Below are 230686 nucleotides of genomic sequence, written 5' to 3'. Positions count from 1 at the left end.
GCAACCAACGAAATTTTCGTTTTCGTGGTGTTTGGGGTGCTGTGTCTTCTGTTTTATTCAATACGTAAAAATATACGAGTAAAAGTATTACAATTGTCGTTATTGCTAAGAATATTAACGCTCACACGTTTATTTTTAACTAAAATTGAAGGGTTAATAAAGCTAATGTATATTTAGGTGGTTGTGTTAATTATTTGAACGTCATAGCTATAATTAAATTTCTCGAAATATTTGGAGTGTTTTAACCCACTTATTTAATATCTAATATTTTTTTAATCACTGGTTTTACGGAAGGTACGTTTTGCCATTTAAGTAATTTTTCTTTTGTTGAATCTTCAAGTTCAGTTGCATTAGAACTGTGTTTAAGTTCTAGTACAATCTCTAATAATTTTTTACTGCCACGAATAGGAATGTCATTCATTTCTTTGATAGCAGAATTTAAAAGTTGAAACAAAAAGGCATTATGTGTTTTAGAAATATTGAATAAACTATGAGTTAATAAATCCGTGAATCTTTTTAATGGAGCGTATTCACCAGTTTCTAGTCGTCCAATAAAACTTCCTAATAAATTGTTATCTAATGTGGCTTCGTAATTTGCTTTAATCCAAATTTCAGCCGCCAATTCTCGCGATATTTTATCACTACATAAAAGGCCTGTAGCTAAAAATAGATAAGCACCTTCATTATAATCTGATCGATTCCAAATGTTATATAAACCTTTTAGCAAATTAATCATGTTCTTTTTGCTCGATTCATCCCAAAACGTTGATACTTTTAAGTTGTAATGCACCACCTGACTTAATAACATACTTGGGTTATTTGGAGATAAATACAAGAATTTAATATCGTCGTGAGGCTGAATGGTCGTATAGTATTTCTGTTTTTTGAAATACATAAAACTGTAAATGCTTTTTATTTTGACGGTGTTTTTACCGAATTTAAAAATTCCTTTCAGATTATCTAACAGTGATTCAGGTCCTTTTTTCTGAACATGAAAATCATGAAGTTTTAACTCTTTCTTTATGGTTTTCTTTCGGATTTGTTTTTGCGAAGGGTAATCGTATTCCAAATAATAATGATCTCTTAGTTTACAATCCCAAGTGTAATTCCCTATCTCTTTTCTTAGATTGGTTGAAAGCTTATTTTGAAAATAATCGAGTTCATTTTTATTGTTTTTTATGAGTACAGATTGTAACCATAATTCAGGTTGAGTGAGTTTAACACCTTCAAGTTTAATGAAATTAAAATGGTATTTGAGTACTTGTCTAAGTTCAAAATCTGTGATGAGTTCAATCTGATTTGAAATATTTTCAGGATTATAATTAAATGGTAATCTACTTATGGCTATTTGAAAATCATAAAGGATAATGGTTTCGCTCTGTTTTTCGTAAGCTACTATTCGTTCAATTAATGTTGTTGGGTCTATCCAACAAGGTGCATGTGTGGGTTTAGAAAGTAAATCTAAAGTTGCATTTTTTTGAATAAACGATTTAGATTGTATAAACAACGCATGGTGAATTTGATAAATGTAATCCGGAATGCTTTGCTGTTCTATAGGTTTTAAATTTTCCTTATGGTGACTAGAGTAGAATTTATCATCCTTAAGTTTTTGAATTTTAGATTGCTTTTTCTTTTTAAAACTGGCAAGTTCAATGGGGAACCGTTTTATTAGAATTTCAGAAAAATCATTGATATAATAGGCAGCTTCATGTTCTAGATTTCCTATTTGGCTATTCCAATCATAACTTAAAGACAAATCTAAAGCGCGTTTAAAAATCGGTTCTAGTTTTTCAACATTCGTTTTGTCTAAAAGTACATTGAGTTTTGGTAAATAACTTAGCAATAAATCGATATGGTAGACCTCGTTATTATCAATTGCCTGACTCACAAAAAAGATGAGCTCGTCAAACGTGTTATAGGTTTCAATTTTATTATCGTTAGCTAAAACGTTAGTGAGTTCTATGGTTTCAGGTTCCTCTATATTGCCGTTTTGCTCTGTTTCAGCAACGAGGTAATCTTTTAGTAAGTCTTTAGAATTATGCAATAAATTATCTGCATACATGCTAATTTCATCTACTAATTCTTCATTCTTAGGCTTGCCATATTTTTCAATAATCTTAGCGGCTCTTATCTGTATTTTTTCATCGACATTTATTAAAGCTTCTGTGGCTTTTAAGCACACTGAATTTTGCAACGTTTTATGAGTTTTTGCAATTTTATCTAAAATCATTAATGTGGAAGTTACCACAGATTTTGTTTCAGAATTTAAAAGTATTGATGCATTTTCTATGAAAATAGCATGCTTAAAATTTTTGTGAGTTGCGGCAACTTTAAAATATTTTAAAACGGAATTAACCACTTTAGAATGTGGCGAGTTCAGTGCCGCAAAAAAGGCATCTTGTAAACTTAGAATTTCCTCTAAAGTTGGATTTAGTTTTAATAATAATTCGGCAAACCAACCGCTTAATGTTTTATTAAATCCTTTTGTTGAGGTGTGTAGTGTGGCTGTTAAGACTTTGCGTCTATCAAGCTTTTCGGTTGCTGTTAAATTTACAAACGTGTCAATCCAAATGTCATTGCCTCCTTTGTAATTATCTAAGTGTAAATAATTGTAATAGTTATTGATTCCAGATGCTTCTTCAAATAAAAACCAGATATGTAGGTCTAAAGTTGCTTTGTGTTTTAGTAAAACTTCAGGTTTGTAAATACTTTTGTTGACGTTGTTTTTCCATGAACTTTCTACGATGGCATTAGGTAATCTAGCAAGTATTAAGGCTTGTGAAGGTTCAAATAATTCTTTTTGGTATAAGTCCATGAGTTTCTCATAAGTTAAATCCCAAGGCATTTCGTCATTTATTAAGTCGCCAAACCACTTGGGTTTATACCAAGGAATGATGTTCTTGAGATAATCGTTACTTATAGAAAGTTTACTCACCTGAAAAAATGCTTTTTTAGTATCTGTTTTGTTGAAACACACATAGCAAGCTTTGTCTACAATATCCATTTTAGCTTGTGAATGCACAGGCTTTGATGAATAAGACACTCCCCATTTTGTCTTGTCATGAATATCATAACGCTCAAAAATTTTCGTTCTCAATGTTTTGAGAAAAGGAACAAGTTCACGTTTTTGAGAGGGTGTTAAGGTTTTTAAAAGTGGAATTATATCTCCTTCTTTTTCTACAATAGCTTCAATTTGTTGGCTTAGCATATTAGTTGTCTTTTGCTTTTTTCTTTACGGCTAAAATATGTTTGCAAGCTCCACGCTCGCCTTGATTTTTACTAAACCATGTACACGTACATTTTTGTGTATCTCCTTTTATGATAACATAATGTTGAACCCCAGAACCTTCAACTCTAGCCTCAATTTCATTGTCTTTTTTTAATATAATTTCAACTTTACCCTCTAAAAGTAATTTTTCAGCACCTTTAAGTCGTGGGTTTAAAGACATAATTCTATCTAATTTAAAAGGTAGTCGTCGGTAAAAGAAACCGTTGTTTTCTAGATCGTAACCTAATAATCCCATGGCTGATAGTTTGGTCGCTAGCTTATCGATTTTAGACACATCAATATGTTCTTCAAAAGACATTAAGGTAGGATTGAAGGTTTGATTGGTATAAGAATAATTGTCGAAAGCTTTAATTAAATTTTCAGGAAGATCTTCTATTAAAGATTCTAAAGCCGCTCCTTCGCCAGAAAAACCGCGCCAAAAATCTCTTGAAACTGAAAACACAAAATTTAAGTCGTTAAAACACAAAATGAAAGTCACTGATTGCATATCCTTTTGAGGATAGATTTTCATCTCATTAATTAAAGGAATTAAAGGCTGTAATAATTTTAAACGATGAATACCTCCAATGCAAACGGCAGAATTCGATTTTAAAGGGCTGAACAAATATTTGTTGCCGCGTTTAATTAAAAAATAATCGGTTTTAACTTTGCCGTTAGGAATGGTTTTAAATAATTGAAGTGCCTGAATTCTATTTAAGGTGAGCGCATAATCTGATTCTGAAAAATAATGTTGAACGGTTGTTAAGCCTTTAATCCATTTGCTTGGTAAAGGTACTTTGCGCTCTATAAAACTTTCACCTTCTTTATGAAAACCGACTTCTTTTTCTCCAACAGACAAAACGAGGTCGTCGTTCTTCTTTATTTTTCCTAATTCGGAAATTAAGGGAGTGTTGAAATCTACGTTGGTGGTTCCGTTTTCAATAAATTCACCATCTTGTCCGTTTTCTAAAACATCAACTCTAGCATAAACACCAGCACAATGCGAAAAACCTTCGAATCGAATTTGATTGTTTCCAGCAGTGACAATTGGATCTTTTAATAAAGCTAATTGAAAAGGTGACAGATTAAAACTGGATTGTACGGTATTGGAAAGCGTGATTAAACAGCGTGATAATTCGTAAGGGTTATTCAGTTTTCCCCAGAAAAAACAAGGTGAATTGCCTTTTTCTACTTCGTTAAACTTTGAGAGTAATAAATTTTCTTTTCCTTTTGTAGATGTTATGCTCGATTGGGAATTGTATTTATAACTTAAAGTCTCTGAAGCCATGTTTTTGTTTTAAATATACTAAAATCCATGGTCTAAAAATTAAAAAAGCCGAACTTGTCGTTCGGCTTTTTATTAAAAAACAGTAGAGTTGGTTTAGGCAACTTGCTGTTCTAGCTTTTCTTTTTCTTTTAATTGCGTTGAAAAAATAGGTTTTAAAAAACGTGCCAATTGATCAAATTCTATTAAAAAGGCATCGTGGCCATGAACGGATTTAATTTCATGTATATTAACGTTGTCTTTTAATGCTTTTAAGTCTACATAAGTATTCCAGTTTTCATCTGCCTTAAAAAACAAGTCCGAATTAATCGTGATGATGTGGATGTCTCCTTTAATTTTTGAAGCCACTTCTAAAAAATCAGTTCTGTTTCTCGTGATATCTATAGTTCGTAAAATCTGATTCATCAATTTATAAGCGGCAACTTGAAAACGATTTTCTAGTGCATTACCATGGTAACTCAACCAAGATTCAATGTTGTAAAGTGAATTGCTTTTTTTAGTGCGTTCAAATTTTTGAGTTAATGATTCAGGTGTACGATATAGGGTCATAGCATGCATCCTCGCATCTTTTAATGGTTGTGAGGAGTTGTTCAAAATAGCATCTTGAATATGGCAATTAGCAATTACCCAATCCGTCGATTTCCAATCAGTCGCAATAGGAATTAAATGTTGAATTAGTTGTGGTTTTAAAGCTGCCAATTCCCATGCAATACCACCACCAACTGAACCTCCAATTACAGCGAATAAGTTCTCAATCTTTAATTGTTCTAAGGCTAATGCAAATAGTTGTGCTATGTCTCTTGCTGTAAAATCTTTATAATTTTCAATAATATGTTCAGCAATATTATCATAGCCGTTACCAAGGATATTGAATGCTAAAATGGTGTATTCATTTGTGTCTATGCATTTGTTTTTACCTATAATATCATTCCACCAACCGTTGTCGCCAATCACGTTAGAATTACCAGTAAGGGCGTGGTTGACTAAAATTATGGGAGCAGAATGTAGCGTTTTGCCAAAAGTTTGGTAAGACAATTTAGGGATTATTGTCTTACCGCTTTCAGTAACATAATTATTTAGGGTTATGTAGTGTAAGTGTGCCATTACAAATTTTTATATAGCCGTATATTCTTTTTCTACGGAAATTTTTAAAGGTGTTATATTCTGTAAATTATCTTTTACAGGACAGCGTTCTTCCACAATTTGAAGCCATTTTGTTAAGACTTCAATACTAGCGTCAGTCTCTGGAACGAGGTTGAGGTTAATCGTTTTAAAACCTGCACGTTCTTTAGTAGAGGTACCTAAGAATCGATCAGGATTTAATTCACCTGTCACTTCAATCTTTAAATTTTTAATTGTGAAGCCTAATTCTTTGGCTACTAGATGTCCAACAACATTTGCACAGCCAGCAAAGCCTGCTAAAATGTATTCTACCGGATTGGCATCTTCATCTGTGCCTCCTAAGGCTTCAGGTTCGTCTACAACTAAAGTAAATTGTCTTGTTTTTCCTATAAATTGAGTTGCAGAAGCACTGTCGCCTACAACTGAGAATTTTAAATCACTCATTGATTCGTCTGTTTTAGTTTTTGAAAATTTAAAGTAGACACCTTCATTACAAAGGCATCTACTTCGCTATTAATTAAATTTTAATTCTGAAGTGCTTTTTTCTGCTTTACAACAGCAAAAGCTTCTTTTAAATCATCTTTTAAATCTTCAATATTTTCAATACCTACAGATAAACGAATTAAATCTTTAGTAACTCCTGTGGTTTCTTGCGCTTCATCACTTAATTGTTGATGCGTAGTACTTGCAGGATGTATGATAAGAGATTTTGTGTCTCCAATATTAGCTAACAATGAGAATAATTTGGTAGTGTCTGCAATAGTTTTAGCAGCTTCGTAGCCACCGTCAACACCAAAAGTTACCACTCCACTTTGACCTTTTGGCAAGTATTTTTTAGCTAATGCATTATACTTGCTAGATTCTAGCCCTGGGTAATTTACCCATTTGACTTCAGGTTGAGATTCTAACCACGTCGCTAATTCAAGCGCATTTTCACTATGTTTTAGAATGCGTAATTCTAAAGTTTCTAAACCTTGAATAATTTGAAAGGCATTAAACGGACTTAAAGCTCCTCCATAATCTCGTAAACCTTCAATTCTAATTTTAGCAATAAATGCAGCTGGTCCTATAGCTTCGCTGTACACTAAACCATGGTAACCTGCAGATGGTTCTGTGAACTCAGGGAATTTTCCGTTGGTCCAGTCAAAGGTACCTGCATCAATGATAATACCTCCAAGTGATGTTCCGTTACCAGTAATATATTTTGTTAAAGAATGGATTACGATGTTTGCTCCGTGTGCAATCGGATTTAATAAATAAGGAGTTGCTACTGTATTGTCTACAATTAAAGGTACTTTGTAAGATTTCGCTTCTTTAGAAATCGCTTCAAGATCTAAAACATCTAACTTAGGGTTTCCTAAAGATTCTACGAAAAAGGCTCTTGTGTTTTCTTGGGCTGCTTTTGCAAATTCTTCAGGGTTAGAAGCATCAACAAATGTTGTAGTAATACCGTGTCTTGGTAACGTTACACTCAATAGATTGTACGTTCCTCCATACAAACTGCTCGATGCCACAATATGGTCTCCAGCTCTTAAAAGTGTTAAAAGCGTAGTGGAAATTGCTGCAGTACCAGATGCTGTGGCAACGGCTGCGATACCACCTTCTAGAGCTGCTAGTCGCTGCTCTAAAATGTCGTTTGTAGGATTGTTTAAACGTGTGTAAATAAAACCAGGAACAGAAAGGTTAAATCGTCCTGCGGCTTCATCAGAATCTTTAAAAACATACGATGATGTTTGGTAAATAGGAACAGCTCTTGTTCCTGAGGTTTGTGTTGTGTCGTGACCTGCGTGCAACGCTTGTGTTGCGAATTTTTGTGTACTCATTTTTCTAAGTTTTTGAGTTAATAAATGATTAAACCAAAAGCCAAATAAGCCTCTTTGTTCCTTGACCGTAGTCGAAGAGTGAAGCGTACTTAATAGAAAAATATTAAAAAGAAAATGCTAATTACAGATGGGTAATTAGTCTTGAGTTATCTATCCAATTTTTCGATTAATGAATCAAATAATTAAGTAGAATTTAGCACCTTCATAGTAAATCTAAGGGTTGCTAAGGCTTCATAGGGTCATTCCCTCCGCCTTTCTTGATAACATTTCAGTAAGTGTTTGAACTTTGTGAGCACAAATATTGCAATACAAAAACTACAATTCCAAATAAATTGTCAATTTTATGAGTTTTTTGTGAAATTCGTAAGATTACGAGCTTTTCTTTGCTAAATACTTGGTTTGAATAATTTCGCCAACCGGTTTGTTTTCAATTTTACTCTCTAGCCAAGAAATAATATCTAAGTATAAAAATGCGCGTCGCTCGTATGGATGATCTTCAAAAGTCTTCAATGTTTTGTGCAATTCTTTAAACGCATTTTTAAGATCGTGTGGGTAAATATCTTGAAGACCTCTAATGAATTTTATCATTTCCTTTTGCACTTCGTGAAGGTCATTCATTTTAATTAAAAATTTATACGTGCTTCGTAAAAGGGTTTCTAAATGATAATCTAAACCGGCTTCATAATGTGCTACAAGATTTAAAACTCGTGAAAAACAGAGTAAATCTTCGCGCATGCTAAGTGTTTTGTTTGAGATAATTTTATCCAAATATTTTATACACGCTTTATTGTTGCCAGCTCCAAATTGTAGACTCGCAAATTTATAATAAAATATCATTTTGTGATGAGGGTCAATTCTATTACTAAACGGAATTAAAGCTTTTTCAATTTTAGGAATTAAGTCTAATCCTTCTTCAAAACTTCCATCAATAAAGTGTTGGTTTATGCTATGAAAGTTAGTGTAAAGGAAAACTAATGAGGCTACATTTTCATCTTGAGGAAAACTTGTTTTGTTGACGGTCACTTCAAATTCTGAAAATTTCTCTAAGAATTTTGGTTTGTTTCCAATAAAAAATAAGGCTTCTAAAAGGTAGTTATTGCCTTTTAAAAAGAATACCGGATTCAGATTAATCATGCTTGGATTTTGGTAAAATAAATCCACCCATTTTGAAGCATATTTATAACAATTCAAAAAGTCTTGAAGCAAAAAACTTTGCCATAAATTAGCCTTGTATAGCCATAATTTTTCACGAAATCCTAATTTTTCAATTTTAACTTTTGGAACATGTTTGTTAAAATAATTAATAACCATTTCAGCTTCTTTCTCATTTCGTATATAGCCGGTTTTTAGAATGGTACTGTAGAGTTGTAGTGATAAATTAGAGAGTTTACTCGCTATAACATTGAGTGAGCTTAACTCTTTTGCTTGTACGGCTAATTCATCTGCACGCGTACTAATGCTTCGTGTAATGTACTGAGATTCAATCACCTTTTCGAGTTCAACAATTTCAAAAGCTGAATTTTTTTCTTCATTTGCAATGGCTAATTCTTTGGCTTTATCTAAGATTTTTAGACTTTGCTTGTATAGGCCTTTGTGATATAAAATAGAAGCAAAATCTAGTTGTTCTCTAATTTGTAATCTTACATTTTGATGTGATGGGTTAAGTTTTAAGCTTATTAAAACTTGTTTATATAGGTGTGCTTTGACATTTGCAAGTTGCTGTTTTTTTACAATCCCACTTTTTATAATTGCAGCTTCATTGTACGTTTTTGATTTGTCTAAAAGATTGAAAAGTTTTAAGAATTTTGAATCCGAATTTACGCCAAGTCTCCCTACATAAAGTTTGAATTGTCGTTTTTCAGACTTTGTCAATGACTTTATGAGTGAAAATAAATTATCTTTTTGGTCTTTAGTTATCAATGTAAAATAGATTTATAAACCTGTTAATCAAGAATTTAAAATACATTTTGGCGACTGAACATCGTAAAGTTACACTATTAACGAAGTTCAAGATAATTTCAAAACATATATTCGTTAGACAATACTATAAATATATTTTGATATATGTCAAATAACAACATACAAATCTTTGATACAACACTTCGCGATGGAGAACAAGTTCCGGGTTGTAAACTGAATTCTGAACAAAAAGTCGTCATTGCGGAACAGTTAGATCTGCTAGGGGTTGATGTCATTGAAGCTGGGTTTCCAGTATCTAGTCCAGGTGATTTTAAATCTGTAGAAGCGATTTCGAAAATTGTTAAAAATGCTACCGTTTGTGGTCTAACAAGAGCTGTAGAAAATGATATAAAAGTGGCTGCGGAATCTTTAAAGTACGCTAAGAGGGGTAGAATTCATACCGGAATTGGAACTTCAGATTCTCATATTCTTCATAAATTCAAATCAAACAGAGAAGCCATTATTGAGCGTGCCTTTGAAGCTGTAAAATATGCTAAGTCATTTGTTGAGGATGTTGAGTTTTATGCTGAAGATGCAGGAAGAACAGAAAATGAATATCTAGCAAGAGTTTGTGAAGCTGCTATTAGAGCAGGAGCAACAGTATTAAATATTCCTGATACAACAGGGTATTGCTTGCCAAGTGAATATGGTGCAAAAATCAAGTACTTAAAAGAAAATGTAAAAGGTATTGAAAAGGCTATTTTGTCTTGCCATTGCCATAATGATTTAGGTTTAGCAACAGCAAATTCAATTGAGGGTGTTATTAGCGGAGCTCGTCAAATTGAATGCACAATCAACGGAATTGGAGAGCGCGCAGGCAACACAGCTTTAGAAGAAGTAGTGATGGTATTAAAACAACATCCTTACCTAAATTTAGATACAAATATTAATACGTCTATGTTATACGGAATGAGCCAATTGGTAAGTGATAGCATGGGAATTTATACACAGCCTAACAAGGCGATAGTTGGAGCTAATGCTTTTGCGCATAGTTCTGGAATTCATCAGGATGGGGTGATTAAAAATAGAGCAACCTACGAAATAATTGATCCAAAAGATGTTGGTGTTACAGAGTCGGCAATTGTGCTAACTGCAAGAAGTGGACGAGCAGCTTTGGCTTATAGAGCTAAAAATGTAGGTTACGAACTTACCAAATTACAGTTAGATGATGTGTATGCTAACTTTTTAAGTTTTGCAGACCGAAAGAAAGAAATCAATGATAATGATATTCATCAAATTATAGAAACGAGTAATGTGTATCAACAAATAATTTCAGCATAAGATAGATGAGTAAAACATTATTTGATAAAGTTTGGGATTCGCATGTGGTCAGTAGTATAGAAAATGGACCACAAATATTATATATAGATAAACACTTAATACATGAGGTAACAAGTCCACAGGCTTTTAATGAATTAGAAGAACGTGGAATTCCTGTTTTTAGACCTAATCAGATTGTGGCGACAGCAGATCACAACACACCGACGTTAAATCAAGATCAGCCTATTAAAGATGCATTGTCTAGGAATCAATTAGAGCAATTATCTGAAAATTGCAAAAAAAATAACATAACATTATACGAATTAGGGCATAAATATAATGGTATTGTGCATGTAATGGCTCCTGAGTTAGGAGTGACGCAGCCAGGCCTAACCATGGTTTGTGGCGATAGTCATACATCTACACATGGCGCATTTGGAGCTATTGCTTTTGGAATTGGCACAAGTCAGGTGGCACAAGTTTTTGCGAGTCAATGTTTGTTGCTCACCAAACCTAAAAGTTTAAGAGTAACGGTTAATGGTAAATTGAAGAATGGTGTTTTGCCAAAAGATGTTATTCTTTACATTATTTCAAAATTAGGAACCAATTCTGGTACGGGATATTTCTGTGAATATGCAGGAAATGTTTTCGAAGACATGAGTATGGAAGGTCGAATGACAGTTTGTAACATGAGTATCGAAATGGGAGCACGAGGAGGAATGATTGCACCAGATGAAACGACTTTTGAATATGTAAAAGGAAGAGAATTTGCACCTGAAGGTGATGCGTTTGAAAAGAAAGTAGCCTATTGGAAAACGTTACCTACAGACGATGATGCTACATTTGATAAAGAATATAGCTTCGATGCAGAGGATATAGAACCAATGATTACTTACGGAACTAATCCAGGTATGGGAATTAAAATTTCTGAATCTATTCCTGTTGATGAAAATCCGTCATTTAAAAAATCATTGGCATATATGAATTTTGAAGCTGGTGAAAGCTTAATCAATAAGCCTATTAATTTTGTGTTTATAGGAAGTTGTACTAATTCTAGAATTGAAGATTTTAGAGTTGCAGCAGATTATATAAAAGGAAAGAAAAAAGCTGAAAATGTGACTGCTTGGTTAGTGCCAGGAAGTAAACAGGTTGAAGCTCAAATAATAGAAGAGGGTTTAAAAACTATTTTTGATGATGCAGGATTTGAATTACGTCAACCAGGTTGTTCAGCATGTTTAGCTATGAATGATGATAAGATTCCTCAAGGGGAATATTGTGTGTCTACGTCCAACAGGAATTTTGAAGGTCGCCAAGGACAAGGTTCACGTACTATTTTAGCAAGTCCTTTAGTAGCAGCAGCAACTGCAGTAGAAGGTAAAATTATAGATATTTCAAAGCAATTAAATTAATGGAAAAGTTTACAACATTACAATCTAGAGCCATTCCATTGAATATAGAGAATGTAGATACGGACCAAATAATACCTGCACGTTTTTTAAAAGCAACAGATAGAAAAGGATTTGGTGACAATGTATTCAGAGATTGGAGATATCATAAAGATGGAACAGTAAATGCAGATTTTGTTTTAAATGATTCAAAATATTCAGGGAGTATTTTAGTTGCTGGAGATAACTTTGGTTGCGGATCTAGTAGAGAGCATGCGGCTTGGGCCATTACAGATTTTGGATTTAAAGTGGTAGTGTCTAGTTTTTTTGCTGACATATTTAAAGGTAATGCTTTAAATAACGGATTGTTACCAGTGCAGGTTTCACCAGTATTTTTAAGTGACTTAATGCAAGAAATTGTGTCTAATCCACAAACGGAATTAGTGGTGGATCTCGAAAAACAGACCATTTCGGTAAAAGATTCAGAATTATCTGAAGATTTTGAAATTGATGCCTATAAAAAAACCTGTATGATCAATGGCTACGATGATATTGATTACCTTGTAAATAATAAAGAACAAATAGAGGCTTTTGAAGCTCATAAAATATACTAATTAACTAAACCTAAGGTTTCCGTTTATCCGGAAACGATTTTTTGATGAAATTAAATATAGCAGTTTTACCAGGTGATGGTATTGGTCCAGAAGTAACAAATCAAGCGATAAAGGCTTTGAAAGCAATTGCTTCAGAATTTAATCACAATTTTAAATTTACAACGGCAGATGTTGGTGCTGTTGCCATAGATAACCATAACGATGCTTTGCCAGATCAAACATTAGATTTATGTAAAAAAACTGATGCCATTTTATTTGGTGCCATTGGGCATCCTAAATATGATAATGATCCTTCTGCAAAAGTACGTCCAGAGCAAGGTCTGCTTAAGTTGCGTAAAGAGTTAGGTTTATATGCAAACATCAGACCAGTAAAAGCTTATAAAACCTTATTGGATAAATCGCCATTAAAGAAACATATCATTCAAGGTACAGATATTGCTATTTATAGAGAATTGACTGGCGGTATTTATTTTGGGGAAAAGCAATTGTCTGAAGATGGTAATTATGCTTCAGATTTATGTGCTTATTCTCGCGAAGAAATAGAACGTATTGCGCATTTGGCTTTCGTTGCTGCAGAGCATAGAGAGCATAAGGTGACTTTAATTGATAAAGCTAATGTTTTAGAAACTTCTAGACTTTGGAGAAAAGTAGTAAAAGAAGTTGCTGAGCAATATCCAGATGTGACACTTGATTTCTTGTTTGTAGATAATGCAGCCATGCAAATGATTTTAAATCCAAAGCAATTTGATGTTATTTTAACGGAAAATATGTTTGGAGATATTATTAGTGATGAAGCCAGTGTTATTGGTGGCTCTATAGGATTATTAGCTTCAGCTTCAGTTGGAGACAAATATGCGATGTTTGAGCCTATTCATGGTTCGTACCCTCAGGCTGCTGATAAAGGCATTGCAAATCCGATTGCATCAATTTTATCTGCGGCTATGTTGTTGAGTCATTTTGAGTTACATAATGAAGCCGAATTAATTAGGTTAGCTGTAGAAAAATCATTAAAATTAAACATTACAACACCAGATATAAATTCGGTGGTAAATACAGTGACAACCTCTAATGTTGGTGATTTTATTGAAGATTTTATTTACAATCCAAAAGATACGAATCTCAATTTTAAGAATATCCACTTAGGGCAATCCACAATAATATAATTTAAGATAATGCCCACACAACCAAAATTAACTCGATTTAATCAAAACGTATTGTCAAAGTATCAGATATACAATAGTATATTTATGACGTTACCTTTTGATGCCGTTACAAAAACAGGAGCGCTTTTGCCGTTATTTCACGAAACTTGTCAAAAAGGATTCGCAAATAAAGATAACCCGACGGCAATTGTCGATTCGTTTTTTAATAAATACCAAGCTAGACGTTCGTCCGAAAGTCAGATAAATTTGTTATTTCGATTTATTCAGTATATCGAAAGACAAGTCGTTTTATTTGATGCTATTGAAGATGCTGCTTTTCCTATTGTAAATAATATGGATGGTATCGGAACGTTGCGAAGTTTGAAAGAAACTGTTTCTGCTGACAATAAGTTGGAAACACTTCAGAAATATTTAGAAGAATTTAAAGTAAGAATTGTTCTAACAGCACACCCAACACAGTTTTATCCTGGTTCTGTTTTAGGAATTATTACCGATTTAACGGAAGCTATTCGTGAAAATGATTTATTACGAATTAATGATTTGTTAGCGCAATTAGGAAAAACACCATTCTTTAAACACGAAAAACCATCGCCTTTTGATGAAGCTGTAAGTTTAATATGGTATTTAGAAAATGTGTTTTATAAATCATTTGGAACCATTTACGATTATATTCAACAGAATATTTTTGACGGCAAACAAATTGACAACGATATTATTAATATCGGGTTTTGGCCAGGTGGAGATAGAGATGGTAACCCGTTTGTTACACCAGAAATTACGTTGAAAGTTGCAGGTCGCTTACGACTTTCAATTATTAAGAATTACTATAGAAACGTAAGACAATTAAAACGGAAATTAACATTTCAGGGTGTTGAAGATCGCATGGGTAATTTGGAGCGTGAGCTTTACAATATAATCACCAACGAAGGATCTGATTTAACTTTAGAGTATTTTGTGTCAGAATTAAAAGCTGTTAAGCAAATAATTATAGATAAGCATCAGTCCTTGTATGTGGATGAGCTCAATAGTCTTATTAATAAAACGCACTTGTTCGGATTTCATTTTGCGAATTTAGATATCAGACAAGATAGCCGTAAACACGAGCAGTTTTTTAGTGATATGGTGAATGCGTTAATAGAAAGTGGTAGCGCTATTTTTCCAAAGAATTATCACGACTTACCTGAAAATGAACAAATTAAAATACTATCTAAAGTAGAAGGTTCTGTGGATTTGGCTTTAATTAAAGACGAAGAAACGCTGATGGCTTTAGAAACTATTAAAGCTATAAAAACAATTCAAGAAACTAACGGTGAGCAAGCTGCAAACCGATACATTATTAGTAATAACCAATCAACTTTACATGTAATGCAATTGTTTGCGATGCTAAAGTTAGTTGGGTTTCATGAGGATTTAACAGTAGATATTGGGCCGTTATTTGAGACTATCACGGATTTAGAAAATGCACCAAAAGTAATGGAGGAATTATATTCTAATCCAGAATATGCAGCACATCTAAAGTCTAGAGGAAACAAGCAGACAATTATGCTTGGATTCAGTGATGGCACCAAGGATGGTGGTTATTTAATGGCAAATTGGGCGATTTACCAAGCCAAGGAAAATCTAACTAGAGTGTCTCGAGAACATGGTATTAAAGTTATTTTCTTTGATGGTCGTGGTGGACCTCCTGCTAGAGGTGGTGGGAAAACACACAATTTTTATGCGTCTTTAGGTCCAACAATAGAAGATGAAGAAGTGCAACTAACCATACAAGGTCAGACGATAAGTTCTAATTTTGGAACCTTAGAATCTGCTCAATATAACTTAGAGCAATTAATTAGTTCAGGTATTGGTAATAGTTTAAGTGATGTAGATTTGAGTATGCAGCCGGAAAACAGAGAAGTTATGACGGATTTGGCAAAGCGAAGCTATGATGCCTACGTAAACTTTAAAGCGCATCCTAAATTTATATCGTACTTAGAGCACATGAGTACTTTAAAATATTACGCTAAAACCAATATTGGTAGTCGTCCTTCTAAACGTGGTAAATCTGAAGGGTTAATTTTTGAAGATCTAAGAGCTATTCCATTTGTTGGATCTTGGAGTCAATTGAAGCAAAATGTACCAGGCTTTTTTGGAGTGGGTACAGCATTGAAACATTATGAAGATATTGGTGAGTTTGATAAAGCTCAGCATTTGTTTAAGACATCGAATTTCTTTAAAACGTTAATTGAAAATAGTATGATGTCATTGTCTAAATCGTTCTTCGATTTAACACGATATATGTCTGATGATGCTGAATACGGTGAATTCTGGAATGTGATTTATAAAGAATATGAAACTTCAAAACGTTTAATTCTTAAACTTACAGGTTATAAGGAATTAATGCAAGAAGAACCTTCTGGAAAAGCATCTATTGCCGTTAGGGAGTCAATTGTTTTACCTTTATTAACTATTCAGCAGTATGCTTTAAAGAAAATTCAAGAGCTAGAAAAAGCTGAGGTAAGAGATGAAGAGCAAATTAAAATCTTTGAAAAGATGGTAACACGATCTTTGTTTGGTAATATTAATGCGAGTCGTAATTCGGCATAAAAAGATAATTTAAGAGTATAAAAAATCCTTAGAGGTATAACTTCTAAGGATTTTTTTTGTGCAATTACTAGACTATACTAAAGCAAAAACCCTCGAAGGATAAACTTCGAAGGCTTTTATTCTAACAACTAAATTAATTATCAATTAAAACTTATATGAAAGAATTAATAGAATTATTATCTTTCTCTTTTTCCTGGGTAAGCAATTTCACCGTGCTCAGAAAGGTCAAGTCCAACTAGTTCTTCTTCTTCGCTTACGCGTAGACCCATTGTAGATTTTAATATTTTAAGAACAATAAATGATAAAACTACAGCCCATACACCATAAGCTAAAGCACCAGTAGCTTGAACACCTAATTGTGAAAATCCTCCACCATTAAATAGGCCTATTCCTGTTTCGCCATCGATTCCCCAAAGGCCAATAACAAGTGTTCCCCAAACTCCGGCAACACCATGAACAGAGGCTGCACCAATAGCATCATCAATTTTAAGTTTCTTCTCTATAATCTCTATAGAGAATACAACGATGATCCCACCAATTAGTCCAGCTAAAATGGCACCTAATGTCGACATGTTTCCGCAGCCAGCAGTAATACTTACTAAACCAGCTAAAGCTCCGTTTAAAGTTTGTGGTAGATTTGGTTTTCCGTACCAGATCCATGTCGTTATTAATGCTCCTAAACCACCTGCAGCTGCTGCTAAATTTGTAATTAAAACAACATTAGAAGCTGCGATAGAATCTGCGCCTCCCCAAGCAAGTTGAGAACCTCCATTAAAACCAAACCATCCTAACCATAAGATGAATACACCTAAGGTTGCAAGTACTTGGTTGTGTCCAGGTATTGGCATTACTTTTCCGTCTATGTATTTTCCAATTCTTGGTCCTACCATATAAGCGGCTACTAAAGCTGCCCATCCACCAACAGAGTGTACAATTGAAGATCCAGCAAAGTCAATAAATCCAAGTTCGGTTAACCAACCAGAACCTTGCCATTGCCATCCACCAGCAATAGGGTAGATTAATGCTGTCATTACGATTGAAAATATAGCATAGGTAGAATATTTAGTACGACCTGCAATAGCTCCAGATACAATAGTTGCAGCTGTAGCGGCAAACATTGTTTGGAATAATAAATCAGCTCCTTCTCCTTGCATTATACCACTCCAGAAAAACCATCCGTTTGAAGTATCTCCATACATTAAAGAATAACCAACAAACCAATAGGTTAGTGATCCTACGCAAATATCAAGTAGGTTTTTCATTGCGATATTGGCCGCGTTTTTAGAGCGTGTCATTCCTGTTTCAACAAGAGTAAAACCAGCTTGCATAAAGAATACTAGGATTGCTGAGATCAGCATCCAAAGCATTCCCATATCGCCATTTATTGCGGCAACTGCAGCTTCGACTTCAGTAGGTTCAGCAGCATCTTGTACTGCTGCTAGAGTTGGGAGTATTGTTAAAAAATTATGTATCATAATAAATGTGTTAGTTAGTGTTGTGGTTTAGAATGTGTAGATTGCAGCTAAAGTAAAAGCTTGTAAGCTACTCATATCTTCTCCGTCAGCATCAAAGAAAGCAGCATCGTTATTGCTCCAAGAGTCTAACCTTACTTCTGGCTTGATAATTAAGTTGCTGTCTACAGTATAGCTACCTGTTACAGTTAGTCCAATTACGCTTGGTAAATCATCAAAATCATCATCATGTAATGAGAAATATTCTCCTCTTATTCCAAGAGCGAAATCATCAGATAGCGAGTACTGTGGGTAAAGTGCAGCACCATAAAAACCACTCCCGTCATTATCATTATACGCAGCGTTGATTCCTAAGAATAAGGTATCATCAATATCGAATCCACCTGTGTAGTCTACTTCAAATCCTAATCCGCCATTGTTACCACTGTCATAGTATAAATTTAAATATTGACCAGAGTATCCTAATTGAGCTCCGAATGAATATTCACCTGTAGTAGAAGTGTCGTTAGTATCCCAAGGATTCATAACTGCTAACATTAAGCTAAAATCATCAGATAAAGCAAAATCAGCTTTTAAACCCATATGAGAGAAAGGTCCGCTAGAGAACAAATATGATGTGCTGTAGTTAAAGTTTGCTGCTGGTGCAATAACTTCATATCCTAAAAACGTATTAAAACGTCCCATAGTTAAAGTCGTTGTTTCAGAAACATTCCAATAAACATAAGCTTGGTTTACAATACCATCAACAATGTCGGTGTTGAATGTAGCAGCACCACCTCTTGGTCCTGTTACTAAATCAAGTACAGCACCTACTTTACCACTTTCGTAGCTCGCAATGATGTTACCCATTCCGAAAGCGAAACCGGTTTGATTTGCAAAAGCAGTTCCGAAGGCTTGTCCTGAATCATCAGAAGCATTTATCAAGGTTTGGTAGTAAGCGTCTACACTTCCTGATAATGTAAATTTCTGTTCCTTAGCAACTTCTGTAGAGTCTTGCGCTGTTAATACTACTGACATTAATAGTAAGCTTAATGTAAAAATTTTTTTCATAATAATCGATTTATAATAGTTAGTTCGTCTCAAATCTAAATAATCTTTGTTTACACCCTATAAAAAATCGGGTATAAAATGTAATTTTTATGAATATAAAGTTTTATACCCTATAATTTTTAGGGTGATTGTAAAATAAATCGATTTTTTTGGTATATCAATAATTTCAATTTGTTTAAAATGAGATTAAAATGGTGATTTTGTGTGTTATTTTTAATGTTTGATTCTTTTCTAAAACGTTTTAGCAATAAATTAGCTTTTTTATTGAATATTTTATATTAGCTAATTGTTAGAATATGTTGTTATTATTGCAATATTTTCAAAAAGAATGCTCATTACTATTGATATGAGAAAAGTGTTGTAACTATTTTTATAATTAACTTTATGCATATATATTAGAGGAGTAATAAGGTGTAAAAAACCTTTAAATTTTTTTAAAATATGTTTAAGAAGCAAGGGCTGTATTCGCCAGAGTTTGAACACGAAAATTGCGGTGCAGGATTCATCTGTAATCTAAAAGGAGAAAAGACAAATCAAATTATACATGATGCTTTAGAAATACTAGAAAAACTAGAGCATCGAGGAGGTGTAAGTTCTGATGGAAAAACAGGAGATGGTGCAGGTTTATTAATCGATATTCCACATGCTTATTTTAAGCGCGTTTGTGGTTTTAAAGTCCCTGTAAAAGGAAAATATGCGGTAGGAATGGTGTTCTTACCAAAAAATAGAAATCAGTATAAATTTTGCAAAGATACTTTTGAAAAAGAAATCATTGCTCAAGGCCTTACTGTTATAGGTTGGAGAGAAGTTCCTGTAGACTCTACACAACTCGGGGAAATCGCTTTAGCATCGGAACCTAATATTGAACAGCTTTTCGTTGGGAAATCTAATGAAGTTTCAGAAGCTGATTTTAAAGCAAAACTTTATGCGGCGCGCAAGATAACGGAACATGCGGTTCGGAATTCTAAGATGTCACAAAGTTCTTATTTCTATGTGTCTAGTTTGTCAATGAATACGCTTATTTATAAGGGGATTATTATGCCCGAAGATATTGGGCCTTATTACAAAGATTTACAAGAAGATGATTTGGTGACGCGCTTGGCATTAGTGCATCAGCGTTTTTCTACGAATACAATGCCAACATGGGAGTTAGCGCAACCATTCCGATTTATGTGTCAAAACGGAGAGATTAATACACTTCGAGGTAATGTGAGTAGAATGCGTGTTCGTGAAGAAATCATGAAAAGTGACGTTTTTGGTACGCAAATAGAAAAATTATTTCCAATAATATTACCGGGAAAGTCTGATTCGGCTTCAATGGATATGGTCGTGGAATTGTTGACGCATACAGGTCGTTCATTGCCGGAAGTTATGATGATGATGATACCTGAAGCATGGGAAAAACATGCAACTATGTCTCCTGAGCGCAAAGCATTTTACGATTATAATGCTTGTATAATGGAGCCGTGGGATGGGCCAGCTTCCGTGCCTTTTACAGATGGAAATTATATTGGAGCTTTATTAGATAGAAACGGATTGAGACCGTCAAGATATACAGTTACTAAAAGCGGAAAATTGATCATGTCTTCAGAAATTGGAGTGGTTGATATTGCACCAGAAGATGTCGAAAGTCATGGGCGATTAGAGCCAGGAAAGATGTTCTTGGTAGATATGAATCAAGGTCGAATAATCAATGATGAAGAAATAAAAAGTAAAATTGTAAAAGAAAGACCATATCAAGAATGGTTAGATAAAACAAGATTACATCTTAAAGATATTCCTTACACAGGAGAAACGTGTCCAATAGAATCTTTAGATATAAAAACAAGACAACGTTTATTTAATTATACATACGAGGATATTCAGGAAGTCATCACACCAATGGCTCAAAAATCCAAAGAAGCTTTAGGTTCTATGGGGACAGATACACCATTAGCTGTATTGTCCAACAAACCGCAATTAATTTCAAATTATTTTAAACAATTATTTGCACAGGTTACCAATCCGCCGTTAGACGGCATTAGAGAAGAAATTGTAACAGATATTAGTTTAGCATTAGGTAAGGATAGAAATATCTTTAGTATTACTGAAAGACAATGTAGAAAGTTGAAAATTCAGAATCCCGTAATTTCAAATGATGATTTAGATAAAATACGACATATTGATATTGAGGGTTTTAAAGCCGAAACTATTGAGATGTTATATCAAAAAGATAAAGGTTTAAATGGGCTTGAAGATGCTTTAGATAATATCATTGTTCAAATTGAAAAAGCCTTAGTCCGAAAAACAAATATTATCATTTTATCAGATAGAGGTGTAAGTAAGGATATGGCTCCAATTCCGCCATTGCTAGCATGTTCTTACGTGAGTCATCAAATGAATCGTTTGCGTAAGCGTTCGTATTTCGATATTATTATAGAATCTGCAGAGCCTCGTGAGCCACATCATTTTGCAACTTTATTTGGTTATGGAGCAAGTGCAGTCAATCCATATATGGTAAATGAAATTATCAGAATGCAAGTTAAAGAAGGCTTCATTACGGATATGGATGAACAAAAAGCAGTTGATAATTTTAATAAAGCTATTGGAAAAGGAATTCTGAAAGTGATGAATAAAATCGGAATTTCAACCTTACGATCTTATAGAGGGTCTCAAATATTTGAAATCGTTGGATTCAATTCTCAATTTGTAGAAAAATATTTCCCTTATACCACATCAAGAATTGAAGGTATTGGGTTATATGAAATTGAAAAAGAAATAGATAAACGTTATCAGCATGCTTACCCGAGTAATGTACTCGACAAACGTTTAGGTTTAAATATTGGTGGAGATTACAGATGGAGACGTAATGGAGAACAGCATTTATTTAATCCAACAACGGTTGCTAAATTGCAACAAGCTGTGAGGTTAAGTGACCAGGCAAGTTATGATGTTTATGCTAAAACTATAAATGAACAATCTGAAAATTTAATGACCATTCGTGGGTTATTCGAATTTAATAATATAGATCCCATACCAATTGAAGAGGTAGAGCCATGGACCGAAATCGTAAAACGTTTCAAAACAGGTGCAATGTCTTATGGTTCAATTTCGAGAGAAGCACATGAAAATTTAGCGATTGCCATGAACAGAATTGGTGGAAAATCTAATTCTGGAGAAGGGGGAGAAGATAGAAGACGTTTTCAACCCGATGTGAATGGCGATAGTAGAAACTCGGCAATAAAGCAAGTGGCTTCCGGTCGTTTTGGAGTGACGTCGCATTATTTAACTAATGCTAAAGAGATTCAAATAAAAATGGCGCAAGGTGCAAAACCTGGAGAAGGTGGTCAGTTGCCAGGAGAAAAAGTATTACCATGGATTGCAGCAGCGAGGAATTCTACACCATTTGTGGGTTTAATTTCGCCACCGCCACATCACGATATTTATTCGATTGAAGATTTAGCACAATTAATATACGATTTAAAAAATGCCAATCGTGAAGCTAGAATTAATGTAAAGTTAGTTTCAGAAGTTGGTGTTGGAACTATTGCCGCAGGTGTCGCTAAGGCAAAAGCCGATGTTGTTCTTATTGCAGGATATGATGGAGGAACAGGAGCATCTCCTTTAACCTCATTAAAACATGCAGGTTTACCTTGGGAACTTGGTTTAGCTGAGGCGCAACAAACGTTAGTGCTAAACAACTTAAGAAGTAGAATAGTTGTTGAATGTGATGGTCAATTAAAAACAGGAAGAGATGTAGCTATTGCAGCATTATTAGGCGCAGAAGAATTTGGTTTTGCAACAGCACCTCTTGTAGCTTCAGGTTGTATTATGATGCGTAAATGTCATTTAAATACGTGTCCAGTTGGTATTGCTACGCAAGACAAAAAATTGCGTAAAAACTTTAAAGGCACACCAGAGCATGTTATTAATTTCTTCTATTATATAGCGGAAGAACTACGAGGTATTATGGCTGAATTAGGGTTTAGGTCAATGGCAGAAATGGTTGGGCAAACACATAAAATTAACGCCAATAAAGCAATCAAACATTACAAAGCTAAAGGTTTAGACTTATCTTCAATATTACATCGACCAGCAGAATACAGTCAAATGCCAGTTAAGAATTTACAAAAACAAGAGCATAATTTAGATAATGTTTTAGATTTTAAAATCTTAAAAGATTCGCATCGCGCTTTATATAGAAAAGAGCAAATGACTTTGGCATATCCTATCAAAAATACAAATCGTACGGTTGGAGCCATCGTGAGTAATGAAATTTCAAAAATATATGGTCATTTAGGTTTGCCAGAAGATACATTGAATATCAATTTTGAAGGTTCGGCCGGACAAAGTTTCGGAGCTTTTGGAGCACACGGATTAACGTTTAAACTAGAAGGTAATACAAATGATTATTTAGGAAAAGGATTGTCTGGAGCAAAACTTATTGTTAAGAAACCAACTCGAGCAGATTTTAAAGCGGAAGATAATATTATCATTGGAAATGTTTGTCTCTTTGGAGCGGTTGAAGGGCAGGCGTATATTAATGGAATTGCAGGAGAACGTTTCGCAGTTAGAAACTCAGGTGCAACAGCAGTTGTAGAAGGTGTGGGAGATCATTGTTGCGAATATATGACAGGAGGAAAAGTCGTTGTTCTTGGTAAAACAGGACGAAACTTTGCTGCAGGTATGAGTGGAGGAATTGCATACGTGTATGATCCTGAATGTAAATTTATAAACGGGTTATGTAATATTGAAACTATAGAATTTGAGAAAATTTTAAAGAAAGATGCTAACGATTTAAAAGCTTTGATTGAAAAGCATGTAGAATATACAGATAGCGAATTAGGAAAATCATTATTGGGTGATTGGGAAACAAGCTTAAAGAATTTTGTTCGGGTAATGCCAACGGAATATAAACGTGCTTTAAAACGTTTAGAGACAGAAGAACCAATGGTTGAAGAATTGGTGTAAGCTAAGGTAGAAGATAAAAGTTATAACACAATTAAATTTAGAAAGCAGGATGAGATTCCTGCCTTCGCAGGAATAAAATGGGAAAAGTAACAGGTTTTAAAGAATTCGAAAGAAAAGATGAATCCTACAAGCCAGTAAAGGATCGCGTAAAGCATTATAATGAATTTACGGTGCCTTTAAAGGAAAAGGACATGACTGAGCAAGGGTCGCGTTGCATGGATTGTGGAATCCCATTTTGCCATAGTGGTTGTCCATTAGGAAACCTAATTCCAGATTTTAATCATATGGTACATCAAGGCGAATGGCAAAAGGCTTCATGGATTCTGCATTCTACAAATAACTTTCCGGAGTTTACAGGTCGTTTGTGTCCTGCACCTTGTGAACAGGCTTGTGTTTTAGGTATTATTGAAGATCCGGTATCTATAGAGAATATTGAAAAAAGTATCGTTGAACGTGCTTTTAAAGAGGGTTGGATTAAGCCTCAACCACCAAAAACGAGAACAGGGAAAACAATTGCTGTTGTAGGTTCTGGCCCAGCAGGTTTGGCTGCAGCACAACAATTAAATCGAGCAGGTCATACCGTTACCGTTTTTGAAAGAGATGATGCTATTGGAGGTTTACTGCGTTATGGAATTCCTAATTTTAAAATGGAAAAAGGTATAATTGATCGTCGTTTAGCTATTTTAGAAGCGGAAGGTATTATTTTTAAAACCAACGTTAATGTAGGTGTTAATTATAAGATTGAAGACTTAAGAGCTTTTGATGCGGTCGTGCTATGTGGAGGAGCAACTGAAAGAAGAAGTTTACCAACACCCGGAATTGAAGCAGACGGAGTAGTGCAGGCTATGGATTTTTTAACGCAACAAACTAAAGTTGTTTTTGGACAGAAAATAAAAGATCAGGTTTTAGCAACTAAGAAAAATGTCATCGTCATTGGAGGTGGAGATACAGGTTCAGATTGTGTTGGAACATCTAATCGTCAAGGTGCAAAATCGGTAGTTAATTTTGAAATTATGCCAAAGCCACCAGGACATCGTTCGCCTGCAACACCTTGGCCATATTGGCCTTTACAGTTAAAAACATCCTCGTCTCATAAGGAGGGTGTGGAACGAAATTGGTTAATTAATACCAAAGAGTTCGTAACGAATGCTAAAGGGAAACTTACAGCAATAAAAACGGTAAATGTAGAATGGGAAATGGTACCAGGTGAACGCCCTAAACTTATTGAAATTGCAGGAACTGAAAAAACATGGCCTTGTGATTTGGCGTTATTGGCTTTAGGTTTTACAGGTCCAGAAAGTACTATTGCAGACCAATTAGGTTTGGAAAGAGATGTACGTTCTAACTATAAAGCGAGCTATGGAAAGTATCAAACTAATATTCCAAATATTTTTACAGCGGGAGATATGCGAAGAGGACAATCGTTAATTGTCTGGGCAATTTCTGAGGGTCGTGAAGCGGCTCGTCAAGTAGATATTTACTTAATGGGTAAATCCGATTTAGCGACTAAAAATGCGGATGGAGATTTAGTTGGAGTATAAGAGAATTTTAAATAAAAATACTTCTGCTGCTATAAATTTCTAAGGGTAGTCTATTTATTAGGGTAGAATATAAAGCATCTGGAAACAGATGCTTTTTTTTGTTATCCTGCATGTTTTTTAAAACCTTGCAGGTGTAATAAGTTTAATCTTATTTAGGATACTTTGCTCGAATATCTTCTAAACACAAATTATGAATACTCCCAATATGAGAGTGTTCTTTTCCTAAATCTGGAGTATAAGTTCCTGCTTGAACTTGCCCTCCTATTTTTTGATACGCTTCTCTAAAACTCATGCCATCAACCACTAAATTATTAATGCTGTCTACTGTAAACAGGTATTGGTATTTCTCATCTGTGAGGTCAATATCCTTCACGATGATTTGTTGAATGGAATAATTAAAGATGTCCAGAATGTCCTTTACATCTTCAAAAGCATTGATGATGTTTTCTTTCAATAGTTGAAAATCTCTGTGGTAACCGCTTGGTAAATTATTCGTGATTAATAGCATTTCAGAATGTAAAGCTTGAATTTTATTACACTTACCTCGTATTAATTCAAACACATCAGGATTCTTTTTGTGTGGCATAATACTACTTCCTGTAGTCAATTCATCTGGGAATGTTATAAATCCAAAATTCTGACTCATATACAAGCAAATATCCATAGCAAAACGTGCCATAGTGTTACATAAGCCACCTAAAGCACTTGCGATAGCGCGCTCACTTTTTCCTCTGCTTAATTGTGCCGCAACTACATTATATTTTAAGGTTGAAAAGCCTAATTCTTTAGTTGTAATATTTCTGTCAATTGGAAATGAACTACCGTATCCAGCAGCAGAACCTAATGGGTTTTGATCTGCAATTTTGGAAACGGCATTCAGTACATAAACATCATCAATTAACAATTCCGCATAGGCAGAAAACCATAACCCAAATGAGGAAGGCATAGCAACTTGTAAATGCGTATAACCAGGTAAAAGTTGGGTTTTATGGGTTTCAGCTAGACTTAAAAGTGTATCGAAAAAGGTTTTTGTTTTGTCGTTTATGATTTGAAGATTTTCTTTATAATAGAGTTGAAGGGCCACTAAAACTTGATCATTTCTAGAGCGTGCGGTGTGGATTTTTTTACCGACCTCGCCTAAAGTTTTGGTAAGCTCGTGTTCAATTTTAGAATGTACATCTTCAAATGATTCTTCAATAATAAACGTTCCTCTGTCAATGGAATCAGCTAAGACTTTTAATCCTGATTTTAATTGAATCAATTCTTCCGAAGTAATAATCCCTATAGACTCTAACATCACAGCGTGTGCTCGCGATGCTTCCACATCGTATTTAGCAATATGCATATCAATTTCTCTATCGTTACCAACGGTAAATAATTCTATCTTTTTATCTATTGAAAATCCTTTGTCCCAAAGTTTCATACGCATTCTTTGTTTTGTCATTCCTGCGAAGGCAGGAATCTATTTTTAATTTTAGACCTGCTAGGTTGAAAAAACCTGCTAGGTCTATTTTCTTTTTACAATACTTTCTCTAATAATTTAATATATAAATCAACACCTTCTTCAATTTCAGCTAAATAAATAAATTCATCGGCTGTATGCGACCTCGTGCTATCTCCTGGTCCTAATTTCAGTGAAGGGCAAGTTAATACGGATTGGTCTGATAATGTTGGTGAACCGTAAGTTTCTCGTCCGAGTTCTATACCTGCTTCAACCAATTCGTGATTAATAGGAATTGAAGAGGAATTCAATCGCAAACTACGGGCTTTAATACTTGTGCATGGGGATTTTCTGATTAAAATCTCTTCAATTTGTTGATTGGTGTATTTGTCATTCACACGGACATCAATGACTAAATCAACTTCAGCAGGAATGGCATTATGTTGTCGGCCTGCATTGATTTGAGTTACGGTCATTTTTACATCACCTAAAACAGGTGAGTTTCGTGCAAACTGATAATCTTTAAACCATTTTAAAACCTCAATAGTATTGTAAATTGAATTATCCTTATTTGGGTGAGCGGCATGACCAGCCGTACCTTTTACCTTAGCATCAAAAACAACTAAACCTTTTTCGGCAATAGCTAAATTCATTAAAGTAGGTTCGCCTACAATAGCGACATCAATTTTTGGAATGATGCTTAGCATGCTATTCAATCCGTTTGGTCCACTGCTTTCTTCTTCGGCAGAAGCGACAATTACTAAATTGTAGTTGAGGTCTTTTTTATTGTAAAAATAGGTGAAGGTTGCTATTAGAGATACCAAACATCCTCCTGCATCATTGCTGCCTAATCCGTATAATTTACCATCTTCAACAATAGCTTTAAGCGGATCTTTGGTATAACCATTATTAGGTTTTACCGTATCGTGATGGGAATTTAGTAATAAGGTTGGTTTGCTCTCGTCAAAATATTTGTTCGTCGACCAAATGTTGTGATGATCTCTCTTAAAAGGAATTTTATGTGATTTAAACCAATCTTCTATAAGTAACGCCGTGTTGTCTTCTTCTGATGAAAATGATTCTGTTTCTATAAGTTGCTTTAATAAAGCAATGGCCTCTTGGGTTAGTTTTTCAATCATTGGGTTATGGTTGTGTGTTTACTGTTTGTATTGAAAAGCATGTCTGATTTTCCGATACAAACTTTTTGAACATTTTTATTTATAGCATGAAAGCAATTATCTAATTTAGGTAACATGCCTTCGAATATGATGTTGTTATTCTTTAATGTTTTATAGCTTTCTGTGTTGATGTTTTCAATTACAGAATCTTCATTGTCAACATCTTCTAATACACCGTTTTTTTCGAAACAATAATATAATTCGGTGTTACAAATTGATGATAAACCAATGGCTAATTCTGAAGCTACAGTATCGGCATTCGTATTCAGTAATTGTCCGTTTGCATCATGAGTAATGGCACAAAAAACAGGTGTAATATGGTTGTTTAATAAGATTTGTAAAGTTTCTGTGTTTACTTTTATAACATCTCCAACAAAACCGTAATCAATAGTTTTTATTGGGCGTTTTTCAGAAATTATGGTGTTGCCATCAGCGCCAGAAAATCCGATAGCATTACAATCATTAGCCTGTAATTGGGCTACAATAGTTTTATTAATTTTTCCAGCATAAACCATAGTGATGATGTCTAAGGTTGCTACATCTGTGATTCGTCTGCCTTCATTCATTTGTACAGGGATATTCATTTGGCTAGCTAATTTAGTTGCCAATTTTCCACCTCCATGAACCAAAACTTTTGGTCCTTCTATAGTTGAGAATTTTTTAATGAATGCAGCTAATGCTTCTTCATTGTCGATGATGTTTCCTCCTATTTTTATGACTTTTAATGTTTTCATCTTGTGCTCGCGAAAGCGAGTATCTTTTTGATTTCTACTTTTTTTTAAGACCTGCAAGGTTTTAAAACCTGCTAGGTCAGATAGCCGGATTATAAATCCTCTAAAATCTGTTTCAAAACAACTTGGGCAGCATACGTTCTATTGTTCGCTTGTTTAATCACCACAGACTGATCACTATCTAATACCGCATCTTCAACAATTACATTTCGTCTTACAGGTAAGCAATGCATAAATTTTGCATGACCTAATTTCGACCTGGTCATCATCCAATTGTTATCCTGACTCAATATTTTTCCGTAGTCATTGTAACTACTCCAGTTTTTTACATAAACAAAATCAGCATCTTTTAAAGCGTCCTCTTGATTGTAATTTATTGGTGTGTCTTTAGTGATGTCTTCACTTAATTCATAACCTTTAGGATGTGTGATGGTTAAATCAACCTCTAAATGTTGCATCATTTCTACAAACGAATTTGGGACGGCTTGTGGCAATGCTTTTGGGTGTGGTGCCCAAGAAATAACCACTTTTGGTCTAGCGTTTTCAGTTAGTTCAGAAATAGTTATTGCATCTGCTAAAGCTTGCAATGGATGTGCTGTTGCACTTTCCATATTCACGATTGGAACAGTTGCGTATTTTTTAAAGTTATTGAGAATGTATTCTGATTCATCTTTAGCTTTATCTTGTAATGTTGGAAATGCTCTTACAGCAATGATATCTGCATATTGCGAAATCACTTGTGCGGCTTCTTTAATGTGTTCCGATGAGTTCCCATTCATAATTGAGCCATCTTCAAACTCAATATTCCAGGCATCATTCACGTTTAAAATCATGACATCCATGCCTAAGTTTTTTGCTGCTTTTTCGGTGCTTAATCGGGTTCTTAAACTCGAATTAAAAAAGAGCATTACTAAGGTTTTATGTTTTCCTAAATCTTGAAATTCAAAAGGATTCATTTTTAGTAAAATAGCTTCCTTTATGGTTTCAGATAGGTTTGAAATGTCTTTTATTTTGGTGTAATTTTTCATCTTCGTGCCCACGAAAGTGGGTAACTTTTAGTTTGACTTTCTTTACGTTTACACCCCTAAAGTCCCCTCAAGGGGACAATTGTCCAATTCGTCTGAGTGGATTGTCCCCTTGAGGGGACTTGAGGGGGTGTTTTTTCACAGTTTCATGTTACAATTTATTTAATTCTTTTTCTAACGCTTCAAAAAAGACATCAATGTGTTTTTTCTGAATCGTTAATGGAGGAAGAATACGTATCAAATTTGGATTCTTTGCACTTCCTGTGAAAATATGATGATCGAAAATTAATTTTTTTCTCAATTCGGAAATTGGAAAATCAAATTCCAATCCAATCATTAAACCACGACCTTTAATCGATTTTAAGTTGGGTAATCCTTTGGCTTTTTCTAGAAAATAATCTGAAATGTTATGAGCATTTTCCATTAAGTTTTCTTCTTCTAAAACGTCTAAAACAGATAATGTTGCAGCGCATGCTAAATGATTACCTCCAAATGTGGTTCCTAATAAACCAAAAGAGGCTTTAATTGAAGGGTGTATTAAAATCCCTCCAACTGGAAACCCATTTCCCATTCCTTTGGCAATTGAGATAATATCTGGTGTAATGTTGTGTTTTTGAAAAGCGAAAAAGTCGCCAGTTCTACCGAATCCAGATTGTACTTCGTCAGCGATTAAGGCTGTGTTGTAGTGCTTGCAAAGTGTTTCGAGACCTTGATAGAATTCTGTAGTGCTTTGATCTAAACCGCCAACTCCTTGTATAAATTCGACAATTATAGCACAAGTTTCGTTCTGTTTCAAAATTTGTTCAACAGTATCTAAATCGCCTAATTCTACAAAGTCAACATGTTGTTGTGCATTAATTGGTGCTACAATTTTTGGGTTGTCGGTGGCAGCTACTGCAGCAGATGTTCTGCCGTGAAATGAATTTTTAAACGCTAAAACTTTCTTTTTTCCATTGTGGAATGACGCTAGTTTTAGAGCATTTTCATTCGCTTCTGCTCCAGAATTACACAAAAATAATTGGTAATCTTTACAGTCAGAAAGCGCTTCTAATTTATCTGCTAATTCAACTTGTAATGGATTTTGAATCGCATTACTATAAAAACCTAATTTTTCAACTTGATTAGAAATAGCTGATACATATTTTGGGTGTGAATGTCCAATAGAAATCACCGCGTGTCCTCCGTATAAATCTAGATACTCAACATTTTTGTCGTCGTAAACGTAAACATCTTTTGCACTTACAGGTGTGATGTCAAATAGTGGATATACATTAAATAAACTCATATTTTTTATTTTTTATCCTGAAAAGTTTCAAAAACCTTGTAGGGAAATCATATCAGATTTGCTCTTTCTTAATATTGCTAATCTTATTAAACGAAGCGACCATACCTTGAATTAAAGATGAGCTCAATCCTTTGTGTTCCATTTCATTTAACCCTTCAATGGTACAACCTTTTGGTGTGGTAACACGGTCAATTTCTTCTTCTGGATGATTGCCGTTTTCTATCAGCAAGTTAGCAGCTCCTTCACTAGTGTACATGGCTAACTCTTGCGCTTCTTTGGCGTCAAAACCTAACTGAATTGCTGCTTGCGTCGTCGCTCTAATTAGTCGCATCCAAAATGCAATGCCGCTCGCACAAACTACGGTGGCTGCTTGCATCTGCGTTTCTGGAATCGCCAATGTATGACCCAATCGGTTAAAAATAGCTTCGGCAATAGGAATACGTTTTTTTCCTAATTCATTACTGCACATACACGTCATAGATTTACCAACAGCAATGGCTGTGTTTGGCATGGCTCTAATTATAAATTGATCGCTTCCAACTTGATCCTCAATGCGTGAAATTGAAAATCCTGTTATAGTAGAAATTAAAACATGTTTTTCTGTTAAATGAGGTTTTACATCATTTAAAATTTTTTCAAAATGCGCGGGTTGAACAGCGAATATTAAAATGTCAGAGTGCTTAACCGCTTCAATATTGTCGGTTGTTAGTACTACATTCTTATAACCGTCTAAATCTTGAATACCATCTAAGTTTCGTTTAGTTAAGTATAATGTTGTGATAGCATTATTAGTGATGAGTCCTTTTGCTATGGACTTGCCTAAATTGCCTGTGCCTATGATTGCTATTTTCATTTTGCTTTTCTATTGTTTTTTAATGGTAAAATGTGTTCGCATTAAAAATGCTCGGTTCATCTTATTTTTTGTCATTTCTGCGAAGGGAAGAATCTATATTTTGGTTTAGACCTGCTAGGTTTTATAAACCTGCAAGGTCTATGTTTGTTAAAAATAATTAGCTTTTAATCGTAAACCTTCAGTTTCTTCAAAACCATACATTAAATTCATATTTTGAATCGCTTGTCCTGATGCGCCTTTTAATAAATTATCAATGATGCTTGTAACTAATAATTTGTTTTCATGTTTATGTAAATGAAGGATGCATTTATTAGTATTAACCACTTGTTTTAAATGAATCTCTTCGTCAGAAACAAAAGTAAAAGCAGCATCTTTATAAAAATCTGAATACAATGTTTTTGCGTCTTCTAAACTACCTTCAAATTTGGTGTAAAGTGTAGCAAAAATTCCTCTTGAAAAATCGCCGCGATTTGGCATAAAAATGATTTCTGAACTAAAATCCGATTGTAACCCATTTACCGTTTGATTGATTTCGCCTAAATGCTGATGTGTAAAGGCTTTGTAATGTGAAAAATTATTATCTCTCCAGGTAAAATGTGTTGTAGTTGATAATGAGGTTCCTGCGCCAGTTGCGCCTGTTACAGCATTAATATGAACGTCATTTTTTAATACATTTGCTTGTGCTAAAGGCAATAAAGCCATTTGAATAGCAGTAGCAAAACAACCTGGATTTGCAATGTAATTCGCTTTTTGAATCGCTGTTTTATTCAGTTCGGGAAGTCCATAAATGAATGGTTTTCCATCAAAATTTGAATCACCCGTTAATCTAAAATCATTACTTAAATCGATAATCTTTGTCGTTTCAGAAAAACTGTTTTGTTCCAAAAAAGTTTTTGAGTTGCCGTGGCCTAAACACAAGAACAACACATCAATTTTAGGATTAATTTCGCTTGAAAACTCTAAATCGGTAGATCCTAATAAATCTTGATGCACCTTACTTACTTTATTTCCAGCATTAGATGTACTATAAACAAAGTCGATTTCTACTTTAGAGTGATGAATCAATAATCTTATTAATTCGCCAGCTGTGTAACCAGCTCCTCCTATAATGCCTGCTTTTAGTTTTTTCATCTCAGTGACCGTGAAAACGGTTATCTTTATTTGATTACACTTTGTTCAGACCTGCTCGGTTTTAAAAACCTGCGAGGTCTTATTTAGTTATTGACTTGCTGATAAATCTTGTTTTGATTGCCAAATATTTTTATAAACCCTTTGGCTTCGTCTGCAGTCCAACCTTTATTTTCTTCGCCATAACTTCCGAACTTCGCATTCATTAAATCGTGTTCAGATTTAATACCATCTAATGAGAAATGATAAGGCTTAAGTGTTACGATAACTTCTCCTGAAACTTTATCTTGACTACTCTGTAAAAAGGCTTCCATATCTCGCATTACAGGATCCAAATATTGGCCTTCGTGCAAATGCATACCGTAGAAACTAGATAAATAATCTTTATGTTGTAATTGCCATTTCGTTAAGGTATGTTTTTCTAAGAGGTGATGTGCTTTGATGGTAATTAAAGCTGCGGCAGCTTCAAAACCAACCCGTCCTTTAATACCAACAATCGTATCTCCTACATGAATATCTCTGCCAATAGCATAAGCTGAAGCTAAGTTGTTTAAAACTTCAATATTAACTTCCGGACTGTTTTCTTCTCCGTTTATAGCAACCAATTCACCTTTAGAAAAAGTTAAAGCCACTTTTTCAGGATCTGAATGTTTTAACTGTGAAGGGTAAGCAGAATCTGGTAATGGTTTTTCAGACGTTAATGTTTCTTCTCCGCCAACACTCGTTCCCCAAAGGCCTTTATTAACTGAGTATTTGGCTTTGTTCCATGACATATCGATACCATTTTCAACGAGGTAATCAATTTCTTGTTGTCTGGTTAATTTCCCATCTCTAATAGGAGTAATGATTTCGATTTCTGGTGCTAAGGTTTGAAAAATCATATCAAATCGCACTTGGTCGTTTCCTGCGCCAGTACTTCCGTGTGCAATATATTTGGCATCAATACTTTTGGCATATTGAACAATTTCAATAGCTTGGATAATTCGCTCGGCACTTACAGATAATGGATACGTATTGTTCTTCAATACATTTCCAAAGATTAAATACTTAATCACTTTATCGTAATACGATGCAATGGCATCAATATTTTTATATGTCGAAACGCCCATTTTATAGGCATTACTTTCAATCGTTTTAATTTCGTCGGTTGTAAAGCCACCTGTGTTTACGCTAACCGCATGTACATCGTAGCCGGCTTTACTTAAGCTCACAGCGCAGTAAGATGTGTCTAATCCTCCACTATATGCTATAACTAATTTTTTATTCATTTTTCGCTTTTATTGTTTTTCAATTGTAAAATGTGTTCGCATTTAATTGCTCGGTTCATCTTTATTGTCTTTTTTTAAAAACATATTCTGTTTTATAAGTTTTAATCGCGTCCACACTTTTTTATCATAAGCACGATCTTTAGTGTGTTCTTTAGTGTGTTCTTTTGGTTTTGGTATTTCAGCTTTAGCCGGATCGTAGAGCATCCCTGTGCATAAGCACATTTTTTGCTCTGTTCTTGTTAGAACATCAAAGTTTTTACAAGTTTGGCAACCTTTCCAAAAGGATTGGTCATCTGTTAACTCTGAAAACGTAACGGGTTTATAACCTAACTCGCTATTCATTTTCATAACGGCTAAACCAGTTGTAATACTAAAAACTTTAGAGTTTGGGAATTTTGTTCTTGAGTGATCAAAAATTACTTTTTTAATTTGTTTAGCTAAGCCTATATTTCTGAAATCAGGATGCACAATTAAGCCTGAATTTGCTACAAATTTACCATGACTCCATGCTTCAATATAGCAGAAGCCTGCAAATTTATCGCCTTCTAAAGCAATAACGGCATTACCATTTTCCATCTTTGTAATGATGTATTCTGGTTTTCGTTTTGCGATACCAGTACCTCTAACTGTAGCAGCATCTGCGATAGTTTCGCAAATGAGATCTGCATAAATGCTATGTGATTTATCAGCAATTACAATTTTCATTGTGATTGTTTTTTTAGATTATAAAATGTTTGATTTTCTTGAAATGAAGAACTGGACACACCTAAGTTCCTAATATAGATTATACCCTTCCGGGCGACGACTTAAAATATGGCGTACAAAATCTGCTTTAGTATTAGGGTTTACTAAAATTGAAAAGGGAGATAAAGATGTTGAATTGTTCAAAGTGAAAAAATTAAAATTGATTAACTGAATGGTTTTAAGTAATGCCATTAGCGACGTCGCTTGTTTAATAACACGCGTGTGGGTCTTTCAATTCTATTTCTTTGAGTTAACATAGTGTAAATTTAGAATTAAAATTTATATATCGCCTTAATATATGGGCTTTTATGAAATTTTTATGAAATTCATAATTCTTCGTAATAAAACTTTAAATAATTCAATTTAAAAACCTTAATGCCACCTTTCGTTAAAGGATGTAATCTGTACTTACAAAATTTGAAGCTCTAGAATCTAAGAGGTCTTTCAAAATAGCATTGTTATAATCGTTGTCTTTTGAAGCAACAAAAGTTCTGATTGAAAATGAACGTAATGCATCGTGGACACTCAATGTAGCAACGGCTGAATCTTTTCTTCCTGTGAACGGATAAACGTCTGGGCCACGTTGGCAAGAGCTATTTAAATTTACACGACACACTAAATTTACCAAGGTATCTATTAATGGCGCTAATGTTTTAACATCTTTACCAAACAAACTTACTTGCTGTCCGTAATTAGATTCTGCCATATCATCTAAAGGTTCTTCAATATCTGAAAACGGCACTATAGGAATTACAGGTCCAAATTGTTCTTCTTGAAAAACACGCATGTCCTTTGTAACAGGATATAATACGGCTGGAAAAATATAATTTTCTGTTGTTTCTCCGCCTTTTGAATTAATTACTTTCGCTCCATTATCAGTAGCATCGTTAATTAAATCTTGAATATAAGCAGGTTTATCTGGTTCTGGCAATGGAGTTAATTTAGCTCCGTCTTCCCATGGGTTTCCAAATTTTAAAGCGTCAACTTTAGCAGAAAATCGTTTATTGAATTCTTCAATAATGTTTTCATGTACATATAAGACTTTTAAAGCTGTACAACGTTGACCATTAAACGAGGTGGTTCCTGCGATACATTCATCAATGGCTAAATCTAAATCGGCATCTGGTAAAACAATGGCTGGATTTTTAGCTTCAAGACCTAGGACTAATCGTAATCTATTACTTTTAGGATGTTGATTTTGTAGTGCGTTTGCTGATTTACTATTTCCGATTAAAGCTAATACATCTACTTTTCCGGTTTGCATGATTGGTGCAGCAACGGTTCTTCCTCTTCCATAAATAATGTTTACAACCCCTTTTGGAAAACTATCTCTAAAGGCTTCCAACAATGGTGAAATTAATAGAACTCCATGTTTCGCAGGTTTAAAAATGGCTGTATTTCCCATAATTAGAGCAGGAATCAACAATGCGAAAGTTTCATTTAAAGGATAATTATAAGGACCCAAACAAAGTACAACACCTAAAGGGCCTCTTCTTATATGTGCGTTAACACCAGAGCTTTTAACAAATTTAGCGCTGTCACGATCCATTTGTGTATAATCTTCTATAGTATCATAAATGTATTCAACGGTTCTATCAAATTCTTTTTCAGAGTCAGGCAGAGTTTTACCAATTTCCCACATGAGAAGTTTTACAATTTCCTCACGCTTAGTTTTCATTTGCACTACGAATTTTTCCATGCAGGCAATTCTATCCACAACCTTCATAGTTGGCCATAAACCTTGTCCTTTATCGTATGCGGAAACAGCAGCATCTAATGCTTTAATGGCTTCCTTTTTTCCTAAGGTTGGTATCGTTCCAAGAAGTGTAGGTTGGTAGTCTTCAGTTGAAGAAATAGTAGAATATACTTTAGACGTTTCACCTCTCCAAGGTATCAGAGCTCCATCTACTAAATAGGTGTTCTGATCTACTAATTTTTTAATTTGAAACTGTTCTGGAATGTTCACAAAGGTAGAAGTCATAAAACTTTATTTATACTGTTAATTGTTAGTATAAAGATACTAAAAAGTATGCTTTTATTGCATTAACCGGGTGTTAAGCTATACTAAAAATTGAAATAAATCGGGTTTGTCATTTAGGTAATCTCCAAAGAAATTATGACGTTTCATTTTGGCTATTAAAGGTTCTAAGTCATCTGGAGATTTTAATTGCAATCCTACGACTGCAACATCATTTTCTCTGTTGACTTTTTTCGTGTATTCAAAGTGTGTAATATCATCTGTTGGCCCTAAAATATCCACTACAAAATCACGTAAAGCTCCAGCACGTTGTGGAAACTTAACAATGAAATAATGTTTTAAATTGGTATAAATAAGAGCGCGTTCTTTTATTTCGGCCATTCTAGTGATATCGTTATTACTTCCGCTGATAACACACACTACATTTTTTCCTTTTATTTCTTCGGAAAATTGATCTAATGCACAAAGACTTAAAGCGCCTGCAGGTTCTACAACAATGGCATCTTTATTATATAAGTCTAGAATCGTCTGACAAATTTTACCTTCATCTACAGTTACAACACGATGTAATGTCTCTTTACAAATGGCAAAACTTAAATCACCAACACGTTTTACTGCAGCTCCATCTACAAAACTATCGATGGTTTTTAATTCTGTGTTTTTATTAGCTCTAATGGATGTCATCATTGCAGGTGCTCCTTTTGGCTCTACACTAATAATTTTAGTTTGAGGCGATAAGATTTTAAATACTGAAGATAATCCTGCCGCTAAGCCACCGCCACCAACTGGTACAAAAACATAATGAATAGGATGCGCTTTAGCTTGGTCAATAATTTCTAGGCCAACGGTTGCCTGACCTTCAATAACTTTCTCGTCATTAAAAGGGTGTACAAATGTTTTGTTGAGTTCTTCACTCTGTTGCATGGCTGCATGGTAGGCATCATCAAAAGTATCACCAACTAAAACAACATCTACATAATCTTCGCCAAACATTTTTACTTGTTCAATCTTTTGATTAGGTGTTGGTGAAGGCATAAAAATAGTGCCTTTTATTTTTAATAGTTTACATGAAATAGCCACACCTTGAGCATGATTTCCTGCGCTTGCACATACAATCTCATTTTCAATTTGAGCAGCATTTAAGGATGAAATTTTATTGTAGGCACCTCGAATTTTATAAGAACGCACATCTTGTAAGTCTTCTCTTTTAAAGAAAATATTAGCATCAAAATGCTTTGAATAACGTGTGTTTCTAACTAACGGTGTTACGTGAGCAATACCTTTTAATTTTTCGGCAGCAGCTTCAACTGCTTTTAATGTTGGTCTGTATGTGATTTTGGTTTCTTCCATGTGTACTTCCCACGCAAGCGGGAATTTCTTTGTTTTAAAAAAAACCTGTCAGGTTTTGACTTTGACTTTACTCAGCCAACATAAAATCTGACAGGTCTGTAATATTTATGCTAAAACAGAATCATTTGTTTTTACATCTTCAGTTTTAATAACTTTCATTGCTGTCATTGCAGCACGTAAACGTTGACCAACAGCTTCGATCGGATGATTTCTAATGGCATCATTTACAGCAATTAATTCTATATTATCAACTCCCGTTGTTTTTGAAAATGATTTCCCGATGATATCAGTATCAACCGTTTTCATAAAATCAGTCAATAAGGGTTTACAAGCATGGTCAAATAAATAACAACCATATTCTGCTGTATCAGAAATTACGCGATTCATTTCGAATAACTTTTTTCTTGCGATGGTATTAGCGATTAATGGTAATTCATGTAAAGATTCGTAATAAGCAGAATCTTCGATGATACCAGCACTAACCATAGTTTCGAACGCTAGTTCTACACCAGACTTTACAAAAGCGACTAATAAAACACCATGATCAAAATATTCTTGTTCTGTAATATGATCTGACGTTAAAGGTGTTTTTTCAAAAGCAGTTTCTCCAGTTTCAGCTCTCCATTTTAAAAGATTTACATCATCATTTGCCCAATCTTCCATCATGGTTTTTGAGAAATGCCCAGAAATAATATCGTCCATATGCTTTTCAAAAAGTGGATGCATAATGCCTTTTAATTCTTCAGATAATTCGAAAGCTTTAATTTTCGCAGGATTAGATAATCGATCCATCATGTTGGTAATTCCACCATGTTTCAAAGCTTCGGTAATGGTTTCCCAACCAAACTGAATCAATTTAGCAGCATAACCAGGTTCGATGCCTTCTTCAACCATTTTGTCGAAAGATAGAATGGCTCCTGTTTGAAGTAAACCACAAAGAATGGTTTGTTCTCCCATTAAATCACTTTTTACTTCAGCAATAAAAGACGATTCTAAAACTCCAGCACGATGCCCTCCAGTTGCTGCGGCATAAGCTTTTGCTTGTGCCCAACCTTTTCCTTCAGGATCATTTTCTGGGTGTACAGCTGTTAATGTTGGTACACCAAATCCTCTTTTATATTCTTCTCTTACTTCTGTTCCAGGACATTTTGGTGCCACCATTATAACAGTGATGTCCTCACGAACTTTAGTGCCTTCTTCTACAATATTAAAACCATGAGAATAGCTTAATGTGGCTCCTTTTTTCATTAAAGGCATTACGGCTTTTACAACATTTGTGTGTTGCTTGTCTGGTGTTAAGTTTAACACTAAATCTGCATCAGGAATTAATTCCTCATACGTTCCAACTGTAAAACCGTTAGACGTTGCATTCTTGTAAGAATCACGTTTTTGGTCAATAGCAATTTGTCTTAAGGCGTACGAAATATCTAATCCAGAATCGCGCATATTTAAACCTTGATTAAGGCCTTGTGCACCACAACCAACGATTACGATTTTCTTTCCTTTTAATGCGTTTACGCCATCTTCAAATTCTGAAGCGTCCATAAAACGACATTTTCCTAATTGCTCTAATTGTTCTCTTAATGGTAATGTGTTGAAATAATTTGACATTTTTTCTTCTATTTTAATGTTGCAACGCTTTAAGCATTGTTGATATTTTCATTTCGTCTTTAGTGACAGCAATGCGTCCTGAACGCGTAAATTGCATGATTCCAAAAACAGTTAATTCTCTATGTAATAGGTCTATTTCTTCTTTTCGTCCTGATTTTTCAATAACGAAGAAATCACGATTTACGGTAACAATTCTTGCGTTACTTTCTTTAATTATATTCTGAATTTGACGTTCATCAAACAATAAATTAGATCTCATTTTGAATATACAAGATTCTTGATAAATGATTTCTTCTTCTGTATGATAAAATGCTTTTATCACTTCGACTTGTTTTTCTATCTGACCTTGAATCTTTTTCATTTGAGATTCGGTAATATTGACGACAATAGTGAATCTTGACACACCATCAATTTCAGAAGGTGACGTGTTTAAACTCTCAATATTCATGTGTCTTCTTTGGAATATTGCCGAAATTCTATTCAACAATCCAATGTTGTTTTCCGTATATATTGAAACGGTATATTGTTTGTTTTCTGTACTCATTTCTTTGAGATTTTAGATAAGAGAGAATAGCAAATAGACTTGTATATGATTCCATTTTAATTTTTTCTCTCATTTGTCTTTGTTCTTTTCTCTGTATTCTTTTTTCTTTAATTTACTCTAATCGTATATCTGAAACACTTGCTCCTGTTGGAATCATTGGGAAAACATTACCTTCCTTTTCTACTCTAACTTCTAAGAAATAAGGACCTTCACAATCAATCATTTCTTTTACAGCAGCTTTTAAATCTTTGCGTTCTGTTACTTTTTGTGCTTCAATAGAATAGCCTTTTGCAATGGCAACAAAATCTGGATTTACCATTTCGGTAGAGGCATAACGTTTATCAAAAAACAGTTGTTGCCACTGACGTACCATACCTAGGAATTCGTTATTTAAGACCACAATTTTTACAGGTACTTTTTGTTGAAAGATGGTTCCTAATTCTTGAATATTCATTTGGTATCCACCATCTCCAGCAATCATTACAACTTCACGGTCTGGTGCTGCCATTTTTGCGCCAATAGCTGCTGGTAATGCAAAGCCCATGGTGCCTAAACCGCCAGACGTAATATTACTTTTGGTTTTATTGAATTCGGCATAACGGCAAGCTATCATTTGGTGTTGACCAACATCACTTACAATGGCTGCTTCACCTTTAGTTTGTAGGTTGATTTCTTTCAACACTTCACCCATGGTTAAACCTTCTTTAGTAGGATGTAAATCATTTTTAATGACTTTATCGTATTCTATGGTATATAAATCTTTAAATTTTTGATGCCAAGCACTATGAGAATTTTCATTCAATAATGGTAATAAGCTTTTTAAGCTAGCTTTAGCATCACCTAAAACGGCAACATCGGTTTGAACATTTTTATCAACTTCGGCAGGATCAATTTCAAAATGAACAATTTTTGCCTGCTTTGCATACGTCTCTAAATTTCCGGTAACACGATCATCGAAACGCATACCTATAGCAATTAACACATCACATTCGTTAGTTAAAACATTTGGAGCATAATTTCCATGCATACCAACCATTCCAACATTTAGTGGATGAGAGGTAGGAATTGCTGAAGCCCCTAAAATCGTCCAAGCAGAAGGAATACCTGCTTTTTCGATAACCGCTTTAAATTCTTCTTCAGCTTTACCTAGAATAATACCTTGTCCCCAAACTATAAGTGGCTTTTTAGCATTATTTATAAGTTCTGCTGCGGCTTTTAACGAATTTTCATCCGTATCTGGAACAGGTTTATAACTTCTAACTCCTTTGCATTTTTCGTATTTAAAATCAAATTCTTCAAACTGAGCATCTTTGGTAATATCAATTAATACAGGTCCTGGTCTTCCACTTTTTGCAATATAAAATGCTTTTGCAAAAGCTTCAGGAATTTGTGCTGCTTTAGTCACCTGAATATTCCATTTCGTTACTGGAGTAGAAATACCTACAATGTCAGTTTCCTGAAAGGCATCACTTCCTAGTAAATGAGAGCCTACTTGACCTGTGATGCAAACCAAAGGAGTAGAATCTATTTGTGCATCTGCAATACCCGTAATTAAATTGGTTGCTCCGGGTCCAGAAGTTGCCATGGCAACTCCAACCTTACCGGAAATACGCGCATAACCTTGTGCAGCATGTGCGGCACCTTGCTCATGACGCGATAAGACGTGATGGATTTTATCTTGATACTTATATAATTCATCATAAACTGGCATAATTGCTCCACCAGGATAACCGTAAAGGATTTCTACACTTTCGGCTAACAGACATTTTATAACCGCTTCACTACCTGAAATACGTTCTGTAGTTTCTGTAGCTTTAGTCTTGTTTTGTATGGTTTGAGTTTCTTTCATCTCATATATATGTTTTGAAATCCTTAGACAAGCTCAGGATGACATCTTTATAATAATTGTTTTTCGTCTAAAACTCATCAGTTACGCATCCTTTAGATGCTGATGAAACGGTTTTAGCATATTTATATAAAACACCACGTTCAAATTTTAATTCTGGTGCTTTCCATTGCTGTCTTCTTTTTTGTAATTCTTCCTCTGAAACTTCTAATGAAATTGAATTAGTTTCAGCATCAATTGTAATAATGTCTCCGTCTTTGACGACGGCTATGGTACCTCCTTCTTGTGCTTCAGGTGTGATGTGGCCAACAACAAAGCCATGGGTTCCTCCTGAGAATCTTCCATCGGTGATTAAAGCGACATCTTTACCTAAACCAGCGCCCATAATTGCAGCGGTTGGTTTTAGCATTTCTGGCATTCCGGGTCCTCCTTTTGGTCCTTCATATCTGATAACAACTACATCTCCTTTTTCAACTTTCCCATCTCTAATACCATCGTTTGCTGCATATTCTCCTTCAAAAACTTTTGCTTTACCACGGAAACATAAGCCTTCTTTTCCAGTGATTTTAGCGACACTTCCTTCGGTTGCTAAATTTCCATACAACATTCTTAAGTGTCCTGATATTTTAATAGGTTCTTCAATGGGTTTAATGACGTCTTGTCCTTCTTTTAAATCATCGACATCTAATAAATTCTCTGCAATTGTTTTTCCTGTGACAGTTAAACAATCTCCGTGTATAAGTCCTTTTTTAAGAAGATATTTTAATACCGCAGGAATTCCTCCAACAGCATGCACATCTTCCATTAAATATTTACCACTTGGTTTTAAATCGGCCAAAAATGGGGTGTTATCACTAATAGTTTGAAAATCTTTTAATGTGAAATCTATTTGAGCAGCTCTGGCAATTGCTAAAAAGTGTAAGACAGCATTTGTAGATCCGCCCAGAATGGTAACTAATCTCACCGCATTTTCTATTGACTTTCGAGTAATAATATCAGAAGGTTTTATGTCTTTTTCTAAAAGTAAACGTAAAGCTTCTCCTGCTTTTACAGATTCTGTTTTCTTAGCATCGCTTAATGCAGGATTAGAAGAATTAAAAGGCAGTGTCATTCCTAAAGCTTCAATTGCAGAAGCCATTGTGTTTGCAGTATACATGCCACCACATGCTCCAGCTCCTGGACAGGCTTTTTCAACAATACTTTGATATTCACTTTCTTCCATGGTACCAGCAACTTTGCTTCCCCAAGCTTCAAACGCTGACACGACATCTAATTTTTTTCCTTCGTGGCAACCAGAATCTATAGTACCTCCATAAACTAAAATACTTGGTCTGTCTAAACGAATCATTGCCATTAATGCTCCTGGCATATTTTTATCGCAACCCACAACGGTAATTAAACCATCGTAACTCATAGCTTGTACAACAGTTTCCATAGAATCTGCAATAATATCACGCGATGGTAATGAGTAACGCATGCCTGGAGTTCCCATGGAAATACCATCACTAACACCAATAGTGTTAAAAATTAACCCAATAACATCTTCATTTTTTGTACCTTCTTTAACCAGTTTTGCCAAGTCGTTAAGGTGCATATTACATGGGTTACCTTCGTAACCTGTGCTTGCAATACCTACAATTGGTTTAAAAAAATCTTCTTTTGTTAACCCAATTGCATGCAGCATGGCTTGAGCTGCTGGTTGTGTTGGATCTTGTGTAACGGTTTTACTGTATTTGTTTAATTCGCTCATAATATTATTTAGGCATTTCGGCTGCGCTCAATATGACACAAAAATGATTTGCTGAATCTAAATTACTTGATATGCCATTTATAGATAATGACATTCTATTTAGTAATCTAAATTCAATAGTATTAACATTGGCGTAAGTATTTGAAAAACAATATTTTAAACTCAAATAAATATGATGTCCAAGTGTGTGATTTTTTTATGGAAATAGAGGGCTTTAATCATTTTTTTTTAGGCTTAAATTCTGAGTTTATTTTTAGTTAAAATTATACTAAACCTATGATTCATAAAATCCATAGGCGTTCATAGACGTATATATAACATAACCAAGTAAATAAAATTAATTATGAAATTAAAAATGAATAGAATATTGGCTGGAGTGATGTGTATGTTATTTGTAGTAACAACAGCATGTAATGATGGTGAAAAAGAAGAAGAGAAGAGGGAGATGGAAGCTGCAAAAATTGAAATGGAGGCTAATCAGAAGGTAGACATAGAAAATATGGAAGAAGAAAAGAAAGCTATGGCTATGGAGACAAGTGTTGCAGGTAAGGCAATAGCAAATGAAGATTTGTCCACTTTAGTTGCCGCATTGAAAGCTGCTGATTTAGTTGCAATGTTATCAGAGCCTGGTGATTACACTGTTTTTGCGCCATCTAATCAAGCGTTTTCTAAATTACCAGAAGGTACTGTAGATAATCTATTGAAAGCTGAGAATAAGGAAAGTCTTCAAGGGATATTAAAATATCATGTCGTTTCTGGAAAATTGACTTCAGATCAATTGTTAGAAGCAATTAAAGGCGGGAAAGGTAAATATACTTTTAAAACAGTTGCAGGTGAGGAATTAACAATTATGATGGACGGTGATCAGTATATGATACAGGATTCTAGAGGTAAAAAATCTCAAGTCGTTCAGGGTAATGTTGATGCGTCAAATGGTATTGTATATGTAATTAATGATGTGCTAATGACTAAAAAATAATAACGTTTAAGTGTTAATTTATAAAAGGCTCAACTTCAGTTGGGTCTTTTTTAATGTCACGAATTTTTGATGTAAGTTGAGTCACGTTGAATGAAATGCTTATTTTTAAAATGTTTTCTTAAAATTCGTATATTATTACTGTATGAAAAAATTGTTAGTTTTTTTACTTTTCTTATTTGTTTTTTCTTCAGATTGCTATAGTCAATTTACTCCAAGTATTCATAATTATACTTTAGCAGAATATAAGGCAGGTAACCAAAATTGGGATATTACTAGGGCTGATAATGGTAAAGTTTATGTTGCTAATAATAGTGGGTTATTAGAGTATGATGCTTTGGTTTGGAAATTTTTTCCATTACCAAATAAAACTATTATAAGATCAGTATTGGCTGTAGACGATGTTGTTTACACAGGGTCTTATGAGGAATTTGGATACTGGAAACGCGATGATTTTGGGACCTTAGAATATTTTTCTTTAAGTAAGATGATTCCAGACCTTATCTCTCCAAATGAAGAAATTTGGGAAATAGTAAGTTTTAATGGTAAGATTATTTTCAGGTCATTTCTAAATATTTATATCTACGATTTTGAAAATGTCATTCAGTTAAGACCTAGTTCTGTTATAATTTCTTGTAGCGTCGTTGATGAAAATTTATATGTAAGTACTTTAAATGAAGGAGTGTTTTTGTTAAAAGGTAAAACGTTAGAGCCTTTTTATTTTAATGAGGTATTGTTAGATACCAAAATTATTTCCATTAACAAGTATAAGGATAAGCTATTGTTAATGACATCATTAAAAGGAAGTTTTTTTCTAGATAAAGGTAGGTTGATCCCAACTAATTTTGAAATCAATAAACAAATTCAAAGGCATCAATTAAATGAATTTTCCATTTTAGATAGTGGAGATATGGTTTTTGGGACTATTAAGGATGGTGTCTTCTTAACTGATAACAATGGGAAATCTAAGTTTCACATTAGTAAAGAAAATGGCTTATTTAATAATACTATTTTAGGACAGTCTATAGATAATACAGGTAATCTTTGGTTGGGCTTAGATAATGGTATCTCTAATATAGAGCTCAATAGTAGTAATTACTTTTTTAATGATATCTCGGGTAAGTTGGGAGCTGTCTATGACATTGTAAAATATAAAGGAGTCATTTATATAGGAACCAATACAGGGTTATTTTGGTTGGATGAAAATGAGAAGTTACAATTTATAGAGGGGTCACAGGGCCAGGTTTGGGATTTAGAGATTATAGAAGGGGATCTACTTTGCGGGCATAATGAAGGTACATTTATCGTAGATAAAAATAAGTTTACTAATATTTCTACACATACAGGTGGCTGGACCATAAAAAAAGTACCAGAAAGAAAACACACCTATATTCAGGGTACATATTCCGGTTTAGTGAAATTTGAAAAAATATCAGGTGAGTGGCATGTGAAGCACTTAGGTAAAACCACAATACCTTCGCGCTTTTTAGTGTTTGAAAATCCGCATACAGCTTGGGTAGCTCATGCAACCAAAGGTGTTTTTAAATTTAATTTTGATGATAATTTTGACACGATAACTTCAGTAAAAGATTATCACCACAAAGGAATAAGTTCTAATTATAATATAAGGGTATATAATATTCGTAATAATATTAGCTTTAAATCTAATGAAGGTTGGCAAAAATATGAGCCCATTTTAGATTCTATAGTCCCTTACGAATTGCTTAATGACTTACTTGGAAAGAACAGTTATATCATATCTGATGATAATACAGATCTGTTTGCTTTAAAAAGTAAAGATGGATTTATAAAATTTAGGTCGTTCAATACTGCGCATGACGAGTTTTTTCTTAACGATGTATTTCTAAAGAATAGATATATTGTTGGATACGAAAACGTTTCCAAGATTAATGATTCTAGTTATGCTTTAAATCTTGATAATGGTTTTATGGTCATAAATAGTACTTCTATCACAGATGCTAACTTATATAAACCAGACATTGAATCTATTTCAATAAGTGATTCACCTATTACTTTAACTCATATTAATGAAGACCAGATCGATTTCAAGTTTAAAGAAAATATAGCTGTAGAATTATCCTCTTCAAAATCTCTTAACCATTTCTTTGAATATAATATTTCTGAAGCCGATGTTGCTGAAGATGATAGCTTATGGTATAAAATTGATGGTAACAGAGTAGAGTTTTCAAATCTTATAGATGGTGATTATCTTATCTCTTTTAGGACAAGTGATAATGCGGGTAATGTATCTGCAATTCAATCTTTGAATGTAGATGTGTATCCTCCTTGGTATAGAGATACGCTTGGTTATATATTGTATATTCTTTTAGCAGGTTTAACGATAGTTGTGTTTTACTCACTTCACAATAAAAAAATCGCAAAGGAGCAACGCCTTATTAAAATTAAATATCAAAAAGCTCAGCAAGAGCTATTACGAGAGAAAACGTTAGAGAATGAAAAGCGAATCGTTGAGCTTAAAAATGAATCGCTGCAGAATGAAATAAAGCTTAAAAGTAAGCAGCTAGCGAATAATGCTATGGCCTTGGTTAAGAAAAATGAAACGTTGCAAGACATCAAAAAAGATTTGATGATCAATAAAGAGGGCTTTAATAATTATTACTCCTATAAAAAGCTCGTTAAAAAATTAGATAACTCTATCGTCTTAAAAGACGAATGGGAGGTCTTTGAGAATAATTTTAGTCAAGTACACGATGAATTTTTTGTAGCGTTAAAAACAAAACATTCCAAGCTTACACCAAAAGATTTAAAGATTTGTGCTTACATCAAAATGAATTTATCTTCAAAAGAGATTGCACCACTTATGAATATCTCAGTAAGAGGGGTCGAAACGCATCGATATCGATTAAAAAAGAAATTAAATTTAGAAAATGACATTTCTTTAGTGGATTATTTGTTAAATATTAAAAATTAGACACTTATTCTTACTTGATTCTTACTTTTTACTACGTCATTACTACGTCACTTTGTTAATCCTCTTTCTACTATAACGTTTTTTTTATAGCTTTAGGATACGTCAAATCGGGTTTTGTTAACACTTATTAACCTTCTATGCCTTATATGGTGTATTTAAAATGTAAATAGATGTTAACAGAGTTTAACATTTGATTATAATTTAGTCCTTTAAATAAACTAACTCTATTTATTAAATATTAATCAATCTATATGAAAACAAAAATTAGTCTATTGTTGATGTTGTTTATTTCAATCTGTTCTTTTGCTCAGCAGATTGAAATCAATGGAATTGTAACAAGTGAAAGTGACGGGATGCCCTTACCTGGGACAAGCGTCATTGTAAAAGGAACGAGCAGAGGAACCACAACGGATTTTGATGGTAAGTACATAATTAAGGTAGATCTTGGCGAACAAATTGAATTCAGTTATGTTGGTTTTGTCCCTCAAGTTGTAACCGTCGCTGGTGAGACTGAAATAAACATTACGCTTAAGGATGACGTGGCTTCACTGAGCGAAGTTGTTGTTGTGGGTTATGGAACACAGAAAAAAGCGGATCTAACAGGTGCTATCTCTACTGTAAAATCTGAAGACATCGCGAAAACACCGAGTGGTAACATTATGCAGTCTATTCAAGGTAAAGTGGCAGGTGTACAAGTTGTAAGTAGTGGTTCACCTGGTGGTTCACCAACAGTAAGAATTAGAGGTGTTAACTCTTATAAAGGTGGTGCAACTCCTTTATATGTAGTAGATGGTATGTTTTATGATACTATTGATTTCTTAGATAGCAATCAAATTGAAACGATTTCAGTTTTAAAAGATGCGTCTTCTATCTCTATTTTTGGTCAAGCTGGTGTTAACGGTGTAATTATCATTGAAACAAAAAATGGTAGAACGGAACAAAAACCAGTATTCACCTATAATGGATATTCTGGTTATCAAAACGCTCAGAATGTTGTAAAAATGGCAAATGCAGAACAATTTGTTACAATGGCTTATGAGTCTAACTCGCAACCAGACATTGATTTTGTTAATAATGCTATACAGCGTTTTGGTCGTAGTAGAGTAAATCCCAATATTCCAGATGTTAATACAGATTGGTATAAAGAGATTTTACGTGTAGCACCAATTACAAGTCATGGTATAGGAGTTGCTGGTGGAACAGAAAAAACAACTTACAGTGTTAATGCTAACTATTTTTCTCAGGAAGGTATTTTAGATATGAAAAATGAGTATGAGCGTTTCAATATTCAATCTAATATTGAGATAGAATTATCTGATCGTTTAAAAATAGGAACGAATGCGATTTTTAGTAATGCAACACAATACAATCCTGAAAATGGAGCATGGTTTCAAGCGTATTTTGCCGTGCCAATTTTACCGGTTTATGATTATACCAATACACAGGCAACATCTACTCCGTATTCAGATGCAACTTTATTAGGATATAGAGGTTCGCAAAACCCGTTCCCTGTAATGACCTATAATAATAATCAACTTAAAATTAGAAAGGTTCTAACAAGTATGTTTTTAGAGTACGCTTTAGTTCCAGAAAAACTTAAGTTTAAAACATCTTATAGTCATGATTATTCTACAATCTCTGAGCGTAATGTGAGGTCACCTTATTATATTTCAGGACAGTCACAAAGAGAAATTTCTAATATTAGACGTGCAGAGTTAAAGTATTCAAAACAAATTTGGGATAATACATTAACTTATACTGATACTTTTGGAGATCATAATGTAACGGTACTTGCTGGTTCTTCGTATAGAGATTATCAAGACAATACTTTTATTGCAACAGGAAATGATATTCAAGGTATTGGATTAGAAAGTTCATGGTATTTAAACTTTGCGGATCCAACGACATTTAGTGATCAGGTTAGTGAAATCGGTGATCGTGAATATTCAATAGCATTTTTCAGTAGATTAGAATATAGCTTTAAGGATAAATATCTACTTAATGCTACGATAAGACATGAAGGTGATGGAAGATTCCCTAGAGAGCTTTGGGTAACCACGCCAGCTGTAGGTTTAGGTTGGATAATTTCTGAAGAAGATTTTATGCAAGACAATAATGTGTTTAACTTCTTAAAGTTACGTGCAGGTTGGGGACAATTAGCAAATGGTTTTCTTGGAGGAAGTGCAGGTACAAGAACTGTGTCACAAGTAACCACAGATATTGGAGATGTTCCAACGAATGGTATCTTAACAACTAATACGTTTCGTAATTTAAAACGGGAAATTTTAGAAGAAACCAATTTTGGTATTAGTTCTCGTTTATTCAATGATAAATTAAGTTTAGAGGTGGATTATTATATCCGTGATACTAAAGATTTAGTACTTCCAAAAGATACACCAATTACTGCAGAAGTGGTTGATGCTAATATTGGAGAAATGAGAAATCAAGGTTTAGAAATTGCAGCAAACTGGAATCAACGTATTAATGATAACTGGAGCTTTTCTGTAGGAGGAAATATAGCGACACTTAAAAATGAAGTGACTAGAATCGATAGTGAACAAGGTTATTTTGATACCGGAAGTGCAGAATTTCGTCAAAGACTTATCGTAGGAGAGCCTGTAAATGCTTTTTACGGATGGGAAGTAGCTGGTGTTTATCAAAACGATGCTCAAGTTGCTGCAGATCCAACAGCGCAATATGAAGCAAATGAAAACAGTAATACCCTGATTCCTGGTGATTTTATTTATAAGGATCAAAATAATGATGGTATAATTGATGACGAAGATAGAATAGTTTTAGGGTCATATTTACCAACATTTTCTTATGGTGGAAATCTAAATGTGTCTTATAAGAATTTTGATTTATCTGTAGCGGTTTCTGGTCAAACAGGTAATAAAATCTTGAACCGCAAAAGAGGTGAAGTTATTTATACAAATGACACAAACATAGATGCTGACTTTGCTGTTAATAGATGGCATGGTGAAGGCACTACAAATTCATACCCATCTTCTGAAGGGAGAAGGAAAGCATGGAATCAGAAAATGAGTAGTTTCTTTGTTGAAGATGGTGCATATTTTAGAGTTCAAAACATTCAATTGGCTTATACAATTCCAGCAAAATCACTTGGTGAAAATATGCCAGAAGTTAGATTTACATGTACAGCAGAACGTCCAATAACACTGTTTAGTTATAACGGATTTAACCCTGAGATTAGTAGTGGAGTTGATCGTGAAACTTATCCAGTTCCAGCGGTATATACTTTTGGTGTAAATATTAAAATTTAAAAAAAAATGCTAATTATGAAAAATATAAATCAAGTAATAAAACAGCTAGCATTGATGGTAGCGTTCTGTATGGTCGTTTTTTCTTGTACAGATAAATTAGAAGAGAATGATGGTCAGCTAGCGGCAGACGATCTCGATTTTACAATCTCAGACGATATGGTATTACCACTTATTGGTGGGTATTCTGCTGTATATTCTAGAGGATGGGAAGATCCATTACTTATTGGTGTAAGAGGTGATGATGTTAATGCTGGTGGTTTGGGTGATCAGCCACAGTTTGCAGATACGGATCTTTTTATCTATGATAATGGCTTTTGGATGTATAACCAAATTTGGGAGAATTTCTACGGAGATATTGTGAGGATTGTAAGTTCTCGTGAAACTATTCAATCTTACAAAGATTTTGCTGTAGATCAGGAAGATTTAGATAGAGCCGATCAATATATGGCAGAGTGTAAAGTGCTAAGTGGTTTTACTCATTTTCAAATGTCAAGGTTATGGGGAGATATATTCATTATAGGGTCTTCTGATATTTCTGCTGAGCTAGAAAACGGTGTAAAAACTAAAGCTGAAGTTATGCAGTATATCTCAGATTTAATGGATGAAGCAATTCCGTTTTTATTGGATGCTAGACCTAATGAAAGAGAAGATGTAACTGGAGGTGTAACAAAATACACAGCATTAGCGATAAAGGCCTTAGCAAATTTAGAATTAGAAAATTATCAAGAAGTTGCTAATGTTACAGGCGAGATCATCAATTCCGGTAAATTTAATTTATACCCAGATTTTTATCAATTATTTAAAAAGCCCGGAGAACGTAGTAATGAAAACTTGTTCGAGCTGCAATTTTCGGATTATGGTACAGAATCGGGAGCTGCAAACACTCACTTGTATGCACCATTTGGTCCTTCAAGTTGGACACCAGCTGTAGAAGGAGCTGCTGCTGGTTGGGGTTTTTATGAGCCTAGTTTAAAATTCATCAAGTTTATGTTAGACAGAGGTGAAACTACAAGATTATCAACAAGTGTAAACTTTACACCTAGAGGTATTGATGAGATTACTTCTGATCCGGCTTATGCAACATTACCTAGTTTCGTGACAAATGTATCACAAGATGGAGATATTTTTAATGACTATTCTAGAGCAATCTTTAGCAGTGGTAAACATTATTTACCATCAACACAGTTAACACCAGGAAGAACAAGTTATGGCTCTGGTAAAAACTTCATAGTTATCAGATATGCCGAAATTTTATTAATGTATGCTGAAGCTTTAACACAGGGAGCAAGTGGTTCTGCTGGTTCAGCAGATCAAGCGGTTAATGAAGTAAGAGGAAGAGTTGGAATGTCTGCCCTTTCAAATGTTACCAATGAGCAAGTTATGGATGAGAAATTTGCAGAGCTTGCAATGGAATGGGGAATACGCTATTTCGATATGATAAGATTGAACAAATATGAAGAATTAAGTTACGAAGGACGCACATTTACTGCTGAAGACGAGCTTTTACCGTATCCACAAGCACAATTGGATTTATTACCACTTGAATAACAACTAAAAATTTAGAAAATGAAAAAAATTAATAAATATATAATAGCAATTACAGCAATGCTGATGATGGTGTCTTGTTATGATGGCATAGATCCAATCACAGAAGTGGATCCAGGACCAGATGCAGGAGCTCCAGTTGTAACGATTAATTATCCTACAGAAGGTACTGAAATTACAGGTTTAGAATTAGTTGTGCCAATTAATATCAAGTTTAAAGTAGAAGATGATATTGAGGTAGGTTCAATAGTTGTGAGTTTGGATGGAGTACAAATAGCAACATTCGATACGTTTTTAGATTATAGAATCGTTAATCAAGAATATACGTATGATAGCTTATCTAGTGGTGAGCATGTATTATCTGTTACGGGTACTGATTTAGTTGGAAATGCTACAACGGCTACAGTAAACTTTTCTAAAGCGCCTCCATACGAAGCTATATTTTCTGGTGAAGTGTTTTACATGCCTTTTGATGGGACTTATACTGAACTATTATCTATAACGGATGCTTCAGAAGTTGGTACACCTGAATATGCAGGTGCTGCTTTTGCAGGAACAAACGCATATAAAGCAAGCGATGATTCTTATTTAACATTTCCTATTGAAGGCATGTTTGGTAGCAATATGAGTGGTGCGTTTTGGTACAAAGTAAATGCTACACCAGATAGATCAGGCATTTTAACTATTGGAGATGATGCAGACGATCGCCTTCAAGGGCTTAGATTATTTAGAGAAGGTAATGGTACAGAGCAACGTATTAAATTAAATATTGGTACAGGTGATGGTGAAAGTTGGAATGATGGTGGTGTTATTGATGTTACCGCGGATGAATGGGTACATGTTGCCTTTACAGTTTCTCCTTCGCAGACCGTTATCTATTTAAATGGTTTGCCTGTAAATACAGCAACACCAAGCGGACCTATTGATTGGACAGGTTGTACGGATATTACAATCGGATCTGGTGGTGAAACCTTTAGTTATTGGGGACATGAGTCAGATAGCAGTATAATGGACGAGTTGCGTTTATTTGAAACGACGTTATCACAAAGTGAAATTCAGAATATGATTAACGTCACTAATCCTTATGAGCCAGCATACGACGGTGAAACATTCTACATGCCTTTTAATGGTATGTATACGGAATTTGTGAGTTTAAATGAACCAACAGTTGTAGGAGATACAGGATTTTATGGTGAAGGATATGAAGGTTCAGATGCTTTTATGGGAGCTGAAGACTCTTACCTTACATTTCCTATAGATGGTTTATTTGGTGCAGATGCATTTAGTGCTACATTTTGGTACAAAGTTGATGGAACACCAGACCGTTCGGGAATATTAGTTGTAGGGGATGATGCTGATGATCGTAATCAAGGATTTAGATTATTTAGAGAAGGTTCTGCGACTGAACAACGTATTAAGGTAAACGTTGGAGTTGGTGATGGTGAGAGCTGGAACGATGGAGGTGTAATTGACGTTACTGCAGGGGAATGGGTACACGTTGCATTAACAGTTTCGGCTACAGAAAGTAAAATCTACTTTAATGGAGTTGAACAATTGTCTTCAACTTTAGCGTCTAGTGTAGATTGGACTGGTTGTTCAGAAATAACTATTGGTGCTGGTGGAGAAACATTCAGTTACTGGAATCACTTATCTGATTTAAGTGGTATCGATGAATTAAGATTATTTAACAAAGCGCTTTCACAAGCAGAAATAGATAGTATGCAATAAACTGATAATTCAATTGAGTTAGTCTAATAATTTTTTAATTATCACTTATTTATTTTAGCGGCATTTTTAATTCCTGAAATGCCGCTAAATTTTACTTTAATTTTAAATGATGAATTTATATAAATCAATATTTTATGGCTGTTTGTTATGTCTTATTGTAGGGTGTAAATCAAACGATAAAACGGATTCTGTTGATATAGAAAACGTTAAAGATACTAGTACTAATTCAGATGCAGGATTAATCAATACGAGTTTGCTAGACACGATTCAAAAACAAACCATCAATTATTTTTGGGAAGGTGCTGAACCAAATTCAGGATTAGCTAGAGAGCGAATTCACATGGATGATGTGTATCCTACCTCTCCAAAAAATACAGTAACGACAGGTGGAAGCGGCTTTGGTCTTATGGCAATTTTAGTTGGCATCGAAAGAGGCTATATTGATAAGGGTGAAGCCTTAGATAGATACCTTAAAATTGTAAATTTCCTTGAAAAAGCAGATCGTTTTCATGGTGCGTGGTCTCATTGGATTGATGGTGAAACTGGTAAAGCATATCCATTTGGGAAGAAAGATGATGGTGGTGATTTAGTAGAAACAGCTTTTTTAATTCAAGGTTTACTAACCGTTGCAGAATATTTTGATGGCAATACAGAAAAAGAAAAACAATTAGTTTCTAAGATAGATCAACTTTGGAGAACTGTAGAATGGGATTGGTATACAAAAAACGGAGAAGACGTATTGTATTGGCATTGGTCTCCAAACTATGGTTGGGATATGAATTTCCCAGTAGGTGGCTATAACGAATGTTTAATAATGTATGTATTAGCAGCGGCATCTCCAACACATCCAATTAATAAATCTGTTTATGAAAAAGGTTGGGCAAAAGATGGTGCTATTGTTTCTAAAGAAAAGTTTTATGACGAAGATGTTGTATTAAACTATTTTGAACACGATGACTATTTAACCGGACCATTATTTTGGGCGCACTATTCCTATTTAGGTTTGAACCCAAAAGGCTTATCCGATCAATATGCTGATTACTGGAAATTAACTCAAAACCAAGCAAAGATTCATTATAAATATGCTGTAGATAATCCAAAGAACTTTAAAGGTTACGGAGATAGTTTATGGGGATTTACATCGAGTTATTCTGTTAATGGCTATATTGGTCATAGTCCAGAAAATGATGCTGGTGTCGTATCTCCAACAGCTGCCATATCATCATTTCCATATACTCCACAAGAAAGTATGAATGTATTAGAAAATATTTATAAAAATCACGATAGCTTAGTTGGTAAATATGGGCCTTATGATGCTGTTAGTTTTGAGCATAATTGGTATACCCCACGATATTTAGCTATCGATCAAGGACCAATTCCGGTAATGATAGAGAATTATAGAACAGGTTTGTTGTGGGATTTATTCATGAAAAATAAAGATGTAAAATCAGGTTTAGATAAACTTGGTTTTAAATATAATTAGTTTAAATAGTATGAGAGTTTTTAGCTTAATGTTAGTGATGTTAATGTGTTTTAGCTGCGGTTCAGATGATGGACCAGGTTATCAAGAACCTTATGATCCAAGTGATGACGATCCGGTAATACCGTTAACGGATACTGAATTAATGGATTTAACACAAGAAACAACCTTCAAGTATTTTTGGGATTTTGCCGATGCTAATTCTGGAGCTGCAAGAGAACGTTATCATCCAACAGATCCTTCAAATAGTCAAAATGTTGTAACAACGGGAGGAAGTGGTTTTGGACTCATGGCTATATTGGTTGGTATCGAACGTGGTTATATTTCAAGAACAGAAGGTTTTAATAGATTAAGTCAAATTGTAGACTTTTTTGAAACTGCTGATCGTTTTCATGGAGTTTGGCCACATTGGCTAAACGGAACTAACGGTAGTGTTATTCCATTTAGCGATCAAGATAATGGTGGTGATTTAGTTGAAACTGCATTTTTAGCACAAGGCCTAATTTGTGTGAAAGAATATTTTAAAAATGGTACTACAGATGAAGCAGCGCTAGCAATTCAAGCAGATGATTTATGGAAGGGTATTGAGTGGGATTGGTACACACAAAACCAAAATGAGTTGTATTGGCATTGGAGTCCCAACAATGGATTTTCAATAAATCTACAACTAAAAGGATATAACGAAACCTTAATCGCTTTCATTTTAGGTGCAGCGTCTCCAGATTATACTTTAGCTCCAGAAGTATATCACGAAGGTTGGGCTAGCAATGGGAACATAGTATCGGCTTCTAGTCAATATGGAATTCCATTGATATTGGATCATGCCGGTAATGGTACAGGCCCTCTATTTTGGGCGCACTATTCGTTCTTAGGATTAAATCCTACAAATCTTTCAGATCAGTATGCCAACTATTGGGATTTGAATGTAAATCATACAAACATCAATTACCAACATTGCGTTACCAATCCAAATAACTACAGAGATTATGGAGAGGATTGTTGGGGCTTAACCGCTAGTTATAGTCGAAATGCAGATGGCTCAACAGGGTATTCAGCGCATAGTCCAGAAAATGATTTAGGAGTTGTTTCTCCAACTGCAGCTATCAGCTCAATACCATATACGCCAGAAAAATCATTGGCAGCAATGCGTTATTTCTATGGTAAAAAGGACATTTTATTAGGACCTGCTGGTTTTTATGATGCGTTTAGTCCGCAATACAATGATTGGGTAACTGAACAATATTTAGCCATAGACCAAGGGCCAGAAATTATTATGATTGAAAATCATAGATCTGGCTTATTATGGAATCTGTTTATGCAAAATGAAGACATTCAAAATGGTTTAGATATGTTAGGATTTAATTATTAAATAAATGAAAATGAAAAATCTATTAATAATCTTAGTTTTTAGTGCAACGGTCTTAAGTTCATGTGCTGTAAAAGCACAGCAACAAACGGAACCTTCAAAAGATTCATTTTCTTTTGAACATCATATTGTAAGTGAAGACACCCTTAATTATAGAATGCTTTTACCTAAGAATTTTGATGAGTCAAAAACATATCCTGTTGTGCTAATGCTTCATGGGGCGGGAGAACGTGGCAATGACAATAAAAAACAATTGGCGCATGGGAGTCAATTATTTTTAAATGAGAAAAACAGAGACTCACTTCCTGCGATTGTGATTTTTCCACAATGTTCTAAAGGTGATTACTGGTCTAAGTTAGAAGCGGACCGCACAACAAAGCCAATCACATTTAATTATAAGTACAAGGATGCACCAACTACCGCAATGGCATTAGTGATGGATTTGATGGATGAGTTGGTTGCTCAATCTTACGTAAAAACAGATCAAGTGTACGCTATGGGATTATCCATGGGAGGCATGGGAACCTTTGAAATCATTTACCGTAAACCCGAAATGTTTGCTGCGGCAATTCCAATCTGTGGTGGTGGTGATCCAGAATCTGTAACGGCTTATGCTCAAACGATTCCATTATGGATTTTACACGGAGCAAAAGATGATGTAGTTGATCCTAAATTATCTTTAAACATGGCATCTGCAATAATCAGTGCAGGTGGCTTTCCTAAATTGACCTTATACGACTTTGCAAATCACAATAGCTGGGATCCAGCTTTTGCAGAACCAGAACTTTTAAATTGGCTTTTTTCAAAAACAAAATAATACAATGACTAAACGATTTTCCACTAAACTAATAGCACTTTTTTTAATCGCTTTCACTTTTTCAAGTTGTAATTCAAATTCGAATGCAATAAAGACAACTGCTGACACAAACAATCCATTTGAAGCTCAAGTAGATTCTATTTTGGGTCTTATGACTTTAGATGAAAAAATAGGCCAGCTTAATCTTCCCGTTTCAGGTGACATCACAACAGGTTTAGGTACAAGTTCTGATGTTGGTAAAAAAATCCAAGATGGTTTGGTTGGGGGTATGTTCAACATAAAATCTGTTGAAAAAATTAGAGCAGTCCAAAAGATTGCTGTGGAAGAAAGCCGATTAAAAATTCCTCTTCTTTTTGGAATGGATGTTATTCATGGTTACGAAACTACATTCCCAATTCCATTAGGTTTATCATCGACTTGGGATATGGATCTTATTGAAAAAACAGCACGTATGGCGGCAACCGAAGCTAGTGCAGATGGTATTAACTGGACGTTTTCTCCAATGGTAGACATTTCTCGCGATCCACGTTGGGGACGTGTTTCTGAAGGTAATGGTGAAGATCCGTATCTAGGAAGTCGTATTGCAGAAGCGATGGTAAAAGGTTATCAACAAGATGATTTAAGTAAAAATAACACGTTGATGGCATGCGTAAAACATTTTGCTTTATATGGAGCTCCAGAAGCTGGTCGTGATTATAACACGGTCGATATGAGTAAAATTAGAATGTATAATGAATACTTAGAGCCTTACAAAGCGGCTATTGATGCTGGAGTGGGTTCTGTAATGGCATCATTTAATGAGATTGATGGCGTACCAGCAACAGGAAACAAATGGTTACTTACGGATTTATTACGTGATGATTGGGGTTTTAATGGTTTCGTGGTAACGGATTATACTGGTATCTATGAAATGATGGCTCATGGAGTTGGTAATGAAGAAGAAGTTGTAGCGCAAGCTTTAAATGCAGGTATTGATATGGATATGGCAGGTGATTCTCCTTCTGTGACTGCTGCTTTTGTAAAATCGTTAAAAGGAGCTATAGATAAAGGCATGGTGAAAATTGAAGATATTGATATTGCTGTAAAACGTATGTTAACCGCCAAATATCAATTAGGCTTATTTGATGATGCTTATAAATATTTGGATAGTGATAGAGCTAAAAAGGAAGTGTTTACCGATGAAAACAGAGCGTTCGCTAGAAAAGTAGGAGCAGAGTCGACAGTCTTACTAAAAAATGAAAACAATTTATTGCCATTAAAAAAGGAAGGTACGATTGCTCTAATCGGACCTCTAGGAAATAATGCCGTAAATATGGCTGGAACTTGGAGTGTCGCAACGCAACAAGACAAATCAAATCCATTTTTTGAAGGTTTAAAAACCGTAGTTGGCGATAAAGCCAATGTGCTTTATGCGAAAGGAAGTAATGTAGACTATGATTTAGAACTCGAACAAAAGGCAACCATGTTTGGAAAAACCATTCCAAGAGATGGTAGAACAGATAAGCAATTATTAGATGAAGCTTTAAGTATCGCGAATAAAGCAGATGTCATTGTAGCTGCTATTGGAGAATCTGCAGAGTTTAGTGGAGAGAGTAGTAGCAGAACAGAAATAGGAATTCCTCAAGTTCAGAAAGATTTATTAAATGCGTTACTTAAAACAGGAAAACCTGTAGTGTTGGTTTTATTTACTGGAAGACCTTTAGAATTGGTTGAAGAAAATGAAAACGTACCAGCCATATTGAATGTTTGGTTTCCTGGAAGTGAAGCTGGTTTAGCCATTTCAGATGTGTTGTTTGGAGATGTAAATCCATCAGGAAAATTAACAGCAACATTTCCTAGAAGTGTTGGGCAAATTCCAATTTTTTACAATCATAAAAATACAGGACGACCTTTGATGAATGAAGAAGGCCGTTTTGAAAAATTCAAAAGTAATTATATCGATGAGCGTAACGAGCCATTATATCCTTTTGGTTACGGATTAAGTTATACAACCTTCGATTATTCAAATCTAAACTTGAATACAAATTCAATTAACATGGATGGCTCTGTTGAGGTTTCTGTTGAGGTAACCAATTCTGGTGATTATGACGGGAAGGAAGTGGTTCAACTCTACATTAGAGATGTTGTTGGTTCAGTTACTCGACCTTTAAAGGAGTTAAAAGGCTTTCAGAAGGTAGAGATTAATAAAGGAGACACTAAAACCGTGACCTTCAATATATCGGTTGACGACTTAAAATTCTATAATTCAGATTTAGATTTCGTAGCAGAACCAGGAAAATTCCACGTGTTTGTAGGTACAGATTCTACAACCAAGATGATGGCTGAATTTGAATTGAAAAAATAAAAGCATGATGAAGTTAAGATTTCTATACATAATTCTATGTGGTACGCTTGGTAGTGGTTTTTCTCAAAACTATGAAGCTAAAGTAGATTCTATAATGAATCTAATGACACTTCAAGAAAAGATAGGACAAACCGTTATGTATAGTGGTCATTGGGATCAAACCGGACCAATTGTTGGTTCAGATAATGGAAAGTACATTCGAGAAGGGAATATGGGAGCGATGTTAAATGCCATGTCTGTAAAAGGCACGCGCGACTTACAAACAATTGCTGTCGAAGAATCTCGTTTAGGTATTCCATTATTATTTGGTTACGATGTCATTCATGGTCATCGTACTATTTTTCCTATAAACTTAGGCTTATCGGCAAGTTGGGACTTAAAAATGGTTGAAGAAAGTTCGCGTATTGCAGCCGAAGAAGCGTCTGCGGAAGGTATTCACTGGACATTTGCACCTATGATTGATGTCTCTAGAGAACCACGTTGGGGACGAATTTCTGAAGGAGCTGGTGAAGATGTCTACCTGAATAATGAAATGGGTAAAGCTTACATTCATGGATTTCAAGGAGACGATTTATCACAACCCAACACCATTTTAGCATGCGCTAAACATTATGTGGCTTATGGTGCTGCACAAGCCGGACGCGATTATCACACAACTAATATGGGAGAAGGTGAGTTGCGAAATGTGTATTTACCACCTTTTAAAGCTGCTGTAGATGCTGGAGTAGAAACGTTTATGTCGGCTTTTAACGAACTCAATGGAGTGCCAACATCTGGTAATAAATTCACGCTAAGAGATATTCTTAGAGACGAATGGAAATTTGATGGCTTCGTGGTTTCAGATTATACCTCTATCAATGAAATGATTCAGCATGGCTTTGCTAAAGATAGTATTGATGCGGCTAGAATTGGGATGAATGCTGGAGTCGACATGGATATGGTAGGCCATGTTTATCGTTTACATCTTAAAACATTAGTTGAAGAGGGTAAAGTTTCTGAAGCCTATATTAATGAGGCTTGTAAAAGAATTTTACTAGCAAAATATAAGTTAGGATTGTTTGATGACCCTTATCGTTATATTGATGAAACGCGTGAGGCAAATACAGCATTGAAACCAGAATTTTTAGCGAAAGCAAGAGAAATTGCTGCAGCTTCGTCGGTTCTGTTGCAAAATAGAAACAATGCTTTGCCACTTTCTAAAAACACCAAAAAAATTGCCTTTATTGGGCCTTTGGTAAAAGATGAAGCCGATATTATTGGCAACTGGGCTGCAAAAGGAGACCGTGGAGGAAAAGCTGTAAGTGTGTTTGAAGGTATTTCAGAATATATAAATTCTAACCAAATTTTATATGCTAAAGGATGCGACATTTTAAAAGATGACGAATCAGGTTTTGAGGAAGCGATTTCTATATCTCAACAAGCTGATGAGATTATTTTAGTCATGGGTGAGGATCATCACATGAGTGGAGAGGCAGCATCACGAACAGACCTAAAAATTCCAGGAATTCAGCCGAAGCTGATTCAAAAAATACGGGAAGCGAATCCTAATAAGAAAATTACTTTGGTTGTAATGAATGGTCGTCCATTGAATCTCTCTGAAGAGGTGAATTTAGTAGATGCCATTTTAGAAGTTTGGTTTCCGGGAACCATGGGAGGAGCTGCAACTGCAGATATATTATTCGGAACCGTAAATCCTTCAGGGAAACTAACGGTAACATTTCCTAGAAATGTAGGTCAGGTGCCGATTTATTACAATATGAAAAACACAGGACGTCCAATTCCTGAGAGTAACCCTAAAGAAGATTATAAAAGTAATTATATCGATGTGCCAAATACGCCTTTATTTGCCTTTGGTCATGGTTTAAGTTATACGGAATTTAAATATTCAGATTTAAAATTGTCTTCAGAAAGCCTGACGTTTTCAAATACCATTGAAGCACGTGTGACAATTACAAACACAGGAGATGCGGATGGTTATGAAATTGCACAACTTTATATTCATGATAAAGTAGGAAGTGTTACACGACCAGTTAAAGAACTGAAAGGTTTTCAAAAAATATTCCTTAAAAAAGGGGAATCGAAAACGGTAACCTTTACGATTTCAGCAGAAGACCTAAAATTTTATAATAGTGACATGATTTACGGTGTGGAGACTGGTGAATTTGAAATTGCCATCGCACCAAGTTCTGATTTTAAATTTAAACACACTTTTAACCTAAACGATTAATAGCAAGTAGTATGCCGCGCCGAATAACATATAAAATTTTAGTATTTTACATCGTATTGGGTGTGGCTTTTTTATGCGAAACTAATGGTCAGTCAACTACTATAAATTCTGGTTGGCAATTTTCAGATGATAAAACGACTTGGCAAACGGTAAACATTCCACATACTTGGAATCAAGATGATGCTTTTGATGATGAACCGGGTTACCGAAGAGGTTTGGGGTATTATCAAAAAAAGTTCTTTGTAAGTTCAGAAGAAAAAGAAGATATCCATTATTTAAAGTTTAATGCCGTAAACCAAGAAGCAACGGTCTTCGTTAATGGACAAGAAATAGGAAATCATAAAGGGGGTTACACAGCGTTCAATTTCAATATATCTGAATTCATAAATCATGATGCTTATAATGTAATTGAGGTTACGGTTGATAATTCTCATAATGTGGATATTCCACCTTTAGATGCTGACTTCACCTTTTACGGAGGCATTTATCGTGATGTGGAATTAATAACCTTACCAAAACAACATTTTAGTTTAGAGGATTTTGCTTCAGATGGATTTTATATCAACTATCCAAAAGTCTCAGCAGACGAAGCGCGTTTAGAAGTCACTGCGCTTCTAAACAATGTAGCTTCAAGTAAAGTACAAACAGAATTAAAATTTACGCTTTTAGATGCTGAAGGTCATATTGTAAATTCACATATAGAAAAGATTAAACTTCAAGCTGAAAGGTCTGAAGAATTCAAAATACAACTACCTGAAGTTAAAAGTCCAAAATTATGGTCGCCTGAAAATCCTTATTTATATCAACTTAAACTAGTTCTTCACGATAAGGATGGAAAAATTTTAGATTCAAAATCGACGAATATCGGATTCCGTTGGGTGTCTGTCGATCCTGATAAAGGCTTTTATTTAAACGGAAAACCAATTAAACTAATTGGAGTTAACCGTCATCAAGATTATGAAGGTTATGGAAACGCAGTACCAATGGCACTTCAAAAAAAGGATATTGAATTGATAAAAGACATGGGTTCAAACGTTATTCGTTTTGCACATTATCCGCATGCTCGCGAGTTATATGATTTATGTGATCAACTCGGTATTTTGGTTTGGACGGAAATTCCGGTGATAAATATAGTTACTGATTCTGAAGCGTACTTCGAGACGAGTACAAACATGCAAAAAGAACATATTAAACAATATTATAATTTTCCTTCTGTTGTGATGTTTGGTTATATGAATGAGATTTTTATTCGATTAGTTTTTAATAATAAACTAACAGATCAAGAACGTCAAGATTTAAAAAAAGTATCTGTAAAACTAGCGACACAACTCGAAGATGTTACTAGAGAATTAGCACCAAACCATATTACGGTTATGGCAGGTCATCTTAATGATGTATATAACGAAACTGGGATTGCAGATTTACCAATGATTTTTGGATGGAACTTATACTTTGGTTGGTATGATAAGGATATTCCAGATTTGGGAATTTTTCTAGATGAGCAACACAAGCGCTATCCAAAGCGTTCTATGCTATTGTCTGAGTACGGCCCTGGAGCGGATGTTAGGATCTTTACAAAAACACCGAAGAAGTTCGATTTTTCAACGGATTACCAAGCTAAATTACATCAGTCGTATTATAAGCAAATTACCGAACGTCATTACATGACGGGAATGACGGCGTGGAATTATGCGGATTTCGGTTCGGAGTTTAGAGGAGATGCCATTCCTCATGTCAATCAAAAAGGTTTGGTGCAATACAACAGAACACCAAAGGATATTTATTATTGGTACAAATCAGTTTTAAACGATGAAGAACCATTTGTTCATGTTGCAACGGATTTTTTAAAGGGTTTAACGCTGTTTGAAAATGAATCGTATGCAATTCAAATAGTTTCAAATCAGGAAAAAGGAATTGTTTATTTAAATGGCAAAAAGCAAGACGATGTACAGTTTGAGAATGGGGTAGCTACTATCGAAATGCCTTTTAAAAATGGCATAAACCATATTAAACTCGTTTCAGAAACGATTTCAGAAGAGAAAACAGTTAAGGTTTTAAAACTAGATGCTTTAGATTTTAAAAATTTTAAGCGTTTCGGAATTAATATAGGTGCTCATTTTTATTTTAATGATGAAGAAAGGGATATCACTTTTGTACCAGATCAAGCGTATAAAAATGGCTGGTATGGTTATTTAGATGGCACGCCTTATGGAATGACCAAAGATAAAAATCAAGGTTTGCCTCATGATATTAAAAATTCGACTTCAGAACCCTTGTTTCAAACGTTATTAGAAGGTTGTTCGACTTATAAAGTGGATATTCCAGATGGAATTTATAAGGTGGATTTATTTTTTGTTGAACCACAAATCAAATCAATTGAAAACATTTATAATCTATCAAAGGTTAAAGAAGATTCAAACCAAAAAAAACGTGTTTTTGATGTTTTTATGAATGCAACTTTGATAGAGAAACAATTCAATATAGCCATTGCTTATCCACAAAAATATGGGGTAACTTTAACGTCGGAGGTTCAAATAAAAAATAATGAAGGTTTAACTATTTCGCTACAACCTATTGAAGGACAACCTGTAATTAGCGGAATTTTAATTGAAAAAATTAATTAAATGAAAAATATAGCAATTTTACTAGTTTTATTGATTACGTCTGGGCTTTCTGCTCAAAATATGGAAACCTATATCTATTCCATTAAAGGACAAGATACCTTGCGACTAGATGTGTTTACTCCAAAAAATATTAAGAAGTCTGATTCACTTCCCGTATTACTTTGGATGCATGGTGGTGGATTTTCGGGTAGTCATCGTGCCTATCCAGATGATCAGAATTTGGTAAAGTATGCAGCTAAAGAACAAAACTACATAGGTGTTTCCATTAGCTACCGTTTGTTACGAAAAAATACGGCTACAGGTTTTGGGTGTGATTGCACTAAAGACGATAAAATGGAAACCTTTAAACAAGCGGCAATCGATTATTTAGATGCAGCAAAATTTTTGGTAGAAAATGCCGAATCCTTGCATATTGATGCTTCTAAAATTATAGCTGGTGGTAGTAGCGCTGGAGCAGAGGGCATACTAAATGCAGTTTTTATGAAGGATTATTTTGTGGCTAATAAAGAGGCTTATAATAATGTGAAATTTGCAGGCCTATTTTCTTGTGCGGGTGCTGTGGTTGATGCAAGATATATTACTGAAGAAAATGCAATTCCAGCCGTTTTATATCATGGAACAGAAGATCAATTAGTGCCTTTTGCTAGTGCGTCACATCATTTTTGTGATCCAAAAAAAGACGGTTATATTATGCTGGACGGTTCTAAAATTATAAGCGAAAAGCTTCAGGAATTTGAGGCATCCTACTATTTCAATATTGTAAAAGGTGGTGGTCATGAAGTTGCTCGAATTCCTATTGAGGAAATGGACAAAATCTTTAACTTTTTTGAACGAACTGTGATCAATGATGAGGTGATTCAAACTAAAATTATAAAAACTACAGAAAAATGAGATATGTAGCTATGTTAGTATTGAGTCTTTTAATGTTGCAATCTTGTAAAGAAGACTCTAAAAAACTTGAGGATTTAAAGCCTGTAGAGCGACCAAATATCGTTTATATTATGGCAGATGACCATGCAGAACAGGCTATTAGCGCTTATGGTCATCCTATTAGTAAATTAGCACCAACACCAAATATTGATCGTATTGCCACAGAAGGTGCGCTGTTTAAAAATAACTTTTGTACCAATTCTATTTGCGGACCGAGTCGCGCTGTGGTTCTAACGGGTAAATTCAGTCATGTTAATGGGTTTAGAATGAATGGTAATAAGTTTGATGGCAGTCAGCAAACCTTTCCTAAACTATTGCAAAAAGCAGGTTATAATACAGCTGTTATTGGAAAATGGCATTTAGAAGGATTGCCAGAAGGGTTTGATTATTGGAATATTTTAACCGATCAAGGCAATTATTACAATCCTGATTTTATTGCTCTAAATGAAACTTCTAAAGTTGCAGATACAACAAGAGTACAAGGTTATGCCACGGATATTATTACACAAGATGGTATTGCGTATCTTAATTCGGTTAAGGATAGTGACCAACCGTTTATGTTAATGTTGCAGCATAAAGCACCACATAGAAATTGGATGCCAGCATTACGACACGCCAATAAATATGATGATGTGGAATTTCCTCTACCAGATACTTATTTTTCTAATCATGAAGGATCTTTAGCATCCCAAAAACAGCTTCAAACTATTTATAAAGATATGTATGAAGGTCACGATTTAAAACTGACGACATCTAAAGGTAGTTCAGAGTTAGCTTGGAACCCTTGGAAGTCGGATTTTGAACGTATGACTGCAGAACAGCGTAAAGCTTGGGATAGTGCCTATCAAGACAAAAATGATGCCTTCCATGATGCTAATTTATCGGGAAAAGATTTAGCAAAGTATAAAGGGCAGCGTTATTTGCAAGACTATCTAGCCACAATAGCCTCAATGGATGAAGGCATTGGTGAGGTTTTAGATTTTTTGGAAGCCAATGGATTAGCAGAAAACACCATTGTGGTGTATACCACGGATCAAGGTTTTTATTTGGGTGAAAAAGGTTGGTTTGATAAACGTTATATGTATGAAGAGTCGCTGGCGATGCCATTAGTTATCAAATATCCTGGCGTTATAAAACCAGGGACCGTTATTGAAGACTTAACTCAGAATCTCGATTTTGCAGAAACCTTTTTAGATTATGCGAATGCTGAAATTCCGGAAGATATGCAAGGCAAATCACTTCGTCCATTATTAGAAAAGACATTTAATGGTGATGATTTTAGAGATGCAGTTTATTATCATTATTACGATTATCCAGCGTTTCATATGGTGAAAAAACATTACGGAATTCGAACTAAACGCTATAAGTTAATCCATTTTTATGATGATATTGATACTTGGGAATTATACGATTTAGAGGAAGACCCTAAGGAAATTCATAATCAAATTGATAATCCAGATTATGATACCATTGAAGCAGAATTAAGATCACGACTTAAAGAACTTCAAGAAGAATACAAGGTTAAAGAAAATGAATTTAAGCAAGCACCAAAAGAAAGCGTAGAACATTCTTTCAAGCAGTTTGAAAGATTACGAGGTCAAACGGGAACATCGTACAATCCACAAACAGATAAAGACACTAAACTATAAATCATGAAAAAATTACTTTATCTCTTCACTATAGCATTTCTTTTTACTTGTAATACAGAGAAGAATCAGAATTCAGAAGAATCTTCAAATGCAAAGAACAAAGCAGAGATTAAAAAAGGCTATGATACCTATATTAATCCATTAGATATAGATTATACTTATATGGTTTACAATTCAAGCCAAAATAAGTCGTACCGTTCTGGTGCAGACCCTGCGGTTATTGAATTTAAAGGAGAATACTACATGTTTGTAACGCGTTCGTTTGGGTATTGGCATTCTACCGATTTAGTAGATTGGAATTTTATTAAGCCACAACAATGGTTTTTTGAAGGCAGTAATGCACCTACAGCTTTCAATTATAAGGATTCATTGGTTTACTTTGCTGGAGATCCTGCAGGTTACGGAAGTATTCTTTATACTGATGATCCTAAGAGCGGGAAATGGACACCAAGCGCATCCATATCTACCAACATTCAAGATTCAGAATTATTCATTGATGATGACGGCGAAACATATTTATATTGGGGTTCTTCTAATGTGTATCCGCTTCATGTAAAAATGCTAAATAAAGACGATCGTTTTCTAGAAACAGGTGTTAAAAAAGAACTGATTAATCTTGTTGAAGAAGAACACGGTTGGGAACGTTTTGGTGAAAATAACTTTCATCCCACTTTAAAGGAAGGCTATATGGAAGGGGCTTCTATGACCAAGCACAACGGAAAATATTATTTACAATATGCAGCGCCAGGCACACAATTTAATGTGTACGCAGATGGTGTTTATATTGGTGATTCACCACTTGGTCCTTTTGAGTATATGAAAAATAATCCGATGAGTTTTAAACCTGGTGGATTTACGAATGGAGCTGGTCATGGAATAACCGTGAAACAAACCAATGGGCAATATTGGCATGTAGCAACTATGGCGTTGGCGTCTAATGCGCAGTGGGAACGTCGTTTGTGTATGTTTCCAACTTATTTTGATGAGGAAGGTTTGATGTATACGAATACTGCCTATGGCGATTATCCGCGTTTTGGATCTAGTCACCCGACAAAAGCAGGACATCACAATGGTTGGATGTTGCTTTCTTATGAGGGTAATGTTAAAGTGTCGTCTTCGTTAATGCAGATTATGAAATTTACAACAGGTGATGATGCTGTTGAGGTTAAAGAGTTACCTGTGGAAATAGATTCAGATGGTCAAATTACATCAAAGGTGTTAACGGATGAAAATCCTAAAACATTTTGGGTTGCCGAAGCCAATGATAATAAGCAATGGATAACGATTGAAATGCAAAACGCTGGACATATTCAGGCGTTCCAACTTAATTTTCATGACCATGAATCTGCCATTTATACACGCGTTGAAGGTTTGAAACATCAATTTACAATTGAAGTATCAGACGATGGTGAAAACTGGCAAACTGTAGTCGATAGGAGTGAAAGTGAAACCGATACACCAAACGCTTACATTGTATTAGATGAAGCCGTAAAAGCCAAGTATGTACGTTATAACAATATAAAAGTACCAGGAGCCAACTTTGCAATGTCCGAGTTTAGAGTGTTTGGTTTAGGATTAGGTGAAAAGCCAGATAATGTTTCTGGATTTAAAGTGAATCGAGAAGAAGATCGCAGAGATGCCTCATTTTCTTGGGATGTTGTTGAAGGAGCTCAAGGTTATAACATACGTTGGGGAATTGCACAAGATAAGCTCTACCACTCTTGGCAAGTCTACGATACAACCGAGCATTTGATGCGTTGTTTAGATCGTGATACTCCTTATTATTTTACTATTGAAGCGTATAATGAAAACGGAATTTCTGAACCGAGTGACATTATTTATGTCGAATAAATTTTTAAATATGAAGTATTTATTTCTATTGTGTTTTGCTTTTTCGAGTCGTGCATTTGCTCAAGATTTTTCTATTATGAGCTATAACATTAAGCTAGATTATCCTAAGGAAGGAGAAAACAGCTGGACGAACAGAAAACCATTTTTCATTAACCAACTTAAGTTTTATGAACCCGATGTTTTAGGAGTTCAAGAAGCAATGCCAAATCAAATGAAAGACATGGATAGTCTTTTAGTAGATTATAGTTATGTTGGAGTTGGTCGTGATGACGGAAAAGATGCTGGTGAATATTCAGCACTATTTTACAAAACAGATAAATTCAATATTATAAAGTCGGGTACGTTTTGGCTATCTGATACACCTCAGGAGGTGTCCATGGGTTGGGATGCGGTTTGTAATAGAGTTTGTACTTATGCGTTATTTGAAGATAAAATTTCTGGTAAAACATTTTGGGTGTTTAATACCCATTTTGATCATATAGGAAAAGAAGCAAGAAAGAATAGTGCAGTAGTCATTATTGAAAAAATAAAAGAACTCAATACCAAGAATTATCCAGTTGTGTTAACTGGTGATTTTAATATGGAGCCCAATCACGACAGTATAAAATTTATAAAAACGACGTTGAAAGATTCCAAAAAGATTGCAAAACTCACTTTTGGGCCAGAAGGTACATTTAATGGTTTTCATTTTGATAAGCCTGTAACTAGGCGAATAGATTTTATTTTTGTTAGTGAAAATGTAGACGTTAGTAAATATGCTGTGTTAAGTGATAATTGGAATTTACATTATCCCTCTGACCATTTACCAATTTTAGTTACATTGCGATTGTAAACGATTAAATAAACTAAGACTCTAACAATAATTAAATAAATTAACAAATGAAAAAAAGTGCTTTCTTATTATTAATTGCAGCAGTTTCCGCTTTGGGAGGCCTGCTTTTTGGATATGATACAGGCGTTATCAATGGTGCGCAATTTTACCTTACAGAATATTTTGACTTAAGTGATGCCTTAAAAGGATGGGTTGTTGGTAGTGCGCTTTTAGGCTGTTTTGTTGGTGCAATAGTTGCTGGTCCACTGAGTATTAAGATTGGAAGAAAATGGTCGTTGATTATTTCGGCAATTTTCTTTACGGTTTCTGCTTACGGATCGGGTTTACCAGAATTGTTTCCACAAACGGTTAGTATGTTGGTTGTTTTTAGGATTATCGGTGGTTTAGGTATTGGTGTAGCATCAATGAATGCGCCCATGTATATTGCTGAAATCGCACCTTCAAATATTAGAGGTCGTATGGTAACTTATTATCAATTGGCTATTGTAATTGGTTTTTTTGTGGTGTTCCTAGCAACTTATTTTATTGGTAATGATTTAAGTATTGAAGAGAATATTGAATTTGGTTGGAGACGAATGTTTTGGTCAGAATTAATTCCTAGTCTACTATTTTTAATATTGTTGTTCATCGTTCCTAAAAGTCCTAGGTGGTTGGCTTTAAAAGGGAATGATGCTGATGCTTTAACTGTTTTGCAGAAAATTAATGGTGATGAAGCTGCTGAAAAGGAGATGTTAAATATTAAGGAGTCATTAAATGAAACTAATGACGGAGTTAAAGTGAGTTACTTTTCTAAAGCTATTTTAGCGATTATTGCGATTGGAACTGTTCTTTCTGTATTACAACAATTTACGGGAATAAATGCGGTATTATACTATGGCGCAGATATTTTTGAAAAAGCCCTTGGTTTTGGAAAAGAAGATGTTCTTGCACAACAAATACTATTAGCCTTTGTGAATTTGGTATTCACATTTGTAGCGATGTTTACGGTAGATAAATTTGGCAGAAAACCTTTGCTATATATTGGCTCTGTTGGTATGATTATAGGCTTCTTACTTTTAGGAGTTACACTGCAACAAGATAGTGTAGGAGTATTATCTTTAATCGGAGTATTGATTTTTATTGCTTCCTTTGCTTTATCAATGGGACCAGTAGTGTGGGTTTTATTATCCGAAATGTTTCCAAACAAAATACGAAGCGTTGCTATGTCTGTAGCTGTAGCAGCTCAATGGGCTGCGAATTACGTAGTGTCACAATCATTCCCTATTGTAATGGGAAGTGAAACAAATAATAGTGCACCTTGGAATGGATCATTGCCTTATTATATATTTATAGCTTTTATTTTAATCATTGTATATATAACCTATAAGTTTATCCCAGAAACTAAAGGTAAAACCCTTGAAGAGATTGAAGGATTTTGGAAGTAATCTCTCAATGTAAATTTATAAATCAAAAACCCGATTCATATGAATCGGGTTTTTTTTGGGATATAGCAGAATAAAAATCCTACTATTATAAAGAATAAAGTTTATTTAAATTCAGGAATTACCAAAAACGGAATTATAGTATGAAATCCTATTTTCTGAATTACAGGTTCTTTCAAGAAATTTTCAATAAAACTGTGTTCATAATTTATCATGGCTAAGATATTGATATCGTGCTCAGTAATAAACTCAGTGATGGTTTGTTCTTTTGTTCCAAAATTGGGCTTCCAATCAACACAACTAGGACAATCTTCAAGATAGGCCTTTAGCATTGCTAAATTATAATTTTGCTTTTCGGTTAAGTTGTCTTTTACATTAATATGAAGCACCCTTATTTTAGAATTATATAATTGCGTTAACTGCAATAATAGGTCTAATTCATCACCATAGAATCTATTAAAATCAGTAGGAAATGCAATTTGTTCTGGCTTTACAAAGTCATAACCATCTGGTATAATCAAAACAGGGCAGAGTCTTATTTTATTAATGATATTTACAGTGTTACTACCAAAAATAAATTCTTTGGCGCCAGTAGCACCTTTGGTCCCCATAACAACTAAGCTTATTTTGAATTCTTTAATGGTGTTTTCAATTGTGTTTAATAACGGTTCTGTACTATAAACAGTTTCAAATTTGTGTTCTGGATTTGTACTTTCTGTCTCTATTTTGTTTTTTAAGTCAATAAGATGCTGCTTGGCTTCTTCTTTTTTTAGATCTATAAAATTTGAAGTTATATATGTTCTAGAGGTTTTGTTTGTAAAAGACCACGCATGTAAAAAGTAAAATGTACAAGGCTCATTAGCATACAATTTTAATGTATATTGTATGGCAGTCATTGCGTTATCTGAGAAATCTGTTGGAAGTAATATGTGCTGTCTCATAATGTATGTGTTATGCTGTATGTGGCAAAATTAATTTAAGGCGTCTTTAATTGAAATGATTTATATCATTTTTGTGGTATAACTAAAAAAGGAATGTTAGGGTGAAACCCTAAGGTCTTTATTACAGGTTCTTTAATTATACTTTCAATAAAACTATGTTGGTAATTAACCATCACTAAAATATTAATATGGTTTTCTTCAGTAAAGTCTTGAATTGCTTTTGCTTTTCTATTATATTTTGGCATCCAATGATAACTAGGATTGTGATTTTCTAAAGCTAATTCTAGTGTGTCTAAATTTTCTTTTTGAGTTTCTGACAGGTTATCTTCAGTATTAATATGGACAACTCTAATATTAGAATTATTGAGTTCTGCTAATTGTTTTAAAGGTTGTAGTTCATCTCCATAAACACGATTAAAATCTGTTGGAAACGCTATTCGTTCTGGTTTTACAAAGTCATAATCATTCGGAACCACCAAAACCGGGCATTTTTTTACATGTGTAATCACGTTTACCGTATTATTTCCAAAAATGATATCATTCGCTTTAGTTTCCCCTCTTGATCCAATAACAATAAGGTCTATTTTAATTTTTTCAGTGATGGCTTCAATTGAATCTTGTAAATCATTAGTGCTCAATATAACTTCAAATGTATGATTCTCATTTGCATAATTTTCCTGAACTTTTGCTTTTAAATTGGCTAAATCCCGTCTTGCATTTTCAGCCAAAACCTCAATTAGCTTATTAGATATACTAGACATTCGTGAAATTTTCATTCGAGAAGAATGTAATAAATGAAATGTACATTGTTCTTTTTCGTATAATTTAATAGCATATATGGCAGCACTTAAGGCATTATCTGAAAAGTCGGTAGGTAAAAGAATATTTTTTGACATAATTACTTTTTTGTATTATGATTGATTACTGTGTTTTTTTGTGTGGAGTTATAATTATTTCCTAGTCGCATTCTGAAATGCTAAAAGTGGAATGTCTAAACCAAGACTCACTTTGTCTATCGTAGAAGGAAAAAGCATGTCTTCTAAAAATGAATGTTGCGTATTGATCATAGTTATCATTTCTATATTGTTTTCTTTGATATGGTTAGTGATGGCATCCGCAACTTTTTTACTGTTTATGATACTAAAATTCACATTGTTAGGTGATAAGGTTTCTCTTATAAAGGCTTGGTTATCTTCTTGTCTAATCGATAATTTTGGGCTTGTGCTAATATAAACAACATCAATATCACTTCGGTACGATTTAGCCAAAATAGACAGAAGTTTTAACTCGCGTCGTTTATAAGGAATGAGATAATTTGTTGGAAACAAAATATTCTTTGGTTGCGTATCGGAGTAGTTTTCTGGAATTGCTAAAACAGGGCATTCAACATATTTTAAAACTTGAAATGTCTGACTTCCAAATACAATATTACGAGCGTTAGATTTTCCTTTAGTACCCATAACAATTAAATCTATGTTATGCTCATCTGCTATAGCGTTGGCCTCTTCAACAAGGGTGCTATATGCAGAAACACTTTGATAAGTATATCTAGGGTTTGGCGCAATTTTTTGTAGCTCAGCTAATAGTTTGTCTAGATTATTTTGAGACTCCGTTTTTACTTTGTCTAAAACGGTCTCAAAAACGTCACGAGACACTAATTCGTCGTGGTCATAAAACTCATTTCTGTAGGCATGCATCACAATGAATTTTACCTTCTGATATTTGAAAAATTCTAAAGCATATTTTATGGCGTTTAAAGAATTTTTAGAGAAGTCGGTAGGTAAGAGTATGGATAACATAGCTTTAGCTTTTGTTTTGTGTTATAAAATTAGAGATTAATTATATTTTAAACTATGACAAAAATCAGTAGAAAGTTAATTGTAATACTTTACTGTTCTGTAAAATCAAGGAATATGCTACTGAAATGTATGGGTTTCAGAATGTTGATTGAAGGTGTATTACTTCATGTTAAAGCACTTAACGTATGAAAAATTACAAGTATAAGACACAGAAGATTATTAATTGTGGGTTTTATATCTATGTCAAATTGTAGAAATTATTCCAAATAAATTATAAAATGGGTTAAAAAAGTATAGATAATTCTATAAGCTATACTAAATTACCAATTTAGTGAACTATTTTACCAATAATAAGTTTTGATTTCTTAATTTACTAATTATCTAATAAATTTAAAGAAGCTATAAATTACTATAACAATGCGTTTTTTAAAAATACAATTTCTTATTACCATATTTCTATTAATCTCAGCGTTGTCACATGCGTTTCAGGTAGATAGTTTAGAACGACTTTTAGTTAATGGCAATAGTTTTGTAAATGATGATGGTGTAACGTTTGTCTTCAGAGGATTAAATGCAAGTGATCCAAATAAATTAGAACCCCAAGGGCATTGGAACAAAGCCTATTTTGAAGAAATAAAAAATTGGGGAGCTAACATTGTAAGGCTACCTGTGCACCCAACAGATTGGTCTGAAAGAGGAAAGGAATCGTACTTGAAACTTTTAGATGATGGTATACAATGGGCAACAGAATTGGGTTTATATGTTATCATCGATTGGCACAGTATCGGCAATTTGAAAACCGAAATGTATCAATCGGATAGGTATGATACCACTCTAAAACAAACCTATGATTTTTGGAGAACGATAGCTTCTAAATATGGAGAGCATACAACAGTAGCTTTTTATGAAATATTTAATGAGCCAACCACCTTCAACGGCACTTTAGGGTCCGTTACTTGGAAGGAATGGAAAACGATAAACAAAGAAATTATTGGAATTATTAGAGCTAATGGAGGTGAAGGTATTCCATTAGTTGCAGGGTTTAATTGGGCTTATGATTTAACTCCTGTTTTAGAAGATCCTTTAGATGTTGAAGGCATTGGGTATGTAAGCCATCCGTATCCTCAAAAAAGAGAGAAACCTTGGGAAGCACAATGGACAAAAGATTGGGGTTTTGTTAAAGAAAAATATCCTTTAATTCTTACGGAGATTGGTTTTTGCGGACCAGAAGATCCTGGTGCACATTCACCTGTAATTAGTGATGAATCTTATGGTGATGCTATTACAGAATACTGTGATAAAAAAGATATCTCTTATGTTATATGGGTGTTTGATGCCGAATGGGCTCCACGGTTATTTGAAGATTGGGATACTTATATGCCGTCAAGGCATGGTAAGTATTTCAAAAAGAAATTACAGAGTTATACGTATGATTAATTAAAACCAGATGTAAAATGTGCGAAAATATTAATAGAGAAATTACACAATTAAAATCAGACGATGTTTTTTTAATCATAGACCGAGTGAAACAGAAGTTTGATTTTCCTATCCACTTTCATCCAGAATATGAACTAAATTTTATTTTGAATGGAAAAGGGATACGACGTATAGTAGGTACATCGATGGAAGAAATTGAGGATATAGAATTAGTTTTAATGGGTCCTAATCTAGAACATGGTTGGGAGACCTATAATTGTAAAAGCAAAAATATTTATGAAATTACCATCCAGTTTCATGAAGATTTGTTCAATAGTAAATTACTATCATTAAAAAATTTCAAACCGATACAAGACTTATTTTCAAAGTCTAAGCATGGCGTTCTTTTCGATGGAAATACAGCGATGAAATTAATGCCAAGAATAAAAGAACTGTCTGCTACTGATGGAGTAACGGATTTTATTAAACTTTTAAAATTACTCGAAGAACTTGCAGATTCAAAAAGTCAAAGGTTATTATCATCCAATGTCGTAAGAGATAGTGAGTACGATAATAGTGATAGAATAAAAAAGGTTCAGGAATTTATAAAGCAAAACTATTCACGTAAAATCTCTCTGAAGGAAATCTCAACTTTAGTGAATATGAGTCAGAGTTCTTTCAATAGATTTATTAAAAAACGCACGGGAAAAACGTTTATAGAATATATGAACGATAAAAGAATTGGTCATGCTATAAAGCTACTCATTGAAACAGACATGTCTGTCGGTGAAATTGCTTATACCTGCGGATTTAATAGTATTGCCAATTTTAATAGATTTTTTAAAAAATCAAAAAATGTAACTCCGAGTAAGTTTAAATCCGAATATAAATCAGTTCAGCGGTTTAGCAAAATTTCCTAAAGTATTTACTGCTTTGTTATAGTAAATAGTATTACAATTTGAAAATTTATGCTTAGTATAAAAAAGATGATTACGCTATTTTTACAGTGTATACAATCTTATGTAAATGTTCAAAATTGGATTATCATTTATTATTTTAATTATGTTATTTTCTTGTGAAGAAGCAAAATTAGAGATGCTGAAATTTCAGACTTCAAACGACTTATTTAAGTATTCGGGAAGACATGAAATTGTAGCAGATGATGCCATAGGATTAATTGGGTCTGCAGCTTCCGTCGAATTTAATGTCAAAGGTGACTCTATAAATTTATACCTTCAAACAGAATCTACAAATCGTAATTATTACGTGATTACAGTAAACGATGTTTATAATAATCGTTATACAATTGAAGGAGATTCCATTCAACAAATAGCTTTAAAATTACCCAATCCGGAACAAAATAAAATAGGGATTTATAAAGCAACCGAAGCTTATATGGATAAGATTATATTTCATGGCATAGATGCTGAAGCTTTATTGCCAGTTGAAGAAAAATCATTTAAAATTGAGTTTATCGGAGATTCTATAACTTGTGGAGCATTGTGTGATGATTCGGGTATTCCTTGTAACGAAGGCGACTATCAAGATCAACATAACGCCTATTTAGCTTATGGTCCACAATTAGCTTTGCAATTAAATGCAAGGTTTTTAGTTAGTTCTGTTTCTGGAATAGGAATGTATCGCAATTGGAATGATGAAAACAGCGAAGAAGCCATAATGCCTGATGTTTATGGTAATTTGTATTTAAACAAAGATAATTCAAAGCCCTTTAATTTAAATTTTAAACCAGATGTTGTCAGTATTTGTTTAGGTACAAATGACCTGTCTGATGGAGATGGTGTTAAAGAACGTTTGCCTTTTAATGCTGAAACATACATTAATAATTATATAAAATTTGTTGAAACTATTTACAAACGTTATCCCGAAACTAAAGTTGCTTTATTAAGTAGTCCAATGTTCATCGGAGAGAAACAGCGCCTATTAGTGGCTTGTTTAAAACAAGTTCAAACACATTTTAAAACTCAAAGTGATAAAGATATAGCACTATTTCAGTTTGAGCATATATATTCAAACGGTTGTAATGCGCATCCAAGTGCAGAAGAGCAAAAGACCATGGCCAATGCGTTAGAGCCATTTTTTAAATCATTATTAACGATATAAAGCGTTTAAACGTATTACAAAAAAGCAATCCTAAAGCATAATGAAAAAAGCAATCTTATATATGCTGTTATTCGTGTCTAATGTTATGTTAGCCGATGTAATGCTTCCTGCTATATTCTCAGATCATATGGTCTTACAGCAAAATGAGGATGTTAAGTTTTGGGGTTGGGCGAGCCCTAATGAAGTTGTGAAAATAAGTCCTTCTTGGACAAATGAAGTATATGAAGTTACAACTTCAAGTCATGTAAAATGGGAACTGAATGTTAAAACACCAAAAGCAGGTTCTGGCTATACTATCACGATTTCTGGTAATAATAAAATTATAATAAATGATGTTTTAATAGGCGAAGTTTGGTTGTGCTCTGGGCAATCAAATATGGAAATGACTGCATCTTGGGGAATTGAGAATGGTGATGAGGAAGTAGCGAAAGCTAATCATAACACCATTCGATTTTTTAGGGTAGAGAAATCTACCTCAGATTCTCCACAAGATCATATTATAGGAAAATGGGAAATTTGTACTTCAGAAACAATGAAAAACAATAGTGCTGTAGCCTATTTTTTTGCAACACAACTACAAGAACATATTAAAAGTACACCTGTTGGCTTAATCATTTCGTCTTGGGGTGGCACACCTGCAGAAGTATGGATGCCAAAAACTAGTTTTGAAAACGATAAGATTATATCCGAAGCGGCAAGTAAACTTCAACCGCAAGATTGGGGACCTACAAAACCTGCAAAAGCATTTAATGCTATGATAGCGCCTCTTGTTGGATATAATTTAGCTGGTGCGCTTTGGTATCAAGGAGAGTCAAACGTAGGATCTTTAGTTTATGATAAAACATTGACTGCTTTAATTACCTCTTGGAGAGATTTATGGCAAGATAACTTTCCATTCTATGTAGTTCAAATAGCACCTTATGATGATGGCCACAAACATTTTGGTGGTGTTATAATTAGAGATGCGCAACGTAAGGTAGCCAATAGATTAGAGCATACAGAAATGGTTGTTATTTCTGATATTTCACCAATAGATGATATTCATCCAAAAAATAAAAAATCTGTAGGACAAAGATTGGCAAATATAGCAATGAAAAAGCATTATAAAGTAATCAGTAATCTTGTGGAATTTCCAGAACTAGAACAAGTCACGTTTAATAAGGAAGTTGCTGTCGTTTATTTTAAAAACGCAGATGGCCTTACTATAAAAGATAAAACGTCTTTATTTGAAATAGCAGGAGAAGATAACGTGTTTTATTTAGCTAATACACGATTAAAAGATAAGACAATAATAGTATATTCTACCAACGTGAAGCAACCTCGAAAAGTAAGATTTGCATGGGGAAATGCATTACAGTCTAATGTGTTTAATAGTGCCGGATTACCAGCATCTAGTTTTACTACTGAAAAATAAATTTAAAACCATGAACACTACAAGACACATTATAATTTTTGCTTTAACACTATTTGTATTCACAAATTGTAAAGCTCAAAACAATACGAAGATGACTAAAAATACAACTATAGAAAATAAAATAGATTCACTATTAAAAATCATGACTATCGAAGAAAAGGTAGGTCAAATGAATCAATATAATGGTTTTTGGGATGTTACTGGTCCTGCTCCAGAAGGTGGTAGTGCCGAACAAAAATATGCACATTTACGTAAAGGTTGGGTCGGATCCATGTTGTCCGTTAGAGGTGTAAAAGAAGTTAGAGCTGTACAAAAAATAGCTGTCGAAGAAACCCGATTGGGAATTCCATTGATTATTGGTTTTGATGTTATTCATGGTTATAAAACGTTGAGTCCAATTCCATTAGCTGAAGCGGCAAGTTGGGATTTGGAAGCTATAAAAAAATCTGCAAGTGTAGCAGCTGCAGAAGCTGCTGCATCTGGTATAAATTGGACATTTGGACCAATGGTAGATATTGGAAGAGATGCACGTTGGGGACGCGTTATGGAAGGAGCAGGAGAAGACCCATTTTTAGGCAGTAAAATAGCTGTGGCTAGGGTGCATGGATTTCAAGGAGATGATTTGTCTGCAACAAATACTATTGCAGCTTGTGCAAAACATTTTGCAGCATACGGATTTGCAGAAGCTGGTAAAGAATACAATACGGTAGATATTGGAACGTCAACACTTCACAATGTGGTTTTACCGCCTTTTAAAGCGGCTGTAGATGCAGGTGTAAGTACTTTGATGAATTCATTTAATGAATTAAATGGAGTACCAGTAACCGGAAGTTCCTATTTGCAACGCGATATTTTAAAAGGTAAATGGGGTTTTGAAGGCTTTGTAATATCAGATTGGGCTTCAATTTTTGAAATGATAAGTTGGGGACATGCTAAAGACAAGCGAGAAGCAGCTAAAATTGCAGCAATTGCGGGTTCTGATATGGATATGGAAGGTAATGTTTATGTCCAGGAATTAGCACAGCTTGTTAAAGATGGAGTCGTTGAAGAAGCTATAATTGATGATGCTGTCAGACGTATTTTACGGGTGAAGTTTGAGTTAGGTTTATTTGAAGATCCTTACAGATATTGTGATGAAGCAAGAGAGAAGGAAACTATAGGAAATCCAGCACATCACGAAGCTGTTTTGGATATGGCGAAGAAATCAATTGTGTTATTAAAGAACGACAATCAATTGTTACCATTAAAAAAGGAAGGTCAAAAAATTGCTTTAATGGGTGATTTAGCAAATGATAAGTCTAGTCCATTAGGAAGTTGGAGAATCGCTTCAGACGATGAAACCGGAGTGTCTGTGTTAGAAGGAATGCAGGCGTACACTGGCAACACATTAACTTATGTGAGAGGTGCTGAGGTGGCTACTGAAAAAACGACGTTTCTACAAGAAATTCAATTTAATACAACGGATACTAGTGGTTTTGCTGAGGCTATTGCGGTTGCAAAAACCGTGGATGTTGTGGTGATGGTTTTAGGTGAATATGGATTTCAAAGTGGAGAAGGACGAAGTCGTACAGATTTGCAATTACCAGGAGTTCAGCAAGAATTATTGGAAGCGGTATATGAAGTTAATCCAAACATCGTTTTGGTTTTAAATAACGGTCGTCCTTTAGCAATTTCTTGGGCAGACGAACATATTCCAACAATTGTGGAAGCATGGCAATTAGGAACGCAAACCGGAAACGCTGTGGCTCAAGTGTTATATGGTGACTATAATCCTAGCGGAAAATTACCAATGACCTTTCCTCGTAATGTTGGTCAGGTGCCAATTTATTATAATTTTAAAAACACAGGCCGTCCAGTAGATAAGGATGATAACGTGTTTTGGTCACACTATTCTGATGTTAAAAAAACTCCACTATATCCTTTTGGACATGGTTTAAGTTATACGAATTTTAGCTATTCGGATTTAGAACTTAACGGTAATACTTTCGCTTTAGAAGATGATGTGAAAGTGAGTGTTAATATCACTAATACTGGTGAATTAGATGGAAAAGAAGTCGTTCAATTATACATTAGAGATTTAGTTGGTAGTGTGACACGTCCTGTTAAAGAGCTCAAAGGATTTGAATTGGTTGAAATTAAAGCTGGTGAAACCAAAACGATTAGCTTCACATTAAATAAAGAAACGCTTGGATTCTATGACAATAATGGTGATTTTATTATTGAACCAGGAGATTTTAAAGTCTTTGTAGGTGGAAGTTCTATATCCGTATTAGAAACCGATTTTGTACTTGAATAAATTAATTTTTAATCAATTTAAACGTTTTGCTAGAATTCGTCAAACTTACTTTTACAAAGTAAATACCTGACGTTTTGATGCTTTTGCCAATAGAACAAGAGCTTTCAAAACGTCCTTTAGAAATGGAGCGTCCTGTTAAATCATAAATTTGATAGGACGCTGGTTCTTTCGTCGTGATTGTAAATTCATTTTTAAATGGATTAGGGTGTAAAGAGATGTTTGAATTATGAGCGACGTCATTAATCGAAAGAGGTTCTTGTAACCCAATAAATTTAGATAACAATCGAATGTAAGCCACCTGATAATTATTACTGTTTTCAGTGACTTCCCATGAATTCATTGGCCAAGTCGTATTAAAATCATCATAAGCTTTTTGTTTCGGTTGTCCATTGATTCTAGCTACTTGATTCGCATCACAAGTTTGACTTCCGCAACCCGAAGGGCAGCAACCATCCCAATCGTAAAATGGATTCGCACCACCAACAACATAACCAGGAGCTGGACCGTATACATCATTTTGAGCGTTGTCCCAATCCGTTCCGTCACTAAACCAAGTGTGGTAAAATTCATTAACACCATGGTCTCCTCCGTAATCATACATGTTTGATAAATAGCAGAAGTTTAAGGGATTTACACCATGGAGATAATGAATGTAGCGTTCTGCGGCTCTAAAAGCATCTATATTATTTGCGCTATTAATATCGTAATTAATGTAATCCATAAACATTAAACCTTTTCGAGATTTGGTGCCATTACTGCCCCAAACATAATCGGTAAGATGAGCGAGATAAGGATCTGTTTCATTGGTTAGTGCTCCAAAATTAGCTGCGGTGTTCATGGCATTTTCATAAGTGGAGTTAATTGCTGTTACAACTTCAGGTGTTGCCGAAGGAATTGATGTGTAATACAATAAGGTTTCTTGATCTGTCTGCTCAAAAGGATAGGCATAATTCCAAAGTATCAAATGTGAATTTTGATAATTATTATCAATGAAAGTTCTGTAGTTAGAATCTAATGTGATATCGTATAAATGTATAGCTGCTCTCATTTTAAAAGCAAAACGACCATCATCGTTTGTTTCTTGTTGTCCTGCGCCAATATCTAAAGAATTATAAGCAACACTATTGTTCTCCCAAATCACATTCGGATTTTCATATGCCCAATTCCATGCATCAATAGCACTTTGTTCTAATGTTGAAGCGTAATCGGATTCACCTAAAACATCAAAAACTTTAGATCCTAGAGCAAAAGCACCAGCTGATGCCAAAGTAGAAGATGTATTCACAGCACCATATAAACTTTGTCCAGTTGCTGAAGATGGAGGTGAGGCATGTGATAAATCTACAATACTGATCATAGAACCATCCGATTCTTGAAGACGCAATAGATGATCCATTCCCCATTTTATTTCATCAATAAGATCAGGAATACCATTTCCAGAATATGGTAAGTTATAATCATCTGTCCAAACATCCGGTTTTTCTATGTAGGCTTTTAATAAATCTACAATATAGTTCGCTGTCCATGTTGTGTACTTATTATAGTCTCCTGCATCATACCAGCCTCCGCTAAGGTCTTTTTCTGTAGAAGCATCGTTTGGTGAATCCCAACGTCTTGCTTGTGTATCTTGCAAAGGTCCTAAATGACTAGCTCCATCTGCCCAATTGCTTCCTGCATAAGTGGCCTCTTTGGCGTAACCTGCTCTTTGGTAATAAAACGTGCGAACAGCGTGTTTTAGAATGTCGTTATAAATGTCTTCGGCAATAACAAAGTCGTACGATTTTAAATTTTGATTAATATCTAGAATATAATAAGTGCCAGGAGTTTCAAATGCTGAAAAATCAAACCACCACACACGGTCTCCGGAAGAAGGATCTTCCATTCCAGAATTATAAGGAACTGTATGTCCTAAGTAAACTTGGGTATTTGTAGTGGCATCAACAATAGCATAAGCATAACTAGGAGCAAAAGATTCTGACGCATCAAAACCAGATATTGGATCTCTAAGAATCGCGATTTTTTCTGATGTTGGTCGATAACCAAATTGATCCACTACAATATATTTTGATTGTGTTTGCGAACTGATAAGAAAGGGAATGCAAAACAAAATGCTGAAAATAGTGGCTTTCATAAGTGAATCTTTTTGTTGAACTTTTAACGTGTTGGATATTTAGTTAATAGTAAATTAAATGTCTTAATTAATTCTAATGTTGAAATATCCGATGCAAAAACAGAATTTAAACCTTGTGGTTCTTGTGGAGGATCTGCTGTAAAATCATCACCATGTTTCCATTTTCCATTATTAGGATTCGTAATAGCATAACCAGCAAAACCCCAAAAATTTAATCCAGCTATTGGACTTTGATTTCGTTTGCTATTTTCAATTTCTTGAAAAATAGCTTTGTAAAATATATCTCTGTTTTCTATGGAAGCGTGAAGTGAGAGACTTTCTTTTTCTCGTGGAAAGCCAAATTCTGACATCACAATAGGTTTGTTTAATTTGTTAGCAATGACCACGTGTTCATTCATGTAATTTTTAGCATTGTTTATGGAAACTTGTGTAGATTCTTTTTCGTTATTAATATCATACCAACCCCAATTTTTTGGCCACATGTGCATGGTTAAATAATCGATATTCTTATTTTTATGTAGTCTTTGGTACATATCTATATCTTGTAAAAAACCATGTTTTCCTTCGGTTCCTGTAGATATTAATTGATTCGGAGCTAATTCTTTAATAATCCTTACGGTTTCATTTAACCAACCTGCAAAAGCGTCTTCATGGTCTGGAGTCATTAAAACTCTAGGCTCATTTGCCACTTGCCACGACATAATAGAAGGGTCGTCTGTGTATTTAATATTGGTATAAGAATTTGTACGACCAATAATGTGTTTAATATGTTTGTAAAAAGCATCTTTACAAGGCTCACAGCTATGAAATTGTTTCGTGTAATTCATGTAGTCATTCCAAGAATAGGCTTCTAGAAATGGGTTAGGAACATCACCGTAACCATTCCATTTTAAATATTCAGACATGCCACCAGACCAGATCCAATTGTTGTTTAAGTAGAGCACAGCATACATGTTTCGCTGTCGCATTTCGGCCAATAAAAAATCTAAACCATCTAACAAATCGTCATTGTAAACCCCTTGTTCTGGTTGTAAAGCCGGATACACTCTTGAATCTCCACCATCTCCTTCAGCTCCAACTAAAATCCGTAAGTTATCAATCCCAACAGATTTCATTAAGTCTAATTCTTTGATAAGGCGTTCACGATCTCCACTTTTTTTAGCCCCTATTAATGGACCATACCAATAATTAGCTCCAATAAAATAATAGGGTTGATCCCCTTTTTGAAATTGAGTGCCTTTTACAGTTATAAAATCTGATTTATCTGGAGTTTCTTCAAACACATATTTTTTACTTTTACAAGAAAATAGAACTGTGATGCAAAGGCTTGTTATTATGAGTTTGAAGTTTTTCATTATAAAATTTATTGAGGTAAAGTGTACATATTAGGCAATTCGTTCTGTAATACAGATCTCGGTTTGTTTACAAATTCTAAGAAGTCTGAAGTGCTAGGTTGTCCTGGGGGTGGTGTGCAGTAGGTATTTGACGTGTTTGTCCAAAACATCATATAACCGATTTCTACATTATTATCTGATAAAGCATTATACATGTGGTTAGCATAAAACCCTGAAATAGGATTGTTTATACTAGGAGTTACGATATAAGCCGATTCTGTTAATGCTGCAATTTTAACGCGGTCTTTTGCAAGCGCTGTGATGATTTGAAGTTTTTCATTGGCACTATCCAAAGCGGCTTGCCCTTGATTGTTGAAATCGGCGTAATTATCCATTCCAAGAATATCTACATAAGCATCACCAGGATATCTGCTGAGGTATTCGGCAGCTGAAAAAAAACTGCTATCTGGTGAAAAGGCAAATAGAATATTGTTGACCTGTAATGTATCTCTTAAATAAGTGACCGTAAACTGCCAAAGCGCTTTAAATTCTTGTGGAGAACAATAGGCTTTTCCCCACCAAAACCAGTCGCCATCAAACTCATGAAACGGTCTAAAAATAAACGGGACTAAGTTCCCATCGCTTCCAACCATGCTATGAGCAACTTCTGCTACTTTTTGAAGTTTTTGTTTATAATACTCATGATTTGCTCCTTCGGGTAAAATGCTAACAAGCGCATTGTCTCGTTGGAATTGAGTCATTTCACTTGCATAAAAATAATCACCGTCATAAGGTTCTCGCATATGCCATGAAAAGGTGTTTATCATACCTTTATTATAAGCTTCTATGGCGTCTGATTTTATATTCTGCTCTTGCTGATAATACCAGTTAGATGTGGCTCCATTATTATTGTCATCTGTAATAAACATAAAATCCAACCCTAATAAACCGGGATCGCTTCCTGTTGTTTTCATAATGTCAGATTCCCCTCCATTATCATTGTAGAAACTACTAAAAGCGGCTTGTTGACCAACAGCGAATTTGGTTTTAGAAATTAGTTTTAAATTGTAAAATAGCGCGATTGTTTCTGGTGTTGCATTTGGGTTTACCATATATAAATAAGCATCGTCTGGTGATAATAAAAACTCTTCTGGTAGCTCGGAAATAGTGACCGTTGCAACATCTGAGCTTCCTATAAGAACGTTGTTATCGGTTGCATCTAAGGTAATAATTACCGTTTCATCACCTTCTGTTGTCGTATCATCAATAACAATGATATTAATTGATTTGCTCAGCGTATTTGCAGGAATACTGATAGAATTTGTAATGGTTTGATAATCTGTTCCGTTTGTAGCTGTTCCACTAATCGTGTAATTAATGGTGGTGGCTGTACTCACTGTATTCGTTAATGTAAATGTGAATTCTCCGTTTGCCATTGGTTCTGATGCATAGCTAATAGTCGACTTGATATTTACATGAATATCATTTTCATTTTCGGGATCATCTTTAGAACAACTAAAAATAAATAGCCCAAAAAAGAAACTCATTAGTATTAGTTTTTTCATTTTTGGGTTTTGTTTAAAAGGATTAATGCGCGTGAGGTGTGGTATGGCGCTTTCCACATGCTTACTTTATCTTCTTCAGTATATGGTTTTCCATTTTTATCAACTCTAAAATGCCATTCTCCATTTTCGTAATCTATAATATGCTTTTTAGTAAACTCCCATATTTTTAAGGAGCTATCAATGTACTTTTTGTCTTTTTTGATGTCGTAAGCGTATTTTAAACCGACTAACGCTTCAACTTGTGGCCACCAATGTCTATCCGTATCGGTATGATTAGTATTAAGGTTTTTTTCATTTATAACAGCTCCTTTACTATCAAGAGCTTCTTCTAAAAAGGTGTTAGCGATTTGTACTGCTGTAGTTTTTACTTGTTGTAATAATTCATTATCATTTAATGCTTTTGCAGCTTCTATAACTAACCAAGCGGTTTCAATATCATGGCCATAAGACACTGTATTGCTCAGTAAATTCCAGTTTTTATCAAAAAATAAGTCGTAATGATTTTTGTTATTCAGGAATTTATTCTGAAAAATGTTTACTAATGTTTTTAAGGAATCTTTTAAACGTTCATCGTCATATATTTTAAGTAGCGATGTGTAAGCTTCTAAAATATGAAGATGTGTATTCATCGTTTTTTCAGCATTCATATCTTTATCACTTAATCGCATATCTTCAATGGGAGTCCAATTTTCATTAAAAGCTTCTAAATATCCGGAATCACCATCTTTAGCATGGATTTCTATAAGGTCGAACAGTTCAATAGCCCAATCTTTAGCGGCTTCATTTTTTGAAAGTATATAGTATTCTGATAAGGCATAAATTGCGAAAGCTTGCGCATAAACTTGTTTGCGTTTGTTGATAGGATTTCCTAAGTAATCCAATTCCCAATACACACCTTTTGAAGTCGAGTCGTTAAAATTTGTTTTGAGATAATTATAAGCTCTATCACAAATTTTTTTATAATCATCAGTTTGAAAATGGTTGGACACTGCCGAAAAACTCCAAAGAATCCGCGTGTTTAATATGATACCTTTTGAGGCCTTGGGAATAACAACATTGAAATGATTAATCTGACCTAAAAATCCACCATGCTTTAGGTCTAATGTGTTTTTAGACCAATAGTTTAGAATGTTATTTAGCTCAGTTTTACATTCCTCTTGAAGTTGTAGATAAGGTTCAGTCATTAATAAAATTCTTTGTTGTTATCAATTAAGTTGATGATCGTATCTACAGAACTTGCAGAAGTGTAGCTGTCTTTTGGTGAATTTGTAACATAATCAACCAATACATCGATAGATGATACTGCGACATGCATTCTTGTGTCAGAAGACGCGTAGTATATATAAACAGTGCCATCGTAGTCTTCTATCCATCCATTTGAAAATAAGACATTAGAGACATCTCCAATTCGCTCTTTATGTTGAGGTGCCATAAAATGACCTGCTGGTTGGTGTGTCACTTTGGAGATATCGTTAAGGTCGGTCATAAACATATACAAAGTATAGCGCAAACCAGCCGCTGTATTTCTTACACCATGTGCTAAATGTAACCAGCCTTTTTTTGTTTTTATTGGAGCAGGACCGAGTCCGTTTTTAAGCTCAAATACGGTATGATAGATTTTATTATTTATTATTTTTTCATTTTTAACTTCAGGATTCAGCATATTATCAATAAATCCTAAGCCTATTCCTCCTCCGTTACCGACACTAATAAATCCATCTTGCGGACGTGTATAAACGGCATATTTCCCATCAATAAATTCTGGATGTAAAACTACATTGCGTTGTTGCCCTGTGGTTGAAATTAAATCAGGAAGGCGTTCCCAATCAGTTAAATCTTTAGTTCTTACTATTCCTGCATTCGCAATCGCAGAACTTGTATCCTCTGCAGGAGCATTTGGATCTTTACGCTCTGTGCAAAAGATGCCATAAATCCAGCCGTCTTCATGTTGAATTAACCGCATATCGTACACATTGGTATCTGGTACTTCGGTTTGTGGAATAACACAAGGTTTATCCCAAAATTCAAATCCATCGATACCATTTGCACTTTCGGCAATTGCAAAAAATGATTTTCTGTCGTTACCCTCGACACGGACACAAACCACGTATTTGTCATTCCATTTTAAAGCTCCTGCATTAAAAGTGGCATTAAACCCAATACGTTCAATGGCATTTGGATTGGTTTCAGGGTTTAAATCATACCTCCAATGAATTGGTATATGACTTGCTGTAATTATTGGGTGTTTATATCTGGTATAAATACCATTAGAAAATGATAGCGGTTTATTTTTTCTAGTCACTGTTTTAGCATAATGTTTTTTTGCCTTATCAATAGTGTCGATGCTCATAACTATAGTATGTTTTTTATAAGGTTAATCTAGTTTTTGGTTTAAGTTGTTCCACCAGAATTTCTTTAATAGAATGGCACATATAATTAATACCCCTAAAGACATATAGACTGGTGTTTCTTGTCTGAAGATAAGATACATCGGTAATATGACTAATGCGGTTTGGGCAACTATACCTATCGCGACATTAAACATATCTCTTCCGAAATCCGTATTCTTTTTGAAGTTTGGATTTTCAGCAGCGAGTTGATCATGGACAGGTTTCCAAAATCCCCAAGGCCTTACATTTTTATAAAAATCTTTTAATACCGTTGCTTCCGTTGGAGGGGCTGAATAGGTGCCGATTACACTTCCAATTAATGAAACAATTAGTAATATTGGAAATAAGTATAAGGCATTTACATCTGGAAATAGTTGAGGTACTATTGCGGCAGCAAGTAATCCTGCTACCATTCCCCAGAAAAACCCTTCTCCATTAAATCTCCACCAATGCCATTTTAAAATATTGGCGCCAACATAACTTCCATAAAGTACAGACACAATAATGTTTAATATGGCATTTACATTTTCTGCGAAAAAACCAAGAACAATACTGATGATAACCACAATGATACCTGTGATGTAGTTCATGTTTTTTATCTGATTTCGAGACGCATCAGGCTTTGTATATTTTAAATAAATATCATTAACCAAATAGGCTTGTGCAGCGTTTAGTGTGCCAGCAAAAGTGGACATAAATGCAGCAATTAATCCGGCTAATAATAAACCTAATAATCCTACTGGTACAAATTCTTTAATAGCAGTTGGCAGAATGAGTTCAAAATCGATGTGTCCGGCAGCATTTAATAGATCTAACTTGTCGTAGTAGATTAAAGCTAAAGCAGCAAAACCGGCAATCATTAAGTACCGAATTGGCATTAAAATTACCGACACAAACCCACTCATTTTTGAGGCTTCTACGGGATTTTTAGTTGATAAAATTTTCTGCATATCATAAGTTGGTGCAGGACCAGCAACACTGACGAGTATGCCTTTAAATAACATCATAAATAAGAAGTAAGTGAAAATACCATAACCGTCACTTTTTATTTTATCTGTAACTTCAGGGATAATGCTACTCCAGTCTAAATCTAACCCTCCAACAAAAGGATTCATCCAATCTTTTGGTACATTAACTCCGAATTCTCCAACGGCTTGCCATCCTAAATAACCAATGACTAAAGCTGAGATTGTCATAATGCCAAATTGTACAACATCTGCCCAAACAATACCTGACATACCTCCTAATAGCGAATAGAAGACCGCAAATAAGGTGAAAATGGTCCCATAAAAATGAGGAACATATTCTAGTGGGATAGAGAAAGGGATGTAATTACTGACTAATTCCCATGGTACAAATATTTCGACAAATTTTCCTAGGCCAATAAAACCATAAGCTAAATAGCCTAAGCATACTACTAAGGCGAAGACAACAACAATAATGTGAGATAATTTTGCTCCTTTACCAAAACCGAAACGTGTCCCAATCCATTCGGCACCTGTTGTAGCGTTAGATCTACGTAGCCATTTGGATAAATACACCATTAAAAATATTTGGTTAAATACAGGCCATAACCATGGCACCCAAGCGCTTTTTATGCCATACACAAACATGAGTGTCACTAACCAAATTGTGCCAGAAATATCAAACATGCCAGAGGCATTAGAAAGTCCTAATAAATACCAAGGGATAGATTTTCCGCCCATTAAATAATCATCCTTACTTTGTTGTGCTTTTTTACGAAGCACCAAGCCAATGATAATAATTGTCACCAAGTATAAAGCGATAATCAGGATGTCAATTGTATGTAGTAATTGCATGTGAGTTATGGGTTAATAAGATTGATATCTTTTAAGAATAATGTTTTCGGGAATGTTTTGAATTTCTTAAAATCGAGTTCGTTAGTATGTCCTTTATAAGGCATGTAGTGGTGATTTTTATCATGATTTCTCCAAAATAAAATCCAACTGATTCCAGAATCTTTAATTGCTGGGTATAACACCTCAGTGAACCAGTTGTTTGTTGGGATTTTTTCTAATCCTGTTTCTGTAAAGGCAAAAAGTTTACCTTTTTCTGTTGCAATGGATTTAACAATGGCTAAATCATTTACCACTGAATTAACGTATTCTTCAGTATTGTTGAAATCGTAAATGTCAGAACCTAAAATATCCACGAAGTCATCACCAGGATAATAGGTCATATAATTATCATCGGGATTTAATTTATTCGGTGAATAGGTGTATAGTAGGTTGTTGACGTTGTGTTTGTCTCTAAGAAGTTCAACGGTTTGATGCCATAATTTTTTATAATCAGTAACACTGCAATTATCTTTTCCCCACCAAAACCAAGAACCATTCATTTCATGAAAAGGTCTAAATATAATTGGGACTTCAGTATCATTGTACTTTAGTGATTTAAAGAAGCTAGCGACTCTTCCGACCCAAAGTTCATATTTTTCTCTATGGATACCTCCTTCTAAAATATTAGCTACAGATGGTGTTGCGTCCCAGGAATTCCCTCCGGAAGTTGGATTATCTAAATGCCAACTCACTGTAATAATACCTCCTTTTCTGTGTGCATCGATCATTAGGTTTCGCATTAAATCAAATGGAACGCCATCTAAATTAACGTCAGATGCATGTTCAATCCAACCAATGTCAAATCCGTATACCGAAGGTTGATCTTCTATCATATCAAACACGTCGCTCTTTTCAACATCAAGATAGTCTGATTTTTTCCATCCCATACCATAAGATGTGCAATCTTGGTGACCAATAGCAAAACCTTCTTTTGATATAAGGAACAGTTTTTTTCTTAATAGTTTGGAGCTTTCTGATATTTTATTGTCAACCAAAGTGGGTTTTTTGTAGTCGCTCGTATAAATTGATTTGCAAGAAAACATCGTAAAAACTAATAGAATTGGAATAATCTTTTTAAACATAAGGAATAAGTGTTTACGGTATTCTTAAAAAAGAATAAGTGTATTTTAAATTTATTAATATTTTTACATCTTTAATTATGATAAACGTAAAATTTATATACTAATTTTAGATATTCCAAATTTAGGGAACACAATACAACATAGTTGATATTATTTTATCAATTTATTACATTATTATAAATCATTATTATGAATATTCTTAAAAACACGCATAGAGAAATCACTCCATTATCTCCAGAGGATAGTTTTTTAGTCTTTGATAGGGTTAAAGAGGATTTCGATTTTCCGATTCATTTTCATCCAGAATATGAGTTAAACTTTATACATAATGGTAAAGGTGTTAAACGGATTATTGGAGATAATATGGAAGAGATAGGTGATGTTGAATTGGTTTTGGTTGGTCCAAATTTACATCATGGTTGGGTGACACATAACTGCAAAAGTAAAGCCATTCATGAAATCACTATACAGTTTGATGAAAATTTATTTACGCAAGATTTTTTAAGAAGACGCATAATGAAACCTATAAGAGATATGTTTAATAGGTCTATTCATGGTATTTTGTTTTCTAAAAAAACGGCTTCAGAATTATATGATAGAATCTCACAAGTATCTCGTTTGGATGGTATGGATTATTTTTTAGAATTAATTTCAATACTGCACGATTTGGCTAACTCAAGAAACCAGAGGTTGTTATCTACTTATACCGTAAATAGAGAAAGTTTTGAAAATAGTGATAAGATAAAAGCAGTTTATGAATATGTGCAAGAGAATTTCAGTGATAAAATAACGCTATCGGAAGTTTCAGAAATTGTTAATATGAGTAATGTGTCATTTAACAGATTTATGAAAAAGAGAACTGGGAAAACATTTGTAGACTATGTTAATGATGTTCGTATTGGTTATGCTGCCATGTGGTTGCTGGAAAAAGATAATAGTATTTCTGAAATAGCTTTTAATTGTGGGTTTAATAATATTGCGAATTTCAACAGGGTTTTTAAGAAGCTTAAAAAATGCACGCCAAGCCAATATAAAAATGAATTTTCAGGTATAAAAAGGATCTTGTAATTCTTATTTATTATTTGTCTTTAGCATGTTGTATTGTGTTTGGTATGTCTTCAAAAAGATGTTATCCGTTTTAATTGTAATCTGTACAATTATTCGAATTTCATGTATTATTTTATCTTCTCGAATATATTTTATTAGTAAATGACAAAATAATATTAACAGTAAGTTAACAATTCGCTTAATTTTGGAATCATCAATAATCACCCTTTAAAATTATTTATATAATAATTATTGGATGAAAAAATTCAGAATTAATAAACAACTTCTACTAACATCAATTAATATGCAAAAATTCGATTTTAAAAACATTTGTTGCAGCACTAAATATTGTTTCTCATTCTTACTACTTCTTTTTGTAGGACAGTTTGCCGTTGCACAAAACCAAGTAAAAGGAACCGTGTATGATTCTAATGGAGTAACACTACTTGGAGTGGCTGTTATAGAAAAAGGAACTACCAATGGTGTCGTAACGGATTTTGATGGTGATTATATCATTAATGTTAATGAAAATGCCACGTTAGTGTTTAGTTATATTGGATTTACTACCAAAGAGATTGTGGTTGATAATAAAGAACTTATTAATGTAACATTAGAAGAAAGTGTAGAAGGTTTAAGTGAGGTTGTTGTTATTGGTTACGGCTCACAACGAAAAGAACAATTGAGTGGGTCTGTATCTAGTGTAGATACGGAAGCCTTAGAGACCATACCACAAGTTGGAATTGATCAAATGATGCAAGGTAGAGCTGCAGGTGTGAGTATTACTCAGAATTCTGGTCAGCCTGGTAGTGCTGTTTCTGTAAGAATTAGGGGTGTGAATTCTATTACTGGTTCTAGTGAGCCTTTATATATTATAGATGGTGTGCCAGTTTCTGGGGATTCTAATAATACAGGTACCAGTGGGCGATCTATAGCAGATAATGGATTAGGTGAGAGTTCTGGGTCTACAGGTGTAAGTCCGTTATCGGCATTAAATCCTAATGATGTGGAATCTATAGATATACTGAAGGATGCTTCTGCTACGGCAATTTATGGGTCTCGAGGATCGAATGGTGTCGTGATTATTACAACTAAAAGAGGTAAAAATAACAAAGGAACACTGTCGTATAATACTTTTTTGGCCATTCAACGCCCTACCAATTTAATTGAAGTTTTAGATTTGCCAGGCTATGCTAGGTTACAGAATGAAATAGGTGAAATATACGGTCTTAATCCTCGCGTTTCTTTTTTAAATCCAGACTTATTAGGTCCAGGTACTAATTGGCAAAAAGAAATATTTAGTGATGCTGTTATGCAAAACCATCAAGTATCTTTTTCTGGTGGTAATGAAGGTATAAATTACTTTTTATCTTCAGGATTTGTAGATCAAGAAGGTACAGTAATAGGGTCGTCATTTGACCGTATTTCGTTACGAGCAAATGTGAATGCTAAATTAAATAAGTCCATTAATGTTGGGGCTAGTTTTACAATGAGTAGAACAAATGAAAGCCTAACCTTAAATAATTCAACTAATGGACTAATAGGGCTATCTTTATTAAATAATCCTGCAACTGCAGTTTATAATCCAGATGGTTCATTTGCTGGTCCTGTTACGACTGAAGAGATTGCTTTTGGAATAAGAAACCCAATAGCTGAAGCCTTGAGCGTTAAAAATAAACTAACAAGAAATAGAGTTTTAGGAAATATTTTTAGTGAGTTTAAAATATCAAATAGCTTTACCTATAGGTTAGAAGTAGGTGGTGATTTTGGTAATAATATTAGTAATAGATTTCAGCCAACATTTAGTTATGGAGCTATTGAAAGAGGAACAAATAGTCTAAGTATTAGAAATGAAAATACTGATTTTTGGATTGTTAAAAACTTATTCACTTTCAATAAAACCATAAACGATAAACACGATTTTACAGTTTTATTAGGGCACGAAGTGCAAGAGTCGAGATGGGAAGGTGTCATAGCCCAAGATGGAGATTTTGTAAGTAATGATGTTCCAATTTTAGGAACAGGTGATGCTAATGATTTTACAGATCAATATAAAGGAAGTGCCGCGTTAGAGTCGTATTTCGGAAGATTAATCTATTCTCTAGATAACAAGTATAATGTTACAGCGTCACTTAGAGCTGATGGTTCTTCAAAATTTGCTGAGGGTAATAAATGGGGTTATTTTCCTTCTGTTTCAGCAGCATGGAGGTTATCAAAAGAAAGTTTTATGGATGGCTTTACGGCTATAGAGAATATAAAACTATATGGAGGTTATGGTGAAGTAGGTAATCAGAACATTCCAAACTTTGCTTATGGAGCGCGATTAAATACAATTTCAACAGGAATGGGAACAGGATTCGAATATGCGAATTTTGCAAACGAAGACTTAACTTGGGAATCGTCTACACAAACCAATTTTGGTATAAACTTTACACTATTTGATTCACGATTAAACACAACTGTTGAGGTATACAAAAAAGTATCAAAAGATTTCCTTTACCAACTTGCGGTAACCGACTTTATTACTGGTGGTAGTTCTCCTGGCGCAATTACACCACCATGGGTAAATTTAGGTGAAATGCAAAATACAGGTGTAGATGTTACTTTAAGTTACAGAACAGATGCTAAAGATTTTAACTGGAGTTCATCATTAACAGTGTCACATTACAAAAATAGAGTGAATGAGCTTTTGGGAGATTTAACCATAAATGGTGATCTTTCTTTAGATAACTCAAATCAGAATATTACCTTAACTCAGGTAGGGCAACCAATTGGTTTATTTTACGGATATCAAGTAGAAGGTCTTTTTAGAACTTTAGATGATATTAATGGTGCGCCAATACAATTTGGAAGACCATTTGAGGATGCTTTGTTTGGTACAACGTGGTTAGGTGACGTGAAATATAAAGATATAAGTGGTCCAGATGGCGTGCCAGATGGTGTAATTGATGGAGATGATAGAACAGTAATAGGAAATCCACATCCAGAATTTACATTTGGTTTCCAAAACTCATTCTCTTATAAAAGCTTTGATTTATCAATATTTATGCAAGGGTCTTATGGAAATGACATTTTTAATGCTATCGGACGTTCATTAACCGCAGGAAATAGAACCTATACCAATCAATCTCCTTCAGTATTAGATTACTGGTCTATTGATAATCCTAACGCAGGTTCTCCGAGATTAGCAAGAAATGACACGCCAAATATTAATATATCAGATAGATATGTAGAAGATGGTTCTTATTTAAGAATACAGAATGTAACTTTAGGATATACATTGCCAAGTAAGTTTTCAAAAGATATTGGATTGAGTAAACTAAAAGTATATGGAAGTATTCAAAACCTGCACACATTTACTAATTACTCAGGTTATGATCCAGAGGTTGGCGCATATAACCAAAATGCACTGTTATTAGGTGTGGATAATGGACGTTATCCATCTCCAAGAACATTTACGTTAGGAATCAATGTTGAATTTTAAAAACCAAGATATAATGAATAATTTATTACGAACTAAGTTTTTACTGACATTGGCAGTGTTATTTCTTCTGCCATCATGTACTCACGAATTTTTAGATAGACCACCAGAAGATTCGTATAACGTAGTAGACTTTTATCAAACAGAAGAGCAGGTTAACTCTGGAACAAATCATTTATATTCTAAACCTTGGTTTAATTTCATCTCTAATGTTTCTTGGTGTGTAGGTGAATTAAGCTCTGGAAACGGACGTACTTGGGATCCAAGAAATGCCGATTTTAGTAATTATGCAATTACTGGTGAGCACGGTACATTAACACAAGCTTGGGAGTCTTTATACGCTGTAATTGCGCAAGCAAATTCAGTAATAAATACGTTACCAGAATTTGTTAATCCAGATATTCCTCAAGATGTCGTTAATAATGCTTTAGGTGAAGCACGGTTTATTCGTGCAACGGCATATTTTTATTTGGTACGAATTTTTGGTTCTATTCCAATTATTGCAGATAATGATGAATATATATTAGAGCCTGTTGTTCCTAGAAACCCAGAGTCTGATGTTTATGAGTTTATTAAAAGAGATTATCAATTCGCTGTAGATAACTGTTATGAAAAAATTAGAGGTGGTAGTTATGATTTAAATGCAAAAGTATCTAGTGGTTCAGCGAAATCAATGTTAGCAAAGATTTATTTATATGAGCAAAATTATACCCAAGCATTTCAATTATCCCAGGAGGTAATTAATTCTGGTGAATTTAAACTGTATGGTGGTGACGCATCAGACGGTGATGCATCAGGTAGTTATTATGATTTGTTTTTAACAGCTAATGATAATAATCCAGAATCAATTTTTGCTCTGCAATGGTCAACATCTGGTCAATATGCTGAAGGTAATGGCTTGCAATCTCTTTTTGCACCAGCTGGTGTCACTGGGTTCTCGGATGGATGGTCTGCAGTTGGACCGTCATTAGATTTACAAGAAGCTTATGAAGATAAAGAGCAAGATGTACGTTATTATACTACAATAATGGATCCTGGTTCTTATTACGGAGATTTAAATGGAGGTTATACAGTTTCAGCAACCATAAATCATCAAGGTACAAATGCTGGAATCAAAAAGTACGTAGTCGGAAATGCCGCAACTAATGGAGGCGGAGGTCAACAAAGTTACCCTAATAACACTTACATTCTTAGATATGGTGAGTTGTTACTAATAAATGCGGAAGCGGCACTTATGGGTGGAGGTTCAAGTTCATTTGGTGCAGAATCTCTTAATAAAGTACGAAGACGTGCGGGTTTAGAAAATATAGATAGTCCAACTGTTGATGATGTTTTTCAGGAAAGACGCATTGAGCTTGCCTTTGAATTTGAGTTTTGGTATGATGTTGTAAGACGTGGACCTGCTTTTGCGATGAGCTTTTTAGGTAATACAGAACGAGGAACTTTTAATAACGATACAACTCCTCCAACAATAAATTCTGAGATGTATACTCCTACAATGGATGATATGCTTTTTCCATATCCAACAAACGAAATTCAAAATAACCCAGCACTACAACAGCCTCCAGTGCCATATAATTTTGGAGAATAAAAATAAAAAAGAAGATTATGAAAAAAAATAATTCCACATTCAACAACATATCTGCTTTCTTTTTAATGTTGTTAGCCTTAATTCAGTTCACGTCTTGTGAAAACGAATTTCATAAGGATTCTGTACCAGAAGCGACCGCACCTCCAGTTATTAATACTGTGAGCGAAGCTAGAGAAGATGTACCTGTAACACAAGGTGTATTAGAAGGAACTTATATTATTAGAGGAGAGAATTTAGCGTCATTGTTTTCTATTGACTTTAATGGATATCCAGCCGGATTTAATCCTGCGCTTTTAACTGATAATATCGCTTTTGTAACAGTTCCATTAGCAGCGCCTTATGTAAATCAATCAAATATTTTGCGTTTAGAAAATTTAAAAGGGGTAACCGAATATGATTTTTCACTATTAACTATTGATGGATTTACCGAAGAAACAGTAGATGGAGTGAAAATAGTAAAGCTTCAAGGTGGTGACTTTACAGATACGTCTTCAGTAACCTTTGTATCCGGATCTGAAGAAAATGGAAACTTAGTTGAGGCACCAGCGACAATACTATCTGTTTCCCAAACCGAAGTTGCTGTAGAAGTGCCATCTGGTGTAGAACAAGCTTTTATTTATTTAGCTACGAGTAGAGGTGCTGTTGCGCAATCTGATTCATATGGATTTAGTTATTCTATTTATATAGATGCTTTACATCCAGATTGGACGACAAGTGAATGGGGTGGAACGCACGATTTAGCGTCTTCTGAAGTTGCTTTAGGAGAATACTCAATTAAAAGTGTTAGAGAAGCTTGGTCTGGACTTTCTTTCTTGATACCAAATATTCCATTTGATGAATATGAGGCACTTACGGTTTCTGTATACGGAACAGGTGCAGTAGGTGATAAAGTGCAAATTGCTTTAAATGATTTTGATGGGGCACAGACAGTACAGCCTATAGAGCTTATGCCAGGAGTATGGAATAAAGTGGTGATTCCTTTATCTGATTTTTATCCAAATGGTGGTGCGCCAGACACTCTATTTAGACTAGATTTTCAAGAGGCATCTAATACAGGATTAGCACAATACATTTTCTATATAGATGATTTTGGTTTCCTATAATAGATGTAAACCGGAAGAAGTTTTAAACTAATTATTAAAAATATTTATAATGAAAGTATCTAAAATTTTATATATCACTTTGCTTTTTGGACTTACGTGCTTTTTTTCTTGTAAGGATGATGATGATATGTTTCGATCATCAAGTAGCCCAAAAAACATATCAGAACTTATATTAGAGAGTCCTAATTTGTCTATACTTTCTGGTGCTTTGGCTCAAGTGGGTTTAGATTCCACTTTAAGCAGTACAACAACATATACAGTTTTTGCGCCAAACAATTCGGCTTTTGGTGATTCCGATATAACGTCCTTAACAGATGAAGTTTTGGAGAATGTATTATTAAATCATGTGTTAAGTACGGTTACTGCAGATTATACAGGAGCGATGGAAACAGGTTATTTAACCACTTTAGCAACTGGTCCAGATGATAATAATATTAGTTTTTTTACAAATGCAGAAAGTGATCTTGTATTTAATGGAGTAGCTTCATTGGTAGATAATGCCTTCGATTTAGGAGCGACCAATGGAATTATTCATACGGTTGACGCTGTTTTAATGCCTCCAACTGTAGTAGATCATGTTATGGCTAACCCTGATTATTCTAGTTTGGCTAGTGCTATAGAAATAGCTGGTCTGAGTGAAACACTATCAATATCAGATCCTGCAAACGAAAATTATCCTTATACGTTATTTGCCCCTAATAATACAGCATTTGAAGCCTTAATGGCTCAAGTAAATGGTGCTTTTGGATGGGCAAGTTTAACAGATATTCCAGTAGAGGTTTTACAACAGATTTTGTTATATCATGTAGTTTCAGGGGCAAATACACTTGCAGCAGATGCAGATGGTTCAACCCAAACGTCGATGCAAGGAGATTCATTTTCTATTAGTGGAACAGTTGTAGATGATGCGTCTTATAATAATGGCGAAATTGTGCTTGCAGATATTCAGGGCATAAATGGTGTTGTGCATGGTGTCAATAAAGTGTTATTACCTGAAGAAGTATTCCAAAGCATATTAAGTGCAACCTTAAATATTGTTGAAAGATCTAATGACAGAGGGTTTACAACTTTTTTAGAAGCTGTTGAAAAAGTGGGGCTTACAAATAATTTATCTACGGACGAGTTAACCGCTTTTGCACCTAATAATGATGCTTTCGTAGGACTTTTTGCTGCCATAAATAATTTTGAATCTTTAGCAGATTTTGATACACCTGAAGAGTTGTCTACATTAACCGATTTAATTAATTATCACCTACATGCAGGTAGCTTAATGGCGAGTCAATTAACGGATGGTGGAACAATATCTACACTATATGGTGATGATATAACAGCAGATTTATCTGGTGAAAACGCTAGATTATTACCTTCTTTTGGCGATGCAATCCCATCGACTATTTCAATGGCGAATATTGGTGCCAATAATGGTGTTATTCACGAAATTAACCGCGTTTTAATCCCAGAAGCATTACTAAGTGCTCTTGGAATTGAAACAGGAGAAGGAGGCTTGTGTCCTGTAGGAGATCCATCAATGGTATTCTTTGATTGGGATGCTAATGGACCTTGGTGGGGAAATGTCGTTACTGAAAATATGGCAGCATTAAGTATAGATGGAAGCTCATATGGTAGAGCGAATTTCCAAACAGGAGGTACAGGTTGGCAAGATTTATTTTGGAGAAACGATGCCGGAACTTTTAATGGTGCGGCAGCTGTAGGTAGTAATCTAAGTAATTACTCATTAAAGTTTGATTTAAATGTCATAGAGCCTATGACAGACGGTATGGTAAGAATTAGATTTAATGATGCCGATGGAGTAGATGCATTTTATGATTGGGCACCTTGGAATGATACAGGTGAACCATTTACAACTGACGGATGGGAGACCATTGAAATTCCACTTTCTGTATTAGGTGTTCCAGACTTTAGTTTAGTTGATGCGGAATTCGGTATGGCATTCGAAGGAGCCGATGTGCTTTTAAATTTTGCCATAGATAATGTGCGTTTTGATACACCAGGATGTGGAGGTCCAGATCCAATAGATGATACGTCTTTAGTGTTCTTTGATTGGGATGCAAATGGACCATGGTGGGGAAATGTTGTAGCAGAAAATGACGTCTCACTAAGTTTAGATGGTAGTGCTTACGGTAGAGCAAATTTCCAAACTGGAGGTGACGGATGGCAAGATTTGTTCTGGAGAAATGATGCCGGAACTTTTAATGGAGCGTCGACTGTAGGTTCAAATTTATCGGGTTATGTCTTAAAATTTGATATCAATACGTTAGAGCCATTAACAGCAGGTATGTTTAGAATTAGATTTAATGATTCTGATGGTGTCGATGCCTTTTATGATTGGGCTCCGTGGAATGACACAGGTGAGGCATTTGATACCGAAGGAGGTTGGACAACCGTTTCAATTCCTTGTTCAATACTAGGAGTGCCTGATTTTAGTCTCGTTGACGCAGAATTTGGGATGGCATTTGAAGGTGCAGATGTATTATTAAATTTTGCAATAGATAATGTGCGTTTTGAAGCTTTATAATAATTGATTTTTGAGCAAGTTGAAGTCCCTGTAAATGTATTTTTACAGGGATTTTTTTTATTAGAAGCTACTAACGCGGATATATCGAGCAATAATAGGGGTGTAAATCCACCTTCAATTTCTAATGCAACAATTGGTGCAGCTACTTCGCATGTTGCTTTATTTGTTCCTAAAAACTATTCGCCCCAGATGCGCTTTCAGTAACAAAAGGTGATTTAAAACTTCTTAAAGAAAAGCTTTTAGGAAGCTATCATTTAATCAAAAATTTACCGCAAAATATTAATAGAGAATTTCCTTATTTTGAAATTGAAAATCAAGAGGTTAAATATTTCAAATAAGCAAGTATGATTTTAGAATAGGATGTATTATAAAATAATCATGCTAAATGATAGAGAAGTTAATTGTTATATGTGTTCTTTTTTATAAACTCACTTGGTGTCATTCCGTATTGTTTTTTGAATGATGTAGTAAAATAGTTATGCGAATTAAATCCAACGGCATGACTAATTTCACTCATTCTATGATTTCCACTCTTTAAAAGTTTTACGGCATGCTTCAATCTTTCATATCTAATGAATTCTGTTGCTGATTGGTTTGTTAAAGACTTTAGTTTTCTGTGTAATGTGGTTCTGCTTAGACCTAATTCACTAGCTAATGTTTCTACTGAAAAATTTATATTAGAAATATTAGAGTCAATAATCTGCACAGCTTTTAGTATCAGTTTTTTATCAATATCCATTTGGTCAACTTTTGATTCCCAAACTTCGTTTATACTAATAAATGATTCCCTTAAATTTTTTCTAGATTCTAATAAGTTAATAATTTGAGTTATTAAAAGTTTGTCATCAAATGGTTTAGATATATACGCGTCTGCACCAGAAGAAAGTCCAGAAATCTTGTTTTTAACGCTTTCCAACGCCGTTAATAAAATAATTGGAATATGGCTAATTCTTATATCTTTTTTAATGGTTTCACAAAGTTCTATGCCGTCCATTTCAGGCATCATTATATCAGAAATAATAATATCTGGGAAAAGCGAATGAATTTGTTCTAAAGCTTCAATACCGTTTTTTGCTTTAGAAATTTTAAAATAATCACCTAATACATTACTTAGATAATTTAATAATTCAATATTGTCTTCAACTATTAGTATTAGTGAATCTTGATGTGAAGTTTCAGATCTTTCAACTTTTTCTTCAAATTCTATTAGATCTACTTTAGATAAGTTACTATCGTAAACTTCTAAATTATCTGTGCTTTTAGCACTTTCGGCTTGTTCACAGGGTAAAATAATACTAAAAACAGTACCTTTATTTTCAGCAGAAACTACTTTTAAGCCCGCATTATGCAAGTTAATATATTCTTTAGTTAAATCTAAGCCAATTCCTGAGCCGTGGCCTTCTTTGCTGTCCATATGATAAAATCTTTTAAAAATATTTGGAAGATTATCTTTAGAAATGCCAACTCCAGTATCACATATTGATATTTCAACAAAATTTTCAATGTTAGGGTCTCCAATTATATATTCATTGCCATTATCAAATTCAATATTATTTTTAGAATTGTATTTTATTTTTATTTCTACTGTAGAACCATCGGGACAATATTTAAATGCATTTGAAAGAATGTTAAAAATTATTTTATCTAGCTTTTTTAAATCAAAATCCATTTTAAGTGAACGAATATCAGATTTAAAATTGTAGATAAAACCTCTATATTTTGCATGTTCAGTAAAGCAATCAAAAATGCCTTTTGTGAAAGAGACGATATCTAGATTATTGACTTCTAATTTTAGTTTATCTGCTTCTAGCTTACGGAAATCTAGAATCTGATTTATTAATCTTAATAGGCGTTCAGAATTATTTTTTATGAGATTTATTTGATTAAAAGTTGGGTCGTTTTTATCATAATTAGCTATTAATCTTTTAACGGGTCCCATTATTAATGTTAATGGAGTTCTAAACTCATGAGTTATGTTTGTGAAAAATTGAAGTTTTAATTGGTGTAATCTTTCTTCACTTTCATTTTTTATTTTTTCTAATTGTATCTGATTTTTTAATTTTCGACGATTTAAAGCTTCTTTTTTTATGTACATTATTATTGCTAGGGAAAATAAACTATAAATAATAAAAGCATACCAGCGCGTCCAAAAAGGATTTGAAATCTTAATTTGTAATGTTGCTGGTGTTTCATTCCAAATGTCATCGTTATTAGAAGCCATAACTTCGAAAATATAGTCACCTGGGGGAACATTAGTATATATTGCAGGTCCATTTATATCTGTTTCTACCCAGTTTTCATCAAAGTTTAATAAACGGTATTTAAAGCTGTTTTTATCGGGATCTATATAGTTGTTTGCTGCAAGTCTAAAACTAAAAGAATTCTGATTATGTTTTAATTTAATTAATTTGGAATTATTAATATTTGATTTTAAAATTTTGTTTTCTTGTCCAGGCAAAATTTCTTTATTACTTACATAGAAATTTGTAATTATGGCATCTGGTTTAATCGTGTTTCGAATAAGTATATCGTTTGGTCGAAAATAAATAAAGCCGTTAGAGCCGCCAAAAAACATTAATCCGTTCTCGGAAAAAAGTCCTGCATTGGGTGTGAAGCTGTTATTATAAATACCTTCAATATGACCAAATGTTAATACCTTATTTTCATTAGGATAAAATTTACAAATACCATTGTCTGTTGCCAACCATATATTGTTATTGATGTCATCTAGTATAGTATAAACCTCATTTCCTGGTAAATTATTTTTAATTGTATAATGCTCAAATTTTAAATTTTCGACATTCAATTTGTCTAGTCCACTGCCATTTGTGCCTATCCAAAGATGACCTTCAAAATCTTCAAATATGGAATAAATATAATCAGCTGATAAACTATTTTCATCTTCCTCAGAATGTAAAAAATTAATAAATTTTTCAGTATTCGATTTTAATAAATTAAGTCCTTTTTCGGTTGCAAACCATAAGTCACCTTTTCTGTCTTTTATTATTTTTCTGATATGATTATTAGATATAGAATTGGCATCTAAAGGATTGTGTTTGTATTGTTTAAATGTGTGGTCTATAAAAGAATAATGAAATACACCTTGCTGATAATCACTAATCCAGATACCATCTTCTTCTGGAAGCATGGTTGTGATTTGAAGTCCAATATTAAAAGGGACGTTTAGCTTTGTGAATTTTTTTTCATTTTTCTTTCTATATAAAATACCATCATCACGCGTACCAACCCACATTTGTTTTTTACTATCAAATACAATGGATTTGATATTCTTTACTTTTTTGTCATCATATAAAACTTCTACCTCCTTCGTTTCGTTTTTGTGTTGGTTATATTTAATTAATTTTCCAGTTTCAGTTCCGATCCAAATATGTACTTTATCTGGGTCTGGTGCAAAAGCAGTAATGATGTTATTGCTTCTAGATCTATTTTTATTTGATTGTGTAATGTGTGTTACAGAGTTCTTAAATTCACTGTGATAACTTAAGCCACCTAACCAAGAACCTACCCAAATAATATTGTTAGAATCTTTATATAGGGACCAAATGGATTGATGTGTTAGGTTAGGATGGTTTTCGGAGTTAACTACTTTAACAATATCGAGGTTGTTTAATACAGCAATACCATTATATGTAGCGACCCATATGTTTCCATTATTTGATTTAATGATACTTCTTACCCGGTCACTTATAAAGTTATTTTGTTCATTATAATGGTTTAATAATGTCCCGTTGATATCAAAACACATTAGTCCTTTATTGTCATAACCGATCCATACCTTGTTATTATCGGCATAAACGGATCTAGGATATCCCGAGATACTTTGTGCAAAGAATTGAAAATGCTCTGAATCTTTGGTTTTATAATATACTTTTCCGTCTTGAAAAACGAGCCAGATATTATTAGAGTCATCCATATGTAACAACCGAGCGCGAGACGAATTATTATCAATGTTAATGTATTCAGCTTTATCTAAGTTCGTATTTAATTTTGCAACACCTCTCTCGTCTAAAAACCAATACTCCCCATTTGAAGTTTGTATTAATGCATCGATATTATTACCTATTGTGGAGTCTTGATTGGTTTTAATTTGCAGTCTAGTAAAATCATCAGAAACAGGATTGTATTTACAAATACCATTTTCTGTTGCTATTAGTAAATCACCATTGGTATTGCTTAATATTTGATTAATCCTATTTGTAGGTAAACTTTTAGGGTTTGATTGTGAGTAGCTATATCTTTTTATTTCATTGGAATCATATTTAAAAAGGCCATTATTAGTTCCAAACCAAATAAACCCTAAATGATCTTCATTTATGCACATTACAGATGTAATTGAGACACCTCCTTCAGGGCTGACGCTTGTTAAAGAAATAATAGGCTCGTTTTGTGCTCCGACAGATATCGATAAAAAGAAGATTAAACACGCAAGTTGGGGTATTCTCATTTTTGTCAGGGGTTTATTGCTAATATAAAAATTTCGTAAGTAATATTTTTTATATTTCATATTAATTATAACACATATGTTTCATTGTGAAACATCTTTTAAAATTTGGAATGATTTTGATAAAAAACGAAACATTTCGTGTAAATAAGTATCTCTAAGCCATTTATATTTGACTTTCTAAATAAAACTATATAATAATGAATCTCTACTTTATTTTATCGAAAAACAAATTATGTCTTATTGCTTTTATCTTTTTTTCTGCGCTGTCCTTTGGGCAAGATTTAAAAATAAAAGGAACAGTGTTTGATGCGAGTACCAGTTCGCCTTTACCCGGAGTTAATATAATAGTAAAAAATACGTCTACAGGAGGAACTACTGATTTTGATGGAAACTTCGTAATCCCTAATCGAAAAATCGGAGATGTATTAGTATTCTCATATCTTGGATTTATAAGTCAAGAGGTTGAGATTAAAGGGGATGATACTTTAAATATTCAGTTAAAAGAGGATGCTCAGTCATTGAGCGAGGTTGTAGTGGTTGGTTATGGCTCTCAAAAAAAGAGTGATATTACAGGTACTGTAGCGTCTTTAGATCAAGAAAGGTTAGAGATGGTTCCTAACGTGGATATTTCACAGGCTATTCAGGGTGCATTACCTGGGATTTCCGTAACGACATTATCTACAGGAGCTGCGCCTAGTAATGATGATACTTCAATCGTAATTAGAGGTAGAAATTCTATTTTAGCGAGCAACGGTCCTTTAATTGTTGTTGACGGTGTTCCATACCAAGGACAACTTAGAGATATAAGTCCTAACGATATTAAGTCTGTTGAAATTTTAAAAGATGCATCATCAGCGGCAATTTATGGTTCTCGTGGATCTAATGGTGTTATTTTAATAACCACAAAAGGTGGTGTTGAAGGAAAAACAGTTATTAGATACGACGGTTATAGCACTATTCAAAAATTATCAAACTTACCTCGATTAATGAATGGTGAAGAGTTTTATAATTTTAAATTAGAACGAGCAATAGCTACAGATGGTCTAACTGACCCTGATTTAACTACAATCTTTACTGAAACTGAACGAGAAGTTTATGCTAATAAAGCATGGGTTTCGTGGCCTGATATTGCTTTAAGAGATGGTTTTAGTCAAAATCACAATGTCTCTATATCTGGTGGTTCGGACAAAACAAAATATTATACAGCTTTTAATTTGTTAGATGTAGCTGGTATTGCGATAAACGATGATTATCAAAGGTTTTCTACAAGACTTAACTTAGATTATAAAATCACTGATTGGCTATCATTAGGAACAAGAACTACATTAACATATGGAGATCAAAGTGGTATTTCTGCTAATTTTGAAGATGTTTTTTGGATGAATCCATTAACTAAACCATATGATGAAAATGGTAATCTAAATATCTATCCATGGGATGAAGATAGATATTTTAGTAATCCTTTAGAGGGTATTTTTATGGAAAACACAAATACCTCAATGCAAATTGTAACTAATAATTTTTTAAATATTGAATTGCCTTTTGTAAAAGGTTTGCAATATAGATTAAATACAGGGTTTAGATATAGAACCACTAATTCTGGTACATATCGAGGCAGAAATACAACAGAAGGATTTGAAAAACAAGGATCTTCGGATGTTAGCCGTGGCCTTATTGAAAGTTATACTATTGAAAACATATTTACTTATAATAAAGACATCGGAAAGCATACTATAGGTTTAACCGGTGTGTATAGTACAGAACAAGATGAGAGAAGTACTAATAGTTTGAGTGCAGAGGGTTTTCCTAATGATATACAAGGTTGGTATGGAGCTTCTCAAGCCAATTTAATAGAGCCTTCTTATGAGTATAGAAAAACAAATCTTATTTCTCAAATGTTTAGAGCAAATTATGGTTTTGATGATAAGTATTTATTCACATTTACTGTTAGACGTGATGGGTTTTCTGGTTTTGGAGAGGGTAATAAATGGGGCACATTCCCTTCACTTGCTGTAGGATGGAATATTAGTAATGAAGAATTTTTTAAGAGTGATATAATAAATAATTTAAAACTGAGAGGGTCTTGGGGACAAAATGGAAACCAGGCACTAGGTGCATATGAAACTATTGCTAAATTTAGAACCTTTGACAATGTTACAGGATCTGGTACCACGGCACCAGGATATATACCATCTACTTTAGGGACTCCAACATTAAGTTGGGAAACTAGTGAGTCTTATAATATTGGACTTGATTTTGGCTTCCTAAATAATAGAATTACAGGAGACATAAACTATTATAATACAGATACATCAGATTTATTATTAAATAGATCAATATCTCCAATACATGGGTTAGATGAAATAACTCAGAATATAGGGAAAACTAATAATAGGGGTATTGAAATATCATTAGTCTCTAGGAACATTAAAACACCAAATTTTTCATGGACAACAAGAGGGAATATATCATTTACTAAAAATAAAATAGTATCGTTATATGGCATCCTTGATGAAAATGGAAATGAAACTGATGATTTGGATAATAGTTGGTTTATTGGTAAACCTATTCAAACCAATTACGGTTATCAATATGATGGTGTTTGGCAAGAAGATGAAGCAGGTTTGGCCGCAGCTTATGGTACTCAACCAGGTTATATAAAAATTAGAGATGTTAACGGTGACTTTGTTATAAATGCTGAGGATAGAGTATTTCAAGGTCAGAGGGATCCTAAGGCCATATGGGGAATCACCAATACGCTTAATTATAAGAATTTTGGATTAAACTTCTTTGTAACTGGAGTTAGTGGAGCTACAAAATCAAATAGTTTATGGAGTACGGATGTCTTTCAAGGTACAAGACGTAATACCGTATACCGTAATTGGTGGACACCAGATAATCCAACCAACACAATCTTTGCTAATAACGAGAATGCACACGAGCAAGGAGGGGTTTCAGCAACAAGATATGAAGACGCTAGTTTTATTAGGCTAAGGGATCTTACATTGTCTTATGATTTACCCAATGATGTATTAGAAAAATTAGGGTTAACTAAATTTAGATTATATGTTACTGGAAGAAATTTAGTGACCATAACAGATTACACAGGTTTAGATCCTGAATTAGGTTCTGGAGTAGCGGATGCTAATGGCGATGATGGTCAGCGTTCTACGCCACTCGTTAAAGAATATGTACTTGGACTAAATATTGGACTTTAAAATTATAATAACTAAAAATATGAAAACTTTAAAATATAACATAATAGTCATAGTCACATTACTATTGGTAGCTAGTGGCTGTTCAGAAGATATTCTTAACGAAAAAACTCCATCCATTGTAACTGCTAATTCATTGTTTTTAGATTTGGCCGGATTTGAGGCTGCGTTAAATGGTTTGTATGCCAATGTAAGAATGGAACGAGAAGGAAGATCAACTAGTAGTTCTGATAGAAGTTCAGATAGGTTAAGAGCAGAAATGTTTCTTAACGGAACAGACAACATGTGTACAAATCAACCTGATGGTTGGGGATATGTTGCAGACAGTTGGGGAGAATCAAATAATGCAACTAACTCTGAACTTCAAGGGAATTTTACATGGCTTTATAGTATAATTAACGCTGCAAATACTATTGCTGGCAGAGCAGAAAATCCAGATGTTGATTGGGAAGACGATGCTAACAAAAACCGTGTTATAGCTGAGGCTAGAGCAATTAGAGCATGGGCTTACAGACATTTAACATTTACATGGGGAGATGTTCCTTTAACTTTAGAAGAATCTAACGGGTCAGACATTAAAACAGATTGGGAAAGAACACCTGTGTCAGACGTGAGAGCACAAATAGAAGCAGATTTACTTTTTGCGGAACAATATGTTCCCGTATCTCCAGTTCCTGGAAGAATTAGTAGGGGAGCTGTGCAGCACTATCTTGCAGAATTATATTTAGTTTTAAACGAACCAGGACAGGCGATTATCTATGCTGACAAAGTAATTAATACACCAGAATACACACTTGTAACAGAGCGTTATGGTGTACAATCTAATGAGCCTGGAGTGCCTTTTATGGACATGTTCCTTGAGGGTAATAGTAATAGAGAACAAGGAAATACGGAAGCATTATGGGTTTGGCAATGGGAATTTGCAACTGCAGGTGGTGAAGGTAGTGACATGAGACGATATCATACTAGTAGGTATAATGAAATAAACATAGATGGTACCATACCTTTAGAACTTACTGTAGAAAGGGGAGGGCGACCAAGAGGTAGAATGTCTCTTACTAAATTTGCTTTAGATCTTTATGAAGATGGTGACGATAGGTTTTCCAATCATGTTATAAGAAAATATTTTGTATTAAAGGATGCGTCGCAAAATGATACTGGTGTTGCTGATGATTTACCACCAGGTTATAATTATGGAGATATTATAAACTTAGACTGGAGTGTACCTATAACTAATCCAGAAACAAATAGAAAAGACTGGCCTTTTAGTAGAAAGTTTGAATCAGCAATTGCTTCTGATATTCAGCAGTCTTACCAATATAATGATCAGGTATATTTAAGAATGGCAGATACTTATCTTTTAAAAGCTGAAGCTCAGTTTTTATCAGGTAACGTTACTGGTGCTGCAGCAACAATTAATATAATTAGAGAGAGAGCTAATGCTTCAACTATCACAGCTGCAGATGTTACTATGGATTTTATTTTAGATGAACGATCTCGTGAATTATTACTTGAGGAACACCGTAGATACACATTACTGAGAACGGGTAAATGGTTAGAAAGAACGCAATTACATAATTTTAAAGGAGGTGAAACTATTCAGGATAGAGATAGACTTTTACCAATTCCTCAAAGTGTAATAGATGCTAATTTAACTCTTGAATTTCCACAAAATCCTGGGTATAATTAAAATATAAAACCGACTTCTAAAATAATTAAAACAAGGTTTAGCCTTATCAATATATTTTAAAACTCATCCTGAATTTTTAATTCAGTAGGGCGCATCAATCCTAATAATATCTAAATATAGTAACGAATTTTTTTAAATTAAACATAAAATGATTAGAAACAGAAGCTTAAAATCATTGGTCCATATTTTCATTCTAGTAGCAATTATGTTCACATGGAAAGGGTTTGCCCAAGAGACTAATATAGCAAAATATAGAATTGTTACCCACTCTTCATCCATAGATGCTAATCAAGCAGGACATCTAGTTGTTGATGGTAATGAGGATACTTATTGGGAGGCGCATTACAAAGATAAAAGTCAATTTATTTTAATTGATTTAGATTCAGAACAAGCAATAAATACACTTAAAATAAAATGGGGTGTAAATTTTGCAATCAAATATAAAATCTCATTAATTTCTAATGGATCAATAGACGAAATATATACAACAGCAGAAGGTGTTGGCGGTGATCAAGTACTAGACATTAAAGGAAAAGAAGCTCAGTTCGTAAGAATCGATATTTCTGAAGTCAATGATATTATACGTGGTTGTTCTATTAATGAAATTGAAGTGCTAGGTAATAGTAATGATAGATTTAAACCATCAGAAGTAAGTGAGATTTCATTAAATAATCTGTCGTTAAATAATTCTAATTGGCGCGTACAATCTACCGCAATGGTTAATGATAATGAAGATCAAATTTCTGCTTCAGGTTATGATGATACAGAATGGATTCCTGCTAAAGTACCAGGAACTATTTTAGGCGATTATTACAATTTTGGTGCCGTTCAAGATCCATTATATGGAGACAATATGCATCAAATTTCTGATAAATTTTTCTCTGGTAATGACTTTTGGTACCGTACCGAAGTATCATTTTCACCCGAATTAGCAAATAAAAAAATCTATTTGAATTTCGCTGGTGTTAACTGGAAATCCGACATATATATTAATGGAAAACACCTAGGGAAAATTGAAGGTGGATTTCTTCGAGGTGAATATGAAGTTTCAGATTTTATAGACTTAGATAAACCTAATACCATCGCTGTTTTAGTGCATCATAATGAAAATTGGGTGTCAGGTACTTTTAAAATAATTAAAAAGACATTAGGAGCTAGAATATCAAATGGAGATATGTTGGGACTTGATGGACCTACATCATTGGCTTCAGCGGGTTGGAATTGGCTTCCAATTATAAGAGGTAGAAATAATGGTATTTGGAACAATGTTGAATTTAAAGTTGGTGGTGATGTAACCATACAAGATCCATGGGTTTCTACAAAATTACCTGACGATAATCTTAAAAAGGCAGATTTAACAATTAGTACAGAGCTTAAGAACTCGTCTTCTAAAGCGGTTTCAGGAAAATTAGTGGCAAAGTTAGAAGGGAAAATAACTTTAGAATTACCTGTCACAATTCTCGCTAATGAAACAAAAACTGTCACATTTGATAAATCAAAATTTTCAAAACTATCAATAAAGAATCCTAAACTTTGGTGGCCAAATGGCTATGGTGAACAACATCTTGAGGATTTAGATTTAGAATTTATAGTAGATGACAAAATTTCTGATGAAAAAAGTATTAAGTATGGTATCCGTGAACTAGAGTATATAGAAAAAGATAATGTTTTATTCATCTATTGCAATAACACTAGAATTTTACTTAGAGGTGGAAACTGGGGCTTACCAGAAGCCATGATGAGAATGGATGCAGAAGGTTATGATTTGCGAGTTAAACTACATAAAGAAGCTAACTTCAATATGATTCGTAATTGGATTGGTATGACTAATCATGAAGAGTTTTATGAGGCCTGTGATAAGTATGGTGTTTTAATTTTTGATGATTTCTGGTTAGCAAATCCAAAAAACGGTCCAAACCCAAAAGATGTAGATTTATTTATGCTAAATGCTCGCGATAAAATTAAATGGGTTCGTAAACATCCATCTTTAGCATTTTACTGTGGGCGTAATGAAGGTATCCCATTGTTAGAATACGATGTAGCTATGAGAAAGGAAACAGAACTATTGGATGGTACGCGCCATTATGTTTCTAATTCTGCAGATGCTCCTTTAAGTGGTTTTGGCCCTTACGAAGTAAAGTCACCAGAATGGTATTTTCAAAGAAGAGGTGAAACATTTCATAGTGAACTTGGAATTATTGCCATACCAGAAATAGAAAGCTTACGCAAAATGATGCCAGAAGAAGACTTGTGGCCAATTAGTGATATGTGGGCAGTTCATAATTACCAAGATTCACGTTCACATAAATATACCAATACAATTGAAAGCCGATATGGCACAGCAGTAAGTGCAGAAGACTATAGTAGTAAAGCTCAATTATTAAACTATGAAACGGGCAAAGCGATGTTTGAAACACTTCAATCAAAACAAGGTAGTGGTATGATTTTGTGGATGAGTCAATCGGCATGGCCATCTTTAATTTGCCAGTTATATGATCATTATTTAGAATATACTGCTTCTTACTTTGCAGTTAAGAAAGGGTCTTCAAATATTCATGCGTTTTGGGACATTGATAGAAACGAAATACGTGTAGCCAATAATACAAGAGAGGATATTAAAAAAGCAACTATTAAAGCAACCATATTTGATAATGAAGGACATGTTATTTGGAGTGAAGAAACACCCATTACAGTGGCTTCTACTTCTGTAAAAACATCATTTCCTTTAGTACATACTCCAGCTGATAAAGTGCTTTATTTAAAACTAGAACTGACACAAAAAGGAAAAGTAATAAGTGATAATTTTTATTGGTTAGAAAATAAAAATGAAAACTGTTTAGACTTAAATGATTTGCCTAAGGCAGATATAGATTTAAAAATAACAGAATCAGTTGAAGGTACCTTTTATACAGCACAAATTAAATTAACAAATAAGTCTAGCAAGATTTCTTTACTGAATAAAATCAAATTGAAAGATAAAAACTCAGGAGAAAGTATACTTCCAGTTCATTTTGATGATGATTATGTGTCTTTACTTCCTAACGAAGAAAAAACAATCAATATAAAAGTCGATAAAAAGTACTTAAAGAATAAGAATGTTGAAATGCATTTAGAAGGCTGGAATACAAAAACCATTGCTTTAGATATTAATAACTAGTTCTAATAATAAGAATATTATGAAACAAACCTTCCGAAGTAAGTTTTTAAAATGGTTAGCCTTATTTCTTCCAGGTATCTTTTTACTTGGTTTAAATATTGGTACAGGTAGTGTAACAACAATGGCAAAAGCAGGAGCCGATTACGGAATGTCACTCTTATGGACAATCGTTGCATCTTGTTTAACGACCTATTTTATGATTAATTTGTATGGTAAATATACGTTGGTCACAGGCGAAACAGCTTTACAAGCTTTTAGGAAACATATACATCCAGGGGTGGGTATATTTTTTATAGTGGCTTTAACAGTTGGGGTTTGTGGAAGTGTAATGGGCGTAATGGGTATTGTAGCTGATATTTGCTTCGAATGGTCTAAAACTGTTGTTGATGGAGGTATTTCTCCTATATATTTTGCAGCCACTTTTATTGCATTGGTGTATTTTATTTTTTGGAATGGTAAAACGCAGTTTTTTGAAAGAGCATTAGCCGTAATTGTAGCAATTATGTCAGCGAGTTTTCTTCTTAACTTTTTTATCATGATGCCCCCTCCAATAGATATTCTAAAAGGACTTATACCAAATATACCAGAAGGTTTAGATCCTGATAAAAGTCCATTTTTAATTATTGCATCTTTAGTAGGGACAACCGTTTTTTCTGGTTTATTTATTATTAGAACAACATTGGTTAAAGAAGCCGGTTGGAAAATAGCTGATTTAAAAAAACAAAGAAATGACGCTGTTGTATCAGTTACATTAATGTTTGTTATTAGTGCTTCTATAATGGCAGCAGCAGCAGGAACGCTCTATGTTGAGGGAATAGGATTAACCAATGCCTCTCAAATGATAGGATTGTTGGAGCCACTAGCCGGAAGTTTTGCAACATCAGTGTTCGCTATTGGAATCATTTCAGCAGGTGTTTCATCTCAGTTTCCAAATATTTTAATGTTGCCTTGGTTATTATGTGATTATAATAATTCTAAACGAGATATGACATTACCAAAATACCGAGTAATGGTGCTTTTAATTTCTTTATTAGGCTTAGTCGTGCCTGTGTTTAATGCACAACCTGTATTTGTAATGGTGGTTTCTCAAGTGTTCAATGCAGTGATTTTACCAGTAACTGTTTTGGGTATTTTGTATTTGAGTAATAGAGCTGATCTAATGGGAAGTCACAAAAACAAACCATTAGAAAATGTTTTTTTAACTCTGATATTATTGTTTTCAATATATACTTCTGTTGTAGGAGTTACTGGAGTTATTCAACTTATAAATTAAAATAATGGAAGATTTACAAAAGTTAGCATACATACCTTTAAAACAACAAAACAATAGAGTTTGGCGCACGTACGGTGGAGGTGCACTAATAGATAAATGGAAAAAAAGTCCTCGAGAGGTTGATGGAGACATGCCAGAAGAATGGATTATGTCTACAATTACTGCGAGAGGGAAAGGACGTCCTGAAGATGAAGGGCTTTCAATGTTGAATACGCATCTTGGTTTAAAATCACTTAAAGAATTAGTCGATTCGAACAAAGAACTTTTTTTAGGAGAGAAACTTGCTAAAAAACATGGAACAACAGGTGTTTTAATCAAGATGCTAGATTCAAATGAAAGGTTGACAATTCAAGTGCATCCAGATAAAGCATATGCGAAAAATATACTTAATTCAAATTTTGGTAAAACAGAATCTTGGTATGTATTGAATAAGCGTGAAATAGACGGAGAGAAAAGTGTTGTTTACATGGGCTTTAAAGAAGGTGTCACTCGCGAACAATGGAAAGGCTATTTTTTAAGTCAAGATATTGAAGGTATGCTTAATTGCCTGCATAAAATAGAAGTGAATCCAGGTGATGCTTTTATGATTTATGGAGGCGTTCCTCATGCTATTGGAAGTGGTTGTTTTTTAATGGAAGTTCAAGAACCTACTGATTATACCATGCGCGTTGAAAAAGTAACACCTAAAGGTTTGAAAATTTCTGATGAATTAATACATCAAGGAGTTGGAGAAGAAACGATGTTAGATTGCTTTCATTACGACAATTATTCTTATGAAGAAGCTATGAAACGTTGGAAGGTTGAACCAAAAGTTATTGATAGTTCAGCGACTCACAATTTAAAATCAATTTTTAACGAAACGCATACAGAATGTTTTGGACTAAAAGAACTCGATTTAGATGGAGAATACACTATAAAAGGAAATGACGCTTTTTATGTGGCCGTTATATACTCTGGCGAAGGTTCTATGGAGTGTAATGGTCAAGAATTTAGTTTTAAACAAGGAGATGAAATATTCTTATCTGCCGCAATTAAAGAAGTCACTTTTAAATCGCATATAGAATCGAAGATATTATTGTGTTATCCACCAAGCTAATATGAGGAATATAATTTTTATAGCGTTCTTTTTTATGCATTATGTTAATGCACAAGATTTTGTGTCTAAAAATTTATCAGATGAGCAGATTCTAGAATTAATTGAAAAGCATAGACCATCAAAAGGTGGAGAAATTCCAGCTGATTTAAAATATAAATTAGGAGCAACTCATGTTAATGGACAATATCATTTAACGGACAAACCTTTCATTATTGAAGGTGCTGAAAAAATGCATGATTTAGGATATGGTATTTTAAAACTATGGTTTTATAAAGCAGACGGACAAGCACATGGCTATAAATACAATTCGGAATGGAATTTAACCAAAACCATGACCTTAAAAGAATTGGCTACTCACAAATACTATGATGAGGTTTTTAATATGCCTTTCAAAGTTTTCGCTTTAAATATAAAAGATGGTTATGCAGGAGCATCGACAGAAGATCAAACTGAAAACTTAAACCGTGTAGAAAAAGAATTTTACGATTTAACAGCGCATTTTCTTAATAAATATAAAGATAGAGATGTGTCTTTTATACTATCAAACTGGGAAGGAGATTGGATGTTACGAGGTGGTACAAGTGCTAAAAGTCAATGGAGAAAAGATTCCGTTTCACCAAATGCACCAGTAAGAGTTAAAAACATGATTGACTGGATTAAAGCACGTCAGAAAGGGGTAAGTCGCGCAAGAAAAGAATTTAGCAATTCAAAATGTAAAGTTTACAATGCTGTTGAGGTTAATAAAGTTTATGATGGTATTCTTTATAGCATGCCTTCAATTACAACCAGTGTGTTGCCTAATGTAGAAATAGACATGGTCGCATGGTCTGCTTACGACGGAAAATCTGCCGACGGTATTAAAATGTATAAAGGAATTGATTATTTAAGACATTATATGAATCCTACACCTTATATGAAAGGTGAGAAGTTTGTGTTTATTGGCGAAATAAATGAACACGAAAATAGAAACAACAGAACCAAAGCATATGTTCAGAATTTTACAGATGTGATTATGGGAGTGTATTTGGTACAAAACATACCCTACATATTTTATTGGGAGTTGTATTCTAATGATACAAAAACAGGATCAAAAAAACAAGATAGAGTACTTAAAGCAGAAGAGCTAGCTGGTAATTGGTTAATACGTCCAGATGGATCATATGGTTGGGCGCAAGAGTACTTTTATAATCTTTTAGAAAAATCTAAAACTAAGAACATTAAATCTAAAAATTAAACACTAAAAATGAAAAAGCATCTAATTTTAATTATAATAATATTTACATCATTTAATACATTTTCTCAAGATTATACTTGGACTGTAGATGCAAATGGTATGTACAGAGATGGTATGCCTTTCTTTTTAAACGGGCAATCTTGGGCTAAAGCAACACCATTTACAGATGGGACTCAAACTACTAATGAAATTTTAGTAAAAGAAAAGCTCTCTGAATTAAGTGCTATTGGAGTTAATACCTTGCGTATTTACGGGAGTCCGGATGAAAGTAGTTGGGGAAATCAATATTTTGATAATTATGCTAATTTAATCAAATGGATTGAGGAATGGAATGTAGCTAATCCTGATGGTGGTGACCCCAATAAAGCGATGCATTACATGGTGCAAATATCACCAGAAGATAATATATCAACGCTTTCGGATGATTTACCAACAAATGACGCAGCATCTTTTGCGAGAGCCATCAGTGATATTTCTCACCCAGGGAGTGTTGCAAGCTTAATTGCGACTATAAATGATGCAGCTGGCCCAAATGGAAGTCAGTATTTAATGGGGTATTTAATTTTTCACGAGTTTAATGTTTCTTCAAAATATGCGTCTTGGTATAATGAGGTAGGAGCTCAAGGGATTGAGGATTTTATGAATGCTGTTGCAGATGCTATTCATAACACATACGCGCCAGGTAAATTAGTGTCTCATACAGGAGATGCTAAAGATTCTGGTAATGGAATTTCTGTTAATATATATGAGGAACTTGAAGATTTAGACAACACAGATGGGAACGTGTTTGAAAATTTCGATTTGTTAGGGTTTAATCTATATATCTCAACAGATGCCATGTTAAAAGAAAATTCTTATTACAACAGAATTGTTAACAGAAGAGGCTATAGTGTAAATAGCAATCGTGGCTGGTACATTGGTGAAACAGGGGCTTCATATGATAGGGATGCAAACTCAAGTAGTGTTGCTGCAGCCAATTATGAGAACCATGAAGGTGGTGCCAATTTACAAATCATGTGGCAAAAATCTAAAGCATTAGGAAATCTTATAGGTTTTATGCTGTTTACAGTGCAAGATAATGATACCGACCTACCAATTAGTAGCGCTATAAAACAAAGAGGGCACTATGATTTTTATGGTGATAAGAAATTTTTATACTACATCTATAAGGATATATTAATTGATGAAATTTCAACAAACAATCGTTTTCATTCTACTGATGAACATGACATAGGGGTAACTATTGTTGAGACTCCAGTAGATTATACCATTACGTTTCAATTTAATAATAAAAGTGTTTTAGATAAAGAGTTCTTTTGGTCTATTCATGGAGATGCAGGTAATGGAAGTCAACGTTTTTCAAATCTTGAAGAAGAGAATTATTTAATATTAAATGCAGGCCAAGAAACCACTGTTGTAAGAACAGTAGTAAAACCAGGAAGCAATGATCTTTTTGCCGTATCTGCTTCCGTAATAAAAGAGAAAACCCCTAGTAATCAATATTTCTACGGAAGAGAACATGTGTTTAGCGATGGTATCAGTACGGTAGCAGGATTAAATTTAAATCTAAATAATCTTCCATTATCAGTTTCCGATCTAACGGCTAATAATTATCATAACTCAAAATCTGGTGTGGTTGTAATTACGGATAAAAATGGGTTTAAAACGCCTGAAGGCTCTTGGGAAATTACCCTTTACACATTAACAGGAGAAAAAATAGCGAGTAGAAAATTACATAATTCTGTGTTTTTAAAATGGGGAGAATTAATCTCAAATTTAAAGACTCAAACATTAATCTATAGGCTAGAAAAGATATAATCTCTATAAACTGAATAAACAACAAACTAAAATTATAAAACAATGAAAGCAATGAAAAATTTTTTTAGACTAAAAAAGGCAATGTTATTTAATAAAGTTTTAATGTCGCTTTTTTTTGTAATTGGAATATGTCTTGTAACGACATCTTGTGATAAAGATGATGCTACAGGGCCTGAAGCATCTTTTACATATACTACAGATGATAATAGAGTAGTCACAATTACGAATACATCAACAAACGCAGATCAATATTATTGGAATTTTGGAGAAGTAGGTGCACCTATCTCAGAAGAAGAAAATCCAATCTTTACTTATGGGTCAGACGGAACGTTTACAATCGCTTTAAGTGCTGTTGGACCAAATGGTGGTGTAGATCAAATCGTTCAGGATGTTACTGTTGAAGAAGTTATTCCACCAGGAATTCCAGTTCCATTATATAATCTAACTACAGATAATCTTGTTGCAAGTTTTGAAAACTTAACGAGCCTAAATGATGCTGATACATTTACTTGGGATTTTGGTGATGGAAACCAATCAAATGAAGCTAGTCCAACACATACTTATGCTGAAGCGGGTATGTATGTAGTAACATTAACAGCATCTGGGCCATTAGGATCAGGTGAATTAGTAGACGATGTTTTTGTTGCTACCGAACTTAAAATAAACAACGGCACTTGGGATGATGAGCCGAATAAAGATGATAATAGAACGGCATGGAGAAACACAACATTAGAAGCTGCAGCCGATGATTTCTATGGTGATTCAGATTATTTTGCAAAAGCGACTAGTAGTAATAATCATACGGTTGATGGTAGTTACTCAGCGAATTTAACAACAAATAATACGTCTACTAAGCCAAGACGCTGGTTGTACCAAGATATAGTTGTATCACCAAATGCAAGTTACACAATAACTTTTTGGATGAAGCATACTCCGGATACGGGTTCTCAGACTTATGTTAATATTTATGAAGATCATTTTGATTTACCTGAATTTATTGATGTTGAAGAAAAAATAATTGCCTCTCAAACTTATGATGATTCAACGGGAAGTTCAACAGGAGATTGGGTAGAGGGATCTATTACATTTGATACAGGTAGCAGTAGCCAAATTGTGTTTTTCATGACCAATAAAATTGAAGCTTCTGAGCAATCTTATTATGATGACTTTACTATTGTGAAAAATGATTAGAGAATGAAAAAATTCCACTTTTTAAATACTTTCTTAAAAAGTGGATATAGTAAATTAACTATTAATCCATTAAAACTTTTATTATGAAAACAAAATTATTTTTTACGTTATTACTAACGTCTTGCCTAACTTTTGGTCAAGAATTGTATCAATTGCCACTTTATGAGGGTTTTGATTATGTCGTTGCATATTCAGAAGATACACCACCTGAACCCTTAAATACCTTGTTGGACACCGATACTATGACAGGTCTCGGACCATGGACTGAAGACAATTATGGCAGTACTAAAAATCCTTTTTTAATCACTTCACCATTTACTAGCTATGCCGGATTGCCTGCATTTACTGGAAATGCCATTGAGATTAAAGGTGGAACAAATGATCCGTTATTATATTTTGAACCGGTAAATGAGAATGACGGAGTAAACTTGTATGCCTCTTGCATGGTTAAAGTAACAGATATGAGTTCTGTATCTGGAAGTTTAGATTATTTCTTTGGATTGGCTACATCTGGTTTTGGATATGGTGCGGCACTTTATTTTTCAAAAGTCGATGATACAACGTATAATCTAGGTATTAATGAAAGTAATACGTCTGGTGAAGCCATAGTTTATACAGGTGCAACTTTTACTGAAAATGTAGATGAAGTATTTGTAGTTATAAAGTATGAATTTAATTCTTCAGGAAACTCAGTGGCACATTTATTTGTTAATCCTGTTATAAGTGGAGCTACGGAACCAGCTTCTGATGAAGATACAAGTTCTTTATCTTTAGAGGATGAGGGAAATAGATCGACATTCACACTTTTAAAAATAAATGCAAATTCTAACGCTAGAACACCTGGTATCGCAATTGATGAAATTAGGATTGGAACTTCTTGGGAAGATGTCGTTTCTACTACCAACGAACCTTTAGATGTAGTTGACAATGAAATGGCTAATTTTAAAATTTACCCTAATCCAGCTAATGACTACATTGAAATTGAATCAGGAATAGAAAGTGTAACATCAATTACTGTGTTTAATATTTTGGGAGAGCAAGTATTATTGCAAGAAGTATTAAATGATAATCGCGTGGACATTTCTTCTTTAACTAAAGGAGTTTATTTTATGAAAATAAGAGGAGATCGTAATAGTAGCATGACAAAAAAGATCATTAAAAACTAATAGTATAGTTTTTAAAAAAATTTAAAAACCCTTCGTGAATTATACTTTTTAATTCATTGAGGGTTATATCATATAAAAGCACTAATCTATAACGGTATTTAATAATAAATAAAATAATAATGAGTAAAGTAGTAGTAATAACTGGAGCTGGTGGTGTATTATGTAGCACATTAGCCAAAGCGATGGCTAAGAAAGGTCATAAGATAGCTTTATTAGATTTAAAATTAGAAGCTGCAGAAGAAGTGGCTAACGAGATTAATGCTAATGGAGGAACGGCTATTGGAATTGTAGCAAATGTTTTGGAAAAAGAATCATTAGAAACAGCAAAGAATGAAGTAAATAAGAAACTAGGGCACTGTGATATTCTTATAAATGGAGCTGGAGGAAATCATCCTTTAGGAACAACATCTAATCCTCATTTAAAAGAAGATGATTTAAATAATACAGCGGAAGGTTTTAAAACTTTTTTTGATTTAGATCCTGAAGGCATAAAATTCGTTTTTAACTTAAACTTTATTGGTACATTATTGCCTACGCAAATTTTCGCAAAAGATATGGTAGGTAGAAAAGGGTGTAGTATTTTAAATATTTCATCTATGAATGCGTTCACACCTTTAACAAAAATACCTGCTTATAGTGGAGCAAAAGCGGCAGTTTCTAATTTTACGCAATGGTTGGCTGTTCATTTTTCAAAAGTTGGAATTAGAGTTAATGCTTTAGCACCAGGATTTTTCTTAACCGACCAAAACAGAACATTACTAACCGAAACCGACGGAAGCCTAACTCAAAGAGGACAACAAATCATAGATCAAACGCCAATGGGACGTTATGGCGAGCCTGACGATTTGGTTAGTACAACTTTATATTTATGTGATGATGCGTCATCTTTTGTAACAGGTGTTGTTATTCCTATTGATGGTGGTTTTTCAGCCTATAGCGGAGTATAATTCTGTATCCGTCAAAGAGGAAAAATAGTAGTATTAGTACAAATATTAAAATTCAAAAAAAATGGAACAAACATGGAGGTGGTATGGTCCTAATGACCCAGTTTCTTTATCAGATATAAAACAAGCAGGAGCTAGAGGAGTTGTTTCTGCACTACATCATATTCCGAACGGAACAGTATGGTCTGTTGATGAAATTTCTAAAAGAAAAGAAACGATAGAAGCATCAGGACTTAGTTGGAGTGTGGTAGAAAGTATTCCTGTTCACGAAAATATAAAAACGCGTTCTGGTAATTTTCAAGAATATATAGAGAATTACAAACAAAGCATTAAAAATTTAGCGAGTTGTGATGTAAAGGTCGTATGCTACAATTTTATGCCAGTTTTAGATTGGACTAGAACGGATTTGGCATTTGAGGTTGAAGACGGCTCAAAAGCACTTCGTTTTGACGTAATAGCTTTTGCTGCTTTTGAATTGTATTTATTACAGAGGCCAGAAGCTGTAAAAGATTACTCTGAAGAACAGAAAGCTGAAGCTAAATCTTATTTTGAAAAACTTTCAGACGATGATAAGCAAAAGCTTATTAATAATATCATTGCTGGCTTACCAGGAGCAGAAGAAGGGTATACATTAGAACAATTTCAATTGATTTTAAATACTTATGCAAACATTGATGCTCAAAAGCTACGAGAAAATTTAGTAGCTTTTTTGAAGGAAATTATACCTATAGCATCAAAAAATAATATGTTAATGTGTATTCATCCAGACGATCCTCCATATCCAATATTAGGATTGCCAAGGGTTGTAAGTACCGAGGAAGATTATGCACATCTGTTTTCAGAAGTTCCAGATAGAGCCAACGGAATTACTTTTTGTACAGGGTCATTAGGAGTAAGAGCAGATAATAATTTAGTTCAAATTTTTAAGCGATTTGCAGATAGAGTTCACTTTTTACATTTAAGAAGTACCAAACGTGATGACAAAGGTAATTTTTATGAAGCCAATCATTTAGAGGGAGATGTAAATATGTTTGATGTTGTTAAGGAAGTGGTTATCGAAGAACGGAGAAGAAAATCAGCAGGTATGAATGACGCATTAATACCCATGCGCCCAGATCACGGCCATCAAATGCTTGATGATTTGCACAAAAAAACCAATCCTGGATATTCCGGAATCGGACGATTAAGAGGTTTAGCGGAGTTGAGAGGATTGGAGTTGGGGATTAAAAAGTCATTATAAGAGCATTTTTTTTAATTACCATTTTATACTGTAAATACTGTTTATAAGGGACCAGTCAATATTGTTCTGGTATTGGAATTATACATGCTATTAAATCATAGTTTCTCGTTTTATTGTTAAAATAGACTCTGTTGAAATAAAAGACCAATATTGATAAGGAAAATATTATTTTCTTAAACGGAGGGCATTTAACGACTTGATTTTTTACATTTTTTGTACACCTATTCTTTAATAGGTGTATTTCGTATGGAAATATTCTTAGATTTAGAAGTCAATTACCGTTCTGATTATCGGTTTTATGTTAATTGTGAAGTATTTTCAGATGTTTAAATTGCGTAGTGTTTTGGGTTGAGAAAAGTTGTGAAATAAGCTTGCTTTCTGTTTAACTGTTCCTAACACTGTCCCTTTTAAAACCAAAAAACCTGCAACTTTCTAGTAAATAGACTGTTACAGGTTATGGTGGTGGTGCCTCCAGGAATCGAACCAGGGACACAAGGATTTTCAGTCCTTTGCTCTACCAACTGAGCTAAGGCACCAATTGCTTTGTTAAGCGGGTGCAAATATAAAAGCATTTTTATTATTAACAAAAAGAATTTGCTAAAATTTGATTTTATAAATTTGTAACTTAGAATTTACTTATGAATCTTATTGTAGATGTGGGGAATACGTATGTTAAGTTTGCTGTTTTTAATGACACAGATTTAATTTATAAATCGAGTTTTAAGCTTAAAGAGTTTAAAATACAGTATAAAACTTTAAAAAAAGAGTTTCCAAAGTTGGAAAAAGCCATTATTTCATCTGTGGGTCACTTGTCTGTAGAGCAGGTTCAACTCATTAAAAATGATTTAAATGTTATCGAATTAACTTCAGACTTAAACTTCCCGTTTAAAAATGATTATCAAACGCCAAAAACATTGGGTGTAGATCGTATAGCTTTAGTTTGTGCTTCGGTGAATCAGTTTCCGAATAAAAATGTATTGATTATTGATGCAGGTACTTGTATTACCTATGATTTTATTACAAAGGAAAATCATTATCGTGGAGGTGCGATTTCTCCAGGACTGCGATTGCGATATGTTTCCTTAAATAATTTAACAGCAAATCTTCCGTTATTAGAGACTAAACTACCTGATAGTGTAATTGGTGATACAACAGAGTCATCTATTCATTCTGGTGTGGTTTATGGTGCAATTAAAGAAATTGATGGAGTAATTGATCAATATAGAGAAGATAATTCAGATTTAACAGTTATTTTAACAGGAGGAGATACCAAATTTTTGTCAAACCAATTAAAAAATACCATATTTGCGAAATCAAATTTTCTTTTGGACGGTTTGAATTTCATTCTAGAATATAATTCAAAATAATGATAAAACGATTCATTGTAATATGTATTACAATTATAGGTTCTGCAGCTTTTGCACAACAAGGTACTAGCTCTCCATATTCATTCTATGGTATTGGAAGTCTAAAGTTTAAAGGTACTGTAGAGAACCAAAGTATGGGAGGAATAGGTGTTTACTTAGATAGTATCCATTTTAATTTAAAAAATCCAGCGTCTTACGCAGGTAATGCTTTAAATGGGCCATATTTTAACGGAGAAAGTAGACCAGTAAAGTTCACGGTAGCTGGTACAATGACTAATACCACTTTAAAAAGTAATTCTGGTGATGCCAAAGCCAATACGGCTATATTCGATTATTTAGCGGTATCTGTGCCTATTGGTAAATTTGGGGTTGGATTTGGGCTATTGCCATATACATCAGTAGGATATAGATTGGACGATATTAATGACGACAGTGTATTGCAAAATCGTTTCAGTGGTGAAGGAGGTCTTAACAGAGTTTTTGCTGGAATGGGATATCAAGTTACCGAAAAGCTAAGTGTTGGAGTAGACTTTAATTATAATTTCGGGAATATTCAAAATAATGCACTTGATGTAGAATATGCAGATGATGGCGATGTTGTACAGTATCAAACAGTTGAATATAATAGATCTGATTTAAGTGGTTTAAATTTAAATTTTGGTTTAAATTATAAAACCATGGTCACTGATAAATTAGAATTGTCGGCTACAGCAACGTATGCTCCTGGAAGTAAGCTTAATTCAGATAATGTAAGATCCTACTCAGCAGTAACAGTAGATGCGACTACGCTTGAAACTACAGCAACATCAAGTACTATTGATGCAGATCTAGAAGCTCAAAATCTTAAAAACACAAAATTAACTTTACCAGCAACATTGTCTTTTGGCGTAGGTATAGGAGATCCAAAATCATGGTTTATAGGTACAGAATATACGTACCAAAGTACAAGTGACTTTTCTAATCCTGTTTTTTCTAATGACATCTCTACCTATGAGAATTCATCAAAAATAGCAATTGGTGGTTTTTATATTCCTGATTATAATGCGTTCTCTGGGTACTATAAACGTGTGGTTTATAGAGCCGGACTTAACTTTGCAAATACAGGTTTAGTAATAAAAGATGAGTCAATTAAAGAGTTTGGCATATCTTTTGGTTTAGGTTTACCAGTTGGGAGACGTAGCTTCTTCTCTAATGCTAATTTAGGCTTAGAATTTGGAAAACGAGGTACAACTAATCAAAACTTAATACAAGAGAATTTTATAAACTTTAATCTTAGTTTATCTTTAAACTCTAGATGGTTTGAACAAAAGAAGTATAAATAAAAAAATTAACTAAAGATGAAGACGAGAATTACGATACTATTTTTAGCGCTGTTTATGAGTGTTAACCTAGGGTTTGCTCAAGAGGATAATCAAGAAGAATGCATGAATAATCTATCAATTTTTGATAGTTATGTGAAAAGCAAAAAATATGATGATGCTTATGGCCCTTGGAAAATTGTTAGAGAAAAGTGCCCTAAATTTAATAGAGCAATCTATGTACATGGTGAGAAAATCTTAAATCATAAAATAGAAAACTCTACAGGAGCAGAACAAGTAGCACATATTAATGATTTATTAGCGTTATATGATGAAAGTAGAGTGCATTTTGAGTCAAGATATCCTCTAGGTGAAATTTTAGAAGATAAAGCTAATTTAACGTATAAGTATAGAAAAGAATTAGGAAAGACAGATCAGCAAATTTATGATATGTTTGATGATGCCTATACGAAAGATGTTGAGAACTTTGATAGTGCAATTGGACTTTATACTTATTTTTCACTTGCTGTAGATATTTATGATGCAGGTGCTAAGACTCCAGAAGATGCACAGTATTTATTTGATAAGTATGATGATGTTAGTGAAATAATCGAAGGATTAATAGCAGGTTATACTATTAATTTAAATAAGTATGCAGAAAAAGAAGAAGCCGGTGGGACTTTAACTAAAAAAGAATTAAGTAGAAAGAGTAGCTATGAATCCAATATAGAGGTATTTGAAACTAAGATTATTGGAAGCATGGATACAAAGCTAGGTAAGAGAGCTAATTGTGAAGTCTTAGTGCCATTATATCAAAAAGATTTTGAAGAGAACAAGAACAATGGAGAGTGGTTGCAGCGTGCTATGAATAGAATGTATGCTAAAGAATGTAAAGAAGATCCGTTATTCTTGAAATTAGTTCAACAAAAGAATACTATTGAGCCAAATGCAGATACTGCTTATTACCTTTATATACTTACAGGTGAGCAAAAATATATGGATCAAACAATCGCTTTGTCAACAGATCCTTTAAAAAAGGCGAAGTTATACAAAGGTTTAGCTAATGAACTTAAAGGAAAAGGAAGCTATGGAAAAGCAAGACAATACTATATGGAAGCTTTAAAATTGAACCCTTCAGATGGTTCACCACATTTGTCTATTGCAGGGATGTATGCAAATAGTGCAAATAGTTGTGGAGACACTAACTTTAACAAAAGAGCGGTATTTTGGTTAGCAGCACTTGAAGCTGAAAAAGCAGGACGAGTAGATGGTCGTTTAAAACAAAGAGCGGCTCAATATGCAGCTAATTATAGAGCTAAAGCGCCTTCTAAAACAGAAATATTTAACTGTACTTGTGCAGGTGAAGTTATTCAAATTGGATGTTGGATAGGACGTTCAGTAACTGTACCAAAGAATTAATTGAAAATAAAAAATTCACATATCATAAAAAACCTAGTCACAGCAATCGTTGTGACTTTGTTTTTTTCCTGTAACAACGACTTCAGTGAAGTTCAAAAGATTGGTGTTCTACAGAATCAACCTATTGGAGAAGCTGAAAATATTGATTTAAAATATACCGAATTTAAAGAAGATACCGTCAGGTTAGTTGCTAATCTGATAAGTCCTAAAATGCTAGATTATTCTAATCGTAATTTTGCCTTTAATGAATTTCCTGACGGAGTGGTGCTTTATGTTTATGATGACAAAAAGAATAAAACAACCATAACGTCTAATTATGCTATTGTCTATTCAGAGACAGATATTATTGATTTGCGAGGTAATGTACAAATTGCAACACACGAAAAAGATACTTTATTTACGGAGCAATTGTACTACAATCAAAAGTTGGAATGGCTTTTTACTAACGAACCATGGCTATTTGGGTCGTTACACGGTATTGGTTTTGATTCGGATAAAGAATTCAAGAACTTTAAGATGTTAGAAATGGGAGGTGAATTTCAAATTGATAATTAACTATCTTTGCCCAATAATTATTTTATTTAACACATAATTTCAGTCTGAATAGTTACATTTTCAATAATGAATTTGTCTTACACAAACTGCATGTGTCAATTAAAAAAAAACAACAGAATTAAACACATGAAATTACAGAAGATTTTTCATTACGCTTACATTATTTTTGCCGTACTGTTTGTATATGATGCCATTACAAAATGGTCTGAGAATAGAAATGGAGCATACATGTCTTTAGTTTTTGCAGCCTTAGCGACATTTATGTTTTTCTTCAGAAAACGCTTCAGTAAAAAATTTGAAGATCATAACAACAAGTAATTTATGACTTCTGATATAGTCATTATTGTTAGTACACTTATACTTTCAGCTTTTTTCTCTGGTATGGAAATCGCTTATATATCTTCCAATAAAATTCATATTGAATTAGAGAAGAAACAAGGAGATTTTTTAGGGAAAATTTTGGGTAAGCTAACAGCTAAGCCTTCAAAATACATAGCGACCATGCTTATTGGAAACAATATTGCATTAGTTATCTATGGTTTTAAAATGGGAGAGGTTTTAGTGCGTTGGTTTCAAACCATGTTACCCTCAGATAGTGCTGCTTTAACCTATCTGTTTGTGGACTTGCAATTATTAACACAAACCGTAATTTCAACTTTGGTTATCTTAATTACGGCAGAATTTTTACCAAAAGTATTCTTTCAGATTTATGCCAATACCTTATTAAAGGTGTTAGCATTCCCAACCTATGTATTTTATGTATTATTTTCATGGGTTTCAGATTTTATCATATGGATTTCAGATGCCGTTTTAAAATATATATTTAGAGCTGAAGGTGAAGATGTAGTTTTAGCGATGACTAAAGTAGAACTTGGTAATTATATTACCGAACAAATGGAGTCGGTTGAAAATCATGATGAAGTAGATAGTGAAATTCAGATTTTTCAGAATGCTTTAGAATTTTCTGGAGTAAAAGCCAGAGAGGTTATGGTTCCTCGTACAGAAATTACAGCTGTAGATATATCTGAATCTTTAGATAATTTAAGACAACTTTTTATAGACTCAGGACGTACCAAAATTATTATTTACAAAGATAATATCGACGATATTTTAGGATATGTGCACTCTTTTGAATTGTTTAAAAAACCAAAAGATATCAATTCTATTATATTACCAGTTGGCTTTGTACCAGAAACCATTCTTGTTAACGATGTTCTAAATATTTTAATAAAAAAACGTCGTAGTATGGCGGTCGTAATAGATGAATACGGTGGAACGTCTGGAATTATGACCGTTGAAGATATCGTTGAAGAATTATTCGGTGAAATTGAAGATGAACATGATTTGGTTGAAATGGTAGAAGAGCAAATCGATGACAATACCTATAAATTTACAGCGCGATTAGAAGTCGACTATATAAATGAAACCTATAAATTGAATCTTCCTGAGAGCGAAAATTATGAAACCTTAGGTGGATTAATAGTTCATGCAACGGAAGGCATTCCGCAAGAGAATGATGACGTGCAAATCGAAAATTTTAAGTTTACCATTACAGAAGTCTCTTCAACAAAAATTGACGAAGTAATCCTAAAGGTTCTCGATGTAGATTAGCTGTTTTTTAAAATTTCAAAATTTAGAATTATATCACTATTTCTCAATATTATGATGAGCTTATTTATGCTACTTTTAATGAAATTTTGAATAAAACTTCCAACACCTATAAAAACTACACTTCTCCTTTTATTATTTGCTAGAATATACTATTTTCGCAGACTTATTTACACCAAATTAAAGACATTACAAAAAGACTATGGCAGTTTTAAATAAAATTAGACAGCGCTCACTAGTATTAATATTAGTAATTGCATTAGCGTTATTTTCATTCGTAATTGGAGATTTATTCAAGAATTCTGATGCCTTAACAGGTGCGTCACAAGACGTGATTGCTACTGTTAACGGTACAGATATCAACCGAATTGATTTTCAGCAAAAAGTAAAAAATTACCAAGATAGATCTGGTGGAGCACAAACCTCTACACAGTCTATGAATGCAATTTACAATCAAGAAGTTCGTAAAATAGTATTACAATCAGAATTTGAAGAATTAGGATTGTCTGTTGAAAAAGACGAAATGAGAGATTTATTGAAGACTAGTTTTTCTTCATATCCAGAATTTCAAGATGCAAACGGGAACTTTGACGTTAATCGTTTAAATGCATTTATCGCCAACTTGAAAGATTTAAATGGTGATACTGCTCCTTTAGGAAACTTCTTAGTAAACTATGAAAGCTGGACAAGCAATGAGCAGACTATTGCCGCAAACGCAATTCAGCAAACATATTATAATTTGGTTAAGGCTGGTATAGGAACAACGATTTCTGAAGCTGAACAAGATTATTTAGGTGATTCTAAAACAGTAGATATTAACTATGTTCAAGTGCCTTACACAACTATTTCAGATAGTTTAGTTGCTGTTTCTAAAAGCGAAATAACGGCTTATATGAAAAATCATGAGGATACATATAAGACAGATGCTACTAGAGAAGTTGTTTATGTAGAGTTTAAAGAAGAAGCTTCAAAAGCGGATGAAGATAAAATACAAGCGGATTTGTTAGCTTTAAAAGCGGATAGAACAGAATATAACGATAGTAGTAAAAATACAGAAACGATTTCAGGATTTGATTCTACTACTGACATTGAAGAGTTTGTGAATTCAAATTCAGCTATAAAATATAATGATGCTTTTTTAAGAGCAGCACAATTGCCTGCTGTGGCTAAAGACACGTTAATGAAATTAGGTGTTGATAGTTATTATGGACCTTATAAAGATGGCGGATTCTACAAATTATCTAAAATTGTTGCGACTAAGCAATTACCAGATTCAGTAAAAGTGCGTCATATATTAGTTCCTTATGTAGGTGGACAAAGAGCAGATGCGTCTGTAACTAAAACACCAGAAGAAGCAAAAGCAACTGCAGATAGTATTTTTGCACAAATTAAAGGAGGGACTAAATTTTTAGATTTACTTGACTTATCTTCTGATAAAGTAAGTAATGAGCAAGATGGTGAAATTGAGTTTGACTATTTAGCAGGGATGGCTCCAGAATTTAAAGCGTATGCTTTTGATAATAAAGAAGGTGATATCGATGTGGTTCAAACGTCTTTTGGATACCACATTATTGAAGTATTAGAGCAAAAGAGTTTTAACAAGGCAATAAAAGTAGCAACAGTTGCTACTAAAATTGAACCATCTGACCAAACACTTCAAGATGTGTTTAACGTAATGTCTAAGTTTGAAATTGCTGCTAAAGATGGTGATTTTAATGCATTAGCTAAAGAACGTGAATTGACTGTAAAACCAATTACATTTAAAGCATTAGATGAAAATATACCAGGACTTGGAAGTCAAAGAGAAGTGGTACGTTGGGCTTTTAATGATGATACAGAAGCTGGTGATTACAAAAACTTTGCAATATCTAACTTTGGTTTTATAGTTGCTAAAGTTGTTGAGGTAAGAGAAAAAGGATTAATGAGTACTGAAGATGCTTCAATTACAGCATTACCAGAAATTAGAAAAGAAAAGAAAGCAAAGTTAATTCGTGAAAAGATTACAGGAACGACTGTTGCTGATATCGCTAAGAATCAAGGTCAGAGTCCTAGAACAGCTGCCGCGCTTACAATTAAAAACACAACCTTATCTGGTGCAGGTGTTGAGCCTAAAGTTGTAGGAGCAGCTTTTGGATTAGCTGAAGGTGCAACTTCTAAGCCAATTGATGGTGAAAAAGGTGTGTACGTTGTACAAGTTACTAAAATTAACGAAGCAACTAAATTAGATAACTACGGTGCTATTGTAAATAGATTGAATGCTGAGCGTAGAAATACAGTTCAAACTAAAGTGTTTACAGCATTAGAAAAAGCTGCAGAAATAGAAGATAATAGAGCTAAAACGGTTTACTAAAACCAAATAGCAATTAGAATATAATTATAAATGGCTTTGCAGAAATGTGAAGCCATTTTTTTATGCTGAACTTGTTTCGGCATCTATAGAATTAAATAAGATTGGTAACAATTTTATTTTCTTGCAAGGTTTTTAAAACCGTGTAAGTATTATTTAAACTAAAACCATATCCACATAACGAATAACGGTATCAAACCCTTTTGCGTTAAAATAAGCAGCAGGATTTGTATTAGAAGCTACCAAAACGAAATCGCCTCCCCAAGCTCCAAGACTTTTTACCGCACCTTTAAAATCAGAGAACAGTCTCGTTTTAATAGGGTCTTGTTCTATGAGATTAGAAACGATTTTTTCATGAGCCTCAATTAAGTTTTCAAATTCTGGAAGTGAAGTACACGTAATCATTTCTTCAGTTATAGCATCGATTTTAGACGTAATTTTAGAATCAATTTTACCTAATGATTTATATGCTAAAATACCTTCTCTACTATTTTGTTTTTGATTGAGATAGATAAAATAGAGATGGTCTTTAAATAAGGGTTGAAAATTGACTGACGTTACCAGTGGGTTTTGATCTGCTTGTAATTGAAATGTAATTGAAGTATTATTTTGAGCACAGGCAATATCATAACCAGAACCACCAAATGTTTTTTTTAGTAATTGGTAAGCATCAACATTTGCCCAATTTGCAATATTATTAATTAAGGTAGACGATGTACCCAAACCCCAAAGTCTATTAAAATCTTGATGCGTTGTGATATCATAACCTTGATTTGAAACTAAAAACTCAGAATTCAAGCTTTGAGTCGCTTTTAAAATTTGTAATAAACGTTCTTTAACGTCATTGAGAGCTGGACTATTTAAGTCTGTCGTAGCAATCTCATTAAATGATATATGGCATTCAAACCAAATTGCTCCCAGTTCATTATAACTCTTCCAATTTATAATGTTAGAATCATTTGCCTTAACAAGTAAACTCTGTCCGTATTTAGTTGGTATCGCCAAAGCTTTTGCTTCATCCAAAACAGCATATTCAGCTGTTAGTAGGAGTTTTCCATTACTTCTATATGTTTTAGGCTTTGAATTCAAAAGTTTTTATTTTAGGATTACTTTATGGCCTTATATTTTTTATTGCCTCAACTACCGCACTATGAGTTACCACATTAGTCTTAAAATGTTCAACAAGCATCACTTTCTCATTCTCTGTTGCTTCAAACTGATTCAAAATATTCATGAGATGCATTTTCATATGTCCTTCTTGAATTCCGGTAGTGGTTAACGATTTTACAGCACCGAAATTTTGTGCTAATCCAGCAACTGCAACAATTTTCATTAAGTCTTTTGCTGTCGGTTTTTGGAGCATTTCCAACGAAAATTTTACTAAAGGATGTAAATTAGTTAAGCCGCCAACGGTTCCTAATGCTAACGGAATTTCAATCCAAAATTTAAAAATTCCATCATCAATGGAGCAATGTGTTAAGCTAGAATATGAACCATCCTTTGCTGCATAAGCATGTACGCCTGCTTCAACCGCCCTAAAATCATTTCCGGTGGCTAAAACAACAGCATCAATACCGTTCATAATACCTTTATTGTGTGTTACTGCTCTATAAGGTTCTATTTCTGCAATTGTTACGGCTTGTTTAAATTTTTGAGCAAATTCTTCCGGATTAAGAATGTCTTTACTTTTTAAGTCTTCAATTGGACAAGATACTTCTGCACGCACCAAACATTGTGGTACGTAGTTAGAAAGAATACTCATTACAACTGTGATATGCCTTTCTTCGTCATTAAATCCTTCAAATTGTAAAGCTTCATTTTTAAACGTCGTTGCAAATTGTTCTAAACACGTATTGATGAAGTTGGCTCCCATCGCATCCAAGGTTTCAAACGTGGCGTGAAGCTGATAATAATTTGGTAAATCTTCAGATTTATTTCGTAATTCAATATCTAAAATTCCACCTCCTCTGCGTTCCATACTTTTAGTCATGGACGCTGTATCACTGATAAGTTTAGGTTTTATATGGTTGAAAAATTCTTCAAGTTTATTGAAATTTCCTTTAAATATAAAATGCACCTGACCAATTTTTTCGGTAGATAAGACTTCAGCTTTAAAACCTCCACGATCTAACCAAAATTTAGCAGCTTTACTTGCCGCTGCCACAACCGAACTTTCTTCAATAGCCATTGGAATGGCATAAGTGGTCTCATTAATTAAAAAATTTGGAGCAACACCTAATGGTAAATAGTAATTAGTAATGGTGTTTTCTATAAACTCATCATGTAACTTTTGAAGTTTGTCATCTGAATTCCAATACTGCTGAACAAGTGTTCTCGCGCTATTTTTATCTGTGAAATACGTGTTTAAAAGCCATTCAATCTTTTCGGATTTTGAAAGCTTAGAAAAGCCAGAAATTGTATTTGGCATATTAGTTTTTATTTTTAAAAAAACAAAGATACTAGGATTGCCATAAAATGTGTGCATTAATAGATTGTAAATCCCGATTTCGTGTTAATAATAGCGGTTTTTTGCATAATTTTTAGTAAACTTGGCATTGCTTTATTGAAACACGAAACGAGCATGGCAAAAGTTTTAGCCCTGACAAGAAATGACCAAATGCTAACGGCAAGTGACCATTAAAAAGCGATAAGCGTAAACACATGAAATTTATGAACTTGAGACACTTTGTGGCTGTATTTGCCTTTTTAATGACCTCTTTAGTTTTTTGTCAAGAAAAACAAATCACACTTAAAGAAATTTGGAGTGGGACTTTTAGAACGGAAGGGATGCAGGCGTTACATTCAATGGAGAATGGCAATCAATATTCAGTTTTAAATTTCGATAGACAAACTAGAGCGTCTACCATAGATATTTATGATTATAAAACTTTAAAAAAAGTAAAAACCTTAATCTCTTCTGCAGACATTGCTGAGATTCAAGGTTTTTTTGATTATTCGTTTAGTGCGGATGAGTCTAAAATAATCCTAACTACAAAATCTGAACCTATTTTTAGACGTTCTACCTTAGGTGAGTTTTATATTTATGATATCGCTTCAAAAAAAGTAACTAAAGTATCTGATGATTTAGTGCAAGAACCAACATTATCACCAGACGGCACTAAGGTGGCTTACGGATTTGAAAATAATTTATTCGTAAAGGATTTAAAATCTGGAAACGTAGAACAGTTAACTACAGACGGCGAAAAGAATAAGATTATTAACGGTATTACGGATTGGGTTTACGAAGAGGAATTTAGCTTTGTAAGAGCTTTTGATTGGAATGCAGATAGCAACCAAATTGCATTTATAAGATTTGATGAATCTGAGGTTCCTGAATTTTCAATGGATGTTTATGGATCAGATTTATACCAAACACAACATGTTTTTAAATATCCGAAAGCAGGAGAAGCGAACTCTAAAGTATCTTTGCATTTATATAATTTAAATTCTAAAAAGGGTTCTGAGTTAAGTGTTACTAAAGATTATGAAGATTTCTATATTCCAAGATTAGAATGGACTAACGATGCTAATGTGTTGAGTGTTCAGTTTATGAATCGTCATCAAAATGAATTAGATCTTTGGATGATTGATACCAAAGCGAACTCTTCAAAAGTAGTTTTAGCAGAAAAAGATAAAGCCTATATCGATGTCACTTTCAACTTAACCTTTCTAAAAGATAATAGTTTTATTTGGACGAGTGAGTTAGATGGTTTTAATCATGTCTATCATTATTCAAGAGACGGTAAACTCATTAACCAAGTTACTAAAGGCAATTGGGAAGTGACCGACTACTATGGTTTTAATGAAAAAGCCAATACTATTTATTACCAATCTACAGAAAATGGTTCTATAAATAGAGATGTATACTCTATACAGTTAAACGGAAAAAACAAAAAACGTTTGACGGAAAAAGTAGGAACAAACAGCGCGTCATTTAGTGCTGACTTCACCTATTTTATTAATACGTTCTCAAGTGCAGCGACACCTCAAGAGTACACGTTGTATAGTTCTAAGTCAGGTAAAGTTGTTAAACAAATTCAAGATAATGATAGATTAGCAAAGAAGTTAGAGGGCTATGTGATGTCTGAAAAAGAATTTAGTACGATTTCTGTAAATGGGAATGATTTAAATATGTGGACGATTAAGCCTAAGGATTTTGATGCGAATAAAGCTTACCCTTTATTTATGTATCAATATTCAGGTCCAGGTTCACAGCAAGTGGCTAACCGCTGGAATAGTACAAATGATTACTGGTATCAGATGCTAGCACAACAAGGTTATATTGTAGTTTGTATTGATGGAAGAGGAACAGGTTTTAAAGGAGCCGATTTTAAGAAAGTGACTCAAAATGAATTAGGAAAATTTGAAGTTGAAGACCAAATAGAAGCTGCAAAACAATTGGGGGCTTTAGATTATATAGACGCTTCAAGAATAGGTATTTGGGGCTGGAGCTATGGAGGTTTTATGAGTAGTAACGCACTACTTAAAGGCAATGATGTTTTTAAAATGGCAATTGCAGTCGCTCCTGTAACAAGTTGGAGGTTCTACGATACGATTTACACAGAACGTTATATGACCACACCTCAAGAAAATCCAACGGGTTATGATGAGAACTCACCAATAAATCATGTAGAGAAACTAAAGGGAGATTACTTGTTAATTCACGGAACAGGTGATGATAATGTGCATGTTCAAAATACGATGTTAATGGTTGAAGCATTAATCCAAGCTGATAAACAGTTTGAATGGATGATTTATCCAGATAAAAATCATGGTATTTATGGAGGGAACACAAGAATGCATTTGTATAAAAAAATGACTGATTTTATTCATCGTACATTGGGTGATAAAAGAAATTAAATAATAGCGCATCTGTGAATGCATAATGGTACGGATTCATTTTCTTACCAAAGGGCATTTTATTGAGTGAATAAAGATTTTGACTAATAAACTATATATAAAGACTAACTAACATAAAAACTAAACTTATGAGCCAAGAAAATGATCCAGCTTTAATCAAGCATCTACATAAACAAGGTATTGATGACTCCATGGTAATGGGACATCCTGCAGGATTGTTCGTGTTATTTTTTACAGAAATGTGGGAGCGCTTCAGTTATTATGGAATGAGAGCACTATTAACAGTGTTTTTAATAACAGAAATCGGTAAAGGAGGCTGGGAATGGACAAATGCTGATGCGATGCAACTATATGCTTGGTATACAGGTTTGGTTTATTTAACACCGTTATTAGGTGGAATACTAGCGGATAAATTTACAGGGTTTAGAAAAGCTATTTTATTAGGTGCGTTAATAATGACTTTGGGGCATGCTTCTATGGCTTTTGAAGGCATTAGCCCTAATTTTTTCTATGCAGGACTTGTAATGATGATTTTAGGAAATGGTTTATTTAAGCCGAATATTTCATCAATGGTAGGAAATCTATATCCAGATTCTAGTTCTAAAAAAGATGCAGGATATACTATTTTTTATATGGGTATTAATGCAGGTGCTTTCTTAGGAATGTTATTATGTGGGTACATAGGAGAAAAAATAGGATGGCACTTTGGGTTTGGATTGGCCGGTGTATTTATGCTTTTCGGTATGTTACAATTCTATTTTGGACGTAAGATATTTGGGGTGATAGGAGAAACACCTAAAAAACAATTTGAAGCTGAGTTAGAAAAAATTGCTGATGATGAAGATGAAATTGAAACTCCTGCTCATATTGTAAGAGATCGATTAGTTGTTGTTGGTGTTTTAATGGTTGCCAGTATATTCTTTTTCTTTGCTTTTGAGCAAGCTGGTGGATCTATGACGGTTTTTGCTAAAGATTACACACAGAGAGTTTTAGAGGGTAATTCAGGAGTTATTTTTAAATGGATAGATGCTATTTTAACTATTTTTCCAATTATTATCGTGACTTGGGTACTATATAGTTTAGGTAAGAAAATTTATAAGACCTATCCTTTAACTATTATTTTTACAGGAATATCTTTTTTAATCATTTGGTTTTTAGGAGGCTGGAAAGTATATAGAGAGTTTAGTCTTGAGCAAACAGAAGTAACGGTTTCTTGGTTTCAAATTTTGAATTCCTTTTTTATTATCACATTAGCTTCTTCATTTAGTAAAATGTGGGAAAAAGTATGGAACCCTTCAGGACCTGTTAAATTTGCAATGGGCTTAGCTTTAGTAGGAATTGGGTTTGTGGTTTTATCTATAGGTTCTAATAGTATTCCTCAAGGTGCAACTAGTGCATCTGTCAGTATGGTCTGGTTAATAATGGCTTACTTTTTTCATACAACTGGTGAATTATGCTTGTCTCCTGTAGGATTATCTTATGTGTCTAAATTATCGCCTAAACGTTTAGCAGGATTGCTGTTTGGACTTTGGTTTACAGCTTCAGCAATAGCTAACTTTATTGCAGGAATGACAGGATCATATATAGACCAAATCTCACAAAAGTATTCGATGTCTACCTTTTTCTTAATTATAGCAGCCATACCGATGTTCGCTGCGGTAATCTTATTGATTTTAAATCCGAAGTTAAAGAAAATGATGCACGGAATTAATTAATTTTTAGTTATTACTAACTTATTTACACCCTTTGAGTAATGAAGACTGATATTGAAAATCTATTTAAAGACACGGTTCTTGGGCATCCCGTAGGATTGTTTATTCTGTTTTTTACAGAAATGTGGGAGCGCTTTTCATTCTACGGGATGCGTATCCTTCTCATATTGTTTTTAACAGCTCCAATGATGAGTGATAATCCAGGATGGGATTGGCCACGTGAGCATGCGCTTTCATTAATTGGTACCTATGCTTCACTTTTATATTTGACACCAATTTTAGGAGGTTGGATTGCCGATAAATGGACAGGATATCGTATTGCTGTAGTAATTGGTTGTGTTATCATGACCCTTGGTCACGCTGCAATGGCACTAGAAACAACGGCTTCATTTTACTTAGGTTTAGCATTGTTAGTTATTGGAACAGGTTTTTTTAAGCCAAATATTACATCTATAATTTCAGAGATGTACAAAACGAGAGAGTCTAAAAAAGACGGAGCTTACACTATTTTTTATATGGGTGTAAACGCAGGTGCTTTTTTCGGAATGATGCTTTGTGGTTATTTAGCTGAAAATTATGGTTGGTCATACGGATTTGGACTTGCTGGCATATTTATGTTCCTAGGAATGCTTCAGTTTTTATTAGCTCATAAAATATTTGGTAAAGTTGGGGCAGCACCTTCAAAGCAGATTGATGTTGTATTACATGATGGTGAAGATACTTCTGATCCAGAAGTGATTAAAGAAGAAGTTGAAGCCGCTTCAAAGTTGAACCCATTTACAACCTTAGATAAAATACTAATTGTACTTTCTTCTGTAGGTGGACTGATTTACCTTTTTAATGATCCATTAGAGAAAATTGGAGGCACTACAATGTTACCATTTGAAGTTATGGGAATGAGTGGTTCAAATTTTGTAGTTCTTGCGGCTTTAGTGCTTTTCTTAGTATTGTTAATTGGACGTATATCACGTTATATCCCTATTGTTAGAGATCGTTTAGTTGCGGTTTCTATTTTTGCGCTTTTTACGGTATTCTTTTTTGCATTCTTTGAGCAGTCTTTAGGTTCTATGACATTATTTGCTAGTGATTATACCAATAGAGATTTAGTTGGGAATACAGCGACTATTTTTAAAATCGTTGATGGCTTATTAACAACGATTCCGTTAATAATCATAACCTATGTCATCTTCTTAATATTTAAAAAGACATTTACTAAAATTGGAGCATCAAACATTATGTTAGCCATTGCCTTTGTTGGTGTTTGGATATTAGTGGTTTACCGTATTTATGACAAATCATTTTCTGAAGATTTAAAAGTTGATGCAACTTGGTTCGGAATCTTAAATTCGTTTTTTATTATAACGCTAGCTCCATTGTTTTCAAAATGGTGGGAGAGTAAATACAACCCGAGTGCAGCGATGAAGTATGCTATAGGATTAGTGCTGCTAGGTTTAGGATTCGCAATCTTGGCTTATGGTGCATCAGATATTCCATCTGGCGCAAAAACAGCATCTGTAAGTATGATATTCTTAATATTGGCATACTTATTTCATACTATGGGTGAACTATGTTTATCTCCTTTAGGATTGTCCTATTTGAGTAAATTAGTACCCGCTCGAATGATTGGTTTTATGTTTGGTGTATGGTATTTGGCAATTGCTGTCGGACAGAAAGTAGCAAACACTATGGGTGGGATGATTGATAAAATTTCAGAAGAATATTCCTTAGGAGTTTTCTTCCTAATCTTTGCAGTGATTCCGATTGCTGTAGGTTTAGTTTCCGTAGTTCTAAACCCATTATTGAAAAAATTAATGCACGGAGTGCGCTAAGCAAATCGTTAAAAATATCTAAAATGCTCCTGTTTAGGAGCATTTTTTGTAAGTTCGGCTTATTATTTGCAACAAATCGAATATGATGATAAAAAAAATAACCTTAGGATTAATAGCTGTTTTTGCATTTACAATAACAGCAGTAGCACAAGAGATTAATTGGGTAACCATGGAGCAGGCTTTAGAGCTTCAGAAAAAGGAACCTAAAAAAATATTCATGGACGTTTATACCAATTGGTGTGGTCCTTGCAAAATGTTAGATAAGAACACTTTTGCTAATGCAGATGTCGCAGCTTATGTTAATGAGCATTATTATGCTGTGAAATTTAATGCTGAAGGTAATGATGAAGTGACTTACAAAGATCAGACATTTAAAAACCCTAATTACGATGCTACTAAAGCAAATAGAAGGAATAGTTCACACGAGTTTTCGGGGTATTTACAAGTTAGAGCATATCCAACCATGGTGTTTTTTGATGAAGAAGGAAACCTTATTTCTCCAATCACTGGATATTTAAAACCACAGCAATTAGAGTTGTATTTAAAGATATTTCATACTGATAAGTATAAGGAAATGACAACGCAAGAACAGTTTAATGAATATTTCAAATCATTTGAGCCATCGTTTAAAGAATCATAAATCTTATTATTTTATTATAAAAGCTCCCTTTTCATTCGTTTGATGGAAAGGGATTTTTTTGTGCCTACATGTTTCCTTCCATCGTTTTAAGTACGATTTGTAGTTGCTTGCATCTGCAATGATAAATTGAGGTTTTAAGCTATCGATAGCGCGATTGAGATTTAGTCTAGGAGAATTTCGTAATAAAATATAGTTGAGTTGAAATGTTATTCCTTTATAAACAGCTAAACTATCAACAACTAAAAGCGTTTTGCTTTTGTACTTATAAATGGAATGAAGACTGTCGCTATTATGGATTGTAATGGCTTCTCCAATTTTGTAATTATTGATGGCATAATCAGATTTCAATTTCGCAGAATCCAAATTGTGTGATATCGTTAATTGTTGATTTTCTTTGAGTCCAATCATTGTATATCTGCTTTTATTGAATATAATAAATTGGTGATTTTGAGATTGATGTTTATTATAAAAGGTAACACCTTGAAGGCTAATTACAGCCATTAAGCTCATTACTGTCCATCTAAAATTTCGAAATTTATAAGTCTGTACTAATGTAATTATTATCCAATAAGAAGTAATAACTTGAAGTAAGGTAAACGGAATATCTCTAAGTAGGAAACTTTCAAATTGAGCGACCCAAGCAATAAACCCATTTAAACTATCAATAATGAAGCTATAGATTACTACTAAGAAATCGGGCAATTGATTCAATAATGCTAAAGCAATAACTAACATCCCAAAACCTAGAATCAATCCTAAAAATGGAATTACGACAAGATTCGAAATAAAAAACAATCCAGGAAACTGATGAAAATAAAATAAACTAATCGGAACAATTCCAGCTTGAGCAGCCAACGTAACTGTGAAAATTTGCCAAGGTTGATCTATAATCCAATACTTGGGTTTCCATAGTTTGTAAATAATAGGTTGAATACTTACAATCCCCAAAACAGCCAAATAACTCATCTGAAATCCAACAGCAAATAAAAAGGTAGGCTTAATTAATAATATCAAAAAAGCAGAAATCACTAAAGTATTATAAATATTGGTGCGTCGTTTAAGATGCATTGCAATAGTAATAACACTAAACATGGTCACAGCTCGTGTTACAGAAGGTGATAAACCTGCAATAACTGCAAAACTCCACAATATACAAACTAAAATAAACGGTTTAATAAAATGACCATATTTAAGATAGAGTAAAGGTTTAAAAATAAAATTAAGAATTATTAGAATAATACCAACATGCAATCCTGAAACTGCTAATATGTGAATAGTCCCGGAGTTAACATAGTTACTGTAAACAGTTTTATCAATCGTTTGTCGTTGGCCAAGCAATAGTGCATTCATAATGCTCAACGCATCGTTTTTAAAACCTGCTTCAATAAGTTTTCTGTTAATTTGAGTTCTTAATGCATCGGCATAGCCATAAATAGTAGATTTAGAATCTGAAAGTTGTAAGATGTTCGCAGAATTTAAGTAAACCTGATGATATACCTGATCTAATTCTAAATATTTACTATAATCAAACTGATAAGGGTTTAATGGTTTTTGAATCACTTTTAGTTCCGATGACGTGACTAATAAATCGTCAACATTAAAACGTTTCGAAATACTATCACGTTTAACATTAATCAGTAGATTTCCAATAGCTTCTTCGTTATTAAATGATTTTATAACTGCAATATACTTGTCATTATAAGTGTCTGGTTTGAGTCGTTCTTCAATTTGAAAAACTATTGAGTTATTACTATCTGAAGGTTTTAGATGTGTATAATGATGTGATCTTAATTTTTCATTTTGAATAGTGTAAGAAGTAATACCAACTCCTACCATGCATAGATAAGCTAAGGCTCCGAAAAAAGGAGACCGATTAATTCTAGATTTTATTATGAAATAATAAATGCCGAGTAAAATAACTAGACCAATAGTGACAAATAAAACAACATGAAAATCTAGCTTTAGGTAATGAGCCAAAAGAATACCAATAACCAAAAAAATGGTCAGTTTTATAATGGTGAAATTTAGTAACTTCATGATTGTGAGTTACTAAGATAAGTAAAATGTAATTATAACACGCGTCGAGCTTGTACAAAAGAAAAGTACCAATACTTTTCTGCAATAGAAGAAATCATAACACCTTTGCTACTTGAGGCGTGTAAAAACTCAACATTACCAGTCCTTACATTGGTGACAATACCAACATGATTGACGTTTCGGCTGTTTTTGTTTGTGGCAAAAAATACCAAATCACCAACGTTAACTTCTTTTAAATCCACCCATTCTCCAGTACCTTTAAGTCCAGATGTGGTTCTAGGTAAATCGACATCATATTTTTTATAACTCGTGTATATTAAGCCAGAACAGTCCATGCCGCTTTTAGTGGTGCCGCCATACTTATAGCGTGTACCGTCAAAAGTTTTCGCATATTTTACGATGTTTTCCGCTTCGGGAGTAGGTTTTGCAGTCGTATTTACTTTTACAGTATGTGTCTGTCTGCTTTTGTTAGATGCTGTTTTTTTTGATTTGCAGCTAATAATAAATAAGGTCAATAATAAGAAGGGGAGTAAACGTTTCATTTTAATTTTTAGTCGAAGTAGTTACTTTAAAGTCGAAAATAATAAAAAAAGATGATGAATTTTTATAAATTTATAGAATCATGAAAATTATAACACTTTATTCGGATGTTGATGACTTTATTATAACGTGTATTGTTGGACTAACAGCTTTAATGTTTATCGTAAATTGAGTTTATCCCAAAATAAAAGAGCAAAGGAAGAAAGCGCTGATGCATTTTTCAAATTTACAAGGTGATCAAAGCATTAATGTAAATGAGTATGCTTTAAATTTCAATCTTGATATAAAAGCAGATAAACCAGTTGGGGGAATCTCCAAAATGATTTTAGTTGTTTTCTCGATAGCAATAATTGTAATGCCTCTACATGAATTTGTAGTGACTTTAAGACCAATTGGGTTTTTTCAAGGTTGGACTTGTTTTCCTTTTTAAGAATTGCTTTATGAAATTCGACTTTTATTTAAGTCTTTTTGATTGCATTAACAATCAACTTAGCCGTATTCTCACTAGCTCCACGACCACCTAATATTTTCTCTAATTCATAATAATCTAAAAAGAGTTGCTCTCGCTTTTTGGTGTCTAAAATGGCTGTTAATTCGTTTTTAAGTCGCTTTTTATTTAAATCTCCTTGAATCAGTTCCGTAACAACTTCGCGATCCATAATTAAATTCACTAACGAAATATATTTCAAAGTTATAATACGCTTAGCAATTTGATAAGAAATAGCATTAGCTTTATAGCAAACGACTTGTGGGACTTTAAATAACGCCGTTTCTAAAGTAGCAGTACCTGAGGTGACTAATGCAGCAGTAGAAATACTCAACAAATCATAAGTTTTATTGGAAATAAATTTGATATTTTTCTTTTTAATAAACGGTTTGTAAAATTCAAATTCTTGACTCGGAGCTCCAGCGATAACGAACTGGTAGTCTTTAAAATCATCAACCAAACTTAGCATTACTCCAAGCATTTTGGTTATTTCCTGCTTTCTACTTCCAGGTAATAAAGCGATAATAGGTTGCTCACTAAGTTGATGTTCGTTTCTAAAAATAGTACCGTCAACTTGAGGTCTATTCGCAATAGCATCAATTAGTGGATGTCCAACAAAATTAACATCGTAATCGTATTTTTTATAGAACGCTTTTTCAAACGGAAGGATGCAATACATGGCATCAACATCTTGCTTTATTTTTTCAACTCTACTAGCTCGCGATGCCCAAACTTGTGGTGAAATATAATAGTGTGTTTTATAATTGAGTGCTTTTGCCCATTTGGCAATTCTTAGATTGAAACCAGAATTATCAATAAAAATAATAACATCTGGCTGAAATTTTTCAATATCCGATTTACAGAACTTTATTTGGCCTAAAACTTTCCTGAGGTTAAGGATAACTTCAGCAAAACCCATGAATTGACGTTCCTTATAATGCATTACCAATTCTCCACCAACACTCTGCATAAGGTCGCCTCCCCAAAATCTAATGTTGGCCTGTTCGTCTTGTTTAAACAGTGCTTTCATGAGATTGGAACCATGCAAATCGCCTGAGGCTTCACCAGCAATGATATAGTATTTCATTTTAATTCATAAATTTAATAACCAAAGTTGTAATGAGTATGAGAATTGTAGAAATTAAAACGCCTTTCGCTCTGTGGTCTTTGTTTTTTTTTAGGAAAAGGAAAAACGCTCCTAAGTTTAAAAGTGCACCGATACTCATCAATTTTGTAAAGAAACCATCGGCAATGGCTTGGTTAATCACAACTCCCCAGTCATCGGATTTTCCAAAAATCTGAAGTGCAAAAATAAATCCAAAAATTGCAGATACAATGCCTACTGTAAAACCTATTAAAATTTCTTTTTTCATATACTGTTGTTTCTGAGTGTTGTAGTTGTTTAGTTGTTTAATTTCCAAGTGTTCAAATTCTGTATGGCATGGTGTGCCGTTAAATCAAAATGCACAGGTACTACAGAAACATAGCCGTGTTCTAAAGCCCATTCATCAGTATCTTCACCATTATCCATGTTTACAAATTTACCACTCAACCAATAATAGTCGCGTCCCATTGGATTGGTGCGCTTGTCAAATTCTTCTTTCCAATTGGCTCGGGCTTGTCGGCAAACTTTAATACCTTTTATAGCCTTTTTTTCAAGGTTTGGAATATTCACATTTAGAACAACACCATCGGGTAATCCATTCGCTAGCACTTGTCTCGTAATGGTTTCAACGAAAGATTTACAATGTTCAAAATTAGCATTCCAATTATAATCTAATAACGAAAACCCAATAGCAGGAATACTTTCAATACCAGCCTCTAAGGCTGCACTCATAGTGCCTGAATAAATAACATTTATAGATGAGTTGGACCCATGATTAATACCTGAAACACAAATATCTGGTCGTCTGCCTAAAATTTCATTAACGGCTAGTTTTACACAATCAGCAGGAGTTCCAGAACAACTATATTCAGGTTGTTTGCCATCTATAGTTACCTTCTCCATATGTAAAGTAGAATTGATGGTAATAGCATGTCCCATGGCACTTTGTGGACTATCTGGCGCTACTACCACCACATCTCCAATGAGGTTCATTACAGAGATTAAAGTTCTTAACCCAGGAGCTGTGATGCCATCATCATTAGTCACTAAAATTAAAGGGCGTTCAGACATTTTGTATAAAAGTTTAATGAGTTGTAAAAATACTAAAAAAGGTTTCGATTTATAAGTAAACGACGCTTTAACAAAAAAATAGGCTATCTATTTTTTATGGCACGGTTTTTTCTTCTATTTTAGTGAAAAATTGAGAACCTACTTAATCATTTAATAAAGAAAAAAGATAAAAGAAAAATGAACCGAGCCATAGACGACCCTTCAGTTGAAGAATCAGTTTGAATGGCGAACACATTTTTACCAAATTAAAACATTAAAAAAAGAAAAATGAACCGAGCCATAGACGACCCTTCAGTTGAAGAATTAGTTTGAATGGCGAACACATTTTTACCAAATTAAAACAATAAAAAAAGAAAAATGAAAGGGAAATATAAATTTTTGCTACTCGCCTTATTGATAGCATTCGCCTCATGCAGTTTTACAACTAAAAAATTTGAAGATCCAGATAAGGATAAATTGCTCATTCAATTGATTACGTATCTTTTAGATCAAGGTCATTTTGAGCCAAAGGATATTAATGATGATTTTTCTGCACAAGTATTTGAAGACTATTTGAATAATGTTGATCAGTTTAAAAGATTTTTTTACGAATCAGATATCAAAGAGTTTGAAGCTTATAAAGATAAAATAGATGATCAAATTAAGGCCTACGATGTCGCATTCTTCAATCTTACACACCAACGTTTATTACAACGTATTGCTGAAGCAAAGGTCATATATACTGATATTTTAGAAAAGCCTTTCGATTTCACAGAACAAGAAGACTATGTTGCGGATTACGAAAATCTAACTTATGTAAAGAATAAGCGTGAAATGAAAGAGCGTTGGAGACAACAACTTAAGTTTTCTACCATTGCTAATTATGATGAAATAATCACGCAGCAAGATTCGGATACAGATAAATTAATATCTGAAAAACACAAATCAAATAAGGAAATTGAAGCTGAAGCACGATTAGCAACAAAAGAATCCATTGATGTACTTTATGATTATATTGATGACAGAACTCGTAATGATTGGTTTTCTGTTTATATAAATGCGATTGTAGAAGGATTTGATCCGCATACATTCTATTTTGCTCCGGAAGATAAGGAGCGTTTTGATAGAGATATTTCAGGAAAGTTCGAAGGTATTGGTGCGCGTTTACAGAAAAAAGTGGACGGTATCATGGTTGATGAAGTTATTAGTGGTGGACCAGCTTGGAGAGCAGACGAGTTAGAAGTTGGTGATCAGATACTTAAAGTGAGACAGCAAGATGAAAAAGAATCAATCAATGTTGTTGGTATGCGCTTAGCTGATGCTATTAAATTTATAAAAGGTCCAAAAGGAACTGTGGTGACACTAACCTTGAAAAAAGTAGATGGAACTATTCAAGATATCTCTATTACAAGAGATGTTGTTGAGTTAGAGGAAACTTACGCAAAATCGTCAATTGTTGAGAAGGATGGAAAAACTTTTGGAATTATTAACTTACCTAAGTTCTATATCAGTTTTGAAGATTATAATGAACGTAATGCAGCTTCAGATATCAAACAAGAAATTTTAAGATTGAAAGAAGAAGGTGTTGAAGGTTTGGTAATGGATTTAAGAAATAATGGAGGTGGTTCTTTACAAACTGTGGTAGATATTGCAGGTTTATTTATTGAAGATGGACCAGTAGTACAAGTGAAAACAACAGGTGAAGCTAAAGAGGTGCTTTCGGATAAAGACAAAGCTATTGTTTGGGACGGCCCTTTAGTAATATTGGTAAATGAATTATCTGCTTCAGCGTCTGAAATTTTAGCGGCTGCGATGCAAGATTATAAGCGAGGTATCGTTATCGGTAGTAAGCAGACTTACGGTAAAGGAACAGTGCAAACGGTTATGGATTTAAACCGAATGATTAAAAATAATACTAACGGCGATATGGGAGCTTTAAAGTTTACCACTCAGAAGTTTTATAGAATTAATGGAGGTTCAACACAATTAGAAGGTGTAAAGAGTGATGTTGTTGTTCCGGACCGTTACAGCTATATTGATATTGGAGAAAAAAATCTTGAAAACCCATTAGCATGGGATAAAATTGACGCCGCTGATTATGAAGTTTGGGGTAATTATTTCGATTATGATACCACAATAAGTAAAAGTAAAGCAAGAATGGCTGGTAACGAGCAGTTAAAACTTATTGAAGCCAATGCACAATGGGTGAAGACCATAAGAGACCGTGAATCATATTCATTAAACTATGATACCTATAAAAAGGAAATGCAGGTAAACGAGGAAGAAGCAAAGCGTTTTGCTAAGCTGTCTGAATATCAAACGGATTTAACATTTACATCGTTGCCTTATGAGATGAAACTAATGGATCAGGATTCTGTTTTAATGGAAAAACGTAATCGCTGGCATGAGGCTTTAGCCAAAGATGTTTATGTAGAAGAAGCTATTAATGTGCTTCATGATTTAAAGATGACGTATGCTATAAAAAATAAAGTTGCAGAGTCTGTGAAGAATTAAGCGAGTAAATCGTAAATGGTTTAATGCCTTTGTATCAGTCCTAAAATGTTTTAATTATATGGATTGTCCCCTTGAGGGGACTTTAGGGGTGTTTTACCTACTTAAACATATAATAATGGTACAATACTAAAGCTCAATATGTCTAAAGAAAATAATTCATTATCAAGCTTAGCGCTTCAAAAGTTTAAAAAAAACTTTTGGGGCGTTTTTAGTATGGGCATCATTACCTGTATTGGCTTAATGTCTATTTTTGCTTATGTGTTTGCGCCAGATGCTTCAAAAAACGCGAATCAGATGCATTTATCTATTCATTCAAAATCGCCTGGTTTTGAAGTTTTAATGCTAACGATTCCATCTGGGATTGTATCGGAAGAAAATTTCTTTTCAAAATTATTCTTCGGAAAAAATAATACAGATACTGAGATTCCCATTCAATCTTATGATGTAAATAATGGAATTTTAACCTATGTAGAATACGCTTCAGATGGCTTGCAAGGCCAAGAAAAGCAAATTGTTGTATCTCGATTTCCAAACTCAAATTATGAACGTTATATAGAGAGTAGAGGATTTGTTTTTGGTACAGATAAGTACGGTAGAGATTATTTAAGCCGCATTTTAATTGGTTCAAGGATTTCCTTCTTTATTGGTTTTGTTGCCGTTTTTATTTCATTAATTGTCGGGCTTTTAATGGGAAGCTTAGCTGGGTATTATGGAGGGAAAATAGATGCCTTTATCATGTGGATTATAAATATCACATGGTCCATTCCAACCTTATTATTAGTTATTGCTATTACACTGGCTTTAGGAAAAGGCTTCTGGCAAGTGTTTATTGCGGTCGGTTTAACCATGTGGGTAGAAGTAGCAAGAGTGGTGAGAGGGCAGATCATCAGTGCTAAAGAAATGCAGTACGTTACAGCTGCAAGAGCTTTGGGTTATAATGATTATAGAATCATCACAAAACATATATTACCCAATATTTTTGGACCTTTAATCGTCATTTCTGCAGCAAATTTTGCAGCTGCTATTTTAATAGAAAGCGGACTGAGTTTTCTGGGTATTGGCGCCCAACCACCAATGGCAAGTTGGGGAGCGATGATAAAAGATCATTATAACTATATTATTTTAGGAAAACCATATTTAGCCTTAATACCAGGATTTTGTATTATGCTATTGGTAATGGCGTTTATGTTAGTTGGTAACGCCTTACGGGATGCTTTGGATGTGAAGACATAGGTTTTTTTAATACATATTTAATAAGATGAAATATTATTTTTTCTTTTTAGTACTGACCTTATCCCTTTCTCTAAATGCGCAAATTACCTAAGGCAATTGGTTGGTTGGTGGTAGTGGTGAGTACACAAACCAAACTTATCATTTTAATGATGGTACCAGTTTTAAAAGAGAATTTATAACAATTAAGCCAAATGTTGGCGATTTTTTGAAAGATATGTTTGCGTTGGGTGCAGCATTGAGATTTGAAAAATTAGACGATTTTTATATATATGGTATTGGTATATTCTCTAGATATTATTTTTTGGAAACAGATAAATTTAAAGCTGTAATTGGCTTCCAAATTCATTTAGAAAAATGATGTTTTTTAAAGGTTATATGTCTAATTATTTGTAGCTCAATTTTAGTTGCTGTTTCTTAGCTGCTCAATCTCTTCATTGGTTGCTCCAATAAAGTTAAGTACGTCATCTTTTCCAATACTCTTTGACGATGAGGTTACAAAATGAGGTGGTAGTTCTTCCCAGAATTTAAGTAATTCTTGGCAGTATTCATTTACGTGGCGCTCAATAGCCTGAGGTTTTAATTTGTCTGCCTTTGTGAATATGATGCCAAACGGAATTTCCCCTTCACCTAAATACTGCATAAACTCTAAATCAACAGGTTGAGGTTTGTGTCTAATGTCTATGAGGACAAATGCTGAAACAAGCTGTTGTCGTTGTTCAAAATAATTAGTAATAAACTTTTGAAATTTTTGCTTAGACGATTTTGAAACACGTGCGTAGCCATAGCCAGGTAAATCTACCAAATACCAATTATCATTAATTATAAAATGATTAATTAACTGCGTTTTTCCTGGTCGTCCAGAAGTTTTTGCAAGACTTTTACGATCGGTAAGCATGTTGATTAATGACGACTTCCCTACATTACTTCTTCCAATAAAGGCGTATTCTGGTATGGCGTTCTTAGGGCATTTTGCCACATCGGAATTACTCACTACAAATTCAGCTGATTTTATTTTCATCTTCAGTTCCCGTAAAAACGGCAATCTTATTTAATTAAACTTATATTTTTGTGAAGTAAAAAAGAGGGTTTTTTTAAAAAGACAAATGCTAATAATATTCTTTAAAGTATATATTTTGTGTCTCTGCGCCTTGGCGTGATATTTTTACTTCCTGCTTTAACTTTTCAGTCTCTAAGCTTTTTCACCTAAAACCCACGCTTCTCAAGCCATCCCATCAAAATAGTATTAAATTCTTCAGGATGTTCCATCATGGCTGCATGGCCACATTTATCAATCCAATACAACTCAGAATCTGGTAATAATTCATGAAACTCTTCAGCAACTTCTGGTGGAGTAACATTATCATTTTTTCCCCAAATAATACATATTGGAGTGGTCATGTTAGGTAAATCTTTTGCCATGTTGTGTCTAATGGCACTTTTGGCAATCGCTAACGTTTTTATAAGTTTATTACGGTCATTAACCGTTTCATAGACTTCATCAACAATTTCTTTCGTTGCTACCGCAGGATCGTAAAACACTTCTTGTGCCTTCTTTTTCATCACTTCGTAATCACTGCGTTTGGTGTAACCACCTCCCATGGCGCTTTCGTAAAGTCCTGAGCTTCCTGTGATTATAAGCGCTTTTATTTTTTTAGGATATAATTTTGTGTGGTATAATCCTATATGTCCACCAAGAGAATTTCCTAGTAAAATAACATCTTCTAAACCTTTAAACTCAATAAAGTCTCTAAGGTAATTCGCAAAGCTCTTGACGTTAGTTTTAAGTAACGACATACTGTAAATAGGAAGTTCTGGAATAATAACCTTATAGCCTTTAGAGCTAAAATATTTAGTGACTCCGTCAAAGTTACTGAGGCCACCCATTAAACCATGCAACACAATAATTGGTGTGCCTTCGCCTACTTCAATATATCTATAATCCTTTTCTTTTTTTAAAAGGTGTGCCATGTGCAAGTTCGTGCTTATGTGTTAGAAACAAATATAACTAAATCCTTTAGAATATAAATAATATGCAATAAATATCGATTTTTTTTATTTGAAGGATCTTGCATAAGTTGATGTTAATAATTCCCACTTAGAAAATCGTAGGTGAAAAGTGGAATTCATTGGTGTTGTAAAAAATTGAAGTGATTTCAAACTAAAACTTATCAACAAATGTGGTAGAATGTGGTAAAAAGTGGTTAAATTTTCAATATCTTTGATTCTTAATCGTTAAAGTGGTAAACGAAACCTTTTGAATTCATTTATAGGAACATACGAATGTAAAGCTGATGCCAAAGGAAGGCTAATGATACCTGCTGTGCTTAAAAAGCAGTTGTCATCAGCTTTGCAAGAGGGGTTTGTTTTGAAGCGCGCTGTATTTCAGCCGTGTTTAGAATTGTATCCAATGTCCGAATGGAACAAAATGATGGAGAAAATAAACAAGCTTAACCGCTTTAAGAAAAAGAATAATGATTTTATAAGACGTTTTACAGCTGGAGTTAAAATTGTGGAGGTGGATAGTGCTGGTCGCTTATTGATCCCGAAGGATTTAATCAGTTTTTCTGGTATAACTAAAGAAGTGGTTTTGGCGTCTGCTGTTAATATTCTTGAAATTTGGGATAAAGATAAATACGAACAAGCTATTGATGATGCGGCTTCAGATTTTGCTGATTTGGCCGAAGAGGTAATGGGACAAGACGATGACAACGATGGATTATCATAATGCAGTATTACTTAAAGAAACCGTAGATGGTTTAGCAATTAAACCAGATGGTGTCTATGTAGATGTCACTTTTGGTGGAGGAGGTCATAGCCGTGAAATTTTATCAAGATTAGGGCCTAACGGAAAACTATATGCTTTTGATCAAGATAAAGATGCTTTAGCAAATACTATTGATGATGATCGCTTTGTGTTAATCAATGAAAATTTCCGATTCGTAAAACGCTTCTTGAGATTTTATGGAGCCAAAGAAGTTGATGGTGTTTTAGCGGACTTTGGAGTATCGTCACATCAATTTGATGTTGCAGAACGCGGTTTTTCTACCCGTTTTGAAGCGGATTTAGATATGCGAATGAATCAAGATAGTAAATTGTCTGCTTTTGAAGTTGTCAATAGTTATAGTGAAGAGCAATTAAGAGCTGTTTTGTTTCAGTATGGTGAATTGCGAAATGCGCCTGCAATGGCAAGGGTGATTGTTGAAGAACGAAAAAATGCAGAAATTAAAACTAGCGAACAATTAAAGGCGGTTTTAAAGCAGTTTTTGAATCATCAAAAAGAAAATAAAGTGTTGGCTCAAATTTATCAAGCCATCCGAATTGAGGTCAATCAGGAAATAGAAGTTTTAAAAGAATTACTGCTTCAAATGCCGGAAGTTTTAAAACAAGACGGTCGATTGAGTTTTATATCCTATCATTCTTTAGAAGATAGGTTAGTGAAACGTTTTATTAGAAATGGATTGTTTGAAGGTGAACCAGAACGCGATATGTTCGGAAATTTTGAAGTGCCATTAAAAAAAGTAGGAGGATTAATTATTCCTTCGAAAGAAGAAATAAAAGTAAATAATAGAGCGAGAAGTGCAAAACTTCGAGTTGCTAAAAAGTTATAATTAAAACTGGTCGCTGAGCATTAGTCATTGAGCGAAGTAGAAGTTAATCGGTGGCTGATCTTAGTAGGGGTCATATTCAGCAAAAAAATATAGATTTCTGCTTTCGCAGGAATGAAGGATGAAAAAAAACATATATCACATATTAAGAGGTAAGTTTCTAATCAGTGATGATTCGTTTAAAAATTGGCGCATCATCATTTTTATTTCGTTTCTGGCAATTATAATGATTGCAAGTTCACATAGTGCAGATCAAAAAGTCTATCAAATTGCAAAGTTGACCAATGAAGTAAAAGAGTTTCGTTCAGCATTTGTAGATAAAAGAGGGAAGCTGATGCAGCTAAAAAAAGAATCTTTTGTGGAGGCTGAGATGGAAGAAAAAGGAATTGGGATTTCCTTAAACCCACCAACAAAAATAATAGTAAAATCACAACGACAACAACAGTAAGCTTTGGCAATAACAGAAAAAAACATATTACACAGATTGTACTTCGTAGCAGGCTGCATGTTTGTATTCGCCTTGGCTGTGGTGTTCAAGTTGGTGAGTATTCAGTTTGTTCAAGGTGATGAGTATAGGGCGCTTGCGGAAAAGAGTACGACTAAAGATTTTCCAATTCCTGCAAACCGTGGTAATGTGTATTCTGCTGATGGAAGTTTGTTAGCAACTTCAATTCCTAAGTATGATATTAGAATTGATGCTATACAAGCAAAAGAAGCTACATTCGAAAAATATATTAATGACTTAGCAGATTCGCTTCATGTTTATAAGGGAAAGCCAGCATCTTATTATAAGAATGTCATCCGAAAAGCTAGACAACATAAAAATAGATATTTCCTTTTAGCTCGGAATATTAGTTATTCGGATTATATCCGCATGCGTAATTTTCCTTTGTTAAATCTAGGAGCTATTAAAGGTGGTTTAATTGTAGAGCAAACGACTAGACGTGAGCATCCAATGGGTGGAATTGCAGAGCGTTTTATTGGCTACGAACGTCAAGATAAAGACAGTAATTATACTAGAGCAGGTATTGATGGTGCTTTTGGTGTAAAATATTTACAGGGTAAAAACGGGAAACGTTTAAAGCAAAAAATAGGAAATGGGCAATGGAAGCCCATAGCGGATTTCGACCAAGTTGAACCTCAGGATGGTTACGATGTTTATACGACTATTGATGTCAATATTCAAGATATAGCGCATCATTCCTTACTTAAGCAGTTAGAGATTTACGATGCAGATCATGGTTGTGTGGTGGTGATGGATGTGAAAACAGGTGAGATAAAAGCAATTTCTAACCTTGGAAAAAACAGAAATGGGAAGTATTATGAACGCTTAAATTATGCGGTTGGAGAAAGTCATGAGCCAGGTTCTACATTTAAAGTGATGGCCATGATGGCGGCTTTAGAGGATAAAGTTATTGATACGTCAACAGTTGTAGATACTAAAAAGGGGAGGAAGTCTCTTTATGGTCGTGTAATTACGGATTCTGGTCCTGGTTATGGTGAAATTTCTGCGGCAAGAGCATTAGAGGTATCTTCTAATATAGGCATGGCTACTATTATTGATGAACATTACTCAAAACAGCCAGAGAAATTTTTAAATAGATTGAGTTCTTGGGGGCTCGATAAGCCTCTCGGTTTCAATATTAAAGGAGAAGGGGTGCCAGATATTCCAAAGCCTGGAGCATCTAACTGGAGTAGAAATGCGTTGCCTTCTATGGCTTATGGCTATAATCTTGAAATGACTCCATTGCAAACACTAGCGTTTTATAATGCTATTGCCAATGATGGGGAATTAATTAAGCCGCGTTTTTTAAAATCGGTTAAGTCGTTTGATAAGGATATTGAGGTGTTTAAAAAAGAAGTTCTTGTTGAAAAAATTTGCTCAGATAAAACCTTAAATGAAATTCGAGATATATTAAAGAACGTTGTCATACGTGGTACAGGGCAGCGTATGTATTCAGAAACATTTTCAATGGCTGGTAAGACAGGTACAGCTAGAACGGATTATGCTAATACTGAAAAATGGAATAAAGACAAAAAATATATCTCTTCATTCGCTGGTTATTTTCCAGCGGATAATCCAAAATATTCGTGCATTGTGGTTATTCATAAGCCTAGTACAAAAGTGGGTATTTATGGCTCTGATGTGGCTGGTCCGGTATTCAAAAGAGTTGCTCAAAAAATCTATACAGACACTCCAATTATAGATGAGGTTGAAACATTGAACTTCAATGATAATTTAGTTAACGAGGATTTTGAAAGTTACTATGAAAACGCTCGAAAATATAAAGAGTTAATGCCAAGTGTTGTTGGAATGCCAGCTATGGATGCTATTGCATTGTTGGAAAATTTACAGATTGATGTTAGAGTGAAATTAAACGGAAATGGTACTATAAAAAAACAGTCTGTAGAAAAACATCAAAAATTACAAACGAATCAAACCATTATTTTAGAAGCATCATGATGGTATTAAAAGACATATTATATAAGGTTACTATAAATGCAGTCGTTGGCAGTACTAGTATTACGGTGAGTAAAATCGAATTTGACTCACGTCAAATAAAAGTTAATGATGTTTTTGTGGCTATTTCGGGTACAATTACTGATGGTCATAATTATATTGAAAAAGCAATTAAAGATGGTGCTACTGCTATAATTTGTGAGGCGCTTCCAGAAAATCTCGAAGACGGAATCACTTATGTAGAAGTTGCTAATTCTAATCAGGCCATGGCTTATATGGCAGCTAATTTCTACGGTCACCCTTCCGAGAATCTAAAGCTTGTTGGTGTTACAGGTACTAATGGGAAAACCACAGTGTCTAGTTTGTTGTATCAGTTGTTTAAAAAGGCAGGTTATAAAGTTGGGTTGTTGTCTACCGTGAAAATTATGGTGGATAATACAACATATAAAGCGACTCATACTACGCCAGATTCATTAACGATCAATAGGTATTTGCAATTAATGAATGATGAAGGTGTAGAGTTTTGCTTTATGGAAGTGAGCTCTCATGGTATTCATCAAAGCAGAACAGAAGGCTTAAGGTTTGAAGGCGGAATTTTCACAAATCTATCGCACGACCATTTAGATTATCACGACACGTTTGCTGAATATAGAGATGTTAAGAAGCGGTTTTTTGATCAATTGCCAAAAGACGCCTTTGCGTTAACCAATATAGATGACAAAAATGGCTTGGTGATGTTTCAAAATACAGCAGCCAAAAAATATACGTATGCATTAAAGAATTATGCGGATTATAGATCTCAAATTTTAGAAAATGAATTCAGCGGATTATTATTAAAGTTGAATGAAAGTGAGTTGTGGACGCGATTAATAGGAAGTTTTAACGCTTATAATATTCTTGCTATATATGGAGCCGCTGAATTATTAGGTTTGGGTAAAGTTGAAATTTTAAGGCTTATAAGTGAGCTCGAAAATGTATCTGGGCGCTTTCAATATTTTATTTCACAAGGCAAAATTACAGCTATTATAGATTATGCGCATACGCCAGACGCCTTAAAGAATGTGCTGGAAACCATAAACAATATTAGAACCAAAAATGAAGAACTCATAACGGTTGTAGGTTGTGGTGGAAATAGAGATAAAACCAAGCGACCAAAAATGGCGCATATCGCTTCAGCTTTAAGTACTAAAGTGATTTTGACAAGTGATAACCCGAGAAATGAAGTTCCCGAAACCATTATTGAAGAGATGGAAAAGGGGGTTGAGCCTCAAAATTTTAAAAAAACGTTGTCTATAACCGATAGAAAACAAGCTATTAAAACAGCTTGTCAAATGGCAGGAGAAAATGATATTATTCTTATTGCCGGTAAAGGACATGAAACATATCAAGAGATTAAAGGTGAACGCTTTGATTTTGATGATTATAAAATCGTTCAAGAGTATTTAAAACAATTACAGAAATAAACAACCACCAAGAATGCTGTATTACTTATTCGAATATTTAGAAAAACAGTTCCAGTTTCCAGGAGCGTCACTTTTTGGGTTTATCACCTTTAGAGCGGCTGTGGCTATTATATTGTCATTGTTAATTTCTACAATTTTTGGTAAACGCATTATTCGTTTTCTACAAAAACAACAAGTTGGTGAAACGATTCGTGATTTAGGATTAGAAGGTCAAGTTGAAAAAGCAGGAACACCAACAATGGGTGGGATTATCATAATTCTCGCAACACTTATTCCTGTTTTATTATTGGCGAAGCTTGAAAATATTTACATCATCCTGTTAATTGTGACCACACTTTGGATGGGAACTATTGGGTTTATTGATGATTATATCAAAAAATTCAAAAATGATAAAGACGGTTTAAAAGGGAGATTTAAAGTTCTTGGTCAAGTTGGATTAGGAATTATAGTTGGTGCAACATTGTTTTTTCATAATGATGTAACGATCAAAGAAAAATTACCAATTGCACAGCAAAATGAATTACGTATTGAAAATCCAGATGTGCAAGCAGCAAAATTGTTTAAAGCAGAAGAGAAGTCAACAAAAACGACAATTCCTTTTTTAAAAGATAACGAGTTTGATTATTCCGATTTAATCACATGGATTAGTCCAGGGTTAGAGAAATACACTTGGCTCGTATTTATACTAGTCAGCATTATTATAATTACAGCCGTATCAAATGGTGCAAATCTCACAGATGGCATCGATGGTCTTGCGGCAGGAACATCTGCTATAATTGTATTGACGCTGGGGATTTTTGCATGGGTGTCTAGTAATATTGTGTTTTCAGGGTACTTAGATATTATGTACATCCCAAGAGCGGAAGAAATCACAATTTACATTGCGGCATTTGTTGGAGCATTAATTGGGTTTTTATGGTATAACACCTATCCTGCTCAGGTATTTATGGGAGACACAGGGAGTTTAACTATTGGAGGAATCATTGCGGTGATTGCCATAGCGGTTAGAAAAGAATGGTTGATTCCTATACTCTGTGGTATATTTTTAGCAGAGAATTTATCAGTTATTTTACAAGTTAGTTATTTCAAATACACAAGAAAAAAGTTTGGCGAAGGTCGACGCATATTTAAAATGTCGCCCTTACATCATCATTATCAAAAATCAGGATATCATGAGAGTAAGATAGTTACGCGTTTTTGGATTGTAGGAATCTTACTTGCTATTATAACGATAGTAACCTTGAAAATTAGATAAAATAATTTGTCATTCCTGCGAAAGCAGGAATCCACAATAAGAGTAGTAATAAAGTAGATTCCTGCCTGCGCAGGAATGACAAAAAGGATTAATGAAATGAAAAGACTTGTAATTCTTGGAGGTGGTGAAAGTGGAGTGGGAACAGCGCTTTTAGGAAAAGCAAAAGGATGCGAGGTTTTTGTATCAGACAAAGGAAAGATTAAAGAAAAATATAAAGACGTTCTTTTAAATAATGAAATTGAATTTGAAGATGAACAGCATACAGAATCAAAAATTCTAAATGCAGACATCATCATGAAGAGTCCTGGGATTCCAGATAAAGTAGCTTTGGTGAAACAAATTCGCGATGTGGGAATCAAAATGGTTTCTGAGATTGAATTTGCTTCTAAATTTACGGATGCGACTTTGGTGGCTATTACAGGAAGTAATGGTAAAACCACAACGGCAACGTTGACGCATCATATTTTAAAGCAGGAATTAGATGTTGGGTTAGCGGGAAATATTGGAGATAGTTTCGCAAAGCAAATTTTAGAGAAAAATCATGATAATTATGTATTGGAGATTAGCAGTTTTCAATTAGATGATATTATAGATTTTAAACCAAAAATTGCGGTGTTAACCAATATCACTCCAGACCATTTAGATCGTTACGATTATAAGTTTGAAAACTATATCGCGTCAAAATTTAGAGTGGTAGAAAACCAAACAGAAGATGACTATTTCATATATGATGCCGATGATGAGGTCATTTTAGAGTACATGAAAACGCATCAAATTCAATCAAAAAAATTGCCTTTTTCATTAACAAGAGTTATTGAGCAAGGCGCATATTTAGACAACAATAATATAATAATAACAATAGATAACAATCAAATCATTATGCCAACAAATAATTTAGCATTAGAAGGGAAACACAACGTCAAAAACGCAATGGCGGCTTCTACTGTTGCGCATTTACTCAAAATTAGAAAACAAACGATACGTGAAAGTCTCGAAAATTTTCAAGGTGTTGAGCATCGTTTAGAACATGTCTTAAAAATTAATAAGGTGCAGTATATCAACGACTCAAAAGCAACTAATGTAAATGCAACGTATTTCGCTTTAGAAAGTATGGACGCGCCTACGGTTTGGATTGTTGGTGGAGTCGACAAAGGCAATGAATACAGGGAGTTATTTCCGTTTGTGAACGAAAAAGTTAAGGCTATTATTTGCTTAGGTGTAGATAACGCGAAGCTAATGGAGTCTTTTGGTAATATGGTCGATGTAATTATTGAAACACAATACATGAGTGAAGCTGTAAAGATTGCTTATAAATTAGCTAACGCTGGAGACAATGTGTTGTTGTCACCTGCTTGTGCTAGTTTCGATTTGTTCGAAAATTATGAAGATAGAGGGCGTCAATTTAAAAATGCTGTAAGGAATTTATAGAGTGTTGTCATTCTTGCGAAAGCAAGAATCTACAATAAGATAAACAATTAGACTCCTGCTTTCGCAGGAATGACAAAGCGGAAAATGCAAAACATATTTAAACAAATAAAAGGGGATAAAGCCATTTGGGCAATAGTCGCGCTATTGGCTATATTCTCGTTTATGCCTGTTTATAGTGCTGCAAGTAATCTAGCAAATAGTGGGAATACCAATACGTTTTCTTTTTTTATAAAACATTTTATGCATCTGCTTTTGGGCTTTGTAATTATGTTTGGTGTTCATAAATTGCCTTACAAATATTTTCGTGGCTTGTCTATGATTATGATTCCTATTGTGTTTGTTTTGTTGTTGGTTACAATGCTTCAAGGAACTACAATTGCTGGAGCTAATGCAAGTCGTTGGATTCAGATTCCGATTGTAAATATGTCTTTTCAAACATCAACATTAGCAGCTGTGGTGTTAATGGTTTATGTGGCACGTTACTTATCAAAAATTAAAGATGAAGAGGTTAGTTTTAAAGAGTCGTTATTGCCGCTTTGGATACCAGTTTTTCTAATTTTAATCCTCATATTACCTGCTAATTTTTCTACCACAGCCATCATATTTACAATGATAATGATGTTGGCATTTATTGGTGGTTATCCAATAAAGTATCTTTTAATTATAATCGGAACAGGTTTGTTGGCGCTCACAATGTTTGTTTTGGTGGCAAAAGCATTTCCAGATGCGATGCCAAATAGGGTAGATACTTGGATGAATCGAATTGAGAATTTCTCCAATGGTGAAGATACGGAAGCAGATTATCAAATTGAGAAAGCAAAAATTGCGATTGCGACAGGGATTTCACCTTTAGGTCCGGGAAAAAGTGTTCAAAAGAATTTTTTGCCACAATCGTCATCCGATTTTATTTTTGCGATAATTATTGAAGAATACGGTTTGTATGGAGGTATATTTTTGTTGGTTTTATACATGTGGTTGTTATTTAGAATCATAGTTGTAAGTCATAAGTCAGATACGATATTCGGAAAATTATTGGTGTTAGGTGTTGGATTGCCAATAGTGTTTCAAGCGTTGCTGAATATGGGAGTTGCAGTAGAATTATTTCCTGTTACAGGTCAAACCTTACCTTTAATTAGTAGTGGTGGAACCTCAATTTGGATGACTTGTTTGTCTATAGGAATAATATTAAGTGTAAGTGCAAAACGTGAAGAATTAAAAGAACAAGAAGACGCAGAAGACAATCCGTTAGCTATTTTAAGCGAAGCGATTTAAAAAATATAAAAAGAGATCAGTTTAAAGTGGTTTGAATTGAGTGATCGTCCCCTTGATGGGACTTTAAGGGTGTTAGTAACTAGAATTAAAATATTTGAATTTTAAAGTTTGAAAAATAATAAGCCATATCGATTTATCCTTTCAGGAGGAGGAACAGGAGGACATATTTATCCTGCTGTTGCGATTGCAGACGAATTAAAGTCTCGCCATCCTGATGCTGAATTCTTATTTGTTGGAGCTTCGGATCGCATGGAGATGGATAAAGTGCCACAAGCTGGTTACGAAATTGAAGGTTTATGGATTTCTGGGATTCAACGTAAGTTGACATTAAGAAATTTAGCATTTCCATTGAAGTTAATAAGTAGCTTATTGCGTTCGCGAAAAATTGTAAATACGTTTAAGCCAAATGTAGTGATTGGGACAGGTGGTTTTGCAAGTGGCCCTTTATTGCATGTGGCTTCGTCAAAAGGGGTGCCGAGTTTAATACAGGAGCAGAATTCGTTTCCCGGTATTACAAATAAGTTACTAGCGAAAAAAGTAAACACGATATGTGTGGCTTATGAAGGTTTAGATAAATTCTTTCCGAAAGAAAAAATTAAATTAACAGGAAACCCAATTCGAAAGGATTTATTACAAGTAAAAGATAAACATATTGAAGGTAAAGATGCCTTTGAATTAAAACATAATAAACAAACACTGTTAGTTTTAGGTGGTAGTTTAGGAGCAAGACGTATCAATCAGCTTATAAAAGATAATATTGGGTTTTTTGAAGAGCGAGATGTTCAAGTGGTTTGGCAATGTGGAAAGTTGTATTACGATCAGTATAAGCAATATAATGAATTGAAAAATATTCAAGTTCATGCGTTTTTAAACCATATGGACCTAGCTTATGCAGCAGCAGATGTAATAATCTCTAGGGCAGGAGCTATATCTGTTTCTGAATTGTGTATTGTAGGTAAGCCAGTGATTTTTATTCCGTCGCCAAATGTTGCAGAAGATCATCAAACTAAAAACGCACAGTCAGTTGCAGATAAAAACGCAGCGATTTTAATAAGAGAAAAGGATTTGGATGTTGATTTTCAAACTAAATTTTCAGATCTAATATCTAACGACGAAAAACGAAACGAATTAAGTAAACATATTCTATCCTTGGCATTGGTTAATGCAACTAATGCTATTGTTGATGAAGTTGAAAACTTATTAAATAATAAATGAATTTCAATAACCTAAATAACGTTTATTTTATTGGCATCGGAGGCATCGGAATGAGTGCGATTGCACGCTATTTTGTAGCCAATGGTATGCATGTGGCTGGTTATGATAAAACGCCAACGGACATCACAAATTCGCTTGAAGATTTGGGAGTAGAAATTCATTTTGAAGATAATATTGAAAAAGTTTCTAGCTTATTTTTAAATCCTGAAAATACACTTGTCGTTTATACACCTGCGATTCCAAAGGGACATTCGGAATTCGATTATTTTAAAGCTAATAATTTCAATGTTTTAAAGCGTTCCTCAGTTTTAGGTGAAATCACAAAGCAAACCATTTGTTTGGCGGTTGCTGGAACACATGGTAAAACAACCACAACAAGTATTTTGGGACACTTGTTGAATGAATGCAATGCGCCTGTCACGGCCTTTTTAGGGGGAATTAGTGAAAACTATAATTCCAATTTAATTATAAATGGAACCGATGTGACGGTTGTGGAAGCCGATGAATTTGACCGTTCGTTTTTAACCTTGTCACCAGATTTAGCTTGTATTACTTCGATGGATGCTGATCATTTAGATATTTACGGCAATGCTGAAGAGTTAGTTAAAACCTTCAAGGATTTTTCTGAATGTATTAAACCAAACGGAAAACTATTCGTTAAAAATGGTTTGCCTTTAAAAGGTATTACCTACGGAATTGAAGACGATTCGGATTACTGTGCGCAAAATATTTCAATAGAAAATGGTTGTTATCGTTTTGATGTAAAAACACCAACCGGAATTCAAAAGGATTTCAAATTTAGTCTACCAGGAAGACATAATCTTTCTAATGCAATTATCGCTGTGGCAATGGCTGCGGAATATGGTTGTTCTTACAATGAATTGTCTAAAGCTTTAGAATCGTATAAAGGCGTAAAAAGGCGATTTACATATCAAATTAAAACCGAGGATTTGGTGTTTATCGATGATTATGCACATCATCCTGAGGAAATTAATGCAGTACATCAAGCGGTTAGAGAAATGTATCCTGATAAAAAAGTATTAGCGATTTTTCAACCACATTTATTTAGTAGAACAAAAGATTTTGTAGATGGCTTTGCAGAAAGTCTTTCGAAATTCGATGAAATATTACTTTTAGATATCTATCCTGCAAGAGAATTACCGATGGAAGGAGTAACGTCTAAATGGCTTTTAGAAAAGATTGTAAATTCCAGAAAAAAATTAATTCAAAAATCAGAAATAATCAATGAAATTCAAAAATCCGATGCTCAAATCGTGTTAACAATTGGAGCAGGAGATATTGGAGCTGAAGTTAAACATATAAAAGAAGCATTTTATGTCAAAGATTAATTTCAACTATATAAAAATCATAGGGTTAATGGTTTTGGTGGGCTTTTTGTTTGCGTTTTCAAATCAAAGAAATAAGACACGAAAAGTAAGTGAGCCAAACATCACATTTTTGGGTGAAAACAAATTATTTATTACAGATGTGAATGTTAGTAAATTGTTAATAGTAAATCAAGAACCTGTTTCGCAACAACCCAAAGAAATTATAGATTTGAATAAATTAGAATCTGCCCTGAAATCTAATCCAATGATCAAGCAAGCAGAAGTGTTTATGTCAGTAGACGGTGCACTTTCGGCTGAAATTGAACAAAAAAAACCTATTGCAAGAGTGAACACAAAAGTGTCGTATTATATCGATGACGAAGGTGGATTTATGCCTTTGTCTCATAATTACGCAGCAAGAGTGCCGCTTGTTACTGGAAATATCGATAAAAATAACCTCAAAACAGTCTTTGAATTTGCAAAAGCTGTGGATGAAGATGATTTTTTAAAGAAACATGTCATTGAGATTCGTCAGAACAACGATAACACCATTGATTTTAAAATTAGAAAAAGTAATTTTACGGTTCATTTAGGAACTTTAAAACAACTCGATAAAAAGATAAACAATTTTAAGGCGTTTTACCAAAAGGCTTTTAAAGACCAAATTTTAGATAGCTATGCGTTAGTGAATTTAAAATTTGACAAACAAGTTATTTGCACCAAAAAGTAAGCTATGGACAAACAAAACATTTCGGTAGGTCTAGATATAGGAACCACAAAAATTGTGGCCATGATTGGTCGTAAAAACGAGTACGATAAAGTTGAAATTCTAGGCTTAGGTAAAGCCAAAAGTATGGGAGTGCATCGTGGTGTGGTTAATAATATTACACAGACCATTCAGTCTATTCAACAAGCTGTACAAGAAGCTGAAGCAGCATCTGGCGAAAAAATTGTGGATGTTACTGTAGGTATTGCAGGTCAGCATATACGTAGTTTACAACATAGCGATTACATTACACGTCCAAATTCGGATATGGTAATCGATGAAGAAGATATTGATCGTTTAATCAATCAGGTTCATAAATTAGTAATGCTTCCTGGTGAAGAGATTATTCATGTGTTGCCACAAGAATTTAAAATTGATGGTCAGGCGGAAATTACTGAGCCAATAGGAATGTACGGTGGACGTTTGGAAGCTAATTTTCATGTTGTTGTTGGTCAGGTATCTTCGATTAGAAATGTTGGTCGTTGTATAAAAAGTGCAGGTTTAAACTTAGAGGGTATCACTTTAGAACCTTTAGCGTCTGCTAATGCGGTGTTGAGTAGAGAAGAGAAAGAGGCTGGTGTGGCATTGATTGATATAGGTGGTGGAACAACAGATTTAGCTGTTTTTAAAGATGGAATCATTCGTCATACTGCTGTAATTCCTTTTGGTGGAGGTGTCATTACCGAAGACATAAAAGAAGGCTGTTCAATTATTGAAAAGCAAGCTGAACTTTTAAAAGTAAAGTTTGGATCTGCTTGGCCAGGTGAAAATAAGGATAACGAAATTGTATCTATTCCTGGATTAAGAGGAAGAGAGCCAAAAGAAATCACGTTAAAGAATTTGTCTAAAATTATTCACGCAAGAGTGGTGGAAATTATAGAACAAGTTTATGTTGAAATAAAAAACTACGGTCACGAAGAGCAAAAGAAAAAGTTGATTGGAGGCATCGTTTTAACAGGTGGTGGAGCGCAATTAAAACATTTAAAACAATTAGTTGAATATATCACCGGAATGGATACCAGAATTGGCTATCCAAATGAGCATTTAGCAGGAGATAGTGATGAGGATATTGCAAGTCCGTTGTATGCTACAGCAGTTGGATTGGTGATGGATGGCTTAAAACGTCAAGAACGTAAAAAAGTTGAGCTAGTTGAAGAAGAATTGGTTATAGAAAATGAAGTTGAAGAAGAGCAAGAGCCAGAAGTAGTAGTGCCAGAACCTGTAAAAGAGCGTCGTTCGTTTTTAGATAAATTAACGGAGCGTGTAAAGGATTTTTTGGATAATGCGGAATAAATGCGAATCGCAATTCATCTAAAATTTTGCCTTTATAAATAAATTTAATAAAATAGAATAATAGTTAATCCATAATATAATGAGTAACAGCAACGAATTTGGAAACATTTCATTTGATTTGCCAAAGCATCAATCAAACGTCATCAAAGTAATTGGTGTCGGTGGAGGTGGTAGTAATGCCATTAACCACATGTTTCAACAAGGTATAAAAGGAGTCGATTTTGTAATCTGTAATACAGATTCTCAAGCCCTTCATAGCAGTGGAGTTCCAAACAAAATACAATTAGGTGTTGCCCTAACTGAAGGTTTAGGTGCAGGAGCTAATCCAGACGTAGGGGAAGAAGCAGCAATAGAAAGTTTAGAAGACATTCGTAGAATGTTAGATACCAATACAAAAATGGTGTTTATCACTGCAGGAATGGGTGGTGGTACAGGTACAGGTGCCGCACCAGTTATTGCTAAAATGGCTAAAGAACTAGATATTCTTACGGTTGGAATCGTTACTATGCCTTTTCAATTTGAAGGTAAAATGCGTAACGCACAAGCCCAACGTGGTATTGAAAAATTACGTTCCCATGTGGATTCATTAGTTGTAATTAACAATAATAAACTTCGAGAAGTTTATGGAAACCTTGGGTTTAAAGCAGGTTTCTCTAAAGCAGATGAGGTCTTAGCTACAGCGTCTCGCGGTATAGCAGAAGTAATTACACATCACTATACTCAGAATATTGATTTACGTGATGCTAAAACAGTATTAAGTAATAGTGGAACAGCGATTATGGGATCTGCTACTGCTTCGGGTCAAACCAGAGCACAAGAAGCTATTATGAATGCTTTAGACTCACCATTACTTAACGATAATAAAATTACTGGTGCTAAAAACGTATTGTTGCTAATCGTTTCTGGTTCACAAGAAATTACTATTGATGAGATTGGTGAAATTAACGATCATATTCAATCTGAAGCAGGTCATGGAGCCAATATTATTATGGGTGTTGGTGAAGATGAAGAGTTACAAGAATCTATTTCTGTAACGATTATTGCTACAGGATTTGACGTCGATCAGCAAAATGAAATTTCAAATACTGAAACTAAAAAAGTGATTCATGCATTAGGTGAAACTAATGAAACTATTGCTAAAGAAAAAGAGCCAGCAATTATTACACCAGATATCGTTTTAGAAGCGGAAAAAGTGGCACCAGTTGTTCGTCATACATTACTTGAAGAAGAGGTTGAAGATGAGCCAAAAGCGAAAGATATTAAGGGAACCAACTTAATTCCAACTACAGACTTCTTAAAAAGCATAAATGTTGTTTATGATGAAGTTTTAGATACAAAACCACAAGCCACAACTGAACCAGTAGCTGTTAGTGAGCCTGAACCTACAATTGAGCCAGAAGATTTTGTTATTACACCAATCGTAAATAAAGCAGAATCAATTGAAGAGGTACACGAAGAGCAAATAACGTTCTCTTTCGATTTACCATTAGCCAATAAAAATCCAAAGGAAGAAGAAGAGCCGAAAGCTAAAGAAGAAAAAATGTTCTTTAGTTTAGACGAGGACGCCAAGGATATTGATGTTAATGAGCCAGTTGAAATTATCGCTGTAACTGAAGTTAATGAGCAAGGAGAAAAGCGATATGCTTTAGATGATTTTGAAACAATTCATTCCTCTATAAATACTAAAAGAGAGAAAGCAGAAGTAAAAGAAGAGATTGTTTTTGAAAAGAAAACAATTCCTGCAGAGGAGCCTAAAGTGGCTTCTGAAGAAGAGATAGACCCAATGAATAGTCCAATCTCTGAAATGCTTATTGCTCGGGCAGATGAGCGTAGAAGAAGAATGAAAGATTTCAATTATAAGTTTAATGATGCTAAAATAAACGAAATCGAAAAAGTACCGGCTTACAGAAGACAAGGTATTAATTTAGAAGATGCTCAGCACTCATCAGAGACAAAGGCGTCTAGAATGTCTGTAGGAACTGATGAAAATGATGATATTCAATTAAGAAGTAACAATTCATTTTTACATGATAATGTAGATTAATAGCAAGTTTAGTTTATTGTGTTAAATTACTAAGATCTAGCCCAAAAAGTACAGTTAACTTTTTGGGCTTTTTGTTTCCAAAATATTTTAATAGGTATCTGTTATTCTTCTGTCCGCTAAGAGGAACTTTTTACTATCTTCGCAGTCTTATTAAAGTAACAAGATTATGAGTTTACAAGTAGAGATAATGACTGCTATGAAAGTAGCAATGAAAGAAAAGAATCAAACAGCTTTAGCTGCTTTACGAGCTGTAAAATCAGAAATATTATTAGCACAAACGGCTACCGGATCTAAAGAAGATATTTCTGAAGATGAAGAAATAAAAATCTTATCTAAAATGGTAAAACAGCGTAAGGATAGTGCTGCCATCTTTTTAGAACAAGATCGTAAGGATTTAGCTGAGCCAGAAATAGCTCAGGCTGAAATAATTAGTCAGTTTTTACCTGCTCAGCTTTCAGAGGCAGAAATTACAGAAGCAGTAATGAGTGCTATTGCAGCAACAGGTGCAGCAGGAATGAAAGATATGGGAAGGGTTATGGGAATTGTAAGTGGAAAATTAGCTGGTAAAGCTGATGGTAAAACAATTTCTAACATTGTTAAGGCTAAGTTGTCTTAGATATAAATATGAATAAGACACCTGTTTTTAGAGGTGTTTATGGCTGCGTAGTTCAACTGGATAGAATATCAGATTTCGGCTCTGAGGGTTGGGGGTTCGAATCCCTTCGCGGTCACGAATAAATAGTTTCATAAGAAAAAAACGCCAAGCTTGCTTGAGCGTTTTTTCGTTGAAACTATTTTCAAAGCGGAGCTTTAAGGGATGCGTAGCAATCCTTTAAAGCTTCGTTTTATTATGAACATTAGTTATTATAAGCTAGCTTGAGCGTTTTTTCGTTGAAACTATTTTCAAAGCGGATCTTTAAGGGATGCGTAGCAATCCTTTAAAGCTTCGTTTTGTTATGAACATTAGTTATTATAAGCTTGCTTGAGCGTTTTTTTCGTTGAAACTATTTTCAAAGCGGAGCTTTAAGGGATGCGTAGCAATCCTTTAAAACTTCATTTTGTTATGAACATTAGCTATTTCATTTAGAATTAGATTACACAGATTGTAATTCAAAATTATTTAACATTCATTTTGTAGTGGATTACCTAATTATAGATTTAATTTGTATAATATTCTAGAATGGAAAATGTTTAAAACGCTTTTTAATATAATTTTAATTGTTGTTGGCTTTGCAGCATCTGTGCATGCTAATGACTTTCAGTTATTGAATAGCGATACTGAGCAGTCTATTATAGAATTTTCTGGAGAAATCTACTCTTACTCACCAATTCATCATCAATTTTTTGACGTACAAAAAGAACAGCTTAGTGTTGTTTCTAACGTTAATGTAGAGCCGTCACCATCAGAAGAAATTTCTGTAAATAATGATGGTCTTTTAAGTCGCAGTAATCATCTTTATGCACTACAGCATGTTCAATTTGTTAGAGCAGAGCATCATAGTGTAATTCACATCCATTTAAGGGAAATCCTTTTTCCATTTCATTCTTTTTGGTAAACAGGTGTAAAACCATTTTTAGTTTTAAATAATTTCTAACAAGAAATGGTCTAAAACATCATTATAAATGATGTCTGTTATGGCAGCAAATGCCGTATCAATTTTTTACACTTTTTAATATTTTATCAAAAAAAATCAAATATCATGGGATCAGGATTATTTATTATCGATGCGATTATAATCGCAATCGTCATTTTACCTTTTGTTTTATTTATAAACGGAAGCAAAAAAAGAAAACGAAAATTACGTAATGCACTTCGATATGAAGCTGCACAAAATAACTGTGAGTTAAGCGAAATAGAAGTACATAGTAATTTTGCTATTGGTTTGAATACCACTGGAGAAAAGTTGTTTTTTTATAAAGAAACAGAAGTCTCAGCTTATGCACAGGTTATAGATTTAAAATCTATTGTCTCTTGTAAATTTATAAAAGAAAGCAAACGCATTAAGGATAAAACGAAGCATTACGATGTTATTGATACCATACAATTGTCTTTTATACATCAAAATCTAAAAGATGTGACAAATCTAGTGCTTTATAACAATGATGATGAAATGGCTCTAAATAATGAACTTGCTATAGGACAAAAATGGCAAGACAAAATAAGTGAACTTTTGAGAGTCAAGGTCAATACTAATACTGTGTCATCAGAAAGTGATAAGCAAGTAGTGCTAGCTTAAATTATCGACATGAGAATAAAACACCTTCTTTCAAAACTGAATTTTGAAAGAAGGTGTTTTTATATATCAAAATTTTAGTTGCTTAAAATAGATTAAGGAAATATCAATCTATTTTAAATTTAGCGGTCAATTTTAACATCTTTTCGCTTAGGCTAAACAGCCAATATAATTGTTCCCAAATTAAATGTGCTTCTTTATGTAAACGCTCACTATCGGATTGTGAAATTGCATCATTGGTAATACGATTAACAGGGAAATTGAATGGTTCAGGTTCAAAAACGGACTCGTTAGTTTTAGATTCATCAAATTTTATGTGTTTTAATTGCGAGCAGACTTTATCGAGATTATCATTAATTTTTTCTGTAATTAATACAAAATCTTCTGACGCTTCCGTTGTTGCATAATTTTGAATATAAGAACTCAATGATGCTAACGACGATAAAAAACTATGGTTAATTACCACAAGTTCATAAATATCGTCTATGTGGTTTTGTTTAGATTCTGGTTCTTGTGCCATACGCTGAAACGCAGAACTTAAATTAGACGTTTGTAAAAATGCTTCTTTGCGATTTACTTTTAGGCTCGTTGGTACATTACCTTTTTTCTGGTAATAGGTGCTAATGGACTTAAAAAATGCTGTATTTGCTTTTAGGCTATCTTTAATGTTATCTCCAATTTCCATAAAGGACCAAGCAGGCCAAAGCCAGCGCATTGTTGTATACGAAAGTGCAGCACCAATTAGCGTATCAATGACTCTAAATTGAATAACCTTTAAAATATCGGGTTGTAAAATGGCATAAATAAAGATAACACTCAGCGTAATAAAGGTTGCAGAGGCTTTGTAGTTTTTCTGCACCATAGAAAATGCAATCACTAATGATAATACTCCTAACGCTCCATAAATGTAGGGGTCATTGATCACAAATACTAAGCCTGTAGCTAAAACAGCTCCTATTAGTGTACCAATCATTCGGTCTCGTGAGCGCGTTTTTGTAAGTCCGTAACTTGGGCGCATTATTACAATTACAGTAAGTATAATCCAATATGGATTCTGAAAATCGAAAAACAACCCAATACCATAACCTAACATTACGGCAACTGCTAATCGTAAAGAGTGTTTAAAAATAGTGGATCTAAAGCTGAGGTTTCTAAGTATTAATTTAGGATTGTAATCTTGCGAATCTATAAATCGCTTTAGCTTATCGTTTTTAATATAATCATCTGATGTCAATTCTGGATTACCCAATAGCCATTTTATCTTTTTTATTTTTTCAAATTGTTTTTTTTGATAATCTAATAAGTTCTGAAGCATTAAGTAACGTTCGTAATCTTCAATATGATCTTCATTTTTGAATTTTAAAATGTCATTTTCAAGTGTTTTAATAGCTTCAGCAAGGTTCTTGTTGGAGGGGAATAATTTCGACTTATTAATATTCTGAGCAATAGAACGCAATTGATGCGAGAATTCAGATATTAACTTCTGAAAATCTATTTTAAACTCTGGATGTTCTTTAAAAAGCACATCAATTTTATCATAATTTACAGGATTTGCAACTGCTGTTTCTAGTATTTCTATTAATTGGATAAATACTAATAAACGTCTGCTTTGATAGTTGGATTTACCTGAGCTTTTTCGTGATAGAATTAATATTTCACGCAAGGTTTGGTGATGTTCGTTTAGCTCACTTTGTAAGGTCATGAGTTGCGTTTGCAAATCTTCTCTGTTTGGTTGTTCGCCTATAAGTTGTCTTCTTGTGTCTAAGAAATCGGCTGTAAGTATAAAGGTTTGATTTAACGTCTCTTCGGTTTGAGCTTTTGGGTTAATTTTATACCACAATGTAGAAAGAAACAAATACCATATGCCACCAACACCAATTAATAATGCATATTGATAAACTTCCAAGTTTTCGGATTTGTGTGCAAAACTCAAAACCAAAGCCAATAATCCCGAAAAACTAATTAACGAAGCTCTAAAACCATAGATGGAAATAAAAGCAATACAAAATGTCAAAAACCCTAAAATTGGGAAAAGTAAGTAGTTTGAAATGTTGAGGTAGCCACCAATAAAACTAATAACCACAACTAAAATAGCCGAAAACAGAATTCCAACTTGCTTATGTTTTAAGCGACCGCTAACATCACTTGGCGAACACCAAAACGCACCAAAGCAAAGCGCAAGACCAATTTCAAATTTATTGGTTGTGATACCCAAAATTATAGGTACAGTAACAGCAACACCAATTAAAATGGCTTTAGAAAAGCTAGTGCTTTTAAAGAATTCTAGTAATTCTTTAGCGTGTTTTGAGATTAAAGTTAAAATAAGATTAGTGATTTTATAATTGGAGACAAAGATACGATTTGAATAGGAAGGGTGTTTTTTTTAAGTCTAACAATTAAAAGAAACTTGCAGAAAAATAAAAGCTGTTAATTTTCAGTGTATTGAAAATTAACAGCTTAAAAAATTAAAGTAAGTCTTTAATGTTACTTCATAATACGTGTCAGTTGAAAAAATTTCTGGTAGTCTTTAGGTATCGTATCAATATTTAACAAAGAACCTTCTTCAATTGGTGGGTAAATATCATGATACGTTTTTACGTCGTAAAGTCCAACCCTTTTACTAATATGATCGCGTGTTAATTCAGCCGGACTATTAAGTCCTGCAGCAGCAACAAGCTCTAGGAAACTATGGATAGTCGCTTCTTGATAGCGTTGAGCTCTTGGTGCTTTATCTTCAACAACTAATCCTTTTACTAAAGAAGGGTTTTGAGTAGCCACTCCCACAGGGCACGTATTTGTATTGCACTGTAGTGCTTGTATACAGCCAATAGAAAGCATCATGGCACGTGCACTATTACAACCATCAGCACCTAAAGCTAAGGCTCTTGCCATGTGAAATCCAGTGATAATTTTACCCGCAACAATAACTTTAATATCTTTTCTTAAGTTAAAACCAACCAAGGTGTCATGCACAAAAATTAATCCTTCACGTAAAGGCATTCCCATGGAATTAGAAAATTCTACAGGAGCAGCTCCGGTACCACCTTCACCACCATCTACAGTTATAAAGTCGGGTAGAATTCCTGTATAAATCATGGCTTCACAAAAATCCATAAATTCTTGTTTTCTACCTAGACATAACTTGAATCCAACCGGTTTTCCATCCGAAAGATCTCTAAGCTTTTTTATAAAATGCATAAACTGAATAGGATCAGAAAATGCAGAATGTGAAGGAGGAGAGTGTACTGCAATTCCCGGTTTTACGTGTCTGATTCGTGCAATTTCTTCGGTGTTTTTTGAAGCTGGTAAAATTCCTCCATGACCAGGTTTTGCACCTTGCGATAATTTAATTTCAATCATCTTAACTTCGGGTCTCAAAGCATTTTCTCTAAACGTAATATCATTAAACGTACCGTCATCATTTCTACACCCAAAATAACCGGTTCCTATTTGCCAAATTAAATCGCCACCATGCTCTAAATGATAATCACTAATAGCTCCTTCTCCAGTGTTATGAGCAAAATTTCCCATTTTAGCACCTTTGTTTAATGCCAAAACAGCATTCTTACTTAGAGATCCAAAACTCATTGCAGAAATATTCAATAAACTTGAAGAATATGGTTGCTTACAGTCCTTGCCGCCAATTATTAAACGTTGAAATTTACCAATATTTTTTGGGTTAGTTTTGGCATACATAGAATGCTCTAACCACTCGTAACCAGAATGGTAAAGGTCCATTTGTGTTCCAAATGGTTCTGTGTCGTTTAAGCCTTTTGCTCGTCTGTAAATTAAAGATCTTAAAATTCGGTTAAGAGGTCTACCTTCCGTGTCTGTCTCAACAAAATATTGCATTATTTCTGGTCTGATAGATTCTAAAACATATCTAAAACGGCCTAATAACGGAAAGTTACGTCGTATGGTGTGTGATTTTTGAAGAATGTCAAAAATCCCCATTAGCACCAATGGACCTACAAGCAGGAATGCCCATAAAATAGGTTGCCATAAAAATGCTATCCCAACAATAGCTAAAACGACTACTGTAGAAATTAGAATAAAATACTCACGAACTTTCATAGTGATAACTTTAAAATGAATTAATTGGCAAAGATAGGATTACCCAATCAAATAATAAATTATAATTACAGAGTTTGTTGTTTTTTACTTATGATTTTTTGAAATCTATAAATATTATCTGTAATAATCTGAATTTGTCAATATTGAAAATAATATTCCTATTACAAAGACCTAAGTAACAGGATTGTTTTTAGTTATTATTCGGATAATTGAAACAGAAATATCCTGAACCAATTATCTGCGTTTTTGTTTTTGTTTCGCTTCAAGCTTCATTAATATTTTTTCTTTTTTTTAATGTCGAAGATTTGACATATGTGTTGAGTAGAAGAGGAGAATGAAATCGGGTTATGCTTTTAATTTAAACAAGAATCTGTTTTCTTTGTTGAATATCAGAAAATAGAACAAAAAATGAAAACAAGTAAATACACGAATAGTGCTTATAGCGATATTGGACTATTAATTTTAAGAGTATTTTTAGGGTTAAGCATGTGTTTTGGCCACGGTTTAGGAAAATGGAATAATCTGTTTAGTGGAGAAGAGATTCAATTTGCAGATCCTTTTGGAATTGGAGCTTTGCCATCGCTAGCCATGGCTGTTTTTGCAGAAGTTATTTGCAGTATTCTTTTAGCTTTAGGTTTATTAACTCGATGGATCTTAATACCCTTAATAGTTACGATGTTAGTAGCTGTATTTATTGTTCATGTTTCAGATGGTTTTGGTGTAATGGAAAAAGCGTTGCTTTATGGTATCGGTTATATGACCATTTTATTTACAGGGCCAGGTAGATTTTCTATTGATGCTTTTTTGAAAAGTAAAAACAAATAATGTAACTATACCAGATGAAGGTGTTTTTATGTTAATTCTATTAATTTATAGTGTTGCATACTTAAATAGTAAAGCTGAAATAATAGGGGTTTTAATAGAAAAAACTGTTTATTTTTAAATCATATTGAAGGTTTAAGCATAAAGAGTTATTATGATGCCTAGTGAGGTTGAGTAATTATAAAAATGAAAGTGACTATGAAGCTATCTTATATTGAAAAAAACCAACTTACATAATTAAAAATAAGTTCTCTCACCATTTAAAAAATTAATGGAATTGAAAGTTTTAGTGGTATTTTACTCATGTATGCCACAGTAGTAACTTTGGTTTAGTCAAATTTGCCTTTTAAAGACCTGTATAGGGCAATGAGGTGTCGGCATTGTAAACCCAGCCAAGCATTTGAATTTCGCTCTATTTCCTGCTAAACTTTATTTGTTAATGTTATCTTCACTATTAGAGCTGTCATTAGTGTCTTCACTAGATAATTCATGGGTTCTTTTTTTGTATTTTCCTTTAAGATCGTCCATAATTGATTTATCCCATAATTTAATTCCAATAAAATAAGAAGCTCTACCTATAAGATGGGCAGCAATAGGAGCAGTAAGTACAATAAATAATATAATGGCGAGCACTCTTGAAGTAATAGATAAGTCATTAAAATAAACGGCAGCGGCAATCAATATCAGCCCTATTCCCAAGGTTGCAGCTTTTGTGGTTACTGAAATCCGCAAATAGGTGTCTGGCATACGTATTAAGCCTACTGCGGCTAGAAGTACAAACACGGTCCCAAAAGTTGCTAAAATTCCTACTAATATATCACTCATTTTTGTTTCTTTTTTCCAAATAGTAAGAGAACGCCACCGTTCCTAAAAATGCAATCAATGCTAAAATCATTGCAATATCTAAAAATGTGGGCTGATCATATACAATACTATATACCGTTATAATTCCTACACTTGTAGTGATCAATAAATCTAATGCAATTACCCTATCGACAATGCTTGGGCCAATCATAAACCTAATAAAAAGCAATAATATCGATATTGCTAGTATAGGCAAAAGTAAATAATATAAATAGTTGTATAGTGTCATCTCAATATTTCTAATAATCGTGCTTCAAACCCTTTTTTAATGCTCTTTATAAATTTTTCTTTATCTGAAATATACATAGAATGTACATACAGTACTTTTTTGTCATCAGAAACATCTAAACTTAAAGTGCCGGGTGTCAGCGAAATTAAATTTGCCAAAAGGGTTATTCCTATATCCGTTTTAACATCGAGAGGTACTTTTACAATTCCAGGTGTCATATAAAATTTTGGGGTAATGACATCATATGCTACTTGAATATTTGCTTTAATGAGTTCGTATGAAAAGAAGAAAAAGAATGCAATTATCTTAGGTACAATCTTAAAGTATTTTGTGTCTTCTCTCTTTATGTTTATAACCCATAAAATGACAAAAGCGATTGCAAAACCAAACAAAAAGTTCAGAAAAGCGAAGCTTCCTGTTAAGGCAACCCAGACAAAGGTTAAAAGAATATTGCTTAAAAATTGACCTTTCATTATTGGTTTATATTTTTCTTAATTTGTGGTATTGAATCCCAATACCGCCTGAATATATTGTTGATTATCCATTAACTCATTGGCAACCCTTGTTGCAAGGCGCTGGATATATTCTGCCCCAAAACCTATATATAAGGATATTAGTGTAAGAAAAACTATAGGACCTACGATAAGTATTTTCTTTTGAAGCTTCAATTTCTCAAAATACCTAAAATTTTGCAATTTAGGCAGTGGTTTGCTTTCTTTCCAAAAAACCTCGGACCATATTCTTGCTATCACAAACAAGGTAATAAATGTAGCAAATATAATGGCTGCAATAAGCCAGTAATTTCCGGCTTTAAAACTTTCTGATATCAATGTTAATTTTGCCCAGAACCCAGAAAGAGGAGGGACTCCAACCAAAGAGAAAAAAGGAATGATAATTAGTAATGATATAAGCGGGTATTTAGCATACAAACCTCCTGAATCTCGCATACTATAAGTCCCTGTAATTCGGTATATTAATCCGCCAATCATAAAGAGGTTGGTTTTAGCAATAATATCGTGTATAAGGTAAAAAACCACTCCTGTGATGGCAATTTCAGTGTACAAACCTAAACCTAGAATCATGTATCCTATATGGCATATAATAAGATATGAAAAAACTTTTGAAAAATTATTTTGGGTCAATGCACCTAAAGCACCACTAAATAAAGTTAAAAATGCTAATACTAAAATAATATTTTCCAAAAAAGCATCTCCTACAAAAATTAAGGTAAACACTCTAATAAGGGCATAAACACCGACTTTGGTTAACAAGCCTCCAAAAATAGCGGAAACTGCTGGAGGAGGAGTGTGATAAGAAGCAGGCAACCAAAAATAAAGTGGAAATAAGGCGGATTTTATCCCAAAGCCTATTAAAAATAAAATAGCAGTAACCTCTACTAATGCTCTATTTTGGATCTCTGGAACTTTTAATGCAAGATCCGCCATATTTAATGAACCCGTTAAACCATACAAAACGGCAATGGCAGTCAAAAAAATAACAGAGGCAAAAATATTGAGTGTAAAATATTTAATGGCACCTTCAATTTGTGTTTTTTCACCACCAAGGGTTATTAAAACAAAAGAGCTTATTAGGATGATTTCAAACCAAACATACAAGTTAAAAATATCTCCAGTAAGAAAAGCCCCATTTAATCCCAATAACAAAAAGTGAAAAATGGGCAGGAATCCAAATTTTAATCGGGCTGGCATTATGGTTCCTACTGAAAAAAAAGAAACAGCCATACCACTTATTGCTGTAAGGAGCACTAAAGTAGCAGCAAAGGTGTCGGATACAAAACTAATACCGAAAGGAGCTTGCCAGTTTCCTGCTTGTACGGTAAGTGTACCTTCTGTCCAGGTTGTTGAAAATAACCAAATAGCTATGCCTAAGCTTAAAACGCTACCGACGTTACTTATAATTTTTTGCCATTTTATCCATTTCCAGCTAAAAAGAAGACTAATTGCCAAAAGCAACTGTACAATAATTGGGTAGAAAACTATTTGTGCCATCATTATTATCGGTCTGTTGAATTCATTTGATCTAAATCGTCTGTTTTCACTACTTTATAGGCTCTTTTAACGAGTATTATTGCAAAAGACTGCAAACCAAAACTAATTACGATTGCGGTTAATATTAGTGCTTGCGGTACAGGATCTGCATAAGCAGATGTAAATACGCTAGATTCTTCTGGTATAATGGGAGGAAGTCCCTTTGTAATTCTTCCCAATAAAAAGATCAACAAATTTGCACCATTTCCTAATAGTATTAAGCCAATAATGAGCTTTACCAAACTTCTGCGCAGCATCATATATAATCCTGCGGCATAAAGTAGACCAATAAGTATAGCTAATAATAACTCCATAGTTTATTTGGATTCTGTTATAGTAAAAATTATAGTTAACGATATTCCTATGACCACCAAATAGACACCAATATCAAAAAACAAGGCGGACCCAATCATACCTACAACACTTATAGGTTCGGGAAACCAAATACCTGTCATAAAGGGCAATCCGCTAAGAAACATAGGGGATATCCCTGCTAAAAATGCCACTGATAGCCCTATAGGCATTAAAAATCCAGGGTGAATACGTAATAAATGTTTGGTAGTTTGTAGTCCATTTGCGAATGCATGTAAAACAAATGCTATGGATGCTATAAGACCACCTACAAAACCACCTCCGGGCAAATAATGACCTCTTAACAATATAAATAAGGAAAACAGCAACAAAAGTGGCAGTAGGTAATTAGATGCGGTCTTTAAAATTATTGATTTCAAGGTATTATGAGTTTATATTTTATTTTTATCTTTTACAATTGCTCTATCTTTTGTGGTCAATCTTAACTTTAGAAGCCCGAACACTCCAATGGCGGCAATGGTTAAAACAGAAATTTCCATAAAAGTGTCAATTCCTCTGAAGTCCACCAAAATAACATTTACAACATTTTTTCCTTTTGCAAGAAGATAAGCGTTATCTGCATAAAATTCAGAAATCTCTGAGTTTTGAGGCTCGTTCAATACTTCTAAGGCAAGAATTGTAATTAATGTCCCAAAAGTAATGGATAAAATACCATCTTTAATTCTTGATTTATAATTGGATAATTTTAAATATTTTGGAAGCCTGTACAGTACCAGTACAAATAAAATAACCGTAAGTGTATCAATAGAAAACTGTGTCATAGCAAGGTCTGGCGCACTGTAATATACAAATATCAAACTGATGGTTAAACCCACAACTCCCATTGCCGCAACAGCAGCCAAACGGGATTTTGAGAATACCGTATATAAAATACCTCCAATCATTATAATCACAGTAATTACTTCATATATGGTTAGTTGAGTCAAAGAGCTAAAATTCAATACATAATTTGTATTATTTAGCAAGGTATATCCCATAACCAGTACCAAAAATAGAATAATGGTGGAAACATAGTGCCTTAAGAAACCGTTTTGAAAAAAAGTGGTCCAGATTTTTGAGAAATGCCCGAAAGCAATCCCGAATCCTTCTATCATAGTTTTTGGGGATAGATATTCAAGTTTTTTTATGGCAGCTTCAATTTTTACAGAAGGTTTTATAAAAAAATATAATAGCAAACCAATGCCAATAGTTGTGGCACTTAAGGCTAGAATAGTATTGAAACCATGCCATAATTTTAATTCTACCGCACTACCGGTTTCTCCTAAGGCGTTAACAGCAGGTTGAATTAAGCTACCTTGAATTATGGATGGAAAAACCCCAATTAAAATTCCTAAAATTGCAAGAATCAATGGAGGTGTCCACATTAAAAAACTGGGTAAATGTACTTTAGAAAACGTATCTGGAAGTTTTCCTGTGAAGGGTTTTATTCCAGCTAAAAAGCCGGCATATAATAATAAAATATTGGTGATAATGGCTAAAACGGTCAATAAAATAGCAGAATTGCCAAAATGCAAAGTGGCTTCATAAATTAAATCTTTTCCTAAAAAACCAAAACTTGGAGGAATACCAGCATTGGAAATTGCAGCTAAAAAGCCAGCAATCGCAACTGGAAAAAGTACTTTTCTTAGACCAGAAAGTACAGTGACATCCCTAGTTCCGGTTTCATGATCAATAATTCCGGTGATTAGGAACAATGTGGCTTTATATAAGGCATGAACTAGAATAAAGACACAAGCTGCTAAAAGTGCCGCTTCTGTGCCTAGCCCGATTAGAAAGACTAAAATACCAAGAGCTGAAATGGTAGAATAAGCTAAAATCCCTTTTAAATCAGTTCTAAAAAGTGTATGAATTGCCGCATAAAGCATTGTAATACTTCCCACAATAATTAAAGTAGAATTCCAAAATTCCGTACTGCCCAAAATAGGGGTAAAACGCATTAATAAGTACACACCTGCTTTTACCATGGTTGCAGAATGCAGATATGTAGAAACTGGTGTAGGTGCTTTCATTGCGCCCGGAAGCCAAAAATGAAAAGGAAATTGTGCAGATTTCGTAAATGCTGCACCAAAAATTAAAGCAACAATTAAGATGTATTGTGGGCTATTGGCAATGAATTCCTTGGAACTCAACATTTCCGAAATACTGTAAGTACCTACAACATTACCTAAAATTACAACTCCTGCAAATAATAACAATCCACCAATACCAGTGATTGCCAGAGCCAAAACTGCAGATTTTCTCGAAGCCTCCTCATTGTTGTTAAAGCCGATTAAGAAAAAAGAACTAATACTTGTAAGCTCCCAAAATGTAAATAAAGAAATAACATTATCTGAGAGTACTACGCCTAGCATTGCTGCCATAAAAATTCCTAAATAACCATAAAAACGATCTAAGTAATGATGGCCTTTGAGATAAGCTGCAGTGTAGGCAAAGACTAGGAAGCCTATACCGGTTATCATTAAACAGAAAATGAGCGAAAGTCCATCTAGAGTTAATCCAAAATCAACACCAAGCGAAGGTACCCACGCATAGGTTTGACTTATGATTTCACCATTTGAAATACGCCCTGCAAACTGCAAAAAATATAGAAAAAGACCCAAAGGAATCAAGGCAGATAATAAGGCTAATTTGCCTTTCATATATTTGCCGACAAACACCATAAAAAAAGAAAATAAAAAACCTGAGAGTATAGCTATGAGCATATAGTTTTGACTAAAAAACAAATATACTAGGAATTCTATAGGTATTAAAATATTTAGATAAAGTTTAGTAGGATAAACGAGTTAAAAATATTACGACATAATATTCTTGAATTTTTTATAAATCTATAGATTTTTATAGCGTGCAATTCTGTGTCTCCTAAAGGTTATAAACTTTATTACTCAAATATCGCATCATGAAAACGTTGAGATTTTAGGAAAAAAAAGAAAAAACAGTATACAAACCTTATCAAAGTCTTGGTTTTAGATGTTTTAAAAATGGAAACAAGAAAATACAAATAGTCTAAAATCCACGAAGTGAAAATGTTCTTTTTTTTACTATTTCATGACAAATTAATTTTTTTCATAAAAGACCTTGAAACTTTTCTTGTTATTCAAACAGAGAATCCAAAGTAAATTTCAAAAAATGATTGTATAATTTTATGCTTTTGAGTTAGCTATAAGTTTTTTAAGTGACATTTTTTATGCATTAATTTATCTTAACCATGATTATAAAACAATAGAAGCACTACAATTAATGACTAGACAGGTGGTATATTAGTTTTCAAAAACACTTGTTGATCAACAGTCTAGTAAGCCGCTCAGCTTTGCATTAAAATTTTATAAAATAGAAGAGGTCTAAAATTAATAACACCACTTATATACGATGCTGCAAACTGAGGACTAAAAAATTGAATTAGAACTAAGTTCTAATGACCTTGTATCAATCGGTGTTTTCATTATAGTGCTTTTTGTTTTGTATTGATTGGTTAGAATCTTTCTTTTTTATGTAGTGGACGATAAAGATTTTTGCACAAAGAATATTTGTTTGAAATCTACTTTAGTTATTTAATAATATAATCCCTTTATATTATTGAAAGTGTTATTTTTGCTGTGTAAAAATAAATTATTCAAAAAAATAATGCATATAAATGGGAAATTCAAAAAATAACTTAAAAACAAAGGTTAAAAAAGTGCCTTTAAAAGGTATGATGGATAATGTGATGGAGCAGTTTAACAGTGCGGCCAATCATATTAACTTACACCCTAATATTAAGAAAATACTAAGTATCACTAACAATGAAATCTTAGTCAACTTTCCTGTAAAAATGGACAATGGAGATGTTGAAGTTTTTACTGGTTATCGTGTGCAGCACAACGGTGCATTAGGACCTTATAAAGGAGGCTTACGTTACCATGCAACTGTAGATTTAGATGCGGCAAGGGCATTAGCCATGTGGATGACATGGAAAACGTCTCTAGCAGGTTTGCCTTATGGAGGTGCAAAAGGCGGTATAAAGATTGATCCAGCGTTATATTCGGAATCTGAATTAGAACGTATTACTAGACGTTTTACTTATGCTTTAGCTGATAACATTGGTCCTGAACACGATATTCCTGCTCCAGATGTTAATACCAATAGTCAAACTATGGCTTGGATTGCTGATACCTATATGAGTTCTAGGCCACCAGCACAGCGCTCCGCAAATCAACATGTTGTTACCGGAAAGCCAGATGGCAGTGGAGGACTAGAAGGTAGAGATAGAGCTACAGGGTTTGGTGTTTATTTAACTATTAAATTTTGGGCAGATAACAATGATATGGATTTAAACGGTAAAAAGTTTATTGTTCAAGGTTTTGGTAATGTTGGATATTGGGCTTCACATTTTTTAGAAAAAGATGGTGCTAAATTAGTGGGAGTTCAGGATGCTCAGGGAGGTATTGAAAATCAAGACGGCTTAGATGTTGAAGCACTTTTTAAGTATAACCATGAAAATAAAGGTACGATTATCAATTATCCAGATTCTACGCCTGTTGAAAAAAGTGAATTCTTTGCCATAGATTGTGATATTTGTATTCCTGCAGCATTAGGAAATCAAATAACAAAAAAGAATGCGTCAAAAATAAAAGCAAAACTAATTGCAGAAGGCGCTAATGGTCCTACAAATGTTGAGGGTGAGAATATCTTACTTGAAAGAGGTATCGTCATTATACCAGATATTTTATGTAATTCGGGTGGTGTAATTGGAAGTTATTACGAATGGTTGCAAAATAGAAGTGGTGAGATTTGGCATCTAGAAGAAGTTTTAGATAAGTTACGTAAAAAGCTAAAAGTCTCTTTTGATAAAGTTCATGACTATTCTGAAAGTGAAGGTGTAGATATGAGAACGGCAGCCTTTTGTATTGCAATAAAACGCATAGAAAAAGCCTACATTCAACGTGGGATCTTTCCATAGACTTTATAAGTCATGTAGAAAATTACAATTAGAAAAGTAAGTATGCGTTTAGGTAACCATGCTTACTTTTTTTTTGGAGTAATAAAAGAGCTTATTATTTGATGAGTTGCAAATTCTAAATGTAGTAAAAATTGAATTATACGATACTATATGTTTGTCGTTGTTTTAGTCTTTTTGCGACTCTAAAAATTAATATTCACAAATATCAATTCTATTGTTTTTAAAATAAAATGGGTTCTTAATATCTTGAATAGATATGTTCTGTTATATTTAACAATGATTTACATTTTAATAACTGGAGTCCGTGTTTTGAAGCGAAATTTTGAGTTCACAAGTAATAGATGTTTTTATTAATTGTATCAAAAACAGAACAAGAAATCTTTGAAATGGAGTTAATTTCAAATTATGTAATTCCTATTGGCATTGTTATAATAGTATTTTTTATAATATATCGGCTAATAAAGATTTTTCAATTTTATTACGCTTCAATATTTAACAAACCATTGTTTATATATCGTTTATTTAAGCTTAACAATTTATCTCCGAGACAAAGAGAAATTTTAAAAAATGGGCATACTTTTTTCCGAAGACTGCCCTATAAGCATCAACGTCAATTTGAACATAGGGTTTCTGAATTTATTGATACAAATGAATTTATAGGGAGAGAGAATCTCGAAGTGACCGAGCAGATGAAAGTTATGATTGCAGCTACTGCAACTATGCTATGTTTTGGATTTAAAACTTATCAGTTAGATATTGTAGAAACGGTTATCATTTACCCCAATGCTTATTATTCTCAAATAAATAACATGTATCATAAAGGTGAGGTAAACCCACGGCTAAAGACTATTGTATTTTCTTGGGAACATTTTTTACAAGGATATGAAATAGGGGATGATAACCTTAATTTAGGCATTCACGAATTTGGTCATGCCATACATTTAAATGCGTCTCGTAAAAATGATTTGAGTAGTTTAATTTTTAACCGAGGTTTTAAAAACTTAACCGCGTATTTACAGGAAAATGAATCTGTACGACAAGATTTAATTGCATCAAAATACTTTAGGGAGTATGCTTATACCAATCACTATGAGTTTTTCGCTGTATTGTTAGAAAATTTTATAGAAACACCATTAGAATTTAAATCTCAATTTCCGGAATTATATAGGTGTTTAAAACAGATGCTTAATTTTAAGTTTACGGGGTATTAAGTGCTGTTAAATAAAAATATATCTTATTTTTGACTCATAAAAATACTAATTTATGAAAAGAATTTTGGTGACAGGTGGAGCGGGCTTTGTCGGCTCGCACTTATGTGAACGTCTATTAAACGAGGGCAATGAAATTATTTGTTTAGATAATTACTTTACTGGCTCTAAACGAAACATTGAACATTTAATGGATCATCATTATTTTGAACTAGTTAGACATGATATCACTAATCCTTATATGGTAGAAGTGGATGAGATATTTAACCTAGCTTGTCCGGCCTCACCTGTTCATTATCAGCATAATCCTATAAAGACAGTAAAAACTTCTGTTATGGGTGCTATCAATATGCTAGGGTTAGCGAAGCGTGTGGGTGCAAAAATATTACAAGCATCTACTAGCGAAGTTTATGGGGACCCATCCGTACATCCACAACCTGAAAGTTATTGGGGAAATGTAAATCCAATAGGATTGCGTTCTTGTTACGATGAAGGTAAGCGTTGTGCAGAAACGTTGTTTATGGATTATCATAACCAAAATGCTGTAGATGTTAAAATCATTCGTATTTTTAATACATATGGTCCAAAAATGCACCCTCAAGATGGTCGTGTGGTTTCAAATTTTATTGTACAAGCTTTAAATGGAGATGATATTACCATTTTTGGTGATGGAACACAAACTAGAAGTTTTCAGTATGTTGATGATTTAGTTGAAGGCATGCATAGAATGATGAATAGTAGAGATGGTTTTGTTGGACCTGTAAATATTGGAAATCCTGTAGAATTTACCATGTTAGAATTGGCTAAAGAAATCATTGATTTAACAGATTCTAAATCTAAAATCACGTTTCTTCCGTTACCACAAGATGATCCTTTACAACGTCAACCAAACATTAGTTTAGCAAAGAAAGAATTAGATGGTTGGGAACCAAAAGTGCATTTGAAAGAAGGATTAGGACATACAATTAAATATTTCGATAAATTATTGAAAGAGATTTAACTGTATTCCTCTATAAAAAAAGCCATCTTAAAATTATTAGTTTTTTAAGATGGCTTTTTTTATGTCAACTAATTATAAAAATAAAGGCTCACAATTGTGAGCCTTTATTTTTATATGATTTGTACTTCGCTTACTATAATTTAAATACAACTTGTAAGTGATGTTGGAAATGGTTGTTGTCAAAGCCACTCTCAGGATGGTTGAATGCAAATTTACCTGTAGTTTGAAGCCTTAACCCAAAAGTTCTATTAGCGTTTAACCAGAATAAAACACCACCACCAAGGTTGGCAGAAATATTAGTTTCATCGATATGAAAGAAACCAACACCAGCATTGGCGTGAATTTCAAGCCAATCTAGATTAGGGAAAATAAATTGTCCAAAATAGTATTTAACATTGGTGTCAAAGGAAATATATGTGTAATCTTTCGATAGTTCAGTTCCGTCAATTTCAGTATCTTCTGTAAATCCATTAAAGGTTACGGATTGTTCTATGGCGAAGGTGTCACTCCAATTGTATTCTGCAGCCGCTGAAATAGGTAAATCAAAAGCCCAATCACTTGGACTGTTAAATGGAGAGCGAGTTCCTAAGCTATTGATAGCATTAACACCAATACTTAAATACCAATCGTCATTTGCTCTACTATTACGTTGTGCGAAAGATGATATGCTAAAAGAAACTAGAAGTGCAATTAAAATAAATTTTTTCATTCCAAATTATTTTTTTTCAAAGTTAAACTTTATCAATTATAAAACAAATAATAGTTATAAAGTTCTTAATTATTATTAAAATAAATTTAAATTTTACGTAAAATTGACGTAAATAGATTAATTACTCTCCTTTTATCTTGAATTATTGCTTTTCGGTAAGCTCTATTTGATACAAAAAACCAGAATCGTTTTAATAAAATAGGTGCGTAATATCCTAATCTTAAGAGTTTATTCCAAAATTTATGAACTTTACTATGTTTTAATTTAAACATATAAAAAGAGGTGTAAAGATCTGGTTTTACTTTAGTGACGGTTCTTATTTCATTAAAAAATAAACTAGAATACTTAAAATACCGTTTAAATATATTGCGATTATTGAATGTGCTAGTTTCGGAAAATTCTTGTAACAGTAAAAGGGTATCGTATATAGATCTAAAACTTATATTATTATAATGGGCTCCATCATCATTTATTTGATGATTAAGAATATTGTGCATTAAAAGATGCTTTGGAGATGGTATAAATATAGATTTTTTTTGCCTTTGATTATGGAAAATTGAATTAGGTACTAACTCGGGGTGTCTGTATGAATCGAATAATTTCCTGTGAATTTCAACAGCTGCAATGCGCGTATTTGTGACTTTAGTTTCTAGTCTTGGTAAATGTTTGTGTTCAAAAAAACCTTTACCAAAAGTCATTGCTTTATATTTATATTCAGAATTGGTTAACAAGTCAAAAGCTTTGGACAAGTGCTCATTTTTAACTAAAATATCAATATCTCCGAGCATACGCTCTGCAATATCCTTGTAGAATCCTGATGCTAAAAGGGCTGCTCCTTTTAAGTACAAATGGTCTATGCTGTGTAAATTAAATAAGTTGGTTAATTCTTCTATTTGTGCTAGAATAACAATATTTCTTTTCCTGTTTTCATCTGTTATATATTTCAGGTAGCTAATTAAATCTTCGGGTAATAAGTGTAAAAGTTGTTTTGATTTTAATCTACAATAAATAGTAGGAAGCACTAAATGTTGACTGCCTATAATTACTATAGGATCCCAGTTAAAAGAGGGGCCACTTAGCGTTTGTTCTAATTTTACATTAGGAAATTCGAAACTTAAAATAGCTCCGATATGTTTATATGTAGTAGCTAAATTATTCATAGTTTTTAATATCGCAGTCTATACAACAATTACGCGTTGTATAGCTCTTCAAAAAGTGACTTGACTTTTACAGATACACTCAATGTATCACTATAGGTTAATTCATATAGCTCCATGTGATTTAGCCAATTTAAAAATTGTGAAGCGTGCAATGAATGTGGTGATAGCCATGAGTCTTCTATAAAGGTTTCTAGAATTAGTTTCACGGAAACTCGCTCTAATGTCGTTGGTGCTTCTGGTTCGTAATTCACCAGAATAATAGCGCGACATGGGTAATGTTTCTTATCTGGATTAGGGCAGGGGAGGTATTTTAAATTTCCTTTTGATGTATTTAAATTAACCGTTGCTAAATCTTCAAAATTAGGAACTAGAGGTTTTAGTACTTTAAAAGCGCCTGTTTTAATGGATATGGCAGACGGATTGTAGTATATGTGTTGATCTTCAGATAGTAAAGGCGATACATCATCTGCTAATAGGTCAAATCCGTTTTGTGCTAATAACGCACACAATGTACTTTTTCCCTTACCAGATTTACCAACAAATAAAATAGAAGAATTTCCATCTGTGATTGTTGAACCATGTAAAGTTCCTATCCAATCCTCTTCTTCTTTATCATGTAAAGCACAAAGGAGTAACATTATAAATTTACCTTGTGTTTTATGATACTCCTGCATTGGAACGCAAGAGATTAATTCTTCATCTTTAAATAAGTATAAAAACTCATCCTTTAAGTGAATATCAAAGGTGACATCTACAGCATTACTTGTCGTATTATAATATTGAGCAAGTGCTGGATGAATAATTTTTGAAACCGATCCGGAACTAAAATAAACCTGAATCGTTTTATCCTTAAACCTATATTTTTTTAGAACACGTCTTTTAGTTAGCTCTAAAATAGTCGGTTTTTGAATTGGTAAGGTGCTTACAATATTACATTGCTGTAAATAATCAGATATACGCTGATGGAGTTTATCAATATCAGTATCATGAAAATCGGAGCTTAGTGTATCAAAAAACTCAGATTTAGTTTTAGCATTAAAATAAGCTTCTAAAACGAATTTGAATTCTTTAGTAACAACACTATAGCTATTAGAAAGGTCATACCATAATACCCAATAATCACCAAATAGCCTAGAGTGGGTTGGTAGTAAATTTGTATTCACAATTAATTAGTTTCCCTAGTCTAATCCTGGGAAAACTGGCCCTCCTGGATCTGGTGGTGACTGAGCTTGAGATTTAAGTGGATTTAGAATCACGAATGTCCCTACTGCAGTTATTGCAGCATATTTACCCATTTTAGAAATAGCTTCTTTACGAGTGATTTTGTCTGAGTTGTTTTCTTTCTTCATGGCTCTTGCCCTAAATTTGTGTTCAAAAATAATAAAATTATCTATTTAAAAAAGTAATATTACGAAAAGGTTTACATTTAATTCAAATATACTCTATGAAACAATAGTGTTCTCGGTCAAATGACATTGATTTAATTTTAAAAAGTACACCGTGTCATTTCTGCTATATTTTATATGAACGGATATCGGTTGTGTTCTTATAGTAATAAAGCTTGCGTCTTATATATTATACTCTTAAATATGCTGTTAATATACACTATAAAGTTAGAAATTACACGAGTTTTATGGTGTAATTTCTAACCTAATAGCAAATATATTTATTTTAATGGATAATCACTTTTTGAGTTTTGTTTTGTGATCCATTAATGAGTTGTACTACATAAACACCTGCATTTAATTTGCTCACGTTAATTGATTGTGTTCTGCTCGTGTTCTCTAAAAGTGATGTCATTACAACACGGCCTTGAATATCGTAAATCTTAGCTGTTGTTTCTTCCGTTAACTGACCTGAGATAACAATTGTTTTATCACTCTTATTGCTATAAATACTTAATTGATCTAAGGTGTTATCTAATGTAGATAATGTGCTATTTGAGAAGCGTAGATAGAAACGACCAGTCCCACTTAAGTCAGTGTTAGGTGTTAATACATAATCGTTACTGTTTAATAGAGTAGACGTATTGGTTACGTTATCTTCTAAATATAGGTTGACACTACTTGTGAGCGTAGATTCTGCAATAGTAAACGTTAGCTGTTGGCCTTGGGTTGCATTTACTCCTAACGGAATAATGACTTCAGAGCCAAGGTTTGTATTATTTATAGTCTGAATTCCCATATTGGTACCAGTATTGTTTTCTACTAAGTGAGAGTAAAGAGCAAACTCACCTGCAGAACCATAAATACCCGAATCATATCCTGGATCAAGCCCTAAAGTTGCGGAATCGTTAAAGTAGAAATCCGTATGATAAGCCTTATTGCTATTCGTTGCTTTTAACCTTAGGTGAGAAATATTATTATTATTATTATTACTTCTGCCAACGATGAAATCATCAGTTGTACCTGTAGAACGCATAGTGTTTGTAAAGTTAAGAGTTCCTGTTGCATTTTTTGAGGATACAAAGAAACCTTGACCCGGAGTAATTAGTGCATTATCATTCGCATCAGAATAGGCTTGGTTCCAAATTTCCCATCCATCGGAAGCATTACCATCATACCCGTAAACACCACTAGTTGAATCTGAAAATAAACTGTTATTCTCAGCTAAGAAATCTGCTAAGGTTATATAAGATGGGTAAGGATTTCCAACGAGGTTCCAATCTGCAAATGAAGCTCCACTACTTTCTATAGTAACAGGTACAGTGCCAGAGTTTGCAACTCCAGTAAATGTAAATGTATCGTTGTCATTTGAAGCCGCTCTATATCCAACACCAGCATTTAGTGTAGATGATTCTGTACCAGCCCAGGTTACATAGGTATTGGTGGCTTTTTCAAAAGGGCCAAATGCATATAAGGTCCCATTATTATAAATATTAGAGTTTCCAGTAACAAAAGTATTAAATGCCTGACCAGTTAAAGGTGCAGATATTAAATCATTATCCCCTGTGCTTCCTGAAGCATTACTATTTACATGACGTTTGTAATTTATAGTACCACTTACTGTTCCATCAAGTATTAAACTTGAGTAGCTAGTTGATGAAGACTCTAAGGTCATAGCAACAGCTGTGGTAACCGTAGCGCCTGTAGGAATTGTTACTCCAGCTCCTGGTAATACCGTAAACGAGTTACAATCAGTATCACCTGTCATGACAGCATCACCAGCGAAAATTACGATATCGTTAAGTGTTGTGGTTCCTGTAGGATCACTCGGAGTCCAGGTACCGCCATCGTAGACAAATGATTCAGTGCCTGTACATGTAACATCCATTTGGAATATACCAGTATCACTAAGGTTATATCCCTCTGCTGAAATCCAATACTGAACACCAGCTTCAGCTGTAAATGTAACTTCCGCAAGATAATCTGGACTGCCTGATTCATCGAAACCAGAAGCTACGAAATTCAAGTTGCCAGATGAACCAGTAAAAACTAAAATTTCAGTATCAAAATCGCTTACACCATTAATAGTACTCAATGTTATATCTTGACCAGTACCATAAAAAGAATACCAAAGATTTGGTGAGTCAGTATCAGCATTAAATCCAGACGGGTCTGGTGCATCATCTTCATCTAGAGTTGCTTCCGCTGTGTTACCAAACACAGTATCACCACAACTGATGGCAATGGCATTAGCAAAATTATCGTTTGCTGGCGGACAGTTATCTGTAAAGTCACCTGTAATTGTAAAGTCACAAGTTCCTTCAGCGTGTATAACCTCTAAGTTTACAATCGTACCAATAGTATATGGTCCAGCGATTACACTAGTTCCAGAAATAGTAAATGTATCTGTTCCATCTGTTATACCTGTTGCATCACCTACAGTTGTAAAATTTATATCAATAGTAAAGGTGCCTGCTCCGCAATCTTCATTTACTGTTGGTACACCGTCTATAACTGCTTGAGTACAAGTCCAAGGTGTTCTCACAGTAAAATTATCTATAAAAATATCAAGATCTCTTCCACTTGTATTGGTTGTGTCGTCATCTGTGAAAATTGCAAATTGAACCGTACTTGACGTAATTCCTGTAAGATCCACTGTAATAGTTTCTCCAGCCGCAGCGGGCGTATTTGTAATTAAATCATACAACACAAGCCAGTTTGTACCGTCTGTTGAATATACCAATTGTATAACATCACCAGTATTAAAAGTTTCAGTTAAGGTTGTTCCATTCCAATCTACAATAGAACTGTCAAATATTAATTCATATCCATCAGCCGATAAGTCGAAAGTCGGTGATAACAGCCAGTCGACATCAGGGCCTGCCCCATAGTAATTTATCCTAGCAGCTCCAGTTGATCCACTATTAGCAAACCCATCTGCAGTCCAAGAACCAGTATCCAATGTCGATGGTCCAGTAGTTAAATCTCCGCCAGTAGCTTGGTCCCAGCACGCATCTAAGAATGTAGTAAAATCTTCTGTATAGTCAGGTGTATAAGTTGCACATGCTGTCGTAAAATCAATAGGGCCTACCCATTCACTATACCCATTACTGGCATCACTACAATCTGCTCTGACATAGACTTCGTAAGCTGTATTTCCAGTTAAGCCGCTTTCGGTATAAGGATTAGTTGCTGTTGCAGTTCCAGATGTAGGCGACCCTGTGCCGTCTGCTTGAACTAAAACTTCCCAGTCGTCTTCAGTTCCTCCATTAGTCCAGCTAACAGTTACGGAATCAGCAGTAAAACTATCAATGGTTATATCAGACACATCAGGACATAAGGCCGTAGTTGTAAAATCTATAGGGCCAACCCAAGTGCTATATCCACTTCCTCCGCAATCAGCTCTTACATACACTTCGTAGGCGGTTAGTTCAGTTAAGCTTGTTGCGCTATAGGGATTGCTGGTTGTTGCAGCTGGAGTTCCCAATTCAGGTGAGCCTGTGCCATCTGCTTGAACTAAAACTTCCCAATCGGTTTCAGAACCACCAGCGGTCCAGCTAATCTCAGCGGTTTCAGCGGTAAAATTGTCTATTGTTAATCCTGTAATATCACGACAAGCAGGGTCATAAATACTTACGGTATCAAAAGCAGCACCTTCATCAGAACTAGAACCATCTGAGCCAAAGGCTACTCGCAAAATGACACTACTTTGGCCACCAAGTCCTGTTAAGTCATTTCGTGCAGTTAACCATCCGCTAGAGCTACCTGTCCAACCTATTTGTTGTCCTCCAGTATTTCCACCGATAGTACCATCATTAAACCAGTTGTTAGGGTCGCCTAGTGCTCCAGCATTTTGCCATGTGCTACCTCCATCTATTGACGACTGTAAAACCATACCATCCCAACTAAATTCTGATTCGTACCAAATACTTAATTCAATAACAGGTGCAGTTAAACCTGAAAAATCAAAAGGCGGGCTCATTACAGCAGAGTCAACATTATTAGTATAATCCCCTGTTAAGTTAGTTACCCATGCATCAGTACCAGAATCGGCGGTGTTAATAGTTGTAGCAGCAGGTGCTCCTAATTCCCAAAGGCCATTATCTACAGACCAACCACCTGCACCAGAATCAAAGTTTTCTGCGTAAGGGAAACTTGTGATAGGAGTAGCTTCAGTTGTAAAATCAACAGGGCCAACCCATTCACTATAGCCGTTACTGGCATCATTACAATCAGCTCTGACATAGACTTCGTAAGCCGTTAGTTCAGTTAAGCCGCTTTCAGTATATGGATTGGTTGCTGTTGCGGTTCCAGATACAGGAGACCCTGTGCCATCTGCTTGAACTAAAACTTCCCAATCATCTTCAGTTCCGCCATTAGTCCAGCTAACAGTTACCGAATCCGCAGTGAAACTATCAATAGTTATATCAGATACATCAGGACATAAGGCTGAAGTTGTAAAATCAACAGGACCTAACCATGCACCATATGTGCCACCACAATCAGCTCTTACATAAACTTCATAAGCGGTTAGCTCGGTTAATCCTGTTGCACTATACGGGTTGCTAGATGTAGTAGCAGGAGTTCCTAATTCGGGTGAACCAGTACCATCGGCTTGAACTAAAACTTCCCAGTCGGTTTCAGAACCACCAGAGGTCCAGCTAATCTCAGCGGTTTCAGCAGCAAAACTATCTATTGTTAAACCGGTAAGGTCTGGACATGTAGGAATTGCTCTTACTAGCACTTCATCTAAATAAATATAGGCATCACCAGATCCCCAGTTACTAGTACCTTTAAATTTTATTAATATATCATTAGAAATATATGAAGATATATCATAAGTTGCTTCAGTCCATTCCACTTGTTCAGTTAAACCTGTGCTGATAGAAGTGTAAGTTGTACCTCCATTTGTAGATACTAAGATTTCAAAATTACCACCAGTTGGGTTTTTGTATTGAAATTTTAATTGAAGTGTAGTCAATGCAGAAGCATCAAATGTCGGCGTGATTAATTCTGAAGTTGTTCCGGAACTGTTATAATAAGAATCAAATCTCATGCCTCTTCCAGAATAACCTGTGGCGTAGCTCGAAAAATGATAAGATGGATTTGTGGTTGTTCCTTCTATAGACCAGCACTCCGGTTGACCACTTGTAATACCTTCAAAAGACTCTAAATATGGAAAAGTAGTTACAGCTTCGCACGCAGTCGTAAAATCGACAGGTCCTACCCATTCGCTAAAACCATTACTAGCATCTGTACAATTTGCTCTGACATACACTTCGTAGTCGGTATTTCCTGTTAAGCCGCTTTCTGTATATGGATTAGTTGTTGTTGCAGTTCCAGATGCAGGAGATTCTGTACCATCTGCTTGCACTAAAACTTCCCAATCGTCTTCAGTTCCGCCATTAGTCCAGCTAACGGTTACCGAATCAGCAGTGAAACTGTCAATGGTTATATCAGATACATCAGGACATAAGGCTGAAGTTGTAAAATCTACAGGGCCAACCCAGTCACCATAATCTCCACCACCACAATCTGCTCTTACGTAGACTTCGTATGCCGTGAGTTCAGTTAAGCCGCTTTCTGTGTATGGATTAGTTGCTGATGCAGTTCCAGATGTAGGTGACCCTGTGCCATCGGCTTGAACTAAAACTTCCCAATTACTCTCGCCAGAAGAACTCGCCGTCCAACTCACTTGTACTTCTTCGGCTGTAAAACTGTCTATTGTTAGTCCGGTTACTGGTAAGCAAGTTGCACCTTTAGTTACAGAGAGGTCGTAGGTTGTGTCTTGTGGAGTTGCCCACGTAGATACTACGATGTAGTATGTTGTCCCATTTAAAACAGGGAAGTTAGAAATATTTAAATCTAAAGTGCCATCATAATAGCCGTTGTAATCTCCTGTTGCACAAGTCGTACCGATGTCAGTACAATCACTGTAGATAAATACGCCTGTGTAAGTATCTGTGATATTAGTCAAATCAACATCAATTGAGCCATCTTCATCCGAGGTATATGAATAAACAATATCATCCCCATTTAAATAAGCACTAGTCGTTGTACAACCAGTACCACCTGGTGATCCTGAATAATCATCACCAAAACCAGCAGTCGTTTGAGCGATAGCTGTATACGGAAGAGTGCCTACATCTAACGGGTTAGCACAATTTGTACCCGCAGGTGGTGCGTCTTCAACTAAAAATGATTGTTCAGTACAGCCGGTAGCATCACCATTGGCATTGTAAGGTGTAATCGTTGTATAATACGTAGTGCTATATGCTAAACCTGTTGGTGTGTAGGATATTGTAGTACCTAAATCTACATTGTTGGCTATGTCAGTTCCTCCCGTAGTAGAACCCATCGTAATTTTATAACCTGTAGGGATTCCGGTTGCAGCAGACCATGTTAATGTTCCGTCGATAGGAAAATCAGTAGTGCCTGATGTAATGTTAGAATCGCAATTAGGTGGAACTAAACTAACTTGAGTGGCTACAAAATTATCAATGTAAAAGTAATAATCTCCAGCAAGCCAGGTGTTTAATATTCTGAATTTTAAATCCGAACCTGTTGGGACTGAGGCACCAAGGATTGTTCCTCCAAATGTTGTGCATACGATAGAGTTACTATCATTAGAGTCATTAAGAGTTACTACTGTAATCCAGGTTGTTCCATTGTCAGTAGAATATTGCAAGTCTGCACTTCCCCATCCATCAGCTGTTGCTGAAGTTGTAGCATAATAATCTACAACTTTATAATCTATAGAATATGTTATGTCTGTACCGTTAGATATTCCAGCATAATTACTAGTAGTCATATTGCCGCCTGACGTGCTCCAAATATTATCTCTAAACGATGTACCGGCACATGATTGTAATGTTGTACTGTCATAGGTGTCTGTCCATCCAGTGGGAAGACCTCCAGTGAAGTCTTCGGTAATTGAAACTTGCCCATATGAGCACACGACCATTAAGGATAATAGCAAAAACGTAATTTTTTTCATAAATAATGTATCAGTTGATGATTAATACCATTATTAACAAAATAGAAATAAAATAAAAAAGTAGAATTTGGAGCTTAGATAAACAGGAAATAGAAGGGTTTCTTGGATAACTTAATAACAAATATATAAAAATATTGAACTTTCAATTAAAATTATGTTAAAAAGTTGAAATATCTCCAAAAACATATTTTGATGGTTTCAACTTTGACTTGCGAGATTACTAAAAAGCAGATTTAAAAGTTTGATTAGAATGTAAAATTCACATTTAGAGTGGTCTAAATGTAGGAATTGTCAATAATTTAGCGTTTTTAGTCTAGTTCAAAAAAAAGAGGCTTGCGTATTAAGCAAGCCTCTTTTGATTTATAAATTAAAGCGTATTATCTAATAATCACTTTTTGAGTTTTATTTTGAGCTGCATTATGCAGTTTTACCACATACACACCATCATTTAATTGACTGACATCTATTGTTTGAGTTCTGTTTGCAGTTTCTAATAGCGTTGAAACGACTAAACGTCCTTGAACATCATAAACAGATGCTGTTGTAGACTCTACTAACTGACCAGCAATAACAATAGTTTTATCTGCCTTATTGGTGTATATATTTAAGTGATCAAAGTTATTATCTATAGAAGACAATGTCGTTTGTGTCGTTCTAAGATAAAATCTTCCTGTTCCAGATAAATCTGTATTAGGCGTTAATACATAATCTCCAGTATTTAATAAGGTTGATGTATTTAATACGTTATCATCTAAATAAACATGAACATCACTTCCTAATGTAGAATCTGCGATGCTAAAGGTTAATTGCTCACCTTGGTTAGCATGAACTCCTAAAGGAATTGATACGTCATTTAAATCCGTAGTGTTTAAAGACTGTAAAGCCATTGGTAATCCGGTATTGTCTTCAACTAAATGAGAATATAGTGCAAACGCTGGTGCAGTACCTCCCCAGATTTTAGCATCATAACCTAAATCTAAACCTAAGCTAGAATTATTATTAAAATAAAAATCAGTGTTATAACTATTATTAGTTGTACTGGCCTTTAGTTTTAAATAGGTTAAAGGATTGGCATTTCGACCAGCAATAAAGTCATCAGAAGTACCTGATGTTCTCATTTCTGTTGTAAAGTATAAATCAGAACTAGCATCTCGAGAGGATACGAAGAAACCTTGTCCTGGAGCAATTAATACTCCAGAGGCATTGGCAAGCGTAAAGGTTGCCCAACCATTGCTAGTGCCATTGTAACCATAAAGCCCAGTGGCAGTGCCTATAAGATCAATGTTGCTTTGCTCTGGGATATTTTCATATTCTAAAAAGGCCTCCATATCTACATATGACGGATATGGATTTCCAATAAGATTCCATGAGGCATAACTAGAGCCTGAAGTCTCAATACCTATAGTGACGGTATCGTCTGCTGCAGAACCTGTAAATGTTAAATTTGCTCCAGAATCTGTAGCCACTCTATAGCCTAGACCACTATTTAAAGTAGCAGACGTAGCATCAGTATAGTTAACGTAAGCACTTGCCGATTTTTCAAAAGGTGCAAAAGCATAAGTGGTAGGAGATGTTAGTCCGTTGTCTAATAAATCCGTACTGTTAGAGCCTGTGGTTAAAAAGTCTGACCAAGATTGCCCTGAAAGCGGTGGGGTAATAAGGTCGTTGCCTCCAGCAGTATTGTTATAGGCATTAGCAAAACGTTCGTAAGTAATGGTACCTATAATTGTACCATTTAATATTAAACTAGAGAAACTAGAAGACGTTGATTCTAATATTAAACCATTGGTAGGCGTAAGTGTCGCAATGTCATCTACTGTGATCGCGGCTCCTGGGTTAACGGTCACGGAATTTGCAGTTGTATTTGCTGTAATCGTTGCGTTACCAGAAGTGATTATGATGTCATCACTAGCAGTAGCTGTGCCATTTGGATCGCTTGGAGACCATGAACCATTAAATGTGTAGTTAATAGGTGCTCCACACATAGCAGTATGAGACCCTAAATCATCAATATAATTTTGTGTGTAACCCGTCCATTCAGTTCCTAGTGTAGGGAATATGCAACTCGCTGGATTTACAGTAACACCTCCACAGATATCTGAGTTTCTTATAAGTGTGCGATCTGAAGTGTCATTTGATCCTTCAGTCCATTCACTTCCCGGATCACATCCTATACTACCAATGATATCTATAATAACTCCATCTTTTTTCAGAACCAAAGCATCATCACCATTAAAATTACATACAGAGCTACTATATACCGTTCCAACATAAATTGAGGCAGAAGAGTTCTCTAGTACAATAACTTCTCCACTTGCTAATGTTGTAGGGAATCCAGATCCAAAATTTTCAGTATTGCTAGCTGATGTAGCGCCATTAGAATATAATTCAACTGAATAATCGGCAAGTGTTACTGTAGCTCCTGTGCCATTGTAGATTTCAAGATATTTATTGTTGCTTGATCCTTCAATATATTCTGAGAAGAACAAATCTATAGCTCCAACCATGGGAGCTGTAATGTCAAAAGTTGTGCTAACTAAAGGTGATAATAATCCATCATCAGCAGTTAATTCTAAGCCTGTTGCAACTGCTGTGTGAGTTAATGTAGAAAATGTTGCAATACCACTAACGGCAGTTTCTGTTACAGGGGTTCCTGTAAGTGTACCTGTAGAGGTGATTGCTATATCTAAATTATAATCTGTATCTAAATTACCATTGGCATCAACTCCAGAAACCGTTACACTTGGAGCTATTGTAGCATTAGTTTCTGTATCAGAGGGTTGTTGAGAGAAAATAAGTTCCGTAGCATCAACATCTACAATAATATTATTACCAATAACGTCACCAGAAAAAGGATCCGCAAAACCAGAACCACTAGTATTGGCGGCAAAGCCATTTGAAGCAGAATCAATTTGAAACTGAATGACACTACGATCTACAATGTTTGTTGTATTTAAGTAAAACCCTAAAGTAAACTCCAAAATAGAATCATCAGCAATGACAATAGGTGTGCTGAACTCTAAAATGATTTCAGTATCGTTTATTGTCGTTGTTGTAGGAGTGTATGTTGCTGCATTTTCATCAACTAAAGTGATACCTTGGATATGATCTGACCAGTCTGTTGTATTGTTAGCACCTGGAACAAAACTCATCATTGTTATATTTGTAGGTAAACCATCTGTAGAACCAAAGTCATAGATGCTAAAAGCAAAAGCATCGAGAGATGTAATACTTGTTGTTGCGTCGGCAGCAATAATTGTTGTGGTAGCAATTTGTGTATTAGGGTCGGTTGCTTCCGTATCTGCATCTAAAGCAATATCCTCATAGATGTCAATGTTTTGCACTCTCCAATCTTCCGCACCATTACCAAAATTCATATCATATTTAAAAGCTAAATACGCCGTACCTGTTATGCTTGATGCATCTACAGTAGTTACAGAAGCTAAGGATAGTCCAAACCCAGTTGATGTATTATTTGGGTCAAAGGTAAGTGCGGTCCAAGTGGCTGTTGTTGGATCTCCACCTGTATAATCTGTTGAGTACAATAGATCAAATTCACCTGGAGTGTTTGTTGTGTCTCCAAACTGCTCTTGAGTTGTTATATCAATGTTTACTGATGCATAAGCACTAAAATCAATTGTGAAATCTGAGATTAACCAATCAGTGTCATCTGTGCTAGAGAACCCATTAATAGCGTATTCCCCAGATGAGCAAATCCATTCGTCATTACCAGCTTCATCATACGGAGTCCACTCTGCAGTACCACAATCTGAAAAATCTTCACTATAAGGTAATGCAATTGGAGGCGCTACATCATTATTTGTTAGTGTTAGTGTAAAGGAATTGTTTGTTCCTGCAACCGCACTACTGCCACCAGTTACACTTTGTATTTCAAAAGTTAAAGTTTCATTAGCTTCAAGAAGAGCGTCATCAGTAACAGTTAAGGTAACAACTTGATTTACTGCAGATCCTCCAGGGAATGTTACAGTTTGAGTCGTGTAACCATTAATATCAGCAGCATCTCCATCACCACCAGTAAGAACGACTTCAAAACTAGTAGCTGTAGCATCTTCATTAGCAATCGTAAATTCCAAATCATAAGTGCCAACACCTTCTGAAACAGATGCAGAGCTTGATATGAATTCTACAGTTGTTGGAAAATCATTATTTGTAATCGTTAAATCAAAAATGTTGTTTGTTCCCGTAGCAGCACTATTTCCTCCAGCGACATTTTGAATTTCAAATGTAAACACTTCATCAGTTTCAATAATAGCATCATCAGTTACTGTAATAGTAACCGTTATATCTGTAGTAGAACTTCCTGGGAACGTTTCAGATTGCGTCGTATAAGAGTCAATATCAGAAGCATCTCCAGAAGTTAACACCACATCAAACGTTGTTGCTGCAACATCTTCATTAGCAATCTCTATAACTAAATCATATGTGCCTGCACTTTCAGCTACAGAAGCGGATGTCGAACTAAATTGTACTTTAGTAATATCTGCTGTTGTAAAACTACCAGTTAAGGCAGGTGTTAAATAACAGGTGTCAGTAGTATTATATTCATAAACAGCAACATGATAAGTAGTTGCTTCAGATAAACCAGTAATGCTTACTGAGCTAGTTGCAGAACCAGATTGTACCACATAATTCCCCGTGCCTAGATCATCTCCAGTTCCAAAAACACTATCACCTGTGTAATCAGTTGCACTTGTAGGATCTTCATCAACAGCTGAGCCTTCTTTTACTAGAACTAATACTTCGTCACCATTTCCATCGGTCCAGTTTAATGTAGCAGAAGTTGTTCCTAGAGCAGTTGTGTTATATAATGATGCTTGAGTCGTTGGTGCTTCACACGCTGGGGTACCAGCTGTCCAAGTAATGTCATCGACTGCAACTCTGTCTGCACCACCACTACTTGATCCACCTATATTGTTATCTATTCTAATTACGATATCACCAGGTACATTTATACCTGAAATTGTTGTGCTTTGTACAGCTCCACTATAAGGTACTGTTCCAACGCTTGTGCCGTTAATTAATACATCTAAAGTTCCACTACCACCAGAAAATTTCAATTGTGTAGTAATAGTAATGTCCCCAACTCCTCCAGAAATTGTGCCAGATTGAATATAAGTGTTAGCTTTATCATCATTCATTGTCATGGCTTCATTAACAATAGTTTGATCAGTTCTAGAGTTTGTAGCTGTCCATGTTGAACCATCATTTCCTGTCCATGACCTGGTGCCATAACTAGTATTGGAAGGAGAACAAGAACTGGTACAAATGTTTTGAAAGGTTTCAATCCCTTGAGAATAACCTAAACTCCCAATAAATAGAGTAATTAAAAATAAGTAAATGTGTTTCATGTGTTAATTTGTTTTTAATTTTTAGGGTGAAATGTAAGTTGTAACTATAAGTTTTTAAGGAAAAAACCTACAAATTAAAACTGTACAACTATATAAAATGTTGTTAAAAGTTAAAATGCCAAAATAAGCCATAAGTACTGTAGATATAGGGGGTTGCAAATATAGTGAAAGATTTTTTTAACTATAAAATTCAAGTATTACGAAACGATTAACCTTACATTAAGGATTTGGGTGAAATTGCGCTAAGTGTTTTTTGGTCAGGGACTTAAGCGGCGGTGATTTGCTTAACTTTTTTTTTGTGAATTTTTAAGAGCAAGATTAATATTTCTATGTTTAAAATGCTTAATTAAATGATTTACTAATAATTCTAAGTTGAAAAACATATCGAATTCTGCTTTAAGATTTAATTTTTCTAGGTCGGTTTTTAATAATCTTTGTTAAGGAGTACTGAAGCTGAATTCGGATGGACTTATTTAAGGGGTCTAATTTTTAAGTGATTTTGTGTTTATCCGTTTTACTTTTAGTTTTTAAAAGGCTTTAAATGATCATTTTTTTTAATTCTTAAATACTTAATTGTGTTCAATAGCAGCTAATAAATCTAATTAAGTTAAGATAGTCTTAGATTTTATTTTAGATTTGCAAATTATAATGAAATACTCTGCCTAAGTAATAGAGTAATGGGTTAAAAGATGTAAATTAAAATTTAATTGCAATTCGGGTCTAATGAAATTTAGTAAACGACATATTGCCAAAACGATAACTTGGCGTATCATTGGGACTTTAGATACGCTGTTGTTGTCATGGTTTATTTCTGGTGACTTTTCCATAGGGGTTCAAATGGGTGCTTATGAAATGGTTACTAAGATGGTGTTGTATTATGTACACGAGCGCGTATGGTTTAAGTCGACTATAAAATCGTCGAATAAGCGTCATATATTAAAAACGTTTTCATGGCGTGGAGTAGGGACTTTAGATACCATTTTTCTAGGTTGGATAGTGACTGGAAATCCATTAACTGGTCTTAAAATAGGAGGAGCAGAAGTAATAACAAAAATGTTGTTGTATTTTGGTCATGAAAAATTATGGTATCGAATCAATTACGGTTTAGATAAAAGAAATGAAAGAAAGCGATTAAATAAACTAAATGAAAGAAAGCGATTAAATAAACTAAATGAATTATGAGCTTAAATACGGTTAGGCACGATTATAAGGTTACAAAAACAGATCGCGAGACACTACATGAGCACCGCTCTTTTTTGTTGTGGTTTACCGGTTTGTCTGGTTCAGGGAAGTCTACTTTAGCAAATTTGGTAGAAATAGAACTGCATAAGAAAGGGATTTCAACCTTTAGTTTAGATGGTGATAATATTAGACAAGGTATTAATAAGGACCTTAGTTTTGAGCCAGAAGATCGTACAGAAAACATTAGACGCATTGCAGAAATAAGCAATTTGATGGTGGATGCTGGTGTCGTAACTTTGGCAGCCTTTGTGTCTCCTTACATAGAAGATAGAGAAAATATTAAACACATCGTTGGAGTCGATAATTTTATTGAAATCTATGTCAATACGTCTCTTGAGGAATGTGAACGTAGAGATGTGAAAGGCTTATATAAAAAGGCAAGAGCTGGTGAGATTAAAAATATGACAGGGATTTCTGCACCATATGAAGCACCGATGGATCCAGATTTAGAAATTGTCACAGATCATCAAGATATAGAAACCTCAGTTCAAAGCATTTTAGACTTTATTATTCAAAAATTAAAATAAAAAACATGAGTAATTACGTAATTAATCATTTAAAAGAATTAGAATCAGAAGCTATTTTCGTGATTAGAGAGATTGCAGCGCAATTCGAAAATCCAGTATTATTATTTTCTGGAGGTAAGGATTCTATCTTACTAACGCACTTGGCTAAAAAAGCATTTTTTCCTGCAAAAATTCCTTTTCCTTTAATTCACATTGATACAGGTCATAATTTTCCAGAAACAATTGCCTTTCGTGATGCTTTGGTTGAGAAATTAGGTGTGAAACTTATTGTTGGTTCGGTACAAGAAGCGATTGATAATGGTAGAGCTAAAGAAGAAACCGGAGCAGATGCGTCTCGTAATTCACTTCAAATCGTTTCACTTTTAGATACACTCGAAGACTATAAAGTAGATGCAGCAATGGGAGGAGCAAGACGCGATGAAGAAAAGGCACGTGCTAAAGAACGTTTCTTTTCACATAGAGATGAATTTGGGCAATGGGATCCAAAAAATCAACGACCAGAACTTTGGAACCTATTTAATGGTCGTAAAAATTACGGAGAGCATTTTAGAGTGTTTCCAATTTCTAACTGGACAGAAATGGATGTTTGGGAATATATTAAGTTAGAAAATATTGATTTACCATCACTTTATTTTTCGCACCAACGCGATTGTGTGGTTAGAGATGGTGTGATATTGGCAAATTCAGAATTTATTAAGTTAAAGGAAAACGAAGAAGTCGTAAATATGACCGTTCGTTATCGTACTTGTGGTGATATGCCAATTACTGGAGCAGTGGAATCTGAAGCTGATACTTTAGATAAAATCATTGAAGAAATTGCAACAACCAGAACGACAGAACGTGGTGGACGTGCAGATGATAAACGTGCAGAAACAGCCATGGAAGATCGTAAAAAACAAGGGTATTTTTAAAACAAAAAAAAATAGAAGTTAGAGCCTAAAATATAGACTTTTTTGAGTGCTATTCCAAGGTTGGTTTTAATTAAGAGCCTGTTTAGCGGCGAAACAATTTGAATGGGAGCTTATATCGTTTTAAAATGAGCTTCAAATTTTACCAAAGGCCAAACCAACCTAACAATTATTTTACGTAAAAAATGATTTGAAGCGAAGGGGTAAACAAAAATATCAGGAAACAGATTACAATAATGAAAACGTATTATAAATATAAATTGAAGTGATTTTAAGAAAACGGCAGACCATTTTTGTGCCGTAGCGAAAGAAATTTTTAGGAAAATAATTTTCAGTTATGATTTTTTTGTTTCGTTTTTTGATCAAGCAAAAAATGAAAAAGAGATAATAAAGAACAATATGAATTTATGAGTAACCTCATGAATATACGACCTACTAAAACACATCAGACAACAGAAAACACAAAACACCATGAAATACCAAGACATAGAATTACTAAGATTCACAACAGCAGGAAGTGTAGATGATGGAAAAAGTACATTAATCGGACGTTTATTATATGATAGTAAATCAATTTTTCAAGATCAATTAGACGCTGTAGAGGAGTCTAGTAAATCTAAAGGTTTTGATTATGTGGATTTATCATTACTTACAGATGGTTTGAAATCTGAACGCGAACAAGGTATTACCATTGATGTAGCTTATCGTTATTTCGCAACTCCAAAACGTAAATTTATTATTGCAGACACACCAGGTCACATACAGTACACACGTAATATGGTAACTGGTGCTTCAACGGCTAACTTAGCCATTATACTTATTGATGCAAGAAAAGGAATGCTGGAACAAACACATCGTCATGCATTTATCGCTTCTTTATTGCGTATTCCACATGCTATTGTATGCGTTAATAAAATGGACTTGGTAGATTATAGTGAAGAAACGTATAATAATATTGTTTCAGATTTTAAAGCGTTTTCGTCTAAGTTAGGGATCAATGATATTCAATTTATTCCAATTTCAGCCTTAAATGGAGATAATGTGGTTAACCGTTCTGAAAATATGGACTGGTACGACGGGAGTACGTTAATGTATCATTTAGAAACCGTGCATATTTCTAGCGATCATAATTTGGTAGATTGTCGTTTTCCTATTCAGTCGGTTATTCGGCCACATACCTTAGATAATCAAGATTATAGAGGGTTTGCAGGTCGTATTGATGGTGGTGTTTTTAAGCCAGGAGACAAAGTGAAATCATTGCCTTCAGGTTTTGTCTCTACTATAAAAACTATTGAGCTTAATGGTGAGCAAATTTCAGAAGCTTTTGCACCGATGTCTGTAACCATGACTTTAGAAGATGAAATAGATAACAGTCGTGGTGATATGATTGTGCGTGAAAACAATGTGCCTGAGGTAAGTCAAGACATAGAAGTTCTTGTAACTTGGATGAGCACAACTCCTATTCAAGCACGTACTAAAGTGGTGATTAAACATACAACTAACGAGTCTGTTGGAATGGTGAAAGCGCTAAAATATAAAGTGGACATTAATACGTTACATCGTATAGAAGACATTGATAAAGTAGAGATGAATGATATTGCTCGTCTTTCTATCAGAACTGCGAAACCTTTATTCTATGACGCTTACAAGAAAAACCGCCAAACAGGTAGTATCATTATTATAGATGAACAAACCAATGAGACTATTGGGGCTGGGATGATTATATAGTGGTGATGCAGTGAAATGGTGATGCGGTGATGTGGTGAGTTCTTAGAGTAGAAATTTTAATAATGACTCATAAAGATTTAGAAGTTTATAAATTAAGTTTAAATCGAGTAGAGGATATTTATAAACTCACGAAGGATTTTCCGGCATCTGAAAATTTTGGATTAACCTTTCAACTTAGAAGGGCAGCTGTTTCGTTGCCTTCAAATAAAGCTGAGGGTTCGAGTAGGGGGTCTACAAAAGATTTTATTCAATTTTTAAATATGGCATCGGCATCATTAGCCGAAATAGAAACACAGTTAGTAATAGCAGAGCGAATAGGGTATATAACGTTTGATGATGCATTACAAAACAACATCATTACAATTAGAAAAATGTTATACCGTTTAAAACAAGCTTTAAACAAAAAACTAAGTAAGTAAAATGAATAATAAAAGCCTCGCCGCCTCACCGCCTCACTACCTCACTGAATTACTGCATCACAGTATCACCGCAGCCCTCGAAGCAGGTAAAGCAATTTTAAAGATCTATCATTCCGATGATTTTGAGGTTGAGTTGAAAGGTGATGATTCTCCTTTAACTAAAGCCGATATCGCTTCACACAATGTGATTATGTCGCATTTAAAAGCAACAGATATTCCGGTGTTATCTGAAGAAGGTAAAGCTATACCTTACGACGATCGCAAGGATTGGAATCAGTTATGGATCGTAGATCCAATTGATGGCACCAAAGAGTTTATTAAACGCAATGGTGAGTTTACCGTCAATATCGCATTAATAGAGAATCAAAAAACGGTTATTGGGGTTATTTACGTGCCTGTATTAGGGGATCTTTATTTTTCTACTGTTGATGATGGGGCATTTAAAGTAAGTGTAAATCTAGATCACTATGATGTAGAAGCGCTAGTGCAACAAGGGGCTCAATTACCGTTGGGAAGAGAAGTTAAAACCTTTACTGTTGTCGCAAGTCGTTCGCACATGTCACCAGAAACGGAAGCCTATGTTTCGGAGATGCGAACAAAACATGGTGATGTTAATTTAATTTCTAAAGGGAGCTCATTAAAGTTATGTATGGTCGCCGAAGGTCAAGCGGATTGTTATCCGAGGTTTGCGCCCACTATGGAATGGGATACGGCTGCTGGCCAGGCCATTTGCGAACATGCAGGGTTTCAAGTTATCGATTGGGAGACTAAAGCGCCGATGTTGTATAATAGAGAAGAACTCTTAAATCATTGGTTTCTAGTGAAAAAATAGGTTTTTTATTTAAAAAAAACATTACGCAGAAATCTTATTAAATCTTAAAAGCTAAGTACAGCGTGTTCTAATGCAGAGCGTAAAGGGGCTAGTGTGACGTTGTCATGGTCTTTACTGGATCGGTGGCATTCTAACTTTGATACGCTAAGGCTACCGAGTATATAGTCGTCTTGGAACAATAGGGGCATTGTGTTTCTTACAAAGTTGCACTAGCATTGTATGTTTTTATTATTGAAAATAGCTTTAATACCTATAATGTAATGTTTTACAGTATAAATTTCTTTTAGTATAAGTTTATATAAAACTCGAATCGAGTAAGATAGTCTTAGATTTTTTTTTAGATTTGCAGATTGGAATAATAGTTTATTTCAATAACTGTATTTTTTTTGGCAATGTTACAATTGTATAGGGAGTTACAGTGGAATATAGGCTGATTAAAACGCATTTGTTTTAAGGAAAAATTATAAAGTCCATGAGTAAAATGGGCGTTTTTCTTTATGGAATTCTTAAAGAATTGATCATTTGTATCCATATCCAAGTTAAATGAGTATTGATTTCTGTAAAGGAGAACAATACAGATAAATAAAACACTTTATCGTAAGCATGCGATTCGTTTGTTGTGCTTTAGATGTTTGCGGAGTTTTTTTTTGTTTATAACAATGGCCTAGGCCTTAAAATAATAAATAATGTATTAGCATATTATCGTTTTGGAAAAGTAATATTTTTCAACTTGATTAAGAGTTAAAGAAATAATAAAATTAAGTATTTGATAGTTATTGATTTGAAAAATGAGTTGACACTGGTAAGCGGGAAGCTGTGCCGTCACTTTATATGTTTTCAAAGTTGTACTTCAAATATGTTTTTTGCCTCATGTTATTAAATAATTAAAATAAGCGTATACTATGAAAGGAATTGTACTAGCAGGTGGATCAGGAACACGGTTGTATCCTATCACAAAAGGGGTTTCAAAACAATTACTACCGGTTTATGATAAGCCTATGATATATTACCCAATTTCGGTATTAATGTTATCAGGAATCAAGGAAATACTTATCATTTCAACACCAGATGATTTGCCTAATTTTAAAAAATTATTAGGTGATGGATCTAACTTAGGAGTTTCGTTTTCGTATGTAGAACAACCAAGTCCAGACGGACTGGCACAAGCCTTTATTTTAGGAGAAGACTTTATAGGTGATGATGATGTGTGCTTAATTCTTGGAGATAATATTTTTCATGGTCACGGATTAACAAAGTTGATTGCTTCTGCCAAACACAACGTAGAACAAGACAAAACAGCGACCGTATTTGGCTATTATGTCAATGATCCGGAACGCTATGGTGTTGCCGAATTTAATGATTCTGGAGAGATTATTTCAATTGAAGAAAAACCAAGCACACCAAAATCCAATTATGCGGTAGTCGGGCTGTACTATTATACAAATGATGTGATTGATATTGCCAAAAACATAAAGCCGTCTCATCGTGGTGAATTAGAAATAACGTCGGTTAATGAGGCTTATTTAGAACGTAAAAATTTAAAAGTAGAATTGATGGGGCGTGGTTATGCTTGGTTAGATACAGGTACGCACGATTCTTTAATGGAAGCTTCTAATTTTGTACAAACTATAGAAAATAGACAAGGTCTTAAAGTCGCCTGCTTAGAAGAAATAGCCTATGAGCAAGGTTTTATAAGTAAGGAACAAGCTTTGAAATTAGCAGAAGAATTAAGTAAAACAGGCTACGGTCAATATTTAAAAAAACGTATCAAATAGTGGAAATCATACAGACAGGAATTAAGGATTTAGTGATACTTCAACCCAAAGTATTTAAAGATGATAGAGGTTATTTTATGGAAGCTTACAAGGAAGCTTGGTTTAAAGAGCAGTTTCCAGATATTCACTTCGTTCAAGATAACGAGTCTAAATCTGAATATGGAGTATTAAGAGGCTTGCATTTTCAAAATCCACCGTATTCACAAACAAAACTTGTACGTGTTATACAAGGTGAAGTCTTAGATGTGGCGGTAGATTTACGTAAAGATTCTCCAACCTATGGTCAGCATGAATCTATTGTTTTAAGTGCTGAAAACAAAACACAATTTTTAGTACCACAAGGCTTTGCACACGGTTTTATAGTGTTAAGTGAAACGGCTATTTTCTCATACAAGGTCGATAATCCGTACTCCCCAAAACATGATGCAGGGTTGTTATGGAATGACACTGACCTAGCTATTGATTGGAAAGTACCAACAAGCGATATAAAGCTTTCGGATAAGGATGGAAAACAACCCGTTTTTAAAACGTTTAAATCTGAATTCTAATGACTATACTTGTAACAGGAAAATCAGGTCAATTGGGATCCGAAATTCAGAGCCTAGCCTCTAAATTTGAAGCGTATCAGTTTATTTTCACAGGGTCTGCAGATTTAGATATTTCTAAGAAAACAGACGTATTACATTTTTTTGAGAATAATGCCATTGATGTGGTTATTAACTGTGCGGCGTATACGGCTGTAGATAAAGCTGAAAGCGATATAGAACATGCCAATGCCGTAAATCATTTAGGTGTTGTCCATTTAATTGAGGCTTGTAAAAAGCACGATGCTAAATTCATACACGTTTCTACAGACTATGTCTATGACGGTATGAATTGTCAACCATACGTTGAAACGGATCCAACGCAACCTAAAAGCGTGTATGGAGAAACAAAATTAGAGGGTGAAAACGCCCTTATAGCAAGTCAATTAAAAGATGCTATTATTATTAGAACCTCATGGGTTTACTCTAGTTTTGGGAATAACTTTGTAAAAACCATGCTGCGCTTGGCTCAAGATAGGGATGAATTGGGTGTTGTAGGTGATCAAATTGGAACACCAACTTACGCCAAAGATTTAGCAGAAGCCATACTACATATTGTGCCACAACTGAACACGGAAAAGGTTGAAATTTATCATTATTCAAATGAAGGAGTGTGCAGTTGGTTCGATTTTGCACACGCCATTTTTGAAATAAAAAATAAAGTTATAAAACTTAATGCTATAGGTACGGACCAATATCCGACACCTGCAAATAGACCGTCGTATAGTGTCTTAAGTAAGCAAAAAATAAAAAATGAGTTTCAATTAGAGATTCCGTATTGGAGGGATGCTTTAAAAACCTGTTTAGAGAAATTATAATACGTTACCATCATGAAGAATAGAAATATATTAGTTACCGGTGGCGCCGGATTTATCGGTTCCCATTTAGTGCGATTATTAGTAAATAAATATCCAGACTATCATATTGTAAATATGGATGTGTTGACTTACGCTGGTAATTTGGCCAATTTAAAAGATATTGAAGCTAAAGACAACTACACCTTTGTAAAATGTGATATTTGCGATTTTGAACAGGTAAAAGCCGTCTTCGCAACGCATAACATAGATAGTGTTATTCATTTAGCGGCAGAATCGCATGTAGATCGTTCTATAAAAGATCCGTTTTCATTTGCACAGACTAATATTATGGGGACGCTAAGCTTATTGCAAGCGGCTAAATTTGCATGGGATGGTGATTTTAAAGATAAGTTATTTTACCATGTGTCTACGGACGAAGTCTATGGGTCTTTAGGAGATGAAGGTTTCTTTTTAGAAACGACGGCTTATGATCCGCATTCTCCGTATTCAGCATCTAAAGCCTCTTCAGACCATTTTGTAAGAGCATTTCACGATACCTATGGTTTGCCAACAGTAATTTCTAACTGCTCTAACAATTATGGGTCGTATCAGTTTCCAGAAAAACTAATACCATTATTTATCAATAATATATGTAACAACAAACCTTTACCGGTCTATGGAAAAGGAGAGAATGTACGCGATTGGTTATTTGTAAATGACCATGCTAGTGCTATTGATGTTATCTTTCATAAAGGCAAGTTAGGAGACACCTACAATATAGGTGGTTTTAACGAGTGGAAAAATATCGACTTAATAAAAGTATTAATCGAAACGACCGACCGCTTATTAGGTCGCGAAAAAGGAGCTTCAGACCAATTAATAACTTATGTTACGGATCGTGCAGGCCACGATATGCGTTACGCTATTGATGCTACCAAATTAAAAGATGAACTCGGTTGGGAACCATCGCTTCAGTTTGAAGAAGGTATAGAAAAAACCGTACAATGGTATTTAGATAATAAGCAGTGGATGGAACATATTACCTCAGGAGCTTATGAAGATTATTATAACGAGATGTATAAAAATTAAATCATCTTTTGATAATTATAAGGTAGACTACAATAATGCTATACCTCTATGACAGTTGTTTTTTAAATTAGTTTATCAATATTAAAGTTCAAAAGAGATGATTTACAAATGCGCGAATTAACTTTGTGATTGGTTTCTAGTTAATTAAATCTATAATTATTTTCTATCTATTGAAAAAAAATATCTTAAATAAGTTAAATAAACTAGATGTTCATACGCTAGAGGTTGTAAAAAAATCGGCAGGTTCAATGCTTGTGAAAGTTACAGGAATGTGCTGTGCTGTAGCCGTCAGTATTTTTTTAGGACACACATTAGGTGCAGATGGCTTGGGAGTTATTAACTTATCTAGTAAGATAGTATCGATATTATTAACGTTTGGCTTATTTGGATTTTCGCACGTAATTATTAAAGAGATAGCTATTGCCTTAGATACTAAAGCTTACAGTTATGTTAGCAATGTTATGCATACGGCTTACTGGTTTAATTGTATATTATCTTTAACTATTGCTGTAATTTTTATATTAATAGCCCCTTGGTTGGCAAATACAGTTTTTGATGAACCCAGATTAACATATCCATTAATTCTAGGTCTGGTTATAATGACGCCTCAGGTCTTATCACGTATTTTTTCTTCTGGTTTAATAGGCTATAGAAAAATATGGCAAAGTAATTTAGTAGATCAGGCATTAAGTATTGTTATAACAGGTGTCATATTATTAGGCCTTTATTTCAGTAAGACAGAAGTTACAATAAATAGGGTGGCAATTGCATACGCAATTGGCAGTTTAGTAGTCACAATAAGTGTGGGACTATATTGGAGATCTATACACAAATCCCAAGGGGATAGAACTTTAGTGACAAAAAAGCTTTTAAAAGTAGGGACACCACTTTTTGTAGCAAGTTTAACGGTTCTAGTAATTAATAGTTTAGATATTATTATTTTAGGTTGGTTTACGGATACCAAACAAATAGGAATTTATACCGTAGCTTCACGAGTTGCACTATTGACTAGTTTTGTTTTGCAAATATTAAATTCTACTTTGTCTCCAAAGATCGCAGCTTTATATGCGTCGGAGAAAAAAGAAGAATTAAACAAACTTATTCAAGGAGTTACAAAAGGTTTGATGTTTTTTGGAATTGTGATTCTCCTTATTTTTGTAGTATTTGGAAAATGGATTTTGGGGATTTGGGGTGAGGAATTTAAAGTTGGTTATACCATATTAATTATTCTTGGAGTAGGACAATTTGTTAATTTGGCAACTGGTTCGGTTGGCATTATCCTTATAATGACTGGGTTTGAAAAAATACAGGCAAAAATCTCGATAATAGCAATGATTGTTTTTGTAGTATTAAACTTTGTTTTGGTACCACTTTATGGTGCTTTGGGTGCGGCGATTGCTTCTGTCATAACCATTTCAGGAATTAATTTCGCTAAGTTTTATTTTGTCCAGAAAGTTACCGGTGTAAAATTGTATAATTATAAATAAAATGACAGATCAGTTAGTATTTCATGTGGGTTTTCATAAAACAGGTTCAACTTGGTTGCAGAAAAGAATTTTTCAAGAAAACATGCAATTTAATTTATTAAATAATTTTGTAAAACCTTGGACTGATGACATCATAATTTATCTTGTTAAAACCAATATTCTAGAATTCGATATAGATTTTTTCAGGGAATTAGTGAATAAGAAATATGTAAAAGATAAGATTAATATTGTTTCTGCTGAGCGCCTATCAGGCCATCCTTATTCAGGAGGGTTTGATGCAGAAGTAATTGCACGAAAAATTCAAATGGCTTTTCCTGATAGCAAAATCTTGATTGTTTCAAGAGAAGCAGAGGCATTTAAAAAATCATGCTATAAACAAATTGTAAAAGAAGGTTATCTTGGTAGATTTAGTGATTTTGATAGAGATAAAAGCTGGAAATCCTCAGGCCCGAATAATACTTATTTCCAACAAGATTTAACAATTAATTTATACACGTCACTTTTTAAGAGTGTTTTATTATTAGACTTTGAGGTTTTTATTAAAAACAAAGTCGTTTTTATGAATCGTTTATTTGATTTTTGTAATCTAGAAAATACAATTGATTCTACGTTTTACGAAGAGAAAATCAATAAAACTGTTTCAAATAGACGGATACGTGCATTGAGAGTTTTAAATCGATGGTATAAGTCGGAATACAACATGTTTCCTTTAGTATCATTGAATTATAATATAATAATTAAATTGGCTTATATTAACTCTATTTTTTTCTCAAATAAAGGTTTTAAATAACAATGAATTCACCCGATATAAATTTCTATTGTGTAGGAGCCCAAAAAGCAGGTACAACCACATTACATGATATTCTAATACAGCATCCTGATATTTATTTACCAGAAACTAAAGAAGCGCACTTTTTTGATGAAGATGAAAAATATGAATTGGGTTTTAACTGGTATCGTGATGCCTTTTTTCCTAATTACAACAATCAGAAAATAACAGGATCGTGCAACCCGGAGTACATGTATTTTGAAGATGTCCCGGAACGCATATTTAAAACCTTAGGTAAAGACGTAAAATTGGTGTTTATCTTTAGAAATCCAGCCGATAGAGCTTTTTCACATTATCTAATGAGCAAAAGACGTTGCATTGAAGAAGCCACTTTTTCTGAAGGCGTTGCTTTAGAAGCTGAAAGAATACAGAAAGATTACTTTAATAAAACACATTTTAGTTATACTTCAAGAGGGTTTTATGCCAAGCAAGTAGAGCGCTATTTAAAGTTTTTCCCTATTGAGAATATGTTCTTCATAAGATTTGAAGACGATTTTATAAAAAATAGAAAAGAAACGGTAGATGCCTTATTAAAATTTTTAGAGATTGAACACATTGATTTAGACGTCAATCTCAAGAGTAACGTAGCAAGGTCCTCTAAGTTTAAATTTATCCAAAGCTTTATCTATAAGGATAATATTATAAAGTCCTTTTTCTCATTTTTTGTCACCCAAAAATTAAAAAACAGTATAAGAAAGTCAATTTATAATGTGTTTATGAAGCCTGAGAAAAAATCTAGTCTCGATGCTGAAACACGAAAAGCACTTTTAGATACGTATGAAAAGGATATAGTAAGGTTAGAGAAATTAATAGGTAAAAGCTTAGCAAGTTGGAGAGTTTAACAAATAACATAGGTATTGTAATCTTAAATTACAACTCTTACCAAGATACCATAAATCTTGTAAATGCATTGCAGCAACAAACTGTTGCGGAATCCTTACACATTATTGTAGTTGATAATGCTTCGCCCAATGCGTCGTATGATTATTTAAAACCGTTGGAGGGTCAATATAAAAATCTTGTCGTTTTGCAGACAGGAGAGAATTTAGGGTATGCAAAAGGGAATAACGTGGGTCTACATTATCTAGACGAGCACATCCACCCAGAGTATGTGGCCATAATGAACAATGATATCATTTTACCAGAAACTTGTTTAGAACACTTGGTAGGCAAATACCAACAATTAGATGACCCAGCTATCATTGCACCAAAACAATTGGACATTGACGAAAAGGAAGTACCGATTTACAGCATAAACACCTATTTGGATGATTGCCTTAATCTTTTCTATATTTTTAAACTATTTCATAAGCGTAAAATAAAGCGTTTTAAAGATACCACCGGAAACAATGCTATGCAAGTAGACTTAGTCCCTGGAAGTTTTATGTTTTCGTCTTTTGACCGGTTTAAGACGTTAGGCTTTTTCTACCCCAATACCTTTCTTTTTGCAGAGGAACGTTTTATCACGGTCGCAGCACAAAAACAGGGATGGCACAATTATGTTGTATTAGACCAAACGTATATACATGCCCATTCTAAAACGATTAATACGGTTTATGGCTCAGTTGCAAAGTTCAAATTGTTATACACTGGTTGGATTGAATTTACGAGAGTATGTAGACCCTATGGTAAATTGAAAGCTAATATATTGAAACCACTAATGTGGCTTTCAATTCAAGAAATGAGATTTGTCTTGCATTTAAAAAAACTAATAAACAATTGAGCCGTAAAAAGATTACTATCTTTCTAATATATACCATTATAATAGTGCTTGCAATAGCGCCCGCGTTTGTATTGGGTGATGGTAATAGAAACTTATTGCTTATTGGAGTTATGGGGGCTTCTCCTATTTTAATATTAGCCTATAGAGCATTTTTTAAGTTCGATGTATGGTTAATTTTACTTATGGTGAGTTTAGCCTTAGCGCCGCTGCTTAACCATCCTGAAAGTATGCGCTGGAGTACCGTGCTCTATTCTTGGATGTTCTGTTTTGCCTTTATGGCCTATAATAGGCTGCTTCATAAAAATGCTTTTACCGTAAACCAATTTTCAAAATTATTAAAGTACTTATTAATGGCGTATTTCATCACGCTTGTCGTTCAACAAGTTTGTGTCTTGGTAGGGCTCCCTATTTTTAATATTAGTAATTATGATCCTGCAGAGCCTTGGAAGCTCAATAGCTTATCTGCAGAACCGTCACATTCTGCGCGTATAGTCGCCTTATTATTTTATTGTTTTTTAAGTTCTAAAGAAATTGTGTTAAATAGAAGCTACAGTTTAAAACTAGATGCTAAAAAAGACCAATGGGTTTGGATTGCTTTTTTATGGACCATGTTAACTATGGGAAGTGCCACAGCATTTTTGTTTTTAGTAATTGTAGGTTTAAAATTTATAGAACGTAAAAATATCATCCCTTTGCTAGGGATGTTTCTTATTGCTGTTTTAATTATAGCTAATACTGAAATTACGGCTATAGAGCGAGCTATAGATACCGCTACGGCGGTATTAACTCTAGATCCTAAGGCCGTTATAGCGGCAGATCATAGTGCTTCTTCTAGGATTGTACCGATGATGGTACTCGTTTCAATGGTAGAAATCTTTTCTTTAAACGGTTTATTAGGGCATGGTATTGATTCTGTTAGTGGATTTTTACATATGTATCTTCCTGGAACCCGTGATGATTTTACTGGAGGTGGGTTCTTTTTTATTTGGTATGAATATGGATTTATATCTTTTATTTTGTTCTTGGTTTTTACATTAAAAAGTTCACTAACTAAAGGGAATTATCTAAATTTATTATTTTGGTTTCTTTTAGTTTTTATGTATGGTATTAATAGTCAAATGGTTTGGTTATGCATAATAGTTCTATTCACATTTAGTTACTATAAAAAACAACAATCAAATATTTTACACCATTCTAATTAAATAAAAAAAATATTATGAAAATATGTCATATCACTCATGGAAGAGTTAATCCTGATGGCGAAAATGGTATTACAAGAACTGTTTATAGTCTTAACAAATACTTAAATCAAAAAGGTGTTAAATCAGAGATTTTCAGTTTTAATGACAATCAAGAATTTGTAGAGGATTTTATAAGGGATGAATTTACTACTGTTAAACTTTTTCCACGAGCGAGAAATTATAAGAGCAAGGAATTTACCGATTATATTTTATCAGAAAATTTTGATTTTGATGTTGTACATTTCCATTTAATGTGGATGCTCGATAAAAATACAATTCTATCTGCTTTAGATAAGAAAGGAATACCTTATATTATTACTACACATGCAGCTTATACACCTGATAGAATTGATTCCTTAAAGAAGAAAATTTCTATGAGAACAATAGAAAAACAATATCTTTTCAAAGCAGCATCAATTCATGCACTCTGTTATGAAGAGAAAGGCTTTTTGAGAGACTTGGGCATTATAAACCCTATATTTGTAATTCCTAATGGAATAAGTCATAACGAGGTAGACAAAATTAATAATTCAAAAGAATTACTTAACCCTTATGATACAAACTACATTAACCTTGTTTGGGTTGGTCGAATTAGAGAAGACAAAAACGTGTTAGGAATCGTTAATAGTTTAATGCATTTGGAAGATGATATTAAGAAAAGAATTAAAATTCATATCGTAGGAAACGGAATTGAGAACTATATAGAAAAAGTAGAAAACCTTGTATCAGAAAAGAATCTTGAAAAATTTGTAATTTTTCATGGACCTAAATTTAAAGAAGAGAAATATCAATATATTTTGAATTCGGATGTTTACATACAGCCTTCATTTAGCGAAGGCATTTCATTCTCAATATTAGATGCTATGGCTTGCGGAAAGCCTATGATTTTATCACGTCAAACTAATATGACATATTATTATAATAAGAATTTTTATATTATGACAGAACCTTATCCTGAGGATATAGCCAGTTCTATTACCAATTTGGTGTCTAATGTGGAATTAAGAAAAGAGTTAAGTCTAAATGCCAAAAACATGATTAAAACAGTGTTTAATTGGGAGAATTTGATTGACGACTACATAGAAATGTATAAAAATATATTAAATGATTAAGACTGAAATAAATTGCTTAAAATCATTTTTCACGGAAATTGATAAAAGATTCAAATATGTAGTTACTCGAAATGGAGACGAGTTGCCTTTAGTAAATAAAAGCAATGATATTGACATTATGATATCAAAAAAAGACTATAAGGAATTTGACTCTGTAATGAAAACCGTTTTTAAATCTTTTGGATTTAATAGGTTAGAAAGGACTTCATATCATGGTATAGAATGTTACACATTTTATAATATTAACGAAGAGATTCCTTTTTCAATTAAAATTGACTTATTTTTTAATTATGAAGGTGGAGGTGTAATATATTATACATATAAAGATTTAATTAAGTACAGAAAAAAGAACGTTAATGGTGTTTATATTTTTGAAAATAAAGTTGAAAGCTATTTAACCGTTTATAAAACATTTGCTGCGGGTGGTAAATTAAAAGAAAGGTATTTAGATAATTTTATAAAAAATATAAAAGATACTGATTTTATTCTTCTAAAAAGTTCACCATCAAAAAACATCATAGAATTAATTAAATATGTAATTACCAATAAAAAAAATCCTAAAATAATTAATAGGAATAAAATAGTTAGACAAACATTTCTTAAGAACCTAATAAAGAGTCCTTTACAAGCGGTAAGTAGAGTTTTTTATCACTTCTCTTTGGAGATTAAACGTGCTTTTAATAAACAATATTTTTTTGTGTTTGTAGGGCCAGATGGCTCTGGGAAAACAACTTTGATAAACAAGTTAAAATCTGATTCTAAAAGTATATTTAAATCTGACAATGAACGCTTTGAAATATGTCATCATCGACCACATTTACTACCTAATATAAAAAACTTGTTCAAAAAGGAACTAAATACTAAAGAAATCCATGATTTAAATTTCAATCCTCATTCGGCCAAACAATCTTCTAGTGCAGTTTCATTTATTAAACTATTGTACTATATTACAGATTACCTTCTAGGCTATTTCCTTAAAATTATCAAATTACAGAGAAATAATCGATTTATCATATTTGATAGATACTACTTCGATTTTATAGTAGATCAGAAACGTTCGGCAATAAATATTAATAAAAGCATAGCTATTGCCATGTACAAACTATTTATACCAAAACCTAATCAAGTTTTTTTTATCAAGGTAGATGCTCAAGAAGCATACGATAGAAAAAAAGAACTGCCTGTACAATCTATAGAAGAGATAAATCAGAACTACGAAAATCTTTCTACTACATTAAAGCATTTTGACATTATTAATAATGATAATCTTGAAGAAGCTTATGGGAATGTAAGAATTAGTTTTATAAATAAAATAACAAAGAAAATTTAGTTTTAATACAAATATTTTATTTAGAAAATAAATGTTTATTTATAAATGAGAACAATATTAGTTAGCGCTTATGCCTGCGAGCCCTTAAAAGGCTCAGAACAAGGAGTAGGATGGAATTGGGTTTTACAAATGGCAAAAAAAAATTACTTACATGTAATTACAAGAGCCAATAACCAAGAGTTAATTGAAGCGCACGTCCCTCAAGATCTTCTTGAGAACATAACATTCCACTATTATGATACCAATCATTTTATTAAGCGATTCAAAAATAAAGCAAAAGGATTATATTTTTATTATTTCTTTTGGCAATTAGGAATTTTACCATTGGTCTCAAGCATAATTAAAGCAAACAAAATTGACTATTCAATGCACCTTTCAATGGGTAGTATTTGGATGCCCACATTTTTACCTGTATTTAAAACTTCTTTTATTTGGGGTCCTGTAGGTGGAGGCGAAGGTGAGCCTAATTCGTTTAGAAAAGTTTTACCTATAAAGCAAAGGCTATTGCAAAACTTACGATTACTAATGAATAAACTTGCTTTTCTAAGTCCTTTGTTTCTAATTACTAGTTTAAAAGCAAAAGCAATATTGGTTAGAACAAGAAACACAGAAAAGGTAATCCCTAAAGTATTTAAGAAGAAAACCAAAATTATTTTAGAAACAGCAATGGAGTCGGATGTGTTTCAATATCATCGTGAAAAGAACCAAAACATAACTGATAAAGAGTTTCATTTAATATCTACAGGAAGATTAACTCCATCTAAAAATATTTTGACGGCAATAAAAGCACTTAGTTTAATCCCTTCAGAATATAAAATAAGGTATACAATTATAGGTTCTGGAAGTGAAAAATTAAAAATAGAAAATGAGATTTTAAAAACCAAACAAGAGCAAAAGATTGAAATTATATCGGAAGTTTCTCGGAAAGAGATTTTAGAAAAATTAACAAAATGTGATGCTTATCTTTTTCCAAGTCTTAGAGAAGGTGGAAGTTGGGCTTTAATGGAAGCTATGGCAATAGGTCTTCCCGTGATCTGTTTAAAATGGACTGGGATGGAAATTATAACAGACTATAAAAGTGCTATTCAATTACCTGTGTCTAACCCAGAACAAATGCCTAAAGACATGGCAGATGCCATTATCAAATTGATTACAACTCCAAATTTAATTAATGAAATGGGGGAAGCTGGTAGAGAAAGAATTAAAAGTGAATTTAATTGGGACTCCAAAGGTGTATTTATGGAAGAACTGTTCATTGAATTAGACAATATGTAGGCCATGAGTAAACTATTTTTCATCCTCAATGGTAATAATGGAGCTACCTATATTTTGAATGCCAAAAGTTGGAGTACCATTTCTCATTCTTTAAAGTTTTATAAACCACATGCCTTAAAATCTGAACTGTTAAAACAAGGGCTTAGATTGTATGTCTGGTTATTGGGGAAAGTAGGGAGATTTAAATTACAGGATAAGGCGGCCATTACGACTATGATTGGTCAAAAGGTGAATTACCCGTTGGATTTTGATTTAGATGACAACTGTTCCGTTTTAATTTCACCAACAAAGGACAAGGTCATAGTAAATAATCACAAACACTATTTTCAAAAATTTGCGTTTGGTAAAAGCTATGCTAATGTAAAGCAAGAGTCTGACATTTATAAGCGCTTGCCGCTAAAATCGAAGGCCTTTCAAATTTCAGAAATTAAAGACGTTCAGGTTGTAATGGGTGAGTTTTGCTCCTTTAAACTATGTAATAGTAATACGCTTATTTCAAAACCAACAGATATAAAACCTGTGTTAGTACCTGTATTGACTGAGTTTTTTCAGTACAGCCAATCTAAAGAAACCACATGCTCTAATTATTTAGAAAATTTATTTGCGGCTCTAGATCATGCTGGATTACCAGATTTTAGGTTGTGTTGGTCGGCTGAAATGGAAACAAATTATGGTGCTATATCATGGCCCTTGGGTTTGGTACATCGCGATTTTAAACCATGGAACGTACTATCGTATCAAAAACCTTTAATCTACGATTTTGAAGAGACGGTGTTAGATGGCCCACCATTAGAAGATTTGTTTAATTATCATATTGATCCCATTATAAGATATAATAGTCCAGAAGACGTTACGGCTATCATTTTCGCTGAATGCCAAATAAATTGCTATAAGGAGTATTTAAGCCACTTAAATATTCATATGACCTATAAACCTTTTTTAATAATCTATTTACTGGAGCGAATTCTTTTTTATAATGTATCGGAAGAAGTTGAAACTTCGATAAAATATACAGAGTTGTTTAAGTATTTAATCTTAACAGAAAATCTAAAATATGGAGAATAAAATTTTTGTAGATGCACATGCTTTTGATGGTGAATATCAGGGTACGTTAACTTACTTAAAAGAGCTATATCTAAAAATAATTCAAATTAACCCTGCTATTAAAATTTATTTTGGTGCTAACAATGTTAAGAATGTAAAAAAACATTTCGGTAAATTTAATAATGTAGAGTTCATTCAATATAATTCTAAACATAGCTTGAAAAGAATTTTTATTGAAATACCTAAGATAATAGATGCGTTAGAGTGCACACATGCTCATTTTCAATATGTAATACCTTTTATAAAAAATAAAAAATGTAAATATATTGTAACAATTCATGATATTCTTTTCAATGATTTTTCCAATGAATTTTCATTTTTATATAGGATAAAAAGAAATTTTTTATTTAGGTTAACAGCAAAACGATGTGACTTTTTATTAACGGTGTCAAATTATTCAAAACAAAAGATTTCAGAACAATATAAAATAGATACAGACAATATTATGGTCACTCCAAATGCCATTTCAGAGGACTATTTTGAATTTAATCATACTAAAGTTGAGTCAAGAAATTATATAAATAGTAAGTATGGCATAAGTAATTATATTTTATATGTAAGTAGAATTGAACCAAGGAAAAATCAAGTTTTACTTTTAAATACTTTTTTAAATGAGAAACTTTGGTTAAAAGGTTACCAACTTGCCTTAATAGGAAGTAATACTTTAAAAAGTGGTCTTTTAGAGTCAATAGATAAATTGGAAATGGAGGTCAGAAAATCTATCCATTGGATTGAACAAGTTGATGATTCGGATTTGAAACAGTTTTTAAATGGAGCAGAAATTTTTGTCTATCCTTCAAAAGCTGAAGGTTTTGGTATACCTCCACTTGAAGCGGGTGCGTTATTTACACCTGTTCTTTGTTCAAATGTTACAGCAATGGTTGATTTTGATTTTTTTAAGCCATATTTTTTTAATCCAGATAATAAAATTGAATTTGACAAATTGTTTTTAGAAATTATTGAGAATAAAGAGAAAATTAATCTAGAGGAGATTCATGATATTATAAAAGTAAGGTATAGTTGGGAACAATCAGCAAGAGTTTTACTTGAAAAAGTATTAAAAGCATAATGAATAAAAAAGTAGCCATTATAGGCACCGTTGGAATTCCTGCCAAATATGGAGGGTTTGAAACCTTAATAGAATATATCACTAAAGAACTGCATAGTAAGTTTGATTTTACGGTGTATTGTTCGGCAAAAGCGTACCCAGAACAAAAGGAAACGCACAATAATTGTAAGCTTGAATACATCAATTTAGAAGCCAATGGTATGCAAAGTGTCATCTATGATACAAAATCTATTTTTCATGCTTTAAAATATGCCGATGTACTTTTGATTCTTGGAGTATCAGGTTGCCTAATTTTGCCGTTTATAAAATTAATATCTAAAAATAAAATCATTGTAAATATCGACGGTTTAGAATGGAAGCGCCAAAAATGGAACAAATATGCCAAGGCCTTTTTAAAATTTTCGGAAAAATGCGCCGTAAACTATGCAGACATAACTATTGCAGATAATAAAGTGATTAAAGACCATGTGTATGACACCTACGGTAAAGAAGCGCGTCTTATTGCGTATGGTGGTAATCATACCGAGTCAGAATCTATTTCAGATCAAACATTACTAGAATATCCGTTTCTAAAATCAAACTATGCTTTTAAAGTTTGCCGTATAGAACCTGAAAATAATATTGAAATCATTTTAAAGGCATTTAGTACATGTCCTGAACTAACATTGGTCATTGTTGGTAACTGGGACAATAGTACATTTGGTAAAACATTAAGAGATACGTACCGTAAATTTCAAAATTTACACCTGTTAGATCCTATTTATAATCAAAAAATTCTTAATGAATTAAGAAGTAATTGCTACCTCTATGTGCACGGTCATTCAGCTGGAGGGACAAATCCGTCTTTAGTAGAAGCTATGAGCTTAGGCTTGCCTATTGTAGCCTATGGTATTCATTACAATAGGGAGACCACACAGAATAAAGCACTATATTTTAAGACGTCAGAGGAATTGGCAGCCTTATTAAAACAAATAGATACGGTTGATTTAGATAAATTGGCGCAAGAAATGCAACATGTTGCAAACCAGGAATACACTTGGGAAAAAATTGCTGATGCGTATCAAAAACTAATGCAGTAATAAGGTCAAATAATTAGGGGAGTAGAGTGTCGCTAGATATCCATAAAGCATCACATTTATTTTTTTTAAAGAAACGTTATCCAAAGTGATGGGCTTCGGAGCGTTAAGTTCTTTAGGGTTTTACTGTTTACTTGAATAAGATACGTTGTTATTATAGACTCAGACGGTAGTATCGAAACAGTCCGTGTAATGAGGGTTTTAGAGTTAAAAACAGGTGAATGCTGAACGGTAAACAACGATAAATTTGGTTACAAATGATTTCGTTATATTAATTCTAAATTTAAAGTCATATATCGTGATCTTATTCTCTACAAATTTGGAAAAGGACATATCATTCTACGATGGGATGATTATACAATTAAAGGTGTTTTAACATGCTTGTAGACATATGATTACTAAATGTTGCGCTGCTTTAACTTTTTTTTAACTTATTTGTTTTGAGATTTAACGTCTTGTTAATAAAATTGTATCTTGCGCTTAACTTTCGAGAACTTTTAAAACCACATCATCCTACTTATGATAAAAATACTATTTGAACATTTTGATCCAAGCGAATTCGCTATCCTTTGGTTAATTGCAGCCTTTATATTGGCTTTTTTCATGGCGTATCGTACGTTTCCTGTTATTCTGATTGTCGCTGAGGAAAAGCATCTTATGGATGAACCAGACAGCCGAAGTATGCATTCCAATAGAACTCCAACCTTAGGTGGTATTGGTATTTTTTTAGGAGTTATCGTAGTAATGACTATTGTAGGTGCCTTTTTAAATACAAAGACCTTACTATTAGTCATGGGTGGATTAACGATTTTATTTTTTTTAGGTTTAAAAGATGACCTAACGGTATTGTCTCCTGGGAAGAAATTCATAGGACAACTCTTTGCGGCAGCGCTTCTGATTGTTTTTACGGATACTCGTATTATAGGTTTTTCAAGTATTTTAGATGTTCACACACTACCATATTGGGTATCTGTTGGATTTACACTTTTCGTTTATCTATTAATAATTAATGCATACAACCTTATAGATGGTGTTGACGGATTGGCAGGAACTATTGCTTTAAGCGTAAGTATCATTTTCATGTATCTTTTTGTTCAAGCAGGTGATTTAAGTTTAGCCACTATCGCCATGGCACTTTCTGGTTCACTTTTAGCTTTTCTGAGGTTTAATTTTTCAAGAAGCAAAAAAATATTTATGGGAGATACCGGCTCAATGATTGTTGGGTTCTTACTAGCTTTTTTTACCATTAGTTTTATTAATTTAGCACAAGTTGATGAAACTTCAGATTATTATCATGCCGCGCCAGCATTAGCTTGTGCCTTATTGTTTTATCCTTTCATAGATACCTTACGTATCTTTTTTATTAGAATTGTAATCCATAAAACAAGTCCATTTAAAGCCGATAAGAATCATATTCATCATTGGTTTATAAAAATAGGCTATAGTCATTTAATGACCACTATTTTAATTTGCGGTATTAATTTTGTCATTGTCTGCATAGCGTTTAGCCTATTGCAATTTCAACTCAATATACAAATAATTTGTTTGTTACTTTATGGGGTATTTTTCTATACGCTACCCTTTATCGTGCACAGATTTAAAAATAAGGCAACAATTAAAGAGAATAAGATGAGCTAATTACAATAGCAGCTTTGCTAATACTGTAATTGCAGTTATATTTGCCATCTATTAAAATAAGATATTTCATGAAATTTAAAATTTTAGGCTTATTAAGTCTTTTTGTTTTAGCGTCTTGCGCTTCAAAAAAAGATGTGCTTTATTTACAAGATATTGATTCTAAAGGCACAAGTTCTATTCCATATCAAAATGTAAATATTCAACCAAATGATATTTTAAAAATTACTATAGGGAGCCTCGAGTCTATGGCTGCGCTACCATATAACAAAGCTTTGACTCAAGGAGCTCTAAATCAAAGCCTTGAAATCATGCATTTAGAAGGTTATGTGGTCTCAATTAATCAAACAATTAATTTACCAATTTTAGGTGATATTTCTACTCAGAATAAAACCACACAACAACTTGAAGCTTTTATAAGTGATAAATTAATATCCGAAGGTCATTTGTCTGATGCCAAAGTTGATGTACGTTTAATTAATGCGAAAGTGACGGTGTTAGGCGAGGTAAATCATCCAGGAACGTTCAATTACACAGACCAAAACCTGACACTTTTACAAGCTCTAGGTTATGCGGGCGATTTAACTATTAACGGAACACGAGATGATATTTTAATGACTAGAGAGGTGGATGGCGTCCGTAAGGTAACACACATAGACCTTACTTCTGCTGAGTTTATGAATAGTGAGTTTTATTTTATAAAACCCAACGATTTAATAGTCGTTAATCAAAATAACCCTAGAGTGAAAACCGCTGGTTTTGTTAAGGATATTGGTACTGTATTGACTATTGCCTCTTTAGCTCTTAGTATAACTATTTTATTGTCTCGATAATTATATGGATAATTCTTTCAACAATATTTCTTTCAACGAAGAAGATAACATAGATATAAAGCAAGAGTTAAGACGTTATTTAAGGTATTGGCCTTGGTTCGTTTTAACTTTATTTGTGATGCTTACAAGTGCTTACTTGTACTTAAGATACGCTCCGCGTATTTTTGAGACCTATTCTAAAGTTAAGATTTTAGATGAGTCGGATGGTTTGGAACTGCCAACTTCTGCATTTATATTTAAAAGAAGCAATATTAATTTAGAGAATGAAATCGAGATTTTAACCTCTTATTTAATAATGAATCGAGTGGTAAGAGAGTTAAATCTAAATACTAGTTTTTATGAAGAAGGGACTATTCAAACCTCGCAAATAGAAGCTTTGCCTTTTGATTTTAAGCAAGTAATACATCCGGATAGTATTGTAGGGAATTTATCTTATCAGATTAGAATTAAGGGTAATGGACTCGAAATTAATGATTTAGTTACGGGAAAAATGTTTTCGATTGCTGATTCTACTACTCAATACTTGGAGTATGATTTACCTTTTGAGGTCAGTTTTAATGCCACTGACTTAGAAACACTTCCTAAAGGTAAAACTTATATTATTAACTTTAATCCGATTAAAAATGCGGCATTGGGGTTAAAGGCGAAAATTAGTGTTGAAGCGATTGGTGAACAGAGCGATCTTCTAAAATTAAGTATTAAGGGAGAGAGTAAAGTGCTTTCAGAGAAAATATTAAACACCTTAATGGATGTGTTTGATAGAGACGGGATTTATGATCGACAATTAATTTCAAAACGAACTTTAGATTTTATAGATGAGCGCTTTGTGTTTTTAGCGGAAGAGCTAGATTCTATAGAGGTAGATCGACAAGATTTTAAAGAACGAAATAATATTATTGATATTGCTGTAGATGCCGAATTGGGAATAGAACAACGTGCGCAATCGGATGAGGAAGTTTTTCAGATTAACAATCAATTAGCCCTGACTAAATTGTTAGACGAATCCTTACAAGGTAATTCTAATTCAGATTTATTACCTTCTAATATCGGTATAGAAAACTCTAGTATCAATGTGCTCATATCTGATTATAATAGTGCTGTAATTAATAGAGATAAGTTTTTAAATAGTGGAGGAACGAATAATCCAATGGTTCAACAAGCCGTAGAACAAGTAGAAAGTTTAAGAGCTAATATTAATAAATCTATCGAAACTTATACTAGTCAGCTTAATGTTTCTCTTGAACAATTGAGTTTAAGAAAACGCAGGTTTAGTGGTACAGTAGCACAAATCCCTGAAAAGGAAAAATTGTTACGAGCGATTGATCGTCAACAAAAAATAAAAGAGAGTTTATATTTGTTATTATTACAAAAACGGGAGGAAGCAGCAATTAATTTAGCGATAACTGAGCCTTCAATTAAAGTTGTAGAATATGCTTTATCTGGCTCATATCCGATTTCTCCAAGATCGAACATTATATATGCTGGTGCTTTACTTGGCGGTATATTGATTCCATTTGGAATTTTGTATTTAATATTTCTATTAGATACTAAGTTACACGGTAAAGAAGATATCACTAAAATAAATTCAAAAACACCAATCATAGGTGAAATCCCTGTTGTAAAAACGAAAGAAGAAGACATCTTTGATGACCCTAATGCAAGAACAGCTTTAGCTGAATCTTTTAGAATTTTAAGTTCTAATGTAGATTTTATTTTACCGGTTAGAGACGATGGAAAAGCAAAGGTGATTTACTGTACATCAACGATTAAAGGAGAAGGGAAAACATTTATAAGTCTTAATTTATCTTTAGCCTTGTCTAGTATTAACAAAAAAGTACTTTTAATCGGTGCCGATTTAAGAAACCCACAGATTCATAATCGTATCAATGAAGATAAGCACAAGCCAGGATTATCTAATTATCTTCATGATGGTAATTTTGACTGGAGAGACTCTTTAATCAAAGGTTTTGTAAAGCATCCTAATCATAGTATTATGTTATCTGGAAGCATTCCTCCTAATCCAGCACAACTGCTTACCAATGGTCGTTTCACAAAGCTTATTAAAGAAGCTAAAGAAGAATTTGACTATATTATTGTTGATACAGCTCCAACAATTTTAGTAACCGATACCATGTTAATTTCTCAGCTAGCAGATGCTACTGTATATTTAGCTAGGGCCAACTATACAGACAAAAATCTTTTAAAATACTCTAAGGATCTTGCAGAATCTGGTAGATTAAAGAATATGGCTTACGTCATTAATAGTGTTGGTGCAAGTAAGTCTTATGGCTACGGTTACAATTATGGCTATAACTATGGTTATGGTAATAAGGAATAGAATGTAATCATTTTTATGTCTTTATAACGTGATTTTTGTCATGTTCTTTTACAGCTTTATAAAGTACTTTTAAGAGTGAATTATAAAACTTAGAAGTCATGAGAAATATAGAGCCAGTGTCTACAATAATGTCTACAAATATCATTACGCTCAAAAAAGGAGATGAGCTTGAGACCGCAGAACTTTTATTTAAGAGACATAAAATCAGGCATATTCCGGTGGTTAATAAAGACACTATTATTGGTATGCTAAGTTATACGGATTTGCTTCGAATTAGCTTTGCGGATGCTGTAGACGAAAGCGAAACCGAAATTGAAACCTTAGTCTATAATATGTTTACAATAGATCAGGTAATGGCTAAAAATGTAATCACGGTGAATTCTGATGCATCTATAAAAGATGTCGCTATGATTTTAGCTCAAAAGGAATTTCATGCATTGCCAGTAGTAGATAATGGAAGCTTAGTTGGAATTGTTACGACCACAGATTTAATTAACTATTTATTGAAACAATTATAAGTTGTTGTTGTTAATTCCGAGAAAGGAATAGTGCATTTAAACGTGCAGAATAAAACGTATTGATTTTCAGTGGTGGGAACAAAGTGACGTTGCAGATATTATTTTATAAGTCGAAGTATAAGTTTTTAATGGAAAGCTATTTCATAAAAATGCTTTGATATTGTTCCGTAGATACTCCATAGATACTCCATAGATACTCCATAGATACTCCATAGATACTCCATAGATACTCCATAGATACTCCA

160 protein-coding genes, 2 tRNA genes and 1 riboswitch are annotated in these 230686 nt (G+C 33.9%); of the genes, 103 read left to right on the top strand and 59 right to left on the bottom strand.

Annotated elements, in window-relative coordinates:
- Window positions 1–250 precede the first annotated feature (250 nt).
- From HM992_RS00810 to HM992_RS00785, 6 genes are all read right to left on the bottom strand, one after another.
- Entirely contained in the window at window positions 251–3208 is a 2958-nt protein-coding gene (locus tag HM992_RS00810) for a DUF6493 family protein (RefSeq protein ID WP_179318169.1), read from the bottom strand.
- A 1-nt stretch (window position 3209) separates the two neighbouring features.
- Window positions 3210–4556, bottom strand: coding sequence for an SWIM zinc finger family protein (locus HM992_RS00805; RefSeq protein ID WP_179318167.1), 1347 nt, complete (start codon window positions 4554–4556; stop codon window positions 3210–3212).
- 93 nt (window positions 4557–4649) lie between these two features.
- Window positions 4650–5657 (bottom strand): alpha/beta fold hydrolase, encoded by a 1008-nt coding sequence (locus HM992_RS00800; protein ID WP_179318165.1) that lies wholly within the window; start codon window positions 5655–5657, stop codon window positions 4650–4652.
- 9 nt (window positions 5658–5666) lie between these two features.
- Window positions 5667–6119, bottom strand: a complete 453-nt coding sequence (locus tag HM992_RS00795) for an OsmC family protein (RefSeq protein WP_178983328.1) — start codon at window positions 6117–6119, stop codon at window positions 5667–5669.
- Between the two features lie 80 nt (window positions 6120–6199).
- On the bottom strand, window positions 6200–7498 hold the full coding sequence (locus tag HM992_RS00790; RefSeq protein ID WP_179318163.1) for an O-acetylhomoserine aminocarboxypropyltransferase/cysteine synthase family protein: 1299 nt from the start codon (window positions 7496–7498) through the stop codon (window positions 6200–6202).
- A 143-nt stretch (window positions 7499–7641) separates the two neighbouring features.
- A riboswitch (SAM riboswitch) is annotated at window positions 7642–7765 on the bottom strand.
- A 102-nt stretch (window positions 7766–7867) separates the two neighbouring features.
- Entirely contained in the window at window positions 7868–9415 is a 1548-nt protein-coding gene (locus HM992_RS00785; protein ID WP_178986819.1) for a hypothetical protein, read from the bottom strand.
- 147 nt (window positions 9416–9562) lie between these two features.
- Here HM992_RS00785 and HM992_RS00780 point away from each other — a divergent pair, with 147 nt between their 5' ends.
- From HM992_RS00780 to HM992_RS00760, 5 genes are read left to right on the top strand one after another with little or no spacing between them, the layout of a single operon-like run.
- The gene (locus HM992_RS00780) at window positions 9563–10738 is read left to right on the top strand and encodes a 2-isopropylmalate synthase (protein ID WP_178983330.1); all 1176 of its coding nucleotides are present in this window, start codon (window positions 9563–9565) and stop codon (window positions 10736–10738) included.
- A 5-nt stretch (window positions 10739–10743) separates the two neighbouring features.
- Window positions 10744–12126, top strand: a complete 1383-nt coding sequence (gene leuC, locus HM992_RS00775) for a 3-isopropylmalate dehydratase large subunit (RefSeq protein WP_178983331.1) — start codon at window positions 10744–10746, stop codon at window positions 12124–12126.
- Complete coding sequence (leuD, locus tag HM992_RS00770) at window positions 12126–12716, top strand: 3-isopropylmalate dehydratase small subunit (RefSeq protein ID WP_178983332.1); 591 nt, start codon at window positions 12126–12128, stop codon at window positions 12714–12716. Before leuC ends, leuD begins: the two co-directional genes overlap by 1 nt.
- 44 nt (window positions 12717–12760) lie before the next feature.
- Window positions 12761–13879 carry a 3-isopropylmalate dehydrogenase gene (gene leuB, locus HM992_RS00765; protein WP_178983333.1) on the top strand — a complete coding sequence of 373 codons (1119 nt, stop codon included), beginning with the start codon at window positions 12761–12763 and terminating at the stop codon, window positions 13877–13879.
- Window positions 13880–13888: 9 nt separating this feature from the next.
- Entirely contained in the window at window positions 13889–16468 is a 2580-nt protein-coding gene (locus tag HM992_RS00760) for a phosphoenolpyruvate carboxylase (protein WP_179318162.1), read from the top strand.
- A 176-nt stretch (window positions 16469–16644) separates the two neighbouring features.
- Here HM992_RS00760 and HM992_RS00755 read toward each other — a convergent pair whose 3' ends face one another.
- Together HM992_RS00755 and HM992_RS00750 are read right to left on the bottom strand one after the other, a co-directional pair.
- Window positions 16645–17940: an ammonium transporter gene (locus HM992_RS00755; protein WP_394354055.1), complete on the bottom strand. Its 1296-nt coding sequence runs from the start codon at window positions 17938–17940 to the stop codon at window positions 16645–16647.
- 30 nt (window positions 17941–17970) lie between these two features.
- Window positions 17971–18990, bottom strand: coding sequence for an outer membrane beta-barrel protein (locus HM992_RS00750; RefSeq protein ID WP_178983336.1), 1020 nt, complete (start codon window positions 18988–18990; stop codon window positions 17971–17973).
- A gap of 441 nt (window positions 18991–19431) precedes the next feature.
- On the opposite strand from HM992_RS00750, the gene gltB reads away from it, so the two are divergent.
- Window positions 19432–23940, top strand: a complete 4509-nt coding sequence (gene gltB, locus HM992_RS00745; protein WP_179318160.1) for a glutamate synthase large subunit — start codon at window positions 19432–19434, stop codon at window positions 23938–23940.
- 77 nt (window positions 23941–24017) lie between these two features.
- Window positions 24018–25481 (top strand): glutamate synthase subunit beta, encoded by a 1464-nt coding sequence (locus HM992_RS00740; protein WP_179318158.1) that lies wholly within the window; start codon window positions 24018–24020, stop codon window positions 25479–25481.
- A 148-nt stretch (window positions 25482–25629) separates the two neighbouring features.
- Here HM992_RS00740 and argH read toward each other — a convergent pair whose 3' ends face one another.
- From argH to ilvD, 15 genes are all read right to left on the bottom strand, one after another.
- On the bottom strand, window positions 25630–26904 hold the full coding sequence (gene argH, locus HM992_RS00735) for an argininosuccinate lyase (protein ID WP_179318156.1): 1275 nt from the start codon (window positions 26902–26904) through the stop codon (window positions 25630–25632).
- Between the two features lie 95 nt (window positions 26905–26999).
- Window positions 27000–28061, bottom strand: a complete 1062-nt coding sequence (locus HM992_RS00730; protein ID WP_179318154.1) for a M20 family metallo-hydrolase — start codon at window positions 28059–28061, stop codon at window positions 27000–27002.
- Window positions 28058–28834, bottom strand: coding sequence for an acetylglutamate kinase (argB, locus tag HM992_RS00725; protein WP_179318152.1), 777 nt, complete (start codon window positions 28832–28834; stop codon window positions 28058–28060). The genes HM992_RS00730 and argB overlap by 4 nt, the downstream gene beginning before the upstream one ends.
- A gap of 89 nt (window positions 28835–28923) precedes the next feature.
- Window positions 28924–29859, bottom strand: coding sequence for a Rossmann-fold NAD(P)-binding domain-containing protein (locus HM992_RS00720; RefSeq protein WP_179318150.1), 936 nt, complete (start codon window positions 29857–29859; stop codon window positions 28924–28926).
- A 148-nt stretch (window positions 29860–30007) separates the two neighbouring features.
- The gene (locus tag HM992_RS00715; protein ID WP_179318148.1) at window positions 30008–31141 is read right to left on the bottom strand and encodes an aspartate aminotransferase family protein; all 1134 of its coding nucleotides are present in this window, start codon (window positions 31139–31141) and stop codon (window positions 30008–30010) included.
- A gap of 52 nt (window positions 31142–31193) precedes the next feature.
- The gene (proC, locus tag HM992_RS00710) at window positions 31194–31994 is read right to left on the bottom strand and encodes a pyrroline-5-carboxylate reductase (protein ID WP_179318146.1); all 801 of its coding nucleotides are present in this window, start codon (window positions 31992–31994) and stop codon (window positions 31194–31196) included.
- A 147-nt stretch (window positions 31995–32141) separates the two neighbouring features.
- Window positions 32142–33125, bottom strand: coding sequence for an N-acetyl-gamma-glutamyl-phosphate reductase (gene argC / locus HM992_RS00705; protein ID WP_179318144.1), 984 nt, complete (start codon window positions 33123–33125; stop codon window positions 32142–32144).
- 83 nt (window positions 33126–33208) lie between these two features.
- Window positions 33209–34390 carry an argininosuccinate synthase gene (locus HM992_RS00700; protein ID WP_179318142.1) on the bottom strand — a complete coding sequence of 394 codons (1182 nt, stop codon included), beginning with the start codon at window positions 34388–34390 and terminating at the stop codon, window positions 33209–33211.
- 42 nt (window positions 34391–34432) lie between these two features.
- Window positions 34433–35095, bottom strand: a complete 663-nt coding sequence (locus HM992_RS00695) for a GNAT family N-acetyltransferase (protein ID WP_179318140.1) — start codon at window positions 35093–35095, stop codon at window positions 34433–34435.
- Window positions 35096–35522: 427 nt separating this feature from the next.
- Window positions 35523–37115, bottom strand: coding sequence for an NADP-dependent glyceraldehyde-3-phosphate dehydrogenase (locus tag HM992_RS00690; RefSeq protein ID WP_178983348.1), 1593 nt, complete (start codon window positions 37113–37115; stop codon window positions 35523–35525).
- 78 nt (window positions 37116–37193) lie between these two features.
- Window positions 37194–38462 carry a threonine ammonia-lyase IlvA gene (ilvA, locus tag HM992_RS00685; RefSeq protein ID WP_179318138.1) on the bottom strand — a complete coding sequence of 423 codons (1269 nt, stop codon included), beginning with the start codon at window positions 38460–38462 and terminating at the stop codon, window positions 37194–37196.
- Between the two features lie 105 nt (window positions 38463–38567).
- Window positions 38568–40073, bottom strand: coding sequence for a ketol-acid reductoisomerase (gene ilvC / locus HM992_RS00680; RefSeq protein ID WP_179318137.1), 1506 nt, complete (start codon window positions 40071–40073; stop codon window positions 38568–38570).
- Between the two features lie 13 nt (window positions 40074–40086).
- On the bottom strand, window positions 40087–40617 hold the full coding sequence (ilvN, locus tag HM992_RS00675; protein ID WP_178983351.1) for an acetolactate synthase small subunit: 531 nt from the start codon (window positions 40615–40617) through the stop codon (window positions 40087–40089).
- Window positions 40618–40729: 112 nt separating this feature from the next.
- Window positions 40730–42466 (bottom strand): biosynthetic-type acetolactate synthase large subunit, encoded by a 1737-nt coding sequence (ilvB, locus tag HM992_RS00670; RefSeq protein ID WP_179318136.1) that lies wholly within the window; start codon window positions 42464–42466, stop codon window positions 40730–40732.
- A gap of 67 nt (window positions 42467–42533) precedes the next feature.
- On the bottom strand, window positions 42534–44213 hold the full coding sequence (ilvD, locus tag HM992_RS00665; RefSeq protein ID WP_178983353.1) for a dihydroxy-acid dehydratase: 1680 nt from the start codon (window positions 44211–44213) through the stop codon (window positions 42534–42536).
- Between the two features lie 343 nt (window positions 44214–44556).
- On the opposite strand from ilvD, the gene HM992_RS00660 reads away from it, so the two are divergent.
- The 16 genes from HM992_RS00660 (at window position 44557) to HM992_RS00585 (ending at window position 72243) form a co-directional block, all read left to right on the top strand.
- On the top strand, window positions 44557–45192 hold the full coding sequence (locus HM992_RS00660; RefSeq protein ID WP_229720421.1) for a fasciclin domain-containing protein: 636 nt from the start codon (window positions 44557–44559) through the stop codon (window positions 45190–45192).
- Window positions 45193–45334: 142 nt separating this feature from the next.
- Window positions 45335–48142, top strand: a complete 2808-nt coding sequence (locus HM992_RS00655) for a helix-turn-helix and ligand-binding sensor domain-containing protein (protein WP_179318134.1) — start codon at window positions 45335–45337, stop codon at window positions 48140–48142.
- Between the two features lie 251 nt (window positions 48143–48393).
- Complete coding sequence (locus HM992_RS00650) at window positions 48394–51426, top strand: SusC/RagA family TonB-linked outer membrane protein (protein ID WP_179318133.1); 3033 nt, start codon at window positions 48394–48396, stop codon at window positions 51424–51426.
- Between the two features lie 15 nt (window positions 51427–51441).
- Window positions 51442–52974 carry a RagB/SusD family nutrient uptake outer membrane protein gene (locus HM992_RS00645; RefSeq protein ID WP_179318131.1) on the top strand — a complete coding sequence of 511 codons (1533 nt, stop codon included), beginning with the start codon at window positions 51442–51444 and terminating at the stop codon, window positions 52972–52974.
- Between the two features lie 18 nt (window positions 52975–52992).
- A complete protein-coding gene (locus tag HM992_RS00640; protein ID WP_179318129.1) occupies window positions 52993–54699 on the top strand; it encodes a LamG-like jellyroll fold domain-containing protein in 1707 nt (568 codons plus the stop codon).
- 109 nt (window positions 54700–54808) lie between these two features.
- The gene (locus tag HM992_RS00635) at window positions 54809–56182 is read left to right on the top strand and encodes a glucoamylase family protein (protein ID WP_394366263.1); all 1374 of its coding nucleotides are present in this window, start codon (window positions 54809–54811) and stop codon (window positions 56180–56182) included.
- 10 nt (window positions 56183–56192) lie between these two features.
- Window positions 56193–57548 carry a glucoamylase family protein gene (locus HM992_RS00630; protein WP_179318127.1) on the top strand — a complete coding sequence of 452 codons (1356 nt, stop codon included), beginning with the start codon at window positions 56193–56195 and terminating at the stop codon, window positions 57546–57548.
- Window positions 57549–57558: 10 nt separating this feature from the next.
- Complete coding sequence (locus HM992_RS00625; protein WP_179318126.1) at window positions 57559–58362, top strand: carboxylesterase family protein; 804 nt, start codon at window positions 57559–57561, stop codon at window positions 58360–58362.
- A gap of 4 nt (window positions 58363–58366) precedes the next feature.
- The gene (bglX, locus tag HM992_RS00620) at window positions 58367–60706 is read left to right on the top strand and encodes a beta-glucosidase BglX (RefSeq protein WP_179318125.1); all 2340 of its coding nucleotides are present in this window, start codon (window positions 58367–58369) and stop codon (window positions 60704–60706) included.
- Window positions 60707–60710: 4 nt separating this feature from the next.
- The gene (locus HM992_RS00615; RefSeq protein ID WP_229720420.1) at window positions 60711–62933 is read left to right on the top strand and encodes a glycoside hydrolase family 3 N-terminal domain-containing protein; all 2223 of its coding nucleotides are present in this window, start codon (window positions 60711–60713) and stop codon (window positions 62931–62933) included.
- 11 nt (window positions 62934–62944) lie between these two features.
- Window positions 62945–65557, top strand: a complete 2613-nt coding sequence (locus HM992_RS00610) for a glycoside hydrolase family 2 TIM barrel-domain containing protein (RefSeq protein WP_179318124.1) — start codon at window positions 62945–62947, stop codon at window positions 65555–65557.
- The gene (locus HM992_RS00605; RefSeq protein WP_179318123.1) at window positions 65558–66448 is read left to right on the top strand and encodes an alpha/beta hydrolase; all 891 of its coding nucleotides are present in this window, start codon (window positions 65558–65560) and stop codon (window positions 66446–66448) included.
- Entirely contained in the window at window positions 66445–68136 is a 1692-nt protein-coding gene (locus HM992_RS00600) for a sulfatase family protein (protein WP_179318122.1), read from the top strand. The genes HM992_RS00605 and HM992_RS00600 overlap by 4 nt, the downstream gene beginning before the upstream one ends.
- A 3-nt stretch (window positions 68137–68139) precedes the next feature.
- A complete protein-coding gene (locus HM992_RS00595) occupies window positions 68140–69987 on the top strand; it encodes a family 43 glycosylhydrolase (protein WP_179318121.1) in 1848 nt (615 codons plus the stop codon).
- 10 nt (window positions 69988–69997) lie between these two features.
- On the top strand, window positions 69998–70819 hold the full coding sequence (locus tag HM992_RS00590) for an endonuclease/exonuclease/phosphatase family protein (protein WP_179318120.1): 822 nt from the start codon (window positions 69998–70000) through the stop codon (window positions 70817–70819).
- 47 nt (window positions 70820–70866) lie between these two features.
- The gene (locus tag HM992_RS00585; protein ID WP_178983367.1) at window positions 70867–72243 is read left to right on the top strand and encodes a sugar porter family MFS transporter; all 1377 of its coding nucleotides are present in this window, start codon (window positions 70867–70869) and stop codon (window positions 72241–72243) included.
- A gap of 101 nt (window positions 72244–72344) precedes the next feature.
- Here the strand turns inward: HM992_RS00585 and HM992_RS00580 are convergent, their stop codons facing one another.
- The 3 genes from HM992_RS00580 to HM992_RS00570 form a co-directional block, all read right to left on the bottom strand.
- On the bottom strand, window positions 72345–73181 hold the full coding sequence (locus HM992_RS00580) for a universal stress protein (RefSeq protein ID WP_179318119.1): 837 nt from the start codon (window positions 73179–73181) through the stop codon (window positions 72345–72347).
- Between the two features lie 65 nt (window positions 73182–73246).
- Complete coding sequence (locus HM992_RS00575) at window positions 73247–74077, bottom strand: universal stress protein (protein ID WP_179318118.1); 831 nt, start codon at window positions 74075–74077, stop codon at window positions 73247–73249.
- Window positions 74078–74131: 54 nt separating this feature from the next.
- Window positions 74132–74980, bottom strand: coding sequence for a universal stress protein (locus HM992_RS00570; RefSeq protein ID WP_179318117.1), 849 nt, complete (start codon window positions 74978–74980; stop codon window positions 74132–74134).
- A gap of 417 nt (window positions 74981–75397) precedes the next feature.
- Here HM992_RS00570 and HM992_RS00565 point away from each other — a divergent pair, with 417 nt between their 5' ends.
- The 5 genes from HM992_RS00565 to bglX (HM992_RS00545) all read left to right on the top strand — a co-directional run bounded on the left by HM992_RS00565 (window position 75398) and on the right by bglX (HM992_RS00545) (window position 82227).
- Window positions 75398–76417 (top strand): glycoside hydrolase family 5 protein, encoded by a 1020-nt coding sequence (locus HM992_RS00565; protein WP_179318116.1) that lies wholly within the window; start codon window positions 75398–75400, stop codon window positions 76415–76417.
- Between the two features lie 17 nt (window positions 76418–76434).
- Window positions 76435–77316: an AraC family transcriptional regulator gene (locus HM992_RS00560; RefSeq protein WP_178983372.1), complete on the top strand. Its 882-nt coding sequence runs from the start codon at window positions 76435–76437 to the stop codon at window positions 77314–77316.
- A gap of 106 nt (window positions 77317–77422) precedes the next feature.
- Window positions 77423–78517, top strand: a complete 1095-nt coding sequence (locus HM992_RS00555; protein WP_179318115.1) for an SGNH/GDSL hydrolase family protein — start codon at window positions 77423–77425, stop codon at window positions 78515–78517.
- Between the two features lie 40 nt (window positions 78518–78557).
- Entirely contained in the window at window positions 78558–79931 is a 1374-nt protein-coding gene (locus HM992_RS00550; protein ID WP_179318114.1) for a sialate O-acetylesterase, read from the top strand.
- Between the two features lie 10 nt (window positions 79932–79941).
- Entirely contained in the window at window positions 79942–82227 is a 2286-nt protein-coding gene (bglX, locus tag HM992_RS00545) for a beta-glucosidase BglX (RefSeq protein ID WP_179318113.1), read from the top strand.
- A gap of 1 nt (window position 82228) precedes the next feature.
- Here the strand turns inward: bglX (HM992_RS00545) and HM992_RS00540 are convergent, their stop codons facing one another.
- Genes HM992_RS00540 through HM992_RS00510 form a run of 7 tightly spaced genes read right to left on the bottom strand, consistent with a single transcriptional unit; the run spans window position 82229 to window position 92588 of the window.
- Window positions 82229–84358, bottom strand: a complete 2130-nt coding sequence (locus HM992_RS00540) for a glycoside hydrolase family 9 protein (protein ID WP_179318112.1) — start codon at window positions 84356–84358, stop codon at window positions 82229–82231.
- Between the two features lie 23 nt (window positions 84359–84381).
- Window positions 84382–85713 (bottom strand): glycoside hydrolase 5 family protein, encoded by a 1332-nt coding sequence (locus tag HM992_RS00535; protein ID WP_179318111.1) that lies wholly within the window; start codon window positions 85711–85713, stop codon window positions 84382–84384.
- 8 nt (window positions 85714–85721) lie between these two features.
- Window positions 85722–87257, bottom strand: a complete 1536-nt coding sequence (locus HM992_RS00530) for a glycosyl hydrolase (RefSeq protein WP_179318110.1) — start codon at window positions 87255–87257, stop codon at window positions 85722–85724.
- The gene (locus tag HM992_RS00525; RefSeq protein ID WP_179318109.1) at window positions 87254–88441 is read right to left on the bottom strand and encodes an AGE family epimerase/isomerase; all 1188 of its coding nucleotides are present in this window, start codon (window positions 88439–88441) and stop codon (window positions 87254–87256) included. The genes HM992_RS00530 and HM992_RS00525 overlap by 4 nt, the downstream gene beginning before the upstream one ends.
- Window positions 88441–89607, bottom strand: coding sequence for a glycoside hydrolase family 130 protein (locus tag HM992_RS00520; protein WP_179318108.1), 1167 nt, complete (start codon window positions 89605–89607; stop codon window positions 88441–88443). The genes HM992_RS00525 and HM992_RS00520 overlap by 1 nt, the downstream gene beginning before the upstream one ends.
- 24 nt (window positions 89608–89631) lie before the next feature.
- Window positions 89632–91467, bottom strand: coding sequence for a sodium:solute symporter family protein (locus tag HM992_RS00515; protein WP_179318107.1), 1836 nt, complete (start codon window positions 91465–91467; stop codon window positions 89632–89634).
- Between the two features lie 5 nt (window positions 91468–91472).
- On the bottom strand, window positions 91473–92588 hold the full coding sequence (locus HM992_RS00510) for a glycoside hydrolase family 26 protein (RefSeq protein WP_179318106.1): 1116 nt from the start codon (window positions 92586–92588) through the stop codon (window positions 91473–91475).
- 189 nt (window positions 92589–92777) lie between these two features.
- Between HM992_RS00510 and HM992_RS00505 the strand changes: the two genes are divergently transcribed.
- The 5 genes from HM992_RS00505 to HM992_RS00485 all read left to right on the top strand — a co-directional run bounded on the left by HM992_RS00505 (window position 92778) and on the right by HM992_RS00485 (window position 102343).
- The gene (locus tag HM992_RS00505) at window positions 92778–93656 is read left to right on the top strand and encodes an AraC family transcriptional regulator (RefSeq protein WP_178983383.1); all 879 of its coding nucleotides are present in this window, start codon (window positions 92778–92780) and stop codon (window positions 93654–93656) included.
- A gap of 235 nt (window positions 93657–93891) precedes the next feature.
- Window positions 93892–97116, top strand: coding sequence for a SusC/RagA family TonB-linked outer membrane protein (locus HM992_RS00500; RefSeq protein ID WP_179318105.1), 3225 nt, complete (start codon window positions 93892–93894; stop codon window positions 97114–97116).
- A gap of 13 nt (window positions 97117–97129) precedes the next feature.
- Complete coding sequence (locus tag HM992_RS00495; RefSeq protein ID WP_178983385.1) at window positions 97130–98704, top strand: RagB/SusD family nutrient uptake outer membrane protein; 1575 nt, start codon at window positions 97130–97132, stop codon at window positions 98702–98704.
- Between the two features lie 17 nt (window positions 98705–98721).
- Window positions 98722–99807 carry a hypothetical protein gene (locus tag HM992_RS00490; protein ID WP_178983386.1) on the top strand — a complete coding sequence of 362 codons (1086 nt, stop codon included), beginning with the start codon at window positions 98722–98724 and terminating at the stop codon, window positions 99805–99807.
- A gap of 49 nt (window positions 99808–99856) precedes the next feature.
- A complete protein-coding gene (locus tag HM992_RS00485; protein ID WP_179318104.1) occupies window positions 99857–102343 on the top strand; it encodes a glycan-binding surface protein in 2487 nt (828 codons plus the stop codon).
- Window positions 102344–102740: 397 nt separating this feature from the next.
- On the opposite strand, the gene HM992_RS00480 is transcribed toward HM992_RS00485, so the two are convergent.
- Window positions 102741–106808 carry a hybrid sensor histidine kinase/response regulator transcription factor gene (locus HM992_RS00480; RefSeq protein WP_179318103.1) on the bottom strand — a complete coding sequence of 1356 codons (4068 nt, stop codon included), beginning with the start codon at window positions 106806–106808 and terminating at the stop codon, window positions 102741–102743.
- A 197-nt stretch (window positions 106809–107005) separates the two neighbouring features.
- Between HM992_RS00480 and HM992_RS00475 the strand changes: the two genes are divergently transcribed.
- The 11 genes from HM992_RS00475 to uxuA all read left to right on the top strand — a co-directional run bounded on the left by HM992_RS00475 (window position 107006) and on the right by uxuA (window position 124832).
- The gene (locus HM992_RS00475; RefSeq protein WP_178983389.1) at window positions 107006–110026 is read left to right on the top strand and encodes a SusC/RagA family TonB-linked outer membrane protein; all 3021 of its coding nucleotides are present in this window, start codon (window positions 107006–107008) and stop codon (window positions 110024–110026) included.
- A 19-nt stretch (window positions 110027–110045) separates the two neighbouring features.
- Window positions 110046–111713, top strand: a complete 1668-nt coding sequence (locus tag HM992_RS00470; protein ID WP_179318102.1) for a RagB/SusD family nutrient uptake outer membrane protein — start codon at window positions 110046–110048, stop codon at window positions 111711–111713.
- A 148-nt stretch (window positions 111714–111861) separates the two neighbouring features.
- A complete protein-coding gene (locus HM992_RS00465; RefSeq protein WP_179318101.1) occupies window positions 111862–114870 on the top strand; it encodes a glycosyl hydrolase 2 galactose-binding domain-containing protein in 3009 nt (1002 codons plus the stop codon).
- Window positions 114871–114889: 19 nt separating this feature from the next.
- Window positions 114890–116143: an Nramp family divalent metal transporter gene (locus HM992_RS00460; RefSeq protein WP_179318100.1), complete on the top strand. Its 1254-nt coding sequence runs from the start codon at window positions 114890–114892 to the stop codon at window positions 116141–116143.
- 4 nt (window positions 116144–116147) lie between these two features.
- The gene (locus HM992_RS00455; RefSeq protein WP_179318099.1) at window positions 116148–117239 is read left to right on the top strand and encodes a type I phosphomannose isomerase catalytic subunit; all 1092 of its coding nucleotides are present in this window, start codon (window positions 116148–116150) and stop codon (window positions 117237–117239) included.
- A gap of 1 nt (window position 117240) precedes the next feature.
- Entirely contained in the window at window positions 117241–118473 is a 1233-nt protein-coding gene (locus tag HM992_RS00450) for a hypothetical protein (RefSeq protein WP_179318098.1), read from the top strand.
- Window positions 118474–118482: 9 nt separating this feature from the next.
- Window positions 118483–120291 (top strand): hypothetical protein, encoded by a 1809-nt coding sequence (locus HM992_RS00445; RefSeq protein ID WP_179318097.1) that lies wholly within the window; start codon window positions 118483–118485, stop codon window positions 120289–120291.
- A 51-nt stretch (window positions 120292–120342) separates the two neighbouring features.
- Complete coding sequence (locus HM992_RS00440; protein ID WP_179318096.1) at window positions 120343–121482, top strand: PKD domain-containing protein; 1140 nt, start codon at window positions 120343–120345, stop codon at window positions 121480–121482.
- An 83-nt stretch (window positions 121483–121565) separates the two neighbouring features.
- On the top strand, window positions 121566–122648 hold the full coding sequence (locus tag HM992_RS00435) for a T9SS type A sorting domain-containing protein (RefSeq protein WP_179318095.1): 1083 nt from the start codon (window positions 121566–121568) through the stop codon (window positions 122646–122648).
- A 119-nt stretch (window positions 122649–122767) separates the two neighbouring features.
- Window positions 122768–123595, top strand: a complete 828-nt coding sequence (locus HM992_RS00430; RefSeq protein ID WP_179318094.1) for an SDR family oxidoreductase — start codon at window positions 122768–122770, stop codon at window positions 123593–123595.
- A 61-nt stretch (window positions 123596–123656) separates the two neighbouring features.
- Window positions 123657–124832, top strand: coding sequence for a mannonate dehydratase (gene uxuA, locus HM992_RS00425; RefSeq protein ID WP_179318093.1), 1176 nt, complete (start codon window positions 123657–123659; stop codon window positions 124830–124832).
- Between the two features lie 460 nt (window positions 124833–125292).
- On the opposite strand, the gene HM992_RS00420 is transcribed toward uxuA, so the two are convergent.
- Window positions 125293–125368 (bottom strand) — tRNA-Phe (locus HM992_RS00420).
- A gap of 102 nt (window positions 125369–125470) precedes the next feature.
- Between HM992_RS00420 and HM992_RS00415 the strand changes: the two genes are divergently transcribed.
- The 7 genes from HM992_RS00415 to HM992_RS00385 all read left to right on the top strand — a co-directional run bounded on the left by HM992_RS00415 (window position 125471) and on the right by HM992_RS00385 (window position 133429).
- Window positions 125471–126199, top strand: a complete 729-nt coding sequence (locus HM992_RS00415) for a type III pantothenate kinase (RefSeq protein ID WP_179318092.1) — start codon at window positions 125471–125473, stop codon at window positions 126197–126199.
- Complete coding sequence (locus tag HM992_RS00410) at window positions 126199–127521, top strand: hypothetical protein (RefSeq protein WP_179318091.1); 1323 nt, start codon at window positions 126199–126201, stop codon at window positions 127519–127521. The genes HM992_RS00415 and HM992_RS00410 overlap by 1 nt, the downstream gene beginning before the upstream one ends.
- A 15-nt stretch (window positions 127522–127536) precedes the next feature.
- Entirely contained in the window at window positions 127537–128916 is a 1380-nt protein-coding gene (locus HM992_RS00405) for a tetratricopeptide repeat protein (protein ID WP_178983402.1), read from the top strand.
- Window positions 128917–129471, top strand: coding sequence for an LPS export ABC transporter periplasmic protein LptC (gene lptC / locus HM992_RS00400; protein WP_179318090.1), 555 nt, complete (start codon window positions 128917–128919; stop codon window positions 129469–129471).
- A 126-nt stretch (window positions 129472–129597) separates the two neighbouring features.
- The gene (locus HM992_RS00395) at window positions 129598–129789 is read left to right on the top strand and encodes a hypothetical protein (RefSeq protein ID WP_178983404.1); all 192 of its coding nucleotides are present in this window, start codon (window positions 129598–129600) and stop codon (window positions 129787–129789) included.
- Window positions 129790–129792: 3 nt separating this feature from the next.
- A complete protein-coding gene (locus tag HM992_RS00390; protein ID WP_178983405.1) occupies window positions 129793–131082 on the top strand; it encodes a hemolysin family protein in 1290 nt (429 codons plus the stop codon).
- A gap of 199 nt (window positions 131083–131281) precedes the next feature.
- Entirely contained in the window at window positions 131282–133429 is a 2148-nt protein-coding gene (locus HM992_RS00385; RefSeq protein WP_179318089.1) for a peptidylprolyl isomerase, read from the top strand.
- 153 nt (window positions 133430–133582) lie between these two features.
- On the opposite strand, the gene HM992_RS00380 is transcribed toward HM992_RS00385, so the two are convergent.
- Together HM992_RS00380 and HM992_RS00375 are read right to left on the bottom strand one after the other, a co-directional pair.
- Complete coding sequence (locus tag HM992_RS00380) at window positions 133583–134515, bottom strand: GYDIA family GHMP kinase (RefSeq protein ID WP_179318088.1); 933 nt, start codon at window positions 134513–134515, stop codon at window positions 133583–133585.
- 22 nt (window positions 134516–134537) lie between these two features.
- A complete protein-coding gene (locus tag HM992_RS00375; RefSeq protein ID WP_262890887.1) occupies window positions 134538–135911 on the bottom strand; it encodes a hydroxymethylglutaryl-CoA reductase, degradative in 1374 nt (457 codons plus the stop codon).
- A gap of 185 nt (window positions 135912–136096) precedes the next feature.
- Between HM992_RS00375 and HM992_RS00370 the strand changes: the two genes are divergently transcribed.
- The 4 genes from HM992_RS00370 to HM992_RS00355 all read left to right on the top strand — a co-directional run bounded on the left by HM992_RS00370 (window position 136097) and on the right by HM992_RS00355 (window position 142467).
- Window positions 136097–138286, top strand: a complete 2190-nt coding sequence (locus tag HM992_RS00370; protein WP_179318086.1) for a S9 family peptidase — start codon at window positions 136097–136099, stop codon at window positions 138284–138286.
- 191 nt (window positions 138287–138477) lie between these two features.
- Entirely contained in the window at window positions 138478–140001 is a 1524-nt protein-coding gene (locus HM992_RS00365) for a peptide MFS transporter (RefSeq protein WP_229720534.1), read from the top strand.
- 38 nt (window positions 140002–140039) lie between these two features.
- A complete protein-coding gene (locus HM992_RS00360; RefSeq protein ID WP_179318085.1) occupies window positions 140040–141827 on the top strand; it encodes a peptide MFS transporter in 1788 nt (595 codons plus the stop codon).
- An 85-nt stretch (window positions 141828–141912) separates the two neighbouring features.
- Window positions 141913–142467, top strand: a complete 555-nt coding sequence (locus HM992_RS00355) for a thioredoxin family protein (protein WP_179321000.1) — start codon at window positions 141913–141915, stop codon at window positions 142465–142467.
- A 6-nt stretch (window positions 142468–142473) separates the two neighbouring features.
- Here HM992_RS00355 and HM992_RS00350 read toward each other — a convergent pair whose 3' ends face one another.
- The 5 genes from HM992_RS00350 to surE form a co-directional block, all read right to left on the bottom strand.
- Window positions 142474–144504 (bottom strand): ComEC/Rec2 family competence protein, encoded by a 2031-nt coding sequence (locus HM992_RS00350; RefSeq protein ID WP_179318084.1) that lies wholly within the window; start codon window positions 144502–144504, stop codon window positions 142474–142476.
- 32 nt (window positions 144505–144536) lie between these two features.
- Entirely contained in the window at window positions 144537–145046 is a 510-nt protein-coding gene (locus HM992_RS00345; protein WP_179318083.1) for a C40 family peptidase, read from the bottom strand.
- Between the two features lie 456 nt (window positions 145047–145502).
- Window positions 145503–146618: a lipid-A-disaccharide synthase gene (lpxB, locus tag HM992_RS00340; RefSeq protein ID WP_178983415.1), complete on the bottom strand. Its 1116-nt coding sequence runs from the start codon at window positions 146616–146618 to the stop codon at window positions 145503–145505.
- Window position 146619: 1 nt separating this feature from the next.
- Window positions 146620–146904 (bottom strand): hypothetical protein, encoded by a 285-nt coding sequence (locus HM992_RS00335; protein WP_179318082.1) that lies wholly within the window; start codon window positions 146902–146904, stop codon window positions 146620–146622.
- 29 nt (window positions 146905–146933) lie between these two features.
- Window positions 146934–147707: a 5'/3'-nucleotidase SurE gene (surE, locus tag HM992_RS00330; protein WP_178983417.1), complete on the bottom strand. Its 774-nt coding sequence runs from the start codon at window positions 147705–147707 to the stop codon at window positions 146934–146936.
- A 357-nt stretch (window positions 147708–148064) separates the two neighbouring features.
- On the opposite strand from surE, the gene HM992_RS00325 reads away from it, so the two are divergent.
- The gene (locus tag HM992_RS00325; protein ID WP_179318081.1) at window positions 148065–150200 is read left to right on the top strand and encodes a carboxy terminal-processing peptidase; all 2136 of its coding nucleotides are present in this window, start codon (window positions 148065–148067) and stop codon (window positions 150198–150200) included.
- A gap of 138 nt (window positions 150201–150338) precedes the next feature.
- Window positions 150339–151433: an ABC transporter permease gene (locus HM992_RS00320; RefSeq protein ID WP_179318080.1), complete on the top strand. Its 1095-nt coding sequence runs from the start codon at window positions 150339–150341 to the stop codon at window positions 151431–151433.
- A 400-nt stretch (window positions 151434–151833) separates the two neighbouring features.
- Here the strand turns inward: HM992_RS00320 and yihA are convergent, their stop codons facing one another.
- Together yihA and HM992_RS00310 are read right to left on the bottom strand one after the other, a co-directional pair.
- A complete protein-coding gene (gene yihA / locus HM992_RS00315) occupies window positions 151834–152451 on the bottom strand; it encodes a ribosome biogenesis GTP-binding protein YihA/YsxC (RefSeq protein ID WP_179318079.1) in 618 nt (205 codons plus the stop codon).
- A gap of 185 nt (window positions 152452–152636) precedes the next feature.
- Window positions 152637–153401: an alpha/beta fold hydrolase gene (locus HM992_RS00310; RefSeq protein ID WP_179318078.1), complete on the bottom strand. Its 765-nt coding sequence runs from the start codon at window positions 153399–153401 to the stop codon at window positions 152637–152639.
- A 286-nt stretch (window positions 153402–153687) separates the two neighbouring features.
- On the opposite strand from HM992_RS00310, the gene mraZ reads away from it, so the two are divergent.
- The 17 genes from mraZ (at window position 153688) to HM992_RS00225 (ending at window position 171800) form a co-directional block, all read left to right on the top strand.
- Window positions 153688–154158 (top strand): division/cell wall cluster transcriptional repressor MraZ, encoded by a 471-nt coding sequence (gene mraZ / locus HM992_RS00305; RefSeq protein WP_179318077.1) that lies wholly within the window; start codon window positions 153688–153690, stop codon window positions 154156–154158.
- Window positions 154145–155041 (top strand): 16S rRNA (cytosine(1402)-N(4))-methyltransferase RsmH, encoded by an 897-nt coding sequence (gene rsmH, locus HM992_RS00300; protein WP_179318076.1) that lies wholly within the window; start codon window positions 154145–154147, stop codon window positions 155039–155041. The genes mraZ and rsmH overlap by 14 nt, the downstream gene beginning before the upstream one ends.
- Window positions 155042–155159: 118 nt before the next feature.
- The gene (locus HM992_RS00295; protein WP_178983424.1) at window positions 155160–155486 is read left to right on the top strand and encodes an FtsL-like putative cell division protein; all 327 of its coding nucleotides are present in this window, start codon (window positions 155160–155162) and stop codon (window positions 155484–155486) included.
- 57 nt (window positions 155487–155543) lie between these two features.
- Window positions 155544–157502 carry a penicillin-binding protein gene (locus HM992_RS00290; RefSeq protein ID WP_179320999.1) on the top strand — a complete coding sequence of 653 codons (1959 nt, stop codon included), beginning with the start codon at window positions 155544–155546 and terminating at the stop codon, window positions 157500–157502.
- Window positions 157499–158962 (top strand): UDP-N-acetylmuramoyl-L-alanyl-D-glutamate--2,6-diaminopimelate ligase, encoded by a 1464-nt coding sequence (locus HM992_RS00285; RefSeq protein WP_179318075.1) that lies wholly within the window; start codon window positions 157499–157501, stop codon window positions 158960–158962. The genes HM992_RS00290 and HM992_RS00285 overlap by 4 nt, the downstream gene beginning before the upstream one ends.
- A gap of 13 nt (window positions 158963–158975) precedes the next feature.
- Window positions 158976–160217, top strand: a complete 1242-nt coding sequence (gene mraY / locus HM992_RS00280) for a phospho-N-acetylmuramoyl-pentapeptide-transferase (RefSeq protein WP_178983426.1) — start codon at window positions 158976–158978, stop codon at window positions 160215–160217.
- A 96-nt stretch (window positions 160218–160313) separates the two neighbouring features.
- Window positions 160314–161645, top strand: coding sequence for a UDP-N-acetylmuramoyl-L-alanine--D-glutamate ligase (gene murD, locus HM992_RS00275; RefSeq protein ID WP_179318074.1), 1332 nt, complete (start codon window positions 160314–160316; stop codon window positions 161643–161645).
- Between the two features lie 84 nt (window positions 161646–161729).
- Window positions 161730–162917: an FtsW/RodA/SpoVE family cell cycle protein gene (locus tag HM992_RS00270; protein ID WP_178983428.1), complete on the top strand. Its 1188-nt coding sequence runs from the start codon at window positions 161730–161732 to the stop codon at window positions 162915–162917.
- A gap of 108 nt (window positions 162918–163025) precedes the next feature.
- Window positions 163026–164132: an undecaprenyldiphospho-muramoylpentapeptide beta-N-acetylglucosaminyltransferase gene (gene murG, locus HM992_RS00265; RefSeq protein ID WP_179318073.1), complete on the top strand. Its 1107-nt coding sequence runs from the start codon at window positions 163026–163028 to the stop codon at window positions 164130–164132.
- Window positions 164129–165481: a UDP-N-acetylmuramate--L-alanine ligase gene (murC, locus tag HM992_RS00260; RefSeq protein WP_179318072.1), complete on the top strand. Its 1353-nt coding sequence runs from the start codon at window positions 164129–164131 to the stop codon at window positions 165479–165481. Before murG ends, murC begins: the two co-directional genes overlap by 4 nt.
- A complete protein-coding gene (locus tag HM992_RS00255) occupies window positions 165468–166190 on the top strand; it encodes a cell division protein FtsQ/DivIB (protein ID WP_179318071.1) in 723 nt (240 codons plus the stop codon). The genes murC and HM992_RS00255 overlap by 14 nt, the downstream gene beginning before the upstream one ends.
- A 3-nt stretch (window positions 166191–166193) precedes the next feature.
- Window positions 166194–167519 (top strand): cell division protein FtsA, encoded by a 1326-nt coding sequence (gene ftsA / locus HM992_RS00250; protein ID WP_178983432.1) that lies wholly within the window; start codon window positions 166194–166196, stop codon window positions 167517–167519.
- A gap of 79 nt (window positions 167520–167598) precedes the next feature.
- Window positions 167599–169563 (top strand): cell division protein FtsZ, encoded by a 1965-nt coding sequence (gene ftsZ, locus HM992_RS00245; RefSeq protein WP_179318070.1) that lies wholly within the window; start codon window positions 167599–167601, stop codon window positions 169561–169563.
- 166 nt (window positions 169564–169729) lie between these two features.
- Window positions 169730–170179 carry a GatB/YqeY domain-containing protein gene (locus tag HM992_RS00240; protein WP_178983434.1) on the top strand — a complete coding sequence of 150 codons (450 nt, stop codon included), beginning with the start codon at window positions 169730–169732 and terminating at the stop codon, window positions 170177–170179.
- 41 nt (window positions 170180–170220) lie between these two features.
- A tRNA-Arg gene (locus HM992_RS00235) sits at window positions 170221–170294 on the top strand.
- A 456-nt stretch (window positions 170295–170750) separates the two neighbouring features.
- The gene (locus tag HM992_RS00230) at window positions 170751–171119 is read left to right on the top strand and encodes a hypothetical protein (protein ID WP_179318069.1); all 369 of its coding nucleotides are present in this window, start codon (window positions 170751–170753) and stop codon (window positions 171117–171119) included.
- A gap of 144 nt (window positions 171120–171263) precedes the next feature.
- Entirely contained in the window at window positions 171264–171800 is a 537-nt protein-coding gene (locus tag HM992_RS00225) for a hypothetical protein (RefSeq protein WP_179318068.1), read from the top strand.
- A 103-nt stretch (window positions 171801–171903) separates the two neighbouring features.
- Here HM992_RS00225 and HM992_RS00220 read toward each other — a convergent pair whose 3' ends face one another.
- The gene (locus HM992_RS00220; protein WP_195806589.1) at window positions 171904–174012 is read right to left on the bottom strand and encodes an FUSC family protein; all 2109 of its coding nucleotides are present in this window, start codon (window positions 174010–174012) and stop codon (window positions 171904–171906) included.
- 269 nt (window positions 174013–174281) lie between these two features.
- On the bottom strand, window positions 174282–175871 hold the full coding sequence (locus tag HM992_RS00215; protein WP_179318067.1) for an FMN-binding glutamate synthase family protein: 1590 nt from the start codon (window positions 175869–175871) through the stop codon (window positions 174282–174284).
- Window positions 175872–176279: 408 nt separating this feature from the next.
- On the opposite strand from HM992_RS00215, the gene HM992_RS00210 reads away from it, so the two are divergent.
- Window positions 176280–176696, top strand: a complete 417-nt coding sequence (locus tag HM992_RS00210) for a DoxX family protein (RefSeq protein WP_178983445.1) — start codon at window positions 176280–176282, stop codon at window positions 176694–176696.
- 426 nt (window positions 176697–177122) lie between these two features.
- Here the strand turns inward: HM992_RS00210 and mnhG are convergent, their stop codons facing one another.
- Genes mnhG through HM992_RS00175 form a run of 7 tightly spaced genes read right to left on the bottom strand, consistent with a single transcriptional unit; the run spans window position 177123 to window position 182908 of the window.
- Window positions 177123–177518 carry a monovalent cation/H(+) antiporter subunit G gene (gene mnhG / locus HM992_RS00205; RefSeq protein ID WP_179318066.1) on the bottom strand — a complete coding sequence of 132 codons (396 nt, stop codon included), beginning with the start codon at window positions 177516–177518 and terminating at the stop codon, window positions 177123–177125.
- Window positions 177511–177786, bottom strand: a complete 276-nt coding sequence (locus tag HM992_RS00200) for a cation:proton antiporter (protein ID WP_178983447.1) — start codon at window positions 177784–177786, stop codon at window positions 177511–177513. Before HM992_RS00200 ends, mnhG begins: the two co-directional genes overlap by 8 nt.
- A complete protein-coding gene (locus tag HM992_RS00195) occupies window positions 177783–178259 on the bottom strand; it encodes a Na+/H+ antiporter subunit E (protein ID WP_179318065.1) in 477 nt (158 codons plus the stop codon). The genes HM992_RS00200 and HM992_RS00195 overlap by 4 nt, the downstream gene beginning before the upstream one ends.
- An 18-nt stretch (window positions 178260–178277) precedes the next feature.
- Window positions 178278–179798 carry a proton-conducting transporter transmembrane domain-containing protein gene (locus tag HM992_RS00190; protein ID WP_179318064.1) on the bottom strand — a complete coding sequence of 507 codons (1521 nt, stop codon included), beginning with the start codon at window positions 179796–179798 and terminating at the stop codon, window positions 178278–178280.
- Between the two features lie 2 nt (window positions 179799–179800).
- Window positions 179801–180148 carry a Na+/H+ antiporter subunit C gene (locus HM992_RS00185; RefSeq protein WP_178983450.1) on the bottom strand — a complete coding sequence of 116 codons (348 nt, stop codon included), beginning with the start codon at window positions 180146–180148 and terminating at the stop codon, window positions 179801–179803.
- A 3-nt stretch (window positions 180149–180151) separates the two neighbouring features.
- On the bottom strand, window positions 180152–180565 hold the full coding sequence (locus HM992_RS00180) for a Na+/H+ antiporter subunit B (RefSeq protein WP_179318063.1): 414 nt from the start codon (window positions 180563–180565) through the stop codon (window positions 180152–180154).
- A 12-nt stretch (window positions 180566–180577) separates the two neighbouring features.
- Window positions 180578–182908: a putative monovalent cation/H+ antiporter subunit A gene (locus HM992_RS00175; RefSeq protein WP_179318062.1), complete on the bottom strand. Its 2331-nt coding sequence runs from the start codon at window positions 182906–182908 to the stop codon at window positions 180578–180580.
- 929 nt (window positions 182909–183837) lie between these two features.
- On the opposite strand from HM992_RS00175, the gene HM992_RS00170 reads away from it, so the two are divergent.
- From HM992_RS00170 to HM992_RS00160, 3 genes are all read left to right on the top strand, one after another.
- A complete protein-coding gene (locus HM992_RS00170; RefSeq protein ID WP_179318061.1) occupies window positions 183838–185142 on the top strand; it encodes a Glu/Leu/Phe/Val family dehydrogenase in 1305 nt (434 codons plus the stop codon).
- A gap of 341 nt (window positions 185143–185483) precedes the next feature.
- Window positions 185484–186353 (top strand): zinc-dependent peptidase, encoded by an 870-nt coding sequence (locus HM992_RS00165; protein ID WP_229720418.1) that lies wholly within the window; start codon window positions 185484–185486, stop codon window positions 186351–186353.
- A 52-nt stretch (window positions 186354–186405) separates the two neighbouring features.
- The gene (locus HM992_RS00160; protein ID WP_179318060.1) at window positions 186406–187350 is read left to right on the top strand and encodes a UDP-glucuronic acid decarboxylase family protein; all 945 of its coding nucleotides are present in this window, start codon (window positions 186406–186408) and stop codon (window positions 187348–187350) included.
- A gap of 133 nt (window positions 187351–187483) precedes the next feature.
- Here HM992_RS00160 and HM992_RS00155 read toward each other — a convergent pair whose 3' ends face one another.
- The 6 genes from HM992_RS00155 to HM992_RS00130 form a co-directional block, all read right to left on the bottom strand.
- A complete protein-coding gene (locus tag HM992_RS00155; RefSeq protein WP_179318059.1) occupies window positions 187484–188059 on the bottom strand; it encodes an outer membrane beta-barrel protein in 576 nt (191 codons plus the stop codon).
- Window positions 188060–188145: 86 nt separating this feature from the next.
- Entirely contained in the window at window positions 188146–189219 is a 1074-nt protein-coding gene (locus HM992_RS00150; protein ID WP_179318058.1) for a nucleotidyltransferase family protein, read from the bottom strand.
- A gap of 29 nt (window positions 189220–189248) precedes the next feature.
- Complete coding sequence (locus HM992_RS00145) at window positions 189249–190382, bottom strand: hypothetical protein (protein ID WP_179318057.1); 1134 nt, start codon at window positions 190380–190382, stop codon at window positions 189249–189251.
- Window positions 190383–190397: 15 nt separating this feature from the next.
- Window positions 190398–190568 carry a hypothetical protein gene (locus HM992_RS00140; protein ID WP_179318056.1) on the bottom strand — a complete coding sequence of 57 codons (171 nt, stop codon included), beginning with the start codon at window positions 190566–190568 and terminating at the stop codon, window positions 190398–190400.
- A 322-nt stretch (window positions 190569–190890) separates the two neighbouring features.
- Window positions 190891–197601, bottom strand: coding sequence for a fibronectin type III domain-containing protein (locus tag HM992_RS00135; RefSeq protein ID WP_179318055.1), 6711 nt, complete (start codon window positions 197599–197601; stop codon window positions 190891–190893).
- Between the two features lie 377 nt (window positions 197602–197978).
- Window positions 197979–202970, bottom strand: a complete 4992-nt coding sequence (locus HM992_RS00130; protein WP_179318054.1) for a T9SS type A sorting domain-containing protein — start codon at window positions 202968–202970, stop codon at window positions 197979–197981.
- 723 nt (window positions 202971–203693) lie between these two features.
- Between HM992_RS00130 and HM992_RS00125 the strand changes: the two genes are divergently transcribed.
- From HM992_RS00125 to HM992_RS00005, 25 genes are all read left to right on the top strand, one after another.
- The gene (locus HM992_RS00125; RefSeq protein ID WP_179318053.1) at window positions 203694–204152 is read left to right on the top strand and encodes a DUF2061 domain-containing protein; all 459 of its coding nucleotides are present in this window, start codon (window positions 203694–203696) and stop codon (window positions 204150–204152) included.
- Window positions 204149–204739 carry an adenylyl-sulfate kinase gene (cysC, locus tag HM992_RS00120; protein WP_179318052.1) on the top strand — a complete coding sequence of 197 codons (591 nt, stop codon included), beginning with the start codon at window positions 204149–204151 and terminating at the stop codon, window positions 204737–204739. Before HM992_RS00125 ends, cysC begins: the two co-directional genes overlap by 4 nt.
- 5 nt (window positions 204740–204744) lie before the next feature.
- Window positions 204745–205650, top strand: coding sequence for a sulfate adenylyltransferase subunit CysD (gene cysD, locus HM992_RS00115; RefSeq protein ID WP_179318051.1), 906 nt, complete (start codon window positions 204745–204747; stop codon window positions 205648–205650).
- A gap of 468 nt (window positions 205651–206118) precedes the next feature.
- Window positions 206119–207375, top strand: coding sequence for a sulfate adenylyltransferase subunit 1 (locus HM992_RS00110; RefSeq protein ID WP_179318050.1), 1257 nt, complete (start codon window positions 206119–206121; stop codon window positions 207373–207375).
- A 62-nt stretch (window positions 207376–207437) separates the two neighbouring features.
- Complete coding sequence (locus HM992_RS00105; RefSeq protein ID WP_179318049.1) at window positions 207438–207794, top strand: four helix bundle protein; 357 nt, start codon at window positions 207438–207440, stop codon at window positions 207792–207794.
- Between the two features lies 1 nt (window position 207795).
- Window positions 207796–208626 carry a 3'(2'),5'-bisphosphate nucleotidase CysQ gene (cysQ, locus tag HM992_RS00100; protein WP_179318048.1) on the top strand — a complete coding sequence of 277 codons (831 nt, stop codon included), beginning with the start codon at window positions 207796–207798 and terminating at the stop codon, window positions 208624–208626.
- Window positions 208627–209528: 902 nt separating this feature from the next.
- A complete protein-coding gene (gene rfbA / locus HM992_RS00095) occupies window positions 209529–210401 on the top strand; it encodes a glucose-1-phosphate thymidylyltransferase RfbA (protein ID WP_179318047.1) in 873 nt (290 codons plus the stop codon).
- Window positions 210401–210949, top strand: a complete 549-nt coding sequence (gene rfbC / locus HM992_RS00090; protein WP_179318046.1) for a dTDP-4-dehydrorhamnose 3,5-epimerase — start codon at window positions 210401–210403, stop codon at window positions 210947–210949. The genes rfbA and rfbC overlap by 1 nt, the downstream gene beginning before the upstream one ends.
- The gene (rfbD, locus tag HM992_RS00085; RefSeq protein ID WP_179318045.1) at window positions 210949–211803 is read left to right on the top strand and encodes a dTDP-4-dehydrorhamnose reductase; all 855 of its coding nucleotides are present in this window, start codon (window positions 210949–210951) and stop codon (window positions 211801–211803) included. The genes rfbC and rfbD overlap by 1 nt, the downstream gene beginning before the upstream one ends.
- A 12-nt stretch (window positions 211804–211815) precedes the next feature.
- Window positions 211816–212871 carry a dTDP-glucose 4,6-dehydratase gene (rfbB, locus tag HM992_RS00080; RefSeq protein ID WP_179318044.1) on the top strand — a complete coding sequence of 352 codons (1056 nt, stop codon included), beginning with the start codon at window positions 211816–211818 and terminating at the stop codon, window positions 212869–212871.
- Window positions 212872–213041: 170 nt separating this feature from the next.
- Complete coding sequence (locus HM992_RS00075) at window positions 213042–214358, top strand: flippase (RefSeq protein WP_179318043.1); 1317 nt, start codon at window positions 213042–213044, stop codon at window positions 214356–214358.
- 1 nt (window position 214359) lies between these two features.
- Entirely contained in the window at window positions 214360–215148 is a 789-nt protein-coding gene (locus HM992_RS00070; protein WP_179318042.1) for a hypothetical protein, read from the top strand.
- A 2-nt stretch (window positions 215149–215150) separates the two neighbouring features.
- Window positions 215151–216029, top strand: coding sequence for a sulfotransferase family protein (locus HM992_RS00065; RefSeq protein ID WP_179318041.1), 879 nt, complete (start codon window positions 215151–215153; stop codon window positions 216027–216029).
- Window positions 216017–216910 carry a glycosyltransferase family 2 protein gene (locus HM992_RS00060; RefSeq protein ID WP_179318040.1) on the top strand — a complete coding sequence of 298 codons (894 nt, stop codon included), beginning with the start codon at window positions 216017–216019 and terminating at the stop codon, window positions 216908–216910. Before HM992_RS00065 ends, HM992_RS00060 begins: the two co-directional genes overlap by 13 nt.
- Window positions 216907–218112 (top strand): hypothetical protein, encoded by a 1206-nt coding sequence (locus HM992_RS00055; RefSeq protein WP_179318039.1) that lies wholly within the window; start codon window positions 216907–216909, stop codon window positions 218110–218112. The genes HM992_RS00060 and HM992_RS00055 overlap by 4 nt, the downstream gene beginning before the upstream one ends.
- 14 nt (window positions 218113–218126) lie before the next feature.
- Entirely contained in the window at window positions 218127–219263 is a 1137-nt protein-coding gene (locus HM992_RS00050; RefSeq protein WP_179318038.1) for a glycosyltransferase family 4 protein, read from the top strand.
- The gene (locus HM992_RS00045) at window positions 219256–220593 is read left to right on the top strand and encodes a hypothetical protein (RefSeq protein ID WP_179318037.1); all 1338 of its coding nucleotides are present in this window, start codon (window positions 219256–219258) and stop codon (window positions 220591–220593) included. The genes HM992_RS00050 and HM992_RS00045 overlap by 8 nt, the downstream gene beginning before the upstream one ends.
- 45 nt (window positions 220594–220638) lie before the next feature.
- Window positions 220639–221868 (top strand): glycosyltransferase family 4 protein, encoded by a 1230-nt coding sequence (locus HM992_RS00040; RefSeq protein ID WP_179318036.1) that lies wholly within the window; start codon window positions 220639–220641, stop codon window positions 221866–221868.
- A gap of 3 nt (window positions 221869–221871) precedes the next feature.
- Window positions 221872–222933: a phosphotransferase gene (locus HM992_RS00035; protein ID WP_179318035.1), complete on the top strand. Its 1062-nt coding sequence runs from the start codon at window positions 221872–221874 to the stop codon at window positions 222931–222933.
- Window positions 222923–224041 carry a glycosyltransferase family 4 protein gene (locus tag HM992_RS00030; protein WP_179318034.1) on the top strand — a complete coding sequence of 373 codons (1119 nt, stop codon included), beginning with the start codon at window positions 222923–222925 and terminating at the stop codon, window positions 224039–224041. The genes HM992_RS00035 and HM992_RS00030 overlap by 11 nt, the downstream gene beginning before the upstream one ends.
- A complete protein-coding gene (locus tag HM992_RS00025) occupies window positions 224041–225120 on the top strand; it encodes a DUF1972 domain-containing protein (RefSeq protein ID WP_179318033.1) in 1080 nt (359 codons plus the stop codon). Before HM992_RS00030 ends, HM992_RS00025 begins: the two co-directional genes overlap by 1 nt.
- A gap of 516 nt (window positions 225121–225636) precedes the next feature.
- Window positions 225637–226755 (top strand): glycosyltransferase family 4 protein, encoded by a 1119-nt coding sequence (locus HM992_RS00020; protein ID WP_179318032.1) that lies wholly within the window; start codon window positions 225637–225639, stop codon window positions 226753–226755.
- A gap of 68 nt (window positions 226756–226823) precedes the next feature.
- Window positions 226824–227585 carry a polysaccharide biosynthesis/export family protein gene (locus HM992_RS00015; RefSeq protein WP_179318031.1) on the top strand — a complete coding sequence of 254 codons (762 nt, stop codon included), beginning with the start codon at window positions 226824–226826 and terminating at the stop codon, window positions 227583–227585.
- 4 nt (window positions 227586–227589) lie between these two features.
- The gene (locus HM992_RS00010) at window positions 227590–229923 is read left to right on the top strand and encodes a GumC family protein (RefSeq protein WP_179318030.1); all 2334 of its coding nucleotides are present in this window, start codon (window positions 227590–227592) and stop codon (window positions 229921–229923) included.
- A gap of 98 nt (window positions 229924–230021) precedes the next feature.
- Window positions 230022–230441 carry a CBS domain-containing protein gene (locus tag HM992_RS00005; RefSeq protein WP_179318029.1) on the top strand — a complete coding sequence of 140 codons (420 nt, stop codon included), beginning with the start codon at window positions 230022–230024 and terminating at the stop codon, window positions 230439–230441.
- The last annotated feature ends 245 nt before the right edge of the window (window positions 230442–230686 follow it).

Source organism: Winogradskyella helgolandensis (assembly GCF_013404085.1).
Classification (GTDB): domain Bacteria; phylum Bacteroidota; class Bacteroidia; order Flavobacteriales; family Flavobacteriaceae; genus Winogradskyella; species Winogradskyella helgolandensis.
This window is presented reverse-complemented; position numbering and strand designations above follow the sequence as displayed.

Bases quoted from the DNA above. Each gene is read 5' to 3' on its own strand.
- HM992_RS00810 (WP_179318169.1), bottom strand. From the start codon at position 3,208: ATGCTAAGCCAACAAATTGAAGCTATTGTAGAAAAAGAAGGAGATATA.
- HM992_RS00805 (WP_179318167.1), bottom strand. From the start codon at position 4,556: ATGGCTTCAGAGACTTTAAGTTATAAATACAATTCCCAATCGAGCATA.
- HM992_RS00800 (WP_179318165.1), bottom strand. From the start codon at position 5,657: ATGGCACACTTACACTACATAACCCTAAATAATTATGTTACTGAAAGC.
- HM992_RS00795 (WP_178983328.1), bottom strand. From the start codon at position 6,119: ATGAGTGATTTAAAATTCTCAGTTGTAGGCGACAGTGCTTCTGCAACT.
- HM992_RS00790 (WP_179318163.1), bottom strand. From the start codon at position 7,498: ATGAGTACACAAAAATTCGCAACACAAGCGTTGCACGCAGGTCACGAC.
- HM992_RS00780 (WP_178983330.1), top strand. From the start codon at position 9,563: ATGTCAAATAACAACATACAAATCTTTGATACAACACTTCGCGATGGA.
- leuC (WP_178983331.1), top strand. From the start codon at position 10,744: ATGAGTAAAACATTATTTGATAAAGTTTGGGATTCGCATGTGGTCAGT.
- leuD (WP_178983332.1), top strand. From the start codon at position 12,126: ATGGAAAAGTTTACAACATTACAATCTAGAGCCATTCCATTGAATATA.
- leuB (WP_178983333.1), top strand. From the start codon at position 12,761: ATGAAATTAAATATAGCAGTTTTACCAGGTGATGGTATTGGTCCAGAA.
- HM992_RS00760 (WP_179318162.1), top strand. From the start codon at position 13,889: ATGCCCACACAACCAAAATTAACTCGATTTAATCAAAACGTATTGTCA.
- HM992_RS00750 (WP_178983336.1), bottom strand. From the start codon at position 18,990: ATGAAAAAAATTTTTACATTAAGCTTACTATTAATGTCAGTAGTATTA.
- gltB (WP_179318160.1), top strand. From the start codon at position 19,432: ATGTTTAAGAAGCAAGGGCTGTATTCGCCAGAGTTTGAACACGAAAAT.
- HM992_RS00740 (WP_179318158.1), top strand. From the start codon at position 24,018: ATGGGAAAAGTAACAGGTTTTAAAGAATTCGAAAGAAAAGATGAATCC.
- argH (WP_179318156.1), bottom strand. From the start codon at position 26,904: ATGAAACTTTGGGACAAAGGATTTTCAATAGATAAAAAGATAGAATTA.
- HM992_RS00730 (WP_179318154.1), bottom strand. From the start codon at position 28,061: ATGATTGAAAAACTAACCCAAGAGGCCATTGCTTTATTAAAGCAACTT.
- argB (WP_179318152.1), bottom strand. From the start codon at position 28,834: ATGAAAACATTAAAAGTCATAAAAATAGGAGGAAACATCATCGACAAT.
- HM992_RS00720 (WP_179318150.1), bottom strand. From the start codon at position 29,859: ATGAAAAATTACACCAAAATAAAAGACATTTCAAACCTATCTGAAACC.
- HM992_RS00715 (WP_179318148.1), bottom strand. From the start codon at position 31,141: ATGAGTTTATTTAATGTATATCCACTATTTGACATCACACCTGTAAGT.
- proC (WP_179318146.1), bottom strand. From the start codon at position 31,994: ATGAAAATAGCAATCATAGGCACAGGCAATTTAGGCAAGTCCATAGCA.
- argC (WP_179318144.1), bottom strand. From the start codon at position 33,125: ATGAAAAAACTAAAAGCAGGCATTATAGGAGGAGCTGGTTACACAGCT.
- HM992_RS00700 (WP_179318142.1), bottom strand. From the start codon at position 34,390: ATGAATAAAAAATTAGTTATAGCATATAGTGGAGGATTAGACACATCT.
- HM992_RS00695 (WP_179318140.1), bottom strand. From the start codon at position 35,095: ATGAAAATTGTAATTGCTGATAAATCACATAGCATTTATGCAGATCTC.
- HM992_RS00690 (WP_178983348.1), bottom strand. From the start codon at position 37,115: ATGACTTCTACCTTTGTGAACATTCCAGAACAGTTTCAAATTAAAAAA.
- ilvA (WP_179318138.1), bottom strand. From the start codon at position 38,462: ATGGAAGAAACCAAAATCACATACAGACCAACATTAAAAGCAGTTGAA.
- ilvC (WP_179318137.1), bottom strand. From the start codon at position 40,073: ATGTCAAATTATTTCAACACATTACCATTAAGAGAACAATTAGAGCAA.
- ilvN (WP_178983351.1), bottom strand. From the start codon at position 40,617: ATGAGTACAGAAAACAAACAATATACCGTTTCAATATATACGGAAAAC.
- ilvB (WP_179318136.1), bottom strand. From the start codon at position 42,466: ATGAAAGAAACTCAAACCATACAAAACAAGACTAAAGCTACAGAAACT.
- ilvD (WP_178983353.1), bottom strand. From the start codon at position 44,213: ATGAGCGAATTAAACAAATACAGTAAAACCGTTACACAAGATCCAACA.
- HM992_RS00660 (WP_229720421.1), top strand. From the start codon at position 44,557: ATGAAATTAAAAATGAATAGAATATTGGCTGGAGTGATGTGTATGTTA.
- HM992_RS00655 (WP_179318134.1), top strand. From the start codon at position 45,335: ATGAAAAAATTGTTAGTTTTTTTACTTTTCTTATTTGTTTTTTCTTCA.
- HM992_RS00650 (WP_179318133.1), top strand. From the start codon at position 48,394: ATGAAAACAAAAATTAGTCTATTGTTGATGTTGTTTATTTCAATCTGT.
- HM992_RS00645 (WP_179318131.1), top strand. From the start codon at position 51,442: ATGAAAAATATAAATCAAGTAATAAAACAGCTAGCATTGATGGTAGCG.
- HM992_RS00640 (WP_179318129.1), top strand. From the start codon at position 52,993: ATGAAAAAAATTAATAAATATATAATAGCAATTACAGCAATGCTGATG.
- HM992_RS00635 (WP_394366263.1), top strand. From the start codon at position 54,809: ATGAATTTATATAAATCAATATTTTATGGCTGTTTGTTATGTCTTATT.
- HM992_RS00630 (WP_179318127.1), top strand. From the start codon at position 56,193: ATGAGAGTTTTTAGCTTAATGTTAGTGATGTTAATGTGTTTTAGCTGC.
- HM992_RS00625 (WP_179318126.1), top strand. From the start codon at position 57,559: ATGAAAAATCTATTAATAATCTTAGTTTTTAGTGCAACGGTCTTAAGT.
- bglX (WP_179318125.1), top strand. From the start codon at position 58,367: ATGACTAAACGATTTTCCACTAAACTAATAGCACTTTTTTTAATCGCT.
- HM992_RS00615 (WP_229720420.1), top strand. From the start codon at position 60,711: ATGATGAAGTTAAGATTTCTATACATAATTCTATGTGGTACGCTTGGT.
- HM992_RS00610 (WP_179318124.1), top strand. From the start codon at position 62,945: ATGCCGCGCCGAATAACATATAAAATTTTAGTATTTTACATCGTATTG.
- HM992_RS00605 (WP_179318123.1), top strand. From the start codon at position 65,558: ATGAAAAATATAGCAATTTTACTAGTTTTATTGATTACGTCTGGGCTT.
- HM992_RS00600 (WP_179318122.1), top strand. From the start codon at position 66,445: ATGAGATATGTAGCTATGTTAGTATTGAGTCTTTTAATGTTGCAATCT.
- HM992_RS00595 (WP_179318121.1), top strand. From the start codon at position 68,140: ATGAAAAAATTACTTTATCTCTTCACTATAGCATTTCTTTTTACTTGT.
- HM992_RS00590 (WP_179318120.1), top strand. From the start codon at position 69,998: ATGAAGTATTTATTTCTATTGTGTTTTGCTTTTTCGAGTCGTGCATTT.
- HM992_RS00585 (WP_178983367.1), top strand. From the start codon at position 70,867: ATGAAAAAAAGTGCTTTCTTATTATTAATTGCAGCAGTTTCCGCTTTG.
- HM992_RS00580 (WP_179318119.1), bottom strand. From the start codon at position 73,181: ATGAGACAGCACATATTACTTCCAACAGATTTCTCAGATAACGCAATG.
- HM992_RS00575 (WP_179318118.1), bottom strand. From the start codon at position 74,077: ATGTCAAAAAATATTCTTTTACCTACCGACTTTTCAGATAATGCCTTA.
- HM992_RS00570 (WP_179318117.1), bottom strand. From the start codon at position 74,980: ATGTTATCCATACTCTTACCTACCGACTTCTCTAAAAATTCTTTAAAC.
- HM992_RS00565 (WP_179318116.1), top strand. From the start codon at position 75,398: ATGCGTTTTTTAAAAATACAATTTCTTATTACCATATTTCTATTAATC.
- HM992_RS00560 (WP_178983372.1), top strand. From the start codon at position 76,435: ATGTGCGAAAATATTAATAGAGAAATTACACAATTAAAATCAGACGAT.
- HM992_RS00555 (WP_179318115.1), top strand. From the start codon at position 77,423: ATGTTCAAAATTGGATTATCATTTATTATTTTAATTATGTTATTTTCT.
- HM992_RS00550 (WP_179318114.1), top strand. From the start codon at position 78,558: ATGAAAAAAGCAATCTTATATATGCTGTTATTCGTGTCTAATGTTATG.
- bglX (WP_179318113.1), top strand. From the start codon at position 79,942: ATGAACACTACAAGACACATTATAATTTTTGCTTTAACACTATTTGTA.
- HM992_RS00540 (WP_179318112.1), bottom strand. From the start codon at position 84,358: ATGAAAGCCACTATTTTCAGCATTTTGTTTTGCATTCCCTTTCTTATC.
- HM992_RS00535 (WP_179318111.1), bottom strand. From the start codon at position 85,713: ATGAAAAACTTCAAACTCATAATAACAAGCCTTTGCATCACAGTTCTA.
- HM992_RS00530 (WP_179318110.1), bottom strand. From the start codon at position 87,257: ATGAAAAAACTAATACTAATGAGTTTCTTTTTTGGGCTATTTATTTTT.
- HM992_RS00525 (WP_179318109.1), bottom strand. From the start codon at position 88,441: ATGACTGAACCTTATCTACAACTTCAAGAGGAATGTAAAACTGAGCTA.
- HM992_RS00520 (WP_179318108.1), bottom strand. From the start codon at position 89,607: ATGAGCATCGACACTATTGATAAGGCAAAAAAACATTATGCTAAAACA.
- HM992_RS00515 (WP_179318107.1), bottom strand. From the start codon at position 91,467: ATGCAATTACTACATACAATTGACATCCTGATTATCGCTTTATACTTG.
- HM992_RS00510 (WP_179318106.1), bottom strand. From the start codon at position 92,588: ATGTTTAAAAAGATTATTCCAATTCTATTAGTTTTTACGATGTTTTCT.
- HM992_RS00505 (WP_178983383.1), top strand. From the start codon at position 92,778: ATGAATATTCTTAAAAACACGCATAGAGAAATCACTCCATTATCTCCA.
- HM992_RS00500 (WP_179318105.1), top strand. From the start codon at position 93,892: ATGAAAAAATTCAGAATTAATAAACAACTTCTACTAACATCAATTAAT.
- HM992_RS00495 (WP_178983385.1), top strand. From the start codon at position 97,130: ATGAATAATTTATTACGAACTAAGTTTTTACTGACATTGGCAGTGTTA.
- HM992_RS00490 (WP_178983386.1), top strand. From the start codon at position 98,722: ATGAAAAAAAATAATTCCACATTCAACAACATATCTGCTTTCTTTTTA.
- HM992_RS00485 (WP_179318104.1), top strand. From the start codon at position 99,857: ATGAAAGTATCTAAAATTTTATATATCACTTTGCTTTTTGGACTTACG.
- HM992_RS00480 (WP_179318103.1), bottom strand. From the start codon at position 106,808: ATGAGAATACCCCAACTTGCGTGTTTAATCTTCTTTTTATCGATATCT.
- HM992_RS00475 (WP_178983389.1), top strand. From the start codon at position 107,006: ATGAATCTCTACTTTATTTTATCGAAAAACAAATTATGTCTTATTGCT.
- HM992_RS00470 (WP_179318102.1), top strand. From the start codon at position 110,046: ATGAAAACTTTAAAATATAACATAATAGTCATAGTCACATTACTATTG.
- HM992_RS00465 (WP_179318101.1), top strand. From the start codon at position 111,862: ATGATTAGAAACAGAAGCTTAAAATCATTGGTCCATATTTTCATTCTA.
- HM992_RS00460 (WP_179318100.1), top strand. From the start codon at position 114,890: ATGAAACAAACCTTCCGAAGTAAGTTTTTAAAATGGTTAGCCTTATTT.
- HM992_RS00455 (WP_179318099.1), top strand. From the start codon at position 116,148: ATGGAAGATTTACAAAAGTTAGCATACATACCTTTAAAACAACAAAAC.
- HM992_RS00450 (WP_179318098.1), top strand. From the start codon at position 117,241: ATGAGGAATATAATTTTTATAGCGTTCTTTTTTATGCATTATGTTAAT.
- HM992_RS00445 (WP_179318097.1), top strand. From the start codon at position 118,483: ATGAAAAAGCATCTAATTTTAATTATAATAATATTTACATCATTTAAT.
- HM992_RS00440 (WP_179318096.1), top strand. From the start codon at position 120,343: ATGAAAAATTTTTTTAGACTAAAAAAGGCAATGTTATTTAATAAAGTT.
- HM992_RS00435 (WP_179318095.1), top strand. From the start codon at position 121,566: ATGAAAACAAAATTATTTTTTACGTTATTACTAACGTCTTGCCTAACT.
- HM992_RS00430 (WP_179318094.1), top strand. From the start codon at position 122,768: ATGAGTAAAGTAGTAGTAATAACTGGAGCTGGTGGTGTATTATGTAGC.
- uxuA (WP_179318093.1), top strand. From the start codon at position 123,657: ATGGAACAAACATGGAGGTGGTATGGTCCTAATGACCCAGTTTCTTTA.
- HM992_RS00415 (WP_179318092.1), top strand. From the start codon at position 125,471: ATGAATCTTATTGTAGATGTGGGGAATACGTATGTTAAGTTTGCTGTT.
- HM992_RS00410 (WP_179318091.1), top strand. From the start codon at position 126,199: ATGATAAAACGATTCATTGTAATATGTATTACAATTATAGGTTCTGCA.
- HM992_RS00405 (WP_178983402.1), top strand. From the start codon at position 127,537: ATGAAGACGAGAATTACGATACTATTTTTAGCGCTGTTTATGAGTGTT.
- HM992_RS00395 (WP_178983404.1), top strand. From the start codon at position 129,598: ATGAAATTACAGAAGATTTTTCATTACGCTTACATTATTTTTGCCGTA.
- HM992_RS00390 (WP_178983405.1), top strand. From the start codon at position 129,793: ATGACTTCTGATATAGTCATTATTGTTAGTACACTTATACTTTCAGCT.
- HM992_RS00385 (WP_179318089.1), top strand. From the start codon at position 131,282: ATGGCAGTTTTAAATAAAATTAGACAGCGCTCACTAGTATTAATATTA.
- HM992_RS00375 (WP_262890887.1), bottom strand. From the start codon at position 135,911: ATGCACACATTTTATGGCAATCCTAGTATCTTTGTTTTTTTAAAAATA.
- HM992_RS00370 (WP_179318086.1), top strand. From the start codon at position 136,097: ATGAACTTGAGACACTTTGTGGCTGTATTTGCCTTTTTAATGACCTCT.
- HM992_RS00365 (WP_229720534.1), top strand. From the start codon at position 138,478: ATGGTAATGGGACATCCTGCAGGATTGTTCGTGTTATTTTTTACAGAA.
- HM992_RS00360 (WP_179318085.1), top strand. From the start codon at position 140,040: ATGAAGACTGATATTGAAAATCTATTTAAAGACACGGTTCTTGGGCAT.
- HM992_RS00355 (WP_179321000.1), top strand. From the start codon at position 141,913: ATGATAAAAAAAATAACCTTAGGATTAATAGCTGTTTTTGCATTTACA.
- HM992_RS00350 (WP_179318084.1), bottom strand. From the start codon at position 144,504: ATGAAGTTACTAAATTTCACCATTATAAAACTGACCATTTTTTTGGTT.
- HM992_RS00345 (WP_179318083.1), bottom strand. From the start codon at position 145,046: ATGAAACGTTTACTCCCCTTCTTATTATTGACCTTATTTATTATTAGC.
- lpxB (WP_178983415.1), bottom strand. From the start codon at position 146,618: ATGAAATACTATATCATTGCTGGTGAAGCCTCAGGCGATTTGCATGGT.
- HM992_RS00335 (WP_179318082.1), bottom strand. From the start codon at position 146,904: ATGAAAAAAGAAATTTTAATAGGTTTTACAGTAGGCATTGTATCTGCA.
- surE (WP_178983417.1), bottom strand. From the start codon at position 147,707: ATGTCTGAACGCCCTTTAATTTTAGTGACTAATGATGATGGCATCACA.
- HM992_RS00325 (WP_179318081.1), top strand. From the start codon at position 148,065: ATGAAAGGGAAATATAAATTTTTGCTACTCGCCTTATTGATAGCATTC.
- HM992_RS00320 (WP_179318080.1), top strand. From the start codon at position 150,339: ATGTCTAAAGAAAATAATTCATTATCAAGCTTAGCGCTTCAAAAGTTT.
- yihA (WP_179318079.1), bottom strand. From the start codon at position 152,451: ATGAAAATAAAATCAGCTGAATTTGTAGTGAGTAATTCCGATGTGGCA.
- HM992_RS00310 (WP_179318078.1), bottom strand. From the start codon at position 153,401: ATGGCACACCTTTTAAAAAAAGAAAAGGATTATAGATATATTGAAGTA.
- rsmH (WP_179318076.1), top strand. From the start codon at position 154,145: ATGGATTATCATAATGCAGTATTACTTAAAGAAACCGTAGATGGTTTA.
- HM992_RS00295 (WP_178983424.1), top strand. From the start codon at position 155,160: ATGAAAAAAAACATATATCACATATTAAGAGGTAAGTTTCTAATCAGT.
- HM992_RS00290 (WP_179320999.1), top strand. From the start codon at position 155,544: ATGTTTGTATTCGCCTTGGCTGTGGTGTTCAAGTTGGTGAGTATTCAG.
- HM992_RS00285 (WP_179318075.1), top strand. From the start codon at position 157,499: ATGATGGTATTAAAAGACATATTATATAAGGTTACTATAAATGCAGTC.
- mraY (WP_178983426.1), top strand. From the start codon at position 158,976: ATGCTGTATTACTTATTCGAATATTTAGAAAAACAGTTCCAGTTTCCA.
- murD (WP_179318074.1), top strand. From the start codon at position 160,314: ATGAAAAGACTTGTAATTCTTGGAGGTGGTGAAAGTGGAGTGGGAACA.
- HM992_RS00270 (WP_178983428.1), top strand. From the start codon at position 161,730: ATGCAAAACATATTTAAACAAATAAAAGGGGATAAAGCCATTTGGGCA.
- murC (WP_179318072.1), top strand. From the start codon at position 164,129: ATGAATTTCAATAACCTAAATAACGTTTATTTTATTGGCATCGGAGGC.
- HM992_RS00255 (WP_179318071.1), top strand. From the start codon at position 165,468: ATGTCAAAGATTAATTTCAACTATATAAAAATCATAGGGTTAATGGTT.
- ftsA (WP_178983432.1), top strand. From the start codon at position 166,194: ATGGACAAACAAAACATTTCGGTAGGTCTAGATATAGGAACCACAAAA.
- ftsZ (WP_179318070.1), top strand. From the start codon at position 167,599: ATGAGTAACAGCAACGAATTTGGAAACATTTCATTTGATTTGCCAAAG.
- HM992_RS00240 (WP_178983434.1), top strand. From the start codon at position 169,730: ATGAGTTTACAAGTAGAGATAATGACTGCTATGAAAGTAGCAATGAAA.
- HM992_RS00230 (WP_179318069.1), top strand. From the start codon at position 170,751: ATGTTTAAAACGCTTTTTAATATAATTTTAATTGTTGTTGGCTTTGCA.
- HM992_RS00225 (WP_179318068.1), top strand. From the start codon at position 171,264: ATGGGATCAGGATTATTTATTATCGATGCGATTATAATCGCAATCGTC.
- HM992_RS00215 (WP_179318067.1), bottom strand. From the start codon at position 175,871: ATGAAAGTTCGTGAGTATTTTATTCTAATTTCTACAGTAGTCGTTTTA.
- HM992_RS00210 (WP_178983445.1), top strand. From the start codon at position 176,280: ATGAAAACAAGTAAATACACGAATAGTGCTTATAGCGATATTGGACTA.
- mnhG (WP_179318066.1), bottom strand. From the start codon at position 177,518: ATGAGTGATATATTAGTAGGAATTTTAGCAACTTTTGGGACCGTGTTT.
- HM992_RS00200 (WP_178983447.1), bottom strand. From the start codon at position 177,786: ATGACACTATACAACTATTTATATTATTTACTTTTGCCTATACTAGCA.
- HM992_RS00195 (WP_179318065.1), bottom strand. From the start codon at position 178,259: ATGAAAGGTCAATTTTTAAGCAATATTCTTTTAACCTTTGTCTGGGTT.
- HM992_RS00190 (WP_179318064.1), bottom strand. From the start codon at position 179,798: ATGATGGCACAAATAGTTTTCTACCCAATTATTGTACAGTTGCTTTTG.
- HM992_RS00185 (WP_178983450.1), bottom strand. From the start codon at position 180,148: ATGGAGTTATTATTAGCTATACTTATTGGTCTACTTTATGCCGCAGGA.
- HM992_RS00175 (WP_179318062.1), bottom strand. From the start codon at position 182,908: ATGCTCATAGCTATACTCTCAGGTTTTTTATTTTCTTTTTTTATGGTG.
- HM992_RS00170 (WP_179318061.1), top strand. From the start codon at position 183,838: ATGGGAAATTCAAAAAATAACTTAAAAACAAAGGTTAAAAAAGTGCCT.
- HM992_RS00165 (WP_229720418.1), top strand. From the start codon at position 185,484: ATGTTTTTATTAATTGTATCAAAAACAGAACAAGAAATCTTTGAAATG.
- HM992_RS00160 (WP_179318060.1), top strand. From the start codon at position 186,406: ATGAAAAGAATTTTGGTGACAGGTGGAGCGGGCTTTGTCGGCTCGCAC.
- HM992_RS00155 (WP_179318059.1), bottom strand. From the start codon at position 188,059: ATGAAAAAATTTATTTTAATTGCACTTCTAGTTTCTTTTAGCATATCA.
- HM992_RS00150 (WP_179318058.1), bottom strand. From the start codon at position 189,219: ATGAATAATTTAGCTACTACATATAAACATATCGGAGCTATTTTAAGT.
- HM992_RS00140 (WP_179318056.1), bottom strand. From the start codon at position 190,568: ATGAAGAAAGAAAACAACTCAGACAAAATCACTCGTAAAGAAGCTATT.
- HM992_RS00135 (WP_179318055.1), bottom strand. From the start codon at position 197,601: ATGAAAAAAATTACGTTTTTGCTATTATCCTTAATGGTCGTGTGCTCA.
- HM992_RS00130 (WP_179318054.1), bottom strand. From the start codon at position 202,970: ATGAAACACATTTACTTATTTTTAATTACTCTATTTATTGGGAGTTTA.
- HM992_RS00125 (WP_179318053.1), top strand. From the start codon at position 203,694: ATGAAATTTAGTAAACGACATATTGCCAAAACGATAACTTGGCGTATC.
- cysC (WP_179318052.1), top strand. From the start codon at position 204,149: ATGAGCTTAAATACGGTTAGGCACGATTATAAGGTTACAAAAACAGAT.
- cysD (WP_179318051.1), top strand. From the start codon at position 204,745: ATGAGTAATTACGTAATTAATCATTTAAAAGAATTAGAATCAGAAGCT.
- HM992_RS00110 (WP_179318050.1), top strand. From the start codon at position 206,119: ATGAAATACCAAGACATAGAATTACTAAGATTCACAACAGCAGGAAGT.
- HM992_RS00105 (WP_179318049.1), top strand. From the start codon at position 207,438: ATGACTCATAAAGATTTAGAAGTTTATAAATTAAGTTTAAATCGAGTA.
- cysQ (WP_179318048.1), top strand. From the start codon at position 207,796: ATGAATAATAAAAGCCTCGCCGCCTCACCGCCTCACTACCTCACTGAA.
- rfbA (WP_179318047.1), top strand. From the start codon at position 209,529: ATGAAAGGAATTGTACTAGCAGGTGGATCAGGAACACGGTTGTATCCT.
- rfbD (WP_179318045.1), top strand. From the start codon at position 210,949: ATGACTATACTTGTAACAGGAAAATCAGGTCAATTGGGATCCGAAATT.
- rfbB (WP_179318044.1), top strand. From the start codon at position 211,816: ATGAAGAATAGAAATATATTAGTTACCGGTGGCGCCGGATTTATCGGT.
- HM992_RS00070 (WP_179318042.1), top strand. From the start codon at position 214,360: ATGACAGATCAGTTAGTATTTCATGTGGGTTTTCATAAAACAGGTTCA.
- HM992_RS00065 (WP_179318041.1), top strand. From the start codon at position 215,151: ATGAATTCACCCGATATAAATTTCTATTGTGTAGGAGCCCAAAAAGCA.
- HM992_RS00050 (WP_179318038.1), top strand. From the start codon at position 218,127: ATGAAAATATGTCATATCACTCATGGAAGAGTTAATCCTGATGGCGAA.
- HM992_RS00045 (WP_179318037.1), top strand. From the start codon at position 219,256: ATGATTAAGACTGAAATAAATTGCTTAAAATCATTTTTCACGGAAATT.
- HM992_RS00040 (WP_179318036.1), top strand. From the start codon at position 220,639: ATGAGAACAATATTAGTTAGCGCTTATGCCTGCGAGCCCTTAAAAGGC.
- HM992_RS00035 (WP_179318035.1), top strand. From the start codon at position 221,872: ATGAGTAAACTATTTTTCATCCTCAATGGTAATAATGGAGCTACCTAT.
- HM992_RS00030 (WP_179318034.1), top strand. From the start codon at position 222,923: ATGGAGAATAAAATTTTTGTAGATGCACATGCTTTTGATGGTGAATAT.
- HM992_RS00025 (WP_179318033.1), top strand. From the start codon at position 224,041: ATGAATAAAAAAGTAGCCATTATAGGCACCGTTGGAATTCCTGCCAAA.
- HM992_RS00020 (WP_179318032.1), top strand. From the start codon at position 225,637: ATGATAAAAATACTATTTGAACATTTTGATCCAAGCGAATTCGCTATC.
- HM992_RS00015 (WP_179318031.1), top strand. From the start codon at position 226,824: ATGAAATTTAAAATTTTAGGCTTATTAAGTCTTTTTGTTTTAGCGTCT.
- HM992_RS00010 (WP_179318030.1), top strand. From the start codon at position 227,590: ATGGATAATTCTTTCAACAATATTTCTTTCAACGAAGAAGATAACATA.
- HM992_RS00005 (WP_179318029.1), top strand. From the start codon at position 230,022: ATGAGAAATATAGAGCCAGTGTCTACAATAATGTCTACAAATATCATT.